Annotated in this window: 220 protein-coding genes, 2 tRNA genes and 2 pseudogenes (2 of these 224 running past the window's edge); 126 read left to right on the top strand and 98 right to left on the bottom strand. The window is 74.4% G+C overall.

The genetic code is table 11. The features are described from left to right. On the bottom strand, window positions 1-831 hold the 5' portion of the coding sequence (locus ACQEU6_RS05405) for a hydroxyacid-oxoacid transhydrogenase (protein WP_499329484.1). 441 nt of this gene lie to the left of the window's left edge; only the first 831 of its 1,272 coding nucleotides appear in the window; the start codon lies at window positions 829-831; its stop codon lies off the left edge, out of view. Between the two features lie 85 nt (window positions 832-916). After that, complete coding sequence (locus ACQEU6_RS05410) at window positions 917-1,402, bottom strand: MarR family transcriptional regulator (RefSeq protein WP_499340094.1); 486 nt, start codon at window positions 1,400-1,402, stop codon at window positions 917-919. A 98-nt stretch (window positions 1,403-1,500) separates the two neighbouring features. Between ACQEU6_RS05410 and icmF the strand changes: the two genes are divergently transcribed. Then, window positions 1,501-4,719 carry a fused isobutyryl-CoA mutase/GTPase IcmF gene (gene icmF / locus ACQEU6_RS05415; RefSeq protein WP_499329485.1) on the top strand — a complete coding sequence of 1,073 codons (3,219 nt, stop codon included), beginning with the start codon at window positions 1,501-1,503 and terminating at the stop codon, window positions 4,717-4,719. 12 nt (window positions 4,720-4,731) lie between these two features. Then, window positions 4,732-5,502, top strand: a complete 771-nt coding sequence (locus ACQEU6_RS05420) for a helical backbone metal receptor (protein WP_499329486.1) — start codon at window positions 4,732-4,734, stop codon at window positions 5,500-5,502. Here ACQEU6_RS05420 and ACQEU6_RS05425 read toward each other — a convergent pair. The 5 genes from ACQEU6_RS05425 to ACQEU6_RS05445 form a co-directional block, all read right to left on the bottom strand. Then, on the bottom strand, window positions 5,499-6,059 hold the full coding sequence (locus ACQEU6_RS05425; RefSeq protein ID WP_499329487.1) for a TetR/AcrR family transcriptional regulator: 561 nt from the start codon (window positions 6,057-6,059) through the stop codon (window positions 5,499-5,501). The genes ACQEU6_RS05420 and ACQEU6_RS05425 overlap by 4 nt on opposite strands. Before the next feature lie 13 nt (window positions 6,060-6,072). Next, window positions 6,073-6,828 (bottom strand): 3-oxoacyl-ACP reductase FabG, encoded by a 756-nt coding sequence (fabG, locus tag ACQEU6_RS05430; RefSeq protein ID WP_499329488.1) that lies wholly within the window; start codon window positions 6,826-6,828, stop codon window positions 6,073-6,075. 15 nt (window positions 6,829-6,843) lie between these two features. After that, entirely contained in the window at window positions 6,844-7,995 is a 1,152-nt protein-coding gene (locus tag ACQEU6_RS05435) for an acyl-CoA dehydrogenase family protein (protein ID WP_499329489.1), read from the bottom strand. Window positions 7,996-8,106: 111 nt separating this feature from the next. Then, window positions 8,107-10,107 carry a substrate-binding domain-containing protein gene (locus ACQEU6_RS05440; protein ID WP_499329490.1) on the bottom strand — a complete coding sequence of 667 codons (2,001 nt, stop codon included), beginning with the start codon at window positions 10,105-10,107 and terminating at the stop codon, window positions 8,107-8,109. Between the two features lie 592 nt (window positions 10,108-10,699). Then, on the bottom strand, window positions 10,700-11,035 hold the full coding sequence (locus ACQEU6_RS05445) for a DUF3099 domain-containing protein (RefSeq protein ID WP_499329491.1): 336 nt from the start codon (window positions 11,033-11,035) through the stop codon (window positions 10,700-10,702). A 68-nt stretch (window positions 11,036-11,103) separates the two neighbouring features. Here ACQEU6_RS05445 and ACQEU6_RS05450 point away from each other — a divergent pair, with 68 nt between their 5' ends. After that, entirely contained in the window at window positions 11,104-11,316 is a 213-nt protein-coding gene (locus ACQEU6_RS05450; RefSeq protein ID WP_499329492.1) for a dodecin, read from the top strand. 120 nt (window positions 11,317-11,436) lie between these two features. On the opposite strand, the gene ACQEU6_RS05455 is transcribed toward ACQEU6_RS05450, so the two are convergent. Together ACQEU6_RS05455 and ACQEU6_RS05460 are read right to left on the bottom strand one after the other, a co-directional pair. Next, window positions 11,437-12,819 carry a metallopeptidase TldD-related protein gene (locus ACQEU6_RS05455; protein ID WP_499340095.1) on the bottom strand — a complete coding sequence of 461 codons (1,383 nt, stop codon included), beginning with the start codon at window positions 12,817-12,819 and terminating at the stop codon, window positions 11,437-11,439. A gap of 5 nt (window positions 12,820-12,824) precedes the next feature. Further along, window positions 12,825-14,324, bottom strand: coding sequence for a TldD/PmbA family protein (locus ACQEU6_RS05460; RefSeq protein WP_499329493.1), 1,500 nt, complete (start codon window positions 14,322-14,324; stop codon window positions 12,825-12,827). A 159-nt stretch (window positions 14,325-14,483) separates the two neighbouring features. Here ACQEU6_RS05460 and ACQEU6_RS05465 point away from each other — a divergent pair, with 159 nt between their 5' ends. Together ACQEU6_RS05465 and fabI are read left to right on the top strand one after the other, a co-directional pair. After that, window positions 14,484-15,188 carry a beta-ketoacyl-ACP reductase gene (locus tag ACQEU6_RS05465; protein WP_499329494.1) on the top strand — a complete coding sequence of 235 codons (705 nt, stop codon included), beginning with the start codon at window positions 14,484-14,486 and terminating at the stop codon, window positions 15,186-15,188. 5 nt (window positions 15,189-15,193) lie between these two features. Beyond that, window positions 15,194-15,982 (top strand): enoyl-ACP reductase FabI, encoded by a 789-nt coding sequence (fabI, locus tag ACQEU6_RS05470; protein WP_499329495.1) that lies wholly within the window; start codon window positions 15,194-15,196, stop codon window positions 15,980-15,982. Window positions 15,983-16,027: 45 nt separating this feature from the next. Here the strand turns inward: fabI and ACQEU6_RS05475 are convergent, their stop codons facing one another. The 3 genes from ACQEU6_RS05475 to ACQEU6_RS05485 form a co-directional block, all read right to left on the bottom strand. Continuing rightward, window positions 16,028-16,657, bottom strand: a complete 630-nt coding sequence (locus ACQEU6_RS05475; protein ID WP_499329496.1) for a hypothetical protein — start codon at window positions 16,655-16,657, stop codon at window positions 16,028-16,030. A gap of 103 nt (window positions 16,658-16,760) precedes the next feature. Continuing rightward, on the bottom strand, window positions 16,761-18,659 hold the full coding sequence (locus tag ACQEU6_RS05480) for a helix-hairpin-helix domain-containing protein (RefSeq protein ID WP_499329497.1): 1,899 nt from the start codon (window positions 18,657-18,659) through the stop codon (window positions 16,761-16,763). Window positions 18,660-18,740: 81 nt separating this feature from the next. Then, entirely contained in the window at window positions 18,741-19,700 is a 960-nt protein-coding gene (locus tag ACQEU6_RS05485; RefSeq protein WP_499329498.1) for an aldo/keto reductase, read from the bottom strand. A 132-nt stretch (window positions 19,701-19,832) separates the two neighbouring features. On the opposite strand from ACQEU6_RS05485, the gene ACQEU6_RS05490 reads away from it, so the two are divergent. Continuing rightward, window positions 19,833-20,453: a hypothetical protein gene (locus ACQEU6_RS05490; RefSeq protein WP_499329499.1), complete on the top strand. Its 621-nt coding sequence runs from the start codon at window positions 19,833-19,835 to the stop codon at window positions 20,451-20,453. On the opposite strand, the gene corA is transcribed toward ACQEU6_RS05490, so the two are convergent. Further along, window positions 20,450-21,421 carry a magnesium/cobalt transporter CorA gene (corA, locus tag ACQEU6_RS05495; RefSeq protein WP_499329500.1) on the bottom strand — a complete coding sequence of 324 codons (972 nt, stop codon included), beginning with the start codon at window positions 21,419-21,421 and terminating at the stop codon, window positions 20,450-20,452. The two genes, ACQEU6_RS05490 and corA, sit on opposite strands and share 4 nt — an antisense overlap. A gap of 62 nt (window positions 21,422-21,483) precedes the next feature. Here corA and ACQEU6_RS05500 point away from each other — a divergent pair, with 62 nt between their 5' ends. From ACQEU6_RS05500 to mshC, 7 genes are all read left to right on the top strand, one after another. Then, window positions 21,484-22,197 (top strand): histidine phosphatase family protein, encoded by a 714-nt coding sequence (locus tag ACQEU6_RS05500; protein ID WP_499329501.1) that lies wholly within the window; start codon window positions 21,484-21,486, stop codon window positions 22,195-22,197. Between the two features lie 10 nt (window positions 22,198-22,207). Continuing rightward, window positions 22,208-22,756: a DUF3090 domain-containing protein gene (locus ACQEU6_RS05505; RefSeq protein WP_499329502.1), complete on the top strand. Its 549-nt coding sequence runs from the start codon at window positions 22,208-22,210 to the stop codon at window positions 22,754-22,756. Window positions 22,757-22,809: 53 nt separating this feature from the next. Then, window positions 22,810-23,592: an SCO1664 family protein gene (locus tag ACQEU6_RS05510; protein WP_499329503.1), complete on the top strand. Its 783-nt coding sequence runs from the start codon at window positions 22,810-22,812 to the stop codon at window positions 23,590-23,592. Window positions 23,593-23,640: 48 nt separating this feature from the next. Then, window positions 23,641-24,405 (top strand): NRDE family protein, encoded by a 765-nt coding sequence (locus ACQEU6_RS05515; protein ID WP_499329504.1) that lies wholly within the window; start codon window positions 23,641-23,643, stop codon window positions 24,403-24,405. 191 nt (window positions 24,406-24,596) lie between these two features. After that, on the top strand, window positions 24,597-25,565 hold the full coding sequence (locus ACQEU6_RS05520; RefSeq protein WP_499329505.1) for an ABC transporter permease: 969 nt from the start codon (window positions 24,597-24,599) through the stop codon (window positions 25,563-25,565). Window positions 25,566-25,570: 5 nt separating this feature from the next. Further along, complete coding sequence (locus ACQEU6_RS05525; protein ID WP_499329506.1) at window positions 25,571-26,515, top strand: ABC transporter permease; 945 nt, start codon at window positions 25,571-25,573, stop codon at window positions 26,513-26,515. A gap of 77 nt (window positions 26,516-26,592) precedes the next feature. Continuing rightward, window positions 26,593-27,822, top strand: a complete 1,230-nt coding sequence (mshC, locus tag ACQEU6_RS05530; RefSeq protein WP_499329507.1) for a cysteine--1-D-myo-inosityl 2-amino-2-deoxy-alpha-D-glucopyranoside ligase — start codon at window positions 26,593-26,595, stop codon at window positions 27,820-27,822. A gap of 117 nt (window positions 27,823-27,939) precedes the next feature. On the opposite strand, the gene ACQEU6_RS05535 is transcribed toward mshC, so the two are convergent. Continuing rightward, window positions 27,940-28,782, bottom strand: coding sequence for a PAC2 family protein (locus tag ACQEU6_RS05535; protein WP_499329508.1), 843 nt, complete (start codon window positions 28,780-28,782; stop codon window positions 27,940-27,942). A 202-nt stretch (window positions 28,783-28,984) separates the two neighbouring features. Then, complete coding sequence (locus ACQEU6_RS05540) at window positions 28,985-29,446, bottom strand: universal stress protein (RefSeq protein ID WP_499329509.1); 462 nt, start codon at window positions 29,444-29,446, stop codon at window positions 28,985-28,987. Between the two features lie 181 nt (window positions 29,447-29,627). On the opposite strand from ACQEU6_RS05540, the gene ACQEU6_RS05545 reads away from it, so the two are divergent. The 7 genes from ACQEU6_RS05545 (at window position 29,628) to ACQEU6_RS05575 (ending at window position 37,506) form a co-directional block, all read left to right on the top strand. Then, on the top strand, window positions 29,628-30,284 hold the full coding sequence (locus ACQEU6_RS05545; protein ID WP_499329510.1) for an HAD family hydrolase: 657 nt from the start codon (window positions 29,628-29,630) through the stop codon (window positions 30,282-30,284). Between the two features lie 206 nt (window positions 30,285-30,490). Beyond that, window positions 30,491-30,925: a hypothetical protein gene (locus tag ACQEU6_RS05550; RefSeq protein WP_499329511.1), complete on the top strand. Its 435-nt coding sequence runs from the start codon at window positions 30,491-30,493 to the stop codon at window positions 30,923-30,925. Between the two features lie 431 nt (window positions 30,926-31,356). Further along, window positions 31,357-32,349, top strand: coding sequence for an ABC transporter permease (locus ACQEU6_RS05555; protein WP_499329512.1), 993 nt, complete (start codon window positions 31,357-31,359; stop codon window positions 32,347-32,349). A 53-nt stretch (window positions 32,350-32,402) separates the two neighbouring features. Then, a complete protein-coding gene (locus tag ACQEU6_RS05560; RefSeq protein ID WP_499329513.1) occupies window positions 32,403-34,157 on the top strand; it encodes an ABC transporter substrate-binding protein in 1,755 nt (584 codons plus the stop codon). Between the two features lie 105 nt (window positions 34,158-34,262). Beyond that, on the top strand, window positions 34,263-35,276 hold the full coding sequence (locus ACQEU6_RS05565) for an ABC transporter permease (protein ID WP_363983591.1): 1,014 nt from the start codon (window positions 34,263-34,265) through the stop codon (window positions 35,274-35,276). Beyond that, window positions 35,276-36,343, top strand: a complete 1,068-nt coding sequence (locus ACQEU6_RS05570) for an ABC transporter ATP-binding protein (protein WP_499329514.1) — start codon at window positions 35,276-35,278, stop codon at window positions 36,341-36,343. The genes ACQEU6_RS05565 and ACQEU6_RS05570 overlap by 1 nt, the downstream gene beginning before the upstream one ends. A gap of 23 nt (window positions 36,344-36,366) precedes the next feature. Continuing rightward, window positions 36,367-37,506, top strand: coding sequence for an ABC transporter ATP-binding protein (locus ACQEU6_RS05575; RefSeq protein WP_499329515.1), 1,140 nt, complete (start codon window positions 36,367-36,369; stop codon window positions 37,504-37,506). A 93-nt stretch (window positions 37,507-37,599) separates the two neighbouring features. Here the strand turns inward: ACQEU6_RS05575 and ACQEU6_RS05580 are convergent, their stop codons facing one another. The 5 genes from ACQEU6_RS05580 to ACQEU6_RS05600 form a co-directional block, all read right to left on the bottom strand. Continuing rightward, the gene (locus ACQEU6_RS05580; protein WP_499329516.1) at window positions 37,600-40,101 is read right to left on the bottom strand and encodes an ABC transporter permease; all 2,502 of its coding nucleotides are present in this window, start codon (window positions 40,099-40,101) and stop codon (window positions 37,600-37,602) included. Beyond that, window positions 40,098-40,928 (bottom strand): ABC transporter ATP-binding protein, encoded by an 831-nt coding sequence (locus tag ACQEU6_RS05585; RefSeq protein WP_499329517.1) that lies wholly within the window; start codon window positions 40,926-40,928, stop codon window positions 40,098-40,100. Before ACQEU6_RS05585 ends, ACQEU6_RS05580 begins: the two co-directional genes overlap by 4 nt. A 238-nt stretch (window positions 40,929-41,166) precedes the next feature. Then, complete coding sequence (locus ACQEU6_RS05590; RefSeq protein ID WP_363983598.1) at window positions 41,167-41,847, bottom strand: response regulator; 681 nt, start codon at window positions 41,845-41,847, stop codon at window positions 41,167-41,169. 110 nt (window positions 41,848-41,957) lie between these two features. After that, window positions 41,958-43,181 carry a sensor histidine kinase gene (locus ACQEU6_RS05595; RefSeq protein ID WP_499329518.1) on the bottom strand — a complete coding sequence of 408 codons (1,224 nt, stop codon included), beginning with the start codon at window positions 43,179-43,181 and terminating at the stop codon, window positions 41,958-41,960. Between the two features lie 96 nt (window positions 43,182-43,277). Further along, window positions 43,278-44,126 carry a RecB family exonuclease gene (locus ACQEU6_RS05600; RefSeq protein WP_499340096.1) on the bottom strand — a complete coding sequence of 283 codons (849 nt, stop codon included), beginning with the start codon at window positions 44,124-44,126 and terminating at the stop codon, window positions 43,278-43,280. Window positions 44,127-44,462: 336 nt separating this feature from the next. On the opposite strand from ACQEU6_RS05600, the gene ACQEU6_RS05605 reads away from it, so the two are divergent. From ACQEU6_RS05605 to ACQEU6_RS05655, 11 genes are all read left to right on the top strand, one after another. Continuing rightward, window positions 44,463-45,644: a site-2 protease family protein gene (locus ACQEU6_RS05605; RefSeq protein ID WP_499329519.1), complete on the top strand. Its 1,182-nt coding sequence runs from the start codon at window positions 44,463-44,465 to the stop codon at window positions 45,642-45,644. Window positions 45,645-45,706: 62 nt separating this feature from the next. Further along, window positions 45,707-46,663 (top strand): tRNA (adenine-N1)-methyltransferase, encoded by a 957-nt coding sequence (locus ACQEU6_RS05610; protein ID WP_499329520.1) that lies wholly within the window; start codon window positions 45,707-45,709, stop codon window positions 46,661-46,663. Between the two features lie 313 nt (window positions 46,664-46,976). Then, window positions 46,977-48,740: a proteasome ATPase gene (gene arc, locus ACQEU6_RS05615; RefSeq protein ID WP_499329521.1), complete on the top strand. Its 1,764-nt coding sequence runs from the start codon at window positions 46,977-46,979 to the stop codon at window positions 48,738-48,740. 125 nt (window positions 48,741-48,865) lie between these two features. Beyond that, window positions 48,866-50,383: a depupylase/deamidase Dop gene (gene dop, locus ACQEU6_RS05620; protein WP_499329522.1), complete on the top strand. Its 1,518-nt coding sequence runs from the start codon at window positions 48,866-48,868 to the stop codon at window positions 50,381-50,383. 223 nt (window positions 50,384-50,606) lie between these two features. Then, the gene (locus ACQEU6_RS05625; RefSeq protein ID WP_021593619.1) at window positions 50,607-50,816 is read left to right on the top strand and encodes a ubiquitin-like protein Pup; all 210 of its coding nucleotides are present in this window, start codon (window positions 50,607-50,609) and stop codon (window positions 50,814-50,816) included. Between the two features lie 283 nt (window positions 50,817-51,099). Further along, a complete protein-coding gene (prcB, locus tag ACQEU6_RS05630; protein ID WP_499329523.1) occupies window positions 51,100-51,945 on the top strand; it encodes a proteasome subunit beta in 846 nt (281 codons plus the stop codon). Window positions 51,946-51,966: 21 nt separating this feature from the next. Beyond that, window positions 51,967-52,725 (top strand): proteasome subunit alpha, encoded by a 759-nt coding sequence (gene prcA, locus ACQEU6_RS05635; RefSeq protein WP_499340097.1) that lies wholly within the window; start codon window positions 51,967-51,969, stop codon window positions 52,723-52,725. A 194-nt stretch (window positions 52,726-52,919) separates the two neighbouring features. Beyond that, window positions 52,920-54,278 carry a Pup--protein ligase gene (pafA, locus tag ACQEU6_RS05640; RefSeq protein ID WP_173393998.1) on the top strand — a complete coding sequence of 453 codons (1,359 nt, stop codon included), beginning with the start codon at window positions 52,920-52,922 and terminating at the stop codon, window positions 54,276-54,278. Window positions 54,279-54,411: 133 nt separating this feature from the next. Continuing rightward, complete coding sequence (locus ACQEU6_RS05645; protein ID WP_499329524.1) at window positions 54,412-55,344, top strand: FKBP-type peptidyl-prolyl cis-trans isomerase; 933 nt, start codon at window positions 54,412-54,414, stop codon at window positions 55,342-55,344. 45 nt (window positions 55,345-55,389) lie between these two features. Next, window positions 55,390-56,046, top strand: coding sequence for a helix-turn-helix transcriptional regulator (locus ACQEU6_RS05650; RefSeq protein WP_499329525.1), 657 nt, complete (start codon window positions 55,390-55,392; stop codon window positions 56,044-56,046). A 32-nt stretch (window positions 56,047-56,078) separates the two neighbouring features. Next, entirely contained in the window at window positions 56,079-56,585 is a 507-nt protein-coding gene (locus ACQEU6_RS05655) for a DUF3291 domain-containing protein (RefSeq protein WP_499329526.1), read from the top strand. 3 nt (window positions 56,586-56,588) lie between these two features. Here ACQEU6_RS05655 and ACQEU6_RS05660 read toward each other — a convergent pair whose 3' ends face one another. Beyond that, complete coding sequence (locus tag ACQEU6_RS05660; RefSeq protein WP_499329527.1) at window positions 56,589-57,671, bottom strand: DUF3866 family protein; 1,083 nt, start codon at window positions 57,669-57,671, stop codon at window positions 56,589-56,591. A gap of 96 nt (window positions 57,672-57,767) precedes the next feature. On the opposite strand from ACQEU6_RS05660, the gene ACQEU6_RS05665 reads away from it, so the two are divergent. Genes ACQEU6_RS05665 through ACQEU6_RS05690 form a run of 6 tightly spaced genes read left to right on the top strand, consistent with a single transcriptional unit; the run spans window position 57,768 to window position 64,171 of the window. Continuing rightward, on the top strand, window positions 57,768-58,799 hold the full coding sequence (locus ACQEU6_RS05665; protein ID WP_499329528.1) for a helix-turn-helix transcriptional regulator: 1,032 nt from the start codon (window positions 57,768-57,770) through the stop codon (window positions 58,797-58,799). After that, window positions 58,796-59,797: a helix-turn-helix transcriptional regulator gene (locus ACQEU6_RS05670; RefSeq protein WP_499329529.1), complete on the top strand. Its 1,002-nt coding sequence runs from the start codon at window positions 58,796-58,798 to the stop codon at window positions 59,795-59,797. The genes ACQEU6_RS05665 and ACQEU6_RS05670 overlap by 4 nt, the downstream gene beginning before the upstream one ends. After that, window positions 59,794-60,042 (top strand): hypothetical protein, encoded by a 249-nt coding sequence (locus ACQEU6_RS05675; RefSeq protein ID WP_499329530.1) that lies wholly within the window; start codon window positions 59,794-59,796, stop codon window positions 60,040-60,042. The genes ACQEU6_RS05670 and ACQEU6_RS05675 overlap by 4 nt, the downstream gene beginning before the upstream one ends. 26 nt (window positions 60,043-60,068) lie before the next feature. Next, a complete protein-coding gene (tatA, locus tag ACQEU6_RS05680) occupies window positions 60,069-60,446 on the top strand; it encodes a Sec-independent protein translocase subunit TatA (RefSeq protein WP_499329531.1) in 378 nt (125 codons plus the stop codon). Window positions 60,447-60,500: 54 nt separating this feature from the next. After that, entirely contained in the window at window positions 60,501-61,364 is an 864-nt protein-coding gene (tatC, locus tag ACQEU6_RS05685; protein ID WP_499329532.1) for a twin-arginine translocase subunit TatC, read from the top strand. A gap of 38 nt (window positions 61,365-61,402) precedes the next feature. Next, complete coding sequence (locus tag ACQEU6_RS05690) at window positions 61,403-64,171, top strand: DEAD/DEAH box helicase (RefSeq protein ID WP_499329533.1); 2,769 nt, start codon at window positions 61,403-61,405, stop codon at window positions 64,169-64,171. On the opposite strand, the gene ACQEU6_RS05695 is transcribed toward ACQEU6_RS05690, so the two are convergent. Continuing rightward, complete coding sequence (locus tag ACQEU6_RS05695; protein WP_499329534.1) at window positions 64,168-65,004, bottom strand: oxygenase MpaB family protein; 837 nt, start codon at window positions 65,002-65,004, stop codon at window positions 64,168-64,170. The two genes, ACQEU6_RS05690 and ACQEU6_RS05695, sit on opposite strands and share 4 nt — an antisense overlap. A gap of 205 nt (window positions 65,005-65,209) precedes the next feature. On the opposite strand from ACQEU6_RS05695, the gene ACQEU6_RS05700 reads away from it, so the two are divergent. The 5 genes from ACQEU6_RS05700 to ACQEU6_RS05720 all read left to right on the top strand — a co-directional run bounded on the left by ACQEU6_RS05700 (window position 65,210) and on the right by ACQEU6_RS05720 (window position 69,171). Continuing rightward, a complete protein-coding gene (locus ACQEU6_RS05700; protein WP_499329535.1) occupies window positions 65,210-65,569 on the top strand; it encodes a hypothetical protein in 360 nt (119 codons plus the stop codon). Between the two features lie 183 nt (window positions 65,570-65,752). Then, window positions 65,753-66,736, top strand: coding sequence for an ABC transporter ATP-binding protein (locus ACQEU6_RS05705; RefSeq protein ID WP_499329536.1), 984 nt, complete (start codon window positions 65,753-65,755; stop codon window positions 66,734-66,736). After that, window positions 66,733-67,566 (top strand): ABC transporter permease, encoded by an 834-nt coding sequence (locus ACQEU6_RS05710; RefSeq protein WP_499329537.1) that lies wholly within the window; start codon window positions 66,733-66,735, stop codon window positions 67,564-67,566. The genes ACQEU6_RS05705 and ACQEU6_RS05710 overlap by 4 nt, the downstream gene beginning before the upstream one ends. Before the next feature lie 327 nt (window positions 67,567-67,893). After that, window positions 67,894-68,373 (top strand): MarR family winged helix-turn-helix transcriptional regulator, encoded by a 480-nt coding sequence (locus ACQEU6_RS05715; RefSeq protein WP_499329538.1) that lies wholly within the window; start codon window positions 67,894-67,896, stop codon window positions 68,371-68,373. A 90-nt stretch (window positions 68,374-68,463) separates the two neighbouring features. Then, a complete protein-coding gene (locus ACQEU6_RS05720) occupies window positions 68,464-69,171 on the top strand; it encodes a DUF4142 domain-containing protein (RefSeq protein ID WP_499329539.1) in 708 nt (235 codons plus the stop codon). 15 nt (window positions 69,172-69,186) lie between these two features. Here the strand turns inward: ACQEU6_RS05720 and ACQEU6_RS05725 are convergent, their stop codons facing one another. Continuing rightward, window positions 69,187-69,993, bottom strand: a complete 807-nt coding sequence (locus ACQEU6_RS05725; protein ID WP_499340098.1) for an NAD-dependent protein deacetylase — start codon at window positions 69,991-69,993, stop codon at window positions 69,187-69,189. A 182-nt stretch (window positions 69,994-70,175) separates the two neighbouring features. Between ACQEU6_RS05725 and nirB the strand changes: the two genes are divergently transcribed. From nirB to ACQEU6_RS05750, 5 genes are all read left to right on the top strand, one after another. Next, the gene (nirB, locus tag ACQEU6_RS05730) at window positions 70,176-72,677 is read left to right on the top strand and encodes a nitrite reductase large subunit NirB (protein WP_499329540.1); all 2,502 of its coding nucleotides are present in this window, start codon (window positions 70,176-70,178) and stop codon (window positions 72,675-72,677) included. Next, window positions 72,674-74,146 carry an FAD-dependent oxidoreductase gene (locus ACQEU6_RS05735; protein ID WP_499329541.1) on the top strand — a complete coding sequence of 491 codons (1,473 nt, stop codon included), beginning with the start codon at window positions 72,674-72,676 and terminating at the stop codon, window positions 74,144-74,146. Before nirB ends, ACQEU6_RS05735 begins: the two co-directional genes overlap by 4 nt. A gap of 25 nt (window positions 74,147-74,171) precedes the next feature. After that, on the top strand, window positions 74,172-75,368 hold the full coding sequence (locus ACQEU6_RS05740; protein WP_499329542.1) for an amidohydrolase family protein: 1,197 nt from the start codon (window positions 74,172-74,174) through the stop codon (window positions 75,366-75,368). Between the two features lie 14 nt (window positions 75,369-75,382). After that, on the top strand, window positions 75,383-76,039 hold the full coding sequence (locus ACQEU6_RS05745) for a biliverdin-producing heme oxygenase (RefSeq protein WP_499329543.1): 657 nt from the start codon (window positions 75,383-75,385) through the stop codon (window positions 76,037-76,039). 150 nt (window positions 76,040-76,189) lie between these two features. Continuing rightward, window positions 76,190-76,378, top strand: a complete 189-nt coding sequence (locus ACQEU6_RS05750) for a hypothetical protein (protein WP_499329544.1) — start codon at window positions 76,190-76,192, stop codon at window positions 76,376-76,378. Between the two features lie 27 nt (window positions 76,379-76,405). Here ACQEU6_RS05750 and ACQEU6_RS05755 read toward each other — a convergent pair whose 3' ends face one another. The 3 genes from ACQEU6_RS05755 to ACQEU6_RS05765 all read right to left on the bottom strand — a co-directional run bounded on the left by ACQEU6_RS05755 (window position 76,406) and on the right by ACQEU6_RS05765 (window position 79,769). Further along, window positions 76,406-77,824 carry an RNB domain-containing ribonuclease gene (locus ACQEU6_RS05755; RefSeq protein WP_499329545.1) on the bottom strand — a complete coding sequence of 473 codons (1,419 nt, stop codon included), beginning with the start codon at window positions 77,822-77,824 and terminating at the stop codon, window positions 76,406-76,408. A gap of 93 nt (window positions 77,825-77,917) precedes the next feature. Further along, a complete protein-coding gene (locus ACQEU6_RS05760) occupies window positions 77,918-78,643 on the bottom strand; it encodes a Crp/Fnr family transcriptional regulator (protein ID WP_499329546.1) in 726 nt (241 codons plus the stop codon). 205 nt (window positions 78,644-78,848) lie between these two features. Further along, complete coding sequence (locus ACQEU6_RS05765; RefSeq protein ID WP_499329547.1) at window positions 78,849-79,769, bottom strand: 5'-3' exonuclease; 921 nt, start codon at window positions 79,767-79,769, stop codon at window positions 78,849-78,851. 86 nt (window positions 79,770-79,855) lie between these two features. On the opposite strand from ACQEU6_RS05765, the gene ACQEU6_RS05770 reads away from it, so the two are divergent. The 5 genes from ACQEU6_RS05770 to ACQEU6_RS05790 all read left to right on the top strand — a co-directional run bounded on the left by ACQEU6_RS05770 (window position 79,856) and on the right by ACQEU6_RS05790 (window position 86,172). Then, window positions 79,856-80,977: a M24 family metallopeptidase gene (locus ACQEU6_RS05770; protein ID WP_499329548.1), complete on the top strand. Its 1,122-nt coding sequence runs from the start codon at window positions 79,856-79,858 to the stop codon at window positions 80,975-80,977. A 253-nt stretch (window positions 80,978-81,230) separates the two neighbouring features. After that, complete coding sequence (locus ACQEU6_RS05775) at window positions 81,231-82,460, top strand: ABC transporter ATP-binding protein (protein ID WP_499329549.1); 1,230 nt, start codon at window positions 81,231-81,233, stop codon at window positions 82,458-82,460. Window positions 82,461-82,552: 92 nt separating this feature from the next. Continuing rightward, window positions 82,553-83,830: an ABC transporter substrate-binding protein gene (locus ACQEU6_RS05780; protein WP_499340099.1), complete on the top strand. Its 1,278-nt coding sequence runs from the start codon at window positions 82,553-82,555 to the stop codon at window positions 83,828-83,830. A 24-nt stretch (window positions 83,831-83,854) separates the two neighbouring features. Further along, the gene (locus ACQEU6_RS05785) at window positions 83,855-85,240 is read left to right on the top strand and encodes an ABC transporter permease subunit (RefSeq protein WP_499329550.1); all 1,386 of its coding nucleotides are present in this window, start codon (window positions 83,855-83,857) and stop codon (window positions 85,238-85,240) included. After that, window positions 85,237-86,172 carry a carbohydrate ABC transporter permease gene (locus ACQEU6_RS05790; RefSeq protein WP_499329551.1) on the top strand — a complete coding sequence of 312 codons (936 nt, stop codon included), beginning with the start codon at window positions 85,237-85,239 and terminating at the stop codon, window positions 86,170-86,172. Before ACQEU6_RS05785 ends, ACQEU6_RS05790 begins: the two co-directional genes overlap by 4 nt. 69 nt (window positions 86,173-86,241) lie before the next feature. On the opposite strand, the gene ACQEU6_RS05795 is transcribed toward ACQEU6_RS05790, so the two are convergent. Then, entirely contained in the window at window positions 86,242-87,486 is a 1,245-nt protein-coding gene (locus tag ACQEU6_RS05795; RefSeq protein WP_499329552.1) for an ABC transporter ATP-binding protein, read from the bottom strand. Between the two features lie 146 nt (window positions 87,487-87,632). On the opposite strand from ACQEU6_RS05795, the gene ACQEU6_RS05800 reads away from it, so the two are divergent. Together ACQEU6_RS05800 and ACQEU6_RS05805 are read left to right on the top strand one after the other, a co-directional pair. Beyond that, on the top strand, window positions 87,633-88,655 hold the full coding sequence (locus ACQEU6_RS05800; RefSeq protein WP_499329553.1) for a LacI family DNA-binding transcriptional regulator: 1,023 nt from the start codon (window positions 87,633-87,635) through the stop codon (window positions 88,653-88,655). Between the two features lie 118 nt (window positions 88,656-88,773). Further along, window positions 88,774-89,214: an Lrp/AsnC family transcriptional regulator gene (locus tag ACQEU6_RS05805; RefSeq protein ID WP_499329554.1), complete on the top strand. Its 441-nt coding sequence runs from the start codon at window positions 88,774-88,776 to the stop codon at window positions 89,212-89,214. 1 nt (window position 89,215) lies between these two features. Here the strand turns inward: ACQEU6_RS05805 and ACQEU6_RS05810 are convergent, their stop codons facing one another. The 12 genes from ACQEU6_RS05810 to ACQEU6_RS05865 all read right to left on the bottom strand — a co-directional run bounded on the left by ACQEU6_RS05810 (window position 89,216) and on the right by ACQEU6_RS05865 (window position 102,733). Next, window positions 89,216-90,133: a TIGR03619 family F420-dependent LLM class oxidoreductase gene (locus tag ACQEU6_RS05810; protein WP_499329555.1), complete on the bottom strand. Its 918-nt coding sequence runs from the start codon at window positions 90,131-90,133 to the stop codon at window positions 89,216-89,218. Window positions 90,134-90,169: 36 nt separating this feature from the next. Next, window positions 90,170-91,222, bottom strand: a complete 1,053-nt coding sequence (locus ACQEU6_RS05815; protein WP_499329556.1) for an N-acetylglucosamine kinase — start codon at window positions 91,220-91,222, stop codon at window positions 90,170-90,172. Beyond that, entirely contained in the window at window positions 91,222-92,478 is a 1,257-nt protein-coding gene (locus tag ACQEU6_RS05820; protein WP_499329557.1) for a 6-phospho-beta-glucosidase, read from the bottom strand. The genes ACQEU6_RS05815 and ACQEU6_RS05820 overlap by 1 nt, the downstream gene beginning before the upstream one ends. Further along, on the bottom strand, window positions 92,475-93,305 hold the full coding sequence (locus ACQEU6_RS05825; protein WP_499329558.1) for a carbohydrate ABC transporter permease: 831 nt from the start codon (window positions 93,303-93,305) through the stop codon (window positions 92,475-92,477). The genes ACQEU6_RS05820 and ACQEU6_RS05825 overlap by 4 nt, the downstream gene beginning before the upstream one ends. After that, window positions 93,302-94,279, bottom strand: coding sequence for a carbohydrate ABC transporter permease (locus ACQEU6_RS05830; RefSeq protein ID WP_499329559.1), 978 nt, complete (start codon window positions 94,277-94,279; stop codon window positions 93,302-93,304). The genes ACQEU6_RS05825 and ACQEU6_RS05830 overlap by 4 nt, the downstream gene beginning before the upstream one ends. A 2-nt stretch (window positions 94,280-94,281) precedes the next feature. Then, the gene (locus ACQEU6_RS05835; protein WP_499329560.1) at window positions 94,282-95,607 is read right to left on the bottom strand and encodes an ABC transporter substrate-binding protein; all 1,326 of its coding nucleotides are present in this window, start codon (window positions 95,605-95,607) and stop codon (window positions 94,282-94,284) included. A 67-nt stretch (window positions 95,608-95,674) separates the two neighbouring features. Beyond that, window positions 95,675-96,892, bottom strand: a complete 1,218-nt coding sequence (locus tag ACQEU6_RS05840) for an ROK family transcriptional regulator (protein WP_499329561.1) — start codon at window positions 96,890-96,892, stop codon at window positions 95,675-95,677. 82 nt (window positions 96,893-96,974) lie between these two features. Continuing rightward, the gene (locus ACQEU6_RS05845; protein WP_499329562.1) at window positions 96,975-97,514 is read right to left on the bottom strand and encodes an FHA domain-containing protein; all 540 of its coding nucleotides are present in this window, start codon (window positions 97,512-97,514) and stop codon (window positions 96,975-96,977) included. 166 nt (window positions 97,515-97,680) lie between these two features. Continuing rightward, on the bottom strand, window positions 97,681-98,901 hold the full coding sequence (locus tag ACQEU6_RS05850; protein ID WP_499329563.1) for an acyl-CoA dehydrogenase family protein: 1,221 nt from the start codon (window positions 98,899-98,901) through the stop codon (window positions 97,681-97,683). A gap of 83 nt (window positions 98,902-98,984) precedes the next feature. Then, window positions 98,985-100,052, bottom strand: a complete 1,068-nt coding sequence (locus ACQEU6_RS05855) for a DUF3616 domain-containing protein (RefSeq protein ID WP_499329564.1) — start codon at window positions 100,050-100,052, stop codon at window positions 98,985-98,987. 61 nt (window positions 100,053-100,113) lie between these two features. After that, complete coding sequence (locus tag ACQEU6_RS05860; RefSeq protein WP_499329565.1) at window positions 100,114-101,292, bottom strand: cytochrome P450; 1,179 nt, start codon at window positions 101,290-101,292, stop codon at window positions 100,114-100,116. Between the two features lie 61 nt (window positions 101,293-101,353). Then, window positions 101,354-102,733: a KamA family radical SAM protein gene (locus ACQEU6_RS05865; RefSeq protein ID WP_499329566.1), complete on the bottom strand. Its 1,380-nt coding sequence runs from the start codon at window positions 102,731-102,733 to the stop codon at window positions 101,354-101,356. 136 nt (window positions 102,734-102,869) lie between these two features. On the opposite strand from ACQEU6_RS05865, the gene kdd reads away from it, so the two are divergent. Both kdd and ACQEU6_RS05875 read left to right on the top strand, forming a co-directional pair. Next, window positions 102,870-103,922, top strand: a complete 1,053-nt coding sequence (kdd, locus tag ACQEU6_RS05870) for an L-erythro-3,5-diaminohexanoate dehydrogenase (RefSeq protein ID WP_499329567.1) — start codon at window positions 102,870-102,872, stop codon at window positions 103,920-103,922. A 52-nt stretch (window positions 103,923-103,974) separates the two neighbouring features. After that, window positions 103,975-105,306: a DUF2252 domain-containing protein gene (locus ACQEU6_RS05875; RefSeq protein WP_499329568.1), complete on the top strand. Its 1,332-nt coding sequence runs from the start codon at window positions 103,975-103,977 to the stop codon at window positions 105,304-105,306. Window positions 105,307-105,418: 112 nt separating this feature from the next. On the opposite strand, the pseudogene ACQEU6_RS05880 reads toward ACQEU6_RS05875, so the two are convergent. From ACQEU6_RS05880 to ACQEU6_RS05890, 3 genes and pseudogenes are all read right to left on the bottom strand, one after another. Continuing rightward, a pseudogene (locus tag ACQEU6_RS05880) lies at window positions 105,419-105,676 on the bottom strand (SpoIIE family protein phosphatase); the annotation flags it as partial. An 81-nt stretch (window positions 105,677-105,757) separates the two neighbouring features. Then, entirely contained in the window at window positions 105,758-106,405 is a 648-nt protein-coding gene (locus ACQEU6_RS05885; protein ID WP_499329569.1) for a hypothetical protein, read from the bottom strand. Then, entirely contained in the window at window positions 106,405-107,172 is a 768-nt protein-coding gene (locus tag ACQEU6_RS05890; protein WP_499329570.1) for a bestrophin-like domain, read from the bottom strand. The genes ACQEU6_RS05885 and ACQEU6_RS05890 overlap by 1 nt, the downstream gene beginning before the upstream one ends. Window positions 107,173-107,446: 274 nt before the next feature. Between ACQEU6_RS05890 and kamD the strand changes: the two genes are divergently transcribed. The 6 genes from kamD (at window position 107,447) to ACQEU6_RS05920 (ending at window position 113,914) form a co-directional block, all read left to right on the top strand. Further along, a complete protein-coding gene (gene kamD, locus ACQEU6_RS05895) occupies window positions 107,447-109,069 on the top strand; it encodes a lysine 5,6-aminomutase subunit alpha (RefSeq protein WP_499329571.1) in 1,623 nt (540 codons plus the stop codon). Continuing rightward, complete coding sequence (gene kamE, locus ACQEU6_RS05900) at window positions 109,066-109,905, top strand: lysine 5,6-aminomutase subunit beta (RefSeq protein ID WP_499329572.1); 840 nt, start codon at window positions 109,066-109,068, stop codon at window positions 109,903-109,905. The genes kamD and kamE overlap by 4 nt, the downstream gene beginning before the upstream one ends. Further along, the gene (gene kal / locus ACQEU6_RS05905; protein WP_499329573.1) at window positions 109,902-110,297 is read left to right on the top strand and encodes a 3-aminobutyryl-CoA ammonia lyase; all 396 of its coding nucleotides are present in this window, start codon (window positions 109,902-109,904) and stop codon (window positions 110,295-110,297) included. The genes kamE and kal overlap by 4 nt, the downstream gene beginning before the upstream one ends. Window positions 110,298-110,854: 557 nt before the next feature. Then, the gene (lnt, locus tag ACQEU6_RS05910) at window positions 110,855-112,519 is read left to right on the top strand and encodes an apolipoprotein N-acyltransferase (RefSeq protein WP_499329574.1); all 1,665 of its coding nucleotides are present in this window, start codon (window positions 110,855-110,857) and stop codon (window positions 112,517-112,519) included. A 5-nt stretch (window positions 112,520-112,524) separates the two neighbouring features. Further along, on the top strand, window positions 112,525-113,271 hold the full coding sequence (locus tag ACQEU6_RS05915; protein WP_499329575.1) for a polyprenol monophosphomannose synthase: 747 nt from the start codon (window positions 112,525-112,527) through the stop codon (window positions 113,269-113,271). Window positions 113,272-113,359: 88 nt separating this feature from the next. After that, complete coding sequence (locus ACQEU6_RS05920; protein WP_499329576.1) at window positions 113,360-113,914, top strand: FxsA family protein; 555 nt, start codon at window positions 113,360-113,362, stop codon at window positions 113,912-113,914. A gap of 3 nt (window positions 113,915-113,917) precedes the next feature. Here ACQEU6_RS05920 and ACQEU6_RS05925 read toward each other — a convergent pair whose 3' ends face one another. Genes ACQEU6_RS05925 through ACQEU6_RS05935 form a run of 3 tightly spaced genes read right to left on the bottom strand, consistent with a single transcriptional unit; the run spans window position 113,918 to window position 117,101 of the window. Continuing rightward, window positions 113,918-114,727, bottom strand: coding sequence for an ABC transporter permease (locus tag ACQEU6_RS05925; RefSeq protein WP_499329577.1), 810 nt, complete (start codon window positions 114,725-114,727; stop codon window positions 113,918-113,920). Further along, window positions 114,724-116,175 carry a DUF1349 domain-containing protein gene (locus ACQEU6_RS05930; protein ID WP_499329578.1) on the bottom strand — a complete coding sequence of 484 codons (1,452 nt, stop codon included), beginning with the start codon at window positions 116,173-116,175 and terminating at the stop codon, window positions 114,724-114,726. Before ACQEU6_RS05930 ends, ACQEU6_RS05925 begins: the two co-directional genes overlap by 4 nt. Continuing rightward, on the bottom strand, window positions 116,172-117,101 hold the full coding sequence (locus ACQEU6_RS05935) for an ABC transporter ATP-binding protein (RefSeq protein WP_499329579.1): 930 nt from the start codon (window positions 117,099-117,101) through the stop codon (window positions 116,172-116,174). Before ACQEU6_RS05935 ends, ACQEU6_RS05930 begins: the two co-directional genes overlap by 4 nt. Before the next feature lie 136 nt (window positions 117,102-117,237). On the opposite strand from ACQEU6_RS05935, the gene ACQEU6_RS05940 reads away from it, so the two are divergent. After that, window positions 117,238-118,236: a sensor histidine kinase gene (locus ACQEU6_RS05940; RefSeq protein ID WP_499329580.1), complete on the top strand. Its 999-nt coding sequence runs from the start codon at window positions 117,238-117,240 to the stop codon at window positions 118,234-118,236. Next, window positions 118,233-118,898: a response regulator gene (locus ACQEU6_RS05945; RefSeq protein ID WP_499329581.1), complete on the top strand. Its 666-nt coding sequence runs from the start codon at window positions 118,233-118,235 to the stop codon at window positions 118,896-118,898. Before ACQEU6_RS05940 ends, ACQEU6_RS05945 begins: the two co-directional genes overlap by 4 nt. A 97-nt stretch (window positions 118,899-118,995) precedes the next feature. Here the strand turns inward: ACQEU6_RS05945 and ACQEU6_RS05950 are convergent, their stop codons facing one another. The 3 genes from ACQEU6_RS05950 to ACQEU6_RS05960 all read right to left on the bottom strand — a co-directional run bounded on the left by ACQEU6_RS05950 (window position 118,996) and on the right by ACQEU6_RS05960 (window position 120,646). Continuing rightward, window positions 118,996-119,340 (bottom strand): RNA polymerase-binding protein RbpA, encoded by a 345-nt coding sequence (locus ACQEU6_RS05950; protein WP_499340100.1) that lies wholly within the window; start codon window positions 119,338-119,340, stop codon window positions 118,996-118,998. Between the two features lie 140 nt (window positions 119,341-119,480). Beyond that, window positions 119,481-120,086, bottom strand: a complete 606-nt coding sequence (locus ACQEU6_RS05955) for a ClpP family protease (protein ID WP_499329582.1) — start codon at window positions 120,084-120,086, stop codon at window positions 119,481-119,483. After that, the gene (locus ACQEU6_RS05960; protein WP_499340101.1) at window positions 120,083-120,646 is read right to left on the bottom strand and encodes a ClpP family protease; all 564 of its coding nucleotides are present in this window, start codon (window positions 120,644-120,646) and stop codon (window positions 120,083-120,085) included. Before ACQEU6_RS05960 ends, ACQEU6_RS05955 begins: the two co-directional genes overlap by 4 nt. A gap of 198 nt (window positions 120,647-120,844) precedes the next feature. On the opposite strand from ACQEU6_RS05960, the gene ACQEU6_RS05965 reads away from it, so the two are divergent. Continuing rightward, entirely contained in the window at window positions 120,845-121,117 is a 273-nt protein-coding gene (locus tag ACQEU6_RS05965) for a type II toxin-antitoxin system Phd/YefM family antitoxin (RefSeq protein ID WP_499329583.1), read from the top strand. On the opposite strand, the gene ACQEU6_RS05970 is transcribed toward ACQEU6_RS05965, so the two are convergent. From ACQEU6_RS05970 to ACQEU6_RS05980, 3 genes are all read right to left on the bottom strand, one after another. Next, on the bottom strand, window positions 121,107-122,309 hold the full coding sequence (locus ACQEU6_RS05970) for an MFS transporter (protein WP_499329584.1): 1,203 nt from the start codon (window positions 122,307-122,309) through the stop codon (window positions 121,107-121,109). The two genes, ACQEU6_RS05965 and ACQEU6_RS05970, sit on opposite strands and share 11 nt — an antisense overlap. Then, on the bottom strand, window positions 122,306-123,040 hold the full coding sequence (locus ACQEU6_RS05975) for a DeoR/GlpR family DNA-binding transcription regulator (RefSeq protein WP_499340102.1): 735 nt from the start codon (window positions 123,038-123,040) through the stop codon (window positions 122,306-122,308). Before ACQEU6_RS05975 ends, ACQEU6_RS05970 begins: the two co-directional genes overlap by 4 nt. Before the next feature lie 250 nt (window positions 123,041-123,290). Further along, entirely contained in the window at window positions 123,291-124,106 is an 816-nt protein-coding gene (locus ACQEU6_RS05980) for a glycerophosphodiester phosphodiesterase family protein (RefSeq protein WP_499329585.1), read from the bottom strand. A gap of 113 nt (window positions 124,107-124,219) precedes the next feature. On the opposite strand from ACQEU6_RS05980, the gene ACQEU6_RS05985 reads away from it, so the two are divergent. Next, complete coding sequence (locus ACQEU6_RS05985; protein ID WP_499329586.1) at window positions 124,220-124,438, top strand: EF-hand domain-containing protein; 219 nt, start codon at window positions 124,220-124,222, stop codon at window positions 124,436-124,438. An 18-nt stretch (window positions 124,439-124,456) separates the two neighbouring features. Here ACQEU6_RS05985 and ACQEU6_RS05990 read toward each other — a convergent pair whose 3' ends face one another. The 6 genes from ACQEU6_RS05990 to ACQEU6_RS06015 all read right to left on the bottom strand — a co-directional run bounded on the left by ACQEU6_RS05990 (window position 124,457) and on the right by ACQEU6_RS06015 (window position 130,706). Beyond that, window positions 124,457-126,289: an MFS transporter gene (locus ACQEU6_RS05990; protein ID WP_499329587.1), complete on the bottom strand. Its 1,833-nt coding sequence runs from the start codon at window positions 126,287-126,289 to the stop codon at window positions 124,457-124,459. Window positions 126,290-126,523: 234 nt separating this feature from the next. Beyond that, window positions 126,524-127,075, bottom strand: coding sequence for a TrmH family RNA methyltransferase (locus ACQEU6_RS05995; RefSeq protein ID WP_499329588.1), 552 nt, complete (start codon window positions 127,073-127,075; stop codon window positions 126,524-126,526). Then, window positions 127,072-127,686 (bottom strand): class I SAM-dependent methyltransferase, encoded by a 615-nt coding sequence (locus tag ACQEU6_RS06000; RefSeq protein ID WP_499329589.1) that lies wholly within the window; start codon window positions 127,684-127,686, stop codon window positions 127,072-127,074. Before ACQEU6_RS06000 ends, ACQEU6_RS05995 begins: the two co-directional genes overlap by 4 nt. Window positions 127,687-127,735: 49 nt before the next feature. After that, a complete protein-coding gene (locus tag ACQEU6_RS06005; RefSeq protein ID WP_499329590.1) occupies window positions 127,736-128,683 on the bottom strand; it encodes a VWA domain-containing protein in 948 nt (315 codons plus the stop codon). Further along, on the bottom strand, window positions 128,680-129,693 hold the full coding sequence (locus tag ACQEU6_RS06010) for a DUF58 domain-containing protein (protein WP_499329591.1): 1,014 nt from the start codon (window positions 129,691-129,693) through the stop codon (window positions 128,680-128,682). Before ACQEU6_RS06010 ends, ACQEU6_RS06005 begins: the two co-directional genes overlap by 4 nt. Further along, window positions 129,690-130,706, bottom strand: a complete 1,017-nt coding sequence (locus ACQEU6_RS06015; RefSeq protein ID WP_499329592.1) for an AAA family ATPase — start codon at window positions 130,704-130,706, stop codon at window positions 129,690-129,692. The genes ACQEU6_RS06010 and ACQEU6_RS06015 overlap by 4 nt, the downstream gene beginning before the upstream one ends. 176 nt (window positions 130,707-130,882) lie before the next feature. Between ACQEU6_RS06015 and ACQEU6_RS06020 the strand changes: the two genes are divergently transcribed. From ACQEU6_RS06020 to ACQEU6_RS06035, 4 genes and pseudogenes are all read left to right on the top strand, one after another. After that, the gene (locus ACQEU6_RS06020) at window positions 130,883-131,641 is read left to right on the top strand and encodes a hypothetical protein (RefSeq protein WP_499329593.1); all 759 of its coding nucleotides are present in this window, start codon (window positions 130,883-130,885) and stop codon (window positions 131,639-131,641) included. Window positions 131,642-131,827: 186 nt separating this feature from the next. Continuing rightward, window positions 131,828-131,956, top strand: a pseudogene (locus tag ACQEU6_RS06025) (LysE family translocator); the annotation flags it as partial. 55 nt (window positions 131,957-132,011) lie between these two features. Then, complete coding sequence (locus ACQEU6_RS06030; RefSeq protein ID WP_499340581.1) at window positions 132,012-132,254, top strand: hypothetical protein; 243 nt, start codon at window positions 132,012-132,014, stop codon at window positions 132,252-132,254. 84 nt (window positions 132,255-132,338) lie between these two features. Further along, window positions 132,339-133,985 carry a DUF885 domain-containing protein gene (locus tag ACQEU6_RS06035; protein WP_499329594.1) on the top strand — a complete coding sequence of 549 codons (1,647 nt, stop codon included), beginning with the start codon at window positions 132,339-132,341 and terminating at the stop codon, window positions 133,983-133,985. Between the two features lie 87 nt (window positions 133,986-134,072). Here the strand turns inward: ACQEU6_RS06035 and ACQEU6_RS06040 are convergent, their stop codons facing one another. From ACQEU6_RS06040 to ACQEU6_RS06050, 3 genes are all read right to left on the bottom strand, one after another. Then, window positions 134,073-134,420 carry a hypothetical protein gene (locus ACQEU6_RS06040; protein WP_499329595.1) on the bottom strand — a complete coding sequence of 116 codons (348 nt, stop codon included), beginning with the start codon at window positions 134,418-134,420 and terminating at the stop codon, window positions 134,073-134,075. 149 nt (window positions 134,421-134,569) lie between these two features. Continuing rightward, on the bottom strand, window positions 134,570-134,818 hold the full coding sequence (locus ACQEU6_RS06045; RefSeq protein WP_499329596.1) for a hypothetical protein: 249 nt from the start codon (window positions 134,816-134,818) through the stop codon (window positions 134,570-134,572). Between the two features lie 61 nt (window positions 134,819-134,879). After that, entirely contained in the window at window positions 134,880-136,340 is a 1,461-nt protein-coding gene (locus ACQEU6_RS06050; protein ID WP_499329597.1) for a benzaldehyde dehydrogenase, read from the bottom strand. A gap of 352 nt (window positions 136,341-136,692) precedes the next feature. Here ACQEU6_RS06050 and ACQEU6_RS06055 point away from each other — a divergent pair. The 3 genes from ACQEU6_RS06055 to ACQEU6_RS06065 all read left to right on the top strand — a co-directional run bounded on the left by ACQEU6_RS06055 (window position 136,693) and on the right by ACQEU6_RS06065 (window position 138,284). After that, window positions 136,693-136,765: transfer RNA gene (locus tag ACQEU6_RS06055), tRNA-Cys, on the top strand. Between the two features lie 40 nt (window positions 136,766-136,805). Further along, a tRNA-Arg gene (locus ACQEU6_RS06060) sits at window positions 136,806-136,881 on the top strand. A gap of 68 nt (window positions 136,882-136,949) precedes the next feature. Next, entirely contained in the window at window positions 136,950-138,284 is a 1,335-nt protein-coding gene (locus ACQEU6_RS06065) for a WD40 repeat domain-containing protein (RefSeq protein ID WP_499329598.1), read from the top strand. A gap of 66 nt (window positions 138,285-138,350) precedes the next feature. Here ACQEU6_RS06065 and ACQEU6_RS06070 read toward each other — a convergent pair whose 3' ends face one another. Further along, window positions 138,351-139,076 (bottom strand): TetR/AcrR family transcriptional regulator, encoded by a 726-nt coding sequence (locus tag ACQEU6_RS06070; RefSeq protein WP_499329599.1) that lies wholly within the window; start codon window positions 139,074-139,076, stop codon window positions 138,351-138,353. A 94-nt stretch (window positions 139,077-139,170) separates the two neighbouring features. Between ACQEU6_RS06070 and ACQEU6_RS06075 the strand changes: the two genes are divergently transcribed. Together ACQEU6_RS06075 and ACQEU6_RS06080 are read left to right on the top strand one after the other, a co-directional pair. After that, entirely contained in the window at window positions 139,171-140,169 is a 999-nt protein-coding gene (locus ACQEU6_RS06075; RefSeq protein WP_499329600.1) for an ATP-binding cassette domain-containing protein, read from the top strand. Continuing rightward, complete coding sequence (locus tag ACQEU6_RS06080) at window positions 140,166-141,002, top strand: ABC transporter permease (RefSeq protein ID WP_499329601.1); 837 nt, start codon at window positions 140,166-140,168, stop codon at window positions 141,000-141,002. The genes ACQEU6_RS06075 and ACQEU6_RS06080 overlap by 4 nt, the downstream gene beginning before the upstream one ends. 113 nt (window positions 141,003-141,115) lie before the next feature. On the opposite strand, the gene ACQEU6_RS06085 is transcribed toward ACQEU6_RS06080, so the two are convergent. Continuing rightward, window positions 141,116-141,631 (bottom strand): GNAT family N-acetyltransferase, encoded by a 516-nt coding sequence (locus ACQEU6_RS06085; protein WP_499329602.1) that lies wholly within the window; start codon window positions 141,629-141,631, stop codon window positions 141,116-141,118. Next, window positions 141,628-142,749, bottom strand: coding sequence for a ribosome small subunit-dependent GTPase A (rsgA, locus tag ACQEU6_RS06090; protein ID WP_499329603.1), 1,122 nt, complete (start codon window positions 142,747-142,749; stop codon window positions 141,628-141,630). The genes ACQEU6_RS06085 and rsgA overlap by 4 nt, the downstream gene beginning before the upstream one ends. 286 nt (window positions 142,750-143,035) lie before the next feature. On the opposite strand from rsgA, the gene ACQEU6_RS06095 reads away from it, so the two are divergent. From ACQEU6_RS06095 to ACQEU6_RS06140, 10 genes are all read left to right on the top strand, one after another. Further along, the gene (locus ACQEU6_RS06095; RefSeq protein WP_499329604.1) at window positions 143,036-143,458 is read left to right on the top strand and encodes a hypothetical protein; all 423 of its coding nucleotides are present in this window, start codon (window positions 143,036-143,038) and stop codon (window positions 143,456-143,458) included. After that, entirely contained in the window at window positions 143,455-144,045 is a 591-nt protein-coding gene (locus ACQEU6_RS06100) for a hypothetical protein (protein WP_499329605.1), read from the top strand. The genes ACQEU6_RS06095 and ACQEU6_RS06100 overlap by 4 nt, the downstream gene beginning before the upstream one ends. 117 nt (window positions 144,046-144,162) lie before the next feature. Further along, window positions 144,163-145,308, top strand: coding sequence for a hypothetical protein (locus ACQEU6_RS06105; protein ID WP_499329606.1), 1,146 nt, complete (start codon window positions 144,163-144,165; stop codon window positions 145,306-145,308). An 85-nt stretch (window positions 145,309-145,393) separates the two neighbouring features. After that, complete coding sequence (locus ACQEU6_RS06110; RefSeq protein WP_499329607.1) at window positions 145,394-146,131, top strand: response regulator transcription factor; 738 nt, start codon at window positions 145,394-145,396, stop codon at window positions 146,129-146,131. Continuing rightward, on the top strand, window positions 146,128-147,621 hold the full coding sequence (locus tag ACQEU6_RS06115; RefSeq protein WP_499329608.1) for a HAMP domain-containing sensor histidine kinase: 1,494 nt from the start codon (window positions 146,128-146,130) through the stop codon (window positions 147,619-147,621). The genes ACQEU6_RS06110 and ACQEU6_RS06115 overlap by 4 nt, the downstream gene beginning before the upstream one ends. Window positions 147,622-147,712: 91 nt before the next feature. Beyond that, window positions 147,713-149,020, top strand: coding sequence for a bifunctional glycosyltransferase family 2/GtrA family protein (locus tag ACQEU6_RS06120; RefSeq protein ID WP_499329609.1), 1,308 nt, complete (start codon window positions 147,713-147,715; stop codon window positions 149,018-149,020). Beyond that, window positions 149,017-151,125 (top strand): ArnT family glycosyltransferase, encoded by a 2,109-nt coding sequence (locus ACQEU6_RS06125; RefSeq protein ID WP_499329610.1) that lies wholly within the window; start codon window positions 149,017-149,019, stop codon window positions 151,123-151,125. The genes ACQEU6_RS06120 and ACQEU6_RS06125 overlap by 4 nt, the downstream gene beginning before the upstream one ends. A 14-nt stretch (window positions 151,126-151,139) precedes the next feature. Further along, on the top strand, window positions 151,140-153,227 hold the full coding sequence (locus ACQEU6_RS06130; protein WP_499329611.1) for an ArnT family glycosyltransferase: 2,088 nt from the start codon (window positions 151,140-151,142) through the stop codon (window positions 153,225-153,227). 62 nt (window positions 153,228-153,289) lie between these two features. Then, window positions 153,290-153,589 carry a 4a-hydroxytetrahydrobiopterin dehydratase gene (locus ACQEU6_RS06135; protein WP_499329612.1) on the top strand — a complete coding sequence of 100 codons (300 nt, stop codon included), beginning with the start codon at window positions 153,290-153,292 and terminating at the stop codon, window positions 153,587-153,589. 7 nt (window positions 153,590-153,596) lie between these two features. Beyond that, a complete protein-coding gene (locus ACQEU6_RS06140; RefSeq protein WP_499329613.1) occupies window positions 153,597-154,070 on the top strand; it encodes a TIGR00725 family protein in 474 nt (157 codons plus the stop codon). Here ACQEU6_RS06140 and ACQEU6_RS06145 read toward each other — a convergent pair. The 5 genes from ACQEU6_RS06145 to ACQEU6_RS06165 all read right to left on the bottom strand — a co-directional run bounded on the left by ACQEU6_RS06145 (window position 154,067) and on the right by ACQEU6_RS06165 (window position 158,763). Further along, window positions 154,067-155,470 (bottom strand): MFS transporter, encoded by a 1,404-nt coding sequence (locus ACQEU6_RS06145; RefSeq protein WP_499329614.1) that lies wholly within the window; start codon window positions 155,468-155,470, stop codon window positions 154,067-154,069. The two genes, ACQEU6_RS06140 and ACQEU6_RS06145, sit on opposite strands and share 4 nt — an antisense overlap. Window positions 155,471-155,851: 381 nt before the next feature. Beyond that, window positions 155,852-156,220 (bottom strand): hypothetical protein, encoded by a 369-nt coding sequence (locus ACQEU6_RS06150; protein WP_499329615.1) that lies wholly within the window; start codon window positions 156,218-156,220, stop codon window positions 155,852-155,854. A gap of 217 nt (window positions 156,221-156,437) precedes the next feature. Next, complete coding sequence (locus tag ACQEU6_RS06155) at window positions 156,438-157,229, bottom strand: SDR family NAD(P)-dependent oxidoreductase (protein WP_499329616.1); 792 nt, start codon at window positions 157,227-157,229, stop codon at window positions 156,438-156,440. An 11-nt stretch (window positions 157,230-157,240) separates the two neighbouring features. Continuing rightward, window positions 157,241-157,399: a hypothetical protein gene (locus ACQEU6_RS06160; protein ID WP_499329617.1), complete on the bottom strand. Its 159-nt coding sequence runs from the start codon at window positions 157,397-157,399 to the stop codon at window positions 157,241-157,243. Then, a complete protein-coding gene (locus tag ACQEU6_RS06165; protein ID WP_499329618.1) occupies window positions 157,396-158,763 on the bottom strand; it encodes a hypothetical protein in 1,368 nt (455 codons plus the stop codon). Before ACQEU6_RS06165 ends, ACQEU6_RS06160 begins: the two co-directional genes overlap by 4 nt. 53 nt (window positions 158,764-158,816) lie before the next feature. On the opposite strand from ACQEU6_RS06165, the gene ACQEU6_RS06170 reads away from it, so the two are divergent. Beyond that, window positions 158,817-159,062: a cupredoxin domain-containing protein gene (locus tag ACQEU6_RS06170; protein ID WP_499329619.1), complete on the top strand. Its 246-nt coding sequence runs from the start codon at window positions 158,817-158,819 to the stop codon at window positions 159,060-159,062. A 3-nt stretch (window positions 159,063-159,065) separates the two neighbouring features. Further along, on the top strand, window positions 159,066-160,382 hold the full coding sequence (locus ACQEU6_RS06175) for a hypothetical protein (protein WP_499329620.1): 1,317 nt from the start codon (window positions 159,066-159,068) through the stop codon (window positions 160,380-160,382). Between the two features lie 588 nt (window positions 160,383-160,970). On the opposite strand, the gene ACQEU6_RS06180 is transcribed toward ACQEU6_RS06175, so the two are convergent. Then, a complete protein-coding gene (locus ACQEU6_RS06180) occupies window positions 160,971-161,495 on the bottom strand; it encodes a pyridoxamine 5'-phosphate oxidase family protein (protein WP_499329621.1) in 525 nt (174 codons plus the stop codon). An 87-nt stretch (window positions 161,496-161,582) separates the two neighbouring features. Between ACQEU6_RS06180 and ACQEU6_RS06185 the strand changes: the two genes are divergently transcribed. Continuing rightward, complete coding sequence (locus ACQEU6_RS06185; protein WP_499329622.1) at window positions 161,583-162,053, top strand: PPOX class F420-dependent oxidoreductase; 471 nt, start codon at window positions 161,583-161,585, stop codon at window positions 162,051-162,053. A 53-nt stretch (window positions 162,054-162,106) separates the two neighbouring features. On the opposite strand, the gene ACQEU6_RS06190 is transcribed toward ACQEU6_RS06185, so the two are convergent. Then, window positions 162,107-164,416 (bottom strand): ATP-binding cassette domain-containing protein, encoded by a 2,310-nt coding sequence (locus ACQEU6_RS06190; protein WP_499329623.1) that lies wholly within the window; start codon window positions 164,414-164,416, stop codon window positions 162,107-162,109. 61 nt (window positions 164,417-164,477) lie between these two features. Between ACQEU6_RS06190 and ACQEU6_RS06195 the strand changes: the two genes are divergently transcribed. Together ACQEU6_RS06195 and ACQEU6_RS06200 are read left to right on the top strand one after the other, a co-directional pair. Beyond that, window positions 164,478-165,443, top strand: coding sequence for a helix-turn-helix transcriptional regulator (locus ACQEU6_RS06195; RefSeq protein WP_499329624.1), 966 nt, complete (start codon window positions 164,478-164,480; stop codon window positions 165,441-165,443). Between the two features lie 90 nt (window positions 165,444-165,533). Next, a complete protein-coding gene (locus ACQEU6_RS06200) occupies window positions 165,534-165,905 on the top strand; it encodes a VOC family protein (RefSeq protein ID WP_499329625.1) in 372 nt (123 codons plus the stop codon). A gap of 15 nt (window positions 165,906-165,920) precedes the next feature. Here the strand turns inward: ACQEU6_RS06200 and ACQEU6_RS06205 are convergent, their stop codons facing one another. Beyond that, a complete protein-coding gene (locus ACQEU6_RS06205) occupies window positions 165,921-167,297 on the bottom strand; it encodes a cytochrome P450 (protein ID WP_499329626.1) in 1,377 nt (458 codons plus the stop codon). 61 nt (window positions 167,298-167,358) lie between these two features. Between ACQEU6_RS06205 and ACQEU6_RS06210 the strand changes: the two genes are divergently transcribed. After that, a complete protein-coding gene (locus ACQEU6_RS06210; RefSeq protein ID WP_499329627.1) occupies window positions 167,359-168,135 on the top strand; it encodes an IclR family transcriptional regulator in 777 nt (258 codons plus the stop codon). A 24-nt stretch (window positions 168,136-168,159) separates the two neighbouring features. On the opposite strand, the gene ACQEU6_RS06215 is transcribed toward ACQEU6_RS06210, so the two are convergent. Further along, window positions 168,160-169,056 carry a LysR family transcriptional regulator gene (locus ACQEU6_RS06215; protein ID WP_499329628.1) on the bottom strand — a complete coding sequence of 299 codons (897 nt, stop codon included), beginning with the start codon at window positions 169,054-169,056 and terminating at the stop codon, window positions 168,160-168,162. An 84-nt stretch (window positions 169,057-169,140) separates the two neighbouring features. Here ACQEU6_RS06215 and ACQEU6_RS06220 point away from each other — a divergent pair, with 84 nt between their 5' ends. From ACQEU6_RS06220 to ACQEU6_RS06270, 11 genes are all read left to right on the top strand, one after another. Beyond that, window positions 169,141-170,199 (top strand): aminotransferase class V-fold PLP-dependent enzyme, encoded by a 1,059-nt coding sequence (locus ACQEU6_RS06220; RefSeq protein WP_499329629.1) that lies wholly within the window; start codon window positions 169,141-169,143, stop codon window positions 170,197-170,199. Between the two features lie 83 nt (window positions 170,200-170,282). Then, window positions 170,283-171,308 carry an NAD-dependent epimerase/dehydratase family protein gene (locus tag ACQEU6_RS06225; RefSeq protein ID WP_499329630.1) on the top strand — a complete coding sequence of 342 codons (1,026 nt, stop codon included), beginning with the start codon at window positions 170,283-170,285 and terminating at the stop codon, window positions 171,306-171,308. 37 nt (window positions 171,309-171,345) lie between these two features. Then, window positions 171,346-172,029, top strand: coding sequence for a glycosyltransferase family 2 protein (locus ACQEU6_RS06230; protein WP_499329631.1), 684 nt, complete (start codon window positions 171,346-171,348; stop codon window positions 172,027-172,029). After that, window positions 172,026-172,697, top strand: a complete 672-nt coding sequence (locus ACQEU6_RS06235; protein ID WP_499329632.1) for a TIGR04282 family arsenosugar biosynthesis glycosyltransferase — start codon at window positions 172,026-172,028, stop codon at window positions 172,695-172,697. The genes ACQEU6_RS06230 and ACQEU6_RS06235 overlap by 4 nt, the downstream gene beginning before the upstream one ends. Then, complete coding sequence (locus ACQEU6_RS06240) at window positions 172,694-173,326, top strand: class I SAM-dependent methyltransferase (RefSeq protein WP_499329633.1); 633 nt, start codon at window positions 172,694-172,696, stop codon at window positions 173,324-173,326. Before ACQEU6_RS06235 ends, ACQEU6_RS06240 begins: the two co-directional genes overlap by 4 nt. Further along, entirely contained in the window at window positions 173,323-174,477 is a 1,155-nt protein-coding gene (locus tag ACQEU6_RS06245; RefSeq protein ID WP_499329634.1) for a molybdopterin-dependent oxidoreductase, read from the top strand. Before ACQEU6_RS06240 ends, ACQEU6_RS06245 begins: the two co-directional genes overlap by 4 nt. Beyond that, window positions 174,474-174,953, top strand: coding sequence for a hypothetical protein (locus tag ACQEU6_RS06250; RefSeq protein WP_499329635.1), 480 nt, complete (start codon window positions 174,474-174,476; stop codon window positions 174,951-174,953). Before ACQEU6_RS06245 ends, ACQEU6_RS06250 begins: the two co-directional genes overlap by 4 nt. Beyond that, window positions 174,950-176,350 carry a hypothetical protein gene (locus tag ACQEU6_RS06255; protein WP_499329636.1) on the top strand — a complete coding sequence of 467 codons (1,401 nt, stop codon included), beginning with the start codon at window positions 174,950-174,952 and terminating at the stop codon, window positions 176,348-176,350. The genes ACQEU6_RS06250 and ACQEU6_RS06255 overlap by 4 nt, the downstream gene beginning before the upstream one ends. 56 nt (window positions 176,351-176,406) lie before the next feature. Further along, window positions 176,407-177,009 (top strand): DUF6058 family natural product biosynthesis protein, encoded by a 603-nt coding sequence (locus ACQEU6_RS06260; protein ID WP_499329637.1) that lies wholly within the window; start codon window positions 176,407-176,409, stop codon window positions 177,007-177,009. Between the two features lie 20 nt (window positions 177,010-177,029). Next, window positions 177,030-177,395 carry a hypothetical protein gene (locus ACQEU6_RS06265; RefSeq protein WP_499329638.1) on the top strand — a complete coding sequence of 122 codons (366 nt, stop codon included), beginning with the start codon at window positions 177,030-177,032 and terminating at the stop codon, window positions 177,393-177,395. A 112-nt stretch (window positions 177,396-177,507) separates the two neighbouring features. After that, a complete protein-coding gene (locus ACQEU6_RS06270) occupies window positions 177,508-177,975 on the top strand; it encodes a DoxX family protein (RefSeq protein ID WP_499329639.1) in 468 nt (155 codons plus the stop codon). A 35-nt stretch (window positions 177,976-178,010) separates the two neighbouring features. Here the strand turns inward: ACQEU6_RS06270 and ACQEU6_RS06275 are convergent, their stop codons facing one another. Continuing rightward, window positions 178,011-179,072 carry a 3-oxoacyl-ACP synthase III family protein gene (locus ACQEU6_RS06275; RefSeq protein ID WP_499329640.1) on the bottom strand — a complete coding sequence of 354 codons (1,062 nt, stop codon included), beginning with the start codon at window positions 179,070-179,072 and terminating at the stop codon, window positions 178,011-178,013. A 151-nt stretch (window positions 179,073-179,223) separates the two neighbouring features. Between ACQEU6_RS06275 and ACQEU6_RS06280 the strand changes: the two genes are divergently transcribed. From ACQEU6_RS06280 to ACQEU6_RS06290, 3 genes are all read left to right on the top strand, one after another. Then, entirely contained in the window at window positions 179,224-180,255 is a 1,032-nt protein-coding gene (locus tag ACQEU6_RS06280; RefSeq protein WP_499329641.1) for an ACP S-malonyltransferase, read from the top strand. Then, window positions 180,252-182,051, top strand: coding sequence for an acyl-CoA dehydrogenase family protein (locus ACQEU6_RS06285; protein ID WP_499329642.1), 1,800 nt, complete (start codon window positions 180,252-180,254; stop codon window positions 182,049-182,051). Before ACQEU6_RS06280 ends, ACQEU6_RS06285 begins: the two co-directional genes overlap by 4 nt. A 144-nt stretch (window positions 182,052-182,195) precedes the next feature. Continuing rightward, complete coding sequence (locus ACQEU6_RS06290) at window positions 182,196-182,771, top strand: TerD family protein (protein ID WP_499329643.1); 576 nt, start codon at window positions 182,196-182,198, stop codon at window positions 182,769-182,771. A gap of 77 nt (window positions 182,772-182,848) precedes the next feature. Here the strand turns inward: ACQEU6_RS06290 and ACQEU6_RS06295 are convergent, their stop codons facing one another. Further along, window positions 182,849-183,271: a RidA family protein gene (locus tag ACQEU6_RS06295; protein ID WP_499329644.1), complete on the bottom strand. Its 423-nt coding sequence runs from the start codon at window positions 183,269-183,271 to the stop codon at window positions 182,849-182,851. Between the two features lie 4 nt (window positions 183,272-183,275). Next, window positions 183,276-185,081 carry a class I adenylate-forming enzyme family protein gene (locus ACQEU6_RS06300; protein ID WP_499329645.1) on the bottom strand — a complete coding sequence of 602 codons (1,806 nt, stop codon included), beginning with the start codon at window positions 185,079-185,081 and terminating at the stop codon, window positions 183,276-183,278. A gap of 188 nt (window positions 185,082-185,269) precedes the next feature. Here ACQEU6_RS06300 and ACQEU6_RS06305 point away from each other — a divergent pair, with 188 nt between their 5' ends. Further along, window positions 185,270-186,049, top strand: coding sequence for an HAD-IIA family hydrolase (locus ACQEU6_RS06305; RefSeq protein WP_499329646.1), 780 nt, complete (start codon window positions 185,270-185,272; stop codon window positions 186,047-186,049). A gap of 54 nt (window positions 186,050-186,103) precedes the next feature. Next, a complete protein-coding gene (locus tag ACQEU6_RS06310; protein ID WP_499329647.1) occupies window positions 186,104-186,727 on the top strand; it encodes an IMPACT family protein in 624 nt (207 codons plus the stop codon). Between the two features lie 43 nt (window positions 186,728-186,770). On the opposite strand, the gene ACQEU6_RS06315 is transcribed toward ACQEU6_RS06310, so the two are convergent. The 3 genes from ACQEU6_RS06315 to ACQEU6_RS06325 all read right to left on the bottom strand — a co-directional run bounded on the left by ACQEU6_RS06315 (window position 186,771) and on the right by ACQEU6_RS06325 (window position 189,290). Then, complete coding sequence (locus ACQEU6_RS06315) at window positions 186,771-187,562, bottom strand: alpha/beta fold hydrolase (protein WP_499329648.1); 792 nt, start codon at window positions 187,560-187,562, stop codon at window positions 186,771-186,773. A 94-nt stretch (window positions 187,563-187,656) separates the two neighbouring features. Then, entirely contained in the window at window positions 187,657-188,943 is a 1,287-nt protein-coding gene (locus ACQEU6_RS06320) for an RNA polymerase sigma factor (protein ID WP_499329649.1), read from the bottom strand. Then, window positions 188,940-189,290 (bottom strand): YciI family protein, encoded by a 351-nt coding sequence (locus ACQEU6_RS06325; protein WP_499329650.1) that lies wholly within the window; start codon window positions 189,288-189,290, stop codon window positions 188,940-188,942. Before ACQEU6_RS06325 ends, ACQEU6_RS06320 begins: the two co-directional genes overlap by 4 nt. A 157-nt stretch (window positions 189,291-189,447) precedes the next feature. Here ACQEU6_RS06325 and ACQEU6_RS06330 point away from each other — a divergent pair, with 157 nt between their 5' ends. Beyond that, window positions 189,448-189,900, top strand: a complete 453-nt coding sequence (locus ACQEU6_RS06330; RefSeq protein WP_499329651.1) for a TSUP family transporter — start codon at window positions 189,448-189,450, stop codon at window positions 189,898-189,900. A gap of 29 nt (window positions 189,901-189,929) precedes the next feature. On the opposite strand, the gene ACQEU6_RS06335 is transcribed toward ACQEU6_RS06330, so the two are convergent. Continuing rightward, window positions 189,930-190,889, bottom strand: a complete 960-nt coding sequence (locus ACQEU6_RS06335) for a GlxA family transcriptional regulator (RefSeq protein WP_499329652.1) — start codon at window positions 190,887-190,889, stop codon at window positions 189,930-189,932. A gap of 7 nt (window positions 190,890-190,896) precedes the next feature. Further along, entirely contained in the window at window positions 190,897-191,490 is a 594-nt protein-coding gene (locus ACQEU6_RS06340; RefSeq protein WP_499329653.1) for a cysteine hydrolase family protein, read from the bottom strand. A 180-nt stretch (window positions 191,491-191,670) separates the two neighbouring features. On the opposite strand from ACQEU6_RS06340, the gene ACQEU6_RS06345 reads away from it, so the two are divergent. The 4 genes from ACQEU6_RS06345 (at window position 191,671) to ACQEU6_RS06360 (ending at window position 195,160) form a co-directional block, all read left to right on the top strand. Beyond that, window positions 191,671-192,939 carry a carboxylate-amine ligase gene (locus tag ACQEU6_RS06345; protein WP_499329654.1) on the top strand — a complete coding sequence of 423 codons (1,269 nt, stop codon included), beginning with the start codon at window positions 191,671-191,673 and terminating at the stop codon, window positions 192,937-192,939. 124 nt (window positions 192,940-193,063) lie between these two features. After that, window positions 193,064-194,197 carry an iron-containing redox enzyme family protein gene (locus tag ACQEU6_RS06350; protein ID WP_499340103.1) on the top strand — a complete coding sequence of 378 codons (1,134 nt, stop codon included), beginning with the start codon at window positions 193,064-193,066 and terminating at the stop codon, window positions 194,195-194,197. Between the two features lie 17 nt (window positions 194,198-194,214). After that, window positions 194,215-194,916 carry a HemK2/MTQ2 family protein methyltransferase gene (locus ACQEU6_RS06355; protein WP_499329655.1) on the top strand — a complete coding sequence of 234 codons (702 nt, stop codon included), beginning with the start codon at window positions 194,215-194,217 and terminating at the stop codon, window positions 194,914-194,916. Window positions 194,917-194,995: 79 nt separating this feature from the next. Further along, window positions 194,996-195,160: a CDGSH iron-sulfur domain-containing protein gene (locus ACQEU6_RS06360; protein ID WP_499340104.1), complete on the top strand. Its 165-nt coding sequence runs from the start codon at window positions 194,996-194,998 to the stop codon at window positions 195,158-195,160. Between the two features lie 69 nt (window positions 195,161-195,229). Here ACQEU6_RS06360 and ACQEU6_RS06365 read toward each other — a convergent pair whose 3' ends face one another. The 6 genes from ACQEU6_RS06365 to ACQEU6_RS06390 are packed head-to-tail and all read right to left on the bottom strand — an operon-like array spanning window position 195,230 to window position 200,375. Then, window positions 195,230-195,481, bottom strand: a complete 252-nt coding sequence (locus ACQEU6_RS06365; RefSeq protein WP_499329656.1) for a hypothetical protein — start codon at window positions 195,479-195,481, stop codon at window positions 195,230-195,232. Between the two features lie 38 nt (window positions 195,482-195,519). Continuing rightward, window positions 195,520-196,794, bottom strand: a complete 1,275-nt coding sequence (locus ACQEU6_RS06370; RefSeq protein ID WP_499329657.1) for an NAD-dependent epimerase/dehydratase family protein — start codon at window positions 196,792-196,794, stop codon at window positions 195,520-195,522. Then, a complete protein-coding gene (locus tag ACQEU6_RS06375) occupies window positions 196,755-197,534 on the bottom strand; it encodes a methylated-DNA--[protein]-cysteine S-methyltransferase (protein ID WP_499329658.1) in 780 nt (259 codons plus the stop codon). Before ACQEU6_RS06375 ends, ACQEU6_RS06370 begins: the two co-directional genes overlap by 40 nt. Next, window positions 197,531-198,199 (bottom strand): RNA polymerase sigma factor, encoded by a 669-nt coding sequence (locus tag ACQEU6_RS06380; RefSeq protein WP_499329659.1) that lies wholly within the window; start codon window positions 198,197-198,199, stop codon window positions 197,531-197,533. Before ACQEU6_RS06380 ends, ACQEU6_RS06375 begins: the two co-directional genes overlap by 4 nt. A 56-nt stretch (window positions 198,200-198,255) precedes the next feature. Beyond that, a complete protein-coding gene (locus tag ACQEU6_RS06385) occupies window positions 198,256-198,921 on the bottom strand; it encodes a response regulator (protein ID WP_499329660.1) in 666 nt (221 codons plus the stop codon). Beyond that, a complete protein-coding gene (locus ACQEU6_RS06390) occupies window positions 198,918-200,375 on the bottom strand; it encodes a sensor histidine kinase (protein ID WP_499329661.1) in 1,458 nt (485 codons plus the stop codon). The genes ACQEU6_RS06385 and ACQEU6_RS06390 overlap by 4 nt, the downstream gene beginning before the upstream one ends. A gap of 127 nt (window positions 200,376-200,502) precedes the next feature. Between ACQEU6_RS06390 and ACQEU6_RS06395 the strand changes: the two genes are divergently transcribed. Together ACQEU6_RS06395 and ACQEU6_RS06400 are read left to right on the top strand one after the other, a co-directional pair. Beyond that, window positions 200,503-202,284 carry a sensor histidine kinase gene (locus ACQEU6_RS06395; RefSeq protein ID WP_499329662.1) on the top strand — a complete coding sequence of 594 codons (1,782 nt, stop codon included), beginning with the start codon at window positions 200,503-200,505 and terminating at the stop codon, window positions 202,282-202,284. After that, window positions 202,281-202,949 carry a response regulator gene (locus ACQEU6_RS06400; protein ID WP_499329663.1) on the top strand — a complete coding sequence of 223 codons (669 nt, stop codon included), beginning with the start codon at window positions 202,281-202,283 and terminating at the stop codon, window positions 202,947-202,949. Before ACQEU6_RS06395 ends, ACQEU6_RS06400 begins: the two co-directional genes overlap by 4 nt. A gap of 120 nt (window positions 202,950-203,069) precedes the next feature. On the opposite strand, the gene ACQEU6_RS06405 is transcribed toward ACQEU6_RS06400, so the two are convergent. Beyond that, the gene (locus ACQEU6_RS06405; protein ID WP_499329664.1) at window positions 203,070-203,828 is read right to left on the bottom strand and encodes a phosphatase PAP2 family protein; all 759 of its coding nucleotides are present in this window, start codon (window positions 203,826-203,828) and stop codon (window positions 203,070-203,072) included. Between the two features lie 111 nt (window positions 203,829-203,939). Continuing rightward, complete coding sequence (locus ACQEU6_RS06410; protein WP_499329665.1) at window positions 203,940-204,659, bottom strand: DedA family protein; 720 nt, start codon at window positions 204,657-204,659, stop codon at window positions 203,940-203,942. Between the two features lie 232 nt (window positions 204,660-204,891). Here ACQEU6_RS06410 and ACQEU6_RS06415 point away from each other — a divergent pair, with 232 nt between their 5' ends. The 3 genes from ACQEU6_RS06415 to ACQEU6_RS06425 all read left to right on the top strand — a co-directional run bounded on the left by ACQEU6_RS06415 (window position 204,892) and on the right by ACQEU6_RS06425 (window position 208,592). Continuing rightward, entirely contained in the window at window positions 204,892-205,530 is a 639-nt protein-coding gene (locus ACQEU6_RS06415) for an HAD family hydrolase (protein WP_499329666.1), read from the top strand. A gap of 101 nt (window positions 205,531-205,631) precedes the next feature. Beyond that, window positions 205,632-206,120, top strand: a complete 489-nt coding sequence (locus ACQEU6_RS06420) for a helix-turn-helix transcriptional regulator (RefSeq protein ID WP_499340105.1) — start codon at window positions 205,632-205,634, stop codon at window positions 206,118-206,120. A gap of 81 nt (window positions 206,121-206,201) precedes the next feature. Further along, complete coding sequence (locus ACQEU6_RS06425; protein ID WP_499329667.1) at window positions 206,202-208,592, top strand: ATP-binding cassette domain-containing protein; 2,391 nt, start codon at window positions 206,202-206,204, stop codon at window positions 208,590-208,592. 83 nt (window positions 208,593-208,675) lie between these two features. Here ACQEU6_RS06425 and ACQEU6_RS06430 read toward each other — a convergent pair whose 3' ends face one another. Continuing rightward, complete coding sequence (locus tag ACQEU6_RS06430; RefSeq protein ID WP_499329668.1) at window positions 208,676-208,879, bottom strand: hypothetical protein; 204 nt, start codon at window positions 208,877-208,879, stop codon at window positions 208,676-208,678. A 63-nt stretch (window positions 208,880-208,942) separates the two neighbouring features. Here ACQEU6_RS06430 and ACQEU6_RS06435 point away from each other — a divergent pair, with 63 nt between their 5' ends. Then, window positions 208,943-209,401, top strand: coding sequence for a hypothetical protein (locus ACQEU6_RS06435; RefSeq protein WP_499329669.1), 459 nt, complete (start codon window positions 208,943-208,945; stop codon window positions 209,399-209,401). A 37-nt stretch (window positions 209,402-209,438) separates the two neighbouring features. After that, window positions 209,439-210,146, top strand: coding sequence for a DUF72 domain-containing protein (locus tag ACQEU6_RS06440; protein ID WP_499329670.1), 708 nt, complete (start codon window positions 209,439-209,441; stop codon window positions 210,144-210,146). Here the strand turns inward: ACQEU6_RS06440 and ACQEU6_RS06445 are convergent. Continuing rightward, window positions 210,136-211,239 carry a serine hydrolase domain-containing protein gene (locus tag ACQEU6_RS06445; RefSeq protein WP_499329671.1) on the bottom strand — a complete coding sequence of 368 codons (1,104 nt, stop codon included), beginning with the start codon at window positions 211,237-211,239 and terminating at the stop codon, window positions 210,136-210,138. The two genes, ACQEU6_RS06440 and ACQEU6_RS06445, sit on opposite strands and share 11 nt — an antisense overlap. Beyond that, window positions 211,224-211,745 (bottom strand): pyridoxamine 5'-phosphate oxidase family protein, encoded by a 522-nt coding sequence (locus ACQEU6_RS06450; protein ID WP_499329672.1) that lies wholly within the window; start codon window positions 211,743-211,745, stop codon window positions 211,224-211,226. Before ACQEU6_RS06450 ends, ACQEU6_RS06445 begins: the two co-directional genes overlap by 16 nt. A gap of 263 nt (window positions 211,746-212,008) precedes the next feature. Here ACQEU6_RS06450 and ACQEU6_RS06455 point away from each other — a divergent pair, with 263 nt between their 5' ends. From ACQEU6_RS06455 to ACQEU6_RS06475, 5 genes are all read left to right on the top strand, one after another. Continuing rightward, window positions 212,009-212,641, top strand: a complete 633-nt coding sequence (locus ACQEU6_RS06455) for a hypothetical protein (protein ID WP_499329673.1) — start codon at window positions 212,009-212,011, stop codon at window positions 212,639-212,641. Window positions 212,642-212,871: 230 nt separating this feature from the next. Further along, window positions 212,872-213,978 carry a pentapeptide repeat-containing protein gene (locus tag ACQEU6_RS06460; RefSeq protein WP_499329674.1) on the top strand — a complete coding sequence of 369 codons (1,107 nt, stop codon included), beginning with the start codon at window positions 212,872-212,874 and terminating at the stop codon, window positions 213,976-213,978. 158 nt (window positions 213,979-214,136) lie between these two features. Continuing rightward, the gene (locus ACQEU6_RS06465) at window positions 214,137-215,042 is read left to right on the top strand and encodes a tyrosine-type recombinase/integrase (protein ID WP_499329675.1); all 906 of its coding nucleotides are present in this window, start codon (window positions 214,137-214,139) and stop codon (window positions 215,040-215,042) included. Window positions 215,043-215,149: 107 nt separating this feature from the next. Then, window positions 215,150-215,587 carry a nuclear transport factor 2 family protein gene (locus ACQEU6_RS06470; protein WP_499329676.1) on the top strand — a complete coding sequence of 146 codons (438 nt, stop codon included), beginning with the start codon at window positions 215,150-215,152 and terminating at the stop codon, window positions 215,585-215,587. 50 nt (window positions 215,588-215,637) lie between these two features. Then, window positions 215,638-216,162 carry a GNAT family N-acetyltransferase gene (locus ACQEU6_RS06475; RefSeq protein ID WP_499329677.1) on the top strand — a complete coding sequence of 175 codons (525 nt, stop codon included), beginning with the start codon at window positions 215,638-215,640 and terminating at the stop codon, window positions 216,160-216,162. Window positions 216,163-216,267: 105 nt separating this feature from the next. Here ACQEU6_RS06475 and ACQEU6_RS06480 read toward each other — a convergent pair whose 3' ends face one another. From ACQEU6_RS06480 to ACQEU6_RS06510, 7 genes are all read right to left on the bottom strand, one after another. Next, complete coding sequence (locus ACQEU6_RS06480; RefSeq protein ID WP_499329678.1) at window positions 216,268-216,627, bottom strand: hypothetical protein; 360 nt, start codon at window positions 216,625-216,627, stop codon at window positions 216,268-216,270. A gap of 78 nt (window positions 216,628-216,705) precedes the next feature. Further along, window positions 216,706-217,308 (bottom strand): N,N-dimethylformamidase beta subunit family domain-containing protein, encoded by a 603-nt coding sequence (locus ACQEU6_RS06485; RefSeq protein ID WP_499329679.1) that lies wholly within the window; start codon window positions 217,306-217,308, stop codon window positions 216,706-216,708. An 84-nt stretch (window positions 217,309-217,392) separates the two neighbouring features. Beyond that, a complete protein-coding gene (locus ACQEU6_RS06490) occupies window positions 217,393-219,384 on the bottom strand; it encodes an APC family permease (RefSeq protein WP_499329680.1) in 1,992 nt (663 codons plus the stop codon). Beyond that, on the bottom strand, window positions 219,381-219,950 hold the full coding sequence (locus ACQEU6_RS06495) for a hypothetical protein (RefSeq protein WP_499329681.1): 570 nt from the start codon (window positions 219,948-219,950) through the stop codon (window positions 219,381-219,383). The genes ACQEU6_RS06490 and ACQEU6_RS06495 overlap by 4 nt, the downstream gene beginning before the upstream one ends. Window positions 219,951-219,990: 40 nt before the next feature. Next, window positions 219,991-220,113 carry a hypothetical protein gene (locus ACQEU6_RS06500; protein WP_499329682.1) on the bottom strand — a complete coding sequence of 41 codons (123 nt, stop codon included), beginning with the start codon at window positions 220,111-220,113 and terminating at the stop codon, window positions 219,991-219,993. A 359-nt stretch (window positions 220,114-220,472) separates the two neighbouring features. Then, the gene (locus tag ACQEU6_RS06505; RefSeq protein ID WP_499329683.1) at window positions 220,473-221,027 is read right to left on the bottom strand and encodes a phosphatidylglycerol lysyltransferase domain-containing protein; all 555 of its coding nucleotides are present in this window, start codon (window positions 221,025-221,027) and stop codon (window positions 220,473-220,475) included. 7 nt (window positions 221,028-221,034) lie between these two features. Next, window positions 221,035-221,571, bottom strand: a complete 537-nt coding sequence (locus tag ACQEU6_RS06510) for an RNA polymerase sigma factor (protein WP_499329684.1) — start codon at window positions 221,569-221,571, stop codon at window positions 221,035-221,037. A 394-nt stretch (window positions 221,572-221,965) separates the two neighbouring features. Between ACQEU6_RS06510 and ACQEU6_RS06515 the strand changes: the two genes are divergently transcribed. Both ACQEU6_RS06515 and ACQEU6_RS06520 read left to right on the top strand, forming a co-directional pair. Then, entirely contained in the window at window positions 221,966-222,367 is a 402-nt protein-coding gene (locus ACQEU6_RS06515; protein WP_499340106.1) for a lanthionine synthetase LanC family protein, read from the top strand. Between the two features lie 9 nt (window positions 222,368-222,376). After that, window positions 222,377-223,048 carry the 5' portion of a GNAT family N-acetyltransferase gene (locus tag ACQEU6_RS06520; RefSeq protein WP_499329685.1) on the top strand. Its footprint extends 165 nt past the window's final position, so the window shows 672 of its 837 coding nt (coding positions 1-672); the start codon lies at window positions 222,377-222,379; its stop codon lies beyond the right edge, outside the window.

Below are 223,048 nucleotides of genomic sequence, written 5' to 3' on the forward strand. Positions count from 1 at the left end.
GAGCCCCGCGAACGTCGCCGCCAGCGCCATGTCGGTGCGCGCCTCCCGGTCCTCCCCGTCCGCGACGGCACGGCGGAACGACCGCGACAGCAGGCTCAGCGACTTCTCCGCCCACATGTCCGACACCGGGTTGGCCCCGCAGTACGGCACCCGCTCCTCGGGCTTCTTGCGCTCGTAGCGGTCGTACGGGCGCGCGGTGTAGCTCTCCAGGGCGTGGCACAGGATGTCCATCCCCGCCGACGCGGTCACGCCGGGCGGCTGCGACACCGTCAGCTCCGGGTCCACCACGGCCAGCGCCGGCCGCAGCCGCGGATGGCTGATGCCGGTCTTGACCCGCAGGTCGAGGACGTCCAGGACGCAGACCGTGGTGCTCTCCGCGCCCGTGCCCGTCGTGGTGGGGACGGCCACCAGCGGCAGCAGCGGCCGCTCCGGCGCCCGCCCCGCGCCCACGGGCGGGTTCAGGTAGTCGGCGAGATCCCCCTCGTTGGTCGTGAGGAGGTTCACCGCCTTCGCGGTGTCGATGCTCGACCCGCCCCCGACCGCCACGTACGCGTCGTAGGGCCCGGTCTCCCGGGCGTGCTCGACGGCCTCGCGCATGCTCGCGTCCGTCGGCTCGACGCGCACGCCGTCGAAGACCGCGGCCTCGATCCCGTACGCCCCCATCGCCGCCGCGATCCGCCGCGGCCCGCCCGTCGCCGCGATCCCCGCGTCGGTGACGACCAGCACCCGCCGCGCCCCGAACTGCGCGAGGTCGAACCCGATCTCGTCCGCCGCCCCGCTCCCGAACTTCAGCTGCGGCGCCCCGTAGGTGAAGACCGTCTCGCTCGTCATCCCCCCAAGGTGCCACACCCGCGCGACGGCCCCCGGGCCCCGGACCGGCCGGCGTCCTGCGCCGGCGCTCCGTTCCGGACGCCGGTCAGTCGAGGTCGCCGGTGGCGAGGCGGACGCGGCGGAGGGCGGTGGTGATGTCGGCGGCATCGGCGGCGGGGAGGGCGGCGATGCCGAAGCCGGACTCGTTGAGGGCGAGCGTGGCCCGCTCGGCGAGGTCGCGGCCCGCGGGGGTGATGGAGGCGAGGACGACGCGGCGGTCGTCGGGGGAGGGGCGGCGGCCGACCAGGCCCCGCGCCTCCAGGCGGCCGATCACGTTGGTCACGGACGCGGGGTGCACCATGAGGCGGTTGCCCATCTTGCCCATGGGAAGGGTCCCGGTGCGGGCGAAGGCGAGCAGGCGCAGGGCCTCGTAGGCGGCGAACGTCAGCCCGTAGGGCTTGAGGACGGCCTCGATCCGGCTCAGCAGGACCTGCTGGGCCCGCATCACCGAGGTGACGGCCGCCATGCGGTCGGCGTGCTCGGGCCAGCGGCCGCTCCACTGGCGGTGGGCCTCGGCGATGGGATCGGGCATGTCGGGCACCGGCTCACCGTATGCGGTCTTGACTGGGTCGCGCACGGAAACTACTTTAACTTCCAAATATTGGATGTCCAAGGTTTGGGGTGGGGACGGTGACGGGGAGGCTGCACTCGCCGGTGCACCCGGTGCGCTTCGTGACGGCGGCGGCGCTGTTCGACGGCCATGACGCGGCCATCAACATCATGCGGCGCATCCTGCAGTCCCAGGGCGCCGAGGTGGTGCACCTCGGGCACGACCGCTCCGTCCGCGAGGTCGTCGACGCCGTCCTGGAGGAGGACGCGCAGGGCGTGGCGATCAGCTCCTACCAGGGCGGCCACGTCGAGTACTTCGAGTACCTGTCGCGCAGCCTGAAGGAGGCCGGCGCCGAGCACGTGAGGGTGTTCGGCGGGGGCGGCGGCGTCATCGTGCACGAGGAGATCGCGCGGTTGTCGGGGGCGGGCGTGCGGATCTTCTCCCCGGAGGACGGCCAGCGGCTCGGCCTGCCCGGCATGATCAACGAGCTGGTCCGCGAGTGCGACGTCGACCTGGCCGCCGAGCCGGTGCCGGCCGACGCCGTGGTGGCGGGGGAGCGGCGCGCCCTCGCCCGCGCCATCACCTGCCTCCAGGCCGGGAGCCTGCCCGAGGACGCCCGCGCGCGTCTCGCCGAGGCGGCGGCCGGGCGGCGGGTCCCCGTGCTGGGGATCACCGGGACGGGCGGGTCGGGGAAGTCGTCCCTCACCGACGAGCTGGTGCGGCGGCTGCGCGTCGACCAGGGCGACCGGCTGCGCGTCGCGGTGCTGGCCGTGGACCCGACGCGGCGGCGCGGCGGCGGCGCGCTGCTCGGCGACCGGATCAGGATGAACTCCCTGGACGGCGACCGCGTGTTCTTCCGCTCGCTGGCCACCCGGGGCGCGCGGGAGCTGCCGGAGAACGCCGGGGACATCGTCACCGCCTGCAAGGCCGCCGGCTACGACCTGGTGATCCTGGAGACGCCCGGCATCGGGCAGGGCGACGCCGCGATCGTGCCGCTGGTGGACGTGTCGCTGTACGTGATGACGCCGGAGTTCGGTGCGGCCTCCCAGCTCGAGAAGATCGACATGCTCGACTTCGCGGACGTGGTCGCGATCAACAAGTTCGAGCGGCGCGGCGCGGCCGACGCGCTGCGGGACGTGGGCCGCCAGCTCGTGCGCAACCGGGAGGCCTTCGGGCAGCGGCCCGAGGACATGCCGGTGTTCGGGACGAGCGCCGCCACGTTCGACGACGACGGCGTCACGGCGCTCTACCGTCACCTGGGCGGGCTGCTGGGCGAGCACGGCCTGCGCCTGGAGGACGGCGCCCTGCCCGAGGTCGCGACCAAGGTGTCGACCGGCGCCGCGACCGTCATCCCGCCGAACCGCGTGCGGTACCTGTCCGGGATCGCCGAGACCGTGCGCGGCTACCACGCCGGCACGGTGAGTCAGATGGAGGCCGTGCGGCGCGTCCAGCGGCTGGACGAGGTGCGCGCCGAACTCACGGACGCCTCCGAGGTGGAGGGCCTGCTGGAGAAGGCGCGCCGGGAGGTGGAGCCGGGGAACGCCGAACTGGTCGAGGGCTGGCCCGCGGTCGTGGAGTCCTACTCCGGCGACGAGCAGGTGGTGAAGATCCGCGACAGGGAACTGCACACCGAGCTCACGCGCGAGTCCCTGTCGGGCACCCGGATCCCCCGCGTCGCGCTGCCGCGCTACACCGACCACGGCGAGCTGCTGCGTTTCCTGCGCAACGAGAACCTGCCGGGCCGGTTCCCGTTCACCGCCGGGGTGTTCCCGTTCAAGCGCGACAACGAGGACCCCGCCCGCATGTTCGCGGGTGAGGGCGACCCCTTCCGCACCAACCGCCGCTTCAAGCTCCTGTCGGAGGGCCAGCCCGCGACGCGCCTGTCCACCGCGTTCGACTCGGTCACCCTCTACGGGCGCGACCCCGACGAGCGCCCCGACGTGTACGGCAAGGTCGGCACCTCCGGGGTCTCGATCGCCACGCTCGACGACATGAAGGCCCTCTACGACGGGTTCGACCTGTCGTCCCCGACGACGTCGGTGTCGATGACCATCAACGGTCCCGCGCCCACGATCCTGGCGTTCTTCCTCAACACGGCCCTCGACCAGGGGCTGGACGCCTTCTCCGAGGAGAACGGCCGCGAGCCGTCCGAGGAGGAGGCCGCGCAGATCCGCGCGCGCGTGCTGTCCACCGTGCGCGGCACGGTGCAGGCCGACATCCTCAAGGAGGACCAGGGCCAGAACACCTGCATCTTCTCCACCGAGTTCTCGCTGCGGATGATGGGCGACATCCAGGAGTGGTTCATCGCCAACAAGGTCCGCAACTTCTACTCGGTGTCGATCTCCGGCTACCACATCGCCGAGGCCGGGGCGAACCCCATCAGCCAGCTCGCGTTCACCCTCGCCAACGGCTTCACCTACGTCGAGTCCTACCTGGCGCGGGGCATGGACATCGACGACTTCGCGCCCAACCTGTCGTTCTTCTTCTCCAACGGGATGGACCCCGAGTACAACGTGCTCGGACGGGTGGCCCGCCGCATCTGGGCCGTGGCCATGCGCGACCGGTACGGCGCGAACGAGCGCAGCCAGAAGCTCAAGTACCACGTGCAGACGTCCGGGCGCTCCCTGCACGCGCAGGAGATGCACTTCAACGACATCCGCACGACGCTGCAGGCGCTCATCGCCGTCTACGACAACTGCAACAGCCTGCACACCAACGCCTACGACGAGGCGGTCACCACGCCGACGGCCGAGTCGGTGCGGCGGGCGCTGGCGATCCAGCTCATCATCAACCGCGAGTGGGGCCTGGCGATGAACGAGAACCCGCTGCAGGGGTCGTTCGTCATCGACGAGCTCACCGACCTGGTCGAGGAGGCGGTGCTGGCCGAGTTCGACCGCATCAGCGAGCGCGGCGGCGTCCTCGGCGCGATGGAGACCGGCTACCAGCGCGGCCGCATCCAGGACGAGTCGATGCTCTACGAGCAGCGCAAGCACGACGGCTCGCTGCCGATCGTCGGCGTCAACACGTTCCGCGGCCCGGAGGCCGGCGACGGGACGCCGGACACGATCGAGCTCGCCCGCGCCACCGAGGACGAGAAGCGCTCCCAGCTCGACCGCGTCCACGGCTACCAGGAGGCGCACCGGGACGGGGCGCGGGCCGCCCTCGCCGCGCTCAGGGACGCGGCCCGGACGGGCGAGAACGTGTTCGCGGTGCTGATGGACGCGGCGCGCGTGTGCACCCTCCAGCAGATCACCGACGCGTTCTTCGAGGTCGGCGGCCAATACCGCCGCAACGTCTGAGGCCCCGCGCCGATGGCCGTCCACGACGACACCGGCGCCCCGGTCCGGGTTCCGGACCGGGTGCGCCGCGTCGTGTCGATCGTCCCGTCCCTGACCGAGTCGGTCGCGGCGACCGCCCCGGAGCTGCTCGCCGGCGCCACCGACTGGTGCACCCGTCCCGAGGGCCTGGACGTGCCGCGCGTGCGGGGCACCAAGAACCCCGACCTGGAGCGGATCATCGGGCTGCGGCCCGACGTGGTCGTCGGCAACACCGAGGAGAACCGGCCCGCCGACGTCGAGGCGCTGCGCGCGGCCGGCGTGCCGGTGTGGATGACGCGGATCCGCACGGTCGAGGAGGCGCTGGCGTCGCTGCGGCGCATGCTCGCCGAGGCGTGCCGGGCGCCGGTGCCCGGCTGGCTGGAGGAGGCGTCCCGCGTCTGGGCGGACGTCGCGCCGGGGGAGCCCCGCGCGGCGGTGGTCCCGATCTGGCGGCGGCCGTGGATGGTCGTCGGGCGCGACACCTTCACCGGCGACGTCCTGTCCCGCCTCGGCGTGTCCAACGTGTACGCCGGGCATCCCGAGCGCTACCCGAAGATCCCGCCGGCAGAACTGAACGCGGCGGGCGCCGACCTGGTGGTCCTGCCGGACGAGCCGTACCGCTTCACCGAGGACGACGGCCCGGAGGCCTTCCCCGGGCTCGACGCCGCGCTCGTCAGCGGCCGGCTCCTCACCTGGTACGGCCCGTCCCTCGTCGAGGCCCCGGCCGTCCTCGCCGAAGGGCTCGCCGCGGCCCGCCCCCGCTAGCCGGGGCGGCGCGCGAACATGGCCTCCACGCAGCGGGCCATGCGCTCGTCGAGCTCCTCGGCGGGCACGCCGATCTCCCGCGCCAGGTGCTCGCGCAGCAGCGTGTACCCGTAGACCGTGGACGCGATGGCCGCCTGCACGGCCGCCACGTCCCCGACCGGCAGCTCGCCGCGCTCCGCCTCCGCCGCGAGGTCCTCGCGGCCCGCGCCCCGGTTCAGCAGGACCCGGGGCCGGTCGTCGCCGTCCAGCACCAGCAGCGTCGCCAGGCGGACCGGCTCGGGGTCGCGCAGGCTCGTCCAGAACAGCCGCGCCAGCCGCTCGCGCAGCGGGAGCCCGGCCGCGTCCACCGCGTCCTCGGCGTTCGGGCGCGACCGGTGGAACAGCGCGGAGCGCAGCAGCGCCCGCCGCGACCCGAAGTACTGGTAGACCAGCCCGCGGTTGACCCCGGCCTCGTCGGCGACCTGGCGCAGGTTCAGCCCGGCGAGGACGCCGCCGCGCCGCAGCAGCGCGACCGCCGCCGCGCGCAGCGACTCCTCCGTGCCCTCCCGGTCGCGCACCCGGGCCGCCCCCTCACGCGCGGGGACCACCGGCCACGTAGATGACCTGCCCGGACACGAACGAGGCGTCGTCGCCGACCAGGAACGCGACGGTCCCGGCGATGTCCTCGGGGACGCCGACCCGCCGGACCGGGATCTCCTTGGCGGCGGCGGCCTTGAAGTCCTCGAAGTCGACGCCGACGCGGGCGGCGGTCGCGGCGGTCATCTCGGTGGCGATGAACCCGGGCGCGATCGCGTTGGCCGTCACCCCGAACCTGCCGAGCTCGATCGCCAGCGTCTTGGTGAACCCCTGCAGGCCCGCCTTGGCGGCCGAGTAGTTGACCTGGCCGCGGTTGCCGAGGGCCGACACCGACGACAGGTTCACGATCCGGCCCCATCCGGCCTTCGTCATGTGCTCCTGCGCGGCGCGGGTCATCACGAACGAGCCGCGCAGGTGCACCGACATGACCGCGTCCCAGTCGTCGTCGGACATCTTGAACAGCAGGTTGTCGCGGGTGATGCCGGCGTTGTTCACCAGGACGACGGGCGGTCCGAGCTCCGCGGCGACGCGCGCGACGGCGGCACGGGCCCGTTCGGTGTCGGCGACGTCCACGCCGACGGCGAGCGCGGTGCCGCCGCCCTCGGCGATCGCCGCGACCGTGCCGGCGCAGGCGGCCTCGTCGAGGTCGCAGACCGCGACGGCGAAGCCCTCCCTGGCGAGGCGGACGGCGGTGGCGGCGCCGATGCCGCGCGCCGCGCCGGTGACGATGGCCACCCGGGTGTCGGTCATGTGCGCAGCCTTCCGTCAGACCTGGATGTCCTTGGCGATGATGGTCTTGAGCACCTCGCTGGTGCCGCCGTAGATCCGGGCGACCCGGGCGTCGGCGTACAGGCGCGCGATCGGGTACTCCAGGATGTAGCCGTAGCCGCCGTGCAGCTGGAGGCACTTGTCGACGACGCGGGCCTGCACCTCGGTGCAGAACAGCTTGCAGACGGCGGCGTCGGCGGGGGTGAGCTCGCCGGCGTCCAGCGCCTCGACGCAGCGGTCGACGAGCGAGCGGGCGGCCTCGACCTCGGTGGCGCACTCGGCCAGCACGAACTTGGTGTTCTGGAACGACGACACCGTCTTGCCGAAGACGGTGCGCTCCTGGACGTACCTGCGGGCGAACTCCACGGCGGCGGCCGCCGAGGCGTAGGAGCTGGTCGCGATGCCGAGGCGCTCCTCGGCGAGGTTGTGGGTGAGGTACTCGAACCCGCGGCCCTCCTCGCCGAGCAGGTCCTCCACGGGCACCCGGACGTCGGCGAACGACAGCTCGGCGGTGTCGGAGCTGCGCAGCCCGATCTTCTCCAGCTTGCGGCCGACCGCGTAGCCCTCGCTGCCGGTGTCCACGGCGAGGATCGACAGGCCCGCCCGGCGGTTCTCCGGCGTGGCCGGGGACGTCCGCGCGACCACGAGCACCCGGTCGGCGAGGACGCCGCCGGTGATGAACGTCTTGGCGCCGTTCAGGACGTAGTGGTCGCCGTCCCGCCTCGCCGTGGTCTGCATGCCCGCGAGGTCGGAGCCGGTGCCGGGCTCGGTCATCGCGATCGCCGTCATCATCTCGCCGGACACGAAGGGCGGCAGCCAGCGCTTCTTCTGCTCCGGCGACCCGTACTTGAGCAGGTAGGGCAGGACGAGGTTGACGTGCACCCCGTAGCCGCCGAAGCTCACCCCGGCGCGGGCGCACTCCTCGGAGATCACGGCCTGGTACTTGAAGCTCGTCTCGCCCGCGCCGCCGTACTCCTCGGGCACCTGGATGCCGAACACGCCCAGCTCGCCGAGCTTGGCGTAGAAGTCGCGCGGCGGGTGGCCGGCGTTCTCCCACTCCTCGTAGACCGGGGCCACCTCGGCCTCGATGAACGCCCGGATCGTGTCCCGGAAGGCCTCGTGGTCCTCGTTGAAAACGGTGCGGCGCACGCCGTGCCCCTCTCGCCAGCGTTATTAACAGAACGCTAACTTAACTCGAATGTAGTTCTAGAATCAAATACGGGAGGGTGGGGCCGGTCCGGGGGCAGGGGTGTCCGCGGGTCAGCAGTCGGGCTCGCAGACGCGCCGCGAGACGGCCTTGAGGAAGATCGCCTGGATCTGCCCCGGGGTCTCGGCCACGTAGGCGTCGCCGTGCGTCACCTGCGCGATCCGCCGCAGCTCGGCGACGTCCACGCCCGTTCCGTAGCCCAGCATGTTCACCTGGACGGGGCGCTCCGGGTCGTACTCGCGCCGCATGTGGTCGAGGGTCTCCTCCAGGGACGGGCCGTGCGGGTCCTCGTTCCGCCCGTCCGTCCACAGCAGGACCGAGTTCACGTACTCCGGCTTGTAGGTCCGCTTCATGTAGTCGAACGCCGCCATGACCGTGTCGTACAGCCCGGTGTCGCCGTGCTCCTTCACCCGGATCCGCGCGAACGCGCTCAGCACGCGCTGCCGCCGGGTCGCCGATCCCAGCCGCTCGTTGAGCGGTCCCACGCCGACCAGCTCCCGCCAGTCCCGGTCGCCCCGCAGGTCGGTGGAGAAGATCCACTGGCCGAGCTCGCTGTCGTCCGGCAGCAGCGCCAGCCCGCCCTGGGCCGTGCGCACCGTGGACTGCAGCCGCGTCACGCCCGGCGCGACCTCCTCGTCCATGGAGCCCGAGACGTCGATGATGCTGAGCATCCGGATGCTCAGCGACAGCTGGGCCCACGACTGCATGACGCGCCGCACGTCCGCGCCGGGCGTCCCGGGGAGGGCCCGCGGCGGGCGCGGGTCCAGGCCGGTCCGCGGGGAGAACGACGCGGGCGCCGATCCGCCGGGCGCCCGGAAGCCCAGCCGCCGGAGGTCGTCGCGGGTCGCCCTGTCAGCGAGCGCCTTCTCCAGTGACCGCGCGGCGCTCTCCTTGGCCCTGTCCTGCGCCAGCACGGTGACCGGATAGTCGAGGTAGACCGTCCCCTCGGCCGGGTACACCGCGACCGCCGGCTCGGCCGGGCGCCGCGCGTTGTGGGCGAACACCGCCTGCTCGGGCGCCATCGCGACCGGGTAGCGGCCGGGGTCGCCCTGCCCGGACGCGGCGAACGCGTCGAACTCGGCGGCCACGGAGACGGCCACGCCCTCCCGGATCGTGCGGACCGCCCCGGTGAACGACGCCTCGCCGCCGGGGGCGTCCCCCAGCAGCGCGCCCGCCAGGATCAGCGAGCCCAAGCCGGTGGCGCTCCGGGCGGGGTCGGGGACCTGGAGCCGGAGCAGCCGCGGCGGGATCACCCCCGTGCCGCCCCCCGCTGCCGTGCCGTCTCCCGCGGCCGGGTCCCGCCCGGAGCCCGAGGCCGTCCCGGCCGCGGCGAGCAGCTCCTTCCAGGACGGCCGCTCCGGGGCGCCGAGGTCGCGCAGCTGCGCCGCCAGGCCGCGCGGCGCCGCCAGGACGATCGGGGTCGAGGCGATTCCCGCGGCCCGGGTCCGGCCGGATCCGCCGGCGAGCTCGGTCCACAGCGAGGAGTCGGGAATCCAGACGTCCGGCCTGCGGGCGACGCCGGCCACGCCCTTGCCGGACAGCAGCGTCGCCACCGCGGCGGGGTCGGCCGCGCGCACCCGCGCGCGGGCGCACCGCCCCTCCACCTCGTGCCCCGCGCGGTTGAGGCGCCCCGCCGCCCGCGCGACCGCGGGCGCGACGTCCGGCGCCGCGGCCACGTCGAGCGTCACCGCGCCGCCGGAGCAGCCGCCGCCCGCCGAGGCGATCGCGTACGCGCCGAATCCGGTGAGGAGCACCAGGCCGACCGCGCCCGCGAGCGGTCCGAGCAGGATGCCGCCGACCCGCCGCGGCGGCCTGCCCTCGCCCAGCGCCCACGGCCCCCGCGGCGTCCTGGCGGCGGCGTGCGCCGGGGACGGGGGACGGGACGCGCGGTCGGGCCGCCTGAAGGCGTCGAAGGCCTCGTCCTCGGGCGCCTTCGAGCGGGGCGGGGGACCGGCCGGGTGCGAGGCGCCGAGGAAGGTGTAGGGAGACCCGGGGCCGCCCGGCTCCGGCTGGTTCCGCGGCGCCCACTCGGGCACGTCGTCGAATGCGCTCATGGCCGATCTCCGTTTCCGGGGCGGGGCTGCGGGCCGCGTCGCGCCGTGGGGGCACGGCCCGCCCCTGAGACACATGGTCGATATGTCTCAGGTGAGGCAGCTGTGATGTTCGTCTCGTGGGCCGTCCCCGTCAAGGGGGCGGGCGGCCCGGGACGCCCCGCTGAGCGCCTCTGTGTGCGGTGGCGGCCGTCCGGCCGGAATCCGGGTCCACTGGACCTCCCCTGGAGCACGGGGGCGGTGGTGCCGCTCAGCAGTACGCGGCGGGCCCCGGCAGGGGACGGCCGCGACGGGGTTTCGGGTCATGGCCGGACCAGGACAGCGCGGAGGGCTTGCGTTCCGGCGGGGATGTGCGCCGGTCCGGGCGGGCGGTCAAGCGAAGGTGCGGGGAAGGTCATCCGAGTTCCCGCGAAGCGTCAGCGGGGACCCTGGAGAGAGAAAAGCGGCGCCGGGTGGATACGGGGGCAATCCACCCGGCGCCGCATCATCGGTGTTCCGACGGGGGCCCGGAACACCGGCACGGGCGCTCCGACGGGGGACCAGAGCGCCGGTACAAATCGTACACCGAAACCCCCCGCTGTTAGTCAAGAGAATGTCACGACCGGATTTCTGGTCGTTGTCCGGAAACCGGCTTCTGTTCCGCGCGGACGCGGTCGTCGAAGGCCCCCGGGGCGGTCGGCTCGCGCCCGCCGTTGGCGAAGATGACGGCGACGTAGGGGAGCACCGCGGCGCCGACCACCATGAGCAGCGCGAGCCACCACGGCGCGCCCGCCACGGCGGCCACGACCGCCCCCACGAAGCAGATCGTGCGGACGCCCATGGACATCAGGTACCGGCGCTGGCGGTGGCCGATGTCCTCCGACATGGGACGGGGAGCGTCGGTGACCGTGTAGACCGGCGGCTCGCGGTGGTGGCGGGGATTGACCTTCACCATTCCACGGTAAGCCCAGGGAGTCCGACCTGCACCGGCAGGCCTGGGCAAAACATCTGGAGGAGTCGATGACCGATCGCACCTACCGCGTGACCGAGATCGTGGGGACCTCGCCGGAATCCGTCGAGGCCGCGATACGCAACGGCGTCCGGCGCGCCTCGCAGACCCTGCGGCACCTGGACTGGTTCGAGGTGAAGGAGGTCCGGGGCCACATCGAGGACGGCGAGGTCGGCCACTTCCAGGTCACCATGAAGGTCGGCTTCCGCCTGGAGGACGCCTGAGCGCGCCGGGCCCGGCGCCGGGGCCGCCCGGCCCCCGGCCCGCCGCAGCCGGGGGCGGCGGGCCCGGCGCCGGAGGACCGGCCCCGGGTGCGCGCTCCCGCCGTCCCCGGCCGCGCCCGCTCAGGTGGCCTGGCTCACCGTCGACATGTGGAAGTCGGGGACCCGGATCGCCGGCATCGCGGTGCGGGTGAAGTAGTCCGACCACTCGCGCGGCAGCGTCGGCCCGGTCTCGCCGACCTCGGCGATCCGCGACAGCAGGTCGACGGGGCTCTCGTTGAACCGGAAGTTGTTCACGGCCCCGACGACCTCGCCGTTCTCGACGAGGTAGACGCCGTCGCGGGTGAGGCCGGTCAGCAGCAGGCTCTGCGAGTCGACCTCCCGGATGTACCACAGGCACGTCAGCAGCAGCCCGCGCTCGGTGCGGGCGACCATCTCCTCCAGGGAGGCGCCGCCGCCCGGCCCCCGCATCGCCAGGTTGTCGACGGCGGGGGTGAGCGGCAGCCCGGTGCGCTCGGCGGAGTGCCGGGTCTGGGCGAGGGACGCGAGGGTCCCGTCGCCGATCCAGTCGGTGGCGCCGAGCGCGAGCCCGTTGTCGAACACCGAGGACTCGCGGCTGGAGGCGTGCGCGATGACGAACGGGGCGCACTGCATGCCCGGGGCGGCCGGGTCGCTGGACAGGGTGAGCGGCAGGTCCGAGAGCCGCTCACCGACGCGGGTGCCGCCGCCGGGGGCGCTGAAGACCGTCCGGCCGTCCTGCGCGTCCTGGGCTCCCGCCGACCAGTACAGGTAGATCATCAGGTCGGCCACGGCGGACGGCGGCAGGATCGTCTCGTACCGGCCCGCCGGCAGGTCCACGCGCCGCTCGCCCCACTCCAGCCGCCGGGCGAGGCCGCCGGTGAGGTCGGCGACGTCGACGTCGGTGAAGTCGCGGGTGCCGACGCCGGCCCACGCCGAGCCGCCCGCGCCCTTGGCGTTCAGCTCCAGCAGCCCGGTGGGCTGGTCGTGGCGCAGCCGCAGCCCCGCCGAGGAGCCGAGGAACGTCGAGGTGAGGACGTGGTTGGCGAACCCGTACAGCCGCCGGTCGCCGGCCTGCGCGGCGGCGAACGCCTCGCCCAGCGCGGGCGCGAAGCCCTCGAACACCCCGATCCCGGTCTCGGCGGGTTCGTCGTCCCATCCGGCGGCGCCGGAGGGCGGCCCCTCGGCGACCAGCGGGCGGGCGTCCTCGGCGGCCTCGTTGCCGGCGGCGTCGGCCTCGGCGGCGCGGACCAGGTCCTCGATGCCGTCGGCGCCCACGGCCGACCGCGACACCACGCCCGCGGCCACCCCGCCGGCGGTGCGGCGCAGCGCGATGACGGTGAGGCGGCTGGAGCGGGTCACCCCGTTGGTGGTGAGGGTGTTGCCCGCCCACCGCAGGTTCGCGGTGCTCGCCTCGTCGGCGATGACGACGCAGTCGTCGGCGCGCGACAGCGACAGGGCCCGCTCGACGGCCTCCTGCGGCCTGATCGTGCTCACTGGCCGGCCTCCTTCAGCGCGTTGAGGATGTTGACGCCCCGGAACAGCGCCGAGGGGCAGCCGTGGCTGACCGGCGCGACCTGCCCCGGCTGGCCCTTGCCGCAGTTGAACGCGCCGCCGAGCACGTAGGTCTGCGGCCCGCCGACGGCCTCCATCGAGTTCCAGAAGTCGGTGGTGGTGGCCTGGTAGGCGACGTCGCGCAGCTGACCGGCGAGGCGCCCGTTCTCGATGCGGAAGAACCGCTGCCCGGTGAACTGGAAGTTGTAGCGCTGCATGTCGATCGACCAGCTCTTGTCGCCGACGATGTAGACGCCGCGCTCGACCCCGGAGATCAGTTCCTCGGTGGACGGGCCGCCCTCGGCGGGCCTGAGCGAGACGTTCGCCATCCGCTGGATCGGCATGCTGGACGCGGCGTCGGCGAACGCGCAGCCGTTGGAGCGCTCGGCCCCGGTGAGGCGGGCGATGCGCCGGTCGGTCTGGTAGCCGGTGAAGAGCCCCTCGGAGACGATGTCGAACGACTGCGTCCGGACGCCCTCGTCGTCGTAGCCGATGGTCGCCAGGCCGTGCTCGGCCGTCCGGTCCCCGGTGATGTTCATGACCTTGGAGCCGTACTGGAGCGTCCCGAGCTTGTCGGGCGTGGCGAACGAGGTGCCCGCGTAGGCGGCCTCGTATCCGAGCGCCCGGTCCAGCTCGGTGGCGTGCCCGATCGACTCGTGGATCGTCAGCCAGAGGTTGGACGGATCGACGACGACGTCGTACACGCCCGGCTCCACCGACGGGGCGGCGAGCTTCTCGGCGAGCAGTTCGGGGATGCGGGCGAGCTCCCCGTCCCAGTCCCAGTGCTCGCCCGACAGCCACTCCCACCCGTACCCGGTGGGAGGCGCCAGCGTGCGCATCGTGTCGAACAGGCCGCCGGCGAGGCCGACGGCGTTGACGACGGGATGCAGCCGGACGCGCTGCTGGGTGGTGACGGTGCCGGCGAGGTCGGCGAAGAACTTGTTCTCCTTGACCTGCAGCAGGGTCGCGTCGACGTGGTCGACGCGGTCGTCGCCGAGCAGCCGGCGGCTCCAGTCCGCCAGCAGCGCGACCTTGTCGGCGGTCGGCACCGCGAACGGGTCGGTCTCGTACGCCGAGACCCAGGTGCGCTCGCCGTGGACGGGTTCGGGCGCCAGCTCGATGGGCTCGCGGTTGACGGCCTTGGCGACGGCGGCGACCTCGACCGCCCGCGCGGCGACGCGGGCGGCGCCCTCGGGCGTCAGGTCGATGCCGGCGGCGAAGCCCCAGGTGCCGTCCTTGACGACCCGGACCGACAGTCCGACGTCGTCGGCGTCCAGGGCGGTCTCCAGGGCGGCGTCGTGGAGGCGGAGTGTCTGGCTGCGGATGCGCTCCAGGCGGAAGTCGGCGTGCTCTGCGCCCAGCTCCCTGGCGCGGGACAGCGCCGCGTCGGCCAGCGCGCGGAGCGGCAGCGCGGTGAAGGCGGGATCGATGTCATGCACCCTCCGCAACCTACCGTCCGCGCCCGTCCCGCCGGGGGGCCGCGCGCCGCGCGAACAAAGGGAGGTGAGCGGATCTTGTCGGTTCGGCACATCCGCAGCCGACGCGCGGGCCGCTAGTGTCGTGCAGCAGCCAACGAGCAGTACAACGAGAGGGTCGTGATGAGTCGCTCTGTCCTCGTGACCGGCGGTAACCGGGGCATCGGCCTCGCCATCGCCCGCGAGCTGGCCGCGGCGGGCGACGCGGTCGCGGTCACCTACCGGTCCGGAGAGCCGCCCGAGGGGCTGTTCGGAGTCCGGTGCGACGTGACGAGCGCCGAGGACGTCGACGCGGCCTTCGGCAAGGTGGAGGCGGAGCAGGGGCCCGTCGAGGTGGTCGTCGCCAACGCGGGGATCACCAAGGACACGCTCCTCGCGATCATGAGCGAGGAGTCGTTCACCTCGGTCCTGGACACCAACCTGACCGGGTCGTTCCGGGTGGCCAAGCGCGCGGTGAAGGGCATGATGCGCAAGCGCGCGGGGCGGATCGTGCTGGTCTCCTCGGTCGTGGGGCTGATGGGCTCGCCGGGGCAGTCCAACTACGCCGCGTCCAAGGCCGGCATGGTCGGGTTCGCGCGCTCCCTCGCCCGCGAGCTGGGGTCCCGGGGCATCACGGTGAACGTGGTCGCGCCCGGGTTCGTCGACACCGACATGACGGCGGTGCTGACCGAGGACCAGCAGAAGGCCATCACCGCCGCGGTGCCGCTCGGCCGCATCGCGAGGCCGGAGGAGATCGCCAAGGCCGTGAGGTTCGTGGCCGGTGAGGACGCCGCCTACATCACCGGGGCCGTGATCCCGGTCGACGGCGGCCTGGGAATGGGGCACTGACAGACATGGGAATCCTCGAAGGCAAGCGCATCCTGGTCACCGGCGTCCTCACCGACGCCTCCATCGGCTTCCACGTCGCGCGGATCGCGCAGGAGCAGGGCGCCGAGGTGGTGCTGACCGCCTACCCGCGGCCGACGCTCACCCAGCGGACCGCCAAGCGGCTGCCGTCCGGCCCGGACGACCCGCCGCCGGTGCTGGAGCTCGACGTGACCGACCCCGGGCAGCTGGACGCCCTCGCCGGGAACCTGCGCGACAGCGGCTTCGACCGCCTCGACGGCGTGATGCACGCGATCGCCTTCGCGCCGCAGACCGCGCTCGGCGGGAACTTCCTGGAGACGCCGTGGGAGGACGTCGCCACCGCCGTGCACGCCTCCGCGTACTCGCTGAAGTCGCTGACGATGGCGTGCCTGCCGCTGATGAAGGACGGCGGCTCGGTCGTCGGCCTCGACTTCGACGCCACCAAGGCGTGGCCGGTGTACGACTGGATGGGCGTCGCGAAGGCCGGCCTGGAGTCGTGCGCCCGCTACCTGGCCAAGTACCTGGGCCCGCAGGGCATCCGGGTGAACCTCGTCGCCGCGGGCCCGCTCGCGACGATGGCGGCCAAGAGCATCCCCGGCTTCGAGGGCATGACCGACATGTGGCCGAAGGCGGCCCCGCTGGGCTGGGACATCAAGGACAGCGAGCCCACCGCCCGCGCCTGCGCGGCCCTGCTGTCGGACTGGTTCCCCGCGACGACGGGCGAGATCGTCCACGTCGACGGCGGCCTGCACTCGATCGGCGGCGCGTCCGCGTGACCTCCGCCGGCCGCGCCGGGTTCCGGCGCGGCCGCGGTCCCGTGCTCAGCGGGCGCCGCGCCGGCGCCGGAAGGCGCGGCCCGCGACGCTCATGTTGAGCGCGCCCACCGCCCCGGCGGCCCCGGCCGCGGCGGCGACCAGCATCAGCTGGCCGTCGTCCCGGCCGGAGGCGGCGACGGGGGAGATGAGGCGGGTCTGCGACATGGCGGCCGTCCCGCCGGGGGCGTCCGGGCCGGCCGCGATCTCAGGGGTGGGCAGGACGCCCGGCGGCCCCGACGCGGTGCCCGGGGTCTGCCCGGAGTAGGGCCTGAGGCCGCCCGGACCCGTCATCGGGGCCGGGCCGCCCGCCGCCGGCCCGCCGCTCGGCGCCGAGGACGTCCTGCGCGGGGCCTTGGCGGGCGCCTTGGCCGGCGTCCTGGTCTTCTTCGTGGTCTTCTCGGGGACGGGCTTCACGGTCTTGGACGGCGCGGGCGCCGGCGCGGGGGTCTTCGGGGTCAGCGCCTCGCGCAGGTTGCCGAGGTTGCACTTCCAGTTCTCGACCGTGCTCCCGGGGTCGACGCCCTTCTTGCACGTCTCCGCCGCCGCCTCGGCCGCCGGTGCGGCGAGGACCAGGACGAGCGCCCCGGCCGAGACCGCCGCCGACGCCGTTCCGAGCCGCCTGAGCCCCTGGGGCATGTCGCTCCTCCACCCGATGCCGTCCCTGACCCTTGTTGACATCGTGTCCCATACGGGGTCGTCCGTAAACCGCGACACGGGGGTTTCTTTACCCCTCAGTACCTCACGGGGCCACCAGCCGCGCGAGCCGGGTGCGCCGCGCGGGCGCCTCCTCCTCGCGGACGGCCCTGGCCAGCGCGGGGCCGGCCGCCTGCACGACCGACAGGTGGCGGTGCGCGAGCCCGAACGCGGTGGCCACCAGCGGCCGTGACAGGCCGTCCGCGCCCAGGACCGCGACCACGGCGGGACGCCGCGTCCCGCGCGCGAGCGCCACGGGCACCGCCCAGCCGTGCCGCAGCCGGGACGCCTCGGCCGGGGCGACGACCGCGGCGCCGCCCGGGAAGTCGACCTCCAGCCCGTGCGGGCCGCCGCCGGTCACCACGCCCGTCTCGCCGAGCGGGGCCTGCGGGAGCGGCGCGGCGACGACCACACGGTCGCCGGGGTCCAGGCCGCCGAACGCGCCCGGGCCGGGGTTCAGGCGGGCCTTGAACGCGGCGTTCAGAGCTCCCGCGCCCGCGTCCCCGCCCGCGGCCGGGGCGACGGTCTGGACGTCCTCGACGGGGATGCCGAGGGCGCGCGGGATCGAGTCGGCGACGAGCTGGACGGCCCGGTGCACCGCCTCGCCGCCGTTCTCGGCGGGCACGATGACGACCTCGCGGCCGGGGGCGTCCACGGCGGCCAGCGCGCCGCCGCGCACCGCCTCGGCCAGCGCGCCGAGCGGGCCGGAGGGCGGCTCGGCGTCCAGCGCCACGACGGGCACGGTCTCCGACGCCTCCAGGTCGTCCAGCGGACTGCCGGGCCCGGCGGGCGGCGGGGCGCCCGGCTCGCGGCACAGCACGAGGTGGGCGCCGTCGGGGCACGCCTCGGCCAGCACCGCGCACAGTTCGACGTCGAGCGCCGCGCCGTCCGTCACGATGACCAGGTCGAGGTCGAAGGGCCGCTGCTCGCCGCGCCCGTAGACGACGGCCCCGGGCGCGGCCGACGGGTCCTCGCGCGGCTCCAGCAGCCGGTGCAGGCTGGTGACCGCGACGCCCTCGGCCGCCGCGCCGGGGCCGGCGGCCGCGAGATCGGCGGCGGCGCGGTCGGTGGGCGCCGCCACGGCCGTCCGCAGGCCCTGCGACGCAGCGGCCGAAGCGATCTCGGCGACCGTGCGCGCGAGGCCGTCCGGCGCGCCGCACAGGATGCTCACGCCGGTGCGCAGCGCGGCCGTGATGGCCAGGGAGCGGTCTTCGGGGAGCCCGTCCCGCAGGCCCTTCAGGGCCGCGTCGTCCAGCAGCGGCGCGGCGGTGAGCGTCAGCCGCTGGAACCCCTCGGCCGCGGCCTCCTCCGCGAGCGCCCAGCGCGCCGGGCCGAGCGTCTCCTCCGGCTCCGGCGGCTCGGCGCCCTCCTCGAACGCCTCCTCGTCGAACTCGGGCTCCTCGGTGAGCGACAGGACCTCCGCCTCGTCCAGCGCCGCGTCGACGGCGCGCCGCGGGTCGGGGAAGCGCAGGCGCTCCAGCGCGGACAGCACGTCGGCGGCTGGCGTGACCGTGTGGCCCTGGCGGGCCGCCTCCGTCAGCAGGTGCAGGACGAGGGCCCCGCCGCGGCGGGGGTCGCCCGGACGGGCGTCCTCGCCGAGCAGGGCGCGGGCGAAGTGGTCGGCCTGACCGGGCTGGACGCCGGGGACGCTCAGCAGCCGCCAGGGGTCGTCGCGCAGCCGCCCGGCGGCGCCCGGTCCGAGCCGCGCGGCGGCGCGGGAGGCGAGCGCGGCGGGCACGCCCGTCTCGGCGAACAGCCCGCCGAGAGCGCGCAGGCCCTCCTCCGGGCTGCCCGCGGGCTCGGGCGGCGCCGCCGCCGGCGCGGGCTCGGGGGCGGAGTCCCGTCCGTCGAGAGCGCCGGCGGCGGCCTCGGCGGCGCGCATGGCGGCCTCGGCGCGCGCCTTGCGCTCGGCGGGGGTGGGGGTCTGGTCAGGGGCGTCGGTCACGGGCTTCCCGTCACGGCTGATCTCGGTTGGCGGTGGACCGTCCAGAGCGTGCCACGGACGGCCCCGGGGTTCACGGACGAATCACGGGTGGGAGGTCGTGTCGGAGACATCGGAGACGTCGTCCAGCGCGCCGCGGATCTCGTGCGGCAGCGTGACCTCCTCGCTCTCCAGGATCGCGCCGAGCTGCGCCGCGGTCCGGGCGCCGACGATCGGCGCGGCGACGCCCTCCCGGTCGCGGACCCACGCGAGCGCCACGGCGAGCGGGGAGCACCCGAGGCCCTCGGCGGCGGTCACCACCGACTCCACGATGCGGGCGCACTCCTCGTCCAGGTACGGCTGGACGAACTCGGAGAAGTGCGGGGCGGCGGCGCGCGACCCGGCGGGGATGCCGGTGCGGTACTTGCCGGTGAGGACGCCGCGGCCGAGCGGCGACCACGGCAGCAGCCCCGCCCCGGCGTCCAGCGCGGCGGGCACGACCTCCCGCTCGATGTCGCGGCGCAGCAGCGAGTACTCCAGCTGGGCGGACACGACCGGCGCGCGGCCCGGCCAGGCCCGCTGCCAGGCGGCGGCCTTGGCGACCTGCCAGCCCGCGTAGTTGGAGACCCCGACGTACCGGGCCCGGCCCGAGGAGACCGCCTCGTCCAGCGCCGAGAGCGTCTCCTCCAGCGGCGTGCCCGGGTCGTAGACGTGCAGCTGCCACAGGTCGACGTGCTCGAGGTCCATGCGGTCCAGGGAGGCGTCGAGGGCGCGCAGCAGGTGCCGGCGCGACCCGTCGTAGCGTCCGTTCGGCCGGATCGCGGCCTTCGTCGCGACGACGAGGTCGTCGCGGTCGACCATCTCGCGCAGCAGGTGGCCGAGGATGCGCTCGCTGTCGCCGTCGCTGTAGACGTCGGCGGTGTCGACCAGGGTGCCCCCGGCCTCCACGAAGGCGATGAGCTGCGCGGCCGCCTCGTCCGGGGCGGTGTCCTGGCCCCAGGTCATGGTGCCGAGTCCCAGCCGGGACACCAGCAGCCCGCTCCGCCCGAGGTGACGCTCCTTCATAGGCGGCCAATCTAGCGGTCCGCGCGAGCCGCGCGGAAAGTGAGCACCCGCCCCGGCCGGACGCGCCCGCGGCGCATAGATCCTGGTGAGGATCTATTGCGGCCGGGCGCCGCCGGGCTAGAGTGCGCAGCCATGGCGCCACCCCCGTTCTCGATGTACTCGCCGAAGACGCCCGACGGCGACGGCGGGCCGGACATGGCGCCGGTGTTCGGCGCCGGTCCGGGCGACGACCCCGGCTACCTCGCCTCGCTGCGCGGCGGCACCGAGCTCGGCCGGATGCGCCTGATGATGCTGGCGCTGCTGGCGGCGCCCCTCCTGATCCTGGCGATCATGCCGCTGATCGTCGAGGACGACAGCGGGGACGCGCCGCCGTGGATCTACCTGCCGCTCGCGGCCGCCGCGCTGCCGGCCCTGCTCGCCGGGCCCCGCGCGCCGCGCCCGATGGCGCCGGGCGACGACCCGGCGGCGGCGGCGCGGACCGCGCTGATGATGTTCCGGCAGGCGATCCTGCTGCGGTTCGCGCTGGCCGAGGGCGTGATCCTGCTGGGGCTCCCGCTGGCGATGGTCGCCCACAGCGAACTGGTCTTCGTCGCCGGGTTCGCCGTCGGCTACCCGCTGCTGGTCTGGCTGGCGCTGCCCACGCGGTCCGGCGTGGAGCGGATGCGCCGCCGCCTGGAGTCGGGGGATGCCGAGTCCCACCTGTGGGCGGCGCTCCTCGCCGCGCCCGCGCCCTCCCGCGATTCCGGCTCCTAGAGCCAGCCGCTCCTGCGCAGCCGGCGGAACAGGAGCACGCACACGACGGCCATCACCGCGATGACCAGCGGGTAGCCGATGGTCGAGTGCAGTTCGGGCATGTGGTCGAAGTTCATGCCGTAGATCCCGGCGATCGCGGTGGGCACCGCGATGATCGCGGCCCACGCGGAGATCTTGCGCATGTCCTCGTTCTGCCGCTTGCCGAGCAGCGCCAGGTGCGCGGTCAGCACGCTGTTGAGCAGCTCGTTGTGGGAGTCGACCTGCCCGTCGACGCGCAGCAGGTGGTCCAGGACGTCGCGGAAGTACTCGCGGGTGGAGCCGCACTCGGCGACGCGGCCCTTCACGATCTCCTGCAGCACGGGGACGAGCGGGTCCTCGGCGCTGCGGAACTCCAGCACCTCCCGCTTGAGCGAGTAGATGTCGGCGGTGACGTCCCGGGCGTTCGGGTCGAACACCGCCCGCTCCAGCCCGATGATGTCGACCTCGACCTCGTGGGCGACGATGCCGTACCGGTCGACGACCTCGTCGCACACCGCGTACAGGACCGCGGTGGCGCCGTGCCCGAGCAGTTCCGGCGAGTCCTCCAGCCGCTTGCGGACCGGCCCGAGCGGGTTCCCGGCGCCGTGGCGGACGGTCACCACGAAGTCCCGGCCGAGGAAGACCATGATCTCGCCGACCTCGATGTCGGAGGTCTCGTCGATGTAGGCGAGCGTCTTCAGCACCACGAACAGCGTGTCGTCGTAGCGTTCCATCTTGGGCCGCTGGTGCGCGGACACCGCGTCCTCGGCCGCCAGGGGATGCAGGTTCAGCTCGTCCTTGACCAGCTCGAACTCGTCCTCGTCGGGCTCGAAGAGGCCGATCCACAGGAAGCACTCGCCGTCCTCGCGAGCGAGGTCGAAGGCGTCGCTGATGTCGCCCTCGATGTCGCGGCGCTTCCCGCCGGCGTAGATGGCCTTGTCCACGATCACACCAGGCATTGTCGCGCATCCGGGGCGTCGGGATGCCCGAAAGATCTCCTAGAGTGGCCGGTGTGACGACGCTTCTCCTGGTTCGGCATGGCCTGACCGCCATGACCGGCCCCGTGCTGGCCGGATGGACGCCCGGCGTGCGCCTGGACGAGCGCGGCCGGGCGCAGGCCGCGGCGCTCGGCGCCCGCCTGGCGCCCCTGCCGCTCGCCGCCGTCGTGTCCAGTCCCCTCGAACGCTGCGCCGAGACCGCCGAGGCCATCGTCGCCGGGCACGCCGAGCCGGTCGAGGAGATCGAGACCGACGACCGGTTCGGCGAGGTCCACTACGGCGACTGGACGGGCCGCCCCCTCAAGGAGCTGGCGGAGGAGCCGCTCTGGCGCGTCGTCCAGGCCCACCCGAGCGCCGCCCGGTTCCCCGGCGAGGCCGGGGAGGCGCTGGCGGACGCGCAGCACCGCGCCGTCACCGCCGTCCGCGACTGGAACGAGCGGATCGCCGCCGCGCACGGACCCGGCGCCCTCTACGCGGTGTGCAGCCACGGCGACATCATCAAGTCGATCGTCGCCGACGCCCTCGGACTGCACCTGGACCAGTTCCAGCGCATCCAGGCCGACCCGGCGTCGCTCACCGTGATCCGCTACACCGAGACGCGCCCGTTCGTCGTCCGGGTCAACGACACCGGAGGCGACGTCGCCGGACTGATCCCGGAACCGCCGGAGGAACGTTCCGGGAAAGACGGACTCGGGTCGAGTGACGCGGCCGTGGGCGGCGGCGCGTAGGGTCATTGTCATGCCCGTCATCTCCTACGATCTGCCGGAGCGCTTCGTCGCCGGCTCCGTCGGGCGCCCCGGCGACCGCGCCTTCTACCTGCAGGCGCGGTCCGGCCGCCGCGTCACCAGCGTGGGCCTGGAGAAGTTCCAGGTGACGCTGCTGGCCGAGCGGCTGGAGGAACTGCTGGACGAGGTCCTGCGGCGCACCGGCGGCGACGCCGCCGTGCCCGCGGCCGTCCCGTCCGAGCTCAAGGACGACGGCCCCCTCGACCAGCCCGTCGAGGAGGAGTTCAAGGTCGGCACGATGGCGCTGGCCTGGGACCCCGACGACGAGCAGGTGGTCATCGAGGCGCAGGAGGTCACCGAGTCCGACGAGGAGCCCGAGGTCGGCGAGGACGATCCCGCCGTCGCGGTGCTCCGGGTGCGGATCAGCGCGGCGCAGGCCCGCGCGTTCGCCGAGCGCGCCCTGAAGGTGGTCGCGGCGGGACGGCCGCCGTGCCCGCTGTGCGGCCTGCCGCTCGACAGCGAGGGGCACGTGTGCCCCCGCCAGAACGGATACCTCGGCTGAGATGACACCCCGCTGTGCTGGATCATGGACGACGTGGCCGGGAGAATGAGCGCATGACGCAGTCCTCCCGGGGCCGGGCGCCCGCAGGCGGGCCGGGCGAGGCCGGGCCCGCGGTGTCCCCGCGCGACGCGGCCGCCGCCGAGCGGCTGCTGACCGCCGGGCGCATCGCCGTGGAGGGCAGGCTCGTCCAGGCGTCCAACGCCACCCTGTACTGCGCGATCGAGCACGACGGGGTGTCGGCCAACTGCGTCTACAAGCCGGTCGCGGGGGAGCGGCCCCTGTGGGACTTCCCCGACGGGACCCTCGCCGAGCGCGAGGTCGCCGCCTACGAGGTCTCCAGGGCGATGGGCTGGGGCACCGTCCCGCCCACCGTCCACCGCGACGGCCCCTACGGGCCCGGCATGGTGCAGCTGTGGGTGGAGCCCGACCCCGACGTCGACCTGGTCGGCCTGTCGCGCTCCGACGACGAGGCCGTCCGCCGGATGTCGGTCTTCGACGCCGTCGTCAACAACGCCGACCGCAAGATCGGCCACCTGCTGCCCCCCGGCGACGGCCACGTGTACGGCTGCGACCACGGCGTCTGCTTCTCCGTCGAGTACAAGCTGCGCACCGTCCTGTGGCAGTGGCGCGGCAAGCCCCTCACCTCGGAGGCCGTCGAGGCGCTCGCCCGGGTCGACGCGGGTCTGCGCGGCGGCGACCTCGGCGCGCGGCTCGCCGAGCTGCTCACCGCGGAGGAGGTCGACGCCACCCGCCGCCGCGTCGAGCTGATGCTCAAGCACCGCATCCACCCCTACCCGCCCGAGGACTGGCCGGCCATCCCCTGGCCGCCGCTGTAGGGCGGCCCCGCCGCGTTCGGCATATCGGGGGAATGCTCCAATTAGGGCATGTGCACGGCGATCATCAGTGTCGACCCGTCCTCCCCGGTCCCGGTCCTCCTCGCGGGCGTGCGCGACGAGTTCGTCGCCCGCGCATGGGAGCCCCCCGGCCGGCACTGGCCGGACCGCCCCGGCCTCGTCGGCGGCCGCGACCTGCGCGCGGGCGGCACCTGGCTGGCGGTGGACCCGGGCGCGCCGCGGGCGGCCGTCGTCCTGAACGGCCGCGGACGGATGGCGCCGGAGGCGGGCCGCGCCTCGCGCGGGGAGCTGCCGCTGCGGGTGGCCGCCGACGGCAAGCTCGGCCTGCCGGACCTCGCCGCGTTCGACCCGTTCCACCTGGTCGGTGCCGGCCCCGACCGCGTCCGGCTGTGGAGCTGGGACGGCGCGGCCCTCACCGAGCGCGGGCTCGGCCCCGGCCTGCACATGATCGTCAACAGCGGGCTCGAGGGGGAGGGCCAACTGGAGGGCGAGACCGAGGACGCCTACATGGCGGCGCGGCTCGCGCACTTCCGGCCGCTTCTGGCCGCCGCGCCGCGCCCCGAGCCGCGCCCCGGAGACCCGGCGGAGCGGGCCTGGGGCGCGTGGCTGCCGCTGGTGCACGGCGACGGGCTGCCCCGCGCCGACCACCGCGCCCTGCTCCCCCTGCTCGACCTGGGCGACGGCCGCGTCTGGGGCACGACCTCCGTCAGCCTCGTCGCCCTCGGCAGGACCGGCGTCCGGTACGACTTCTCCGCCGTCCCCGGGGATCCGCGCGCCTGGACCCGCGTGTCCTGAGAGACGGCGGCCCGGGACGGGCGACGGCGGGAGGGACGCCGTCCCGCCCTCTTGCGGGCTCCGGCTGCGGAGCATGACGCTCGGTGCTACTTTGACTACCTAATGCGATCTTCGTCGGGGCGGGGCCGCCCGCGAAGGGTCATCGGCAGACGGGGAGTGCGGATGGCGGCGGTGGCACGCGCGGCGGCGCGATGAACGGCTACGCGGAGGTCGAGACCCGCAGGCCGAGGGCGGCGCCGGACGAGGCTCCGCCCGTGGAGGGCCGCACCCCCTGCCAGCTCGCCTGGACCCGGTTCCGCCGCGACCGGCTCGCGGTCGCGGCGCTCGCCGTGCTGGCGCTGATCCTCGCGTTCGCGGCGCTGGCGCCGCTGTGGGCGCACCTGACCGGCCACCCCTACGACGCGACCTTCCCCGACACCGGCCTGGACGCCGGGGGGCAGCCGCGCGGGCCGGGCGCGCGGTTCCCGCTCGGCGCCGACCAGCTCGGCCGCGACGTCCTGGTCCGCGCCGCCTACGGGGCCCGGATCTCCCTGGCCGTCGGGATCCTCGCGGCCCTGCTCGCCTCCGCCGCCGGAACCGCGGTCGGGACCCTCGCAGGGTTCGCGGGCGGCGCGCTGGACGCCCTGCTCGCCCGGCTGATGGACATGATGCTCGCCCTTCCGTACCTGCTGGTGGCCATCGTGCTGGCGACCACGTTCCAGATCACCTCCGTCGCCGCCAGCCTGACCATGACGATCCTGATGATCGCGTTCTTCTCGTTCGCCGCGGTCGCCCGGGTCGTCCGCGGACAGGTGATCATGCTCAGGCGGCGGGAGTTCATCGAGGCCGCCCGCGCCCTCGGCGCCTCGGACGTCCGGATCATGTTCGGCGAGGTCCTGCCGAACCTGTCCGCGCACGTCACCGTGCTGACCTCGCTGCTGGTCCCGGCCTCGATCGTGCTCGAGGCGACGCTGTCGTTCCTCGGCGTCGGGGTGCACCCGCCGATGCCGAGCTGGGGATCGATGCTCGGCGAGGGCGGCGACGTGTTCCAGACCGCCTGGTGGCTGCTGGCGGTCCCGGGCGTCCTGCTGCTGGCGACCACGCTGGCGTTCAACCTGCTCGGCGAGGGCGTCCGCGACGCCTTCGACCCGCGCGGCGACCGCGCGCCCGGGGGGCGGTGAGGCGCGTGGCGCGGTTCGTCCTCCGCCGACTGCTGTACGCGGTCGTGGTGCTGTGGCTGGCGGCCACGCTGGTCTTCGTCTTCCTGCACGTCTCGCCCATCCCGGTCGAGCGGGTCATCGGCGGGCCGCGCGCCACCGCCGACACCCTCGACCAGATCCGCCGCAACCTCGGCCTGGACCGGCCCGTCCTCGTCCAGTACTGGCGGTTCGCCGGGCGGCTGCTGCGCGGCGACCTCGGCGACTCCTACGTCAACGGCATGCCGGTCGCGACACTGATCGGCCAGCGCCTCCCCACGACGCTGTACCTGGTGGCGGGCGCCGCCGTGCTGTGGTTCTGCGGCGGCGTGCTGCTCGGCGTCCTCGGCGCGACGCGGGCACACGGCCTGGGGGACCGGGCCGCGACCGTGTTCGTGCTGGTCGGGCTGTCCACCCCGCCGTTCGTGATGGCCCTGGCGCTACTGCACGTGTTCTCCGCGGGGCTCGGCGGAGGCGCCGTCCACCTCTTCGAGGCGGGGCCCCCGCTGCAGGAGCACTTTCTACGGCGGATGGTCCTGCCGTGGATCGCGCTGGCGTTCCTCATGGTCGCCACCTACACGCGCCTCACCCGCGGGGCGATGCTGGACGTGCTCGGCGAGGACTACGTCCGGACGGCACGGGCCAAGGGCCTGCCGGAACGCCGCGTCGTCGTCCGGCACGGGCTGCGGCCGGCGCTGGCGCCCGTCGTCACCCAGCTCGGCATCGACCTCGGCGCGCTGATCGGCTCCACGATCGTCACCGAGAAGGTGTTCGGGCTGCAGGGCGTGGGGCAGCTCGTCTACCAGTCCATCGCGCTCGGCGACACCCCGGTCGTCATCGGGGTGACGCTGCTGGTGACGTCGTTCGTCGTCGTCGCGAACCTGCTGGTCGACATCGGCTACTCGGTGCTGGACCCGCGCGTCCGGCTCCGCTGAGGTCGCCCGGGCGCTCGTCCGGCGGAAGCCGCGATCTCGGATTCATGCCGCGAAGTGCGCATGGATAAGCTTTCCGTATGCGATCGTGGCCCGCCTCCGAAGTCCCCAGCCTCTCCGACGCGGGACTGCCCGCCGCGACCCGGCCCCTCGGCCTGCACGACACCGGCACCGGGACGAAACGCCCCACGTCACCCGGCGACACCGCTCGGATGTACGTGTGCGGGATCACCCCCTACGACGCGACGCACCTCGGCCACGCCAACACCTACCTGGCCTTCGACCTCGTCAACCGGGTGTGGCGGGACCTCGGCCACCGGGTCCATTACATCCAGAACACCACCGACGTCGACGACCCGCTCCTGGAACGTGCCCGGCAGACCGGGGAGGACTGGCGCGAGCTCGCCGACCGGGAGATCCAGCTCTTCCGCGACGACATGACCGCGCTGCGCGTCCTGCCGCCCGACCGCTACGTCGGCGCGGTCGAGGCCATCCCGCTGATCATCGAGATGATCGAGAAGCTGCGCGGCCGGGACGCCGCCTACGAGGTGGACGGCGACGTCTACTTCCCGATCGCCTCCGACCCGGCGTTCGGCCGCGTCAGCCGGCTCACGCGGGAGGAGATGGCGCCGCTGTTCGCCGAGCGCGGGGGCGACCCGGACCGGCCCGGCAAGCGCGACCCCCTCGACGCGCTGCTGTGGATGGCGCGGCGGCCCGGCGAGCCCGGCTGGGACTCGCCGTTCGGGGAGGGGCGCCCCGGCTGGCACGTGGAGTGCTCGGCGATCTCGATCGAGTACCTCGGCATGGCGTTCGACGTCGAGGGCGGCGGCTCGGACCTGGCGTTCCCGCACCACGAGATGAGCGCCTCGCACGCGCAGGTCGCCACGGGGGAGCGGCCGCACGCGCGCGCCTACGTGCACTCCGGCATGGTCGGCCTGGACGGCGAGAAGATGTCCAAGTCGCGCGGCAACCTCGTGTTCGTGTCGAAGCTGCGGGAGTCCGGCACCGACCCGATGGCGATCAGGACGGCGCTGCTCACCCACCACTACCGCTCCGACTGGGAGTGGACCCCGGGCGCCCTCGACGAGGCGGCCGCCCGGCTCGGCCGCTGGCGCGCCGCCGCGGCCCGCCCGTCCGGCCCGCCCGCCGCTCCGCTGGCCGCCGCGGTCCGCGACGGCCTGGCCGACGACCTGGACACTCCGGCCGCGCTGGCGGCCGTGGACGCCTGGGCCCGCGCCGACGGCGACGACCCGGCCGCGCCGGCTCAGGCCGCCGCCGTCGTCGACGCCCTCCTCGGCATCGCGCTCTGACCGTCGTCCGCCGCCTCATCCCGGGCCGGCGGGCCCGTCACAGCGGGCCCGCCGGCCCGTGCACGCCGGTGAACCGGCCGAAGGGGGCCGGCGGCCGAAAGGGCGGAGGCGCCGCGCTCAGCCCGGGTCGCGGCGGCGCAGGTAGCGCTCGAACTCCCGGGCGATGGCGTCGCCGCTGGCCTCGGGCAGCTCCGTGGCGTCCTTCTGCTCCTCCAGCGTGCGGACGTACTCGGCGACCTCCGAGTCCTCCTCGGCGAGCTCGTTGACGCCGTGCTCCCAGGCGCGGGCCTCCTCGGGCAGCTCGCCGAGCGGGACGGTGACGTCGAGGAGGTCCTCGACGCGGCGCAGGAGGGCGAGGGTGGCCTTGGGGGAGGGGGGCTGGGCGACGTAGTGCGGGACGGCGGCCCACAGGGACACGGTGTCGAGGTCGGCCTTGGCGCAGGCGTCCTGGAGGACGCCGAGGATGCCGGTCGGTCCCTCGTAGCGGGCCGGCTCCAGGTTCAGGGTGTTGACCAGGCCGGCCTCGGACGCGGCGCCGGTGACCGGCACCGGCCGGGTGTGGGGGGCGTCGGCGAGCAGCGCGCCGAGCAGCACGACGTTGCGGATCTCCAGCTCCAGCATCAGCCCGACCAGCTCGCGGCAGAAGGAGCGCCACCGCATGTTGGGCTCGATCCCGTGCAGCAGCACGACGTCCTTGCCGTTCGGCAGCCGCGCCCACGACACGCGGGTCGTCGGCCAGGTGATGCCGCGGGTCTCGCCGTCGGTCATCTCGACGATGGGGCGGGTGACCTGGAAGTCGTAGTAGTCGTCGGGATCGAGCTCGGCGAGGGGGACCGCCTCCCAGGTCGACTCCAGATGCGCGATCACCCCGCTGGCGGCCTCCCCGGCGTCGTTCCACCCCTCAAAGGCGGCCACGAGCACCGGATCGACGAGTTCCGGCACGCTTTCGAGCTCGACCACGCGCTGCCTCCTTTCGACGCCCAGGTACAGCGTCACCGACGGGGGCCGTCATTCCCGGGGGTCGGGGGCCCCGCTCATGATCGGTGGCTGTCAGCCTACGTCCTGACGGTGACGTACCCCACCCCTCCGGAAGCCAGACCCCGCCGTGTACGCCCGCGGCGGAACGCGGGTCACGATCGGGTCACCGGCCGCGCGACGGGCGTCATCTTCCGCGCGGGGTGGTGTGCACGATGAGCACGTCGCAGGGGGCGCGGTGCGACAGGTTCGCCGGGACCGATCCGAGGATGCGGCCCGCGAGGCTGTTGAGGCCCCGGTTGCCGATCACCATGAGGTCCACGGGGCGCTCCTTCGCCAGCTTCGACAGCACGTCCACGGCGTCGCCCTCGACGGCCGCCTGGTCGATGTCGGTGGCGCCGGCGGCGACCGCCCGCTCCCGTGCCGCCCGCAGCGCGTCGTCGGCGGGGGTGGACCCCTGCACCTTGTAGGCCAGGTCGCCGAGCCGGTCGGAGGCGCTGGCGCGCTCGCGCTCGGGCATGGGGCTGTAGGCGGAGGCGAGCAGGAGGGTGGCGCCCGTGGCGGCGGCCAGCTGCGCGGCCTTGTCGACCGCGCGGAACGAGGAGTCGGAGCCGTCGGTGCCGACGAGGATGGTGCGGTAGGCGCTCATGCCGTTCCTTACTCGTTGGTAGGCAACTGCTGGCACGCTACCGGTCCGCCGTCCCATCCGTCACCGTCTCCTTGCACACCCCGTCCAAGAGGCGCGGGCCCGCCGGCGGGGGAGGGACCGGAGTGTCCGTTGATCGCATGGATAGGGTGGTTCTCCGACCCTGCGACCTGTGAGGAGAGCTGTGACTGGTGGCGGCCCGCACGCCGTGCTGTTCGACATGGACGGTCTGCTCATCGACTCCGAGAGCGTCTGGCTGGAGGTGGAGTCGGAGGTCATGGCGTGGCTCGGCGGCGAGTGGACTCCCGCGCACCAGGAGCGGCTGGTCGGCGGCTCCCTGTACGTCGCCGTCGACCTCATGCTGGAGCTGACCGGGGCGGACGTCCCGCGCGAGGAGGTCGGCCGGCGGATGCTGGACGGCATGGCCGAGCGGCTGGGCGCCTGCGTCCCGATGATGCCCGGCGCCAAGGACCTGCTCGCCGAGGTCCGCGCCGCCGGGGTGACGGCGGCGCTGGTGTCCTCCAGCCACCGGCGGCTGATCGAGCCGGTGCTGGACGCCGTCGGCCGCGAGCACTTCGCGCTCAGCGTCGCCGGGGACGAGGTGACCCGGACCAAGCCCCACCCCGAGCCGTACCTGACCGCCGCCGCCCGGCTCGGCGCCGACCCCGCCCGCTGCGTGGTGCTGGAGGACTCCCCGAACGGCGTCGCGGCGGCGGAGGCGGCGGGGTGCGTGACCGTCGCCGTGCCCGGCCTCCTGCCGATCCCGCCGGCCCCGGGCCGGACGGTGGTCGCCTCGCTGCGCGAGGTGGACCTGGAGCGGCTGCGCTCGCTGGTCGCCTGACCGGAGGCGCCCCGTCCCGCCGCCCGGCCGTTGCCCGGCCGTGACCTCATACCCGGGAGCCGGTACCCGCGGGGCGGTCCCCAGGGGGCCCCTCCCGCCGCAGGAGGAGATCGTCCCGGACGCGAACCCTCCGCCAGAAGGAGCAGGTCCGGCGGTTCGCGTGTGACGATGGGGAGAGCACCGCCGTACGGAATAGAGGGGCCGGCATGAGCGACGCAGCCATATTCGCGATCAGTCTCGGGGTGACCCTGGTCGGGCTGGTGATCAGCTGGGGCGCCTACCGCCGCCGGGGCGCGGGCACCGGGCTGCGCGGCGCGGCCCTGTCGCTGGTCCCGCTCGCGGCGGCGATGACGGGCGTGACCGAGTTCGTCGTCGACCTGGCGTTCAGCCCCGTGAAGTGGGCGGGCGTCGCGGTGGCGGGCCTGGCCGTCGTGCTCTACCTGGCGTCGGGGGCGATGCTGAGCCGCCGCGGAGCCGCCGGGGGCGGCGGGGGCGGAGGCAAGGCCGCCGGGGGCGGCGAGGGGCGCCGCTCCGCGGGCGGCGCCGCCAAGCCGAAGCGGGGGGTCGAGGGGCCCGCCGCCGGCGGCGACCCGGAGATGGCGGAGATCGAGAAGATCCTTCGCGACCGCGGCATCTCCTGACGCCGCGCGGCTCCGCACGCGTCGTGACGGCGGGGCGGGACGCCCCTGACGGGGGCGTCCCGGCCCGCCGTTTCTGCGCGCGAGGCCCCTGACCTGCGGACGATCAGTCTCAGATCGGACTCAGTACGGTAAAGCTTGCCGTTCCTGACCTGTCCGGCGGTGCCGACCACATCTCCCCTGAACGTACTATTCGGGCGGTTTGTCCGAAGTGGTACGCGGACGCGTGTTCCCCAGATGACGACGAGATCACAAGTCAGATACGGGTACTTCCGAAGGACGCTTCACGGATGGACAGTCGTGCCCGAAGGACTACGTTTCCCTTCAGCAAACGCGGCGTAACGGGCACGGGGGCAGCGGATGATCTCCGCGACCGCCGGTCACTCGCCGGCGGCATGGCCGAACCAGTGGCCGGACGGTAGGAGGTATCGAGCGTGGCCGCACCCCTAGAGGTGACCGGGTCCGACAGCGAGGCGCAGCCGGAGGCGGTTCTCGCCGGCGTCGACAGGAAGAAGATCCAGGGACGCTCACTCGGGCAGATCGCTTGGATGCGGCTGAAGCGGGACAAGATCGCTCTCACCGGCGCGGTCATCGTCCTCGTGCTCATCCTGATCGCGATCGTCGGGCCGTATTTCGTGCAGGACCCGCTGGCGTACCACCAGAACCTGATCGACCCGACCTACAACCGGCCGAAGTCCGGGATCTGGCACACGGGCATCAGCGGCGAGCACCTGCTGGGCGTGGAGCCCGGCACCGGCCGCGACCTGCTGGCCCGCATCGTGCACGGAGCCCGGATCTCGCTCCTGGTGTCGTTCCTCGCCACCCTGCTGTCGGTGGTCATCGGAACGATCATGGGCATCGTGGCCGGCTACTTCGGCGGCTGGGTCGACTACCTGATCAGCCGGGCCATGGACGCCTTCCTGGCGTTCCCGCTGCTGCTGTTCGCGATCGCGCTGGTCGGCGTCGTCTCCGACGGCGCCTTCGGCATGAACGGCAACGGGCTGCGGATCTCGGTGCTGGTCGTGGTCATCGGCTTCTTCAACTGGCCGTACATCGGCCGCATCATCCGCGGCCAGACGCTGTCGCTGCGCGAGCGCGAGTTCGTCGACGCCGCGCGCAGCCTGGGAGCCCGCAACTCCTACGTGCTCTTCAAGGAGATCCTGCCGAACCTGGTCGCCCCGATCCTGGTCTACTCGACCCTGCTGATCCCGACCAACATCCTGTTCGAGGCGGCGCTGTCGTTCCTCGGCGTCGGAGTGATCCCGCCGACGCCCTCGTGGGGCGCCATGCTGACGCTCGCGGTACCGATCTACTCCTCGGACCCCGCGTACATGATCATCCCTGGTATGGCCATCTTCATCACCGTCCTCGCCTTCAACCTCTTCGGTGACGGGCTGCGGGACGCTCTCGACCCTCGGGCCAAGTGACTCGGGTTCAACCGACCCGTCTAATTGAAGGGGTGCGCCTGCACATGAACAAGATGAGACCAGTTGCGGTCTTCGCGGCCGGTGTGGTCGTGGCCGCAGGGCTCGCCGCCTGCGGCGGCGGTGAATCCGGAGGCTCGGGGAGCGGTCCCGGGTACAACGCCGGCGTGAACGAGGTCGTCAACAAGTCGGACAAGAAGGGCGGCACGCTCAAGCTGGCCGACTCCGACGACTGGGACTCGCCGGACCCCGGCAACACCTACTACGCGTTCTCCCAGAACTTCGCCCGTCTCTACGGTCGCGGTCTGACCACGGCCAAGGCGGCGGCGGGCAAGGAGAGCCTCGAGATCGTCCCTGACCTGGCCACCGACATGGGCCAGTCCACCGACGGCGGCAAGACCTGGACGTACAAGCTGCGGACCGGCGTCAAGTACGACGACGGCACCACGGTCACGTCCAAGGACGTCAAGTACGCGATCGAGCGCAGCAACTACACCAAGGAACTGCAGCTCGGGCCGAAGTACTTCAAGCAGTACCTTGTCGACAACAAGCCCGCCTACAAGGGCCCGTACGACGACAAGAGCGACGAGGGTCTGAAGTCCATCGAGACCCCCGACGACCAGACGATCGTCTTCCACCTGAACGAGCCGTTCCAGGAGTTCGACTACCTGGTCTCGATGTCGCAGTCGATCCCCGTGCCGAAGGCCAAGGACACCGGCACCAAGTACGAGTCCGCGATCGTCTCCAGCGGCCCGTACAAGATCGACAACTACACGCGCGGCAAGTCCATGTCGCTGTCGCGCAACCCGAACTGGAACCAGAGCACCGACCCGCTCCGCAAGGCGCTGCCGGACAAGATCGAGGTCCAGGTCAAGCAGAACGCGGACGACATCGACCAGCGGCAGCTGGCCGGCGCGCTGGACATGGACATCACCGGCGTCGGCGTTCAGGCCGGGACCCAGCCGAAGGTGCTGACTCCCGAGCAGAAGCCGTACGTGGACAACCCGATCCAGGGCTTCCTGCGGTTCATGTCGCTGAACGTGAACGTCAAGCCGCTCGACAACGTCCACTGCCGGATGGCCGTGCAGTACGCGACTGACAAGGTCGCCGCGCAGACCGCCTACGGAGGCCCGCTGGCCGGCGGCGACATCGCCACCACCGTGCTGCCCCCGTCGGTGGACGGCTACACCAAGTTCGACCTGTACCCGCAGAAGCAGGCCGACGGCGGCGGCCTCGACCAGGCCACGCTCGCCAAGGCCAAGTCCGAGCTGCAGGCGTGCGGCAAGCCGAACGGCTTCAGCAGCAAGATCTCGGCGCGGTCGGACCGGCCGAAGGAAGTCGCGATGGCCGAGGCGATCCAGCAGAGCCTCGCCAAGGTCGGCATCAAGGTCAGCATCGTGCAGTTCCCGGCCGGCGACTACTTCAACAAGTACGTCGGCGTGCCGAAGTACGTTCACGACCACGGCATCGGCATGATGATCATGGCGTGGGCGGCCGACTGGCCCACCGGCTACGGCTTCCTGTCGCAGATCGTGCACGGTGCGGCGATCAAGCCGTCCGGCGGCAACAACCTCGCCGAGCTCAACGACCCGAAGGTCAACAAGGGGCTCGACGACGCGATCTCCAACCCGGACAAGGCGGCTCGACTGACCGCCTACGGTGAGGTCGACAAGGCGGTCATGGCGACCGCGACCGAGGTCCCGCTGATCTACGCCAAGGCCCTGATGTACCGGCCGAAGCGCGTGACGAACGCGGGCATCACTTACTACTACGGCGGAATGTACGACTACCTCAACATGGGCGTGGAGTGACACTCCGCCTCGTCCGTGAGTCCAGCTGAAGGCAGGTGAAGGCGACGCCCGCCGGCCGGTCCGGGACCCACAGGTCCCGCCGGCCGGCGGGTTCGGCCGAGCATTGTGTTCGCATACATCATCCGGCGCCTCATCGGTGCCGTCGTCATGTTGCTGCTGGTCAGCATGGTGACCTTCGGCATCTTCTTCTGGTTGCCCAAGATCGCCGGGCAGACGACCGACCAGATCGCGGCGTCCTATGTGGGCAAGGCGCCGACCGCCGAGGCCATCCAGGACACCAAGGAGCGGCTCGGCCTCGACAAGCCGGTCGTGGTGCAGTACGGCAACTACGTCAAGGCCATCGTCGTCGGCAAGGACTACAAGGCCGGTCCCGTGACCGACCACTGCCCCGCGCCGTGCCTCGGCTACTCGTTCCGCAGCAGCCAGCCGGTGCTGGAGACGCTGGTCGACCGGGCCCCGGCGACCCTGTCGCTCGCCCTCGGCGCCGCCCTGGTCTGGCTCGTCGGCGGCATCGCCACCGGGGTGCTGTCGGCGCTGCGCAGAGGCTCGCTCTGGGACCGGGCGGCGATGATCATCGCGCTGAGCGGCGTGTCGCTGCCCATCTACTTCACCGGCCTGGTCTCGCTCGCGCTGTTCTCCTACACACTCAAGATCTTCCCGGGCGGCGGCAGCTACACCCCGTTCACCTCCAATCCGGTGAGCTGGTTCCAGGCGCTGGTCCTGCCCTGGGTGACGCTCGCGTTCCTCTACGCCGCGATGTACGCGCGGCTCACCAGAGCGGGCATGCTGGAGACGATGAACGAGGACTACATCCGCACCGCCCGCGCCAAGGGCCTGTCGGAGGGGACCGTCGTCACCAAGCACGCGCTGCGCGCCTCGCTGACGCCGATCCTCACCATCTTCGGCCTCGACCTCGGCCTGCTGCTCGGCGGCGCGGTCCTGACCGAGAACACCTTCGGCATCCCGGGGCTGGGCCAGCTGGCGATCAGTTCGATCAGGGGCGGCGACCTGCCCATGGTGCTCGGCGTGACGCTGCTCACGGCGACCTCCATCATCGTGATCAACTTGATCGTCGACATGCTGTACGCGATCGTCGACCCGAGAGTGAGGCTTGGCTGATGGCCGGCACCGCGCCCGCCGCGGACACCGCGGACACCGGCGAGGCCCCGAGCGCGTTCCTCGAGGTCCGCGATCTCAAGATCCACTTCCCGACGGACGACGGCCTGGTCAAGTCCGTCGACGGCCTGTCGTTCCAGCTGGAGCGCGGCCGCACGCTCGGGATCGTAGGCGAGTCGGGCTCCGGCAAGAGCGTGACGAGCCTCGGCATCCTCGGCCTGCACAACCGGCGCAACGCCGACGTGTCCGGCGAGATCTGGCTGGACGGCAAGGAGATCGTCGGCGCCTCGCAGACCGAGGTGCGCCGGCTCCGCGGCCGCGACATGGCGATGATCTTCCAGGACCCGCTGTCGTCGATGCACCCCTTCTACACGGTCGGCCACCAGATCATCGAGGCCTACCGGGTGCACAACGACGTGTCCAAGTCGGTGGCCCGCAAGCACGCCATCGACATGCTCGGCAAGGTCGGCATCCCGAAGCCGGACCAGCGGGTGGACGACTACCCGCACCAGTTCTCCGGCGGCATGCGGCAGCGCGCGATGATCGCGATGGCGCTGTCCTGCGACCCCGAGCTGCTGATCGCCGACGAGCCGACCACGGCGCTGGACGTGACCGTCCAGGCGCAGATCCTGGACCTGATCCGGGACCTGCAGCAGGAGTTCAACTCCGCGGTCATCATGATCACCCACGACCTCGGGGTGGTCGCCGAGCTGTCCGACGACATCCTGGTGATGTACGCGGGCCGCGCGGTCGAGTACGCCTCCGTCGACGACGCGTTCCACCGGCCGCTGCACCCCTACACCTGGGGGCTGCTCGGCTCGATGCCGAGGCTGGACCGGGAGCGCTCGGAGCGGCTGATGCCGATCGAGGGATCGCCGCCGAGCCTGATCAACGTGCCGTCGGGGTGCGCGTTCCATCCGCGCTGCCCTTACAGTGACCTCAACGGGGACAAGAGCACGACCGAGCGGCCCGAGCTGGTCGAGGCCGAGCCCGGCCACAAGGCGGCGTGCCATCTCCCGCTGGAGAAGAAGCGGCAGATCTGGAACGACGAGATCCGGGCGAAGCTGTGACGAGCACGGGTGGGAACGAGACTGTGAACACTACGAAGACCCCGGCCGACGAGACCCGTCCGGCCGCGGAGACCCGCCCCGTGCGGGACGGCGAGCCCCTGCTGGAGGTGGAGAACCTCGGCAAGCACTTCCCCGTCACCGCGGGGCTGCTGCGCCGGCAGGTCGCGGCGGTCAAGGCCGTCGACGGCGTGTCGTTCTCGGTGCGCAAGGGCGAGACGCTCGGGCTGGTGGGCGAGTCGGGCTGCGGCAAGTCCACCACCGGCCGGATGATCATGCGGCTGCTGGACCCGAGCTTCGGCAAGATCACCTTCGAGGGCCAGGACATCACCACGATGTCGCAGGGGCGGCTCCGGCCGCTCCGCCGGGACCTCCAGATGATCTTCCAGGACCCGTACTCGTCGCTGAACCCGCGCAAGACGGTCGGCGCGATCGTCGGGGCGCCCTTCCGGCTCCAGAACCTGGAGGCCAAGCAGGGCGTCAAGAAGGCCGTCCAGGAGATCCTGGAGCTGGTCGGGCTCAACCCCGAGCACTACAACCGCTACCCGCACGAGTTCTCCGGCGGTCAGCGGCAGCGCATCGGCATCGCCCGCACCCTGGCCCTCAAGCCGAAGCTGATCGTCGCGGACGAGCCGGTGTCGGCGCTGGACGTGTCGGTGCAGGCGCAGGTCGTCAACCTGCTGGAGGACCTGCAGAACGAGCTCGACCTCACCTACGTGGTGATCGCGCACGACCTGTCGGTCGTCCGGCACATCTCCGACCGCGTCGCCGTCATGTACCTCGGAAAGATCGTCGAGGTGGCGGACCGGGCGGACCTGTACGAGCGGCCGATGCACCCGTACACCAACGCGCTGCTGTCGGCGGTGCCGATCCCCGACCCGAGCGAGCGCGGGGACCGCAAGCGGATCCGGCTGCAGGGCGACGTGCCGAGCCCGCTCGACCCGCCGCCCGCCTGCCGCTTCCACACCCGCTGCTGGAAGGCGCAGGACATCTGCAAGCAGGTCGAGCCGCCGCTGGTGGAGCTCAGCCCGGGCCACCAGGCCGCCTGCCACTTCCCGGAGAACACCACGGTGAGCGCGACCGACGCGGTCGCCAAGGCCGCGGTGGCGCCCGGTGCGCAGGCCGTTGACCCGGCCCCGGCCGACGGCGCGGAGGCCGTGGAGTAGCGCCGCCAGGCGCACCCCGCGCATGAGGAAAGGCCCGGCCCCCGCGAGGGGGACCGGGCCTTCTTCACGGCCGCTCCACGGCCGCGCCCCGGGCTACTCGGTGGAGATCGCCTTGAGGACGTCCATGCGGCCCGCGCGCCACGCCGGCCACAGCGCCGCCAGCACGCCGATGACCGCGGCGACCACCAGGTAGATCCCGAGGGTCCCGTACGGCACGGCGAGGACCCCGAGGCCCTTGTCCGCGAGGGCGTTCTGCAGCGCCGCGCCGAACGCCACCCCGATGCCCATGCCGAGCACCGCGCCGAAGACCGCGATCATGATCGACTCCAGCCGGACCATGCGGCGCAGCTGCCGCCGGGAGATCCCGATCGCGCGCAGCAGCCCGATCTCTCGGGTCCGCTCGATCACCGACAGCGCCAGGGTGTTGACCACTCCGACGGCCGCGATGATGACCGACATCACCAGCAGGATCGTCAGGAACGTCACCAACCCGTCGACCTGCTTGCGGGCGTCGGCCTTCAGCGACGCCTGGTCGGACACCTTCAGGTTCGGGTAGTCCTTCAGTGCCGACTCCAGCGCGCCCTTCGTCGCCGCCGACGGCGCCGAGGCGTCCACCACGACCGTGGTCACGGTCGGCTTCACCGTGTGCCGCAGGTGCGCCTGCTGGGAGATGAGGCGGGGACCGATCAGATTGCTCTTGGCGTACACGCCGGCCAGCGTCAGCCGCTCGGTCCGCCCGTCGGTGAACTGCACCGGGACCGCCGTCCCGACCTTCCAGCCGCGGGCCTTCGCGGTGTCCTCGTCCACCATGATCCCGGCGTCGCCGATGTCGGTTCCACCGGAGGTGATCTTCAGCCTGGCGGCCTTGGCGATCACCGCCGCGTCACCGGACACGTACCACGCCTTCTTGTTCTCGATCTTGGCGTCGCCCTCGTAGGTGGGGGACGCGGCGGTCACCCCGGGCGTCGCCCGGACCTTCTGCGCGGCCTCGGCGCTGATGCCGCCCGCGCCCTGGACCTCGACGAGGTAGTCGGCGCCGAACTGCGCGTCGACCTGCTCGTCGACCGAGGCCCGCATCGTCGCGCCCAGCACGTTGACCGTGGTGATCAGTGCCAGTCCGATCATCAGCGCGGCGGCCGTCGCGGCCGTGCGGCGCGGGTTGCGCAGCGCGTTCTGGCGCGCGAGGCGCCCGGGCGGGCCCATCAGCCGCGCGAACGGCGCGCCGAGCACCTTCATCACCGGCACGCTGATCACGGGGGCGAGCATGGCCACGCCGATGAAGACCGCGAACGCGCCCACGCCCACGGGGACGACCGGGTTGCCGCCGTTCCCGGCGAGGCCGACGCCGATGAGGGCCGCGCCCACGAGGGTGAGGAGGGAGCCGAGCGCGATCCGGATCCGCAGCGAGCGCTGGGGCAGCGCGACGTCGTCGCGCATCGCCGCCACCGGCGGGATCTTCGCGGCGCGGCGGGCCGGGAAGTAGGCCGACACGACCGTCACCACGATGCCCACCGCGTACGACCAGATCACCGGGGTCGCGGTGAAGGTCAGCCCGCCCTGCCCGGCGTCGCCCATCTGCGACTGGAGCAGCGACGCCAGGCCCGCGCCGGCCGCGAGGCCGAGGGTGGAGCCGACCACGCCGACCGCGACCGCCTCGCCGATCACCGCCCGCGTCACCTGGCCGCGGGCCGCGCCGATCGCGCGCAGCAGCGCCAGCTCGCGGGTCCGCTGCGCGACCAGCATCGAGAACGTGTTGAAGATGATGAACGACCCGACGAAGATCGAGATGAGCGCGAACACGAGCAGGAACGTGCGGAAGAAGCTCATCATCGCGGCGATGTCGCTCTTGGACTCCTCGCGGAGCTTCTCGCCGGTGACGGCCTCCAGGTTCTGCGGCAGCGCCTTGGCGACCCGGTCGCGCAGCTCGGCCTGGGACGGGCCGCTGGAGCCCATCTCGATGTCGCTGAAGTAGCCGGGCTTCAGCATCAGCCGCTGCGCGGTCGGGGTGTCGAACCCGGTGAGCGTCGCGCCCATCAGGTTCCCGGCGTCGACCAGCCCGACGATCCGCATGCGGACGGGCGGCCCGGCGGTGATGACCCGGGTGGTGTCGCCGACCGCGAGCTTGCCCTTCTCCGCGGTCTTGGCGTCGATGACGACCTCGTCCGGCCCCCGCGGGGCGCGGCCCGACGCCAGGTCGGTGGTCCCGCCCGTCGACCAGTTCGACCCGAGCTGGGGCGGCCCCTCCTGGGCCGTTCCGACGATCTTCCCGTCCTTGCCGACGACGGCGGCGTACCCGTTGACGTTGCCCTTGGGGTCCTTGACGCCGTCGATGCCCTGGAGGGTCTTCAGCACGGTCGCCGGGACCGGCTGCGCCGCCATCCCGTCGTCGTCGCCCTCGATGACCTTCTTGGCCCGCACGTCGACGGCCACGTTCGTGCCGATCCGGCTGAACAGGTCGTCGAACTGCTTGTTCATGCTGTCGGTGAAGATCAGCGTGCCGGCCACGAACGCGACGCCGAGGATCACCGCGACGGCCGTCAGCACCAGCCTGATCTTGTGCGCCGCGAGGTTGCGGAGCGTGACCTTGCCCATCATCGCGCCGACACCCCGGATTCGGGCGCGCCCGCGGGACGGGTGTTGTGGCCGCCGGCGTCGAAGCCCTTCATGCGCTCCAGCACGCGGTCGGCGGTCGGCTCGGTCATGGTGTCGACGATCTGCCCGTCCGACAGGAACAGCACCTGGTCGGCGTAGGCGGCCGCGGACGGGTCGTGAGTGACCATCACGATGGTCTGCCGCATCCGCCGCACCGAGTCGCGCAGGAAGCCGAGCACCTCGGAGCCCGAGCGCGAGTCCAGGTTCCCGGTCGGCTCGTCCGCGAAGATGATCTCCGGGCGGGAGGCCAGGGCGCGGGCGCACGCCACCCGCTGCTGCTGCCCGCCCGACAGCTCGGTGGGACGGTGCTTCAGCCGCGGCCGCAGCCCCACCGTGTCGATCACCGCGTCCAGCCACTCCTTGTCGGGCTTGCGGCCAGCGATGTCCATCGGCAGCGTGATGTTCTCCAGGGCGGTCAGGGTCGGCACCAGGTTGAACGCCTGGAAGATGAAGCCGATCTTGTCGCGGCGCAACCGGGTGAGCTGCTTGTCCTTGAGCCGGGTCAGCTCGGTGTCGCCGATGAGGACCTGCCCGGAGTCCACCGAGTCCAGCCCCGCCATGCAGTGCATCAGGGTGGACTTGCCGGACCCGGAGGGGCCCATGATCGCGGTGAACCGGCCGCGGGGGATGCCGACGGTGACCCCGTCGAGCGCGACGACCTGGGCGTCGCCGCGTCCGTACACCTTCGCGATCTGCTGGGTTCGAGCGGCGAAGTCGCCCGCCCCGGGCGCTTGCTCCGCGCCGGCGGTCGATGGGGCGATGTTCGTCACGTGTACTCCCGTGGGTGAGTGAGCTGGAATGCGTCCGGACCGCGCCGTGCCCCCGCGATCCGACACCCAAAACCCTAGAAGCCGAACAAACCGGTTTCCTGGACCCCAGGAACGGACTTGCCCGTCCACCCACGGCAGGAGAAACCCGTCTCCCGTCGTCCTACCGGAGTAGACCTCCGGGACCGAAAGTCAGGGGCGCCTCAGGGCCGACCCCGAAACCGGCGCCCCGGCCCGCGCGTCAGCTCTGGCCGGGCCTGCTCAGCCCCGTCTCGTACGCGTACACCACGGCCTGCACGCGGTCCCGCAGGCCGAGCTTGGCCAGGACGTTCCCGACGTGCGTCTTCACCGTCGTCTCGCTCACCACGAGCTCCGCCGCGATCTCGGCGTTGGACTGGCCGCGGGCCACGTGCGACAGCACCTCGCGCTCGCGCTCGGTCAGGGTGTCCAGCCCGGGCGGGGGCGCCGCGTCCCGGACGGCGGGCAGCCGGCTGGCGAACTTGTCCAGCAGGCGCCGCGTCACCGACGGCGCGACGATCGCGTCGCCCGCGGCCACGATGCGGATCGCCTGCACCAGGTCCTCCGGCGGGGAGTCCTTGAGCAGGAACCCGCTGGCGCCGGCCCGGACCGCCTCGATGACATACTCGTCCAGGTCGAACGTCGTCAGGATCAGCACCCTCGGGTCGTGCGACGCCGCGCCCTCCCGGATGATCCGGCGGGTCGCCTCGATGCCGTCCACCCCCGGCATCCGGATGTCCATCAGCACCACGTCCGGCAGCAGCGAGCGGGTCAGCTCCACCGCGGCCGCGCCGTCCCCGGCCTCCCCGACGACGGCGATGTCGGCCTCCGCCTCGAGGATGAGCCGGAACCCCGTCCGCAGCAGCGGCTGGTCGTCGACGAGCAGCACCCGCACCGTGGTCATCGGGCCGCCACCGCCGGCCGCCGTTCCGGACCGTTCATCGCCCTGCTCCTCGCCCTCACCGGACCGCCGCGTCCGCGGCGCTCCTGCCCCAACCTACGGCCTCGCACGGCTCACGGCTCCAGCGGGAACCGGGCCCGCACGCCGAATCCGCCGCCGACCCGCGGCCCGATCTTCAACTCGCCACCGTACAGCGCGACCCGCTCGTACATGCCGACCAGGCCGTGCCCGGGATTGTCCCCGTCGTCGGCCATGAACGTCGCCGTCCCGCGCCCGTCGTCCTCGATCTCCACCGTCAGGTCGCTGTCGCCGTAGTACAGCCGCACCCAGGCCCGCGCCTGCGGCCCGGCGTGCTTCAGCGTGTTCGTCAGCGCCTCCTGGATCAGCCGGAACGCCGCCACGTCGACGCCCGGGGACGGAGGCCGCGCCTCGCCCTCCATCCAGAGCTGCACCGACAGGCCCGTCTCCCGGACGTGCTCCAGCAGCTCGCCGAGGTCGCCCAGGCCCGGCTGCGGCGCCAGTTCCCGGCCCGCCCGCTCGGGATCGCGGTCCGTGCGCAGCACGCCGACGATCCGCCGCATCTCGCTCAGCGCGGTGCGCCCGACCTCCTCGATCGTGGACATCGCCTCGCGCGCGCTCCCGGGGTCCCGGTCGATGATCCGCCGCGCGGCGCCCGCCTGCACGGTCATCACGCTCACGTGGTGCGCCACGACGTCGTGCAGCTCCCGCGCGATCCGGGACCGCTCCTCGACGCGGGCGGCCCGCGCGTCGGTGCCGCGCGCCCGCTCCAGCCGGGCCGCCCGGTCCTCCAGCTCGGCGAAGTACGCGCGGCGCAGCCGCAGGTTGCGGCCCAGCACCCACACGCCGATCACCAGCGCGCAGTCGGTGATCAGCACCTCCGGCGCCACCGATATCGGCAGCAGCAGCAGGTAGGCGAGGAAGTAGACGAACGCCGTCGCGCCGCCGAGCGCGCTCTGCGCCAGGCCCCGGTGCGCCGCCACGCTGTAGACGGCCACCAGGAACGCCACGACGTCCGGCACCGACGGCGGGTAGTGCGCCACCGCCGTCACCAGTTCGCCGCCGATGATGAACAGCAGCACCGGCATCGGGTGGCGGCGGCGCCATGTCAGCGCCATCGTCACCACGGTGACCAGCAGCCCGTCCCAGACGTCCGGCGTCCGGAAGTCCGCGTAGCCGTCGCCGGCGGGCAGATCCTCCAGGAACAGCTGGGGCAGCCCCACCGCCAGCACGCCCAGCGCGAGCAGCGCGTCGGCCGCCATCGGGCGCGAATGCAGCCAGGCGCGAACGGCGTGGAGACCACGGATGCGGGGTGACACGACACTCACCCTAGGAGGCCGCGGCAGGTCCCGAGCCCTCCTGAACGCGGATCCGCGGTCCTCCCCAAGGATGACCCGCACGCGCCGGGGCCGCTACTAGAGATCGTCGTGCTCCCGGGCCGGCGCCGCGGCGGGGGCGTCCGCCCGCCGCGCCTCCTCCAGGTCGGCGGGGGAGGGGCGGTTCACCGGCGCCGCGGGCAGCGGCGGGGGAGTGCCGCCGAACTCCGGGCAGCGCTCCTTGTGGTCGCACCAGTCGCACAACCGCCCCGTGCGCGCCCGCCACTCGCCGGTCTCCATCGCCCGCCGGATGGCCTGCCACAGCGCCTCCACCTTGCGCTGCGTCGCGCGCAGGTCGGCCTCGTCCGGCTCGTAGCGCAGGATCTCGCCGTTGCCCAGGTACATCAGCTGCAGGAGCCGCGGGACCCGTCCGCGCAGCCGCCACAGCACCAGCGCGTAGAACTTCATCTGGAACAGGGCCCGCGCCTCGAAGTCGGCCCGCGGGGCCGTCCCGGTCTTGTAGTCCACGATCCGCACGTCGCCGCTCGGCGCCACGTCGACCCGGTCGATGTACCCGCGCAGCTTCAGCCCCGAGTCGAGCACCGTCTCCACGAACAGTTCGCGCTCGGCGGGCTCCAGCCGGCGCGGGTCCTCGAGGGTGAAGTACCGCTCCACCATGCGCCGCGCCTGCGCAAGCCACTCGGCGTGCTCGGCCTCGCCGTCGGCGCCGTCCTCGAACAGCTCGGCCAGCCCGGGCTCGGCCTCCAGCAGCCGGTCCCACTCCGGCGCCAGCATCTCCAGCGCCGCCTCCGGCGTGCGCGCCCCGGTCGGCAGGTCGAACAGCCGCTCCAGCACCGCGTGCACCAGCGTCCCCCGCACCGCCGCGGCGCTCGGCCGCTCCGGGATCCGGTCGATCACGCGGAACCGGTACAGCAGCGGGCACGTCATGAAGTCGCCCGCCCGCGACGGCGACAACGACCCGACCACCACCGCCGCGTCCCCCGCCTCCGCCGTCCGCGCGGGCGGCACGGACGCCCTGCCGTCCGCCTCGATGCCACCCGCCTCGGTGCTGCCCGCCTCGGTCGTCGTCATGGCACAGCAGCGTAGGTGACACCCCTGACGGAAAGCCCGCACCCGCCGCCGCGCGCCCCGCGCGGGGACGGCGCGCCCGTGGCGCAGGACCGGCACCGCCCATGGCGCAGGACCGGCACCGCCCGTGGCGCAGGACCGGCACCGCCCGTGGCGCAGGACCGGCACCGCCGCCGGGGCCGTAGCATCAGTGGCGTGACACACAGCGCGCCCCCGACCGAGGACAGGACCCCGGCCGGCGGCCGCGGTCGCGACGACGACCGCCCCGCACGCCCCGGCCTGCTCATGGGCCGCCTCTTCGGCGTGCCCGTCTACGTCTCGCCCAGCTGGTTCCTGGTCGCGGTCCTCGTCACCGTCATGTTCGAGGGCCAGGTCGACGGCGTCGTCAGCCGCCCGCTCAGCTACCTCGTCGCCTTCACCTACGCCGTCCTGCTCTACGGCTCGGTGTTCGTCCACGAGCTGAGCCACGCCGTCACCGCGCGCGTCTTCGGCCTGCCCGTCCGCTCCGTCACCCTCCACATCCTCGGCGGGGAGACCTCCATCGAGCGCGAGGCGCCCACGCCCGGCCGCGAGTTCCTCATCGCCTTCGCCGGGCCGCTGGTCAACCTCGTCCTCGCCGGGCTCGGCCTGCTGGTCCACGCCGTCGTCCCCCTGCCCGACGTCGTGCTGCTGCTCGTCGAGGCCCTCACCTTCGCCAACCTCCTGGTCGGGCTCTTCAACCTGCTGCCCGGCCTCCCGCTGGACGGCGGCCGCCTCGTGCGCGCCGTGGTCTGGAAGGTCACCGGGCGCAGCCGCAGCGGCGGCGTCTTCGCCGGCTGGGTCGGCCGCGGCGTCGCGATCGCCTGCCTCGTCGCCGGCGCCTATCTCGCCACCTACGACACCGGCGAGGGCGGCGGCATCGGCTGGCTCGCCCTGCTCTGGTCGGCCCTCGTCGCCTCGTTCATCTGGGTCGGCGCCACGCAGTCCATCCGCGCCGAGCGCGTCCGCGACCGCATCCCGCTGCTGTCGGCGCGCCGCCTCGCCCGCCGCGCCACCCTCGTCACCGCCGACGTCCCGCTCGCCGAGGCCGTCCGCCGCGCCCGCGAGGACCAGGCCGGCGCCCTCGTCATCGCCGACCACGACGGCAGGCCCCTCGGCCTCGTCAGCGAGAAGGCCGTCACCGCCACCCCCGAGCACCGCCGCCCCTGGGTCAGCGCGGGCGACCTGTCGCGGGGCATCGACGGCGGCCTCACCCTGCCCGCCGACCTGTCCGGGGAGGAGCTCGTCGAGGCGCTGCGCCGCGCGCCCGCCTCGGAGTACCTGCTCGTGGAGCCCGACGGGGGCGTCTACGGCGTGCTCGCGGTCGCCGACGTCGACCGCGCCTTCGCCGGCGTCTGACCGCCCCCGCGCGCCGCCGCGGCGGCCCGACCTGCCCGCGCCCGCCGCTAGCCTTGACCTCCATGAGCGAACCCCGACCCGACGGCCCCGCCCCCTCGCCCGGCCGCATCCCGCACGGCCCGTTCCGCCCCGGCGACCAGGTTCAGCTCACCGACCCCAAGGGCCGGATCAACACGATCACCCTCCAGCCCGGCAAGGTCTACCACTCGCACAAGGGCTCGGTCCCGCACGACGAGATGATCGGCAGCCCGGAGGGCAGCGTCTTCCGCTCCAGCGGCGGCACCGAGTACCTGGCCTTCCGCCCGCTGCTCGCCGACTTCACCCTCCGCATGCCGCGCGGCGCCGCCGTCGTCTACCCCAAGGACGCCGCCCAGATCATCGCGATGGCCGACATCTTCCCCGGCGCCCGCGTCGTCGAGGCCGGCGCCGGGTCCGGGGCCCTCAGCTGCTTCCTGCTGCGCGCCGTCGGCGAGCACGGCCTCGTCTCCTCCTACGAGCGCCGGCCCGACTTCGCCGACATCGCCCGCGCCAACGTCGAGAAGTTCTTCGGCGGGCCCCACCCCGCCTGGCGGCTCACCGTCGGCTCCCTGGAGGACGCCCTCGCCGAGGCCGACGTCGACCGGGTCGTCCTGGACATGCTCGCCCCCTGGGAGACCCTCGACGCGGTCGCCAAGGCCCTCGTCCCCGGCGGCATGGTCTGCGCCTACATCGCCACCACCACCCAGATGTCGCGGGTCGTGGAGGACCTGCGCTCCCACGGGCGGTTCGCCGAGCCCTACGCCTTCGAGACGATGCTGCGCTCCTGGCACGTCGACGGCCTCGCCGTCCGCCCCGACCACCGCATGGTCGGCCACACCGGCTTCCTCGTCACCGCGCGCCGCCTCGCCGACGGGGTGACCCCGCCCGCGCGCCGCCGCCGCCCCGCCAAGGGCGCCCACCCCGTCACCGGCGACGCCGCGCCCTCGCCCGGCGCGGCGCCCGCCTCGGGCACCGCGCCCGGCGGACCCGCCCAGGCCTAGGGGGCCCGTCCCGAGGAGAGGTCCGGGGCCTGTCCCGAGGTGGGCCGGGACTTTGAAACGCAGCGTAGATCACATTCCGCCGGGGTCCCCGCACCGGACTCGGCAAACGCCGTGCCACGACACGCCCGGGATCTCGAACCCGCAGGTCCGGGCGTCGTAAGCCCTCGGCCCGCGTCACTTCCACGGAACCCCTGGCAACCCTCCCGGAAGACCCCCGCACGACACGAACACCGAATGGGCAGGTTACGGAAGCCCTCCAGATAGGTAGGGTCTCAGTAGGTCGTCGGCTCTCTTCGTGAGGAGGTGGCGGGGCGTGGCCGCTCGTGACGATGCTGGGGCGCGCAGGGCGCAGCACGAAAAGGAGGTCAGGGACCTCCAGACGCAGATCTCCTTCCTGGAGGAGGAGATCTCCGTGCTGCGCCGCAAGCTCGCGGAATCCCCTAGGCAAGTACGTGTGCTGGAAGAACGCCTCCATGAGGCACAGGCCAACCTGGCCGCCGTAACCGGTCAGAACGAGCGTCTCGTAGCGACCCTCAAAGAGGCTCGCGAACAGATCGTGGCGCTCAAGGAGGAGGTCGACAGGCTCGCACAACCACCCTCCGGGTACGGGGTCTTCCTGGACGCCCGTGACGACGGAACGGTCGACATCTTCACCGGCGGGCGCAAGCTGCGCGTCAACGTCAGCCCGGCCGTCGACGCGGAGGAACTGCAGCGCGGCCAGGAGGTCATGCTCAACGAGGCCCTCAACGTCGTCGAGGCGCTGAAGTTCGAGGAGCAGGGCGAGGTCGTCATGCTCAAGGAGCTCTTCGACGACGGCGAGCGCGCCCTGGTCATCGCGCACGCCGACGAGGAGCGCGTCGTCAAGCTCGCCGAGCCGCTGCGCGGCGTCCCGCTGCGGGCGGGCGACTCCCTCATGCTCGAATCGAGGTCCGGCTACGCCTACGAGAAGATCCACAAGGCGGAGGTCGAGGAGCTCGTCCTCGAAGAGGTCCCCGACATCTCCTACAACGAGATCGGCGGCCTCGGATCGCAGATCGAGATGATCCGCGACGCGGTCGAGCTGCCGTACCTGCACGCCGACCTGTTCCGCGAGCACCAGCTGCGGCCGCCGAAGGGCGTGCTGCTCTACGGTCCGCCCGGCTGCGGCAAGACGCTCATCGCCAAGGCCGTCGCGAACTCGCTCGCCAAGCAGGTCGCGGAGAAGACGGGCCAGGAGGGCAAGAGCTTCTTCCTCAACATCAAGGGCCCCGAGCTGCTCAACAAGTACGTCGGCGAGACCGAGCGGCACATCCGCCTGGTCTTCCAGCGGGCCCGTGAGAAGGCGTCCGCCGGGACGCCGGTCATCGTGTTCTTCGACGAGATGGACTCGATCTTCCGCACCCGCGGGTCGGGGGTCTCCTCCGACGTCGAGAACACGATCGTCCCTCAGCTGCTCAGCGAGATCGACGGCGTCGAGGGCCTGGAGAACGTCATCGTGATCGGCGCGTCCAACCGCGAGGACATGATCGACCCCGCGATCCTGCGGCCGGGCCGGCTGGACGTCAAGATCAAGATCGAGCGGCCGGACGCCGAGGCCGCCAAGGACATCTTCTCCAAGTACATCCTGGACGGCCTGCCGCTGCACCCCGACGACGTCAAGGAGCACGGCGGTTCCACCGAGGCCACCGTCGAGGCGATGATCCAGCGCACCGTCGAGCGCATGTACACCGAGAGCGAGGAGAACCGCTTCCTGGAGGTCACCTACGCCAACGGGGACAAGGAAGTCCTGTTCTTCAAGGACTTCAACTCCGGGGCGATGATCCAGAACATCGTCGACCGCGCCAAGAAGATGGCCATCAAGCAGTTCCTCGACACCGGCCAGAAGGGCATGCGGGTCAACCACCTGCTGGCCGCCTGCGTCGACGAGTTCAGTGAGAACGAGGACCTGCCCAACACCACCAACCCCGACGACTGGGCCCGGATCTCCGGCAAGAAGGGCGAGCGGATCGTCTACATCCGCACGCTGGTCTCCGGCACCAAGGGCTCCGAGGCCGGACGCTCCATCGACACCGTCGCCAACACCGGCCAGTACCTGTAGGCCCCGACCGTGACGCGCGCGGCGGCCCCTCGCACAGGGGCCGCCGCGTGGGCGCGCCACGCCACGGCCGCCGCGAACAGCGGGCCCCATGGCTCCACCCTTCCCGCCCCGATAGGCTCGACGATATGAGTGTGCGGCGGGTGATGGGCATCGAGACCGAGTACGGCATCTCCGTACCCGGACAGCCAGGTGCGAACGCGATGGTGACCTCCTCCCAGGTCGTCAACGCCTACCTGGCGGCGTCGGCGGCACGGGCCCGCAGGGCCCGCTGGGACTTCGAGGAGGAGAACCCGCTCCGGGACGCCCGCGGCTTCGACCTCGCCCGCGAGGTCGCCGACCCCACGCAGCTCACCGACGAGGACCTCGGCCTCGCCAACGTCATCCTGACCAACGGCGCCCGGCTGTACGTCGACCACGCCCACCCGGAGTACTCGGCGCCCGAGTGCACCAACCCGCTCGACGCCGTCATCTGGGACAAGGCGGGTGAGCGGGTGATGGCCGACGCCGCGCGCCGCGCCGCGCTCGTCCCGGGCACCCACCCCATCCAGCTCTACAAGAACAACACCGACAACAAGGGCGCCTCCTACGGCTGCCATGAGAACTACCTCATGCGCCGCGAGACGCCCTTCGCCGACATCGTGCGGCACCTCACCCCGTTCTTCGTCTCCCGCCAGGTCGTCTGCGGCGCCGGCCGGGTCGGCGTCGGCGTGGACGGCCGCGGCGACGGCTTCCAGATCAGCCAGCGCGCCGACTTCTTCGAGGTCGAGGTGGGGCTGGAGACCACCCTCAAGCGGCCGATCATCAACACCCGCGACGAGCCGCACGCCGACCCCGAGAAGTACCGGCGGCTGCACGTGATCATCGGCGACGCCAACATGGCGGAGCTGTCCACCTACCTCAAGCTCGGCACCACCTCGCTCGTCCTCGCCATGATCGAGGACGGCTTCCTCACCGCCGACCTGTCGGTCGACATGCCCGTCGCGGCGCTCCGGGCGGTCTCCCACGACCCGTCCTGCAAGCACCTGCTCACGCTGCGCGACGGGCGGAAGATGACCGCGGTCCAGCTCCAGATGGAGTACCTGGAGCAGTCGCGCAAGTACGTCGAGGACCGGTTCGGCGCGGACGTGGACGAGATGACCAGGGACGTCCTCGACCGCTGGGAGTCCGTCCTGCACCGCCTGGGCGACGACCCGATGCAGCTGTCCCGCGAGCTCGACTGGGTGGCCAAGCTGTCCCTCCTGGAGGGCTACCGCAGCCGCGACGGCCTTGACTGGTCCCACTCGCGCCTCCAGCTCGTCGACCTGCAGTACACCGACATCCGGCCCGACAAGGGCCTCTACAACCGCCTGGTGGACCGCGGCCGCGTCGACCGGGTCGTCACCGAGGCGCAGGTCCAGGCGGCCGTCGAGGACCCGCCGGAGGACACCCGGGCCTACTTCCGGGGCCGCTGCCTGCGCCAGTACGCCGAGTCCGTCGCCGCGGCCTCGTGGGACTCGGTCATCTTCGACGTCCCAGGCCGGGAGTCGCTGCAGCGCGTGCCCACCCTGGAGCCCCTGCGCGGCACCAAGCAGCACGTGGGCGCCCTCCTGGACCGCTGCCGCACCGCGGCGGACCTCGTGGCCACCCTGACCGGCCAGAGCTGAACGGGCGGCGGGCACGGTCGGCGTGCCCGAGGGCCCTGCCGCGCCCTGCCGGGTAACGGGCCGGTTTCGTGGCCGCTTTGCCCGTTTCGCTGGGCGGCGGACCGGCGATAACCCGAGCATGCCCCCGGTCCCCGGGCGGAGACGGCGAAACGGACCCGAGAGTTCCGCGCACCGTCGAAGATCGGAGATAGGGTCGGAGGCACCGGCAGAGCGGAGGTACGGAATGGCCACGAAGGACACCGGCGGTCAGAAGCAGACCACCCGGCGCACGGAAGAGGTCGAGGAGACCGAGGCCACGACGACCGAGGACGTGCAGGAGCGCCAGGAGAAGCTCACCGACGACGTGGACTCGATCCTGGACGAAATAGACGAGGTGCTGGAAGAGAACGCCGAGGACTTCGTCCGCGCGTATATCCAAAAGGGCGGACAGTGACCCCCGAATCGGGCGGATCGGCCGCATAGCGAATCGCCGTTTCTCCGGGGCGGAACTCCAACTTGACACGGCAGTGAGGACATGGGTGGGCCGCGGCGGCCCGCCCATGTTCGCGTGTCCGGGCCCGTGCGCGCGGGCCCGGAGGCGCGAGGGGGTTCGCCGTGGGCTGATCGGACCGGTGATCGGGCGGCATGCGCGCGGGCGACCTTGAACAGTAGGGTCGTAGAGTCCGCGCCGGTGAGATTGCCGAAGCCGGCGCCATGGTGGAGGGGAAGGGAGTCGCGTGGCGTCCCACGATTCGCACACCGGACGTCTGCCCGGGTTGTTCGCGAGCCCGGATACGTCGTCTTTCACGGAGTTCCTCGGGGCGTACTCCCCGGAGCTGCTGCCCGGCGGGCGGACGCCGCCGTCCTCGCGGGCGGGCGAGGACATCCCGCACGGGACGACGATCGTCGCGGTCGGGTTCCCCGGCGGGGTGGTGATGGCGGGCGACCGGCGGGCGACGGCGGGCAACGTCATCGCGCAGCGCGACATCGAGAAGGTCTTCCGGGCCGACGAGTTCTCCGCGATCGCGATCGCCGGCACCGCCGGGATCGGGATCGAGATGGTCCGGCTGTTCCAGGTCGAGCTGGAGCACTACGAGAAGCGCGAGGGCCGGACGCTGTCGGTCGAGGGCAAGGCCAACCGCCTGGCGACGATGGTGCGGCAGAACCTCGGGATGGCGATGCAGGGCCTGGCGGTGGTGCCGCTGTTCACGGGCTACGACGAGGAGCGCGACGCGGGGCGGATCTTCTCCTACGACCCGGCCGGCGGCCGCTACGAGGAGCGCGACTTCCACTCGATCGGCTCGGGGTCGGTCTTCGCGCGCGGGGCCCTGAAGAAGCTCTACCGGTCCGACCTGTCGGCGCGGGACGCGGCGCTGGTGTGCGTCCAGTCGCTGTACGACGCGGCCGACGACGACTCGGCGACGGGCGGCCCCGACCTGACGCGCCGGATCTTCCCCGTGGTGGCGTCGGTGACGGCGGACGGGTACCGCCGGCTCGGCGAGGACGAGGTGGGCGCGCTGGCGCAGGCCGTCGTCGACGCACGTTACGACTCGCCGGGCGGCCCGACCGCCCCGCTGCGATAGAAGGGATCCAGACCGGTGTCCATGCCGTTCTACGTGTCGCCCGAACAGCAGATGAAGGACAAGGCGGACTACGCGCGCAAGGGCATCGCGCGCGGCCGCAGTGTCGTGGTGCTGCAGTACGACGACGGCATCCTGTTCGTGGCGGACAACCCGTCGCGGGCGCTGCACAAGATCAGCGAGATCTACGACCGGATCGCGTTCGCGGCGGTGGGGAAGTACAACGAGTTCGAGAACCTGCGGCTCGGGGGCGTCCGCTACGCCGACATCAACGGCTACCAGTACGACCGCCGCGACGTGACGGCGCGGGGGCTGGCGAACGTGTACGCGCAGTCGCTCGGGACGATCTTCACCGAGACCAACAAGCCCTACGAGGTCGAGCTGGTCGTCGCGGAGGTGGGCGACGACGCCGACACCGACCAGATCTACCGGCTGACGTTCGACGGCTCGGTCGCCGACGAGCACGGCTACGTCGCCATGGGCGGGCAGGCCGAGGCGGTGGCGCAGTCGCTGAAGGACGGCTACCGGGAGGGCTCCTCGCTCGAGGGCGCGCTGCGCACGGCGGTCCGGGCGCTGGAGGCCCAGGACTCCGACCGGCACCTGGAGGCCACCTCGCTGGAGGTCGCGGTCCTGGACCGCAACCGCGAGCACCGGCTGTTCAAGCGGCTTTCGGCGGCGCGCATCGGGGACCTGCTGGCGGCGCAGGACTCCGGCCCCGGCATCACCTCCGGCGGCGAGGACGCCGGCGGGACGGCGTCCCCGTCCGGGGCGGACGAGGACTGACGCGCGGGCGGGCGGGCCGCCGGACGGCGCCCCGCCTGCCGGGACGGGCCCGCGGCATGCCGGGACGGCGACCACCGTCCCGGCCTGCCGCGGGCCCGCGGCGCGCCGGGGCCCTGGGGCGCGGCGGCCGCGTTCGCCGGAAACGGTGGGTCGAGAGACTGCCAAGTGACGGCCGCGCCGCATAGGGTCTTGGTGTGGACAGGCGCATCTTCGGGCTTGAGAACGAGTACGGCGTCACCTGCACCTTCCGCGGGCAGCGGCGGTTGTCACCGGACGAGGTGGCGCGCTATCTGTTCCGCAGGGTCGTGTCGTGGGGCCGCAGCAGCAACGTGTTCCTTCGCAACGGGGCCAGGCTCTACCTGGACGTGGGGAGCCATCCGGAGTACGCGACGCCGGAGTGCGACTCCGTCGTCGACCTGGTGACGCATGACAAGGCGGGCGAGCGGATCCTGGAGGGGCTCCTGGTCGACGCCGAGCGGCGGCTCCGCGAGGAGGGCATCGCCGGCGACATCTACCTGTTCAAGAACAACACCGACTCGGCCGGCAACTCCTACGGCTGCCACGAGAACTACCTGGTGGGGCGGCACGGCGAGTTCGGACGGCTCGCCGACGTGCTGATCCCGTACCTGGTGACGCGGCAGATCATCTGCGGCGCCGGCAAGGTCCTGCAGACCCCCCGCGGCGCCGTGTACTGCGTGTCGCAGCGGGCCGAGCACATCTGGGAGGGCGTGTCGTCGGCGACGACGCGGTCCCGTCCGATCATCAACACCCGCGACGAGCCGCACGCGGACGCCGAGCGGTTCCGCCGCCTGCACGTGATCGTCGGCGACTCGAACATGAGCGAGACGACGATGCTGCTCAAGGTCGGGGCGACCGACCTGGTGCTGCGGATGATCGAGGCCGGGGTGGTGATGCGCGACCTCACCCTGGAGAACCCGATCCGGGCGATCCGCGAGGTCAGCCACGACATGACGGGCCGCCGCAAGGTGCGGCTGGCCAACGGCCGCGAGGCCAGCTCGCTGGAGATCCAGAAGGAGTACTACGGCAAGGCGCGCGACTTCGTGGACGCGCGGGGCGGCGACGCCACGGCCAAGCGGGTGCTGGAGCTGTGGGAGCGGACGCTGCGCGCGGTGGAGACCGGCGACCTCGACCTGGTCTCGCGAGAGATCGACTGGGTGGTCAAGTACAAGCTGATCGAGCGGTACCGGCGCAAGTACGACCTGCCGCTGTCGTCGCCGCGCGTGGCCCAGCTCGACCTCACCTACCACGACGTCCACCGCGACCGCGGGCTGTACTACCTGCTGGAGAAGCGGGGCTCGGTCGACCGGGTGTCGCGCGACCTCGACATCTTCGAGGCGAAGTCGGTGCCGCCGCAGACGACGCGGGCGCGGCTGCGGGGCGAGTTCATCCGCAAGGCGCAGGAGAAGCGGCGGGACTTCACGGTGGACTGGGTCCATCTGAAGCTGAACGACCAGGCGCAGCGGACGGTGCTGTGCAAGGACCCGTTCCGCTCCGTGGACGAGCGCGTCGACAAGCTCATCGCCGGCATGTAGACGCGGAGGCCCGGCGGCCCGGACGTGCGTTCCGGGCCGCGCGGGCCGACACGCGCCCGGCAGGTTACCGGCAGGTCACCTGGGCGGTAGGGTGAGCGCGCAGTAGCGCTCGCCACCCCCCGAAGGACCCCGTATGCGCCGTCGTGTTCGGTTCCTCTCCGCGGCCGTCGTGCTCGCCCTGCCGCTCGCGCTGTCCGCCGCCTGCTCGGGGGGCGGCGTGGACGTCGAGGTGACCGGCGCCTTCGGGAAGCTGCCGCAGGTGAAGTTCCCCAAGGGCGCTCCCGGCGACTCCTTCGCGGTGAAGACCGTCAGGAAGGGCGAGGGGACGGCGGCGCGCAAGGGCGACCTCGTCGTGGCCGACTACGTGGGCTACCGGTGGAACAAGGGCGGGCGCAAGCTGCTGGCCAGCAGCTACTCCAAGGGCGAGCCGGGCGCGTTCCCCACCGGCCGGCTGGTGCCCGGCCTGACGAAGGCGTTCGAGGGGGTGCGGCCGGGATCGCGCGTGGTGACCCGGATCCCGCCGAAGGACGGCTTCGGGGACGAGGGGGACCCGAAGCACCAGGTGAGCGGTGACGACACGCTGGTGTACGTCCTGGACGTCCGGGCGGTGTACCCGCGGACGGCGGGCCCGCACGGCGCGCGGCAGGCGCCGCTGGACGAGCCGGGGCTGCCGAAGGCGGCGGACGCGGCGGCGGGCCAGGCGCCGGCGGTGACGATGCCCCGCTCGGCCCCGCCGAAGGCCCTCCAGGTCCGTACCCTCGTCAAGGGCGACGGCCCGGCCGTGCGCAAGGGCCAGCTGCTGGCGCTGCAGTACGGCGGGTACTTCTGGCGCGACGGGAAGGTTTTCAACTCCTCCTGGTCGGAGGGCCACCCGTTCGGGGCGGTGATCGGGACCGGCCAGGTCATGAAGGGCTGGGACCAGGGCCTGGTGGGCCAGCGGGTGGGCAGCCGCGTGCTGCTGGTGGTCCCGCCCGCCCTCGGGTACGGGGCCAAGGGGCTGGCGCAGTTCGGCATCAAGGGGAACGACACGCTGGTGTTCGTCGTGGACCTGCTGGGCGCGCACTGAGCCGGTCCCTCTAAGTCGAGTTCCCGTCGTTCTTAGAATGGCGGGATGGAGGACATCGACGCGATCGCGCTGCTGCAGGATCCGGTACGCCGGCGGTTGTACGAGTTCGTCGCGGCGCAGGGGCGCGAGGTGGGCCGGGGCGAGGCCGCGGAGGCGGCCGGCATCGCGCGGACCCTGGCGGCGTTCCACCTGGACAAGCTGGTGGACGCCGGGCTCCTGGAGGCGGGCAGCAGGCGGCTGACGGGGCGGTCCGGCCCCGGGGCGGGGCGCCCGGCGAAGGTGTACCGGCGCTCGGCGGCGGAGCGGGACGTGTCGCTGCCCGCACGCGACTACCGGACGGCCGCCGGCCTGCTGGCCGAGGCGGCCGAGTCGGCCGGCCTCGACATGGAGCTCCAGGACGCCGCGCGCCGCAGGGGCCGGGCGCTGCGCGGCCGGAGCGGCCCCCTCGACGGCCTGGACGAGCTGGCGGACGTGCTGACCGACCGCGGCTACGAGCCGGTCATGGACGACGAGGGCGCCGTCCTGCGCATGCGCAACTGCCCGTTCCACGCGGTCGCCGAGCAGTTCCCGCCGCTCGTCTGCGGGATGAACCTGGCGCTGCTCGAAGGGCTGGCGGAGGGCTCGCGGGTCCGGGTCCGGATGGATCCCCGGCCCGGCTGGTGCTGTGTCGCGGCCCGTCCTTCTAAAAACAATGAGCATTGACATAGAAGTCGGGAGCGTGGTGGGGTGAGCCCATGAGCACACAGACCCGGTACCACCTCGCGCAGTTCAACCTCGGCACGCTCCGCTTCCCCCTCGGCGACCCGCGCATGGCGGACTTCCTCGCGCTGGTGGAGCCGGTCAACGCCCTCGCCGACGGCACGCCGGGGTTCGTCTGGCGTCTGGTGGAGGAGGGGGAGGACGACGCCACCGGGATGCGCCCCGCCGGCGAGGACGTCATCGTCAACTTCTCGGTGTGGGAGTCGGCGGAGGCGCTGTGGGACTTCGTCTACCGCAGCGCGCACCTGGAGACGATGCGCCGCCGCCGCGAGTGGTTCCAGCGGCACGTGGACGCGCACCTCGTCCTGTGGTGGGTGCCGGCGGGCCATGTCCCGAGCGTCGGCGAGGCCCTGGAGCGCCTCGCGCTGCTCCGCCGAGGAGGCCCCTCGCCGCGGGCGTTCACGTTCGCCTCGTCCTTCACCGCCGAGGAGGCCGCGGGCGCGGGCGCCGAGCCGGCCGGCGCCGAGCCCGCGGCGCTCTGAGGGTCAGCCGAGCAGCGCGGCCGTGTGGCGGCCCGCGGCCGCGGCCGTGAGGAAGTAGGGGAGGTCCTCGTCCAGGCGGCGGCCCATCGTCGACAGCCGGACGCCCCAGTCCTTCTCGGCGGCCCTGAGGGCCTCGTGGAGGCCGTCGACGGGCACGGGGACGAGCCGGTGCCGGTCGCCCAGCGGCGCGGCCCCGGCGGCGACGCGGGCGCCGAAGTGACCGCCGAGCTCGGGGACGGGGATGTCGGCGCGGGCGAGCGCCACGCGCCCGTAGGCGGTCAGGGAATGGTGGGAGACGCCGATGTGGCGCTCGCGCCTGTCGCCCTCGCTGACCCGCAGCGATCCCACGGGCCGCCCGCCCAGCACGGACGCGGCGTTGACGGCCTCACCCGCCGAGACGCCCGAGAAGCCCCACCTGGTGCCCGTCCCGAGGTTGCCGGGGCCCTGCGCGAGGACCACGGCGTCGGCCTCCAGGACGAGCCGCGCGGCCAGCAGGCCGGTGTGGACGGTGACGGCCTCCAGGTCCCCGCCGAACGCCTGCCCCGCGGTGACGGTCGCGGCGAGGGCCCCGGCGTCCTTCAGCCGCGCGATCGACATCGAGAACCACGCCGGCAGCGCCCCGCCGTCCGGCATGACGTAGACGACCCGCGCGTCCGGCCGCCCGGCCAGCAGGGCGGCCAGGATCGGCGGCAGCGCGGAGTGCAGGTCGGCGACGACGACGGGCATCGCGTCGAGCGAGTCGGCGTCGCGCAGCGCCGCGTGGTGGGGCGATTCCTGCTCGTCGGCGCCGAGGACGGTCGCCTGGAGCGGGGTGTAGCGGGCCTTGACCAGGTGGCCGGGCCCCTCCGGGTCGGGCGGGAGCCGGTCGGGCACCGCGACGACCATGGCGTACCCGCCGGTGCCGAGGCCCATCGCCAAGGCCGTAGTGTTGAGCAGGACGGTGTCGCCCGGTTCGGGCCTTCCCACCAGGGCGGGATAGGCCAGGGCCCGGTGCGTCCCTTCGCCCCCGATCGAGACGTCCAGCTCGACCGCCCCCGGCCATTCGCGGCGGATGTCCTCGACTGTGCCTTTGCGCCATCGGATCACACCGGGAAACGGTAGCGTCCTGCACGACGGCACGTGGGGACGATCGGCACGCCGGCCGGGGTTCGGGGCTCACGGAGGGAACGAGGTGGTGGCGGAGTGTCGCGGCGCAAGACCGAGCGGCTGCTGAACCTGGTGGTCTGCCTGCTCGCCACCCGGCGCTATCTGACGGCCGAGCAGATCCGCCGGGCGGTGCCCGGCTACCCCGACTCCGACGAGGCGTTCAAGCGCATGTTCGAGCGGGACAAGGAGGAGCTGCGCGAGCTCGGCGTCCCGCTGGAGGTCGGCAGCGACCAGCAGGGCGGCGGCGGCGAGGAGATCGGCTACCGGATCCCCCCGCAGGCCTACGAGCTGCCCGACATCCACCTGAGCCCGGACGAGGCGGCGGTGCTGGGCCTGGCGGCGCGCGTGTGGCAGCGCGCCAGCATGGCCGAGGCGGCCTCGGGGGCGCTGCTGAAGCTGCGCGCGGCCGGGGTCGAGACCGACGTGGCCACCGCGACGGGCATCGAGCCCCGGGTGAACACCCAGGACCCGTCCTTCCCCGCCCTGTGGGAGGCGGTGCGCGACGGCCGCCCCGTCGCGTTCGACTACCAGGGCATCGGGCGCACGTCGGTGGCGCGCCGGCACCTGGACCCGTGGGGCGTGGTGAGCCGGCGGGGCCGCTGGTACGTGGTGGGGTTCGACCGCGACCGCGACGAGCAGCGGGTCTTCCGGCTGAGCCGCATCGTCGGGGAGGTCGCGCCGGACGGGCCGCCCGGGTCGGTGACGGTCCCGGACGGGGTGGACGTGCGGCGCATCGCCTTCGACTGGAGCGAGCCGCTGGGCGAGCCCCGCCCGGCGACGGTCCGACTGCGGCGCGGCGCGGCGCAGGGCCCGCGGCGTTGGGCCCGCGACGTCCGCCCGGTCGAGGAGCCGGCCTGGGACGGCGAGTGGGACGAGGCGGTCCTGACCTTCGGGGACGTCGACCGGTTCGCGCCCTACCTCGCGCGGTTCGCCGACGACGTGGTGGTCCTCGACCCGCCGGACCTGCGCGAGGCGGTGATCCAGCACCTGAAGTCGGTGCTGGCCGCGGCCGGCGCGCACCCGGCGCACGGGGAGCACGGGGAGCACGGGGAGGGGAACGGCCGATGACGGCGAAGACGGCGGCGAAGGCGGCGACGACGTCCACGGACCGGCTCGCGCGCCTGCTGGCGCTCGTCCCGTACGTGGTGAACCGCGACTCGGTCGCGCTCGGCGAGGCCGCCGCCGCGTTCGGGGTGACCGAGAAGCAGCTGATCGACGATCTGAACCTGCTGTGGTGCGTGGAGCTGCGCGCTCCCGACCCCTACTGCCCGATCGACCTGTCCTACGAGGGCGGGGAGATCACGGTGGCGGAGGCGGAGTCGATCGCCCGGCCGCTGCGGCTCAAGGTGGACGAGGCGAGCGCGCTGCTGGTGGCGCTGCGGATGCTGGCCGGGATCCCGGACCTGCACGACCGCGACGCGCTCAGCCGCGTGATCGCCAAGCTGGAGACCGCGGCGGGCGCGGCGGCGGCGGTGTCCAGCAAGGTCGCCGTGGAGGTGGACGCGCGGGGCGGGTCGGCCGACCCGGCCCGCACCTCGGTCGGCGTGCTGCGCGAGGCGATCGCGTCCGGCCGCCGCGTCCACCTGACCTACTACGTCCCGGCGCGGGACGAGAACACCGAGCGCGACGTCGACCCGATGCGGCTGCTGGTCGTGGAGGGCAACACCTACCTGGAGGGCTGGTGCCGCCGGGCCGAGGGCGTGCGGCTGTTCAAGCTGGACCGGATCGCCGACCTGTCGGTGCTGGACGTGCCCGCCGAGGTGCCGGACGACGCGGAGCCGATCGACGTGGACGCCGGCCTGTTCCGCCCCTCGCCGCAGGACGAGGCGGTCACCCTGGAGCTGTCCCCGCGCGGCCGGTGGGTCGCCGACTACTACCCGTGCGAGAGCGTGGAGGAACTGGGGGAGGGGCGGCTCCGGGTCGTCCTGCGCACCCCGGACGCCCGCTGGGTGCGGGGCCTGGCCCTGCGGCTCGGCGACCAGGGCCGCGTCGTGGCCCCGGAGACGATCGCCGCCGGGGTGCGTGAGGACGCGGCGCGCGCGCTGGCCCGATACGGTCTGGCGTGAGCCGATCCGATAGCGTGGCCGGTGTGGCGTGGGTCTCGGTGTCGGTGTCGCTCGGTCTCGCGGGGCTGGCCGTGCTCGCCTGGTGCGCGTTCAGGGTGTGGATCGGCGTGCGGCGCTTCGGGCGTGAACTGGAACGCACCAGGCGCCGGCTGGAACCGGAACGGTCGGCGCTGCACGATGAACTCTCCCGGCTCGACGACGATCGCTCGCCACAACCGCCCGGGGACGGCGTACGATCGTCCTGAGTGTCACCTGTTGAAGAGGACTGCACATGCCGAACATCGGGACCCCCGAACTGCTCATCCTCCTGCTGGTCGTCGTCCTGATCTTCGGGTCGGCGAAGCTGCCCCAGCTCGCCCGTTCGCTGGGCAAGTCGGCGCGCATCCTGAAGGCCGAGACCAAGGGCCTGCGCGAGGACGATGACGACGCGCCCGCCGACCGGCCCGCCAAGACCATGCCGTCCTCGCAGCCGACCTCGCAGGGCGAGGACGCCCGCGACAGGGCGGCGCGGCTGCGCGAGGAGGCGGCCCGGCTGGAGCGCGAGGCGGCGGCCTCCGAGGCCGGGCAGCGCTCCCGCGGCGCGCTGGGCTCGGGCGAGCCGATCCAGGGCGTGCCGGTGTCGGACCCCGGTCAGGCGCGCAAGGGCTGACCCGGCCAGCGCGGCGACCACCCCGTCCTCCGACCCCCGAGCCGAATGCCGACGATGAAGCTGAACAGGCGCGACGCCGCCCCCGACGGCCGCATGCCCCTCATGGACCACCTCCGTGAGCTGCGGAACAGGCTGATCAAAGCCGTGCTGGCCTTCGTGGTGGGCGCGATCGCCGGCTGGCTGCTGTTCGATCCCGTCTGGGACTTCCTCAAGCAGCCGTACTGCTCCCTGCCCCAGTCGCACGTGGTCGACAAGGACCAGTGCTCCCTGTTCGTCAACGGGATCTTCTCCTCGTTCTTCCTGAAGCTGAAGATCTCCTGCATCATCGGCGGGGTCGTCTCCGCGCCGTTCTGGCTGTACCAGATGTGGGCGTTCGTGGCGCCCGGCCTGTACCAGCGGGAGCGCCGCTGGACGTACGTGTTCCTCGGCGCCGCGGTCCCGCTGTTCTTCGTCGGCACCGCGCTGGCGTACCTGACGGTCGACAAGGGTCTGGCGATCTTCCTGGGGTTCGTCGCCGACGACGTCAAGCCCCTGATCACGGTCGACAGCTATCTCAGCTACGTGCTGACGATGCTGCTGGTGTTCGGGCTGACGTTCGAGCTCCCCCTCTTCGTGGTCGTGCTGAACATGGCGGGCGTGCTGAGCTCGTCGCGGATCCGCCGGTCCCAGCGGCTGATCCTGTTCGGCATCTTCGTCTTCGCGGCGGTGGCCACGCCGAGCGCCGACCCGTTCACGATGCTCGCGCTCGCGCTGCCGACCGTCCTGCTGTTCGAGATCGCCGCCCTGCTGGCCTTCCTCAACGACCGCCGGCGGGCCCGCCGTCCCGACCCGTACGCGGGCCTGGCCGACGACGAGGTCTCGCCCCTCGACCTCGAGTCGATCGACGCGGAGCTGGAGAAGGGCGACCGGGCCCGCTGATTGGGTATCGGGCCGGTCGAAACCGTAGGCTCGATGGTATGACCACCCCCGACACCACGTCGGCCGGACAGAGCCCGGCCCAGCGCTACGCCGCCTACCGCAGGCGCACCGGCGGCCACGGGCCGGCCCTGCTGGACTTCCGGACGCTGTACGACTTCGAGCTCGACGCGTTCCAGCTGGACGCGTGCCAGGCACTGGAGGACGGGAGCGGCGTGCTGGTCGCCGCCCCCACCGGGTCAGGGAAGACGGTGGTGGGGGAGTTCGCGGTCCACCTCGCCCTGACCGGCGGCACCAAGTGCTTCTACACCACGCCGATCAAGGCGCTGTCGAACCAGAAGTACGCCGACCTCGTCCGGCGGTACGGCCCGGAGAAGGTGGGCCTGCTCACCGGCGACAACAGCGTCAACGGGGAGGCCCCGATCGTCGTGATGACGACCGAGGTCCTGCGGAACATGCTGTACGCGGGCTCCCAGACCCTCGCCGGGCTGGCGTTCGTCGTGATGGACGAGGTGCACTACCTCGCCGACCGGTTCCGCGGCGCCGTCTGGGAAGAAGTGATCATCCACGTTCCGGACTCGGTGCGGATCGTGGCGCTGTCGGCGACCGTCAGCAACGCCGAGGAGTTCGGCGAGTGGCTGCACGAGGTCCGGGGCGACACCGCCGTGATCGTGGACGAGCACCGCCCCGTCCCGCTGTTCCAGCACATGCTGGTGGGGACGCGGCTGTACGACCTGTTCGTCGACACCGGCAGGGGCGGGGACCGGCAGGCCCGCCTGAACCCGCAGCTGACCCGGATGGCGGTGGAGGAGGTCCGGCGCGCCAAGGTCAACCAGGGCCGCCGCACCGGCCGCCGCCGGGCGCCGCGCCCGCAGCGGTTCCGGCCGCCCGCGCGGCCCGACGTGATCGAGCGGCTGGACCGCGCCGGCCTGCTCCCGGCGATCACGTTCATCTTCAGCCGCGCCGGCTGCGACGCGGCCGTCCTGCAGTGCCTGCACGCCGGGATCCGGCTGACCTCCAGGGAGGAGGCCGAGGAGATCCGCGCCCACGCCGAGCTGCGCACCGCCGACATCGCGCCGGAGGACCTGCGGATCCTCGGCTACGGCGACTTCCGGGAGGCCCTGGAGCGCGGCGTCGCCGCCCACCACGCCGGGATGCTGCCCACGTTCAAGGAGATCGTCGAGGAGCTGTTCACCCGCGGGCTGATCAAGGCCGTGTTCGCCACCGAGACGCTCGCGCTCGGCATCAACATGCCCGCCCGGACCGTGGTGATCGAGAAGCTGGACAAGTGGAACGGCGAGGCCCACGTCGACCTCACCCCGGGCGAGTACACCCAGCTCACCGGGCGCGCCGGGCGGCGCGGCATCGACGTCGAGGGCCACGCCGTCGTGGTGTGGGGCCCGAACGTCGAGCCCGCGTCCGTGGCCGGGCTGGCCGGCACCCGCACCTACCCGCTGAACTCCAGCTTCCGGCCGTCCTACAACATGGCCGTCAACCTCGTCGGCGCCGTCGGCGTCGAACGCGCCCGCACGCTCCTGGAGGAGTCGTTCGCGCAGTTCCAGGCCGACCGCGCCGTCGTCGGCCTGGCCCGGCAGGTGCACAAGAACGAGGAGGCCCTCCAGGGCTACGCCAAGGCCGCCGAATGCCATCTCGGCGACTTCATGGAGTACGCCGCGATGCGGCGGCGGCTGTCGGACCGCGAGTCCGAGCTGTCGCGCGAGCGCTCCGGAGCCCGCCGCGCGGAGGCCGCCCGGTCCCTGGAGCGGCTGCGTCCGGGCGACGTCATCCTCGTCCCGTCCGGGCGGCGCTCGGGGCTGGCCGTCGTCCTGGACCCGGGCGTCGGCCGCCGCTCCGACGGGCCCGCGCCGCTCGTGCTGACCGTGAACCGGTCCGTGCAGCGGCTGTCGATCCAGGACTTCCCGCGCGCCGTCGAGCCCGTCGAGCGGATCCGCGTCCCGAAGTCCTTCAGCCCCCGCAACCCGCAGGACCGCCGCGACCTGGCGTCCACGCTGCGCAACAAGGTCCCCGACGACGTGCGCGAGCGCAAGCGCACGCGCGGCGACTCGCCCGCCGCCGACGACGCCGAGATCGCCCGGCTGCGCGCCGACCTGCGCGCGCACCCGGTGCACGGCTGCGACAAGCGCGAGGACCACGCCCGCTGGGCCGAGCGCTACCACCGCCTGGACCGCGAGACCGAGCAGCTCCGCCGCCGCGTCGAGGGCCGCTCCCAGGTCATCGCCCGCACGTTCGACCGCGTCTGCGCCGTCCTGCAGCAGCTCGGCTACCTCGAAGGCGACTCCGTCACCGCGGAGGGCCGTCGCCTGGGCCGCATCTACAACGAGCTGGACCTGCTCACCGCAGAGAGCCTGCGCGAGGGCCTGTGGGAGAAGCTCGGCCCGGCCGAGCTGGCCGCGTGCGTGTCCGCCCTCGTCTACGAGTCGCGGCAGCCCGACGACGCCACGCCGCCCCGCACGCCGCCCGGCCCCGCGCAGGACGCGCTGGCCGCCATGGTGCGGCTCTGGGGGGTGCTGGAGGGGGTCGAGCGCGACAACCGCGTCTCGTTCCTGCGCGAGCCCGACCTCGGCTTCGCCTGGACCGCCTACCGGTGGGCCAAGGGCGACGACCTCGACGAGGTGCTGATGGAGAGCGACCTCACCGCGGGCGACTTCGTGCGGTCCGTCAAGCAGCTCCTCGACCTTCTCGGGCAGGTCACCGACGCCGCGCCCGCCAACAGCCACATCCGCAAGACCGCCCGCCGCGCGATGGACGCCATGCGCCGCGGGGTGGTCGCCTACTCGTCCGTCGCCTAGGCGGCCCTGCGCCGTGCCCGCCGGGCCGAGAGCGTCCGGTCCACGCGGTAGGCGGCCAGCCGGACGAGCAGGGGCTCCGGCGGGCGCCTCAGCCAGGCGGGGGCCAGGCGGTAGGTGAGGCCGGCCGTCCGCAGGAGCGCTCCGGCGGTCCGGCGGCGGGCCGGGGTCCACGGGAGGCCGAACTGGCCCCGCAGCTCGTCCGGCAGGAGCGCGGCCGTGAGCAGGCGGAAGACGGCGAGCCCGGGGGCCAGGGCGCGCAGGCGGCGGGGCCGCAGGACGGCGTCGGCGACCTCGCGGGCGGTGCCCGTGACCTCCAGGGCGGCGAGCGTGTCGGCCATGTAGGCGCGGAACGCGGCGAGGTCGGGCGGCTGCGCCTCCAGGGGGCAGCCGAGGACCTCGGCGACGACCCGCGCCTGCCGGTAGTAGGCCTCGGCCAGGCCGGGGTCGGCGCCTCGCATGACGTGCTCGTGGACGTGCAGGGCCGAGTCGATGAGAGTCGCGTTGACCCACAGCTGGAGGCCCGGGTCGTCGCCGGAGTAGTCCTCGCCGCGCACGGTCGTGTGGATGCCGCGCACCTTCGCCGCGATGCGCGCCACCTGCTCCGGCGTGCCGAACGTGACGACCAGCAGGAAGTCCAGGGTGCCGAACAGCCGGGCCAGGGGGCGCTCGGCGAAGTCGCTGTGCTCGGCGACGCCGCGCGCCACGGCCGGGTGCGCGAGCTGCATGAGCAGGGCCCGTCCGGCGGCGAGGCCGACGAGCGGCTCGGCGGCCAGGGTCCGCAGGACGTCGCGTTCGGCGAGGCGGTCGGGCGTGATCTGGGACGGGGCGGTCACGGCGCCTCCCGGCGGTCGGATCGAGCCCGGCCATCCTCGCGCACCTATTGGCAGACGGTCAATAACGGGCCCGGGTTCCGGACCGGCGGACCGGCGGCAGGCGGCGCGGCGGGCATCGGTTACCAAACCTGAAAGACATGTCGTATATGACGGTCATCGGTGTCACAATCAGGCGTTTCATTGGAACACGAGAAAGGCCCCGATCGTGGCCATCCGCGACAAGATGGGCGCCAACGCGGCCCACGTCCTGCAGCCGGGAGAGAACATCCAGGCGGTGTTCGGCGCTCAGACCACGAGCCAGTACTTCGCCCTGCTCTCGTACTGGATCATCATCTTCAGCAACGCCTACCGGGTCGTCGTGGTGACGGACCGGCGCATTCTCGTGTGCCGGTCCGGGCGGCTGCGCATGACGCCGGTCAACGAGGTCCTGCGGGAGCTGCCCCGGGCCACCCGGATCGGCCCGCCGAGCGGGCTGTGGTGGCGCTGCGAGACGCTCGGTGAGCGCCTCTACGTGCACAAGCGGTTCCACAAGGACGTCAACGCCGCCGACGGCGTCGCCGCCTGACGGTCCCCCCCCCCGGCGAGGCGCTCTCCCCGGCTCGGGGAGGGCGCCTCGCCGTCTGCGCGCCCGGTGCGGCGCGTCCGGCCGGTGGGCGCCGGATCGGCTTCGAGGAGGATCCGTCCGGCGCGCCGGAGCGCTAGTGTGATTCCGGTCACGGATCAATCACCGAGAGACGCCGGGAGAGGCATGATCGAGGCGGAGAACCTCACCAAGCGCTACGGCGACAGGACGGCCGTGGACGACCTGTCGTTCACGGTGGTCCCCGGGCGGGTCACCGGGTTCCTCGGCCCGAACGGCGCCGGGAAGTCGACCACGATGCGGCTGCTGCTCGGCCTGGACCGGCCGGACCGCGGGGACGCCCGGATCCACGGCCGCCACTACCGCGACCTGAACGCGCCGATGCGCGTCGTCGGGGCGCTGCTGGAGGCGCGGGCCGTGCACACCGGCCGCAGCGCCTACAACCACCTGCTGTGCCTCGCCCAGACGCAGGGCATCGGCCGCAGGCGCGTCGACGAGGTGGTCGAGCTCGTCGGGCTCACCGGCGTCGCCCGCAAGCGCGCCGGCGGCTTCTCACTGGGCATGGGGCAGCGGCTCGGCATCGCCGCCGCGCTGCTCGGCGACCCGGCCGTGCTCGTGCTGGACGAGCCCGTCAACGGCCTCGACCCCGAGGGCATCGTCTGGATCCGCACGCTCATGCAGCGGCTCGCCTCCGAGGGGCGCACGGTGTTCGTGTCCAGCCACCTGATGAACGAGATGGCCGTCACCGCCGAGCACCTCATCGTCATCGGCCGCGGCCGGCTGATCGCGGACTGCTCCACCGAGGAGTTCATCGAGCGCAGCACGGAGAAGGCGGTCATCGTCCGCAGCCCGGACGCGACCCGCCTCGCCGACCTCGTCACCGCCGAGGGGGGCAAGGCCTTCCCGGACGGGGAGGGGCTGCTCAACGTGACCCACATGGAGGCGCCCCGCGTCGGGGAGCTCGCGGCGGCCGAGGGCATCGTCCTGCACGAGCTCACCCCGACACGCGGCTCGCTGGAGTCGGCGTTCATGGAGCTGACCCGCGACAGCGTGGAGTACGGCGGGGCCGGGGCGCCCGTCCCCGGGGCGCCCGTCCCGGGGGCGGTCCCCGCCCCGAGCGCAGTCCCCGTCCAGGAGGGGGAGACCCGATGACCACGGCCACCGCCACGCCCGCCGCGGACCCCGCGGCCCACCCGCGGCCCGGCTTCGGACGGCTGCTGCTCTCGGAGTGGACGAAGATCCGCACCGTGCGGTCCACGCTGTGGACGCTGATCCTGCTCGTCGTCGTCGACCTCGGCTTCACCGCGCTGCTGGTCGGCCTCACCGCCGCGCAGTGGGACAAGACCGATCCCGCCGACCGCGCCTCGGTCGTCGCCGACCCGACCGGCTTCATCCTCGGCAGCGGGTTCTTCCTCGGCCAGCTGACCATCTGCGTGCTCGGCGTGCTGGTGATCGCCTCGGAGTACTCCACCGGCATGATCCGCGCGAGCCTGCTCGCGGTGCCGCGGCGGCTGCCCGTGCTGTGGGCCAAGGCCCTGGTGTTCTTCGCGGTGGTGCTCGTCCTCGGCCTCGCGGTGTCGTTCGTCTCGTTCTTCGTCGGCTCGGCGCTCATCGGGGACAAGGCGCAGGTGTCGCTGGGCGACGAGGGCGTGCTGCGCGCCGTCATCGGCGGCGGCCTGTACCTGGCGATGCTCGGGCTGTTCGCCCTCGCGATCGGCGGCATCGTGCGCCACACCGCCGGGGGCATCACCGGGGTCATCGGGTTCGTGCTGGTGCTGGCGCCGCTCGCCACGCTGCTGCCCGGCAGCATCGGCGACCACATCCACGCCTACCTGCCGTCGGAGGCCGGCCAGCTGATCGCCAAGTCGCACCAGGGCGCCGACGACCTGCTGACCCCCTGGCAGGGGTACGGGGTCTTCGCGCTCTGGACGGGCGTGCTGCTCGCCATCGCCGCCGTCCTGCTCAAGCGCCGCGACGCCTAGCGTCCGGGCCGTCCGGGCCGTCCGGGCCGTCCGGGCCGTCCGGGCCGTCCGGGCCGTCCGGGCCGTCCGGGCCGTCCGGGCCGCCCGGGCCGTCCGGGCCGCCCACGAGCGGCCCAGACGGCCCGGACGCGCGGCGGGGCGAGAAGCGGCCCTCCGTCCGGCTCTGAGTAACGGCGTGCCCCCGGGTAATGGGAGGACATGCTGGACGTCCCCGGAGCGAAGGACTCCCGCCCGGAGGCCCTCCGCTCCTCCTGCCGGACGAGGGGGCCGGTGACCGGTCCCTGGCCGCGTTGGCGGGTGCGGGACCGGGCCCTGTAGAAAGTCGTCATGAACGAGCTGCACGACGACGGCGTCGACGCGGTGACCTCGGCGCTGCTGACCGCGTCCCGGCTGCTGGTGGCGGTGTCGGTGCGCTCCCTGGCCGCGGTGGAGGACGCCGTCACCCTGCCGCAGTTCCGGCTTCTGGTCGTGCTGTCCTCGCAGGGGCAGGCCAAGCTCGTGACGCTCGCCGGGCTCCTGGAGGTCAACCCCTCGACCGCGATGCGGATGGTGGACCGGCTGGCCGCCGCCGGGCTGGTGGACCGGCAGGCGAGCCCGGACAGCGGCCGCGAGGTCCGCATCCAGCTCACCCCGGCCGGGCGCGGCATCGTCGACGACGTGACCGCCCGCCGCCGCGCCGACATCGCCGCGGTGGTGGCCCGGATGCCGGCCGGGCAGCGGCGCGCCCTCGTCGACTCCCTGCGCGCCTTCACCGAGGCCGGAGGCGAACCGCCGGTCACCTCCCTGGCCCAGCTCGGCTGGACCTGAGGACCGGTCCGCACCCCGTCGAACCTCCCGGCCCGGACGCGCGTACAGCGCATCGACGCCCCTTCCCCCTCGACCGAAAGGCGGCGGCGGATGCGAGAACCCCGACCGGTCGCCGCGGCGGCGTGCGGCCTCGCCGCCGCGCTGCTGCTCGGCGCCTGCACGCCGATCGGCCGCCAGGCCTCCGACGGCGGCGCCGTGGCGCCGCAGGCGAACGCCCGGAACGCGGCCCAGTCCACCGTCGACACCCCCTGGGGGCCGCTCGGCCCCGCCGACCGCGACCTCGTCGTCAAGGTCCGGCAGGCGGGGCTGTGGGAGATCCCCGTCGGCCGGGAGGCCGAGCGCCGCGCCGCGCGGGCCGCGACCCGCCGCCACCTCGGCGAGATCGCCCGCCAGCACGCCCGGCTCGACGAGCTGGACCGCGCCGTCGCCGCGAAGCTGAACGTCCCGCTGCCGGACCAGCCCACCCCGGACCAGCAGAGCTGGATGTCGGAGATCACCGGCAAGTCGGGGAACGACTACGACCGGACGGCCGTCGCCCGGCTGCGGATGGCGCACGGGCAGATCTACCCGGCGATCGCCGCCGTCCGCGGCAGCACCCGCAACACCCTCGTACGGAGCTTCTCCGAGCGGTGCGAGACGTTCGTCCGCACCCACATGAGGCTGCTGGAGGGCACCGGCTTCGTCACCGGCGACATGCTGCCCGACCCGCCCCAGGCCACCGGCGCGCCCGCGCCTGGGAACCCCGGGCACCCGCACGGCCCGGCGCCGGCCGCGACGTCGCTGCTGGGCGGGCGTTAGGCGGGGCGGCCCCGGTCAGGCGGGCAGGCCGGCGACCAGCGCGTCCAGCATCGCGCCGAGCGGGGCGTCCAGCGTGATCAGGGCGTGCGGGTCGCCCCGGGTCGCGCCCCGGTTCACGATCCCCACCGGGACGCCGTGCCGCGCCGCGTGCCGGACGAACCGGTAGCCCGACAGCACGGTCAGCGACGACCCCAGCACCAGCAGCGCCCCCGCCCGCTCCGTGAGCGCGTAGCAGTCCCCGACGCGGGCCGGCGGCACGTTCTCCCCGAAGAAGATCACGTCGGGCTTGAGCACGCCGCCGCACCGCTCGCAGTCCACGATCCGGAACGCCTCGACGGCCTCGTCGCCCAGGACGGCGTCGCCGTCGGGGTTGATCGTGTCGGCGCGGGCCGTCCAGCCGGGGTTGGCCCCGCGCAGCCGCTCCTCCAGCCGCTCGCGCGCGGACCGCTCGCCGCAGGACAGGCAGACGACGCGGTCCAGCGCGCCGTGCAGCTCGATCACGTCGCGCGACCCCGCGGCCTGCTGGAGCCCGTCGACGTTCTGGGTGATGATCCCCGCCAGCAGGCCGCGCCGCTGCAGCTCGGCGACCGCCCGGTGCCCGGCGTTGGGGCGGGCCCGGGCGATGTGCCGCCAGCCGAGGTGGCTGCGCGCCCAGTAGCGGCGCCGCGCCGCCTCGCTCCCGGTGAACGCCTGGTAGGTCATCGGCGCCGCGCGCCGCCGGCGTCCCGTCTCCCCGCGGTAGTCGGGGATGCCCGACTCGGTCGACAGCCCCGCGCCGCTCAGCACCACCACGTCACCGTCCGAGACGAGGTCGGCCAGCATCGGCAGGCCGGTCCGCGTCCCGTTCCCCGCAACCTCCGTCACCCCTCCATGGTGCACGACCGGGGCGGGCGGCACGCGGGCGCCCGTCCCGCCTCGCGCAGGGGTCGGCTGTGAGGCCCACTTAACGCGTCGGTGACGGCGAAGATCCTCGCGGGTAATACGGGCCGCCGAGGATCGGGCCCATGGGAGCCGACAGCAGACCGGACCAGCGCCTGGTCGTCGCCGGCCACGGGCCGGCCGCGCACCGCCTGGTGGAGGCGGTGCGCGAGCGCGACCCCGCCGGCACGTGGACGATCACCGTGATCGGCGAGGAGCCCCGCACCGCCTACGACCGGGTGGCGCTGACGACGCACCTGGAGGGCGCCGACCTCGCCTACCCGGCGCACGACGGCGCGGTGACCGTGCGGACGGGGGAGCGGGTCACCGGGATCGACCGCGCCGCCCGGACGGTCGCGACCTCGGCGGGGCGCGCCGTCCCCTACGACGCCCTCGTCCTGGCCACGGGATCCTCGCCGTTCGTCCCGCCGGTCCCGGGCGGGGACCTGCCGGGCGTCTTCGTCTACCGCACGATCGACGACCTGGACGCGATCCGCGCCTACGCGCGGGGCCGGCCCACCGGCGCCGTCGTCGGCGGCGGCCTCCTCGGCCTGGAGGCGGCCCGCGCGATCCAGGGCCTCGGCCTGCGCAGCGGCGTCGTGGAGGTGGCGCAGTGGCTGATGCCGCGCCAGCTCGACGAGGGCGGCGGCGCGATGCTGCGCCGCCACATCGAGGCGCTCGGCATGGCCGTGCACGCGGGCACCCCCATGCGCGCCCTGGAGGCGGGCGGGGACGGCTCCGTCCGGCGCGTCCTCCTGGAGGACGGCACGGTGCTCGACGCCGAGGTCGTGGTGTTCTCCGCCGGGATCCGCCCGCGCGACGAGCTGGCCCGCGGGTGCGGTCTGCCGGTGGGGGAGCGCGGCGGGATCGTGGTGGACGCCTCCTGCCGCACCGAGGACCCCGCCGTGTTCGCGATCGGCGAGTGCGCCCTGGTGGGCGGCACGGTGTACGGGCTGGCCGGGCCCTGCTTCTCGATGGCCGAGGTGGTCGCCGACCGGCTGCTGTCCCCCGCGAGCACGGCGGTGTTCGAGGGCGCGGACATGTCGACCAAGCTCAAGCTGATGGGCGTCGACGTCGCCAGTTTCGGCGACCCGTTCGCCGGCCCCGAGCGGGGCGCGCTCGGCGTCACCTACACCGACCCCGTAGCCGGGGTGTACAAGCGGCTCGTCGTCAGCGACGACGCGCGGACCCTGCTCGGCGGCGTCCTCGTCGGCGACGCCGAGTCCTACGGCACCCTCCGCGCCCATGTCGGCGGGAGCCTGCCGGGGGCGCCCGAGCAGATGCTGTTCGGCGGCACCGAGGCGGCGGGCGGCGACCTCCCCGGGACCACGGTCATCTGCTCCTGCAACAACGTCACCGCCGAGGGGATCCGCTGCGCGGTCGCCGAGTGCTCCCTGACCGACGTGGCGGGCGTGAAGGACCGGACGCGTGCCGGGACGAGCTGCGGCAGCTGCGTCCCGCTGGTGAAGCGGATCCTGGACGCCGAGCTGACCGCCGCCGGGATCGAGGTCGGCAAGGCGATCTGCGAGCACTTCGACTTCAGCCGCGCCGAGCTGTTCGACATCGTCCGGGCGGGGCGGGTCGCGAGCTTCACCCAGCTCGTCCAGGAGCACGGGACGGGCCGCGGCTGCGACATCTGCAAGCCCGCCGTCGCCTCCATCCTCGCCAGCCTCGGCAACGGCCACATCCTGGAGGGCGAGCAGGCGGCGCTGCAGGACACCAACGACCACTTCCTGGCCAACCTGCAGAAGAACGGCACGTACTCGGTGGTCCCGCGGGTCCCCGGCGGGGAGATCACCCCCGAGCGGCTCATCGTGATCGGGGAGGTGGCGCGCGACTTCGGCCTCTACACCAAGATCACCGGCGGCCAGCGGATCGACCTGTTCGGCGCGCGCGTCGAGCAGCTGCCGGAGATCTGGCGGCGGCTCGTCGAGGCCGGGTTCGAGTCCGGCCACGCCTACGGCAAGGCGCTGCGCACGGTGAAGTCGTGCGTCGGCTCCACCTGGTGCCGCTACGGCGTCCAGGACTCGGCCGCGATGGCGATCCGGCTGGAGCTGCGCTACCGGGGGCTGCGCGCCCCGCACAAGCTGAAGTCGGCCGTGTCCGGCTGCGCCCGCGAGTGCGCCGAGGCGCAGAGCAAGGACTTCGGCGTCATCGCCACCGAGAACGGCTGGAACCTCTACCTCGGCGGGAACGGCGGCATGCGGCCCAGGCACGCCGACCTGTTCGCCACCGACCTCTCCGACGACGAGCTGATCACCTGCGTCGACCGGTTCCTGATGTTCTACATCCGCACCGCCGACCGGCTGCAGCGCACCGCGGGCTGGATGGAGTCCCTGGACGGCGGCCTGGACTACCTGCGCGAGGTCATCGTGGACGACCGGCTCGGCATCTGCGCCGACCTCGACGCGGCCATGGCGCGCCACGTCGCGTCCTACTCCGACGAGTGGCGCGACACCCTGGACGACCCCGAGCGGCTCCGCCGGTTCGTCTCGTTCGTCAACGCGCCGCAGACCCCCGACCCGAGCATCGCCTTCGAGGTCGAGCGCGACCAGATCAAGCCCCTTCCCCTGGAGGTGAGGCGATGAGCCCCGCGGACGCGGCGGGCGTGGTCGTCGTCGGCAACGGGATGGCGGGCTCCCGGTTCGTGGACGAGCTGCGGTCCCGGGACGCCGCGACGCCGGTGACGGTGTTCGGCGCGGAGGCGCAGCGCCCCTACAACCGGATCCTGCTGTCGAACGTCCTCGCCGGGAAGACGCGGCCCGACCACATCAGCCTGGTCGACGCCGCCTGGTACGCCTCCCACGGCGTGGACGCCCGGCTCGGCGTCGAGGTCACCCGCGTCGACCGCGCGGCGAGGACCGTGCACGCCTCGGACGGGACGGTCACCCCCTACGGCACGCTCGTCCTCGCGACCGGCAGCACGGCGTTCGTCCCGCCGATGCCGGGTCTGGAGGACGGCCTGCCGCGCGGCGCGGAGGTGTTCCGCACGCTGGAGGACTGCCGCCGCATCTCCGGCCTGGCCGAGTCGGCGCGCCGCGCGGTGGTCGTCGGCGGCGGCCTGCTCGGCATCGAGGCCGCGCGCGGGCTCACGGGCCGCGGCCTGGAGGTGACCGTCCTGCACCTGGCCGGGCACCTGATGGAGCGCCAGCTCGACCCCGCCGCGGGGAAGGTGCTGGCCCGCACGCTGGCGGCCCTCGGCATCGGCACGCGGCTGCAGGCCGCCGTCACCGGGCTGCGCACCGCCGGCGGCGCGGTCACCGGCGTCGAGCTGGCCCTGCCCGGCGGCGGGACCGAGGTCGTCGACGCCGACCTGGTCGTCCTGTCCTGCGGCGTCCGGCCCGAGGTGGGCCTGGCCCGGGACGCGGGCCTGGCCGTCGGCCGGGCCGTGATCGTCGACGACGAGCTGCGGTCGGTCACCGACCCGGCCGTGCGCGCCATCGGCGAGTGCTCCGAGCACCGCGACGAGGTGTACGGGCTGGTGGCGCCCGCGTGGGAGCAGGCGGCCGTGCTCGCGGGGCTGCTCGCGGGCACCGACCCCGCGGCCCGGTTCACCGGCGCCCGCCAGATCACCCGGCTGAAAGCCGCGGGGATCGAGCTGGCGTCGATGGGCGAGACGCACTTCGGCGACGACGACGAGGACGTGGAGGTCGTCCGGTTCACCGACGCCGCGCGCGGCACCTACAAGAAGGCCGTGATCCGGGACGGCCGGCTGATCGGCGCGATCCTGCTCGGCGAGACCTCCACCGCCGGGACGCTCACCCAGCTCTACGACCGGGCCTCGCCGCTGCCCGCCGAGCGCCTCGGCCTGCTGTTCCCCGGCGTCGGCGGCGCGCCCGAGGCCGAGTCGCCGGTGCGGATGCCGGACGCGGCGACCGTCTGCCAGTGCAACGACGTCAGCAAGGGGCAGATCCGCGCCTGCTGGCAGCGCGGCGCCCGCACGGCCGACGCGGTCGCGCGCGACACCCGGGCGGGCACCGGCTGCGGCGGCTGCCGGTCCGCCGTCGAGGGCATCCTCGCCTGGCTGGAGGAGCAGGACACCGTGGACGTCGCCTGAGCGGGCGGCGGGTAGGCTCCGCCGCATGCTCGACGGACGCCCGCTGATCGACGCGCACGTGCACGCCGCCCGGCTGCCCACGCTCCGCCCGGCCTGGCGGCGCTGGGCCGAGGAGTTCGGCTCGGCCCACCCCTGGCAGGACCTCTACGACGAGGGCGGCGCGCTCGTGCCGGAGCGGGTGGACGCCTACTTCGAGGGCGAGGGCGTCGACGTCGCGCTGCTGCTGTGCGAGTACAGCCCGCGGACCACCGGCACGCAGCCCATCGAGGACCTGCGTCCCCTCCTGGAGCACGACCCGCGCCGCTTCAGGCCGATCGCCAACGTCAACCCCCACCTGCACTACCCGATCGGCGCCGAGGTCGAGCGGCAGCTCGGGTTCGGCGCCGCCGCGCTCAAGCTGCACCCGGTGCACGGCGGGTTCAGCGTCGCCGACCCCGAGCTGCATCCCGCCTACGAGGTGTGCCGGGACGCCGGCGTCCCGGTCGTCGTGCACTGCGGGACGAGCTCGTTCCCCGGCTCGGTCAACCGGTACGCCGACCCCGTCGCGGTCGACGACGTGCTGCGGCTGTTCCCCGGCCTGACGTTCGTCCTCGCCCACGGCGGCCGCGGCTGGTGGTACGACGCCGCCGCGTTCCTCGCGCTGTCGCGCGAGGAGGTGTGGATCGAGCTGTCCGGCCTGCCGCCCCGCCGGCTCCCCGAGTACTACGCCCGGCACGACCTGCGGCGCCTGGCCCGCAAGTTCGTCTTCGGCACCGACTGGCCAGGCGTGCCCGGCATCGCCCGCAACGCCCGCGCCGTCGCCGCCCTCGGCCTGGACGAGGAGACCCTCGCGCTCGTCCTGGCCGGGAACGCCCTGCGGATCTACAAGGGCCTGACCGTCCCGTCCACCCGAGAGGACCACCGCATGCCCGACGAGGGCCCCTTCACCGACGACGTCGTGCGGCAGATCGCGCGGCACATGAACGAGGACCACGCCGCCGACTGCCTGACGATCTGCCGCGCGCTCGGCGGGCGCCCCGGCGCGACCGCGGCCCGGATGACCGGTCTGGACGCGGAGGGCATCGAGTTCGCCGTCGCCGACGGCGGCGTCGAGCACCCGGTCCGGATCCCGTTCGGCGAGCGGCTCACCGAGCGCCCGCAGGTGCGCCGCGAGGTCGTCCGGATGACCGAGCGCGCCCGCGCCGCGCTCGGCGGCGGGCTGGACCTTCCCGACGCGCCGTAGGTAAGGTAGCCGACATGGCGTCGGAAAAAGAGCCGTTCTCCGCGCGGCTGCGCGCCGCGACCTGGAGCGACCACGGCGACAACGAGACCTCGGCCTACATGGGCGCGCTCGCGGAGGGCCGCCTCGAGCGGCACGAGTACGCCGTGCTGGTGGCGCAGCTCCACCCCGTCTACGACCTGCTGGAGCGGGCCGCCGACCGGATGGCCGGCGATCCCGTCGCCGGCGGCTTCGACCTTCCCGGGCTGCGCCGCCGCGAGGCGCTGGAGGCCGACCTCGCCTTCTTCTACGGGCCCCGCTGGCGCTCGCGCGCGGAGCCGAACGACGCGACGGCCCGCTACTGCGACCGGCTGCGCGAAGTGTGCTTCGACTGGCCGGGCGGGTTCGTGGCCCATCACTACACCCGCTATCTGGGCGATCTGTCCGGCGGGCAGTACATCGGGCTCCAGGTCCGCAAGACCCTGGACCTGCCCGCGGGGGCCGACGGCGTCCGCTTCTACCGCTTCGCGGGCAAGCCCAAGGCCTACAAGGACCGCTACCGCCGGCTGCTGGACGCCGCGCCGTGGGACGCCGCGGAGCAGGCCCGGGTCATCGGCGAGGTCAGGGCCGCCTACCGGCTCAACGCCGCCCTCACCGCGGAACTCGACGAGCACCTGCGCCGCGACGCCGCGTGACCGGCCGCTGACCGGCGCGAACGTCTATTCTGTCGGAAATACGAATATCGGACGGCCGGAAAAAGGGTGCGGTTTCGGGGGCGGGCTGGGGGAGATCCGTTAGGCAGCCGAGGGGCCCGCCGGGGCCCCCGACCCCCCACGGAGGCCGACATGCTCGCGATCGTCGCCGCGATCGTCTTCGCACTCGCCCTGCTGTTCGACCTGGCCGACATCTCCTCGGACGCCATCAACAACGGCACCCTGACCGTGCTCGGCCTGCTGCTGATCGCCCTGCACCTCGGCGGCGTCGGCACCGGCGCCTCCGCGAACTGGCGGCCGCGCCGCCGCGGCCGCCGGTGACCGCCCGCCGGCCGCGGCGGTCGGGGCTCACGACGCACGCGAGAAGCGGACCCGGCGGCGCGCCGGGTCCGCCTCCTCCAGTCGCACCCTGACCTGCTCCCCGAGCGGCAGCCCCTCCCCGTCGCAGCGGCCGAACACCGGCGGCGCCACCAGTTGGACGCGTCCGCCGGTGCGGTCGCCGTTCACGTCCACCACCACCCCGTCGAACACGTCCCCGACATGGTCGCGCAGGAGCAGCGCCTCGACCAGGTCGACGCACGCGTGGTCGATGTCCGCGCCGCGGCGCAGCGCCCGCTGCATCGCCTCGGGCAGGAGCGGCAGCGCCTCCCGCGCCCAGCCCGGGACGGGCCGGTCCGCCGCGAGCGCCAGGCACACCTCCGTGGCGTACCGGTCGGCCAGCCGCCGGATCGGGGCGGTGACGTGCGCGTACGGGGCGGCGACGGCGGCGTGCGCGGGCTGCTCGGGCGGCGCGCCGTCGAAGGCGGTGTACCCGGCGCCGCGCATCAGCCCCGCCGCGTCGTGCAGGAACGCCGCGTGCCGGGGGAGCACCGGGTCCAGGGCGCGGACGATGTCGCCGTAGGAGGCGTCCCCCGGCCAGGAGACCTCCAGCGCCCGGGCGGCGAGCCGCAGCCGCTCGACCGCCTCGGCGGGCGCGGGCGGCATGGTGCGCAGCAGCCCGACGCCGCCGTCCAGCATCAGCCGCGCCGCGGCCCGCCCGGTCAGCAGCGAGATCTGCGCGTTCCACGCATCGGTCGCCAGGTCGCCGCGCAGCTTCAGCGCCCAGCCGCCGCCCGCGTGCACGACCTCCTGCTCGGGCAGCGGCAGGCTCACGCCGCCGCGCGCGGCCTCCGCCGCGATGAGCCGCTCGCCGATCTCGCCGAGCAGCGCGATCCGCGGGTCGCCGTCGCCGCGGCGGGCGGTGGCGTAGTCGAGCCGGTCGCGGCTGCGCACGAGGGCGCGGCGCACGTCCACGCCGGTGATCCGCCCGGCGTCGTCGACGTCGATCGTCCACGCGACGGCGGGACGCTCCCGGCCGGGCAGCAGGCTCGCGCTTCCCTCCGACAGGGGGCGCGGGTGCAGCGGCGCGTTCGCGTCCGGCAGGTAGAGCGTCACGCCGCGGGCGCGCGCCTCGGTGTCGAGCGCGCCGCCCGGGCGGACGAACCCGGCCATGTCGGCGATCGCGTACCGCACCCGGTGCCCGGATCCGCGCCGCTCCAGGTGCATCGCCTGGTCGAGGTCGAGCGAGCCGGGCGGGTCCAGGGTGAAGAAGGGGACGTCGCGCAGGTCCACGCGTCCGTTGGGGGGCGGCGCGGAGGCGGCGGCCTCGGCGAGGGCGGCGGGCGGGAACGCGCCGGGCACCGAGAACTCGGCGCGGATCCGGTCGAGGCCGGCGCGGACCTCGGCGTCGGCCTCGACGGTACGCAGTCGCAGCGGTCGGCGCGGCACACGACCGAGCGTACGGGACGAACCCGGCGATCCCGCTGTGAATCTACAATGTAAAGGCGCCGGGTCCGCCGGCCGGAACGGGGTTGACCTGCCTCACTCGTCGGGGGAGTCCGCGAACGCGCGCAGCCCCGGCGGGTCCTCCACAGTGATCTTTCGCCAGCCGGTGCTGACCAGTCCCTCGCGCCGCAGCGTGGACAGCGCCCGCGCGACGGTCTCCCGGGAGGCGTCCATCCAGCTGCCGAGCTCCTCCTGGGACAGCGGCGGCCCGATCGCGATCGCCCCGCCGGCGGCGGGTGGGACGTGCCGGGCCGACAGGTCGGCGAGGCCCGACAGCAGGATCGCCAGCCGCCGGGCGCCCTGCGCCGACACGTGCGCCCGCAGCCTGCGGTCGGCGTCGTCGAGCCGCCGCACGAACGTGCCGCTGACCAGCCGCCACACCCGCGGGTGGGCGTCCAGGAAGGCGGTGAACCGGGCCGCCGGGACGATCAGCGCCCGGACGTGGTCGAGCGCCTGCACGGTCGCCGACCGCTCGCGGCCGCCGAGCACCGCGCTCTCGCACACCAGGTCGCCGGGGCCGCGCACGGCGAGCACGACCGCCCGGCCGTCCTCGCCGGCGCAGGTGACCTTCGCCCAGCCGGACTCGATGACGATGATGTGGTCGGAATCGTCGCCCTGGTAGCACAGGGGCGTCCGCGGCTGGTAGCTCCGGGCCCGCCCGGCGGCCCGCAGCGCCGCGCGCTCCCGGCCGTCCAGCGCGGCCCAGAAGCCGCCGCCGGGGCTCGCGGCGAGACCGCCGCGTGGTCTGGTCCGCTCGCTCACGGCACGTCCGTCTCCGGTCGGGGGTTCGGATGAACCGGTACCCACGGCAATCGGGGGGAGTGGGGCGTTGAGGCCCGAGTGCCGCGGGTACCGGTCGCCTGCATGTGCCAATGAGAACCCATCACCGATCCGCATGCTGCACGCCGGAGACCGCGCTGTCTGTGTCATCTGACACTCTCGGCGCAAATTGCAGCGAAATCGGCGATCAGCGTGAGAGGGCGTTCAGGAGCCGGTTGACCGGGCCGGACAGGTTCCAGGTGTCGGCGAGCCGGACGAGGGCCTCGGCGTCGCGCGGCTCGGCGGGCAGCCCGTCCTCCAGGCCCGCCAGCTCGGGGGCGTCGATGTCGGTGACGACCCGCACCACCGTCTCGGCGGCGGCCAGGTACTCGCGGGCCGCCTCCATCCGGCGGCGCGCGCCCGCCGGGAACCCCTCGTCGGTGCCGGCGTCCAGCGCCGCGAGGATCCCCTCGACCGTGCCGAACCGGGTGACGAGCGCGGCGGCGGTCTTGTCGCCGACCCCCGGCACACCGGGTAGCCCGTCGCTCGGGTCGCCGCGCAGTGTGGCGTAGTCGCCGTAGCCGCGGCCCGGGATGCCGTACTTGGCCGCCACCTCCTTCTCGCCCATCACCTGCAGGTTCCGGATCCCCCGGGCGGTGTACAGGACGCAGACGGGGGCGCGGTCGTCGACGAGCTGGAACAGGTCGCGGTCGCCGGTCACGATGTCGACCGGCCCGTCGGCCGCCCCCCGCACCGCGAGCGTCCCGATGACGTCGTCGGCCTCGTAGCCCGGGACGCCCGCGCGCGCCAGCCCGAAGGCGTCCAGCACCTGCTCGATGACCGGCAGCTGGGCCTCCAGCGCGTCGGGCGTCTGGTCGCCGCCGTCCTCGGCCACCCGGTGCGCCTTGTAGGAGGGCAGCGCCTCCACCCGGAACGCCGGGCGCCAGTCGGCGTCCATGCAGCACACGAGCCGCTCGGGCCGCCGGTCTTGGACGAGACGGGCGATCATGTCGACGAGTCCGCGCACCGCGTTCACCGGCGTCCCGTCGGGGGCCGTCACCGACTCGGGGACCCCGAAGAAGGCGCGGAAGTACAACGACGGCGTGTCCAGCAGCATCAGCCCGCTCATGGGCCACATGCTGCCACGCGGGCCGGGTCGGCGGCGCCCGGACGCTCCTGGGATCCTGGTACCGGCCACTGGAGAGGATCGGAGATATGGAGACGGATGTGACAACGGAGTTGTATCCGCGCGAGCGCGTCGGCCTGGTGCGCGCGGCGACGGCGAAGGCGGGCCTCGGGGCGGTGCTGCTGACGCCCGGCCCCGATCTGCGGTACGTCACCGGGTACGACGCCAAGCAGCTCGAGCGGCTCACCTGCCTGGTGGTCCCGGCGGACGGCGAGCCGTTCCTGGTCGTCCCCCGGCTGGAGCTGCCCGCCGCGCAGGAGTCGCCGGCGGGGTCCCTCGGCGTCGAGCTGGTGCCGTGGGACGAGACCGACGACCCCTACGCGCTGGTGGCCCGCCGGCTCCCGGGGGACCCCGGGACCGTCGGCGTGGCCGACCGGATGTGGGCGGTGATGGCGCTGCGGTTCCGCGCCGCGATGCCCGGCGCCGAGCAGGTCGCGGCCGGGAGCGTGCTGCGGGAGCTGCGGATCCGCAAGAGCGCGGCGGAGGTGGCGGCGCTGCGCGAGGCGGGGGAGGCGATCGACCGGGTGCACCGCCGGGTCCCGGAGCTGCTGAGGGCGGGCCGCACCGAGCGCGAGGTCGGCCGCGACATCGCCGACGCGATCATCGCCGAGGGGCACGCGCAGGTCGACTTCGTCATCGTCGGCTCGGGCCCGAACGGCGCCAACCCGCACGCCGAGCTGTCGGACCGGGTCATCCGTCCCGGCGAGCCCGTGGTGGTCGACATCGGCGGGACGATGCCGAGCGGCTACTGCTCGGACTCGACCCGCAACTACTGCGTGGGCGAGCCGCCCGCCGACTACCGCGCGTACTTCGCGGTGCTGGAGGAGGCGCAGCGGGCGTCGTGCGCGGCCGTGCGGCCGGGAGCGACGCCGGAGGCGGTGGACGCGGCGGGCCGCGGCGTCATCGCCGCCGCCGGGCACGGCGAGCACTTCTTCCACCGCACCGGCCACGGCATCGGGCTGGAGTCGCACGAGGACCCCTACATCGTCGCCGGCAACCTCGAGCCGCTGGAGCCCGGGATGGCGTTCTCGATCGAACCGGGCATCTACCCCGGCCCGCACGGCGCCCGCATCGAGGACATCGTCGTGTGCACCGAGGACGGCTTCGCGCCGATGAACGTGACCGAGCGCGGGCTGGTGATCGTGGACTGACACCGGTCGGGGCGCTGCGGCGCTCCGGACGACCGTGGGCATGAACGGGTTTGCGTTCATGCCCACGTGCTGTTTTCGGGCAGCGCAAATTGAGACGGAAACAGCTCGGTAACGATCTCTGTATCAAATGCGCCGGAGCGTGCCCCCGCCGGTTGCGATCGGGGTGTCCGGCCCTGTACCTCCTTGTTGCACTGTTACGCGGGAGTAAGTCAAATTCTTCCGCGTCGACGTGCCGTGACGAAGAGGAGACGCCGTGGCAGAGGTCGACCTGACCAGCGTCGGGAAGGTCTATCCCGACGGCACGCGGGCCGTGACCGACCTGGACCTCCACATCGCCGACGGGGAGTTCCTCGTCCTGGTGGGCCCGTCGGGCTGCGGCAAGACCACCGCGCTGCGCATGGTCGCCGGACTGGAGGACATCTCCGAGGGCGAGGTCACGATCGGCGGGCGGGTCGTCAACCGGGTGCCGTCCCGGGACCGCGACGTCGCGATGGTGTTCCAGAGCTACGCCCTCTACCCGCACCTGTCGGTGCGCGACAACATCGGCTTCGGGCTCTCGCTGCGCAAGCTGCCGAAGGCCGAGATCCGCGAGAAGGTCGACCGCGCCGCGCGGACCCTGGGCCTGGCCGACTACCTGGACAAGAAGCCCCGCAACCTGTCGGGCGGGCAGCGCCAGCGCGTCGCGATGGGCCGCGCGATCGTCCGGGAGCCGCAGGCGTTCCTGATGGACGAGCCGCTGTCCAACCTCGACGCCAAGCTGCGCGTCCAGATGCGCGCCGAGATCGCCCGGCTCCAGCGCGACCTCGGCGTCACCACCGTCTACGTCACCCACGACCAGACCGAGGCGATGACGCTCGGCGACCGGGTCGCGGTGATGAAGAAGGGGCGCCTGCAGCAGGTCGCGGCGCCGCAGGAGCTCTACGACCGGCCGGCGAACCTGTTCGTCGCCGGATTCATCGGCTCACCGGCCATGAACCTGGTCCAGGGCACGCTGTCCGGCGACGCGGAGAACCCGCGCCTGGAGATCGGCGGCCAGACCCTGACGCTCCCGGCCGAGGTGCTGACCGAGCGCCCGGCCCTGGCGTCCCGCCTCGGGGGCGACGTCGTCGTCGGCATCCGCCCCGAGGACATGGAGGACTCCGAGCTCGTGGAGGCGCCCGAGGGGTCCGGGCTCGCCTCCACCGCCGACCTCGTGGAGGCGATGGGCTCGGACGTGCTGGTGCACTTCGCGATCGAGGCGTCCCAGGTCGTCACCGAGGACACCAAGGAGCTCGCGCGCGACGCGGGGACCGACGTGCTGGGGAACCTGGAGAGCCCCCGCACGGACCTGGTCGCGCGGTTCAGCCCGCGCACCCGCGTGAAGGTGGGCGACCCGGTGACGGTCCGCGTCGACACCGGCCGCCTGCACTTCTTCGATATCGAGTCCGGCGCGTCGATCTGGGGAACAGGCGACGCCGCTCCGGCCAGGGAGGATGAGGAATGAGCGTCAGCTTCGCCGGCGGGGGGACCGCCCCCCGCAGACAGCGTTCCGCCGGCTTCGGCAGGCGCGTGACGGGAGCCGCCGTCGCGGCGGGAATGCTCCTGTCCGCGGCCGCCGCGTGCGGCGGCGACGACAAGGACGGGGACGGGTCGTCGCCCTCCGGCGGGGGTGAGCTGAAGGGCACCACCATCGAGGTCGCGGCCAAGTGGACCGGTCCTGAGGAGGCGAACTTCCGCAAGGTCCTGCAGGCGTTCGAGAAGAAGACGGGTGCGAAGGTCAACTACGCCTCCACCGGTGAGAACACCGACGCCTACCTCGGCCCGCGCATCGAGGCCAAGAACCCGCCGGACGTGGCGATCCTTCCGCAGCCGGGCCTGATGCAGCAGTACGCGGGCAAGGGGGCGCTCAAGCCCCTGGGCGACGACGTGGTCTCGCAGGTCGGCCAGAACTTCGCGCCGTACTGGAAGGAGCTCGGCTCCTCCGACGGCAAGACCTACGGCGTGATCGTCAAGGCGGCCTACAAGTCGATCCTGTGGTACCGGCCGGAGGCGCTCGACGAGGCCGGCGTCCAGCCGCCCGCGGCATGGGCCGACCTGACCAAGGCGGCGGGCACGCTGCAGGACGCGGGCACCACCCCGTTCACGCTCGCCGCGGGGCCGCAGGACTCCTGGACGCTCACCGACTGGTTCGAGAACGTCTACCTGTCGCAGGCCGGGCCGGAGAACTACGACAAGCTCGCCAAGCACGAGATCAAGTGGACCGACCCGAGCGTGGGCAAGGCGCTGCGGACGCTCGCCGAGGTCTGGGGCAAGCCCGACTACCTCAACGGCGGGGTCGCGACCGCGACCAAGACCAAGTTCGACGAGTCGGTCACCCAGGTGTTCGGCCAGCAGAAGGCCGCCATGGTCTACGGCGGCGACTTCGCCGCCGCCAACATCGGCACCACCAAGGCCAAGGTCGGCACGGACGCCAAGGTGTTCGCGTTCCCGAAGGCCGGCGACACCGCCCCGGCGATCCTCGGCGGCGACGTCGCGGTCGCGCTGAAGGACGGCAAGGGCGCGCAGGAGCTGATGAAGTACCTCGCCTCGCCCGAGGCGGGCACGGTGTGGGCCGGGCTCGGCGGCTACCTGACGCCGAACAAGAACGTCAAGCCGGACGCCTACTCCGACCCGATCGCCAAGCAGCTGATCACCCAGCTCCAGCAGGCAGGCGACGCAGCACGCTACGACATGTCCGACCTGGCGCCCGCCGCGTTCGGCGCGACGCCCGGCAAGGGCGAGTGGGAGGCGCTGCGCCAGTTCGTGCAGAACCCGACCGACGTCAAGGGCACGCAGGCCAAGCTGGAGGCCGAGGCGGCCAAGGCGTACAAGTAGGGCCCACAAGTAGGGAAACCCTTGATGAAGGCTCCGAATGAGGAGGTGCCGCCGGCCGCGACGGCCGGCGGCGCCGCCGCCATCGACGCGCCGCCCGCCCGCCGCGGCGCGCGCGGCGCGCGCGAGCGGCTGACCCCGCCGTCGTGGCTGGCCCTGATGTTCCTGCTGCCGGCGCTGCTGCTGCTCGGCTTCCTCGTCGTGTACCCGATCGTCTACTCGGTGATCCGCAGCTTCTTCGACGCCTCGGGCGGCTCGTTCGTCGGCGTCGACAACTACACCGGTGTCTTCCAGGGGCACGACAACCTCGTGGCGGTGCGCAACACCGCCATCTGGGTCGTCGTGGCGCCGAGCGTGGTGACCATCGTCGGCCTCGTGTTCGCCGTGCTCACCGAGCGGATCCGCTGGGCGACGGTGTTCAAGCTCGTGGTGTTCATGCCGATGGCGATCTCGTTCCTCGCCTCCGGCGTGATCTTCCGGCTGGTGTACCAGCAGGACCCGGACAAGGGCGTGGCGAACGCGGCGATGGTCGCGGTCCACGACATGTTCCGGCAGGACACCACCTACCCGGGGGCCGGGCCCCGCAACGGCGGGAACGCGCCGGTCCGCGAGGACGGCGGCGCCGTGGTCTCGGTGCGGCCCTACTCGGCGGGGCAGAGCGCGCTCATCCCGCTGCTGAAGATCAAGCCCGAGTACCTTCCGAAGGACGCCGAGCCCGCCGCGCCGCCCCCGGCGGCCGCGCCTGGCCGGCTGACCGGCACGGTCTGGTTCGACTTCACCCGGGGCGGCGGCGGGCAGCAGAACGCCCCGAACTCCGGCGAGTCCGGGCTGCCCGGCATCCGGGTGGAGGCGGTCCAGGGCGGCAAGGTCGTCGCCAAGGCCACCACGGAGGCCGACGGCACCTTCACCCTGCGGAAGGTGCCCGCCGGGACGTACACGATCCGGCTGCCCAAGGACAACTTCACCACGGCCTACCAGGGCGCCGAGTGGCTCGGCGACACCCTCATCACCCCGGCGATCATCGGGTCGTACGTGTGGGTGTGGTCGGGCTTCGCGATGGTGCTGATCGCGGCCGGGCTCGCCGCCATCCCGCGCGACGCCCTGGAGGCGGCGCGGGTCGACGGCGCCACCGAGTGGCAGGTGTTCCGGCGGGTGACGATCCCGCTGCTCGCGCCCGTCCTGATGGTGGTGCTGGTGACGCTGGTCATCAACGTCCTGAAGGTCTTCGACCTCGTCTACATCATCGGCGGCGGCGATCCGAACGCCAGCGTGCTGGCGCTGCAGATGTGGACCGAGTCGTTCGGCGGCGGCAACGACCAGGGCTCCGGCAGCGCCATCGCCGTGCTGCTGTTCGTGCTCGTGCTGCCCGCCATGCTGTTCAACATCCGGCGAATGCGGCAGGAGCGCAAATGAGCACCGCGGAGAAGGGCGCGCAGGCGCCCTCCGGGGCGGAGGCCGGCGGCGCGGCGGGCGCGCCGCGGCGCGGCCTGGCCGCCCGGGTCGTCGGCAGGGCCGGCGGCGGCGCCGCGCAGGCGCTGCTGGTCCTGGTCGCGCTGTTCTGGCTGGTGCCGACCCTCGGCCTGCTGGTCGCCTCGCTGCGCTCCAACGAGGACAACAACGCCGACGGCTGGTGGAGCGTGTTCGCCAAGCCGGCGCAGCTGACCGCGGAGTCCTACAGCGCGCTCCTGGACAAGGGCGACTTCGTCGACTCGTTCTGGAACACGGTGCTGATCACCGTCCCGGCGACGTTGCTGGTGGTCGCGATCGCCTCGCTGGCCGCCTACGCGTTCGCGTGGATGGAGTTCCCCGGCCGGGACTGGCTGTTCCTCGGAGTCGTGGCGCTGCTGGTGGTGCCGGTCCAGGTCGCGCTGATCCCGGTCGCCAAGCTCTACGGCTACATCGAGTTCGGAAGCTTCCACATGTTCGGCTCGGTCACCGGCGTGGTGCTCTTCCACGTCGCCTTCGGGCTGCCGTTCGCCATCTTCCTGCTCCGCAACTTCTTCGCGGCGATCCCCCGGGACCTGCTGGAGGCGGCGCGGATGGACGGCGGCTCGGAGTGGACGATCTTCCGCCGGGTGATCCTCCCGCTGGGCGGCCCGGCGATCGCCTCGCTCGGTATCTTCCAGTTCCTGTGGGTGTGGAACGACCTGCTGGTCGCGCTGGTGTTCGCCGACACCGGGTCGCAGCCGATGACCAAGTGGCTGCAGTCGCAGATGCGGCAGTTCACCGGCAACATCGACATCCTCGCGCCCGGCGCGTTCCTGTCCCTGATCGTCCCGCTGGTGGTCTTCTTCGCGTTCCAGCGCTACTTCGTCCAGGGGGTCCTCGCCGGCTCGGTGAAGTGACGGCCCGCGAGGACGACGGTGCCCACGGCCCTGCCAGGGCCGTGGGCACCGCCCGGTTCCGGCGGGTGCTCAGCCGGACTTGCGCAGGTCCGCGGCGGCGTGCCGTTCGGCGACGTCGGAGTGCCCGATGGCCAGGCCGCTGGACGGGTCGAAGAAGTGCAGGCGGCGCGTGTCGACGGCGAGGTCCACGTCCTGCCCCGGGCGCACGTGCGAGCGGGAGTTGACGCGGGCCGTCCACAGCGCCTTGTTGTCGATCAGCGGGATCGCCTCGGTCTCGCCCTCCGCGGCGTCCTCGGCCAGGTCGGCGGTGTCCTTGTGCTCGACCGGCGGGGCGTCGATCGTGAAGATCACGTTGATCTCGCTGCCGAGCTCCTCGGTGACGCTGCTGCGCACCGCCATCGGCGCCCAGTCGGGCTGCGCGTGCGCGGAGTCCTCGAAGTCCGACGGGCGGATGCCGAGGATGACCTTCTTGCCGAGGTAGCCGTCCAGGCCCGGCTTGCCGTCCACGACCGCGGCCGGGACCGGCAGCGTGTAGCCGGCGAAGGAGACCCGCGCCCCGCCGTCGCCGGTCTCGAGGTCGGCGAGCACGAAGTTCATCGCGGGCGAGCCGATGAACCCGGCCACGAACAGGTTGACGGGGTTGTCGAAGAGCCGCTGCGGGGTGTCGACCTGCTGCAGCCTGCCCTCGCGCAGCACGCACACCCGCGAGCCGAGCGTCATCGCCTCGACCTGGTCGTGGGTGACGTACACGGTGGTGACGCCGAGGCGCTCGTGCAGTTGGCTGAGGGACGCGCGCATGGACACGCGGAGCTTGGCGTCGAGGTTGGACAGCGGTTCGTCCATGAGGAACGCCTGCGGCTGGCGGACGATCGCGCGTCCCATCGCGACGCGCTGCCGCTGGCCGCCCGACAGCGCGGCCGGCTTGCGGGACAGGTACTGCTCCAGCCCGAGCATCTTGGCGGCGTCGCGGACCTTCTGCTTGATCTCCGCCTTCGGGGTGCCGCGCAGCTTGAGGCCGAACGCGAGGTTCTGCTCGACCGTCATGTGCGGGTAGAGGGCGTAGTTCTGGAAGACCATCGCGATGTCGCGGTCCTTCGGCGCGAGGTCGTTGACGACCTGCTCGCCGATGGAGATCTTCCCGCCGGAGATCTCCTCCAGCCCGGCGATCATCCGCAGCGCGGTGGACTTGCCGCAGCCGGACGGCCCCACCAGCACCATGAACTCGCCGTCGCGGATCTCCAGGTCGAGCCCGTCGACGGCCTTGACTCCGCCGCCGTACACCTTGTCGACCCCGTCCAGCACGATCTTGGCCATCGCAACCCCTTGTGGAAACGTTTCCGTCGCCCCCCGCCGAGCAGGGGATATGTCGTATTGGCTGGAGTAAACATCATGGAATCGTTTCCAGGGGAGACGTCATCGTGAGAAGATGATCGAAACAGGCGGAAAGGGGCGGCGCGCGGATGGCGGAGCGGCGGTCGGCGACGATCAAGGACGTGGCCGCGGCGGCGGGCGTCGGCATCGCCACGGTGTCGCGCGTGTTCTCCGGGACGGGGTCGGCGAGCGCCGCGACCCGCGAGCGGGTGCTGGCCGCGGCCCGCGAGCTGGACTACCGGCCGAGCGCCCTCGGACGCGGCCTCAAGCTGCGCCGCAGCGGCGGCATCGGCCTGGTCGTCCCCGACGTCACCGACCCGTTCTGCGCCGAGGTGGTCGCGGGCGTGCTGGCCTGCGCCCGCACCCTCGGCGAGCACGTGATCGTGGACGCCGCGCACGGCGACCCCGCCCGCGAGGCCGAGATCGTCGACCGGCTCGTCGAGCAGCGGGTCGACGGGATCATCGCGCTGCCCGCCGGGGACGAGGCCGACTGGCGCGCCGCGGCGAGGGTGTGCTCCAGCGTCGTGTTCGCCGACCGCGTCCTGCCGGGGCTGCCGGACATCCCGTCCGTGCTGGCCGACGACGCGGGCGGCGTGCGGTCCCTCGCCGAGTACCTCGCCGGGCTGGGGCACCGCCGCATCGGGTTCCTCGGCGGCGTTCCGGGCCGTCCCGCGGGGGTGCGCGAGCGCGCCTTCCGCGAGACCCTGGCCCAGCTGGGCGTGCCCGTGGAGGAGGACCTGGTCGTGGCCGCCCGCCCCGCCCGCGACGCGGCCTACGCGGCGGCCGCCGGGCTGCTGCAGCGCCGCGCGGACGTCACCGCCGTCCTGGCCGCCGGCCACCTGCTCGGGGAGGCCGCCGTCCTGGTCGCCCGCGAGCTGGACCTGCGGGTGCCGGCCGACGTGTCCATCGCGATGGTGGACGACGTCGCGTGGGCGGAGCTGTGCGATCCCCCGCTCACCGCCGTGGCCAGGCCCGGCCACGACATCGGCTACCGCACCTGCGAGCTGCTGCTGCGCGAGCCCGCCCGGCGCGGCAGGGGAGGACCCGTCCTGCTGCCGACGGAGCTGGTGGTGCGCGGCAGTTGCGGGCCGCTGCGCGCCGCGCGCCGGTAGCCCCGCGCCTCGCGCGCCGGTGGTCCCGCGCCTCGCGCGCCGGCGGTCCCGCGCGGGGAAGCCGATCCGTGATCGGGCGGGGGCCCACGCACGGGCTCCGGCGCGCTAGATTTCCCGAGTGGAGGAGATCGATCGTCAGATCATGGCCCTGCTGGCCGACGACGGGCGGATGAGTTTCACCGATCTGGCCAAGGAGACGGGGCTGTCGGTGTCGGCGGTGCACCAGCGCGTCCGGCGGCTGCAGAAGCGCGGCGTCATCAAGGGCTTCGCCGCCCAGCTCGACACCGGGCAGATCGGCCTGCCGCTCACCGCCTTCGTGTCGATCAAACCGATCGACCCGGCCGCCCCCGACGACGCCCCCGACCGTCTCGCGCACCTGCAGGCGATCGAGGCGTGCCACTCGGTGGCGGGGGACGAGAGCTACATCCTCAAGGTCCGGGTCGCCTCGCCGAACGAGCTGGAGGACCTGCTGCAGAAGATCCGCGCCGCCGCGAACGTCGCGACGCGCACCACGGTCGTGCTCAGCACCCCGTGGGAGGCTCGCCGGCCGCCCCTGTAGGTCACGTCCCGGGCGCGAACGCCTCCAGCGCCTCCAGGGCGCGGTCCAGCGACGCGTCCGGGTCGGCGTCCGGCCCGGTGATCTCGGGGTCGAAGTTCAGGTCGGCGAACAGTTCGGTGACGCCCTGCCGCGCCAGCGCCCCGAAGTCGCCGCGGATCTCCTCGAAGGAGCCGGTGAGCGGGCGCCGGCCCTCCCTCCCGGCGGGGCGGACCCGGACCGCGCCCCGGCACACGAACCGCAGGGCGGACGCGTCGCGCCCGGCCTCCTCGGCCGCCTGCCGCACGACGTCGACGGAGCGGCCGATCGCGGCGAGGTCGGCGCGGCTGGAGCTGACCCAGCCCTCCGCCAGCCGGCCGGCGCGCCGCAGCGCGGGGTCGGCCCCGCCGCCCAGCAGGATCGGCGGCCCCGACGGCTGGAGCGGGCGCGGGTCCATGATCACCGGCGGGATGTCGTAGAACTCGCCGCGGAACCGCGCCGCGTCCCCCGGGCCGCCGGCCCACAGGGCGCGCAGGGCGGCGATGAACTCCTCGGCGCGGGCCCCGCGCCGCTCCATCGGGGCGCCGACCGCGGCGAACTCCTCGCGCATCCAGCCGATCCCGAGCCCGAGGTCCAGGCGGCCGCCGCTGACGTGGTCGAGGGTGGCGGCCTGCTTGGCGAGGATCGGCGGCGCGTAGAACGGCAGGTTCACGACCGCGACGCCGAGCCGCGCCCGGGTGGTGTGGGCGGCGAGGTAGGCCAGGGTGATGAGCGGGTCGGGGACGTCGCGGTAGGTGAGGTCCGTCGACCCGGCCGGGTTGAGGACGCGCTGCAGCGTCCACAGCGAGCGGTAGCCGAGCTCCTCGGCCCGCCGCGCCACCGTCACCTGGTTGCGCGGGGTCGCCCACGCGCCCGATCCCGGCACCGCGAACCCGATCTCCATGGCGTCCCCCTCCCGCGCCGGCGGAACCTTACAACGTCAAGGGCGGCGCCGGCGGCGGCCGCCCCGTCCGTCGTCATGGTAGGTACCCGGGCGCCGGCGGCCCGACCCCGGGTCAGCGGCGGCGGAACGCGGCGCGCAGCGCCGCGTGGGCGGACGGCGGGGCGGCGACGTGGTCGAGGGCGAGGAGCGCGGCGCCGAGGAGCGGGGGTCGTCGGGGACGAGCAGCTGGGCGCGGGGGGCGAGGGCGGCGTAGCGGTCCGCGACCGCGTCCATCAGCAGCGGCCGGCGGGCCGCCAGGACGCCGCCGCCGAGGACGACGTCGGCGGGGGCGTCCAGCAGGTCCAGGCGGCGCAGCGCCACCGAGCCGAGGATCGCCACCTCCTCGGCGAGCCGGAGCACCACGCCGCGGGCCGCCTCGTCGCCGGACTCGGCGATGCCGAGCAGGACGGGCGCGAGGGCGGTGAGGCGCCCCTGGTCGATCTCGCCGAGGTGGAGGGCGAGGCCCACGTCGATGGCGCGGGCCGTGCCGAAGTGGGCGGCGACCGCGGCGGTCAGCGCCGTCTCCGGCCCCCGGCCGTCCTCGCCGCGGATGGCGTGCCACAGCGCCGCGCGGCCCAGCTCCCCGCCTCCGCCCCAGTCGCCGGTGTGGGGGCCGAGCGAGGGGAACCGCGCGGTGCGCCCGTCGGGGGCGACGCCCGCGCAGTTGATGCCGGCGCCGCAGACCACCGCGACGCCCCAGCCCTCGGTGACGGCGCTGCGCAGCAGCGCGAACGTGTCGTTGCCGACCGCCACGCTCGGCGCGGCGCCCCGGGCGAGCAGGAGTTTCTCCAGCCTTTCCTCCTCGCCCGGCAGGTCGACGTTGGCCAGGTAGGCGGCCACGTGGACGACGTCATCGGCCCGGGCGCCGGCGTCCCGCAGCGCCCTGCCGATGTCGGCCGTGAGCGCGTCGAGCGCGGCGTCGAGGCCCGCGGCCTGCGGGCGGAACCCGTCGCCGCGCACGGTGGCGAGCAGCTCGCCCGCGGTGGTGGCGACGGCCGCGTCGGTCTTGCTGTTGCCGCCGTCGACGGCGACCAGCACGCCCGCGGCCATCAGGCGGCCCACGGGAGGTGGGCGCGGTTGGCGGCGACCAGGTCGCGGGCGAGGCGCTCGGCGAGGTCCGACCGGCCCACGAGCGGATGCGCGAGCAGCGCGGCGGCGACCCGGTCCACGCCGCCGCGCAGCGCCGCGTCCAGGGCCAGCTCCTCGTACGCCGACACGTGCGCGACCAGCCCGGCGAGCAGCGGCTCCAGGGGCGGGACGGGCAGCGGCACCGCCCCGGACCCGGTGATCCGCGCCGGCACCTCGATGACCGCGCGGTCGTCGAGGAACGGCAGCGTGCGGTGGTTGCGCACGTTGACGACCTGGACGTCGCCGCGGCCGCCGAGCAGGGACGCGGCCAGCTGCACGGCCGCCTCGGAGTAGAAGGCGCCGCCGCGCTCGCCGAGCCGGGCGGGCTTGGTGTCCAGGGCGGGGTCGGCGTAGGCGTCCAGCAGGTCGCGTTCGAGCGCGGCGACCTCCTCGGCCCGCGACGGCGCGCCGCGCTGCTCCTCCACGACGCGGTCGTGCTCGTAGAAGTAGCGCAGGTAGTAGGACGGGACGGCGCCGAGGGTCCGCAGGAACGGGGCGGGAAGGCCGGAGACGGCGGCGAGGTCGCCGGGGTGCCGGTCGAGCAGGTCCGGCAGGACGTCGTGCCCGTCCAGCAGCACCGACCGGACCCAGGTGAGGTGGTTGAGCCCGGCGTGGCCGAGGCGGACCCGGTCGGGCGGGACGTCCAGCAGCGCCGCCGCGCGCCGCTGGAACCCGATCGCGACGTTGCACAGGCCGACCGCGCGGTGCCCGGCGTCCAGCAGGGCGCGGGTGACGATGCCGACCGGGTTGGTGAAGTCGATGATCCAGGCGTGCGGGGCCCGGGCGGCGACGCGGGCGGCGATGTCCAGCACGACCGGGACGGTGCGCAGCGCCTTGGCGAGGCCGCCGGCGCCGGTGGTCTCCTGCCCGACGCAGCCGCGGGCCAGCGGCAGCGTCTCGTCGACGTGCCGGGCCGCCTGCCCGCCGACGCGCAGCTGGATCAGGACGATCGTCGCGTCCGTGACCGCCGCGTCCAGGTCGCCGGTGGTGACGACGCGGGCGGGGTGCCCCGCGCGGGCGAGCATCCGCGCGGCGAGCCCGCCGACGAGCCCCAGCCGGCGGGCGTCGGGGTCGGCGAGCACCAGTTCCGAGACCGGCAGCGCCGCGTGCGCGCGCGCGAGCCCGTCGACCAGTTCCGGGGTGTAGGTGGACCCGCCCCCGATGACCGTCAGCTTCAACCTTTCACTCCCGTCAAGGTCACGCCCTGGATGAACACGCGCTGGGCGAGGAAGAACACCACCAGCACCGGCAGGATCGTCAGCAGCGTCGCGGCCATGGTGAGGTTCCACTCGACGTGGTGGGCGGCGCGGAACATGGCGACGCCGATGGCCAGCGTCCAGTGGTCGGGGTCGGCGTACACCAGCGGCCGGAAGTAGTCGTTCCAGCAGTAGAAGAACTGGAACAGCGCGACCGCCGCCAGGGCGGGCTTGGCCATCGGCAGGACGACCCGCAGCATCGTGCGCAGCTCGCCGCAGCCGTCCACACGCGCGGCGTCGGCGTACTCGCGGGGGATCGTCATCAGGAACTGGCGCAGCAGGAAGATGGAGAACGCGTCCCCGAACAGCTGCGGGATGATCAGCGGCCACAGGGTGCCGGTCAGCCCGAACCGGGCCCACACGATGTACAGCGGCACCATGGTCACCTGCGGCGGCAGCATCATCGCCGAGATCACCACGACGAGCGCCAGGTTGCGGCCGCGGAACCGGAACCGGGCCAGCGCGTACGCCACCGGGACGCTGGAGACCAGCATGAACAGCGTCGACAGGCCCGCGTACACGGTGCTGTTGACGGTCCAGCGGACCATGTCGCCGCTGAGCACCTCGGCGAAGTTGGCGAAGTGCCAACCGTGCGGCCACAGGTCGCCGCCGAGCGCCTGCCGGTCGGTCATCACGGCGGTCAGCAGCATGAACGCCGGCGGCGCCAGGAACATCACGCCGATCGCGACGGCGGTCGCGTGCACGGCGAGCCACAGCAGCGCCCGGCGGGCGCGCCCTCCCCGGATCACTGCGCCTCCTCTCCGGCGAACGCGTGGAACCGGCGGAGCAGGAGCACGGTGAACGCCATCGCCGTGGCGAACATGACGAGCGCCAGCACGCAGGCGTAGCCCATGTTGAACTGGCGGAACCCCTGGTCGTACAGCCACTGCGGGAACGTCAGCGTGGAGCCGTCGGGGTAGCCGGGGGAGTACTGGACGCCGGGCAGGTCGGCGCGCCCGGAGGCGACCTTGCCGGCCACCATCGGCTGCGTGAAGTACTGGAGCGTCTCGATGACGCCGGTGACGGCGGAGAACGCCAGGACGGGGGACACGGTCGGCAGCGTGATGTGCCGGAACCGGGCCCAGGCGCCGGCGCCGTCGATCGCGGCGGCCTCGTACAGCGAGGCGGGCACGTCGAGCAGCGCCGCCAGCATGATGATCATGACGTCGCCGACCGCCCACAGGCCGAGCAGGGTGAGGCCGGGCTTGGCCCAGGCGGCGTCGTTGAAGAAGTCGGGCAGGGTGATCCCGAGCCGCGCGGCGAGCGCGGGGAAGGGGCCGGTGCCGGGGTTCAGCAGGAACACGAACGCGACCGTGGCCGAGACGGGCGGGACCAGGTACGGCAGGTAGAGGATCGAGCGCAGCACGCCCGCGCCCCGCCTGATCCGGGTGAGGAGCTGGGCGGCGCCGAGGCCGAACAGCACCCGCAGCGGGACGAGGACGGCCACCAGCCACAGGGTGTTGCGCATCGCCGTCCAGGCGTCGCGGTCGCGCAGCAGGTAGGTGTAGTTGTCGAGGCCGACGTACTCCAGCGTGAACAGGTTGTAGCGGGTGAAGGAGAAGTAGACGGTGGCGGCGAGGGGGTAGGCGAAGAACAGGCCGAACCCGGCGAGCCAGGGGGACAGGAACGCCAGGACCCGGAGCCGGCGGCGGCGTCGCGCCCGCGCGGCCGCCGTCACGCCCCGCGTCCAGGGGAGCGGGAGGCGCGGTGAGCCGGATGCCACGGTCAGCCTCCGGCGAGCTTGAGGGAGTCGTCGACCTCGCCGTCCAGCTTCTCCAGCGCCCGGCCGAGGTCGCTCACCTTGCCGGGCTCCCACTCATCCTGGGTGAACTTCTCGAACCGGACGACGTAGTCGTTGCCGTTCGGCGTCGGCGGCGTGGTGGAGCTGTTGGGGTTCCGGAAGACGTCGAGGAACGTCCGGAACTGCGGCGGGAGCGTCAGCTTCGGCGAGGCCAGGGCCGGGATCGTGGAGGGCACGTTTCCGAGCGCGTTGGCGAAGGTGACCAGCGCGCCGGTGTCGGTGGTGAGGTACCGGACGAACTCCCAGGCCGCGGGGGCGTGCCTGGCGCCGCGCGGGATCCCGATGACCGTGCCGGTGACGAAGCCGCCGCCGTAGGCGCCGGCCCGGTCGTCGGAGACGGGGATCGGCGCGGTGCCGTAGTCGAGGCCGGGCGCCTCCTTCTGGATGAACTTGGTGCGCCACTCGCCGTCCACGGCCATCGCCGTCCTGCCCTTCTCGAAGGGGTTGGACGACTCGAACTCCTGGCCGATCGAGCGCAGGAACTTCTTGACGTTGTCGTAGCCATACCAGTCGATGAGGCTCTTGTTCCACTTCAGGTAGGCATGGAAGGCGGGGTCGCCGGAGAAGTTGGCCTTGCCGCCGGCGGTCAGCCATGTGACGCCGAACTGCGGGGCCAGGTGCTGGACCTGGTGCTCGTAGTACTGGACGGACGGCATGAACCCGGCGACCTCGATGGTCCCGCCGGGGGCGCGGACGGTCAGCTTCTTGGCCAGCGCGGTCAGCTCGCCCATGGTCTTCGGCGGCTGCTCGCCCTTCATCAGCTTCTTGTTGTAGTAGAGGCCGTAGGCGTCGGCCAGCAGCGGCATCGCGCAGCGGGTGCCCCTGTACTCGGTGTAGCTCCGCACCGCCCGCGGGAACTGGTTCAGGTCCAGCCCGGACTCGGCGATGTAGGGCGAGAGGTTCTGCCAGGCGCCGCTCTGGCACCACTGCCCGACGCTGTCGGTGGTGAAGGACGACACCACGTCCGGCGGGTTCCCGCCGCGGATGGCGTTGGTGATGCGGTCGTCGGTCTGGCCGTTGACGAGCTTGACGGTGATGTTGGGGTGGGCCTTGTTGAAGCCGGCGACGGCGTCCTGGAAGGCCTTCACCTCGTGCGGGGCGCTCCAGCCGTGCCAGACCTCGATGGTCTGCTTGTCGCCGGACGCGGGGCCCTCGCCGGACTGGTCGCCGCCGGCCGTGCACCCGGCCGCGAGTGCGAGCCCGGCGGCGGCCGTGGCGGCCGCGAGCTGGCGCGTTGTGGTGGTGGACACTCCGGTTCTCCTTCGGGGGGTGGGGAACGGCGTGGTGAAGGGGCGGCGGGGTCAGGGGGCGGCGGGATCAGGGGGCGGTCGTGGTGAAGACCTCGTCGCGGGTCTCCCGGAGCGCCTGCTGGAGGGCCCCGGCCAGGACGGGGTTGCCCTGAACGGTGCTGAGCCGCACCCCGGGGCGCGGGATCGTCAGGCTGTGCAGGTGCTGTTCGACGCGTGCGCGGAGCGGTTCGCCGCCGGCGCGCAGGACCTCGCCGGTGAGGACGACGAGCCCGGGGTCGAGGACGGCCACGACGGTGGCGAGCGTGGCGCCGAGCCTGGTGGCGAGCTCGGTGAGGGCGCGCTCCGCGCGGGCGCCCGCGTCCGTGGCCGTGCGCCTGCCCGCGGTCTCCACGTCGGCGGCGGCGCGGCTGAGCGCGGTGGCGGCGTCCCGCCCGCGGAAGCCGTGCTCGCGCATCAGCTTCAGCACGGCCGCGCCGCCGGTGAGGCTGTGCACGCCGCCGGTGTGGGTGCGGCGCACGTCCCGCATGAGCGGGGCCCCCACGGCGGGCATGTAGCCGATCTCGCCGGCGCCGCCGGTCGCGCCCCGGTGCAGGGTCCCGTTCAGCACGACGGCCATGCCGACGCCGTCGGCGACCCACAGCAGGACGAAGTCCGACGCGCCCTCGGCGCGCACCCCGGCCCGCTCGGCCAGCGCGGCGAGGTTGACGTCGTTCTCGATCGCGACGCGCACGCCGAGCCCGCCGGCCAGGGTGTCCACCAGGTGGGGGATGTGCCAGCCGGGGATGTGCGAGGCGTAGCCGAGGCGGCCGGTGGCGGGGTCGACGGCGCCCTGGATGCCGACGACGGCCCGGTCGAGGCGGTCCCGGGTGAGGCCGGCCGCGGCGGCGGCCCCGTCGAGCGCGGCCGCCATCCGGGCCACGACGTCCACGCCGGTGCGGCCGGGGGTCGGCAGCGTGTGCTCGCCGACGACCGTTCCGGCGAGGTCGGCGACGCTGACGCGGATCCGTGCCGGGGTGACGTCGGCGCCCGCGACGTGGGCGGCGGCGCCGTTGATGCGGTACAGCCCGGCGGTGCGGCCGGGCAGGCCCTCGCGGACGCCGTGGCGGACGACGAGCCCGGCCTGCTCCAGCCGCGCGAGCAGCTGGGAGGCGGTCGGCTTGGACAGGCCGGTGAGGTCGGAGATCTGCGGCCGGGTCAGCGGCCCCCGGGCCAGCAGCGCCTCCAGCGCGGCGCGGTCGTTGATCGCCCGCAGCAGGCTGGGCGTTCCGGGGACGGGCACGGACACGGCGGCTCCCTCAGTTAAGAAAGTTTCCTAACTGAGAGGGAACGTAAGGACTCGCCGCCGTTCCGTCAAGACCCGGGGAGGGTCAGGGCGCGGTGGCGATGAAGGCGGAGTTGCCGAAGCCGACCTCGTCGCCGGGCCGGACGCGGGCCGGGCCGGTCAGCCGGTACCCGTTGACGCGGGTGCCGTTCATCGAGCCGAGATCGGAGATCATCCAACCCTCGTCCGCGCGGAGCAGCTCGGCGTGGAACCGGGAGACGGTGAGGTCGGTGAGGATGAACTGGCAGGCGGGTGCGCGGCCGACGACGATGCGGCCGAGCTCGGGCGGCGGGAGCACGAACCGGGGCAGCCGCGGCGCCCGCCACGCCGCCTCGATCCGCGCGGTCGCCTGCGAGACCGAGGAGATGATTCCGGTCAGCCGGTTCACGACGCGGTTGGAGGCCGGCAGGTCGTGCACGATGTCGGCCAGCTCGGCCTTGCTGCGCGCCTGCAGCACCTGGTCGACACGGCGCTCGAACGTCTCGTTCGACATCCGGCCCTCGGCCACGCGGTCGCTCAGGACGCGCAGCACCCGGTCCCGTTCCGTGTCGGACGCTCTCACCGGGAATGAGGGCTGACCGTCCATATCCGTGAGTATCCAGTCCCCGTCGTCGGCTGTCCAGAAAGGCCCCAGGGGCCGAGGGCGGGCGATCGCCCTCACCCGCCCTCCACCTTTTCGACGCCGCCCCGTCCCCGGAAGTTCGCGGACGGGGCGGCGGCCTCGCGGGTGCGGGAGCCGGACGCCGGGGCGCTCAGCCCGACAGCAGGTCGCGGGCGATGTGGGTGATCTGGATCTCGTCGGTCCCGGCGTAGATCTGGAAGGACTTGGCGTCGCGGGCGAGCTGCTCCACGCGGTACTCGCTCATGTAGCCGTTGCCGCCGAACAGCTGCACCGCCTCCTGCGCGACCTCGCTGGCCGCCTGCGCGGCGTACAGCTTCATCGCCGACGCCTCCGCCAGGGTGGGGGTGCGCCCGGCGCGCTGCATCTCGATGTGCCGGAACACCAGGTTCTGCACGTTGAGGCGCGCGACCTCCATCTTGGCCAGCTTGAGCTGGATGAGCTGGAAGTCGCCGATGCGCTGCCCCCACAGCTCGCGGGTCTTGGCGTACTCGACCGACAGCTTCAGGCACTCCTCGATGACGCCGAGGGCCATCGCGGCGACGCCGGCGCGCTCGGTGACGAAGTTCTGGCGGGCCGACTCCTTGCCGCCCTGCGAGCCGGAGGCCAGGAGCCGGTCGGCGCCCGCGCGCACATCGTCGAGGAACAACTCGCCGGTGGGGGAGGAGTGCAGCCCCATCTTGCGCAGCGGCTTGCTCTGCTCCAGGCCCGGCATGCCCCGGTCGAGGACGAGGGTGAGGATGTCCCGGTCTCGCGGGGCGCGCCCGTCGTCGAGTTTGCAGTAGAAGACGATGGTGTCGGCGAAGGGGCCGTTGGTGATGAAGGTCTTGGCGCCGTTGATGACGTACTCGTCGCCGTCCCTGCGGGCGGTGGCCTGCATCCCGCCGAACGCGTCCGACCCGGAGTTCGGCTCGGTGATGGCCCAGGCGCCGACCTTCTCCATGGTGAGCAGCGGGAGCGCCCAGCGCTCCTTCTGCTCGGGCGTGCCGCGCTTCATGATCGTTCCAGCGGCGAGGCCGAGCCCGACGCCCATCGCCGAGACCAGGCCGGGCGCGACCTTGCACAGCTCGATGACCGGCAGCATCGACATCGCCGCGTTGCCGCCGCCCGGCCGGTCGTCGCCGGAGTCCCGGTCCGGGGCGTCCCCGCCCCCCTCGCGTTCCCGGGCCAGCCGGGCCTGGAAGGACGAGCGGGCCATCTCGTCCATCCCGAACGTCTTGTAGAGGTTGCGGAGCAGGTCGTAGGGCGGCAGTTCGCCCGACTCCAGCGCGTCCAGGTTCGGGCGGACCTCCGCGTCGATCCAGCCGCGCACCGCGTCCCGGATCATCAGGTCTTCCTCGGACCACTCGATCATGCTCTGTTCCCGCCCTCTCGACTCCCGCCGGGTACCGGGGCCCATCCAAGCAGAGTCTGAAAGCGAGCGCTTATTCGGGGCCGCTAGCCGAGACGGACGACGTCGGCGAGGACGCCGCCGTCCGCCGTGATCCGGTCGGGGGAGGGGCTGTCGTAGACGACCAGGAGGCGGGTGCCCGGCCCGTCCAGCACGGCGACGCCCTCGGCGTGGTCGTCGCCGTCGCCGTGGGGCAGCTCGCCCAGCACCTCCAGCTCGTCGGCGGTGACGATCCCGCCGGCGTCGGCGAGGGCCGCGCCCGGCCACCGCACGAGCCGCACCGGGCCGTCCAGGTCCATGCTCGGCCCGGTGAGGACGAGCAGGTCGTCGCCGTGCGGGCACAGGTCGCGGACGCCGAGGCCGCCGAGGTCCAGGAAGTGGGTGCGGTAGGGCTCGCCGTCGTCGCCGACGGGCAGCGCCCGCAGGCGCCGCGGGTCCCTCGGGTGCGGGCCGGGGCGGATCTCCACCAGCACCGCCCAGCCGCGCAGCACCGGCCCGCGCAGCCCGATGTAGAGGCGGTCGCCGTGCACCGCGACGCCCTCGATGTCCAGGCCGTTGTCCTTGCTCGGGATGGACAGGAAGGGCGCGAGGTGCGGGTCGTCGGCCAGCAGGTCGGCGACGGAGTCCTTGTCCAGGCCGAGGACGGCCGCGGTGCGGTCGCCGTCCTCGGCGACCGCGGCGGGCAGCCCGTCGTCGCCGGTGACCAGGGGGATGCGGGCGAGGACGTAGCGGTTGTCCTCGCGCAGGACGGTGGCGAGGCGCTTGCGCGCCTTGGCCTCGCCGTTCCCCGGCTTGATCTTCTTGCGCTTGAGGCTGTGCGAGCCGATCGCCCACAGCCACCCGTCGGCGCGGGCGAGGCCCTCGATGTCGGCCTCCTCCTCCGCCCCGGCCGGCAGCGGGACGAGGTCGGCGAGGGCGACCGTGACCTGCCCGCCGTAGCCGGTGACGCGCCCGTCCGCGCCGGTGACGGCGGTGAGCCGCTCGACGGTGGCGGTCTCGTCGCCCGCCACCCACAGGCAGCGGCCGTCCTGCCGCACGGCGGACAGGTTGACGTGCGTCTCGGCCTCACGGCTCTCCTGGTGGAAGCGCAGCTCCACCCGGCGTTCCACGATCATTGGGGAATGCTCCCACAGCCGCGCGACCCGGGTGACGCGCGGACCGGCGCGCGACGGGCCCTCAGACGTCCCAGACGACGTCGAGCCGCTCGGGCTTGCGGAACACCAGCCCGTGCGGCCGGGCGGGCCGGGCGGGATCGAGCCGTAGCCCGGGCAGGCGGTCCAGGAGCGCGGTGAGCGCGGTGCGGGTCTCCAGCCGGGCCAGGTGCGCGCCGAAGCAGAAGTGGGGCCCGTGCGCGAACGCCAGGTGCTCGGCGGCGTTGCGGCGCCGCACGTCGAAGCGGTCGGGATCGGGGAACACCGAGGGGTCGCGGTTGGCGCCGGCGATCGAGACCCGCACGAGGTCGCCCGCCCGCACGTCCGCCCCGCCGAGCGCGGCGTCGCGGGCCGCGTACCGGTCCACGACCGAGGCCGCGGGCTCCAGGCGCAGCGACTCCTCGATCGCGGCGGGCAGCAGCTCCGGGTCGTCCAGGACGAGCCGGAGCTGGTCCGGGTGCCCGAGCAGGTGCAGCGCGGCGTTGGCGATCATCCCCTCGGTGGTGTCGATGCCGCCGAACATCAGGATCGCGGCGCCCGCGACGACCTCGCCGGTGCGCAGGTCGGCGCGGGCGGCCTCGGCCAGCAGCGAGCCGGCGCGGGCCGCGGAGATCGCCTCCTCGACCGCCGCGCGCAGCAGCCGGTACGCCTCGTCCGAGCGCGCGGGCGCCGCGCCGCCCGCGGTGATCGCGGACACGGCCTCCACGAAGGCGCCGTACCAGGAGCGGACCGTCGCGGCGTCCACCCCGTGCAGCCCGAGGGCCTCGGTGACGACCGCGACGGCGAGCGGCCCGGCCAGCTCCCCGCGCAGCTCGGCGCGGCCCGCCGGCGCCAGGGCGCCGACGAGCCGGTCGGTCTCGGCCCCGACGAACGCGGTGAACCGCTCCCGGGTCCGCGCCGGCCGGAACGGCCGGGCGAACGCGTCGCGGTGCCGCGTGTGGACGGGGCCGTCCAGCGACAGCATGCTCGGCCCGACGACCTGCGCGGTGGAGAAGCGCGGGTCGTCCACGGTGTAGGCGGCGGCGTCGCGCATGACCTCCAGCGCCGGGGCGCGGGCGGTCACCAGCCAGCCGCCCAGCGCGGGCAGCCAGGAGACGGGCTCGCGCTCGTGGAGCCGGGCCAGGTGCGGGTGCGGGTCGTCCTCCAGGGCGGCGGCCGTCACCGAGGCGCCGAGCGGGAAACGGGAGGTCAGGTCGAGGGTCACCCGTCCCAGCCTATTCCGTCATGTTTCGGATCTACAACGTAAAGGCGTCGGCCGCGGCGGCTCAGGCCGTCTCGGACCGCTGCCGCCACCACTCCCGGCCCCGCTCCGGCAGCGTGTAGATCGGGTCGTGGTACTCGTAGCGCCGGGTCAGCGCGTCCGGGTCGGACAGCTCCAGGCCGGTGCGGTAGTTCTTCGTCCAGTAGGAGATGCCGCGCTCGCGGTCGTAGTCGGCGAGCTGGTGCACCCACCGCTTGCCGACGTAGGGGACGTCGCAGACGATCCGCGGGGTGGCGAAGCCGGGCAGGTAGCCCATGATCGCGTGCTGGAGCTCCTGCGCCTCCCAGACCGCGAGCCGCCAGTGCTCGCTGCTCGGGATCATGTCGCACATGTACAGGTAGTACGGCAGGATCCCGGCCTCGTCGAGCAGCGCGAACGACAGGTCCAGCAGCGCCTCGGGCGTGTCGTTGACGCCGCGCAGCAGCACGCCCTGGTTGCGGACGTCGCGGATGCCGGTGTCGAGCATCGCGCGGGCCGCCTTGGCGACCAGCGGCGTCACCGACTGGGCGGCGTTGACGTGGGTGTGGATCGCGATCTGCACGCCGCGCGCGTTCGCCTTGGCGGCCAGGCGCTCCATCCCGGCGCGGACGTCGTCCTGCAGCCAGTGCTGCGGCAGCCCCATGAGCGCCTTGCTGGCCAGCCGGATGTCGCGGATGTTGTCGATGTCCAGCAGCGAGTCGACGAACGACTCCAGCCGCGCCCACGGCATGTTGGCGACGTCGCCGCCGGAGACGACCACGTCGCGGACGCCGGGGGAGCGGCGCAGGTAGTCCAGCATGGCGCCGAGACGGTCCGGCGGCTTGATCGTGAACTTGTGCTTGTCGACGTTCGGCGTGGAGTTGCCGACCAGGTCCATGCGGGTGCAGTGCCCGCAGTACTGCGGGCAGGTCGGCAGGAGCTCGGCCAGGACCTTGGTGGGGTAGCGGTGGGTGAGGCCCTCGACGGCCCACATCTCGGCCTCGTGCAGCGAGTCGCGGGAGGCGTGCGGGTGGGACGGCCAGTCGGTGCGCCGGTCGCTGAACACCGGGAGCATGTAGCGGCGCACGGGATCGGCGTAGAAGGCCTCGGTGGAGGAGGAGTCCATCGTGTTCAGCATCTGCGGCGGCAGCAGCATCGACATGGTGGCGCGCTCGGCCTGGTCGCGTTCCAGGTCGGCGTAGAAGCGCTCGTCGAGCAGGTCGCCCATGAGCCGGCGCAGCTGGCGCACGTTCTTCACGCAGTGGGCGCGCTGCCACTGCGCCGACTCCCACTCGGCCTCGGTGACGTCCCGCCACCCCGGCAGGCGCCGCCAGTCGGGCTCCACCAGGGGCCGGCGCCGGTAGGCGTACGGCTGGCGCGCGGCCTCCTCGGACCGGAGGGAGTCCGGGTGCAGGGCAGTGGTCATCGTCGACCGCCTCCTAGCCTCACATTGATCGCATAAAAGTCTTGTGTACCGCCGACGTTACGGGAAGACTTTCGATGAAACCAGGGGTGCCCTGGATATCTTGCGTAACACCACGCGATGTTAGGAGAAAGGCGGCATGGCGATGACCGGAGGCGGGACGGGGACGGCGGTCGGGCTGCACCGGGTGCTGGAGCCCGCGGGTGTCCTGCCGCAGGCCGCGCTCCGGCTGGACCCGGACCCGCGGATCCGGCCGGACGAGGTGCGGATCGGCGTCGAGCGCCTCAACCTGGACGCCGCCTCCTACCGCCAGCTGCACACCGCGCACGGCGGCGACCCGCACGCGATCCGCGCCGAGGTGCTGCGGATCATCGGGGAGCGCGGCAAGATGCACAACCCGGTGACCGGGTCGGGCGGCATGCTCGTCGGCGTGGTCGAGGAGGCCGGGCCCGACTCGCCGCTCGGCCTGAAGCCCGGCGACCGCGTCGCGACCCTGGTGTCCCTCACCCTCACCCCGCTGGCGGTGACCGACGGGCTGGCCGAGTGGGACGGGCGGTCCGAGCAGGTGCCGGCGCGGGGCCACGCGATCCTGTTCGCGCGCTCCATCGCCGCCGTCCTGCCCGGCGACCTGCCGGTGCCCCTGGCCCTCGCCGTCATGGACGTGTGCGGCGCGCCCGCCCTCACCCACCGCGTCGTGTCGGCGCGCGGGAACGGCCCCGTGGTGGCGGTGCTGGGCGCCGCGGGCAAGAGCGGGTGCCTGTCGCTGGCCGCGGCCCGCCGCGCCGGCGCCTCCCGGGTGATCGGGCTCGTCCCCACCGCCGAGGAGGAGGAGCGGCTGGCGGCCTCGGGCCTGGCCGACGCCGTCGTGCGCGCCGACGCCCGCGACCCGGTGGCGGTCGCGGCGGCCGTCGGCGAGCCGGCCGACGTCACCGTGGTGTGCGTGGACGTTCCGGGCTGCGAGCACGGCGCGATCCTCGCGACCGCGCCCGGCGGCACCGTCGTGTTCTTCTCGATGGCGACCTCGTTCCCGGCCGCCGCCCTCGGGGCCGAGGGGCTGGCCGCCGACGTCACGATGCTCATCGGGAACGGCTACGTCCCCGGCCACGCCGAGACCGCGCTGGAACTGGTGCGGTCGGAACCCGCCGTGCGTGCGCTGTTCACCTCCCGGACCGGCGCGGATTCGGCAGAATGAGCGGAAAGATCCCGGCCGTGGCGGGGACCGTCCGATCATCGAGGGAGAGAGCATGGCGAGCATCACCGAGGAACTGCGCGGACGGGACTCGAAAGAGCGCCAGGCGCAGATCGTCGACGTCCTGGTCGACGCGTTCTCGGACCTGATGGAGCGCAGCCCCGCCGAGTTCCGCCGCCGCTTCCGCAAGATGGCCTCCGACCCGTTCGCGTTCTACCGGGGGAGCGCCTGCCTGTTCTACGCCGACATCGCGCACGACGACGACCCGTGGGCCGACGAGCGCACGTCCCGCGTGTGGATCCAGGGCGACCTGCACGCGCAGAACTTCGGCACCTACATGAACGACGACGGCGTCTTCGTCTTCGACGTCAACGACTACGACGAGGCCTACGTCGGCCACTTCACCTGGGACGTCAAGCGGCTGGTGGCCAGCCTGGCGCTGCTGGCGTGGCAGAAGGCGATCTCCGACGCCGACATCCGCCGGCTCATCGAGGCCTACGTGCGCGCCTACGTCGACCAGGTCCGCAAGTTCGCCGCGCACGAGGGCGACGAGAAGTTCGCGCTGACGCTCGACACCACCGACGGCTACGTCCGCGACGTGCTGGTCGCCGCGATGGGCGGCACCCGGACCGGGCTGCTGAAGGGCATGACCGACGTGTCCGGGCCCGAGCGCCGGTTCCGCGACCGCCCCGGCGTCCGCCGCCTCGACGACGCCGAGCGCGCCGAGGTCGAGGCCGCCTACGAGGAGTACCTGAAGACCATCCCGACCGAGAAGCGGTTCGGCAGCCTCACCTACGAGATCAAGGACATCGTCGGCGCGTCCGGGTTCGGCATCGGGTCGGCCGGGCTGTCGGCCTACAACATCCTCGTCGAGGGCAACACCCAGGCGCTGGAGAACGACGTCATCCTGTCGATGAAGCAGGGCAACGTCGCCGCGGCCAGCCGGGTCGTCGACGACCCCCGCATCCGCGAGTACTTCCAGCACCACGGGCACCGCACCGCCGTGTCGCGGCGCGCGCTGCAGGCCAACAGCGACCCGTGGCTCGGCCACACCCGCATCGACGGCGTCGGCTACGTCGTGCAGGAGCTGTCGCCCTACGAGGAGGACCTGGACTGGAGCGGCCTCACCGAGCCCGAGGACATGCTGTCGGTCCTGGACGACCTGGGCCGCGCCACCGCCAAGGTGCACTGCGTGTCCGACACCGACTCCGACCACACCCTGGTCGGGTTCCAGGTCGAGGACGCCATCGACGCGGTGATCGGCCCGGACGAGTCGGCGTTCGTGGAGGCCATGGTGGCGTTCGGCACCGAGTACGCCGAGATCGTCCGGGAGGACCACACCTACTTCGTCGACGCGTTCCGCAACCACGAGATCCCCGGCCTGTAGGTCGGTCTGGGCCCGCCGGGCGGGTCGGGAGCAGCACGATGCCGTCGTGGCGCCGCTGGTCGGCCGGCGGGGCCACGACGCCGTCGTCGAGGGTGCGCGACGGGCTCTCCGCCAGGCCGTGGGCGGAGAACGCAGGGGCGGCGCCCGGCGGGAGCATCGCCGACGCCTGGGGGTACCCGGCCGGGTGCTCGTGGTCGGACGTCCCGAGCGGAGGCCCGCGGGGGTCGGCGAAATGCCGCGCGGCGCCTTCCGGTAGGGCGGGCCGCGGCGGGGAGTGGCCCGGCACTCGCCGTCTCACGCCGCGGCGTCGCCGGTCGCAGACCAGGCACGGGCACGTGGCGAACCGCGCGGCGTCCGACCTCCGGGCGATGGCGTCGGGCCGGGCCGGCGCCTGACCGCGGCGACCGCGCCTGCCGGGGGGCGGGCGCGGTCGCCGCGGTGGGCGCCGGGCTCAGTGCGCGAAGGCGATGGCGGTGCCGGCGCTGATGACGACGGCGATGACGACCAGCACGAGCGAGGAGCGCAGCGGGTCGCGGCGTGGCGGCAGCGCCTTCTTCGGGCGGGGCGCCGTGTGCGCCCGGACCGGTGCGGGCTTCACGGGCTTCTCGGCCTTCTCGGGCCGCGCGGGCGGCGCCGGTTCGGGCCGGGACCGCGGGGGCGGTGCCGGCGCGAGGGCCGCCGGCCGCGGCTTCGGCGCGGCCGCCGGCGGGGGCGGCTCGGGCGCCGGGGGAGGGGGAGGCGGCGGCTCGGGCGGCGGCTCCGGCGGGGTCTCCGGAGGCGGCGGGGGTTCGGGGGTCTCGGGCGGCGGCTCCGGCGGCGGCGGGGGGGGGGAGGTGTCCGGCGGGTCGCAGCCGTCGGCGGGGCCGCCGCCGATCTCGATGTCGATGCACACGCTGATCTCGGGCGTCGGCACCGGGTCGGCGTGCGCCGCGGCGGGCAGCCCGAACATGACGGCGGGCAGCGTCAGAGCGGGCAGCGTCAGCGCCGGCAGAGCACGCACCGGCAGGGCGCGCACCCGCGGAGCGCGGGCGGGTAGGGGGCGGGCCGGCCGCGCCTCGGCCGGGACGGCGGTGGGCGGGGCGGCGGGGCGCGGGCGCATCAGCCGCCCCCCGCGATGCGCTGCAGGTCGGCGTGCAGGCCGGTGAACGCCTCGGGCCCGACGGCGAGGGCGCCGCTGAACACGTGGGAGATGTCGACGGTGAGGTAGGCCCCGGCGGCGAGCAGGGCCGCCATCAGCGACAGCGGCACCAGCGTCATGCCGCGGGGGCGGGCGCCCGCGAGGAACGGCAGCAGCAGGACCACGACGCCGGTGACGAGGGTGACGGCGAGCAGGCCGGCGGGCGGCGTCGTCCGGGCGTCCATGGCGCGCTGGCGCCGCGCCGCGGAGATCTCGCCGAGGTGGTCCAGGACGGCGCTGCGGGCGTCCTTGGCCTCGTCGGTGCCGGCCTGGACGGCGATGACCTCGCGGCGCAGCCGGTCGAGGTCGGTCCAGCCGCGGGAGCTGAGCCGGCCGTTCTTCATCAGCCGCCACTCGGGTCCGCGGACGAGTTCGACGTAGGCGATGAGCCCGTCCTGGACGCGCCGGGCGTCGGCGGAGGGGAGGCGCTGGGCGGCCCAGTACGCCTCGGCGACCGCCTGGCTCTCGGTGTAGGTGTTGGAGCGCGCGGAGTCCGCCGTCGTCCACGGCACGATGATGGCGATGGCGAACGCCAGCAGGAACAGGGCGGAGAGCATGGCGCCGGTGTGGGAGGAGGTGGGACCGTCGGGGGCGGCGTCGTCCACGGTCCCCTGCGTTCGTCGTACCAGCCGGCTCGCCACGATGACCACGCCGACGGCGCAGGCCGCGGCGGCGAAATAAACGATCATGCCCCTCCCGGAATCGGTCCGTCAATAACCAGGGGTGAGCATAGCTTTACCCTGAGTCGTCAGGGGATGTGTTGTCGTGGACCGTCACCTGGGGGTGAGATGACCGCTCGGAGGGGGAAGATGGGGCTGGCCGCCGACGGAAGGTGGCGGAGATGTGGTGGTAGTTCTTGTGGAATGCGGTGTTCGTGCCGGAAGATCTCCCGTAGAGAACTCGGTATGAAGGATGATTGTCGGTACCGGCCTGAGAGGGGCGGCTGCGTGAGGGGAGACGGCAATGGCGCCGCAGGGAAAGCTGGACCTCGATCCGGAGGCGGTGCGCACCGCCCGGCGCCTGGCCGCCCGGGCCGCCGAACCCATCATCGAGATGGCCCGCTCCCACACCACCGTCTCGGTCGAGCGGGCGCTGCTGCGGCTGGCGGGCCTCACCGGCGCCGACGATGAGGGCCGCCCCTGGGCCAACCATCTCGCCGACGCCGTCCGCGACCAGGTCGGCCTGGAGCACGGCCTCGCCCTGCCGGTCTGGGACGCGCTGCTGACCGGCCCGCACGGCTCCCTCGACGACCTGGCCCGGGCCGCCGCCTGCGGGCGGGTGTCGTTCCGGCTGCCGCGCGGCGCCGACGCCGGGCACGCGCGCAAGTCGGCCGGCGAGGCGGCCCGCGGCGGCATGGCGCGCATCGACCGGCGCCGCGCCGAGCGCGACCGGCTGCTGGCCGAACTGCCCACCCCCGACCGGGCCGAACCGGCCCGGCCGCTGGTCTACCTGATCGTGGCGACCGGCGACATCTACGAGGACATCCCGCAGGCGCAGGCCGCCGCCCGCGAGGGCGCCGACGTCGTCGCGGTGATCCGCTCCACCGGGCAGTCGCTGCTGGACTTCGTGCCCGAGGGCGCCACCCGGGAGGGCTACGCCGGCACCTACGCCACCCGGGAGAACTTCCGGCTGATGCGCTCGGCGCTGGACGACGTCTCCCGCGAGCTCGGCCGGTACGTGCGGCTGACCAACTACGCCTCCGGGCTGTGCATGCCGGAGATCGCGACGCTCGCCGGGCTGGAGCGCCTGGACATGATGCTGAACGACTGCATGTACGGCATCATCTTCCGCGACATCAACCCGCGCCGCACGTTCATCGACCAGCGGTTCTCCCGGCAGATCCACGCGCGCGCCGGCATCGTCATCAACACCGGCGAGGACAACTACCTCACCACCGCCGACGCCGTCGACGCCGCGCACACCGTGATCGTCAGCCAGCTGCTGAACGAGCGGTTCGGGCACGAGGCCGGCCTCGCCGACGACCAGCTCGGCCTCGGCCACGCCTTCGAGATCAACCCGGCGATCCCCGAGTCGTTCCGGATGGAGCTGGCGCACGCCCAGCTCGTCCGGGAGCTGTTCCCCGGCGCGCCGCTGAAGTACATGCCGCCGACCAAGCACATGACCGGCAACATCTTCGCCGGCTACCTGCTGGACGCGTTCTTCAACCTCGCCGGCGTGATGACCGGGCAGTCGATCATCCTGATCGGGATGATGACCGAGGGCATCCACACCCCCTGGCTGTCGGACCGCGACCTGGCGCTGGAGAACGTCCGCTACGTCCGCGACGCCTGCGGGAACCTCGCCGAGGACTTCATGCCCCGTCCGGACGGGATGCTCGTCCAGCGCGCCAAGCAGGTGCTGTCGGAGTCGGTGGAGCTGCTGGAGCGCATCGCCGACGAGGGGCTGCTCGACGCCATCGCCGAGGGCACGTTCGGCATCACCCGCCGCCCGCCCGACGGGGGCAAGGGCCTGGACGGCGTCGTCGAGCGCGCCGACGGCTACTTCAACCCCGCCATCGAGATCCTCGACACCGAGGACCCGCACGCCGCCCGCTCCACCGCCGCCGACCAGGAGGTGTCCGCATGACGGTCGAGAGCCCCGGAACCGGTACCGGGACCCAGGCCCCCGCCGAGCCCGCCGACACCCGGCAGGTGATCCGCCCCTACGGCGACACCACCGGCGACGGCATGGTGCAGATGTCGTTCACCCTGCCCATCCCCGCCGGCAAGCGCGCCGAGGCCGCCGCGCTGCAGCTCGCCGGGAAGATGGGCCTGGACCCGGCCAGCGTCGTCCACGCCAAGCCGATGGGGCCCGACTTCACCTTCTTCATCGTGTACGGCAAGGTCCGGCACCTCATCGACTACGCCTCCATCCCGGTCCCGGAGGAGCGCGCGTACCCGCTGCTGTCCTCCCAGGAGGTGAACCTGGCGATCCGCGAGGCGCTGAACCGGCGGCTGGTGGTCGTCGGGGCCTGCATCGGCACCGACGCGCACACCGTCGGGATCGACGCGATCCTCAACGTCAAGGGGTACGCGGGGGAGAAGGGCCTGGAGTACTACCGGGAGATCCAGGTCGTCAACATGGGCGCCCAGGTCACGGTCGAGGAGCTGGTCGAGCGCGCCAAGGCCGAGAACGCCGACGCGGTCCTGGTGTCCCAGGTCGTCACCCAGCGCAACGCCCACCTGCACAACACCAAGCAGATGGCGGGGGCGTTCCACGCCGAGTACCCGACCGCGGTCGCCGGGGGCATGGGGCGGCCCCTGCTGGTCGTCGGCGGCCCCCGCTTCGACACCGTCACCGAGGCCGACCTCGGCGTCGACCGCATCTTCGGCAAGGGCACCACGCCCGCCGAGGTCGCCAGCTACCTCGTGCACGCCCTGCTGCCGGGCGAGCACCGGCCCACGACGATGGAGGAAGAGTGAGCGACCCCCGCGAGGGACTGGCCGTCACCCACCGCCGCTACATCCCCTACTCGCACGCCCACTACGCCGGCGACCTGGTCGACGGCGCCTACGTGCTGGGCCTGTTCGGGGACGTGGCCACGGAGCTGTGCATCCGCACCGACGGCGACGAGGGCCTGTTCGCCTCCTACTCCGACGTGCAGTTCCGCGCGCCGGTCCGGGCCGGGGACGTCCTGGAGACCACCGCCGTGCTGGCCCGCGCCGGCACCCGCAGCCGCGTGATGGACTTCGAGGCCCGCGTGGTGTGCCGGGGCCGCCCCGACAAGGGCGAGTCGGCCGCCGAGGCGCTGCCCGAGCCGATCGTGGCGGTCACCGCGACCGGGACCGTCGTGGTCTCGCCTCCGGGAGGCTGAGCGGCGCCCGCGATCGAGGTCCGCGGCCGAGCGGTGGCGGCACAGGGCGTCCGGCGAAATCGCCGAACGCTCTGATCATGGTGCTGAGCTGGGATAACGTGGAGTAGCCGCAGAACATGCGGCGGTTGACAAGGTGGCGGAAGCCGGTAGTTTTGCTGCAGTCCAGCACGGGACTCACCGATCGGCCGCCCGAGGGGCCGCCGGGCGCCGCGCCGCGACGGGGACGGGGATCACGCGAGTGGTCGCCATCGTGCCCGCCCGAGCCAGCGCGGTGATCCGGGGCCGTGTCCGGGCGGAGCCGTCCGATCGCGCGGGGGGTTGGACCCGGGAAGGGCCCGGACATCCAGTAGAAAACGGAGCCTCGTTCTCACCGCCTGTGGGACGACTCCGGCCCGACGGATGTCGCGGGCCCTCTTCCGTGCCCGGACCCCGGGCCCGGACCGGCGTGCCCCGCACCTGGTGAACCGCCCGCCTCCGCCGCGGCCCGGCCCATGGTCGCCGCGGGCGCCCGGTGCCGGTAGCGTTCCGGCTAGGGACCCTAGTGAACGAGGTGGGACGTGGCCCAGGAGACCCTCCCGGACCGGTCGCCGGCGGCGGGGCCGGGCGGCGAGCCCGACGCCGGAGCGCCGCGCGGGCGGTTCGGCCGCCTGCGCCGCGGGCTGCGCTCGGGCGGCCGCGCGGGCTGGCCCCGCACGCTGCTGGCCGCGGCGTCCGGGCTGCTGATGTGGCAGGCCTTCCCGCCGTTCGACCTCACGCCCCTCGCGCCCGTCGGCGTCGCGCTGCTCACCCTCGTGCTGCGCGGCCGGGCCGCCCGCACCGGCGCCTGGCTCGCCTTCGTCGCCGGCGCCGCGTTCTTCGTCCCCGCGCTGGAGGGCATCTCCCGGATCGGCCCGGACGGCTGGATCATCCTCAGCCTCGTCGAGGCCGCCTACTTCCTGCCGCTCGGCGCCGGGATCGCGGTGGTCACCCGGCTTCCCGGCTGGCCGGTCTGGACGGCCGCGCTGTGGGTCGCGGAGGAGCTGATCCGCGGCCGCGTCCCCTTCGGGGGGTTCCCCTGGGCGCGGCTGGCGTTCAGCCAGACCGCCACCCCCCTCACCCCGTACGCCTCCTTCGGCGGCGCGCCCCTGGTCACGTTCCTGACCGCCCTGGTCGGCGGGCTCCTCGCCTGCGCCGCCGTGGCCGTCCACCGCGCCCGGTCCCACCGCGCCCGTCCTCCGGCCGAGGACGCCGAGGCGCGGCCCGGGACGCGCCGGGCCCTGGTCCCCGCCGCGGTCAGCCTGGCCGCGGTCGGCGCCGTCGTCGGCGGCGGGCTGCTGATCCCCACCCCCGCGAGCGGCCGCCCGGTCACCGTCGCGGTCGTCCAGGGCAACGTGCCGCGCCTCGGACTGGACTTCCAGGGCCAGCGCAAGGCCGTGCTGGACAACCATGTCAAGGCCACCCACGAGCTGGCCGAGCGGGTCCGCGCGGGGCGTCTGGCCAGGCCCCAGCTGGTGGTGTGGCCCGAGAACGCCAGCGACCTGGACCCCTACGCCGAGCCCGACGCCTACAACGCCATCGACGGCGCGGTGAAGGACATCGGCGTCCCGGTCCTCGTCGGCGCCCTGACCGACACGCCCGACGGGGAGAAGGTCGAAAATCGCGGCATCGTCTGGGACCCCCGGACCGGCCCCGGCGACTACTACGTCAAGCGGCACCCCGTCCCCTTCGGGGAGTACCTGCCCTTCCGCGACGTCCTGACCAAGCTGATCACCCGGTTCGAGCGGATCCCCCGCGACTTCGCCAAGGGCGACCGCTCCGGCGTGATGCGGCTCGGCCCGGTGGACATCGGCGACGTGATCTGCTTCGAGGTCGCCTACGACAAGGAGGTTCGCGACGTCGCGCGCGGGAATCTGCTGGTCGTGCAGACCAACAACGCCACCTACGGCAAGACCAGCCTGCCGCCTCAGCAGATCGCCATGTCGCGGCTGCGCGCGGTCGAACATGGTCGTACGATCTTGGTAGCCGCGACGAGCGGGATCAGCGCCATCGTCGCTCCCGACGGCCGTATGGTCGACCGGTCCCGGGAGTTCGTCCCCGCCGTCCAGGTCGCGGCCGTCCCGGCGCGGACGGCCCGGACGGCGTCGGACCGGCTGGGGGAGGCGCCGGAGTGGGCGCTGGCGCTGCTCGGGCTCGGCGCGGTCTGCGCGGCGGCATGGACAGCCAGGAAGAACGAGGGGAATTGACGCCGATGGAGATCCCAGCCGGGCTCGGCCGGGTGCTCGTGATCATCCCGACGTACAACGAGCGGGACAACATCGAGCGCATCGCCGGGCGGGTGCGCGAAGCCGTCCCGTCGGTGGACGTGCTGGTCGTCGACGACGCCAGCCCTGACGGCACCGGTGAGGCCGCCGACGCGATGGCGGCCGAGGACGAGCAGATCAAGGTGCTGCACCGGCAGGGCAAGGAGGGCCTCGGCCCCGCCTACATCGCCGGTTTCCGGTGGGCCGCCGAGCACGGGTACGACGTCATGGTCGAGATGGACGCCGACGGCTCCCACCAGCCCGAGGAGCTGCCGCGGCTGCTGTCGGCGCTGGAGGACGCCGACCTGGTCATCGGCGCCCGCTGGGTGCCCGGCGGCCGGGTCCGCAACTGGCCCAAGCGGCGCGAGGCGCTGTCGCGCGGCGCCAACACCTACGCCCGCGTGATGCTCGGCATCCCGCTGCACGACTCCACCGGCGGCTACCGCGCCTTCCGCGCGGCGACCCTGGAGAAGATCGGGCTGGAGGGGGTCGACTCGCGCGGCTACTGCTTCCAGATCGACCTGGCGCTGCGGGCCGTGCGGCAGGGGCTGCGCGTGGTCGAGGTGCCGATCACGTTCGTCGAGCGCGTCCACGGCACCAGCAAGATGAGCCGGGACGTGATGGCCGAGGCGGCGCTGCGCATCACCCAGTGGGGGATGAACGACCGCATCGGCAAGCTCCGCGATCCGAACTGAGACGCGTCCGGGGCGCGCGCGGGGGAAACGAACGGGGCCGGCCCGGCGTTACGCAGGGAGAGGCTTTCGACGACCCGAAGATGGAGCCATGCTGCCGCTGCTGATCGTCCTGGCGTTCCTGCTGGTGCCGGTCCTGGAGATCTTCGTGCTGATCCAGGTCGGCGAGGTGATCGGCGCCTGGCCCACGATCGGCCTGCTGATCGCCGAGACCGCCCTCGGCGCGTGGATCGTCCGCCGGGAGGGCCGCCGCGCGTGGCGGGCCCTGCAGGAGACGGCGCGGCGCGGGGTCCTGCCCGACCGGGAGGTCGCGGACGCGGCGCTGGTCATGGCCGGCGGCGTGCTGCTGCTGGTGCCCGGCTTCGTCACCGACGTGGTCGGGCTCGTGTTCGTGCTGCCGTTCACCCGCCCCCTCGTCCGCCGCGTTCTGTCGGCGTTCGCGGCGCGGCGGATGCGGGCCGCGGAGGAGCGCGCCGCGACCATGTTCCCGCCCGGCGCCGCCGGGTTCGACCCGTTCGGGCGCGGGTCCGGCCCCGAACGGGTCGGGACCCCGCCGGGACCGGTGGTCCGCGGCGAGGTCGTCCACGACGACGACGCCGCGGACACGGCCCGCCGCGACGACGGCGACCGGACCTCGCGCGCCTGACCGTCAGGCGTCGCGGGCCACGAGCACGGCGCCGCCCGCCAGCAGCGCCGCGGCCGCGTAGGCGGCCAGCACGCCGAGGCCCGCCCACGGCCCGATCGGCAGCCGGTCCACGTCCCGCGTCGCCTGGACCGCCAGCCCCGCCGTCATCGGCGCGGCCCTCTCCAGCCGCTCCCGCCAGGCCTCGTCCCCGACGAGGCGGACGGCGACCGGCACGATCCACAGCAGCGCCAGCACCGCGCCGATCGCCGCCGCGGGCTCGCGCAGGACCGTCCCCGCGCCCAGCGCCAGCAGCGCCACCAGCACCAGGTAGAGGACGGTCCCGGCGGCCGCGCGGGCGGTGGGGCCGTCGGCGGGCGACAGCGGCGGGTAGCCGTTCGCGGCCGTGAAGCCGTTGCCGGGCAGGACGGCCCGCCCCGCCGCGAGCGAGGCCAGCACCCCCGCCGTCCCGCCCGCGGCGACGATCCCCGCCACCACGGCGGCCTTGGCGGCCAGCACGGTGGTCCGCCCCGGCACCGCCGCGAAGGTCGCGGCGATCGTCCCCGCCGCGTACTCGCCCCCGACCGCCAGCACGCCGAGGACCACCGCGGCGACCTGCCCCACCTGCACGCCCGACAGCGCGAGCTTCGGCGTGTCCTCCAGGCACCCGGCGGGCGCCGTGCAGTGCGAGGTGTCGACCGTCCCGGTCACCGCCGCGCCGACCGCGGCGACCAGCACCGCCAGCGCCGGCGCGAGCAGCGCCGTGCTCGGCACCGTGCGCAGCTTCGTCCACTCGGCGCGCAGCGCGTGCAGGCCCGTCCATGTCCGTCCGGTCATGCGTCGCGCCTCCGCACCAGCCACGCGGCGGCGGCCAGCGCGGCCGCCGCGTACGCGCACAGCACCCCGAGGCCCGCCCACGGGGCGATCGACTGGTCGAAGCGGTCGACGGTCCGCTGGATCGCGAACCCGGCCGCCGGGGTGAGGCGCTCCAGCCACCGCGCCGCCGACAGCGGCAGCCCGGTCGCCACGATCTGCGGGACGAGCAGGAGCAGCAGCACGACCGTGATCGCGGGCGCCCCGCGCCGCATGATCACCGCGACCGCCAGCGAGAACACGGCGATCACGGCGAACAGCGCGCCCGTGCCGGCGACCGCGCGCAGTACCGCGCCGTCGGCCAGGGACGGCGCCGCCAGGCCGTGCGCGCGCTCCACCGGCCCGGCGAGCAGCACCGAGCCGAACGCCGCGGCCAGCCCCGCCGCCAGCGACGCCAGGCCCGCCACGACCGCCTTGGCCGCCAGCACCCGGCCGCGGCGGGGGGCGGCGGCGAACGTCGTGCGCAGCATCCCGCGCCGGTACTCGGCCGTCACGAACAGCACCGCCAGGGTCACGATCGCCACCTGTCCGATCAGGGCGCCGGAGAGGGTGGTCCTGGTGACGTCGTCGGCGAACGCGTTGGGCCCGATGTCGCCCACGCCCTTCAGCGCGATCGTCCCTCCGGACCCGGTGCGGCCGTCCAGGGACGGGTCGGCCGCCGGCCCGCCGGGGGCGCCGCGGTCCCGCCACGCGGCGCCCGGCTGCGCCGGGGCCACCGCCACCTGGTCGAAGGTCGCCCGCGTGGCGGAGGGCTGCCCTGAGACGCTCTCCCCGCCGAACATCCTGCGCACCTCGATCTCGTCGGGCGCGGCCACGAACACGCCCGCCAGGGCCGTCCGCGGCAGTCCCGCCAGCCGGACGGATCCGACGCGGCGCCAGTCGCGGCCGTCGGCCGAGGCGTAGCCCGTGACGGCCGTCCCGGCGCGGGTCAGCTTGAGCCAGCGCGGCACGGCGCCCGTTCCCCCGCCGGCGCCGCCGTTCTCGTAGCCGCTCTGGAGGCGGACGCCGTGGCCCGGCGTCACCGCCAGCGCCGCGTACGGGGCGCCTTCCCGCGTGCTTCCCCTGACCATGAGGCCTGCCTTGGCCCACGCGCCGCCGCCTTCCTGGGAGGTGACGCGCGCGACGACCGAGCCGTCCCCCGCCAGCGGCCGGTAGGTGTAGTGGCCCAAGTCGACGATCCGCAGCCGCGCCGGGTCGGGCGGCCGTCCGCCCGACCCGGTGGACTGGCTGCCGGCCGCCGCCAGCAGCGCGACGAGCACGGTCAGCAGCACCGACGCCGGCAGGGCCAGCATCCAGCGGCGGACGGTGCGCAGCTTGGTCCATTCGGCGACCAGGAGCCGGCCGAACCCGTCGCGGGCCTGGTCCTGCACCGTGCTGCGGTAGGCCGCCACAGCGGTCTCGGGGGCGCTCACCGGGGCCCCTGACCGGGCGTGGCCTGGAACTCCACCGCGTCCCGGGTCAGCTCCATGTAGGCCTCCTCCAGCGACGCGCGGTGCTCGCCGATGCCCGTGAACGCCGCGCCGGCCTCGGTGAGCACCGCGACCACCCGCTCGGCCGGCAGCCCCGTGACGGTGACGGCGTCCGGGCCGGACGCCGTCACCGTGGCGCCCGCGCGGGCCAGGGCGGTCATCGCCTCCCGGCGCTCGGCGGTGCGCACCTCGACCCGGCCGCCCGACGCGGCCTCCAGCAGGTCCGCGACCCGGGTGTCGGCGATCAGCCGGCCCCGACCGATCACCACCAGGTGGTCGGCGCCGCCCTCCAGTTCGCCCATCAGGTGGCTGGAGACCAGCACCGCCCGCCCCTCGGCGGCCAGCGACCGCAGCAGCCCGCGGATCCAGGCGACGCCCTCGGGGTCCAGGCCGTTGACCGGCTCGTCGAACATCAGCACCGGCGGGTCCCCGAGCAGGGCCGCGGCGATCCCGAGCCGCTGCCGCATGCCGAGGGAGAACCCGCCCGCCCGGCGGCGGGACGCGCTCTGCAGCCCGGTCAGCCCGATCACCTCGTCGACCCGCCGGGCGGGCAGCCCGTTGGCGTGCGCGAGCCACAGCAGATGGTCGCGGGCGCGGCGGGCCGGGTGGAGCGCGGACGCGTCCAGCATCGCCCCGAGCCGGCACAGCGGGGCCCGCAGCGACCGGTAGGGCCGGCCGCCGACCAGCGCCGTCCCGCCGTCCGGCCGGTCCAACCCCATGATCATCCGCATGGTGGTGGACTTGCCGGCGCCGTTCGGGCCGACGAACCCGGTGACCTGCCCCGGTCCGACGGTGAACGACAGGTCGTCCACGGCGAGAGTGGGCCCGTAGCGCTTGCGCAGGCCCCGTACTTCGATGGTTGCCTCCATGGACCAGGAGGCTACGGAGCGCCGAGGCCCGGGGTCGTCACGCCGGGGAGGAGTCTTGGCGGGCGCGTGCCGGGGGACCGGGCGTCCCCCGGGGGAGGGACGCCGCCGCGGTGCCGTCCGCGCCACAATGGCGTCCGTGGGCGACAACGACGGAACCGCCGGGCGGGCGCGGTGGCCGGTGGCCGGCGGCTGCCTCGCCGCGGCCGCCGCCGCCGAGGCCGTCTACCGCACCCACGGCTCGGGGGTGGTCCTGGCCCTGGCGCTGGTGGTGGACGTGTGCGCGACGCTCCCGCTGGCGGCCCTGCGCGATCGGGGCGCGGCGGCCGCCGCCATGATCACCGCCGCGGCCGCCGCGGCGTGCGTCCTGCACCGCGGACCCGCCGTCGCGGCCCTCGTCGCGCTCGCCGCCGTCTGGACGGTCCTGGCGCGCCGCCGGGTCCTGCGGCGCCGCGCCGAGGCCGCCGCGCGCGCCGCCTCCCGGCTTGCGTTCGCGTCCACGCTGCTGGAGCACAACGCGCGCGGGGAGCGGGCCCGCATCGCCCGCGAGCTGCACGACGTCGTCGCCCACCACATCTCGATGATCTCCGTGCAGGCCGAGACGGCCCGGCTGGCGGTCCCCGGCATGCCGGAGGAGGGCGCCCGGCGGCTGCTGGCCATCGGCGACACCGCCCGCACCGCGCTCACCGAGATGCGGCGGCTGCTCGGGGTGCTGCGCGAGGACGCCGGCGCCGAGCCGACCCGCCGCCCCCAGCCGGGCCTCCAGCAGCTCCTGGACCTGGTGGACGAGACCCGCGAGTCGGGCGCCGCGGGCGTCCGGCTGATCGTCGGCGGGCACGTCGCGGCCCTGGACCCCGGGCTGGAGCTCGCCGCCTACCGGATCGTCCAGGAGGCCCTGACCAACGCCCGCAGGCACGCGCCCGGCGCCGCCGTCGACGTGGAGCTCGACTACGCCCTGGACGCGCTGCGCGTCAGTGTCCGCGACAACGGCCCCGGCCCCGGCGGCGGCCCGGCGGGGCACGGGCTGCTCGGCATGCGCGAGCGCGCCGCGGCCGCCGGCGGCGACCTGCGCGCCGGCCCGGGGCCCGCCGGCGGGTTCCTGGTGGAGGCGACCCTGCCGGTGGGGGAGGAGCCGTGAGCGTCCGCGTGGTGGTGGCCGACGACCAGGAGGTCGTCCGGGCGGGGTTCGGGGCCCTGCTGGGCACCCAGCCGGATCTGGAGGTCGTGGCGACGGCGGCCGACGGCGCCGCCGCGGTCCGGGTGTGCCGCGACCACCGCCCCGACGTCGTGCTGATGGACGTGCGGATGCCGGTCATGGACGGCATCGAGGCCACGCGCCGCGTCGCCGCAGGGGCCCAGCCGCCGCGGGTGCTGATGCTGACCACGTTCGACCTGGACGAGCACGTCTACGACGCCCTGGTCGCGGGCGCCAGCGGGTTCCTGCTCAAGGACGTCACGGCCGAGCGGCTGTTCGACGCCGTCCGGGTCGTCGCCGCCGGGGAGGCGCTGCTGGCCCCGGCCGTCACCCGCCGCCTCATCGGGGAGTTCGCGCGGCTGCGGCCGCGCCCGCCGGCGTCGGATCCGGCCCTGGACGCGCTGACCCCGCGGGAGACCGACGTGCTGCGCCTGGTCGCCGCGGGCCTGTCCAACGCCGAGATCGCCGGCCGGCTGGTCGTCGGGGAGGAGACGGTCAAGACCCACGTCAGCCGGGTCCTGCGCAAGCTCGGGCTGCGCGACCGCGTCCAGGCGGTCGTCGCCGCCTACGAGAGCGGCCTGGTGCTGCCCCGCTCGGGCCGGTGACACCGGGCGCGGGAAAGGGGCCAAGGCGGGGGCGCGGGCATGGCGAGGGCCCGCACCCCCGCCGGTACGGGCCCTCGCGTCGAGAACTGTCAGCCGCTCACGCGGACTTCCTGCGCCCCGCGCGCAGGATCTCCAGGCGCTCGGCCAGGACCTCCTCCAGGTCCTCCAGGGTTCGGCGCTCCATCAGCATGTCCCAGTGGGTACGCGGCGGCTTCCCCTTCTTGGCTTGGGGCAGCTCGCCGTCGACCCGCAGCGCCATGGCGCCGCAGTTGCGGCATTCCCAGGTGATCGGCACCTCGGCCTCGGCTGCGAGCGTCACGGTGAACCGGTGGCCCTTGGTGCAGGTGTAGTCCACCTCTTGGCGAGGGGCCAGATCGGTGTTGCGATCGTTCTCGTAGCTCGTCGCTCCGAGTCGGGTGCCGCGAAGTGCGCGCTCGGCCATCGTCACGTGCCTCCCAGACGGCTTGCGGTCTTGCCCTGACCAACGCTGAACACCGTGACAAGATTCCCCCACCCGGGGTGATCCAACCCTGCTGTTTGCGGTCGTCCCCAGCCGCCGGCGGGGAACACGCGGCTTGCGCGCTAGTGACGGGACGCGAGCACCTCGTCGATCAGCCCGTACTCCTTGGCCTCGGCGGCGGTGAAGTAGCGCTCGCGGTCCAGGTCGCGGCGGACGGTCGCGGGGTCGTGCCCGGTGGCCTCGGCCAGGATCGCCTCGGTCTGCTCGCGCAGCCGCAGCAGCTCCTGCGCCTGGATCTGCAGGTCGGTGGCGGCGCCGCCGGCGCCCTCGATCGCCGGCTCGTGCAGCAGGATCCGGGCGCTCGGAAGCGCCTGCCTGCGCCCGGGCGAGCCCGCCGCCAGCAGGATCGCCGCGGCCGACCCGGCCTGCCCGACGCAGGTGGTCTCGATCTCGGGCCGCACGTAGCGCATGGTGTCGCAGATCGCCAGCATCGCGGTGATCGAGCCGCCCGGGGAGTTGATGTAGAGGGCGATGGGCCGGTCGGCGTCCATGTCCTCCAGCGCCAGTATCTGCGCCGTGACGTCGCTCGCGCTGGTGTCGTCCACCGGCGCGCCGAGGAACACGATGCGCTCCTCGAACAGCTTGCTGTAGGGGTCGGTCTCCTTGCGGCCCTGTCCGGTGCGCTCCTCGAACTGGGGGACGAGGGAGCGCCGTTCCGCGTGTGTCATGTGCCCACCCGCTCGGTGCTGTCGATGACGTGGTCGACGAAACCGTAGTCGCGGGCCTCGTCCGCGGTGAACCACGCGTCGCGGTCGCCGTCGGCCTCGATCCGCTCCAGCGGCTGCCCGGTGTGGAACGCCGTCCGCTCCGCCAGCGTCCGCTTGAGGTACAGCGACTGCTCCGCCTGGATCCTGATGTCGGACGCGGTGCCGCCGATGCCGCCGTGCGGCTGGTGCATCATGACGCGCGAGTGCCGCAGGGCGTACCGCTTGCCCCGGGTGCCCGCGCACAGCAGCGTCTGTCCCATGGAGGCGGCCATGCCCATCGCGACCGTGGATATGTCGTTGGGGACGAACTGCATCATGTCGTAGATCGCCATCCCGGCGTCCACGACGCCGCCGGGGGAGTTGATGTAGATCGTGATGTCGCGCCGGGTGTCCTGCGCCGCGAGCAGCAGCAGCTGCGCGCCGATCCGGTTGGCGACCCCGTCGTCGATCTCGCTGCCGAGGAACACGATCCGCTGCGCCAGCAGCCGCTCGAACAGGTGCGCGTCCGCAGGTCGCGGCATCTCGGCCGCGCGGGCCCGCGATCTGCCGATGAACGTCTCCGCCCGCCGGCGGTCCTCTCGCCACGGTTCGCCGTTCACATGGCCTCCTTGATCATCTGTACAGTTCGTACACTACGTACGGACACTATTCCAGTGCACGGGGGAGGGCCAGAGGGGGGCGGAGTGTTTCGCTATACGATGAATCACGTGGATGTTCCGGTGACCGAAGCACGCGCCCAGTTCGCGGATCTGGTGAACCGGGTCGCCTACACCGGCGAGCCCGTCAAGCTCACGCGGCGGGGCAGGGTGATGGCCGCCCTGGTCTCTCCGGAGGATCTGGAGCTCCTGGAGGCGGTCCGCTCCCAGCGCGCCGACCTCCAGGTCGGCGGCACCCTCCCGCCGGGGCAGCCGTCGCGTCCCGCCGAACGGCCCCAGCAGCAGCCGCCGATGCGCATCGCGGCCGAGTACCGCCCACCGGGCTTCAGACCCTGATCTCGCTCTCGCGTCCGGGCCGCGTCCGGGCGCCGGGCCGGGGGCGCACGAGGCCCGCCGCCGCGGCCGCGACGCCGCACAGCGCCACCGGCAGGAGCAGCGTGAGGCCGAGCGGCATGACGAGGGTGAGCGGGCCGATGACGGCGGGGCCCGCGAGCATCCCGAGGTAGCCGAGCCCGGCCACGCGGGAGACGTTGGCGCCCGAGGACTCCCGGTCGTGGTGGCCCGCGGCGCTGAACAACTGGGGGACGGCACCCGACAGGCCCGCTCCGAGCACGGCCCAGCCGGCCAGCGCCGGCGCGGCCCAGGGCGACAGCGCCGCCACCGCCAGGCCGGCCGCGGCCAGAGCGGTGCCGTTGCGGAGGACGGCCACCGGGCCGTAGCGGGCGGTGAGCCGGTCGGCCAGCAGCCGCCCGCCGGTCATGGCGGCGGAGAAGGCCCCGAAGGCGAGCGCAGCGGTGCCGGGGGACGCGCCCAGATCGCGCAGGTGGAGCACGCTCCAGTCGTTGGCCACCCCCTCGCACAGCATGATCATGAAGGCGAGCGCGGCCAGCCCCCGGATGCGCCGCGGCGTCCGGCGCCGCACCGGCGGCCCGGCGCTGCCCGGCGTTCCGCCGGACCGCAGCAGCGCCGGAGCGGCCGCCGCGCCCGCGGCCGTGCTGAGGACCGCCACCGCGCCGAGGGTCGCCGCCGGGCTCCAGCCCCAGGTGAGCGTCCGGGCGCCGGCCAGAGCGGCCAGGAGGCCGCCCAAGGAGAAGGCGGCGTGGAAGGCGGCCATGACGGGCCGTCCGTAGCCGCGCTCGACCTGGACGGCGTGGGCGTTCATGGAGACGTCCAGCGTTCCGTGGGCGGCGCCGAGGACCAGCAGCGCCGCGCCGAGGGTCCAGGCGCCGTCCGCCAGGCCCGGCAGGACCACCGCGGCGCCGGTCGCCGCGGCGCTGAGCGGCACCACCCTGCGCGCGCCGGCGCGGTCGGTGAGGGGGCCCGCGACCCGCATCCCGACGACCGCGCCCGCGCCGAGCAGCAGCAGGAGCCGTCCGAGCACCGCGTGGTCGATCCCCGTCCGGTGCTCGACCGGCGGGATGTGCACGATCCACATGCCCAGCAGGAAACCGGCCAGGGTGAAGTAGGCGAAGGTGGCCAGCCGGGCCGCCCGCGGCGCCGCGCCCGTTCCGGGAGGGGCGGCGGTCATACGAGGCGCACGTCCACGCCGGCGTCCCGCAGCCGTGCGACGGCGGGGCCGGGGGCGGACCGGTCGGTGATCACCATGTCGAGGGCGGTGGCCGGGCAGACGAGGCCGAGGCCGCTGCGGCCGAACTTGGCGCCGTCGCACACCGCGACCGTGCGGCGGGCCGCCGCGATCGCCGCGCGCTTGACCGGGACCTCGTCCAGGTCGTGCGCCGTCAGCCCGTGCTCGGCCGACAGCCCGCACACGCCGAGGACGGCGGTGTCGACGCGCAGCGCGGCGAGGGACGCCTCGGCGAGCGGCCCGGTGAAGGCCAGCGCCCCGGGCGTGGTCCGCCCGCCCGGGACCAGCAGCCGGATCTGCGCGGCCCCGCTGAGGGCGTTGGCGGCGTGCAGGTCCAGGGGGACGACGGTCAGCCGCCGGACGGCGAGCGTGCGGGCGACGGTCAGCGCGGTGGTCCCGGCGTCCAGGACGACGGCCTCGCCGTCGGCGAGCAGCGCGTCGACCTCGGCGGCGATCCGCCGCTTGGTCTCGGCCGCCTCGTGCTCGCGCACGGCGAAGGGCATCGCCTCGCCGCGCAGCAGCAGGCTCACCGCGCCGCCCCGCACCCGGCGCAGCACGCCCCGCTCGGCGAGCGCGTCGAGGTCGCGGCGGATGGTCATCTCCGACGCGCCGGTCTCGTCGGCCAGGTCCGTCACGCTCACGCGCTCGGTGGTCCGCAACCGCTCGATGAGCATGTCCACCCTTTTTGAACTTTCCACATGTTCAATCAAACAGTTCTGGTGTTAGTTAGTCAATCGAGACCTGAGGAGCCGCCATGCCATGGATGGTCTTCGACTACACCGGTGTGCTCAGCGCGTCCCCGCACGCGGGCACGCGTCAACGAGAACACCGTCGCCCTGCTGAGGGAGCCGGCCGGGCGCGGCACGCCGCTCGCCCTCCTGTCGAGCGCGCGCCGACCTGGCCGTGTCGCCGGGTGAGCGCGGGTCAGGACGCCGCGGGTGGCGGGTTCTCCTGCGGCCACAGGCCGCGCGAGGCCATCACGTCGCGGAGGGTCACCAGTTCGTCGGTCATGATGCCGTCGATGCCGAGGTCCAGGAGGCGCTTCATGACGGCGGCGTCGTTGACCGTCCAGGCGTGGACCTGCAGCCCGAGCCGGTGGGCGTGGTCGATGAACGCCTCGGTGACGAAGGGGACGGGGCCGAGGCCGTAGGGCACCTGGGCGCAGGCGACTCCGGTGGCGGCGAGGCGGACGAGCTTGGCGGTGGGGCCCCCGATGGACTTGGCGCGCAGCGCCATCAGGCCGCGCGGGCCGAGCGCCATGCACACCTCGCGGTCGGTGAACGCGGGGAGCCGGGAGCGCATCTGCGCCAGCCGGCGGGTGGAGAACGACGTGATGCACACGCGGTTCCAGGCGCCGGTGCGGCGCAGCGCCTCGGCCAGCGGGCCGATGACGGGGGCGTCCTTCAGGTCGATGTTGACGCGCGCCTCGGGGAAGGAGCCGAGGACGTCCTCCAGCCGGGGGATGGGCTCGGTGCCGCCGATGCGGGCCCGGGCCACCTCGGCGTAGGGAAGCCGGGCGATCGCGCCGGCGCGGTCGGTGACCCGGTCGAGGGTGCGGTCGTGGAAGGCGACGACGACGCCGTCGGCGGTGGCGTGGGCGTCGGTCTCCAGGTACCGGTAGCCGAGGTCGGTGGCGCGCTGGAACGCGGCCATCGAGTTCTCCGGGCGTCCGGCCGCGCCGCCGCGGTGGGCGAAGGGGATCGGGCCGGGATGGTCGAGGAATTCGTACGCGTGCCGCACCGTCCGATTATGGCCGACCCCGTCGCCCGATTTTACCTTACTGCGTAAAGGGCGGGTGCGGGGACGGCGCTGCTAACGTCGACGCCTCAATCGATCAGCGAGGGAGCACGAGCATGGCGGACGTGAACGACTACAGGGCGACCTTCGAACTGGTGGACGTGGACGGCGACGGCTACATCTCGACGGCCGAGTTGAAGAACCTGATGACCCGGCTCGGGCAGGACATCACCGAGACCCGCGCCGTGGAGGTGGTCGTGGCCGCCGACGCCAACGGGGACGGCAAGATCTCCCTGGAGGAGTTCACCGCGCTCATGGAGCGCACCTCCCGGTGACGGCGGCGGCCGCGCGGGTCACAGCGCCCGGCGCCGCAGCCTGAGGGCGTTGTCGGTGCGGGTCATGGTGCGCCCGTCGGGCGCGGTCTGGACGCGCTCGTGCTCGTCGCTGCGCTGGACCTCCCATGCGCCGTCCGGCAGGTCGAGGGACGCGAAGACCTCCTCGGGCGTGGGCAGGTGCACGCCCGGGTGGGCGCCGGGGTCCCACGGCGGGGGCCCGGCGTGCCCGACGACGAGCAGGATCCCGCCGGGCGCGACGGCGTCGGCGGCGGCCCGCAGGACCTCCTCGCGCGGCATGTCGGCGGGGGAGTGCAGGAACTGCGCCGAGACCAGGTCGTAGGACCCCTCGGGGAACGAGGCGGCCAGGTCGCGGCGCTGCCAGTCGACGCGGTCGGCGACGCCGGCCTGCTCGGCGTGGCCGGCGGCGCGCCGGAGCGCCACGCCGGAGATGTCGACGGCGGTGACGCGCCAGCCGCGGCGCGCGAGCCAGACGGCGTCGGCGCCCTCGCCGCATCCGAGGTCCAGGGCGGTGCCGGGCTCCAGGTCGGAGACCTCCTGCACGAGGACGGCGTTGGGTTCGCCGCTCCACATGTGGTGGTGCTCGGAGTAGCGGGAGTCCCAGTACTCCTGGTGGGTGGTGGTGTCGTCCATGCCTCGATCGTGCGCGGTGATCCCGTCCGGCGGGTAACCGCGTTGCCGTTTCCGCAAGGCGAGCAGGACGAGCGGGACCAGGACGGCCGGGGCCGCGGCGACGGCGTAGCAGGCCGGGAGCGGCAGCGCGTCCAGGGCGGCGCCGGTGGCGGCGGTCCCGCCGGACGCGCCGAGGTTGAGCGCGGTGTTGACCCAGGCGACCGCGCGGGTCCGGGCGCCGGGCGGCGCGTCGGCGTCGGCGAGGAGGTAGGCGGTGGTCAGGGTGGGGCCGACGAACAGCCCGGCGGCGCACGCCGCCGCGGCCAGGACGGCGACGGACGGGGCGAGTCCCGCGGCGGCGAGGCCGAGCCCGAGGGGGCAGGTGAGCACGGCGAGCCGGGCCCGGCCGGGCGCCGAGCGGCTCAGCGCGCCGTAGGCGAGGCCGCCGAGGGTGCTGCCGACGGCGAGCGCGGCCTCCACCCAGGCGACCGCGGCGGGCTGGTGGTGCCGCTGGGTGAACGCGACGGCCAGCAGGCCGGTCGATCCGAGGACGACGCCGGTGGCCGCGGCCGCGGCGGCCGGGGCGAGGGGGAACGATTGCACGCGGGCCGTGCGGGCGTGCTCGCGCGGCCGGGGAACCGCCGGGGAGGCGACCATCCCGACGGTTCCGGCGGCGATGAGCACGGCCCCGAGGGCGACGCCGAGGGACGGTGCGGCGACCGCGGCGAGCAGGCCCGCGAGCAGTGGGCCGGTGACGAAGACCAGTTCCTCCGACACGGTGTCCAGGCTGTAGGCGCGCCGCAGGAGGGGGCCGTCCGGCAGGAGGGCGCTCCACAGCGTCCGCATGACCACGCCGACGGGGGGCGCGGTGACGCCGGCGGCGACGGCCAGGGCGGTGAGCAGCGGGACGGGTGCGCCGGGCCGCGAGGTCAGCACGGCGAGGGCGGCGAGGACCAGGGCGTAGGCGGCGGCCATGGGGACCAGGGTGCGGCGCGGCCCGTGCCGGTCGATGAGGGCGGCGCGGACCGGTGAGGCGACGGAGATGGTGAGGCCGAGCAGGGCCAGCAGCCCGCCGGCCCGGGCGTAGGAGCCCGTGGACGCCGTGAGCGCCAGCGTGAGGGACAGGAAGACGGTTCCGTAGGACAGACGTCCCAGGAACGCGAAGGCGAAGGTACGGGAGGCGTGGGGAGCGCGCAGCACGGCCGCGTAGGACGTCGTCACGGGAGTGGTTCCTCAGGAAAAGGGGGTTACGGGGACGCCGAAGGCCGCCACCGCGTCAGCGGCGGCGGGGGCGTCTACCCGTATATGAGGAACTGCATGGCCTGATCGTAACGCGCACTCGGCCGAGGCGAAATCCCCGTCCGCCGCCGGCGGGCGCGAAATCATCGTGATTTTGAGATGAAGAGACGATTCAGCGATGCGTCGTGCGGTGCGCCGCGTCCGAGCGCGCCCGGGTCATGCGCTCCATTCGCGTCGGCGGGCCTCGGCGAGGGCGATGGCGGTGGCGACGGCGACGTTGAGGGAGCCGACGCGGCCGATCTGGGGGATGTAGGTGACGGCGTCCGCGGCGGTGAGGAGGGCGGGGGAGCAGCCGTGGTCCTCGCTGCCGATCGCGAGGCAGACGTCGCCGTCGAGGGGCGCCTCGTGCAGGGGCACGGCGTCGGCGGTCAGTTCCACCGCGACGAGTCGCAGGCCCTCCTTGCGGACGGCGGCCGCGGCCTCGGCCGCGGTGCCGGCGTGCTCCCAGGAGACGAGGCGGTCGGTGCCGAGGGCGGTCTTGGCGACGTTGCGGTGGGTGGGGGGCGTGGCGTTGCCGGCGAGCCAGAGGTGCTCGACGCCGAACACGGCGGCGCTGCGGATGATCGAGCCCATGTTGAACGGCTGGGTGACCGATTCGACGAGCAGGTCGAGGCGGGCGCCGGTGCGGCGGCGCCAGTCGCGGTTGAGCCGCTTGACGTCGGTGGGGCGCAGCTGGCGGCGTCCCTGCGCGGGGTCGGGGGTGCTCATCGGGTGTGGCCTTCCGTGCGGGGCGCGACGCGCAGGACGCGGTAGGCGGACCGGGAGGCGATCCGCTCGGTGGGGAAGCCCTGGGCGGCGAGCCACCTCTGGAGGGAGTCGGAGCCGAGGTGCTTCTGGACGACGAGGTGGGCGAGGCCGCCGGGGGCCAGGCGGGGGAGCCAGGTGAGCAGGAGGTCGTGCAGGGCGGCCTTGCCGATGCGGATCGGGGGGTTGGACCAGATCGCGGCGAACCGCAGCTCGGGGTCGGCGTCGTCCACCAGACTGAACCTTACATTGTCAAGGCCGGCGGCTTTGGCATTCCCCTCGGCAAAGGTTATTGCCCGCTGGTTCACGTCAACTCCCCAAACCCTCGCCTGGGGCGAGCGTTTGGCCATGGTGATGGCGATGGGGCCGTATCCGCAGCCGAGGTCGAGCAGGTCGCCGGTCGGCGGAGGCGCCGGGACGGTCTCCAGCAGCACGCGGGTGCCGGGGTCGACGCGGTCGGGGGAGAACATGCCGCTGTCGGTGTCGAGCCGCAGGTGCAGGTCCGGCAGGACGAGGTCGACGGTGCGGCGGCGGCTGGCGGCGCCCGGCCGCTCCGCGAAGTAGTGTTCCCCCACGTCCGCCGACCGTATCAGCGTTCGGGGCCCGCCCGTGCCGTCCGCGCGCTCAGGGGAGGCGGGAGAACCAGGCGAGCGACACGCCGCCGGCGGCGAAGGCGAACAGCAGCGCGATGCCGACGTAGCGGGCGGCGACGTCGCGGTGCTCGGTCCTGAAGCCGAGGGAGCTGCCGATGTTGGCGTAGACGTCGCGGAGCTGACCGGCGTCGGCGGCCTCGTAGGCCTTGCCCTCGGTGCTCTCCGCGAGGGTCTTCAGGGTCTCCTTGTTGACCGAGACGCTGGTGGTCTCGCCTTCGATGTCGACGGTGCCGTAAGGGGTGCCGAAGGCGATGGTGGAGACCGGGACATGGGCGAGGCGGCTGGCGTCGACGGCCTCCTGCACCGAGCGTCCGGTGGTGTTGTCTCCGTCGGACAGCAGGACGACGTGGGCCGGGGGCGGGTCCTGGCGGGCCTGCGCGTCGAAGGACCGGACGGCCTGCAGGGAGGTGAACACGGCTTCACCGATGGCGGTGCGCTTGGCCAGGACGAGTTGGTCGAGGGAGGCGATGGCGGCGTCGCGGTCGGCGGTCGGGGCGGCGATGAGGTTGGCGTTGCCGGCGAAGGCGACGACGCCGACGTTGAAGCGGCGGGGCAGGTCGCCGATGAACTGCTTGGCGGCGGCCTTGGCGGCGTCGAGGCGGCTGGGGGAGACGTCCCTGGCCATCATGGACAGCGACACGTCGACGGCGACGACGATGGTGGCGCGGTCGCGGGGGACCTTGACGGCGGAGGCGGGCCGCGCGAACCCGAACATCATGAAGGCGATCATGATGAGGAACAGGACGGCCGCGACGTGCCGGCGCCAGCCGGGGCGGCGGGGGGCGACCTGGGACAGCAGCGCGAGGTTGGTGAAGCGGACGGCGTACTGGCGGCGGCGCAGTTGCAGGAGCAGGTAGGCGGCGGCCAGGAGCGGCAGGAGGCCGAGGAGCCAGAGGCGTTCGGGTGACAGGAAGGTCATGGGCGCACTCCCGCGTTGGTGACGGGCCGGCCTGCGGCGCGGCGCTGGCGGAGGGCGAAGCGGGCGACGTCGGCGATCCAGTCGCGGTCGGTGCGCAGGACGAGGTGGTGGGCGCCGCAGCGGCGCAGTGCGGCGCGGGTGCGGTCGCGCTGTTCGGCCGCCGCGGCGGCGTAGCGTTCGCGGACGCGGCGGCTGAGGACGATCTCGTGGACGGTGCCGGTCTCGGGGTCGGTCATCTCGACGAGGCCGACGTCGGGCAGGTCGAGTTCGCGGGGGTCGATGATCTCGATGGCGAGGACCTGGTGGCGGGCGGTGAGGCGGCGCAGGGGGCGTTCCCAGGCGGGCTGGCCGTGGGGGCCGTCGGGGGTGGTGTCGGCGCCGTCGGGGGCGAGGAAGTCGGAGATGACGACGCGCAGGCCGCGGCGGGTCTGGCCGCGGTCGAGCGAGGCGACGGCGGCGGCGAGGTCGCGGGGCGGGGCGGTGGTGCCGGCGCGGGGTCCGGTGCGGTCGTCGACGGACTGGGCGTCGAGGACGGCTTGGAGGAGGGCGTACAGGGCGGCCTTGCCGGTGCGGGCGGGCCAGCGGCGCATGCCGTCGTCGTGGAGGAGGTAGGCGCCGACGCGGTCGCCGAGGCGGACGGTGAGGAAGCCGACGGCGGCGAGGGCGGCGACGGCGAGGTCGCGTTTGATCATGGTGCCGGTGCCGAAGTCCATGCTGGGGGTGAGGTCGACCAGGGCCCAGGCTTCGAGTTCGTGGTCGGCGATGAGGTCGCGGACGTGGGGGGTGGTGGTGCGGGCGGTGACGGCCCAGTCCATGTGGCGGACGTCGTCCTCGCCGGGCTGGTAGAGGCGGGCTTCGGCGAGTTCGGTGCCGGGGCCGGGGAGCAGGCCGAGGTGTTCGCCGTTGAGGAGGCCGTCGAGGCGGCGGGTGACCTGGAGTTCGAGGCGGCGCAGGGTGCGTTCGGGGGCGAGGTGGGCGAGTTTGCCGCTGCGCCGGCGCCGGGGGGTCATGCGGTGGTCACCGCCGCCGCGCCGTGGTTCCAGACGACGCGGGGTGGGGGGACGGCGGCGAGGATCTGGTCGACGACGTCGCCGGTGTCGATGCCGTCGGCGAGGGCGTCGAAGGTGAGGACGATGCGGTGGGCCATGACGTCGCGGGCGACGGCGCGGACGTCGTCGGGCAGGACGTAGTCGCGTCCGGCGAGGAGGGCGAGGGCGCGGGCGGCGGCGGCGAGGCCGAGGGTGGCGCGGGGGCTGGCGCCGATGTCGATGACGCCGCGCAGGTCGGGGAGGCGGTACTGGTCGGGTTCGCGGGTGGCCATGACGAGCCGGACGATGTAGTCGGCGATGAGTTCGTGGACGGAGACCTCTTCGGCGGCGCGCTGGAGGCCGGCGAGGCGGTCGGTGTCGAGGATCCGGGTGGCCTCGGGCGGGTCGACGCTCATGCGCTGGAGGATCTGGAGTTCCTCGTGGGCGGCGGGGTGGTGGACGTCGACCTTCATGAGGAAGCGGTCGCGCTGGGCTTCGGGGAGGGGGTAGACGCCTTCGGACTCGATGGGGTTCTGGGTGGCCAGGACGAGGAAGGGGCGGGGGAGGGGGTAGGTGTTGCCGCCGAGGGAGACCTGGCGTTCGGCCATGACCTCCAGGAGGGCGGACTGGACCTTGGCGGGGGCGCGGTTGATCTCGTCGGCGAGGACGAAGTTGACGAAGACGGGGCCGAGTTCGACGTCGAACTGCTCGGTGGAGGGGTGGTAGATGCGGGTGCCGACGATGTCGGAGGGGACGAGGTCGGGGGTGAACTGGAGGCGGGCGAAGGTGCCGCCGACGACGCGGGCGAGGGTGCCGACGGCGAGGGTCTTGGCGACGCCGGGGACGCCTTCGAGGAGGCAGTGGCCGCGGGCGAGGAGCGCGACGATCATGCGTTCGACCATGTGCTCCTGGCCGACGATGACCTTCTTGACCTCGGCGAGGGTGTACTGCAGGAGGACTGCGGCCTCGTCGACGTCGGTGGCGGCGATGGTCATGTGGGTGTCCCTCACTTGTCCGTCGTGTGCCCTGTCCTCGTGCGTCGGATGGGGTGCCTTCTGACCCTACGCGATCACTTGTACCCGTTCGCCGGGGATACGTGCGTGCGGGGGGTGATCGGTTCGGGGGGTGTTCTCGGGGCCGATCGTAGGGCGTGGTTGTTAGTGTTGCGGCCATGTCGAGGCCGTTGCCGCCAGGTGATCCCGCTCAGTTGGGGCCGTTTCGTCTGTCGGCGCGTTTGTCGGAGTCCGCTGCCGGGATCGTTTTCCTGGGGGTGGACGGTGAGGGGCGGCGCGCGAGTGTGGCGGTGCTGAACCGGGGTGCGGCGGGTGATGCGGCGGCGCGGGACCGGTTCCGTGCGGCGATCAATGCGGCGGTGCCGGGGCCGGGGCGTGCGGCGGGGGGCGCGGGTTCGGGTGGTGGGGCGCCGGTGGTGGCGGCGCAGCCGGACGGGCCGGCGCCGTGGGTGGCGACGTTGTACGAGGCGGATCGTGCGGGGGCGGAGCGGTTCTTGGAGCCGGTGGCGTTCCAGGGTGCGGAACGCGGGTGGTGGGGTCGGCGCGGTCCGCAGTTCCAGCCGTATTGGCTGGGGTCGGGTGAGCCGGCGTTGGAGGGGCCGCGGCCGGTGCCGGGTGGGGGGCCGGTTCCGGTGGGGGAGCGTGTGCCGGAGCGGAATCTGGTGGCCGTCGTGGTGGGGTTGGCGGCGGTGTTGCTGGTGTTGGCGTTGTTGATGGGTGTGTTGTTCGCGTGTCAGCCGGTGGCGAAGGAGCCGGCGCCTGCGCCGCCGGAGCCGACGCCGTCGTTCCAGGTGCCGGAGCGGTCTCCGGTTCCGACGTCGCCGTCGCCTTCGGTGACGCCGCGGTCGCCGGGGCCGTCGTCGCCTGCGCCTTCGCCGTCGTCGGGTTCGGGTGGGGGCGACGGCGCGCCTTTGTAGGGGTTTGCCGTGGTGTGTTGGGCTGGCTGCGGGAAGTCGCCTGTGTAGGGGAAATGGGCGTTGCGGGGTGGTATGTCGGGCGTCCAGCATGGGCGGATGCTGGAGAGTCTGCTCGCGTTCGCGGGCGCGGCGGTGCTGATCGCGATGGTGCCGGGTCCGAGCACGGTGGTGATCATGCGGGAGTCGATGCGGTCGGGTCGGCGCGCGGGGCTGGTCACGGTGCTGGGCAACGAGACGGGTGTGCTGCTGTGGGGTGTGGCGGCTGCGGTGGGGTTGTCGGCGCTGCTGGCGGCGTCGCGGTTGGCGTTCGAGGGTTTGCGGGTCGCCGGTGCGGTGGTGCTGGTGTGGTTCGGGGTGCGGGCGCTGTGGGGTGCGCGCCGCGGCGGCCCTGCCGGGGCCGGTGCGGGCGAGGATCTGGGTGCGGGGCCGGCCGGTGCGGTGGTTCTCGGTGCTGTGGGCGTTGATCGACCTGGTCTGGTACACGGCGGTGGTGTGGCTGGTGGGGGCGGCGCAGCGGGTGCTGGGGCGTCCGGGGGTGCGGCGGCGGCTGGACCAGGTGTCGGGTGTGGTGCTGGTGGGGTTGGGCGTGCGGTTGGCGGCCGAGGCCCGGTAAGGCGCGGTAAGACCCGCTGAGGCCCGCCGGTTTGGCACATTTTCATGATCGCTTTTTGGGGGGCGGGGGTCGTAGCCTGGGGCGGTGACCGCTCTGGATGACCTTGCCGACCGGTACGTGGACGAGTTCGCCGCGCTGGATCCGTGCCGGGCGGCGCTGATGGGGATCGCCGGGCAGGACGCGCGGCTGACCGACTACGGCCCGGACGGGCTGGAGGCGCGCGCGGAGCTGACGCGGCGGACGCTGGCGGAGCTGGGCCGCGTTCCGGTGCGGGGTGAGGCGGGGCGGGTCGCGGCGGCGGTGCTGCGGGAGCGTCTGGAGGTCGAGGCGGCGCTGGACGAGGCGGGGGTGCGGGAGGAGTTCCTGGACACCACCGACGGGCCGGTCCAGCGGCTGCGGATGGCCGTGGAGCTGCTGGACCAGGGGCCGGACACCGACTGGGAGGCCGTCCGCGCGCGGATGGGGGCGCTGCCGGGGGCGTTGGCGGGGTTGCGGGCGTCGCTCCGGCGGGCGTGCGGACGGGGCCGGGTGGCGGCGCGGCGGCAGGTGCTGCGCAGTGCCCGTGAGTGCGCGGAGACTCCGGCGTATCTGGCGGGCCTTGCGGGGCGGTACGGGGACGGGCCGCTGGAGGGCGCGCTGCGGGAGGCGGCGTCGTCGGCGTCGGCGGCGCTGGAGGAGTTCGCGTCGTTCCTGTCGGGGGAGCTGGCGGGGCGGGCGCCGGAGCGGGACGCGCTGGGCGCCGACCGGTACCGGCTGGGGGTTCGGGACTTTCTCGGGACGGATCTGGATCTGGCGGAGACGTACGCGTGGGGCTGGGAGGAGCTGGCGCGGATCGAGTCGGAGATGGCGGGCGCGGCGGGGGAGATCCTGCCGGGGGAGCCGCTGCCGGCGGTGATGGCGGCGCTGGACGCCGATCCGGCGCACCGGGTGGGGGGCGCGGAGGCGTTCCGGGGGTGGATCCAGGAGCTGGCGGACCGGGCGATCGCCGATCTGGACGGGGTGCACTTCGACATTCCGGGGCCGCTGCGGAGGATCGAGTGCCGGATCCCGCCGGTGGAGACGGGGGTGTACTACCTGGCGCCGGCGGAGGACCTGTCGCGTCCGGGGACGGTGTGGTGGACGGTGGAGGATCCGTCCGCCGAGATCGTGACGTGGACGGTGCCGACGACGATGTTCCATGAGGGGGTGCCGGGTCATCACCTGCAGTTGGGGGTGACGACGCTGAACCGGGGCCTGAACCGGTTCCAGCGGGTGTCGAGCGAGCTGCATCCGGGGCACTGCGAGGGGTGGGGGCTGTACGCGGAGCGGCTGATGGACGAGTTGGGCCACTACCGTGATCCGGCGCATCGGCTGGGGATGCTGGCGGGAGGTCAGCGGTTCCGGGCGGCGCGGGTGGTGCTGGACATCGGGTTGCATCTGGAGTTGCCGATCCCGGCGGGGACGGGTTTCCACGAGGGGGAGCGGTGGACGCCGGAGCTGGGGTTCGAGTTCTTGCGGGCCCGTAAGGGGCCTGATCCCGATTCGGTGGTGGCGTTCGAGGTCGACCGGTATCTGGGGCGTCCGGGGCAGGCGATCGCCTACAAGCTGGGGGAGAGGGTCTGGCTGGAGGCGCGTGAGGCGGCGCGGCGCCGGGAGGGCGCGGGTTTCGACCTGAAGGAGTTCCACCGGCGGGCGCTGGATCTGGGGCCGATGGGTCTGGACCTGCTGCGTGCGGAGCTGGCCCGGTCGTGACCGCCGGTTCCCGGGGTGCGCGGCGGGGCCTGACGGCGGACCTGGCCTGACGGCCGGGCGGGGCGGGTCAGGGTCGGGGCGCTGGGGTCAGACGGGTTCGGGCGGGTTGAGGCGGGTGCGGCCGCGGCTCTCCAGGGATTCGACGGCGGTTTCGCGGAGCCATCGCCGGGGGTTGGGCCGCCAGCCGGTCAGGGGTGTGTCGGCGGCGCCGGGGGCGGTGGCGCCCGCGAGGTCGCGGGCGTCGTCGGCCACGGATTCGGTGATGTCGTCGGAGCTGCCGATGTGGCAGGCGCGCTCGTCGCCCGGTTCGACGATGGTCTTGTGGTAGCGGGGCGGCCAGCGCAGCAGCAGGCGGCGGCCGCACGTGGGACAGGCCCATTCTTCCATCCCGGTCTCGCCGGTCCGGACGCGGCGCAGCTCGTGGGTCTGGTACAACTTGCCTCTCCTCGAGCGTCGGCTGAGTTCCGGCAAAGGTTCGTGCGTTAGTGATTTCCCGCGCCCCGCAGGCTAAACGGCGCGATAGGCGTATTCAGGGCCGATGATTCGAGGTGCTCGGTACGTCCGTAATCCGGGTCGGTGGCGGGTCAGGTGAGGGCGCGGCGCACGGCGGCGCCGATCCGCGCGACGCCCTCGGCGGGCGCGCGGGCCGGTACAGCCGGGCGGGGAGCGGGCCCCCGCACCGTCAGGTCGGCCACGGTGTCGACGGGCGGGCGCGGGGAGCGGGCGAGGTCGGCGGCGTGCTCGCGGCGGGCGTCGGCGACCGTGCGTCCCGTCCCGCCGGGCGCGGCGAGGCGGGCCCGCAGGAACGCCAGGTACTCCGGGTCGCGGCCCATCACTCCTCCCTCGGCGCCGACCCTACGCGGGCGGGTGCGGGAGTTCAGAGGGGCAGAGGGATCAGAAGGGGTAGGTGGCGATCTCGCCGCGGACCGTGACCCACTGCGTCTCGGTGAACGCCTCGATGTTGGCGTCCGGGCCGCCGAACCGCGACCCGTTGCCCGACGCCGCGACCCCGCCGAACGGCGCCACCGGCTCGTCGTTGACCGTCTGGTCGTTGATGTGGACCAGGCCCGCCGGGACCGCGTCGGCGATCCTCATCGCCTGCCCCACGTCGCCGAGGATGCCCAGCGACAGCCCGTACTCGGTCGCCGACGCCAGCTCCACCGCCTCCTGCGGCGTGGAGAACGGCACCACCGGCGCGACCGGCCCGAACACCTCCTGCGCGTAGGCGGGCATGTCGGGCGTCACCTCGTCCAGCACGGTCGGGCGGTAGAACAGGCCCTCGTGGGTGCCGCCCGCCGCCAGCCGCGCCCCGGCCGCGACGGTCGCCCGGACCAGCTCGTCGACGTGCGCGAGCTGCCCGGCGTCGATGATCGGTCCGAGCGCGACGGGGCCGGCCGCCGGGTCGCCGACCGGGAGCCGGTCGGCCTTGTCGGCCAGCGCCGCCACGTACTCGGCGTGCAGGCTCTCGTGCACCAGGTGCCGCCCGGAGGTCATGCAGATCTGCCCCTGGTGCAGGAACGCGCCCCACGCGCCCGCCGACACCGCGTCGGCGATCCGCGCGCCCGGCAGCACGATCAGCGCGTTGTTGCCGCCGAGCTCCAGGTGGGCGCGCTTGAGGAGCCGCCCGCACACCTCGCCGATCCGGCGCCCGGCGGCGGTGGAGCCGGTGAACGACACCACCCGCACCTCCGGCGCCTCCACGACCGCCCGCCCGGCCTCGCGGCCGCCCGGCAGCAGGTGCAGCACCCCCTCCGGCAGCCCCGCCTCCTGGAAGATCCGCGCGACGGCCACCCCGCCGCACACCGCCGTGCGCGGGTCCGGCTTGAGCAGCACGGCGTTGCCGAGCGCCAGCGCCGGCGCCACCGACCGCATCGCCAGGATCAGCGGGAAGTTGAACGGCGAGATCACGCTCACCACCCCGGCGGGGCGGCGCCGCGCCAGGCTCCACCGCGGCTGCGCCGACGGCAGCACCAGCCCCTGCGGGTGCGAGGCCAGCGCCGCGGACTCGTGGCACAGGCTCGCCGCGAAACGCGTCTCCAGCTCCGCCTTGGGCGGGATCGACCCGGCCTCCCGCACGAGCCAGTCGCCGATCTCGGCGGCGTGCTCCTCCAGCAGCCGGCCCGCCGCGCGCAGCACCGCGGCGCGCTCCTCGTAGGTGCGGGCCGCCCAGTCGCGCTGCGCCGCCGCCGCGGCCCGCGCCGCGCGCGCCGCGTCCGCGGCGCCCGCCTCGCCCAGCGTGCCGAGCGTCGCGCCGGTCGCGGGCTCGGTCACCTCGAACACGCCGCCGTCCCCGGCCGCCGCCCAGCCGCCGTCGAAGATCTTCCCGGTCCACGCGCTCGGGTCGAGCAACGTCATCGTTCCTCCTCGCGAAAAGGGGTGCCGCGCCGGAACCCCCACCCTCACCACGGGAGCCATGCGCCGGAACATCATCGTTCCGCTCAGTGAAAACCCTCCGGCGCGGAGAAGCGGAAAACCCGTTGCGGCACCCGGCCCGGCCGGGGCACTCTGATCGCACGGCACTCGCAACGGGCCACGCGGAGGCGGGCCCACGGCACGGGAGGGGAGGGACCGCAGATGACCCGCTGTCGCGGCGCGCGACCCGCGGCCCGGCCCCGAACCGGCGGCCGGACGAACCGCTGACCCCTGCGCCCCCGCGTCCGAGGGGCGCCCCTCATGACCTCACCGGCCCGGGCAGGGCCGGTCCCGCGACGCCGTGGCCGAGCGGTTCAGGCGGCGGTCCGCAGAACCGTCACACGTGGGTTCGAATCCCACCGGCGTCTCCCGTCCCGTCCCCGCTGTCACCCTGGGGACGGGACCCCACTCCCCGTAGCTCAGCGGACAGAGCGCCGGCCTCCGAAGCCGGAAGCCGCAGGTTCGATCCCTGCCGGGGAGGCCACCGGGAAGACCGGCGCGGGCCGGGAGCCCGTCATATGATCATCGGTGTTCGTGTCGGACAATTCGATCGTGACGGGGGTCGTGATCAGTACAGACCTGTACGGGATCCGCGTCATGGAGCTGGAACCGGAAAAGCGCCTGGTCCGGTTGCGCGTCTTCGTGACGTACTACGACGCCGATGAGTACGACCAGGCCCTGCTGGACGGCGATGCGAGCTTCTTCCTGCGCGTGCTGTGGGACGAGGCCGACACCCGGTTCGGGGAAGGCGGACCGCTGGGTGAGCACGTCGGCTTGGAGGAGATCCTCGACGAGGACTGGGTCGACGGCAACACCTGGCGGTTCATCGAGGGGTTCGAAGCGGTGGGGTCGAGGAACGTGCCGTTCACCAAGACCGACATCGCCGACCTGCCGACCAGGTTCTACGATCTGGACTGGTTCAGCGACGAAGACCTGCTGGTCCAAACCGACTACGACGTGCGGGTGACCGATCCCCGCTGGCTGGCGCACCTGAGCCCGGGCCAGAAGTGGACCACCACCTCGTATCCGACCCAGGCCGACCGGCTGCGCCCGGAGGACGCACCACACGTGCCGGACCCTCGCCCACCCGCCGCCACCTTCGAGGTGTTCACGGTGGACCACGACGACGATGACGAGGCCGGGGCGCAGACCGCCGGCGGATCGGCTCTCTCACCCGACGGTCGATGGCTCGCCGTCACCAGCGGCGCAGGTGAGCTGGTCGTCTACGACGTCCCCGGGTGGGCCGAACGGCTGCGCGTCCCCTCCGGGGTGTCCGCCCCGTCGGTGCACTGGTCGCCCGGGCGGCCGGTGCTCGTGCTGCAGCCGCAGGCTCCGGATTCCCCGTCCTGGGCGTACGACATGGACAGGGGCGCGGTGGTGGCGCCGCCGCCGCACCGGTGGATGGCCCGCTCCGCCGACGGGCGCCGCCGGTTGAGCCGATCGGCGGACGACATGATCGTCATCGACGACGACGCGGCACGCCGATCGCCGGCGATCCCCGCGGTTCCCACTGCCGCCGCGTTCAACTGGGACGGATCCCAGCTCTACATCGCGGCCGCCGGTGACATCCTGGCCGTGGATCCGAAGACGGCCGCCATCACCGAGACGATCAAGAACGGGTACCGGTCGGACGCGTCCTGCGGCCCCGAACCGGTGCGCTCCCTCGCCGTGGATCGGACCGGACGCTACCTCGCCGTCGGCGGCGAGACGGCGCTGACCGTGATCCGGCTCGCGGACGGCGACGTCCTCGTGGAGATACCGCTGCCCGGCACGTTCGCCCACTGGTCTCCCGACGGGCGGTGGCTGGTGGCGACGCAGAGCATCATCCGCGGCGGGAGAACGACGTGCTTCGGAGTCGGCCGGCCGGCGGCAACGCCTGGTACTTGACCCGCTGACCGCACCGTCAGGTCCCCCACGGGCCGTCGGGGAGAGGCGCGGCGGCGGCCGAGCCGGTCACGGCGGGCCGGGCAGCGCGCCGGCGATGCAGTCCAGGACGCGCTCCAGCCCGTACCGGAACTGCTCCTCCCCGGACATGTGGGGCAGGCGCGCGTCCTTCACGATCCGCTCGAACATCGGGTACCTGCCGCTGTCGAGGAGCTCGCGGACGTAGGGGGCGCTGTGCAGCATCCAGCGCTCGGGCGTCATCCCGCTCTGGCGCAGCTCGCGCATCCACTCGATCTCGCTGCGGACCGTGCGCTCGACGTAGCCGTTCAGCATCTCCAGCAGGGCGACCATGTCGTCGATCGGGATGCCGACGTCCAGCGCGCCGAAGGCGAACTCCGTCAGCCGCAGCCGGTTGGGGCCGAACGCGGCGCGCGGCCGGTGCAGGCCCACCAGCCAGGTGTGCCCGCGCCACACCGCGCGGGTGTTCTCGGCGATCAGCGTCAGGTCGGCGCGCCAGTCGCCGCTCGGCCGCTCGGGGATGTCGGTCTCCAGCAGGACGTGGTCGACCATCAGCTCGATCAGGTCGTCGCGGGAGGGCACGTAGCGGTACAGCGACATCGCGCCGGTGCCGAGCTCGGCGGCGATGCGGCGCATCGAGGCCGCCTCCAGGCCCTCGGCGTCGGCGATGCGGATCGCCGCCTCGGTGATCTGGGCGCGGCTGTAGGCGGGGCGCGGCCCCCGGCCCTGCCGCTCGGGAACCGACCAGATGCTGACGTGCCGCTCGCCGTCTGTCAACGGACCTCCTCGTGACGCTCCCGAGCATCCTAGTTGCGTACGACGTACCCAGTTGTCTACCGTAGTTGCGTACATCGTACCCAGAGGAGGGGTCGTGACCGACGAACCGATCGTGGTGGCCGAGGGGCTGCGCAAGCGCTTCGGGGACACCCAGGCCCTGGACGGCCTCGACCTGGCCGTCCCCGCCGGCACGGTCTGCGGGGTCCTCGGCCCCAACGGCGCGGGCAAGACCACCGCCGTGCGGATCCTGGCCACGCTCGCCGACGCCGACGCCGGGCACGCCCGCATCGCCGGCCACGACGTCGCCCGCGAGCCCGACCGGGTCCGCGCCCGCATCGGCCTGGCCGGCCAGTACGCCGCCGTCGACGAGAAGCTCACCGGACGCGGCAACCTGCGCATGTTCGGCCGCCTCTACCACCTGCCCCGCCGCGAGGCCCACCGCCGCGCCGACGAGCTGCTGGAGCGGTTCGGGCTCGCCGAGGCCGCCGACCGGCAGGTCGCCGGGTACTCCGGCGGTATGCGCCGCCGCCTCGACCTGATCACCAGCCTCATCCTGCGCCCCCAGGTGCTGTTCCTGGACGAGCCCACCACCGGCCTGGACCCCCGCAGCCGCGGCGAGATCTGGGACGCCGTCCGCGGCCTGGTCGAGGGCGGCACCACCGTCCTGCTCACCACCCAGTACCTGGAAGAGGCCGACCGGCTCGCCGACGACATCGCCGTCATCGACCACGGCCGCGTCATCGCCACCGGCACCCCCGACCGGCTCAAGGCCTCCGTCGGCGACCGCCTCGACGTCGCCCTGGACGACCCCGCCATGGCCGGCCGCGCCGCCGCGCTCCTGCACACCCTCACCGGCAGCCACCCCGCCCTGGAGGACGGGCGCCTCACCGTGCCGCTCACCGCCGGATCCCCGCGCCTGGCCGACGTCGTCCGCGAACTCGACCGCGCCGGCGTCGCCGTCGGCGACGTCGCCCTGCGCCGCCCCACCCTCGACGAGGTGTTCCTGCGCCTCACCGGAGACGACCCCGCCGGACGGGCGCCCGGAACCGAGCCCGCCGACCCCGCCGAGCGCAGCAAGGAGACCGTCCGATGACCGCCCTCACCGCCCCCGCGGACCCCGGCGCCCGCGCCGGACGCCTGCGCTGGGCCCTCGCCGACGGCCTCACCCTCATCGGCCGCGAACTCGGCCGCATCCGCCAGGAACCCGGCGAGCTCATCGCCGCCCTGATCTTCCCCGCGGTCATGGTCGTGCTGTTCGGCTACGTGTTCGGCAGCGCCATCTCCGTCCCCGGCGGCGGCAACTACCGCGAGTACCTGATGCCCGGCCTGTTCGCCATGGTCACCTTCACCTCCACCATGGCCGTCACCATGCGCGTCGCCACCGACGCCTCCCGCGGCGTCATGGACCGGTTCCGCTCCATGCCCATGGCCCGCGCCGCCGTCCCGTTCGGCCAGACCGGCGCCGAGATCCTCAACGGCGTCCTCGGCATGCTCATCATGGCCGTCGCCGGCCTGGTCGTCGGCTGGCGCGCCCACAACGGCGCCTGGCAGACCGCCGAGGCGTTCCTGCTCCTGGCGCTGATGCGGTACGCGCTCAGCTGGGCCGGCTGCTACCTCGGCCTGGTCGTCAAGAACGAGCAGACCGCCGACCAGCTCATCCCCCTGGTCTTCCCGGTCACCATGCTGTCCAACTCCTTCGTCCCCACCGGCGGCATGCCCAAGGTCCTCCAGGTCATCGCCGAATGGAACCCCGTCAGCGCCCTCACCGCCGCCTGCCGCGAACTGTTCGGCAACCCCGGCGCCCCCGCCGGCGACCTCGCCTGGCCCCTCGCCCACCCCGTCCCCGCCACGATCGGCTGGGCGCTTCTCCTGCTCGCGGTGTTCGCGCCCCTGTCGGTGCGGACCTACCGCACCCGCGGCCGCTGACCCCACCCCGCCGACCCCGCGGCCCGGAAGCCCGCGCCGCGGGCGGAAAGCCGCACCACGACCCTGGCCGGCCGCGCCCCGCACGGGGCCCGGCCGGCCAGGGGCTCAGCAGGTCACACGCCGAACGGCGCCGGGTACCGCACCGTCCCCGACGGCACCGGGCCCGGCCCGTCCAGCACCAGCGCCATCAGCGCCTCGTCGGGCACCTCGAACGCCACGCCGACGCCCAGCAGCGACGCCCGCGCGAACCCGAACCGCGGGTAGTACCCCGGATGCCCGAGCACCACCACCAGCCGCTCGCCGCCGGCCGCCGCGCGGACCGCCGCCGCCTCCAGCACCGCCCGGACGGCCGCGCCGCCGCCGCCGCGCCCCTGCGCGTCCGGCAGGACCGCCACCGGAGCCAGCGCCAGCGCGCCCGCACCGCCGACCGCGCACCGCGTCGCCAGCGCGTACCCGGCCACCCGGCCGCCCCCGTCCACGGCCACCACCGACAGCCCCGGCACCCACGCCGCGTCCCGGCGCAGCGCGTCCACCAGATCCGCCTCGGCGCCGGTCGGGAACGCCGCCCGCACCACCGCGCGGACCGCGCCCCGCTCGCCCGCCGCCTCCGGCCTGGTCGTCCAGCTCAACGGTCCCGCCCCCGCTCCCGGTACATCTGCCGCTGCCACCTGCTGATCGCCTTGGTGCGGTCCTCCCGCTCGGCGCGCAGCCGCCGGTCGGTGCGCGAGGCCGCCCACGCGTTCTCGCGCAGCAGCTTGCGGTAGCTGTCCAGGCGGCGGCGCGGCAGCTCCCCGTCCTCGACCGCGGCCAGGACCGCGCAGCCCGGCTCGGACCGGTGCGCGCAGTCCCCGAACCGGCACCGCGCGGCCAGCTCCTCGACGTCGGCGAAGGCGCGCTCCAGCCCCCGCGACGCCTCGAACAGGCCCACGCCGCGCAACCCCGGCGTGTCGATCAGGACGCCGCCGCCCGGCAGCGGCAGCAGCTCGCGCCGCACCGTGGTGTGCCGGCCCTTGCCGTCGGCCTCCCGGACCGCGCCCGTGGCCAGCTCCTCGGCGCCCAGCAGCGCGTTGCCCAGCGTGGACTTGCCCGCGCCCGACGGACCGACCAGCACCACCGTCCCCGGCAGGACCGCGCGGACGGCGTCCACGCCCTCACCGGTCGCGGCGCTGCACGCCACCACGTCCACGCCCGGCGCGGCCGCGGCGACCTCCGCGCACCGCCCGGCCGCGTCCGCGACCCGGTCGGCCTTGGTGAGCACGACCACCGGCCGCGCCCCGCTCTCCCAGGCCAGCGCCAGCAGCCGCTCGACCCGCCCCAGATCCAGCGGGGCGGCCAGCGACACCGCGACCGCGACGGCGTCGACGTTGGCGGCCAGCACCTGGCCGCGCGAATCCCGCGCCGCCGACGCCCGCACGATCGCGGTCCGGCGCGGCAGCAGCGCCGCCACCGCGGGCCGCCCGTCCGGGCCGCCGGCGCGCAGGGCCGCCCAGTCGCCCGTGCACGGCGCCGCCACCGGATCACCGCCCGGCCCGGCGGGCGGAGACGACGCCGGCAGGAAGGACAGGGCGGCCCCGGCGGAGGCCCGCGACGGGCCGTGCTCGGTGACCACGTCGCACAGGCCGCGGTCGACCGCGGCCACCCGCGCGGGGATCAGCCCCGCCGCGCGGTGAGAGGTGAACTCGTGCTCCAGGGCGTCGTCCCAGCCGTAGGCGGCCAGAGGAGACGACCCCGTGAAAGAGGAAGACAACGGATCGGAACCCTTGCGTGAAGGGGCCCCGGCGTGACGGCGCCGCAGGCGGCGCGAAAGAGGACGATCAGCCGGTGGCCCGGGAGAAGAGGACGGGCTGAGTGCTGCTGCGGACAGCAGCGACCACGGCGACGGCCATACGTCCTCATCCCCCTTTCCGGTTCCGCCCCGGACTCTACCGGCCCGCCCCCGCCCGGCCAAGCGCATTTCCCTCCCCCGCGCGGGGGAGGATCCTCGGCCGCGGTGGGGAGGCCCCGCCCGCCCCGCCGCGGCCACGATCGTGGCCATGGCCACCACGCTCTCCGCACGCCTCTCACCGAGCGCCCTGGGGCGCCGCCTGCCCGCGGCCGCGCTCGCCTGGGCCACCGCCTACGGCGCCCTGCGCGCGTACTGGGCGGCGGGCCACCAGCCGCACGACATGTCGCCCATCGGCACCGACCTCGTCGTCTTCACCGGATGGGGGAGCGTCGCGCTGTGCGGGGCCGCCGCGCTCGCCCTGGCCGCGCTCGCCCTCCCGCGCGCCGACCGCCTCGCCCGCGTGCCGCGCCTGGCGCTGGCGGGCGCCGCCTGGACCGCCGCGGCGTGCCTGATCGCCTCCGGCGCGATGCTCCTGCTGGACGTGGTCGGCGCGATCCTGCCCGGCCTCGGCCTGGGGTTCCACCCCTCGGCGCGCTGTCGCGGGCCGCGGCCGTCGCCGCCGGGGCCATGACGGCGCTGTCCGCCCGCGCCTACCCCGCCCGCACCCGCACCGGACCGGCCTGCGCCGCCTGCGCGCGCCCCGCGTCCGCCGCCGGCGCCCTGACCCGCACCCCCGCGTGGGCGTACGGGGCCGCCTACCTCGCCGTCGCCGGATGCCTCACCCGCATCGCCGCCCAGGCCGTCGTCGGGTTCGCCGAGTCGCCGCTGGCGGGCGGCGCCTCGGCGACGCTGTTCGAGGCCGGGTTCGTGCTCGGCGGCTGCCTGCTGCCCCTGGCCCTGGTCCACCCCTTCGGGCGGACCTGGCCGCGCTGGGCGCCCGGCCTGGCCGGGCGCGGCGTCCCGCGCCGGCTGGTGCTGTGGCCCGGCGCCGCGATCTCCGCCGGTCTGGTCGTCTACTTCGGGCTGATGCTGCTGCAGATGGCCTGGGAGCGGCTGAACGGCCGCGCCCCGTTCCCGCCCGAAGGCGGCCTCGACCTGCCCGAGGCGTTCTTCTGGGTCGCCGTCCCCGCCTACTTCGTCTGGGGCGCCGGCATGGCCGCCGCCGCCCGCGCCTACGCCCGCCGCACCCGCACCCCCTGCCCGTCCTGCGGCCGCTGACCGCCCCGCCGGAACGCGGCGTCGGCGCGCCGACGGCCGACCGCGCCACGGCGACCGGAACTGACGACACTGTTCGGCAGTTATGGTGATTTGGGGGCGGGATCGCGAGGAGGGGGCGTGACCGACGACGTGGACGACAACGACGACCGGCCGACCGGGCTCGACCGCGCCGACCGGGCCGCCGCCCGGCGGGTGCAGGAGATCTGGGACGGCCTGGCACCGGCCGCCGCGCGGATCGCCACCGCGAGCGAACCGGTCCGCGACGCCGCCCGCGGCGCGGCGGCGCTCGCCGCCGACCGCATCCTGGCGCAGGTGTCGGGCACCCCGGTGATGAGGGCCGCCGAGCAGGCCGCGCGCGACGCCGCCGTCAAGGCCGCCCGCGCCGCCGCCGAACGCGCCGTCACCGAGGCCCGCGCCGCCGCCGCGGCCAACCCCGCCACCGCCGGCGCGTTCGAGGCCGCCACCGCCGCGATGACCCTCGCCGAACAGGCCGCCCGCCACCCCATGGCCGCCGCCGCGCGCCGCCTGGCCGCCCAGAGCCCCCTCGCCCGCGCCGCCACCGCCACCGCCCTGGACGTCGCCGGCCGCACCGCCGCCGCCCCCGTCGTGCAGGCCGCCACCCGGACGGTCGTGGACGCCGCCGTCGACACCGTCGCCGACGCCGCCGTGGACGCCCTCATGGCCGCCGGCCGCGAGGTCGTCGCCCGCGTCGTCCGCCAGACCGCCGAGCAGGCCGCCCGCGACCTGGCCGCCGCCGTGCGCGACACCGCCCAGTCCGCCGCCGAGAGCACCGGCGCCGCCGCCGACCTGGCGCCGCTGGCCGACCTGGCCTCCCGCGCCGGCCGCGACCCCGCCGTGCGCGGCGCCGCCCGCACCGCCGCCGGGCTTCTCACCGCCGCCGCCGGCAGCGCCCTGGCCCGCACCGCCCGCGACCTGGCCGCCCGCGCCGCCACCGCCGCCGTCGAGGCCGTCCTGCGCGAACTGCTCCGCGACGCCCTCAAGCTCGCCCTGCGCGACACCCTGCGCGGCATCATCGTCGAGGTGTCCCGCGACGTCGTCGTCGACGTCGCCAAGACCACCTGGACCACCGCCACCCGCCCCGCCCCGGCCGGACCCGCCGCGGCGACCGCCGTCGTCATCAAGGCCACCGCCGAAACCACCGCCGAAACCACCGGCACCGCCGCGGGCGGCGGCGACGCGTGGGCCGACGCCACCGCCGACCCCACCTCCGAAACGGGCGCCGACACCGGCCCCGGACGCTGAACCGCCCCTCAGAAGATTCTGAAAGAACCATGAGAAACGGCCGCCGGTGGCCGGGCCGCCCACCGGCGCTGTCTACCGTGAGTACATGGAACCCGGCGCGCAGGACACACCGCCCCCGCGGATCCTCGTGGTCGACGACGAACCCGCCGTCCGCGAGTCGCTGACCAGCAGCCTGGAGTTCGAGGGCTACCGGGTCACCGGCGCCGCCGACGGCGTCGCCGCCCTGGACCAGGTCGAGCGCGAGACCCCCGACCTGGTCGTGCTCGACGTGCTCATGCCCCGTATGGACGGCCTCACCGCCTGCCGGCGGCTGCGCGCCCTCGGCGCCACCATGCCGGTGCTCATGCTCACCGCCCGCGACATGGTCGGCGACCGCGTCACCGGACTGGACGCCGGCGCCGACGACTACCTCGCCAAACCCTTCGACCTCGACGAACTCCTCGCCCGCGTCCGCGCCCTGCTGCGCCGCGCCGCCATGGCCGCCCCCGCGGCCCCCGCCGGCGCCGCCCCCGGCGACGACCTGGCCTTCGACGACCTGCGCATGAACACCCTCACCCGCGAGGTCACCCGCTCCGGCCGCACCCTGGAACTGACCCGCACCGAGTACATGCTGCTGGAGATGTTCCTCACCCACCCCCGCCAGGTCCTCACCCGCGAGCAGATCCTGGAGACCGTCTGGGGATTCGACTTCGAACCCGCCTCCAACTCCCTGGACGTGTACGTGATGTACCTGCGCCGCAAGACCGAGGCGGGCGGGCTGCCGCGCCTGGTCCACACCGTCCGCGGCGTCGGTTACGTGCTGCGCCCGGCGGCGTCCCCGTGAGCACCCGCGCCCCCGTCACCCGGCGGATCACCCGCCGGCTCACGCTGCGCGCCCGGATGGCGCTGCTCACCGCCGCGGCCGTCGCGCTCGCCGTCGCCGCCTGCGCCAGCGCCGGCTGGCTGCTCACCCGCAACCAGCTGTACCGCGAACTGGACCGCCGCCTCGGCGCGGTGTCGGGCGGCCCGCCCGGCGCCCGCGACGGCGGCCCTCGCGACGGGCAGCCCCTCTTCCACGACCCCCGCCTGCCCCGCCGGCCCGAGGCGATCCTGGCCGCCTGCCGGTCCGAGCCCACCGGCACCGGCGCCCAGAACCCGCCGCCCGGCCCCTACGAGATCATGCAGCTGGTCCGCGCCGACGGGCGGCGCTGCACCGTCCCCGGCGCCGGCGCGCTGGAGGTCACCGCGCAGGACGCGCAGGTCGCCCGCGGCGAACGCGACCACGCCTACCACGACGGAACCGGCGTCACCGCCTCCGGAACCGAGGACGGCGTCCGCGTCCTCACCCGCTCGTTCCGGCTGCCCGACGGCACCCCCGCCGCCGTCTCCTACGCCATCTCCCTCGACGAGGTGCAGGGACCCCTGGACAACCTCGCGCTGCTGCTCACCGCCGTCACCGCCCTCGGCGTCCTGGTGTCCGCCGCCGCCGGCCTCATGATCGCCCGCGCGTCGCTGCGGCCCGTGGACGAGCTCACCGGCGCCGTCGAGCACATCGCCCGCACCGAGGACCTCGCCACCCGCATCCCCGAGGAGGGCACCGACGAGATCGCCCGGCTCAGCCGCTCCTTCAACACCATGACCGCCGCCCTGGCCGCCTCCCGCGAACGCCAGCAGCAGCTCATCGCCGACGCCGGCCACGAGCTGCGCACCCCCCTCACCAGCCTGCGCACCAACATCGACCTGCTGCTGCGCGCCGAGGCCGCCGGACGCGACCTGCCCGAGGACACCCGCCGCAACCTGCTGGCCAGCGTCCGCGCGCAGATGCGGGAACTGTCCAGCCTCGTCGGCGACCTGCTGGAACTCGCCCGCCCCGCCGACACCGCGCCCGTCCGCGAGACCGTCGCCCTGCACGAGGTCCTCGACCGCGCCGTCGAACGCGCCCGGCTGCGCGGCCCCGGCCTCACCATCACCTGCGACACCCGGCCCTGGCACGTCCACGGCGACCCCGCCTCCCTGGAACGCGCCATCGTCAACCTCCTGGACAACGCCGTGAAGTTCAGCCCGCCCGGCGGCACCGTCGCCGTCGACCTGGACGCCGGCGAACTGACCGTCCGCGACGACGGGCCCGGCATCCCCGCCGCCGACCTGCCGCACGTGTTCGAGCGGTTCTGGCGCTCCCCGTCGGCCCGCAGCCTGCCCGGCTCCGGGCTCGGACTGTCCATCGTCGCGCGCGTCGTCGCCGAATGCGGCGGAACCGTCGCCCTGGAACCCGCACCCGGCGGCGGCACCCTCGCCCGCGTCCACCTGCCCGGAACCACCGCCCCCGGCGACTGACCGCCCCGCCCGGCGCGGCCCGGCGCGTTTCTCATGCGGCGTTAAGACACGGCTCACCGCCCTCCCACACCGGCCCCCGAACCTCGGTCCCATGAGTCACCTCATCACCGAACCGGGCACGCCCGCCGCGCCGCCCCCGCCGCCGCACGACCACGGCGGCCGGGGCCGGCTCGTCGAGGTGGTCGTCCCCGTCCACAACGAGGAACGCGTCCTGGCCGCCAGCGTCCAGCGCCTGCACGCCTACCTCGCCGACAACCTCCCCTACCCGTTCCGCATCACCGTCGCCGACAACGCCAGCACCGACGCCACCTGGCCCATCGCCCGCGACCTGGCCGCCCGCCACCCCCGCGTCCGCGCCGTCCACCTGCGCGACAAGGGCCGCGGCCGGGCGCTGCGCCACGTGTGGGGGACCAGCGACGCCGACGTCGTCGCCTACATGGACGTCGACCTGTCCACCGACCTGGACGCGTTCCTGCCGCTGGTCGCGCCCCTCATCTCCGGCCACAGCGACCTGGCCATCGGCTCCCGCCTGACCCGCGGCTCCGCCGTCGTCCGCGGCCCCCGCCGCGAGATCATCTCCCGCTGCTACAACCTGCTGCTGCGCACCGCGCTGGCCGCCCGCTTCACCGACGCCCAGTGCGGCTTCAAGGCCGCCCGCACCGAGATCGTCCAGGCGCTGCTGCCCTCCGTCGAGGACGAGGAGTGGTTCTTCGACACCGAACTGCTGCTGCTCGCCGAACGCAACGGGCTGCGCATCCACGAGGTCCCCGTCGACTGGGTCGACGACCCCGACAGCCGCGTCGACGTCCTGCGCACCGCCCGCGACGACCTGCGCGGCATGGCCCGCGTCGCCCGCCGCATGCTCACCGGCGCGTTCCGCGCCCCCGTCGGCGGCCGCCCCGGCCCCGCCGCCGCCGACCGGGCCGCCGACGCGCTCCCCGCCGGCATGGCCCGCCAGCTGCCCGCCTTCGCCGTCATCGGCGTCCTCAGCACCCTCGCCCAGCTCATCCTGTTCGTCGTGCTGCGCCTCTTCCTCGGGCCGCTGTGGGCCAACGCCCTGTCCCTGGTGGTCACCACCGTCGGCAACACCGCCGCCAACCGCCGCTTCACCTTCGGCGTCACCGGCAACCGCCGCGCACTGCGCCAGCAGCTCGAAGGCGGCGCCGCGTTCCTGCTCGGCCTGGCCCTCAGCACCGGCGGCCTGGCCCTGCTGCACGCCGCCGCGCCCGGCGCCGGACGCGCCGTCGAGGTCGCCGCCCTGGTCACCGCCAACGCCCTGGCCACCCTCGTGCGGTTCCTGCTCATGCGCGCCTGGATCTTCCACCCCCGCCGCCTCGGCCACCAGCCCGCCCCGGGGACCGCGCCCGCCCACGAGAACACCGGAGGGACCACGGCATGACCTCCACCCTCACACCGCCGCCCGCCGCCGGGCACGCCGCGCCCCGCGGCCGCGCCCGCCGCCTGCTCCTCGGCCCGAGCGGCGACCCGCGCTGGGCGCGGCCCGCCCTGTGGGCGGTCCTGATCGCCGCCACCGCCCTGTACGCGTGGGGGCTGTCGGCCGCAGGCGACGCCAACTCCTACTACTCCGCCGCCGTCAAGAGCGGCACCCAGAGCTGGAAGGCGTTCTTCTTCGGCGCCCTGGACGCCGGCTCCTACATCACCGTCGACAAACCCCCCATGGCGCTGTGGGCCATGGGACTGACCGCCCGCGTCCTCGGATTCGGGACCTGGAGCCTGCTGCTCCCGCAGGTCGCCGCGGGCGTCGCCGCCGTCGCCGTCCTGTACGCCACGGTCCGCCGCGCGTTCGGGCACGCCGCCGCGCTCACCGCCGCCGCCGTCCTGGCCCTCACCCCGATCACCGTCGCGATCAACCGCGACAACAACCCCGACACCCTCCTGGTGCTGTTCCTGGTCGCCGCCGCCTGGGCCTGCCAGCGCGCCGTCGACACCGGCCGGCTGCGGCCCCTGCTGCTCGCGGCGTTCCTCGTCGGATGCGGCTTCAACACCAAGATGCTCCAGGCGTTCCTGGTCGTCCCCACGCTGGCCCTGGCCTACCTGGTCGCCGCGCGGCCCCGCCCGGTCCGCCGCGTCGGGCACCTGCTCGCCGCCGGAGCCGTCCTGGCCGCGTCCTCCCTCTGGTGGACGCTGCTGGTCGACGCCGTCCCCGCCCGGTCCCGCCCCTACATCGGCGGCAGCACCGACGGCACCGCCTGGGACCTGGTCATCGGCTACAACGGCCTCGGCCGCATCCTCGGCCAGGGCAACGGCCCGGGCGGCCGCGGCGGCCCCGGAGGCGGCGGCGGATTCGGCGGCCAGTCCGGCGCCGGGCGCCTGTTCAACGACATCCTCGGCGGCCAGATCTCCTGGCTCATCCCCTTCGCCGTCCTCGCCCTGGCCGCCGGCCTGGTCCTGCTGCGCCGCCGCCCCCGCACCGACACCGCCCGCGCCGCGCTGCTGCTGTGGGGCGGATGGCTCGCTGTCCACTACGTGGTGTTCAGCTTCGCCCAGGGCACCTTCCACCCCTACTACTCCACCGCCATGGCCCCCGCGATCGCCGCGCTCACCGGCGCCGGCGCCGTCCTGCTGACCCGCGCCCACCGCGAGTCGCGGGCCTGGGCATGGGCGCTGCCCGCGGGCGTCGCCGCCACCGGAGCGTGGGCGTTCGTCCTGCTGGACCGCACACCGTCCTGGAACCCGTGGCTGCGGTGGGCCGTCGCCGCCGCCACCGCCCTGGCCGTCGCCGCCCTGATCGCCGGACGGGCCGTCCCCCGCGCCGGGACGCGCGCCACCGTCGCCGGCCTCGCCCTCGCCGTGACCGCGGGCCTGGCGGGCCCGGGCGCCTACGCCGTCTCGGCCGCCTCCACCACCTCCAACGGCACCAACCCCCTGGCGGGACCCGCCTCCGGCGGCGGTTTCGGCGGAGCGGGCGGCCGGCCCGGAGGCTTCCCCGGCGGCGGCGCGCCCCCCGCCATGAACGGCGGACGGCCACCCGGCGGGCAGTTCCCCGGCGGGCAGGCGCCCCCGGGGCAGGCCGGCGGCCAGAACGGGCAGGCACCGGACGGACGCGCCGCGGACGGACGCGGCCAGCGACCCGGCGGGGGCGGCGCCCGCGGCGGCCCCGGCGGTGGCCCCGGGAGCGGAGTCGACACCCAGATGATCTCCTACCTGGAGAAGAACCAGGGCGGCGCCACCTGGCTCGTCGCCGTCTCCAGCGCCCAGGAGGCCTCCTCGATCATCCTGCGGACCGGGCGCCCCGTCATCGCCATGGGCGGCTTCACCGGCAGCGACCCCGCCATGACCGTCGCCAAGCTTCAGCAGTACGTCAAGGACGGCAAGCTCCGCTACATCCTGCTCGGCGGCCGCATGGGCCCCGGCGGCGGCGACACCGCCGTCACCGCCTGGGTCCAGAAGAACGCGACGCCCGTCGACGCCGGCGACTACGGAGGCAGCGCCACCGGCTCCGCCACCGGCTCCACCGGCGCCCAGCTGTACAAGCTCGGCTGAACAGGGAAACCACGATGACCACCACGATCCCGGCCGCCCCGCCCGCGCCCCGCACCCCGCGCGGGTGGGGCGGCCTCCCCAAGAGGCTGCTGCGCGGCCCCGCCGCCGACCCCGCCTGGGCCCGGCCCGCGCTGCTGGCCCTGCTCACCGCGACCGGCGTCCTGTACGTGTGGGGGCTCGGCGCGTCCGGATGGGCCAACGCTTTCTACTCCGCCGCCGTCCAGGCCGGCGCCACCAGCTGGAAGGCGTTCTTCTTCGGCTCCTCCGACGCCGCCAGCGCCATCACCGTCGACAAGCCGCCCGCCGCGCTGTGGCCCATGGCCCTGGCCGCCCGCGTGTTCGGCGTCAACGCCTGGAGCATCCTCGTCCCGCAGGCGCTGATGGGCGTGGGCACCGTCGCCGCCCTGCACGCGGCCGTCCGGCGCCGCTTCCCCGCCTGGGCGGCCCTGCTCGCCGGCGCCGCGCTCGCCCTGACGCCGGTGGCGGCGCTGATGTTCCGGTTCAACAACCCCGACGCCCTGCTGGTGCTGCTGCTGACCCTCGGCGCCTACGCGGCGCTGCGCGCCCAGGAGACCGCGAGCACCCGCTGGCTGCTGCTCGCCGCCGCCTGCGTCGGCACCGGGTTCCTGGCCAAGATGCTCCAGGCGTTCCTGGTCGTGCCGGTGTTCGCACTGGTCTACCTGCTCGCCGCGCCCGCGCCCTGGCGGCGGCGGCTGTGGCAGCTGGCCGCCGCCGGGGGAGTGCTGCTGGCCTCGGCCGGATGGTGGGTCGCGGCCGTCGGGCTGGTGCCCGCCTCCGCCCGCCCCTACATCGGCGGGTCCCAGCACGACTCCGTCCTGGAACTGGCCCTCGGCTACAACGGCCTCGGACGCCTCAACGGCGAGGAGACCGGCGGCCTCGGCAACCTCGACCAGGACGCCGGATGGGGCCGCATGTTCGGGTCCGTCATCGGCGGCCAGGTCTCCTGGCTGCTGCCCGCCGCGCTCGTCCTGCTCGCCGCCGGGCTGTGGGCGACGCGCCGCGCGCCCCGCACCGACCCCGCCCGCGCCGCCCTGGCGCTGTGGGGCGGGTGGCTCCTGCTCACCGCCGCGGTCTTCAGCTGGATGCAGGGCATCTTCCACGAGTACTACACCGTCGCGCTCGCCCCTGCGATCGCCGCGCTCACCGGCATGGGCGCCGCGCTGCTGTGGGAACGCCGCCGCGCCCCCGAGGCCGCCGCGGTCCTGTCGGCGACCGTCGCCATCACCGCCCTGTGGGCCTACGTGCTGCTCGGCCGGTCCCCGGATTGGCACCCCTGGCTCGCGCCCGCTGTCGCGGCCACCGGGCTCCTGGCCGCGGCGGCCCTGGCGGCCGTGCGGCTGCTGCGCGGACCCGTCCTCGCCGCGGCCGCCGCCCTGGCCGTCCTGGCCTGCCTCGCCGGGCCCGCCGCCTACGCCGCCGAAACCGTCCGCACCCCCCACACCGGCGCCATCGTCACCGCCGGCCCCGCCACCTCCACCGGCCCCGGCCCCGGACGCGGCGGCCCGGGCCGGCGTCCCGGAGGCGCCGGACCCGGCGGCTGGGCGCGCGGCCCCGCCGCGGCGCCGCCCCAGGGCCCCGGAACCGCCGGGCGCATGCCCGCGGGCCCCCGGCCCGGCGGCGGCCCCGGCTCGGCAGGACCAGGAGCAGGGCCAGGAGCGGGACCGGGCGGGGGCCCGGGCGGACTGCTGAACGCCGGGACCCCCGACGCCGCCGTCACCGCCGCCCTCAAGACCGGCGCCGACTCCTTCACCTGGGCCGCGGCCGCGGTCGGATCCAACACCGCCGCCGGATACCAGCTCGCCGCCGGCAGGCCCGTGATGGCCGTCGGCGGGTTCAACGGCACCGACCCGGCCCCCACCCTCGCCGAGTTCCAGCGCCTCGCCCGCCAAGGAAGAATCCACTACTTCGTCGGCGGAGACCGCGGCCAGGGAGGCGGCCGGGCGCGCGGCGCCGGCCCGGGGACGCGCGCCGCGACCGGCAGCGACGCCGCCCAGCAGATCAGCGCGTGGGTCGCCGCGAACTACACCCCCGCCACCGTCGGCGGCACCGTCCTGTACGACCTGACCCCCGGCGCGGGGTGACCCGGGCGCCGCAGCGGGAAGGGACAGAGGAGAACGGCATCAGCGACCAGGGAGTGACCCCAATGGCCGACACGCTCGACGCCGCCGACGTCGCCGACCGCCTGCGCGGCCTGCCCGCCTGGAGCCGGGACGGCGACCGTATCCGCAGGCAGGTCACCGCGCCCTCCTTCCCGGCCGGGATCGAGGTGGTCGCCGACGTCGCCCGCGCCGCCGAGGACGCCGACCACCACCCCGACATCGACATCCGCTGGCGGACCCTGACCTTCGCCCTGTCCACCCACAGCGCCGGCGGCCTCACCGGCAAGGACTTCGACCTCGCCGCGACGATCGACCGGATCGCCGCCCGGCACGGCGCCGGGTAGCGCCGCGATGGCCGTGCAGGTGGCGGTGTGCGGGCCGGGCGAGTGCACCGAGCGCCAGTGGGACGACGCCTACGAGACCGGACGGATCCTCGCCGGGCGCGGTGCCGTGGTCGTGTGCGGCGGGCACGGCGGGGTGATGGCCGCCGCGGCCGCCGGCGCCCGCGCCGGCGGCGGCGTCGTGGTCGGAATCCTGCCCGCCGCCGACCGCGCCGCCGCCGGACCCGACCTCACCATCGCCGTCCCCACCGGCCTCGGCCAGGCCCGCAACAACGTCATCGTCAACTCGGCCGACGCCGTCATCGCCGTCGGCGGCTCCTGGGGGACGCTGTCGGAGGTCGCCCTGGCCATGCGCGCCGGGCGCCTCCCCGTCGTCCAGCTCGGCGGCTGGCGCGTCCACGACGAGGACGGGCGGCCCGTCGGCGGCATCGTGCACGCCGCCGACCCCGCGGCCGCCGTCCGCGCCACCGGCCTGTGGCCCTAGCCCCGCGCCTCGGTGCGCGGCGCACGCGGTCGTGCCCGCCGTGTCGTGAACAGTGCGAGGGTGAGGCACGCGGCGGCCAGCAGGATGACGCACCCGACCGTCGACGCGGTGGTGTAGCCGTGCACCGCGGCCGCGGCCGGGCGCGGGTGCGGGCGGGAGGCCAGGTAGGCCGCGGTCGCGCTGGCGGCCACGGTGTTCAGCAGCGCGGTGCCCAGAGCCGCTCCGAGCTGCTGTGCGGCGTTGTAGGCGGCCGACGCGGCCCCGATGTCGTGCCCGCGCATGCCCTCGGTGGCCAGGCCGGCGGTCGGGGGCATCACGCAGCCCAGGCCGAGCCCGGTGAGCACCATCGCGGGAAGCAGGGCGAGGGCGAACACGTCCGTGCCCGCCGCGGACAGGCGGGTCAGGACCAGCATCCCGGCGGCCGCGGTGAGCAGGCCCGGCACGATCACCGCCGCGGGCCGGACGCGGCCGTGGAGCCTCCCGGCGATGAGCATGGACCCCACGAGCGTGGCCAGCGCGTTGATGATCAAGGTCAGGCCGGCCCGGACCGGCGAGTAGCCCAGCACCGTCTGGGTGTAGTAGCTCATGAACAGGTAGAAGCCGAACATCGCCACGAACATCAGGACGATGGCGCAGAACGCGGCGGCGCGGCCGCGGTGCAGCAGGACCCGCATCGGCAGCAGCGGCTCGGCCGCGCGGATCTCGACCGCGGCGAACGCGGCCAGCAGCGCCGTCCCGCCGGCCAGGAGCACCCGCACCTCGGCCGAGCCCCACCCCAGCGGTTCTGCCCGGGTGAACCCGTACACGACCGCGGCGAATCCGGCGAGGCTCAGCAGCGCACCGGCGACGTCCAGCCGCCCCCGGCCGGCGATCGGCCGGTCCGCGGGTACCAGCGTGATGCCGAGCGCGGCGAGCAGCGCGATCGGCACGTTGATGTACAGGCACCAGCGCCAGCCGGCGTACTCGGTCAGCAGACCTCCGGCGATCAGGCCGATCGCCGAGCCCCCCGCGCCGACCGCGGCGAAGACCCCGAACGCCCGGCCGCGTTCGCGGGCCTCGGTGAAGGTGGTCGCCAGCAGCGACAGCCCGGCGGGCGCGAGCACGGCGGCGAAGCCGCCCTGCAGTGCCCGCGCCCCGAACAGCATCAGGGGGTCCACCGCCGCGCCGCCCAGTGCGGACGACGCGGCGAAACCGGCCACCCCGATGAGGAAGGCGCGGCGATGGCCGAGCACGCCGCTGACCCTGCCGCCGATGAGCAGCAGCCCCCCGAAGGCCAGCGCGTAGGCGGTGACCGCCCAGTGCCGGTCCCCGTCCGACATCCCGAGCGCGTGCTGCGCCGACGGCAGCGCGATGTTCACGATCGTCCCGTCCAGGACCACCAGCAGCTGCGCGGCACTCACCACCGCCAGCGTCCGCCACCGCCGCCTCGGCGCGCCTCCTCGCCTGTCACCGGGCGCGTCGCCGGCGCTCGCCGTCACTTGCGTCGTGTTGTCTCCGACATCCATGACTTCCAGCGTTCCGTTGAAGTCGTCCCGGAGACTTCCCGCCGCTCGCGGCCCGTTCGTCAGGGCTGAGCGCCGGCAACCCTCAACCCGCCGTTGAACCCCCGGCCATCAGCCCAGAGAGCGCTTCACGGATCCGGGCGCGAGACGGGCGGCCGGGCGGCGATGCCGCCCAGGGGGCCATCGGCAAAGGCCGAGGAACACGGCCGGGCCGCCGGCGCGCCTCACATGAAGGAGCGGCCCCGGGGGGCCGCTCCTTACTGTTGGGCTACGCCCCGGTCACACTGGAGGCTCAGTGGCCCGCTTCTGGAGCTCACGCTTCCAGTTCTGGCGGTCCCGCCGTTCCTGTTTCCGGCGCTTGGACGCGGCCTTGCGGTGCCGCGCGCCCACGCGGCGCTTGTTCCACCTGCTGGTCTTCACGTCGCCTAAGACTTGCCAGGCGGCCACGACGCAGGTGAGGAGAAGGAAGAAGACGGCGCCGACGATGACGCCGTTCAGCGCACCGTCTCCGATGGGATCGTCGATGCCGCCGTTCAGGCTGTCGATCAGAGCGCCCCAGGCGCCTCCCGCGGCAAGAGCCGCGATAAGGCACGAGAGGAAGCCCCCTAACCCCGCCGGGTGGTCCACGGCGTGCTTGGACTTGCACATATGATCACGACCTTTCGGTCGTTGGTTCCGAGCTCCGGATGCCTCCGGAGCAGCCCTTGATGACCAGGGCTGGACTAGGCCGTGCACGGCCGAAGGCCCGCGGCCACACCTCGATCCCGCTGCCGGAGCCCTTCCGCACCGACGACCAGGCCGCGGGAGCGCCGAAACGACCCCGTGCGAGGGCCGCGTCTCCCGCGTCTCCCGCAGGCGGGGCGCTCTAGTGGGCGGAGAAGCCGCCGTCGACGAAGATCGACTGGCCGGTGACGTAGGCCGCCGACGGCGAGGCCAGGAACACCGCCGCGCCCGCGAAGTCCTCCGCCAGGCCGTTGCGGCCGACCATCGTCCGCTCGGCGAGCGCCCGCACCTTCACCGGGTCCGACGACAGGCGCGCGTTCAGCGGCGTCATCACGAAGCCCGGGACCAGGGCGTTGGCGGTCACGCCGCGGCTCGACCACGCCTCGGCCTGCGACCGGGCCAGCGCCACCAGTCCCGCCTTGGACACCCCGTAGGCGCCGCTGGTCACCGAGGCGCGGAACGCCTGCTGCGAGGCGACGTGGATCAGCCGCCCGAAGCCGCGCTCGGCCATCCCCGGCCCGAACCGCTGCCCGAGCAGGAACGGCGCGTCCAGGTTCACCGCCATCGTGGTGTCCCACACGTCGGCGCCGAGCTCGTCCATCGGCGGCCGCAGGTTCACCCCCGCCGCGTTGACCAGGATGTCGGGCTCGCCGAACGCCGACGCCGCGGCGTCGGCGGCCGCGGCGACCGCGTCCCGCGACCCCAGGTCGGCGCTCACCGGCGCGGCCCGGCAGCCGTGCCCCTCCAGCTCGCGGACGGTCGCCGCCAGCTCCGCCTCCCGCCGCGCCACGACCACCACCGACGCCCCGGCCCGCGCGAGCGCCCCCGCGATCGCCCGGCCGATCCCCGAGCTGCCGCCCGTCACCACCGCGACCCTGCCCTCCAGCGAGAACAGTTCGGACAGATACGGGACGGGAGACGGACGGTCGCTCATGATCACAGAGTCTACGGGGCGTCCGGCGGCTCGTCCGGCGGGTCCTCGCCGCGGCGGCGGTCCCGCCACACCACGAAGACGATCACCGCGACCACCACGAACGTCGGCACGAAGAACGGCACCGCCGTGATGATCGGATGGGACGCCAGCACCCCCTCGGCGGCCGTCACGCGCCCGCCCTCGCGCGCGGACCGCCCCGGGCCGCCCCGGCGGGCCCGGGGCGGTCCGGGAGCCGCCGCGCGATCCGCGCCACGCCCCAGCCCAGCGACAGCACCAGCGTGCACAGGAGCACCACCGCCGAGCACGCCGCCCACAGCCAGCCCGGCACGTCCGTCTTCAGCTCCCGCTGCAGGATCGTCCGCTCGCCCCGCAGGTCCCGGGTGAAGCGCGGCGGAGCGGGCAGCTCCTTCGCGCCGATCGCCGGGTCGTCGGGCAGGTACACCGGGACGCCCGCCAGCGTCCGCCCGTCGTGGACGCGCACCAGCGTCTTCCACTCGCCGTGCAGCGGCATCGGCTCGGTCGTCCGGTAGACGCCCTCGCGCACCCTCACCAGCCGGTCGACGTGCAGGCCCTGCCCCTGCCAGCCCGTCACCGTCACCCAGGCCGGGCCGTCGATGGCGCCGGCAGGGGAGAACTCGACGCGGGCCTCGGCGGTGCGGTGCGAGGCGTCGCCGCGGACGCCGGTGAGGGTGACCGTGGCGGTGCGGCCCTGCGGGACCGAGAAGACCAGCCCGTTGGCGACCGCCGCCGCCACCGCCAGGATCGCCGCCGCGAACAGCCCGCGCGCCGCCGCCGGCCGCGGCGCCCGCCCGTGCAGCCCCTCGGCCAGCAGCGCTCCGCACACGCCGCCCGCGACACCGCCCGCCACGGCCATCGCCATGCCCTCGACCGCGATGTCCGGCGTCCACGGCAGCCGGAACGCCACCTGCCCGTAGGCGTACTCGGCGCGGAACCCCGCCGTGCCGATCAGCACGCCCGACACCGCGCCCAGCGCCAGCGGCCGCCGCGCCAGCACCAGCGCCGCCGCCTCGACGCACACCGCCTCGGCGAAGTACAGCGGCACCGCCGCCCACAGCTCCCCGATCACCCCGCCGACCAGGACCGACACCCCGCCGCGCACCAGCATGTAGAACACCACGGCGAACACCGCGCCGCCGCGCCCCGCCCACAACCGCGCCGCGACGAGCGCGCAGCCCGCCGCCAGCGCGATCAGCAGCGGCTGGTGGACGAGCCGGAACTGCGGCACCCCGAAGTCGTACTCGGCCTGGAACACCGACAACCCGATCAGAAGCCCGCCCGCGTGCATGCAGCGCCGCACGTACCGCAGCCACCCCGGCGGCTGCTCCGCGTCCCCGGCGGCGCGGCGGCCCTCCCGCTCCAGCACCATCATCGCCACCAGCGACAGGCCCGCCCCGCCGATCAGCATCAGGTGCGTCGGACCCCACAGCGTCACGTCCTGCCCGAAGATGCGGTGCCACACGTCGTCGAGGGGGAACCCCAGCAGCGCGTAGAACCCGGCGCCGGCCAGCAGCACGCCGCCCGCCGGACGCGCGGTCCAGCGCCCCGCCCGCCGCCGTCCGGATCGCCGTGACCGTGACCGGCGGGAAGCCGCGCACCGCGCAGCGCCGCGTGAAGGTCCCGCGCGGCGTCGCCGTCGAGATCACCGTCACCGGCGACACCGCGGACGAGTTCCACCTGCACGGCTACGACCGCGAACTGGAGCTCCGCCCCGGGCAGGCGGCCACCCTGCGGTTCACCGCCGGCACCCCGGGCGTGTTCGAGGCCGAACTGCACCACTCCGGCGCCCGCGTCCTCGAACTCCAGGTCGGGTGACCCGTGCACGTCCTCGCCCACGGCCTCGGCGGCCGCACCGACCTGCCGCTGGACGCCGTCGCCGCCATCGCCGGCGGCGGCCTGGCCGTCGCCGCCTCCTTCCTCGCCCTCACCGCCGCATGGAAACGGCCCCGGCTCCACCCGGACGCCGGGCGCCCGCTGCCACCCGCCCTCGCCCGCGCGCTCGACGCCCCCGCCCTCACCGCGGCCGGACGCGCCCTCGCGCTGGCCGCGGCCGCCCTGGTCGTCGCCGTCGCGTTCGCCGGACCCGCCTCCGACGCCCGCAACCTCGCGCCGTGGGCGCTGTTCGTGACGTTCTGGGTGGGCCTGGTCCCCGCCAGCGTCCTGCTCGGACCCGTGTGGCGGCGCGTCAACCCGCTGAGAACCCTGCACGCCGCGCTCTACCGCGCCACCCGCACCCCGCCGACGGGACGCCGCGCCCTGCCCGCCCGGCTCGGCCTCTGGCCTGCCGCCGCCTGGCTCACCGGATTCGTCTGGCTGGAACTGGTCGCCCCGCACCGCTCCGACCCGCGCCTGGTCGGCGCCCTCATCCTCGCCTACGCCGCCGCCAACCTGGCCCCCGCCTGGTGGTACGGCCGCGACTGGTTCACGCGCGGCGACGGGTGCGAGGCCTACTCCAGCCTGCTGGCCCGCCTGTGCCCGATCGGGCGGCGCGGCGACGGCGCCCTCGTCCTGCGCACCCCCCTCACCGGCCTGATGAAGGACGACCCCGAACCGGGCCTCACCGCGACCGCCTGCGTGCTGATCGGCTCGACCGGGTTCGACGGCATCACCCGCACCACCTACTGGCGCGACAACGTCGACCCCTCCAGCGTCACCGCCGGAACCCTAGGCCTCGCAGCCGCCGTCGGCGCCGTCGCGCTGCTCTACGTCGCGGCGCTGCGGCTCAGCGCGCGGCCGACCCGCCAGAACCCGGCCGCCCTCCCGCACTCCCGGTCCGCGCCCGCCCGGTTCGCCGCGACCCTCCTGCCGATCGCCCTCGGCTACACCCTCGCCCACTACTTCTCGTTCTTCGTCCTGGAAGGCCAGACCACGGTCATCCTCGCCAGCGACCCCTTCGGGACGGGCCTGAACCTGCTCGGCTCCACCGGCAACCGCGTCGACTACGACCTCGCCGGCCCCACCCTCATCGCGCAGGTCCAGGTCAACGCCATCGTCCTCGGCCACATCGCCGGCACCATCGCCGCGCACGACCTCGCCCTGCGCGGCCCCGGCCCGGCCGCGCGGCGGCAGGCGCCCATCGCGGCCGTCATGGTCGCGCTCACCTGCGCCGGCCTGTTCGCCCTGCTGAGCGGCTGACCGCCTGCGCCGCCGGACCTCCCCGACCGCCACCCCCACCGCGATCAGGACCGGCACCGCGACCTTCGCCGCCGCGACATGGCGGGAGGCGTACAGCTCCGGATGCGCCCGCGCGAACGCCTCCCGCCGCGCCGCCCGCGACCCCGCCGGAGGCTCGAACGCCACCGGCTCCCGGGCCGCCTCCGCGTCCTCGGCCGACCCGCCGTCTTCGCCCTGCCCGGGCACGCGCAGCGCGCAGCGCGCGGCCTGCCCGCTCACCAGGCCCATGACGTCGAACGCGGCCACGACCTCCAGCTCCCCGCAGCGCAGCGTGACCTTCGGGAACCCCGTCGCCTCCGCCAGCCTCTCACCGTCGGCGTACAGGCGCGCCGCGTGGTCCCAGCCGGCGCGCTCGGTCTCGACCTCCAGCCTGCGGCCGCCGTGGACGAGCCTCCAGCGGCCCGCGGACGCGCGCTCAGCGAGATGCCCCCTGCCATGCCGCCAGTCTCCCCGGCCCCCGCGCCGGGCCTCGACGCCCGAACGGCCACCGGCCGTAGACCAAAGTCGACACGCCCCGGCAGCCCGCACGCCACCGGGTCAGCGCGGTGGTCAGCGCGCGAAACTCCACCGCATCGCGCCGTACGGCTCGACCGTGCCCACCGTGAACACCGTGTGGAACACGATCCGGTAGAGGTGCCACGGCGGCGGCCCCGCGCTCTGGGCGCTGTAGGGGGCGGTGAACGCCTCGCCGGCCACCCGCGCCGGCCACCCGCCGTCCCGGTACCCGGCCGCGACCGCCTCCAGGACCGCCGGGTCGCTCACGCGCTCCGCCTCGCCCTCCAGCACCACGTCCCCGACCGGGGTGCGCACCGAGACCGTGCACGCCGGGTTCGCCGCCAGGTTCCGGGACTTGCGCGTGCCCGGCCCGCTGACCACGTACAGGTCCCCGTCGTGCCACAGCGCGCCGACGCCCGCCGAGTGCGGGCGCCCGTCCGGGCGGACCGTGCCGAGGAACACCGGCGTCTCGGCCTTGGGCAGCGCCGCCTCCAGCGCGTCGCGCACACCGTCCCACGCCAGCGCGCCGGCGCCGTAGATGTCGAGGTCGCGCGCCTCGACGGGATCGCGGTCGCTCATCGTCGCCTCCTTGGTGAACCGCTCTTTGAGAGGTAGACGGCGGGGCGGCCGCGAACTCATCGGCGCCCGCTTCCTAGAGTTGCGTCCATGGCTCCTTCGATCGCCACCGCGAACCGCGTCGACCGCTCCGAACTGCTGGAGTTCCTGCGTCCCCGCCACCACGCGCTGCTGTCCACCGCCCGCTCCGACGGGCGGCCCCAGATGTCGCCGGTGACGTGCGGCCTCGACGACCAGGGCCGCATCGTCGTCTCCACCTACCCCGAGCGGGCCAAGGCCCGCAACGCCCGCCGCGACCCGCGCGTGTCGGTGTGCGTCCTGTCCGACGACTTCAACGGCCCCTACGTGCAGGTCGACGGCACCGCCGAGGTCATCGACATGCCCGAGGCCGCCGACGCGCTCGTCGACTACTACCGCTGCATCGCCGGGGAGCACCCCGACTGGGACGAGTACCGCGAGGCGATGCGCCGCCAGGACAAGTCGCTGATCCGCGTCACCGTCGAGCGGTGGGGGCCGATCGCGACCGGCGGGTTCCCCGCCCGCCTCGCCCCCGGCAACTAGCGGCGCGCCCGGCAACTAGCGGCGCGCCCGGCAACTAGCGGCGCGCCCGGCAACTAGCGGCGCGCCGCGGCCCGCCCGGGCAGGCCGCGGCGCAGGAACTCGGCCGTGACCGACGACGGCGCCTCCAGCAGCGCGGCGGGGGTGCCGGCGAACACGACCTCGCCGCCGTGCCGGCCTCCGCCGGGCCCGAGGTCGACCACCCAGTCGGCGTGCTTGACCACCTGCGGGTCGTGCTCCACGACGATGACGGTCCCGCCCTCGTCCACCATCCGGTCCAGCAGCGCCAGCAGCGCACCGACGTCGGACATGTGCAGGCCCGTCGTGGGCTCGTCCAGCACGTAGACGGCGCCCCCGCGGTGCAGCCGGGTCGCCAGCTTGATGCGCTGGCGCTCGCCGCCCGACAGCGAGCCCAGCGGCCGCCCCAGCGTCATGTAGCCGAGCCCCACGCCGGTGAGGCCGCGCAGCCGCGCGGCGATCGCGCGTTCGGCCGGGTCGGCGTCCCCGGCGGGCTCGGAGAAGAAGGCCAGAGCCTCCTCGGCGGTCATCGCCAGGACGTCGACGATCGTGCGGCCGCGCAGCGTGTGCGCGAGGACCTCGCGGCGGTACCGGCCGCCCCGGCACGCCTCGCACGTGGTGGTGACCGGGTCCATGAACGCCAGGTCGGTGACGATGACGCCGTTGCCGTCGCATCCGGGGCACGCGCCCTTGGAGTTGTGGCTGAACAGCGCCGCGGGCGCGCCGCTCACCCGCGCGAACAGCCGGCGCAGCGGGTCCATCGCGCCGACGAAGGTGGCGGGACTGGAGCGGCGCGACGCCGCGATCGCCGACTGGTCCACCACGACCGCGCCGGGGTGCCGTGCGGCGAACTCGTCCATGACCAGGGTGCTCTTGCCCGACCCGGCCACGCCGGTGACCGCCGTGAGCACGCCCGTGGGGAACCGCACCGTCACGTCCTTGAGATTGCGGGCGCGGGCGCCGGTCACCGCCAGCCATCCGCCCGGCTCCCGGAACGCGGCCTTGACCGGCGCCGCGCGGTCCAGCGCCCGCCCGGTCGGCGTCGCGGCGCCGCGCAGCCCCGCGACCGTGCCGGCGAACACGACCTCGCCGCCGCGCGCGCCCGCGCCGGGCCCCATGTCGACGACGTGGTCGGCGATGGCGATCACGGCCGGGTCGTGCTCGACCACCAGCACGGTGTTGCCCTTGTCGCGCAGCCGCAGCAGCAGCGCGTTCAGCCGGTCGACGTCGCGGGGGTGCAGGCCCGCGCTGGGCTCGTCGAAGATGTAGGTCATCCCGGTCAGGCTGGACCCCAGGTGCCGGACGACCTTGAGCCGCTGCGCCTCCCCGCCCGACAGCGTCAGGGTCGGCCGGTCCAGCGACAGGTAGGACAGGCCGATGTCCTGGAGTCGCCGCAGCCGCGCGGCGGCCTCCCCGGCGACCCGCGCGGCGACCGGGTCGGTGATCTCGCCGAGCGCGGCGACCAGGTCGCCGACCTCCATCCGGGACAGCTCGGCGATGGACCTGCCGCCGATGCGCGAGGCCAGCGCCGCCGCGTTGAGCCGCGCCCCGCCGCACGCCGGGCAGGTCCGCTCGCGCACCACGCGGCGGGCCGCGTCGCGCACCTTGGGCGGCAGGGACGCCAGGTCCCGCCGAAGGTAAAGGCGCTCGAACCGCTCGATCACGCCCTCGTAGGCGTTGTGGCCCATCGACCCGGTCCGGTTGCGGCGCGGCACCCGGAACCCCTTGCCGTGCAGGAGCAGGTCCCACTCCTCGGAGGTGAAGTCCCGCAGCGGCTTGTCGGGGTCGAACAGGCCCGACTCGGCGTAAAGCTGCCACACGAACGTCCCCACGCCGAACGGCGGGAAGTCGACCGCGCCCTCGTTCAGCGAACGCCCGGTGTCCAGGAACCGGTCCAGGTCCACCCGCGCGACGTGCCCGAGGCCGTCGCACTCGGGGCACATGCCGCGCGGGTCGTTGAAGGAGTAGGCGGCGGCCTCCCCGGCGCTGGGCGTGCCGTGCCGGGAGAACAGGACCCGCAGGACGGGGGAGATGTCGGTGATGGTGCCGACCGTGGAGCGGGCGTTGCCGCCGATCGGCCGCTGGTCGACCACGACCGCGGGCGCGAGGCGGTCGATGACGTCGGCGTCGGGCCGCTCGCGGCGCGGCATCCGGTCGCGGGCGAACCAGCTGAGCGTCTCGTTCAGCTGCCGCTGCGACTCCGCCGCGACCGTCCCGAACACGATCGACGACTTGCCCGACCCCGACACCCCGGTGAACACCACGAGCCGGTCCTTGGGGATGCGCAGCGAGACGTCCTTGAGATTGTTGTTCCTGGCGCCGGTGATGACGATGTGGTCCCCGTTCATGCCCCGCACGCTAGGCGGCAAAGAGGCCAGAACCTGGCCGCATTCGCCGCATACTGGGGACATGTCGTCCGAACGCCTGCTGCGCCTGCTGTCGCTGCTGCAGACCCGCCGGGAGTGGAGCGGGCCGGAACTGTGCGAGCGCCTGTCGGTCAGCCCCCGGACCGTCCGCCGCGACATCGAGCGGCTGCGCGGCCTCGGCTACCCGGTGCACGCCACGCTCGGCGCGGCCGGCGGCTACGTCCTGGAGGCCGGCGCCGCGATGCCGCCGCTGCTGCTGGACGACGAGGAGGCCGTCGCGATCGCCGTCGGGCTGCGCGCCGCCACCGGGGGAGCGGTCGAGGGCATCGGCGAGGCGTCCGTGCGCGCCCTGGCCAAGCTCGAACAGGTCCTGCCCGCGCGGCTGCGGCGCCGCGTCACCGCCCTGCACGCCGCCACCACCACCCTGGGCTCCCCGCCCGCCGGGCCGGTCGCCGCGCCCGAGACCCTGACGGTGCTGGCCGCGGCGTGCCGCGACCACGAGCGCGTCCGCTTCGCCTACCGCGCGGTTCGGCCAGGCGCCGGCGACCGGGAGACCCGGCGCCTGGTCGAGCCGCACGGCCTGGTGTCGGCGGGGCGGCGCTGGTACCTGGTCGCGTTCGACGCCGACCGCGACGACTGGCGGATCTTCCGCGTCGACCGCGTGTCCGCCCCGCTGCCGACCGGCGTGCGCGTCGCACCGCGCGAACTGCCCGCCCCCGGCACGGCCGAGTTCGTCACCCGCTCCATGGCGGGGTCGCAGCCGGCGACGCGGGCGGAGCTGCTCGTGCACGCGTCCGCGCGGGAACTCGCCGACCGGTTCCGCGTCACCGAGGGCGAGGTCGAGCCGGTCGACGACCGCACCTGCGTGCTGCGCACCTCCCCCGACTCCCTGGAGTGGACGGCGCTGCGCATCGCCTACCTCGACATCGACTTCGAGATCCGCGAGCCGGCCGAACTGCGCGAGCGCGTGGCGGCCATGGCCGAGCGCCTGGCCCGCGCCGCCCGCTGACGCACCGCCCGCGAGTTCCGCCGTACCTGACAGGAGATGTCAGCTTCCTCTGGAAGCCTGGAGGCACACCGACCACGAAGGAGCCCATAGATGCCCGGTATCGCGGAGTTCATCGCCGTCAACCTCGACTGCCCGGAGCCGCCCGTGCTCGCCGCTTTCTACGCGGCGGTGACCGGAGGCGAGGTCACCTACGACACACCCGAGGCCTCCGCAGTCAAGCTGCCGGGCGGTGTGGACGTCTACTTCCAGGGCGTCCCCGGCCACCAGCCGCCCACGTGGCCCGAGGGGGAGCGGCCCCAGCAGTTCCACCTCGACTTCTATGTGGACGACCTGGACAAGGCCGAGGAGACCGTCACCGGCCTCGGCGGCGCCAAGCCCGACTTCCAGCCGGGCGGCGACCGCTGGCGCGTCCTGACCGACCCGGCCGGGCACCCCTTCTGCGTCTGCCTCCGCCAGCAGTAGCCGCGGCGCCCGGACCTAGCCGAGCACCCGCACGGGAACGCCGCCGCGGGGGCGCATCGCGGTCACGCTCGTCGGCGTGGCGGCGGGGGAGACCAGCGACAGCCGCGTGCGGCGCAGCAGGCACGCCAGCATCGTCTTGATCTCCACCGTCGCCAGCGTCGATCCGATGCAGCGGTGCGGCCCGCCGCCGAACGGCAGGTACGTCGCGGGCGTGGTTGGACGGTACAGCGCCGAGGACCGGTCCCACCGCTCGGGCCGGAACCGCCCCGCCTGCGGCCACACCTCCGGCATCCGGTGGGTGACGAACGGGGAGTAGAACACCATCGCCCCCGCCGGGACCCGGTGCCCGCCGTAGGAGAAGTCCTCGACCGGGACGCGGGCGCTGAGCACGGCGGGCGGGAACAGCCGCAGCGTCTCGTTCACCACCCCGTCCAGGTACTCCAGCGCGGGCAGGTCGGCGGCCTCGACGGGCCGGTCGCCGACCACCTCGGCCACCTCCCGCCGCGCCCGCTCCTCGGCCTCCGGATGGGCCAGCAGCGCGTGCACCGCCCACGCCGTCGCGGCGCTGGTGGTGTCGTAGCCGGCCGAGATGAGGCTGATGACCTGGTCCTGGAGCTCCTGGCGGGTCAGGGCCGCGCCGTCCTCGTCGCGCGAGGCCAGCAGCATGCCCAGCACGTCGTCGTGCTCGCCGCCCTCGCGCAGCCGCCGCTCGATCTCCTCGTCCACCCGCCGCGCGACCAGCGCGCGCGACGCCGCGACGCGCCGCATGTAGGGGTTGGGCACCGACCGCAGCACCATCTGCAGCACGAAGTTGCGGTCGACGGCCGCGAGCGCGACCTGCAGGCGCCGCCCGATCACCTCGCTGTCGGCGGCGAGCCGGTCGCCGAACAGCACCTCCACCGTGCTGCGGCGGATCACCGCGCGCAGCTCGGCGTAGGCGTCCAGCGTCCGGCCGGGGCGCCAGGACTCCAGCGCCGCGTCGGTGTTGGCCGCCATCCGCGCCACGTACCCGGCGACGCGCCGGTGGTGGAAGGCCGGCTGGACGAGGCGCCGCCGCCGCCGGTGGTCGGCGCCGTCGCTGACGATCAGCGCGGTCTCCCCGTTCACCGGCACCAGCAGGTCGAACGCCTCCCGCCAGCGGAACAGGCCCGAGTTGGCGAACACGAACGCGTTGGCGTCGGGGCCGAACAGGTGCACGAACGGCATCCGGCGCGTCCCGACGACCGCGACCGGGCCCGCCTCGGCGTGCAGGCGCAGCAGGCTCGCGCACGGGTTGCGCGTGAACCCGATCCCGTGCCGGACCGTCAGCGAGGGCGAGGGGCCCCGCTCCTTCCCGCCCGCCGTGCGGGCCTTGCGGGGACGGGGCGCGCGTACCGGAGTGTCGGGTGCCACGCGCCCCACTATCGCACGCCCCCGCCGCCCCGCCGTCGGACGCGGTGGGAGGATGGGACCCGTGACGGACGACCACGCGGAAGGGACGCACCAGCCCAAGCCCGGCACGCAGACGGTGGACCGCTCCGTGGCGGTGCTCCGCTCCTTCGAGGCCGCGGTCCGGCAGACCCCCACCGAGATCGCGCACCGTCTCGGCCTGTCGGTCAGCACCGCGCACCGCATCGTGCGCGCCCTGCACACCACCGGGATGCTCGCCCAGGACCCCGCGACCGAGCGGTACTTCCTCGGCCCCACCACCGCCATCCTCGGCCGCCTGGCGCTGGAGCGGATGGGCGCGACCCTGCTCCAGCCCGAACTGACCGCGCTGCGCGACGGGACCGGCGAGTCGGTCAGCCTCGGCGTGCGCGCCGGCGACGAGGTCGCGGTGCTGCTGCACCTGCCGTCGGTCCACCCGCTGCGCTACGACCAGCCGCCCGGCGACCGCAACCCGATCCACACGTGCGCGATGGGCAAGGCCCTGCTGGCCTTCGACGACGACCCCGTCGCGATGGACGAGCCGTACGCCCGCCACACCGCCGCGACCCTCACCACGCGCGCCGAGCTGGAGGCCGACCTGCGGGGCGTCCGCGAGCGCGGCTACTCCCTCAACGACGAGGAGCGGCTGGACGGCGTCCGCGCCGTGGCCGCGCCGGTCCGCGACGGCGGCGGGCGCGTGTTCGCGGCCGTCGCGCTGCAGGGCCCCTCGGTGCGGTTCGGCGACGACCGCATGCCCGCCCTGGCCGCGGCCGTGCTCGCCGCGGCGGGCCGCCTCACCGACCTGCACCGTCTCCTGTCCTGACGCTCGCCCGCGCCGCCGCTCATGTCAGCCCGGCGCGCCGGAGGCGGCGGCCAGCTCGTCCAGCAGCGCCGCCACCGCGGGCGGCCGCGGACCCGCCGCGACGACCGCGCTGATGAGGCGGCTGCCGACGTCGCGCACGTCGGGGAGCGCCACGCCCGGCTCGGTGTGCAGGCCGAGCGCCAGCCCCGGCAGCGTCGTCACGGCCAGGCCCCGCGCGACCAGCCGCTGGATCGCGACATGGTCCTCGGTCGCGAACGCGATGTCGGGGGTGAACCCGGCTCTCGCGCACGCCCACCGCAGATGGTCGCGGCACCGCGCGCAGCCCGACGCCCACGTCTCCCCGGCCAGGTCCTCCAGCCGCGGCCGCTCCGCCGACGCCAGCGGATGCGCGGCCGGGACCAGCAGCCGCAGGGGGTCGTCGCACAGCACGACCTCCCGGAAACGCGCGTCGGTCTCGGGCGGCATCGACGCGTGCCGGAACACCACCGCGACGTCGGCCTCCCCGGCGCGCAGCAGCGCCAGCGCCTCGGGCGGCTCGGCGTCCACCAGTGTGACCGACACCCCCGGCGCGCGGGTCCGCAGCCGGGCCAGGGCGCCCGGCATCAGCCCGCCCGCCGCCGTGGGGAACACCGCCGTCCGCACCCGCCCGGCGCGCAGCCCGGCGATCGCGGCGATCCGCTCCTCGGCGTCGCCCATCCGGGCCAGCACGTCCTCGACGTGCTCGACCAGGACCCGGCCCGCCTCGGTCAGCCGCACGCCCCGGCCGTGCCGGACGACCAGCGGCGTGCCGACCTCGGCCTCCAGGCGGGCGATGTGGTGCGACACCGCGGGCTGGGTGTAGGCCAGGGACCGGGCGGCGGCGGTCATGGACCCGAGCCGCGCCACCTCGCGCAGGATCCGGCCCCGGTGCAGGTCCAGCATCGCCGCAAGGTATCAACACCGCTGATGGGACGCCAAGAAAACCGTACTTTGCGCTATGGCGCGCCGGTGCCCCACGATCGGGACATGGCCCTTTCCCTGCCGGAGGCGCAGCGCGAGTTCGGCGCCGGCGTCACCTTCCTCAACACCGCCACCTACGGGCTGCCGCCGCGCGCGGCGCACCAGGCGATGCTCGCCGCCGAGCGCGACCGGGCCGCCGGGGTGCTGGAGCCCGGCGCGCTGGACGCGGCGGTCACCCGCTCCCGGGAGGCGTTCGCGCGGCTGCTCGGCGTCCCGGCGGACCGGGTCGCGTGCGGCCCGCAGGTGTCCTACTTCACCGGGCTGGTCGCCGCGTCACTGCCCGCCGGCGCCGAGGTCCTCGTCGCCGACGGCGACTTCACCTCGCTGCTGTTCCCGTTCGCCGCCCGCCCGGACCTGAGCGTCCGGTCGGCGCCGCTGGAGCGGATCGCCGAGCACGTCGGCGCGGGCACCGGCCTGGTCGCGGTGTCGGCGGTCCAGTCCGCCGACGGCCGCATCGCCCCCATGGACGAGATCGTCGAGGCCGCCCGCGCGCACGGCGCCCGCGTACTGCTGGACGCCACCCAGGCCGCCGGATGGCTGCCGCTGCCCGCCGACCGCGTCGACTGGCTCGTCGCCGGCGGCTACAAGTGGCTGCTCGGCCCGCGCGGCACCTGCTTCCTGACCGGCACCCGCGAGGCCCTGGACGCCCTGCCCGCCGTCGGCGCCGGCTGGTACGCCGGCGCCGACGTCTGGGACTCCATCTACGGGCTGCCGCTGCGCCTGGCCGACGGCGCCCGCCGCCTGGACCTGTCCCCGGCGTGGCAGTGCTGGGCCGGGCACGCCCCCGCGCTGGAACTGCTGGAACAGGTCGGGGTCCCCGCGATCCACGCCCACGACGTCGCGCTGGCGCGCCGCTTCGCCGCCGGGCTCGGGCTCCCGCCGGGCGACTCGGCGATCGTGTCGGTGCCCGTCCCGGACGGCGCCGCCGACCTGCTGCGCCGGGGCGGCGTCATCGCCTCCGTGCGCGCCGGGCGGCTGCGCTGCGCGTTCCACATCAGCACCACCGAGGCCGACGTCGACAAGGCCGTCGGGCTGCTCGCCCCGCTCGTCCCCGCCGCCGGGTGAAGTTCTTACAAGGTTCGAACAAGGTGCCTTGACCGGCCCTGCACGGCGGCCCCGGCCGCGCCGCGCGCCCTACGTTCGTGCGCATGAACGTACTGCTCACCGGGTCGGCCGGCTTCGTCGGCTCGCACATCGCCGAGGCCCTGACCGCCGCCGGCCACCGCGTCCGCGGGCTCGACGCGCGCCCCGACGGGCTCGGCGACCCGCCCGCCGACGTCCGCGACGCCGCCGAGGTCGCGCGGCGGCTGGAGGGCGTCGACGCCGTCTGCCACCAGGCCGCCAAGGTCGGCCTCGGCGTGGACGTGTCCGACCTGCCCGACTACACCTCCGTCAACGTGCAGGGCACCGCCGTGCTGCTGGCCGAGATGGCGCGCGCCGGCGTCGGCGCGCTGGTGCTGGCCTCCTCGATGGTGGTCTACGGGGAGGGCGCCTACACCTGCGCCGTCCACGGCCTCGTCCGCCCCGGGCCCCGCCCCGAGGCCGCGCTGCGCGCCGGGCGGTACGAGCCGCCGTGCCCGGCGTGCGGGGAGCCGCTCACCCCCGGCGCCGTCGGCGAGGAGACCCCGCCCGGGCCCCGCAACGTCTACGCCGACACCAAGCTCGCCCAGGAGCACCTGTCCGCGTCCTGGGCGCGCGCGACCGGCGGGTCCGTCGCCGCGCTGCGCTACCACAACGTCTACGGCCCGCGGATGCCGCGCGACACCCCCTACGCGGGCGTCGCGGCGCTGTTCCGGTCGCGGCTGATGGACGGGCGGGCGCCGCTGGTGTTCGAGGACGGCGCGCAGCGCCGCGACTTCGTCCACGTCCGCGACGTCGCCCGCGCCGACGTGCTGGCGCTGGAGCGGGCCGCGTCCGCGCCGCCCGAACCCGGCGGCCTGCGCGCCTACAACATCGCCAGCGGCGACCCCCGCACCATCGGCGAGATGGCCGGCGCGCTCGCCGACGCGTTCGGCGGCCCCCGGCCCAGCGTCACCGGGGACTACCGGCTCGGGGACGTCCGCCACATCGTCGCCCGGCCCGACCGCGCCCGCCGCGAGCTCGGCTTCCGCCCGGCGGTGCCGTTCGCCGAGGGCATGGCCGAGTTCGCCCGGCCGCACGTCACCAGTTCGTAAGGGTCGCCGCGCCGTGACCGAAAGTAGCGTCCGACCCGTGATCGATGTGGTTCTCCCGTGCCTCGACGAGGCCGAGGCGTTGCCCTGGGTGCTGGACCGGATGCCCGAGGGGTTCCGGGCCCTGGTGGTCGACAACGCCTCCACCGACGACTCCGCGCGCGTCGCCGCGGACCGCGGCGCCCGCGTCGTCGCCGCGCCGCAGCGCGGCTTCGGCGCCGCCTGCCACACCGGGCTGCGGGCCGCCCGGACCGAGATCGTGTGCGTGATGGACGCCGACGCCTCGCTGGACCCCGCCGACCTGCCCCGCCTGGTCGCCGCGCTCGGCGACCTGGAATCCGGCGGCGACGGGGCGCAGCCGGCGCCGGGCCTGGTGCTCGGGCGGCGGCGCCCGACCGGGCCGGGCGCGTGGCCGCCGCACGCCCGCCTGGGCAACGCGGTGCTGGCCCGGTCGCTGAACCGGCGCGCCGGGACCCGGCTGCGCGACCTCGGGCCGATGCGCGCCGCCCGCCGCGACGCCCTGCTCGGCCTCGGCCTGCGGGACCGCCGGTTCGGCTACCCGCTGGAGATGGTGCTGCACGCCGCCCGCGCCGGGTGGCGGATCGCGGAGATCGACGTGCCCTACCGGCCCCGCACCGGCACCTCGAAGGTCACCGGGACGCTCGGCGGGACGGTCCGCGCCGTCCGCGACATGCGCCGCGTCCTGGCGGAGGTGGCCCGGTGACCGGCACATCCGGGTCCACCGCACCCGGGCCCGGCGCCGACCTCGTCGTCATCGCCAAGCGGCCCGTCCCCGGCCGGGTCAAGACCCGCCTGACGCCCGCCTACACCCCCGCCGAGGCGGCCGCGCTCGCCGAGGCGTCCCTGCGCGACACCCTCGCCGCCGTCGCCGCCGCGCCGGCGGGCCGCAGGATCCTCGCGCTGGCCGGCGACCCGGGGCCCTGGCTTCCGGGCGGCTTCACCGTCATCGCCCAGCGCGGCGGCGGCCTGGACGAACGCCTCGCCCACGCCTTCGCCGACGCCTACGACGGCCGCCCGCTGGTGCTGATCGGCATGGACACCCCGCAGGTGACCTCAGCGCTGCTCGACCGCGCCCGGCGCGCGCTCGGCCGCGCCGACGCGGTGTTCGGGCCCGCCCGCGACGGCGGGTTCTGGCTGCTCGGGCTGCGCCGCCCCGACGCGGCGCTGCTGCGCGGCGTCCCGATGTCGCGCCCCGACACCGGCGCCGTCCAGCTCGCGCGGCTGCGCGCCGCCGGCCTGCGGACCGCGACGCTGCCCGAGCTCACCGACGTCGACACCGCCGCCGACGCCGCCGCGGTCGCCGCGGCCGCGCCGGACGGACGGTTCGCCGCCGCCGTGCGGGCCCTCGGCCGCCGGACCGTCCCGGCATGATCGGTGAACTGTACGAGGAGGCGCTGCGGAGCCGCGCCCCGGTGGAGATCGAGCACGCCGACGGGCGCCGCAGGCCGCTGCCGCTGCACGACTGGCTGGCCGTGCGGCCCGGCGACGGCGGGCTGCTGGGCCGCTGCGAGGGCGCCACCCTGGACGTCGGCTCGGGACCGGGCCGGCTGACGGTGGCGCTGGCCCGCCGCAGCCTGCCGGTGCTGGGCATCGACGTGGCCCCCTCCGCGGTCGCGCTGACCGTCGCCGCGGGCGGCCCGGCCCTGTGCCGCGACGTGTTCGGCCGCGTCCCCGGCGCCGGGCGGTGGCGCACCGTGCTGCTCGCCGACGGCAACATCGGCATCGGCGGCGACCCCGCCGTCCTGCTGCGCCGCGTCGTGGCGCTGCTGGCGCCCGGCGGGCAGGTGCTCGCGGAGGTCGGGCGGCCCGGCTCGGCCTCCCGGGTCGAGCCGCTGCGGCTGCGCACGAACCGGTCAGTCGGCGAATGGTTCACCTGGGCGCACGTGTCCGCCGACGCCGTCGCCGCGCTGGCCGCCGCCTGCGCCGCGACCGTGACCGAGTCCTGGGAGGACGCGGACCGGTGGTTCGTCGCCCTGCGCTCCGCGGAGGCGCGCCCATGAGACCCGCACCCGACCGGTACAGGCCGCCCGCGCCCGCCGCCGTGCTGCGCGGGATCCCGGGACGGTTCACCAGCCGCCTGCACGACGAGCGGGTCGCCTCCTGGCTCGGCATCGCCCTCGGAGCGAGCGTCCTGGTCTCCTTCGGGACGGGGCTGGTCAGCCACTTCATGCAGCAGCCCGCCGGGTGGATGCAGTGGCCGTCGCGGCCGGTGAACCTGTACCGGGTCACCCAGGGCGTGCACGTCATCGGAGGGCTGGCGACCGTCCCGCTGCTGCTGGCCAAGCTGTGGACGGTCTACCCGCGGCTGTGGCAGTGGCCGCCGGTCCGCTCGCTCGTCCACGCGGTGCAGCGGCTGCTGGTGTTCGTCCTGGTCGCCGCGGCGCTGTTCCAGTTCGTCACCGGCGTCATGAACATCGCCTACTGGTACGCGTTCCGGTTCTACTTCACCACCGCGCACTACTGGACGGCCTACATCCTGGTCGGCGCGCTGGTCATCCACGTCGCCGACCAGTGGGCCAAGGCGCGCCGCACCGTGATGACCCGCCCCGAGGACGGCGTCGGGCGCCGCGGCTTCCTGCTCACCGTCGCGGGCGCGAGCGGCGTCGTCGCGCTGACCACGGTGGGGGAGGCGGCCACGCCGCTCGCGCCGCTGGCGGTGCTGGCGCCGCGCCGGCCCGGCACCGGCCCGCAGGACGTCCCGGTCAACAAGTCGGCCGCCGCGACCGGCGTCACCGCGCAGGCTCGAGACCCCCAGTGGCGCCTCACCGTCACCGGCCGGGTCTCGCGGGAGGTCACCCTTTCCCTGGCCGACCTGCGCGCGCTGCCGCAGTACACCGCGCGGCTGCCCATCTCCTGCGTGGAGGGCTGGAGCGTGGAGGCGGCCTGGCGGGGCGTGCGGCTGCGGGACGTCCTGCGCCTGGCAGGCGTCGCCGACGGCGCGCAGGTGCTGGTCGAGTCGCTGCAACGCCAGGGCCTCTACCGCACGTCCACGGTCGCCCCGCCGCACTGGCGGGACCCGCTGACGCTGCTGGCCCTCGGCTTGAACGGCGCGCCCCTGGCCCTGGACCACGGCTACCCCTGCCGCCTCATCGCCCCGAACCGGCCCGGGGTGATGCAGACCAAATGGGTCCACCGGCTGGTGGTGTCGTGAACGCGGGGACCGCCGCGAAGGCGGCGGCGTACGCGGCGGGCCTGGCGCTCATCGGCCTCGGGCTGCGCGGGATCGTGGACCAGGTCCCCCTCGCCGAGTGGGCGAAGTGGTTCGCCGGGGCGGCCGTGCTGCACGACGCCGTCGTGGCGCCGGCGGTGCTCGCCGCGGGGGCGCTCACCGTCCTCGTGCCCGCCGGCCGGCGGCGGATCGTGCGCGCCGCGCTGGTCATCGGCGCCTGCGTCACCGTGGTCGCGATTCCCGTCGTGCTGGCCTACGGGCGCCGCGACGACGAGCCGTCGCGCCTTCCGCTGCCCTACGGCCGCAACCTGGCGATCGTGCTGGGCGCCGTCGCCGCGGTGGCGGCCTGCGCCCTCGCGGCCCGCGCGGTCGCCGCGCGCCGCGGGGCCGGGCGCACGTCCGGGCGCGGCGGAGCGACGCGCGCCCCGCGCCCCTCCCGGAAGGAGACACGGCGATGACCATCACCGAGGCGCCCGGCCGGGCGGAGGCCGCCGAGAAGCCGGCGGGCCGCGGATGGCCGGGGTGGGTCGCCGTCGCGGTGTGGGCAGTGGGGATCGCGGCGGCGTTCGCCGTGGGCTGGCACCTGCGGCGCGCGGGCCTGGCCACCGAGGACCCGTTGCCCCCGCTGCACGCGCGGGCGCGGGGGTGGCCGCCGACCTGGCGGCTCCTGCCCGCGGCCGCCGCCGCGGCCCTGGCCGTGGCGGCGCTGCCCGCGCTCGCCGCCCGGCTGCCGTGGCGGGCGCTGCCGCCGGTCGCGTGGGCGGCCGCCGCCGTGTGGGCGGTGGCGCTGGCCGCCTCCGACGGGTGGGACGCGCTCGCGCGGCCGCTGAACGCCCCGACCGAGTACCCGGCGGGCCTGGCGCAGCTGCGTCCCGACCCCCTGGAGTGGCTGCGGACCTTCACCGAGCGGCTCGGCGGCTACACCACGCACGTGCGGGGGCATCCGCCGCTGCCGATGCTGGTGCTGTGGGCGCTGGAGAAGGCCGGTCTCGGCGGCACCGGGTGGGCGGCGGCGCTCGTCATCGCGGCCGGGACGTCGGCGGCGGCGGCGATCGCGGTGACGGTGCGCTGCCTGGCGGGGGAGCGGGCGGCGCGGGCCGCGGTGCCGTTCCTGGCGCTGGCGCCGCTGGCGGTGTGGACCGCGACGGCGATGGACGCGTTCTTCCTGGCCGTCGCGGCCTGGGGCACGGCCCTGCTCGCGCTCGCCGCGCGCGGCGCGCGGAACCGGGCGCTCGTCCCGGCCGCGGCGGGCGGGCTGCTGCTGGGGTGCCTGCCGTATCTGAGCTACGGGCTGCTGCCCCTGTTCGCGGTGCCGTTCGCGGTGGTGGTGCTGAGCCCTCCCCGGGCGCGAGTGCTCGCCGCGGCGGGCGCCGGGCTGGCGGTGGTCCCGGCCGCGTTCACGCTGCTGGGGTTCTGGTGGCCCGACGGCGTCCGCGCCACCTTGGACACCTACCTGGCCAGCCGCGGGTCGGCGCGGCGCTCCTACGCCTACTTCGTGTTCGCGAACCTGGCGGTGCTGGGCCTGCTGACCGGTCCGGCGGTGGCGCGCGCGCTGCCGCGCGCGGTGGCCGAACTGTGCCGGGGCGCGCTGTGGCGGGGCGTGCTGGGACGGGGGCCGCGGTCCCCGGTGGCCGCGCCCGCGGCGGTTGCGGCGCTGGCGGGCGCGGCGCTGCTCGGCGTGCTGGTCCTGGACGCCTCCGGCGTCACGCGCGGCGAGGTCGAGCGGATCTGGGTGCCGTTCGCCGCCTGGCTGACGGTCGCCGCCGCCCTCGGCCGCTCCCGGGTGCGGGCGTGGCTGGCGGCGCAGGCGGTGACCGCGCTGGCCGTCCAGGCGCTCGTGCTGTCCCCCTGGTGAGCGCGGGCGGGCATGTTTCGGCGGATGCCGAAACGATCCCGGGCTAGCGTCCGCGCATGAGCGACCCCGAATTGAAGGCGCGGCTGGCGGCGCGGTTCCGGGAGGTCAACGGCGACCACCCGATGACCGCCGCCGACGACGCCTATGTCACCGCCTGGTTCACCGATCTGGAGGACCTGTGCCGCGCCGCCGGCCGCGCCGCCGACCAGGTGCGGCGGCTGATGCTGGCGCGGCGGCTGCCCCTGCCCGGCTACCTGCGCTCCGACGGCGCGCAGATGGTGCCGGCGGACCTGTTCGTCCTCGCCGAGCAGGCGGGGGGCCTCGACGCGCTGGAGAGCTGGTTCGTCGCGCACTGGGACGACCGCGCCGCCGCCGAGGGGGAGTGGGCCGCCTACCTGGACGGGCAGTACGTGTGCCTGCGCTCGGTCACGCCCCGGAACATCCGGTACAAGGACGCCCTGGTCACCGCGATCGAGGCGGCGCCGTCCGAGCCGGACGCCGGGACGGCGGCGTGGACGCGCAGGCTGCACGCCCTGGTCGACGAGCTCGACGCGCTGGAGCCGCCGTTCACCGCCTACGACCGGCTGCGGTTCGGGGGCCCGGTGTCGCGGGACCGGTGCATCGACGCCGTGCGCGCCCGCCACCCCCGCGGCGCCTGACCCCGTGCCGCCTGCCTCCCGTGCCGCCTCGTCACCAGGGGACAGGGCCGTCGTCGTCAGCGGCGCTTGGGCGTGCTGCTGCTGGAGCGCACGAGCCGCCGGGTGACGCTCACCCCCGTGGGGAGACGCTGCCGGCCGAGGGCGGTGCCGCGCTGGAGGCCGTCGCCGCGGCGGTCCGCCGGACGCGGCGCGCCGGCGCCGCCGGGTCCCGGCTGGTCCTGGCGATGAAGCCCGGCGGGGACGGCGGCGGCCTGCTGCCGGAGATCCTGGCCGCCTACGAGCGCGAGCCCGAGGCGTTCCGGTCCCGGGCCTTGGCGGCGTTCGTGCGCTCCACGACCGCCGTCGCCGCGAGCGCCGCGACCCGCACCGCCTCCCACCTGCGCTGACATCGCCGCTGAAAAAATCTTGGAGAAATCCGGGGCGGGATGTCGATCCGGCGGCCGGCCGAGCGACGCGTCAGTGAAAGCCGATGAGACAGCCCACGGAAGGACCGCCGCCATGAGCGCCCAGACCCGCACCGCCGCCCGCGTCACCGCCCCCGGCACGACCACCGCCCGCGACTCCGCCGGGGGCCGCCGCACGCTGCGCAGGGTGCTGTGGGGCGCGCAGATCCTGCTCGCCGCGTTCCTGCTCATCGCCTCGGCGCTGCCGAAGTTCGCCGGGCAGGCCGACGCCGTCAGGACGTTCGAGGAGATCGGCTGGGGCCAGTGGCTGCGGTACCTGACCGGGACCGTCGAGGCCGCCGGCGCGATCGGGCTGGTCGTCCCGCGGCTGGCGGGCCTCGCGGCGGCCGGGCTGATCGGCCTGATGGCCGGCGCCGCCCTCACCCAGCTGCTGGTGCTGGAGCCGGCGTGGGCGCTGCTGCCCGTCGGGTTCGCGGTCGTGCTCGCCGCCGTCGCCTGGGACCGCCGCGCCGAGTCCCGCCGGGTGCTGCGCCTGCTGAAGCTGCGCCTGCTGAAGCGCTGAACGGCGTCCCGACCGGCGGACGGGGGCGGGCGAGGTCAGGGCGGAGGAGCCCAGGTGAGGAGGGTGCGGCCCCAGGTCAGGCCCGCGCCGAAACCGGCGAGCAGCACCAGGTCGCCGGGTCCGATCCGGTGCGTCCGCGCGGCGCGGTCGAGCGCGTAGGGGATGCTGGCGGCGCCGATGTTGCCGACCTCGTCCCCGACGATCGCCAGCTGCCCCGGTTCCAGCCCGGCCTGCCCGGCCAGCGCGGCGACCAGCCGGGGGTTGGGCTGGTGCGGGATGACGAGGGCCAGGTCGGCGGGCTTGACCCCGGCGGCCTCGGTGCCCTCCGCCACCAGCCGCGGGAAGATCTCGGTGATGAAGTCGCGGACGGCGCGGCCGTCCATGTGGATGGTGTGGCCGAGCCCGGCGAGGGTCTCGGCGCTGGCGGGCAGCCGGCTGCCGCCCGCGGGGATCAGCACGTCGTCCGCGCCCGAGCCGTCCGATCCGAGGGTGATGGGGCCGAAGCCGTACCCGGGCGGGGCGGGCCCGACGACCGCGGCGGCGGCGCCGTCGCCGAACAGGGCGGCGGTGGCCCGGTCGGCGGGGTTGAGGAACCGCGAGTACACCTCGACGCCGATGACCAGCGCGTAGGGGGGCGCGCCGCGCTGGGTGGCCAGCCAGCCGATCGCGGTCTGCAGCCCGAACACGAACCCGGAGCAGGCGGCGGAGATGTCGAACGCGGCGGCCGACCGCGCGCCCAGCATGGTCTGCACGCGGCAGGCGGTGGAGGGCGCGATGACGTCGGGCGTGGAGGTGCCGAGCACGATCAGGCCGAGGTCGGCGGCGTCCAGCCCGGCGGCGTCCAGGGCCCGGCCCGCGGCGGCCGCGGCCAGGTCGGACGCGGCCTCGCCGGGCGCGGCGACGTGCCGCCGCCTGATCCCGGTGCGGCGCTCGATCCAGTCGGGTTCCAGGCCGAGCGAGCGGGACAGGTCGGCGCTGTGCGCGACGTCGCGGGGCAGGTGGGCGCCGGTCCCGCGGACGGCCCACCCCCGCCCGCCGTCCGGCGCCGCTCCGCTGTCGTCCGCCCGGGCCGGCCGGTGCGTGTCGGGCACGGTCATGCGGGTCCTCTCCCCATCACCGGACTGGCGGTTGTCAGTCCCATCCCATAAGTGAATAATCCCATTTCAGGGTTTTGGTCCATAACTGAGAGCTAAGCGGCCGTTGTCTTCTAGGAAAAGGCAGCCTTCCTTCCAGGTAAGGAGACCCCGCGTGCCCGACCCCCGATTCCGCCCGGCCGAAGAGCTCCGACCCGACGACATCTACGCCTTCCTGTTCCCCGGCACCGGCTCCGCCGGGGTCCCCGACCTGCCCGCCCTCGCCCGCACCGGGCCCGGCGCCGCCCGCGCCGTCGCCGACGTCCTGGACGCCGTCCAGGAGGGCCTGCCCCCCAAGGGATGGCCGCGCCTGCGCTCGATCCTCATGGACGATCCGAGCGGCTACCGGGAGGCCTCCCGCACCCCCGGCGTCGCCCAGCTCGCCGGCTACGCCGCGTCCGTCGCCGCCGACCGCGCCCTGCGTGCGCACGGCGTCCATCCCCGCTTCGCGGTCGGTCAGAGCTTCGGGGAGATCGCCGCGCTGGTGTGCGCGGGCGCGTTCTCCATCGCCGACGGAGCCCGCATGGGCGTGGCCGCCGTCGGCGTCCTGGCCCGGCACGGCGGGGGCGGCGGCATGGGGCTGCTGGAGGCCGGGGAGGACCGCACCCGCGACTGCATCGACGCCGCCGGCGCCCCGGAGGTGGTCGTCGCGTGCCTGAACGCCCCGCAGGTCACGGTCGTGTCGGGACCCGACGGGCCCCTGGACGCCGTCCTCGCCGCCGCGCGCGGACGGGGCGTGAACGCCGTGCGGCTCGCGGTGCCCTACCTGTCCCACCATCCCTCGATGGCCGGCGCCGACGAGGAGTGGTACGCCATGATCCGCGGCTTCCCGCAGCGGCCCCTGGAGCTGACGGTCCACTCGCCGGTCCGCGGCCGCGCCTACCGCGACGACGACGACCTGCACCGCGCCATGGCCGACTGCATCGTCAGGCCCGTCCGGCTGCCGGAGGCGCTGCGCGCCGTGCGAGCGGCGGGCGCGACGGTGTTCGCCGAGGCCGGCGCGGGCGACGCGCTGTGCCAGTGCGCGCGGCTGACGCTGCCGGACGCGCGGACGACGGCGCCGCTGCGCGACCGTCCCCGCCACGGGCTGACCGGCAAGGCCGCCCCCGGCGTCACCCCCTCCGGCGAGCGAAAGGACCCGTCGTGACCAGCGACGCCGACGACCTGCGGCAGTTCGTGCTCGGCTCCTCCCTCGACGCCAAGGCGCGGGCGCGGCTGGAGGAGGCCGTCCCCGAGGAGTTCTTCACCGTCCCCGGCGGGCTCACCGCGCCCGGCCGGCACGCGCTCACCTACGAGCGGCTGCGCCGCGCCGGGCGGGCCGCGCCGCCCGCCGGTGAACTGCTGGCCGACCCGCCGGCGCTGTGCGCGCTGCTGGAGCGCGCCGCCATCGCCGACCCGCCGCTGTTCCACATGATGCTGCTGCACTACACGCTCGCGCTCGGCCCGATCCTGCGGTTCGGCGCCGGGCAGGAGGAGACGCGGCCGCTGCGCGAGTCCCTGGAGTCGATGGACGCGTTCGGCACGCTGCTGATGACCGAGGTGGGACGCAGCAACAGCCACCTGTCGCCCCGCACCGTCGCCCGCCACGACCCCGCCACGGGCGGGTTCGTGCTCAGCACCCCCGACGCCCAGGCCGCCAAGTTCCCCACCAACACCGCCCACCCTGACCTGCCCAAGACGGCCGCCGTCTACGCCACCCTGGTCCACGGCGGCCAGGAGCGCGGCGTGTTCGTGTTCGCGGTGCCGCTGCGCGGGCCCGGCGGCGCCGTCCCGCCCGGCGTGCGGATCGTCCCGGCCCCCGAGACGACCGGACTGCAGATCGACTACGCCGCCGTCCTGCTGGAGGACGTCCGCGTCCCCTACGGGGCGTGGCTGCGCGACGGCGCGGGCATCGGCGCCGACGGGGCCTTCCACGACCCGCACGGGCCCGCGGCGGCGCGGCTGACCCGCTCGATGGGCATCGCCCCGTCGGTGTGGCGCGCCGTCGTGTCGGCCTCCGCCGCGATCACCCGGGCGTCCGCCGGGATGCTGCTGGCCCACTCGGCGGGCCGCTCCACCCTCGGCCGGCTCGCGCCGCGCCGCCCGCTGACCGACTACCGCAACCAGCAGGAGGCGGTGCTGGGCGCGCTGGCGTCCGCCTACGCCCTCACCGCCGTAGCCGCGCACGTCACCACGCCGGGCCCGGACCGGGCGGCGGACGCGGCCGGGGACGCGGCGGGCGGGCCGGAGACCGCGTGGGCGCCGTGGTCGGCGGTCGACCGGGACCTGGCGCTGCTGAAGGCCGCCGCGACCGTCCAGGCGCAGGAGACCGTGTCGGCGTGCCGGGTGCACAGCGGCGCCCCCGGGTTCGCCGCCGTCGAGCGCCTCAACGCCTACCGCGGCCTGACGCACGCCTACCAGAACGCCGGCGGCGACAACGCGCTCATCCTCTACGACACCGCCCGCGCGATGGCCGACCGCGACCGCTACGTCCCGCCCGAGCCGGAGCTCGGTCCGCCCGACGACGGCGACCTGGACTCCCCGCGCGTGTGGCTGTTCCTGGCGCGCGACGCCGAGCGGCGGACGCGCGACCGGCTCGCCGGGCGGGTCGAGGCCGCCCTGCGCGACGGGCAGGACGCCTTCACCGCCTGGAACGGGAACCTGGCGCTGGCCGAGCGGACCGCCACCGCCTGCGCCGACCGGATCATCCTGGAGATCCTCGCCGCGGCCGCCGCCGAGGGGCCGCGCGCGCTCGGGCCGGTGCTGCGCCTGCACGCGCTGGACCGGCTGGAGCGCCGCGCCGCCGTCCTGCTCAACGAGGGGGTCGTCCCGCCGGGGATCCTGGACGAGCTGTGGGCCGCGCGGCGCCGCACGTGCGACGAGCTGGCCCCCCGCGCGGCGGAGCTGGCCGCCGCGTTCGACCTGCCCGCCCCCGTCACCGCGCCCACCGCGTTCCTGGCCTGAGGGCCCCGCGCGCCGGGAAGAACCGGCACGCCACGCCGCGAATTCGCCAAGGAGGCGGGGGAACCCGCGGAAGGTGACTACCGTTCTCGTTAGACAGACCGCACGCGGGTGATGGCGCCCGCAGCCGATACGGAGGTAGACACAGTGGGAGTCAGTCTGAGCAAGGGCGGCAACGTCTCGCTGACCAAGGAGGCGCCCGGACTGACCGCCGTCGTGGTTGGTCTGGGGTGGGACGTGCGGACCACGACCGGCACCGACTTCGACCTGGACGCCAGCGCCCTGCTGTGCTCGGCGGAGAACAAGGTCCTGTCGGACCAGCACTTCGTGTTCTTCAACAACCTCAAGAGCCCCGACGGTTCGGTCGAGCACACCGGCGACAACCTCACCGGTGAGGGCGAGGGCGACGACGAGGCGATCAAGGTGAACCTGGGCGGCGTCCCCGCCGAGATCGCCAAGATCGTGTTCCCGGTGTCGATCTACGACGCCGACAACCGGCAGCAGAGCTTCGGGCAGGTCCGCAACGCCTTCATCCGCGTGGTGAACCAGGCCGACAACAGCGAGATCGCGCGCTACGACCTGTCGGAGGACGCCTCCACCGAGACCGCGATGGTGTTCGGCGAGCTGTACCGCAACGGCGCCGAGTGGAAGTTCCGCGCCGTGGGCCAGGGCTACGCCTCGGGCCTGTCGGGCATCGCCTCCGACTTCGGGGTGAACGTCTGACCCTCTCCGTACGTGGACGGGGCGCCCCCGCTCGGGGGCGCCCCGTCGCGCGTCCGGGCCTGGGGCCCGGGCGGTCGTCAGCCTGCGGGGACGACGGCGAGGGCCTCGATCTCCACGAGCAGGTCGTCGCGGACCAGGCGCGACACCTCGACCAGCGACGCGGCGGGCGCGATTCCTTCGGGGACGAACTCGGCGCGCACGGAGCGCACGACCGGGGCGCCGCCGGCGTCGCGCAGGAAGTAGCCGAGCCGCACGACGTGCTCCCAGCGGGCGCCGGCGGCGGCGAGCGCGGTCTCCAGGTTGGCGAACACCTGCCGGGTCTGGGCCTCCAGGTCGCCGGGGCCGACCAGGTTCCCGGCCGAGTCGAGCGCGATCTGGCCGCTGATCACCACCAGCCGGCCGGGCACGTCGACCGAGACGGCGTGGCTGTACCCGGGGCCGGGCGGCAGGCCCGGCACGTCGATCTGGCGGTGGGCGGGGCGCGGTTCGTCGCTCGTCACCAGATCACGATACCGGCGGGGCGCCGAGCAGCTCCTCGCGCAGCCGGGTCTTGAGGATCTTGCCGCCGGGGTTGCGGGGCAGGCCCCGCTCGCGGAACCAGACGTGCGCGGGCGCCTTGAACGCGGCGATCCTTCCGCCGAGGAACTCCCGGAGCTCGCGCTCGGACACCGCGGCGCCGGGGCGCGGCACGATGACCGCGCCGACCTCCTCGCCGAGCACCGGGTGGGGGACGCCGATCACGGCGCAGTCGGCGACGGCGGGATGCTCGTAGAGGGCGGCCTCGACCTCGGCGCAGTAGATGTTCTCGCCGCCGCGGATCAGCATGTCCTTGGCGCGGTCGACGATGTAGACGAACCCGTCGGCGTCCAGGCGGGCCAGGTCGCCGCTGTGGAACCAGCCGTCGACGAAGGCCGCGGCGGTCGCCTCCGGCTTGTTCCAGTAGCCCTTGATCACGTTGGGCCCCTTGATGAGGAGCTCGCCGACCTCGCCGGCCGGCAGCTCCTCCCCGGCCGGCCCGACGACCTTGACGTCGCAGACCGCGACGGGCGGGCCGACGCTCTCGGGCCGCTCCAGGTAGTTCACGCCGCCGTTGTAGGTGGTGACCGAGGAGGTCTCGGTGAGGCCGTAGCCGTTGCCGGGCATCCGCTCGGGCAGCCGCTCCTTGATCTTGTCGACGAGGGCGGGCGCGGCCGGCGCGCCGCCGTAGCTGACGCCGGTGAGGCTGGAGGTGTCGAACTCGCCGAAGTCGGGCGAGGTCAGGACCTGCCAGGCCATCGTCGGCACGCCGCCGAACCCGGTGACCCTCTCCCGCTCGATCAGCTCCAGCGCCCTGCGGACGTCCCACTTGTACATCAGCACCACGGTGCCGCCCTGCAGGGCGCTGGACACCAGGACCGAGTGGCAGCCGGTGGCGTGGAAGAACGGGACGCTCAGCAGCGTCACGCGCGGCTGGGGCGCCGCGAGCTCCTCGACCGTGCGGCCGGCGCGCACGCCCGCCGACATGATCCCGTAGGCGAGGCCGACGGGGTTGCCGGCGATGTTGCGGTGCGTGCCGAGGGCGCCCTTGGGCCGTCCGGTGGTGCCGGAGGTGTAGAAGATCGTGGCCTCGTCCTCGGGGCCGAGCGGCACGTCGGGGAGCGGCACGTCGGGGAGCGGCACGTCCGCCGGCGGCGTCCCGGGCGGGGACGCGGCGGCCGGGCCGCCGGCGACGTCCTCGAACGCCTCCGTGCCGGCGGGCGCGGCGCCGCCCGCGCGCGCGACCAGGCACGCCACGCCCAGGCCCGGCAGCACGCCGGCGAGCCGGGCGGCGCGCTCGGCGTCGGCGACCAGGACCCGGGCGCCGCTGTCGGCCAGCCCGTACTCCAGCTCCGCGGCGCTCCACCAGGCGTTCAGGGGGACCACGACGGCGCCGGCGACGGCGGCGCCGAAGAACGCCACCGACCATTCGGGGTAGTTGCGCATGGCGATCGCGACCCGGTCGCCCTTGGCGATCCCGTACCGCTCGACGAGCGCCCGCGCGAACGCGGCCGCCCGCGCGCGGTGCTCGGCGAAGGTGAGCCGGTCGTCGCCGTAGACCAGGAAGTCCTTGTCGCCGTGGAGGCGGGAGAGCTCCAGGACGTCGCGCAGGGTGGGCGGGGCGTTCTTCCACACGCGGGTCGGCACGCCGCGGATCAGCGCCTCGGCCATCTCGAACGGCCGGCCCGGCGCCGTCATCGCCGCCCTGACCTCGGCGATGCTCGCCAGCGGCCGCCCGGCGCCCTGCACGTCGCGGTCCTGCACGTCGCGGTCCTGCACATCCCGGTCCTGCACGTCGCGCCTCCCGCGGGGTGGTGGCGCACCGCCGGCCGGCCCGTCCGTCGAACACGATTCGGTGCGCCGTGCCGGAAAATGTATGGTCCGCGTCACACCCGGGTCAACGCCCCGGCGCCGCGGGCCCCCGGGGAGAACGGTCCGGGCGGACGGTCCCGAGGAAGATCCCTGCCTGCGACAATGGGGGCATGACCGAGCGCAAGCCGATCGAGTACTGGCTGTCGGACATGGACGGCGTCCTCGTCCACGAGGGCCGTCCCGTCCCCGGCGCCGAGGAGTTCGTCCGCCGCCTGGCGGCGTCCGGAAAACCGTTCCTCATCCTGACCAACAACTCGATCTACACCCGGCGGGACCTGTCGGCCCGCCTGGCGGCGGCCGGGCTGGCCGTCCCGGCCGAGTCGATCTGGACCTCGGCGCTGGCCACCGCCCGTTTCCTGGCCGACCAGCGGCCCGAGGGGTCCGCCTACGTGATCGGGGAGGCGGGCCTGACCACGGCGCTGCACGAGGCGGACTTCGTCCTCACCGACATCGACCCCGACTACGTGGTGCTCGGCGAGACCCGCACCTACAGCTTCTCGCAGATCACCCGCGCGATCCGGCTGATCGAGGGCGGCGCCCGCTTCGTGGCGACCAACCCCGACCCGATCGGGCCGTCCCCGGAGGGCTCGCTGCCGGCGTGCGGCGCCGTCGCCGCGATGATCACCCGGGCGACGGGCGTGGAGCCCTACTTCGTCGGCAAGCCCAACCCGCTGATGATGCGCACGGCGCTGAACGTGGTCGGCGGGCACAGCGAGAGCACCGCGATGATCGGCGACCGCATGGACACCGACATCGTCGCCGGCGTCGAGGCGGGGCTGGAGACGATCCTGGTGCTGACCGGCGTCACCCGCAAGGACGAGATCGCCCGGTTCCCGTTCCGCCCGCACCGGGTCGTGGCGTCCATCGCCGACCTCATCGACCTGGTCTGACCCCGCCCCGCCCCGGCCCCGCCCGGCCGGGGCGGCCGTAGACTCGCAGGCGCCATGCGCACGATCAGACAGGGCGGCTCGGTCGAGCTGGAGGTCCGCAGGTCCCGGTTCGTCTGCACGCTCGCCCGCGCCGCCGACGAGGCCGAGGCGACGGCGTTCATCGCCGGTCACCGGCGGGCGCACCGCGACGCCACCCACAACTGCACCGCCTACGTCGTCGGCGGGCACGGCGAGATCACCAAGAGCGGCGACGACGGCGAGCCGGCCGGGACGGCGGGGATCCCGATGCTGGAGGTGCTGCTGCGTCGCGGGCTGACCGGCACCGCCGCGGTCGTCACCCGCTACTTCGGCGGCGTGAAGCTCGGCGCGGGCGGGCTGGTGCGCGCCTACGGGCAGGCGGTCGCCGACGCCGTCGACGCAGTCGGGGTGGTGGAGCTGCGCCCGGTGGTGACGGTCACCGTCGGCGTGGACCACGCGCTGGCGGGGCGGTTCCTGGGCGACCTGCACGCCCGCGGGCACCAGCCCGGCGACGTCCGCTACGGGGCGGGCGTGGAGGCCGACGTGGCGGTGCCCGTCCCGGAGCTGGAGGCGTTCGAGGCGTGGGCCGCGCAGGTCACCGCCGGGCGCGCCCGAACGCGGCGCGGCGCGCCCGGCCACATCGAGGTGCCCGTCCCCTGACCGCGCTCAGCAGGGCCTCGACCGGGCCTGCGCCCGGGGCGGCTCAGCCGCTGAGGAACTCGGCCAGGGCGGGCGCGAGCACGGCGGGGTCGACGTCGTGGGTCTGGCCGTCCAGGGTGCGGTGCGTCCCGGCGGGCAGGAGCCCGGCGGTGCGGCGCGCGATGTCGCGCATCCAGGCGGGGCTGGCGCCACCGTCCAGCACCAGGGCCGGGACGGTGACGGCGGCGACCAGGTCCTCCGGCAGTTCGGCGCCCGTGGCGGCGTCGTCCATGACGGCCGAGTCGTAGGCGAGGGTGGGCGCGAGCGCCTCCAGAGCGGGCCACATCGGTGCGCCCCGCATCCGGCCGACCATCTCCGGGGGCATGCCGACGGCGGTCATGAACAGGGCGAGGGCGTCGCCGCGGCGCCCGTCGGCGAGCATGCCGGTCAGCTCGGTGCCGTAGGCGCGGGCGCGGGTGAGGCGGTCGTCGTGGGCGGGTTTGAAGGGCGGCTCGAACAGCGCGATCCGGGTGATCGGCAGCCCCTGCGCGGCGGCGCGCAGCGCCAGGACGGCGCCGGACGACATCCCGTACACCGCGGCGGATCCGCCGGCGGTCTCGATCACGGCGGCCAGGTCCTCGATCTCGCGCTCGACGGCGTAGGGCGGGGTGTCGCCGCTGTCGCCGCGCCCCCGGCGGTCGTAGGTGAGGACGGTGTGGTGCGGGGCGAGCAGCCCGGCGAGCGCGGCGCCGGAGCCGCGGTCGTTGAGGGCGCCGCCGACATGGATCAGGGCGGGGCCCGCGCCGGTCCGGTCGATCGCGATGCGGGTGCCGTCCTTGGAGTGCGTGGTGTCCATGAGGGGTTCCTTCCCAGGTGGCCGGCTTTGCGCGGCCGTTCACCCCACCGACGAACGCGCCGCGCCGCGACGGACACCTCGCGGGACGTTCTTCTCAGGCGCGTCCGGGCGGGGCGGTCTCGGCGAGGCGGCGGGCGAGGTAGCGGCGCTCGGCGTCGTCGTCGGCCAGGGCCAGCGCGGCGCGGTAGGCGGCGGCGGCCTCGGCGCCCCGGCCCATGCGGCGCAGCAGGTCGGCGCGGGTGGCGGGCAGCAGGTGGTAGCCGTCCAGGGCGCCGGAGCGCTCCAGGCCCTCGACCAGTTCCAGTCCGGCGGCGGGGCCGTCGGCCATGCCGACGGCGACCGCCCGGTTCAGCCGCACGACCGGCGAGGGGACCAGTTCCGCGAGCAGCCGGTACAGCTCGGCGATCTGGGGCCAGTCGGTGGCGGCGGCGTCGGGCGCGGTGGCGTGGCAGGCGGCGATGGCGGCCTGCACCAGGTAGGGGCCGGGCGGGGGCCTGCCGGGGGCAGGGTGCAGGGCGTCCTCCAGCAGGGCGACGCCCTCGGCGATCGCGTCGGCGTCCCAGCGGGAGCGGTCCTGGTGCTCCAGGGTGACCAGCGCGCCGGCGGCGTCGGTGCGGGTGGCGGCGCGGGCGTGGTGCAGCAGCATCAGGGCCAGCAGGCCGCGCGCCTCGGGCTCGCCGGGCAGCAGCGAGGCCAGCAGCCGGGCGAGGGCGATCGCCTCCCCGCACAGCGCGCGGCGCCGCGGGTCGCCGTCGCCGGCGGCGCCGTAGCCCTGGTTGAACAGCAGGTACAGCACGCCGAGGACGGCGGCGGTGCGTTCGGGCAGCGCCTCGGGCGGCGGGACCCGGTAGGGGATGCCCGCGTCGCGGATCCTGCGTTTGGCGCGGGTGATCCGTTTGGACATCGCCGCCTCCTCGACCAGGAACGCGCGGGCGATCTCGCCGGTGGTGAGGCCGGCGAGGGTGCGCAGGGTGAGCGCCACGCGGGCGTCGAGGCGGAGCGCGGGGTGGCAGCAGGTGAACATCAGCCGGAGCCGGTCGTCGCCGAAGGCGCCGGGTCCGGGCTTCGGGGAGGGGCCGGCGGCGCGGGCGGCCTCGGCGAGCTTGCGGGCGCCGGCGGCGTCGCGTCGCAGCCGGTCCACGGCGCGGTTGCGGGCGGCGGTGGTGAGCCAGGCGCCGGGACGGGCGGGGACGCCGTCGCGCGGCCAGCGTTCCAGCGCCGCGGCGAAGGCGTCCTGGGCGCACTCCTCGGCCAGGTCCCAGTCGCCGGTCATCCGGATCAGGGTGGCCACGACCTGGCCCCATTCGGAGCGGAAGGCCCGCGCGACGGCGTCGGGGGCGCCCGCCCGGGCCGGCCCGGGGGAGGCGGCGGCGCCGGTCACGCCGTCGCGGGGCCCGGTTCCTCGACCGGGCGGATCTCGATCTGTCCGAGAGCGGCCCACGGGTGGCGGGCGGCGATCTCGACGGCCTCCCGCAGCCCGTCGCACTCGATGAGGGAGAACCCGCCGATCTGGTCCTTGGTCTCGGCGAACGGCCCGTCGGTCAGCAGCACCTCGCCGCCGCGGACCTTGACGGTGGTGGCCTGGTCGCTGGGCGCGAGCCCGGCGCCGCCGCGGACGACGCCGCGCCGCGCCATCTCCTGCGACCAGCCGCCGCAGCCGGTGGCGGCGGCCTGCTCGGGATCGGTGCCGGCGGTCTCGTCGCTGCAGATCATCAGCACGTAGCGCACGGTTCCTCCGCTGACCGGGTGTCCTCGCGGACGGGGGCCCGTCCGCACAGCGGCATCCCAGAATCGCGCCGGCGCGCGGGCCGCGTGATCCACGGCTCGCCCCGGGGGCCGTTGACCCGGGCGCGGAAGCGCGCACACTGTCGGGAATGGGTACTCCATGCCGGTTCAGGGCATGGCGCCGGACGCGGCGTCGGGACGAGGCACTTCGCACCGGGCGGCCGGGCCGGTGACGGGCCTGGAGCCGGGCGTGGTGGCGGGGCTGGTGCTGCTGGCGGTGGCGGCGGGCGCGGGTGTCGCGGCGGCGGGCGCGATGTTCGGGGTCGGGGGGCCGATGCTGTGCGTGCCGCTGCTGGTGGCGCTGGGAGTGCCGGTGCTGTCGGCGCTGGCGGCGGCGCAGGCCCAGTCGGTGGTGATCGCCGGCGCCGGGACGGCCGGGTACGTCGCGGCGGGCGCGGTGGACTGGCCGCTGGCGGCGCTGGTGGGCGTCCCGGAGCTGGCGGGGGTGCTGGCGGGGTGGGTGATCGCCCGGGCGGTGCCGGCGGGGGCGCTGAAGGGGGCGCTGGTGGTGAGCCTGCTGGCGCTGGCCCCGTACGTGGTGCTGCGCGGCTGACCCGCGTGGGGGGCGGCCGGAGGCGCCGCTCAGGTGCGGGCGCGCAGGCGGCGCAGCATGCGGGCGTCGGTGAATCCGACGGCGCGGGCGGCGGCGTCGGCGGTGGCGCCCTGCCCGATGAGGTGCTCGGCGCGCTCCACCCGCAGTTCCTGCTGGTAGCGCAGCGGGGTCAGGCCGGTGGCGGCGGTGAAGCGGCGGGTGAGGGTGCGTTCGCTGACGCCGGCCTCGGCGGCCAGGGCGTGCAGGGGCAGGGGGAGGGTGTAGCGGGCGTCGATGAGGTCCTGGGCGCGGTGGACGGCGTCGCTGACGTGGGCGCGGTGCCGCAGGAGGGCGCTGGCCTGGGGCTCGTCGCCGTTGCGGCGCGCGTACACGACCATGGCGCGGGCCGTGCGGGCGGCGGCGCCGGGCCCGTGCCGGGAGGCGACCAGGTGCAGGGCGAGGTCGATGCCCGAGGCGATGCCGGCGGAGGTGATGACGCGGCCGTCGGTGACGTACAGCACGTCGCGTACGACGGCGGCGCGGGGGTGGCGGCGGGCGAGGGCGTCCTGGAGTTCGTGGTGGGTGGTGCAGCGCCGCCCGTCCAGGAGCCCGGCGTGGGCGAGGGCGAACGCTCCTGCGCAGACGCTGGCGACGGCGCCGCCCGCGGCGTGGTGGGCGGCCAGGCGGCGGGCGGCGCCGTCGGAGACGGGCGGGGCGTGGGGTTCGTCCGCGCCCCACCGCCATCCGGGGACCAGGACGATGTCGCCCGCGGTGAGGCCCGGCCAGGCGGTGGGCGCCTGGAGGGGGACGCCCTGCGCGGTGGGCACTGTCGCGGGCGCGCCGGGGGACGGGGGCGGGGTCTCCTGCGGGTCCGGGGGCGCGGGCTGGTCGGCGACGTAGGCGAGCCGGTAGGGCAGGCCGGCGTCGGCGGCCATCCCGAACACCTGGGCGGGCCCGGCCAGGTCGAGCAGGTGCAGGCCGGGGACGAGCAGGAAGACGACGCGGGTCACGATCCGGTCAGCCTACCGGGGCGGGCGCGAGGTCGTCGAGCGAGGCGATGGCGGCGAACCGTCCGGCCAGGGCGTACTCGGTGCGGGCGATGATCTGGTCGGTGGGCAGGGTGGCGGGGTCGGCGAGGATCTCGGCCAGGGCGCGGCCGGGCGGGGCGTCGCGGTGCTCGATGGGGAAGGTGGCGGTGGCGTCGGTGACGAAGGTGACGCGGTAGCCGAGGTCGGCGGCCAGGCGGGCGGTGGTCTCGCAGCACTGCTCGGTCTGGATGCCGCAGACGGCGACCTCGGTCACGCCGCGCTCGGTGAGCAGCCGCTGCAGGCCGGTGGTGGTGAAGGCGTTGCGGGAGGTCTTGGTCAGGACGGGCTCGCCGGGCGCGGGGGCCAGGCCGTCCATGAGGCGCACGTGGCCGAGCGCGGGGTCGAAGGGGCCCCCGCTGCCCGGTTCGGCGTGCAGGATCCACACGACCAGGTCGCCGGCGGCGCGGGCGGCGTCGGTCAGGCGCGCGGCGCGCGCGGCGATGTCGGGCGCCGAGACGGCCTCCCAGACGGGCCGGCGGCGGAAGGACTCTTGGACGTCGATGACGAGGAGTGCTCGGTTCATGGTGTCGATCCTGGCCGGGCGCGGGAGCGCCGGCCAGGCATCATCGCGGCGGGAAGCGGAACGATCCGGTCACCGTTTCGGGCGGGCCGGGGTAAAGGATCTCGGGTGGGGGAGGGAGGGGGCGGTCTGGGCGGGAATCCCCCGAGGTGAGGGGGTCTGTACGAGTGAGGGGGACTCGGTATGGGCGGAGGCGTCGAGGGGCACGCGCCGGGCGTCAGCATCGGGGTGGAGGAGGAGTTCCTGCTGGTGGACGCGGTGTCGGGGGAGTGCGTCGCACGCGCCGAGGACGTCCTGGAACGGGCCGGGCCGCACCGGTGGCGGGCCTCCGGCGGATCGTTCCACACCGAGTTGCTGGGGTCCCAGGTGGAGGCGGTGACCGGGGTGTGCCACGACCTGGCGGGCCTGCGCGCGCAGCTGCGGTACGGGCGGGCGCGGCTGGCGGAGGCGGCGCGGGAGGCTGGCGCGCTGGTGGTGGCGTCGGGGACCCCGGTGCTGGGCGGCAGCCCGCCGCCGGCCGCGCGGGGCGAGCGGTTCGCCGCGATCGTGTCCGCCTACGGCGACCTGGTCGAGGACTACCAGGCGTGCGGCTGCCATGTGCACGTCGGCGTCCCGGACCGGGAGTCGGCGGTGGCGGTGGTGAACCATCTGCGGCCGTGGCTGCCGGTCCTGGTGGCGCTGGCGGCCAACTCGCCCTTCGACCGCGGGCGCGCGACCGGTTACGCGGCGCGCCGGCTGATGGAGATGGCGCGGTTCCCGGGGGCGGGCGTGCCGCCGTGGTCGGCGTCGGCGGCCGACTACGACGCGCGGGTCGCGGCGCTGGTGGAGTCGGGCGCGCTGGTGGACGGGGCGATGACGTTCTGGCTGGCGCGGCCGTCGCCGCGGTGGCCGACGGTGGAGGTGCGGGCCGGGGACGCCGCGGCGACCGCGGACGAGGCGGTGCTGCAGGCCGCGCTGGTGCGGGGCCTGGTGGGCGCCGCGCTGGCGGAGCTGGCGGCGGGCCGGGAGGCGCCGCGTGCGGACGGGCAGGTGTGCGCGGCGGCGCTGTGGAACGCGGCCCGGCACGGCCTGGACGGCTCCGTGGTCGACCCGGTGTCGCGGCGGGCGGTCCCGGCGTGGCGGCTGGTGGAGGACCTGGTCGCCCGCGCGGCCCCGGCCCTGGAGGACGCCGGCGACCTGGACGCCGTGTTCAGGCTGGTGGAGGGCGTGCGCCGGACGGGGACGGGCGCGGACCGGCAGCGCCGGGCGGCGCGGGAGGGCGGCCCGCGCGCGGTGGTGGACATGCTGGTCCGGCAGACCGAGTCCGGCGGCCTGGCCGCGGGCGCGTGGCCGGACGCCGGGGCGGACGCCGGGGCGGCTGCGGGGCCGGGTGAGCCGTCGGACGGGACCCCAGGGGAGAAACCGGGCGTATGGGACGCGGGTGAGCGGGTACCGGAGCCGGACGCCCCCTGACGACGGAGGAGACATGGCCGTTCACCAGGACCGACCGCCCTCCCGCGGTCCGACGCCGGGCGCCGGCACGGGCCCGGCGTCGAGCCTCGCGCACGCCCCTTCGCTCGGGTCGGGGCCGGGTTCCGTGCGGGCGCGCGCGGACCGGGCCCCGGTGCTGCCGCAGCCGCGGGGCCCGCTGTCGCGGGCGGTGGCGGCCGTCCTGGTCTCGGGCCCGCCTCCGAGCCCTCTTCGCGACGACCCGCCGAAGGCGTCCGAGATGGCCGGTCTGGTCGCCGAGGCGCGGTCCTGCGCCCCCTATGGCGAGGATGTGCATCTGGCGCTGCACACCTGCTACGAGCTGCACTACCAGGGGTTCGCGGGCGTGGACCCGGACTGGGAGTGGGATCCGGGGCTCCTGCGGCTGCGCGGGGCGATGGAGGCGGTGTTCCTGGGGGCGCTGCGCCGCGACGTGCGGGATGCGGGCGCTCCGGATCACGTGCGCGGCGCGGCCTGGGACGTGGACGGGGCGCTTGAGGAGTTGCTGGTCGAGCCGGCGGGCGCGCGCGGCGTCTCCCACCATCTGCGCGACGAGGGCACGTGGGAGCAGATGCGCGAGTACGCGGCGCTGCGGTCGGTGTACCACCTGAAGGAGGCCGACCCGCACGCGTGGGTGATCCCGCGGCTGCGGGGGCGGGCCAAGGCGGCGCTGGTGGCGGTGGAGAACGACGAGTTCGGCGGCGGCCGTCCGGAGACGACGCACCAGGGCCTGTACGCCGATCTGCTGGACGACCTGGGGCTGGACCCGTCCTACGGGGCCTACGCGGACGCGGCGCCCGCGGTGATGCTGGCGACGGTGAACATGATGTCGCTGTTCGGGCTGCACCGGGCGCTGCGGGCCGCGCTGGTGGGGCATTTCGCGGCGGCGGAGATCACCACGGCGCCGTCGGCGCGGCGGATGGCGCGGGCGCTGGAGCGGCTGGGCGCCGGGCCGCGGGCCCGGCTGTTCCACACCGAGCACATCGAGGCCGACGCCGTCCATGAGCAGGTGCTGCGCCACGAGGTGATCGGGGGGCTGCTGGAGGCCGAGCCGGGCCTGGCGGGGGACGTGGTGCTGGGCGTGCGCGCGACGGGCCTGCTGGAGGACCGGCTGGGCGGCCACCTGCTGGGGTGCTGGCGGGCGGGGCGGTCGGCGCTGCGGCGTCCGCTCCCGGAGGAGACGGGCGGCGCGGCGGCCGGGGCGATGAGCGACCCGCCGCCGGCCGCACCGTCGGCGGGGTGAAGAGAGAGGGCGGGGCGATGCTGCTTTTCAGGCCGCCGGGGGTGTACCGGCCGCAGGCCGACACCTCGCTGCTGTTGAGGGCGATGCTGAGGTCGCTGGCGCCGCCGGGAGCGCCGCCGGGGGCGCGGGTCCTGGAACTCGGCACGGGGACGGGCGCGGTGGCGCTGGCCGCGGCGCGGGCGGGCTGCGAGGTCGTGGCGGTGGACGCCTCGGCGCAGGCGGTGCTGGCGGCGCGGGTGAACGCGCGGATGCGGGGGCTGGCGGTGCGGGTGCTGCGCGGGGACATGTTCGCGCCGGTCGCCGGGCAGCGGTTCGACGTGATCGTCGCCAACCCCCCGTACGTGGCGGGGGAGGTCGACCCGGTGTCGGTGCGGGGGCGGGCGCGGGCGTGGGAGGCGGGCCCGGGCGGCAGGGTGCTGCTGGACCGGATCTGCGCGCAGGCGCCCGGGCACCTGGCGCCGTCGGGGACGCTGCTGGTGGTGCATTCGGCGCTGAACGGGGTGGCGGCCACGCTGGTGGGGCTGCGCCGCGCGGGGATGCGGGCGTCGGTGGTGGCGCTTCACCGCGAGCCGTTCGGGCCGGTGATGCGGCGCCGCGCGGACGGGCTGCGGGCACGGGGCCTGCTGGTGGCCGGACAGCGGCACGAGGATCTGGTGGTGGTGCGCGCCGACCGGATCGGGGAGGGGGCGTGCGATGAGCGCGACCGGTGGGCCGCATGAGCCCCCGTCCGCGGCCGTGGACCCCCCGGCGGGCCCGGCCGGGGGCAGGCTGGGCGGCCGGGAGCGGCGGCGGGTGCGGATGGTGCCGGGCGGGCCGGTGCTGGTGGAGGGCCCGGTGGAGGTCGTGATGGAGGACGGGTCGACGGCGGTGTCGGACCGGTGGCTGGTCGCGCTGTGCGCGTGCCGCCGCAGCCGCGCGTACCCGTTCTGCGACACCAGCCACCGCCGGCGCCGCCGCGGCTGACCCGGCGGGTCCGCGGCCCGGCTCCGGGCGCGGCCGTTCGGGGCCGGTCGCCGTTCGGGGCCGGTCGGGTCAGCCGCCGAGGCTGTCCAGGGCGGTGTCCAGCCGCTGGGCGAGGGCCTGGATCTGCTCCTCGTTGGCGCCGGTGTCGAGTTCGGCGATGACGGCGTCCCGCGTGGTGATCACCATGGCGTCCTCGGGGCCGTCGCCGCGGCTCGGGTCGGCCGGGACGACGGCGGCGCGGCCCTCGACGACGACGAGCGCGGCGCCGCGCTCGGTGGAGGCCAGCAGGGTGTGCAGGTGCTCGGGTGTGATGGTCGGCATCGGGTGACCTCCGGTGAAGTCGTGGCGTGGTGGTCCGGTCAGGCTCTGCGGCCGACGCCGGTGGCGAACTCGCGGCCGCGCAGCCGCCCGCCGGTGTCCGGGGACAGCGGCGGGGTGTCGCGGCCGGCGCCGGTGCGCAGCCCTTCGAGGAACTCGGTGATCGTTTCGCGGGCGGTGTGCCGGGGCGTCCAGCCGAGTTCGGCGCGGGCGCGGGCGGTGTCCATGAGCGGGACCCGCAGGGCCAGGTCGAGCAGGGCGGGGGAGGCGGGCACCAGGTGCAGGTTCCAGGCGGCGGCGAGCGCGGCCCGCACGCCCCGCGCGGGCAGCCGCACGGTCCGGGCGCCGAGCAGGTCGGCGAGCTCGGCGGCGTCCAGGGCGGGGTCGGCGGCGAGGTTGAAGGCGCCGCGGGCCCGGCCGGTGGCGGCGAGCCGGAACGCCTGCCCGGCGTCGGCGGAGTGCAGGACCTGCAGCCGCAGGCCGGGCAGGTCCGGGACGACGGGGATGAGGCCGGGGCGGGCGAGGCGTCCGGGCAGCAGCGGTCCGGCGAACAGGCGGCGCTGCTCGCCGGCGCTCTGCCGTTCGAAGATGAACCCGGGCCGCAGCCGCACGACGCGGCGGTCGGGGTCGGCGGCCTCGAAGACGTCCAGGAGCCGTTCGACGTAGGCCTTCTCGCGGCTGTAGGCGGCCTCGGGCCACCCGTGGGTGGGCCAGGACTCGTCGACCGCGCGGTCCTTGGGGCCGGGGGAGTAGGCCCCGACGGAGGAGGAGTACACCAGGGCGGGCACGCCGGCGCGGGCGGCGGCGTCGAACACCCGGGCGCTGCCGACGGCGTTGGAGTCCCAGGTCACCGCGGGCCGGTGGGTGGGCTGGAACAGCCATGCCAGATGGACGACGACGTCGGCGCCGCGCATCAGCGGGACCAGGTCGGTGTCGGTGACGTCCGCCTCGGCCCAGCGCGGCTTGCCGGTCCCGCCGGGGTCGGCCTCGCGGGCGGCTCCGGGGCCGGGTTCGCGGCGGGCCAGCCCGGTGATCTCGGTGACGGCCGGGTCCTCGGCGAGCGCGCGGACGGTGCTGATCCCGATGTTGCCCGTGGCGCCGGTGACGACGACGCGCATGGCGATCCCCCTCCTCGGCGGTTCGCCCGCGGGCTCGTCCCCGCAGGTGGACGGCCCCATTCCCGTCCCGCGCCGATGTATGCCCGGCGGGCGCGCCCCGGCCGCGGCGCCCGCCGCCGGGGCGGCGACGGGCGGGCCCGCGCCGCCGGGGGCGGGGGTCAGGCGGGGACGGCGTCGCCGGGGCGGCAGTGCAGGCACGGCCGGTATCCGGCGGCGCGCGCGGCGGCCAGGTCGCGGAACCCGTGCCGGTGCCCGGGGGTGATCCGGCGCGCGTCCGCGCAGGTCGGGTAGCACACGATCCCGGTGGTGTCGGAGCCGACCAGCCGCACTCCGCGCCGGGCGAGTTCGGTGACCTCCTCGACGTCGACGTCCTCGGCGCGCAGCAGCCGCTCCTTGGCGTCGGCGCCGAAGACGTAGTCGCCGAGGGAGCCGTCCGAGCGGGTCACGCGGTGGCAGGGGATCAGCAGCGGGACGGGGTTGCGGCCCAGCGCCGACCCGACGGCGCGGACGGCCTTGGGCCGCCCGGCGTGCCGGGCCACCCACGCGTAGGGGCGGGTCTGCCCGCGCGGGATCCGCGCGGCGGCGCGCAGCACGGCGGCCTCGAAGTCGCTGAGGCCGCGCAGGTCCAGGCGCAGCGGGCCGAGCCGGCCGGTGCGCAGCGCGGGCAGCAGCCCGGCCGGGGCGCGGTCGGCGGGCAGCAGGGGCCGCGCGAACCGGGCGCGGAACGCGGCAGCGAACTCCCGCTCGTCCATGCCGGCGCGCAGGTAGGCGACGCCGTGGTCGGTGAAGGCGACCTGCAGGCCCTCCAGGGGGCCGGGGACGTGGAGGCGGCGGGCGGCGATGCGGTCCAGCAGGGCCGGGGGCGCGTCGGCGGCCAGTTCCGCCAGTTCGCCGGCCAGCGGGTCGGGCGTGCCTCCGTCGGGGTCGGTGCGGTTCATCGGTCGCCCCCTTTCTGCTCGGGGTCGGAGACGGCGGGGCCGGGTGCGGCGCGCAGGGCGCGCAGGCGGGCCAGGCCGCGGGAGATGTGGGACTTCACGGTGCCCTCGGGCAGGTCCAGGACGGCGGCGATCTCGGCGACGGGCAGGTCGGTGACGTGGCGGAGCACGACCGCGGCGCGCTGCCGGTGGGGGAGCCGGGCCAGCAGGCCTGCCAGTTCGCGGCCGGTCTCGTGGCGGGCGGCGGCGTCCTCGACGCCCTCGCCCGGGTCGGGCGGGTCGGGGGCGTCCTCGATGGGGCCCGGCGACGGCCGCCGCGCGGCCGTGCGCAGGCTGTTGCGCCACACGTTGGTCAGGATCGTCAGGAGCCAGGCCCGCGGCCGCAACTCGGCGACGCGGGACGCGTCGTAGCCGGTCAGCGCGCGGTAGGCGCGCAGGAACGCCTCGGCGGACAGGTCCTCGGCCTCGGCCCAGCGCCCGCACAGCCGCAGCGCGGTGGAGAACACCGCGCCCCGGTACGCCTCGTACAGGGCGGCGAAGCCCTCGTCGAGGTCGCGGGCGAGGGCGGCGACGACCCGCGCCCCGGCGGCGTCGCCCCCGGTGTCGTCCCCCGGGCCGCCGCCCGCGGCGCCGGGGGCGCGGCTGAGAGCTTCGTCCGTAACCGTCACATCCGTTCAACACCGCCGTGCCCGGCCCGGTTGCAGCCGGGCGGCCGGGTGGCCGGTCAGCCGAGCCAGCCGGGGCGGATCATTCCCGTCTCGTAGGCCAGCACCACCAGCTGCGCCCGGTCGCGGGCGCCGAGTTTGGACAGGATACGGCTGACGTGGGTCTTGGCGGTGGCGGGCGACAGGACCAGGCGCCCTGCGATCTCCTCGTTGGACAGGCCCGCCGCCACCAGGTGCAGCACCTCGCGTTCCCGGTCGGTCAGCGCGTCGAGCTCGGCGGCGGGCGGCGGCGCGGTGATCCGGGAGGCGAACTCGGCGATGAGCCGCCGCGTCACGGTGGGCGCCAGCAGCGCGTCGCCGCGCGCCACCACCCGCACCCCGTGGATCAGCTCGGTCGGCTCGGTGTCCTTGACCAGGAACCCGCTGGCCCCGGCCTTGATCGCGCCGTAGACGTAGTCGTCCAGGTCGAACGTCGTCAGGATCACCACGCGGACGTCGGCGAGCCGGGGGTCGGCGATGATCCGCCGGGTGGCCTCCAGCCCGTCCAGGACGGGCATGCGGATGTCCATCAGCACCACGTCGGGCCGCAGTTCGCGGGCCCGCGCGACGGCCTGCTCCCCGTTCCCGGCCTCGCCGGCGATCTCGATGTCGTCCTCGCCCTCCAGGATCGACCGGAACCCCGCCCGGACCAGCGTCTGGTCGTCGGCCAGCATCACCCGGATCACGCTTTCTCCTCCGTCTCGCCCATTCCGCTCATCCTTTCGCGCCCGGTGCGGGGTCCGGCGGCACCGGCCTCGTCCAGCGGCAGCCGCGCCCACACCCGGAACCCGCCCGCCGGGCCCGGCCCGGCGGTCAGCTCCCCGCCGACCGACGCCGCCCGCTCGCGCATGCCCCGCACGCCGCTGCCGCCCGCCGCGCCGGGCGCGGGGTGCCCGGTGCGCGCGGCGGGGCCGGCGCCGTCGTCGTCCACCCGCACGGTCACCTCGCCGGGGAACAGCCGCACTTCGACCGTGACCGCGGCGGCCCCCGAGTGCCGGACGGCGTTGGTCAGCGCCTCCTGCACGATCCGGTACCCGGCCAGCCCGACCGGGGCCGGCAGGTCCTCCAGCGCCGCCGTCCCCGCCGAGCCGGGCTCGGGCAGGTCCCCGGCGCGGCGGACCGCCAGCCCGGCCGCGGCGGTCTGGTCCAGCAGCTCACCGACGCGCGCCAGCGACGGCGGCGGCGCCACCGGCCCGGCCTCGCCGGGCCCGTCCTGCCCCACGGCGTCGACCTGGCGCAGGACGCCCAGGATCCCGCGCAGCTCCCGCAGGGTCTCCCTGCTCGCCGCCTTGATCGCCTCCAGCGCCGTGTAGGCGCGGGCCGGGTCGTCGCGGCGGTGCAGCGCCGCGCCCGCCTGCACGTTGATCAGCGAGATCTGGTGGGCGAGCACGTCGTGCAGCTCGCGGGCGATGCGCAGCCGCTCGGCGACCGCGCGGCGCCGCGCCTCGGCCTCACGGTCGCGCTCGGCGGCGGCGGCGCGCCGCTCGGCCGCCTCGGCGAGGGCGCGGCGCCCGCGCACGTACTGCCCGACCGCCACCGTGATCAGCAGCCCCATCGACAGCGACGCCACGCCGCGGGCGTCGGTGATCGCATCGGGGTCGTCGCCCGAGCCGCGCGCCGACGCCGACGCCAGGAACCCGGCGTTGACGACGATGACCGCGCCGAGCGACACCGCCAGCCGGCACTCCACGGCCGCGTTGAACAGCGCCAGCCACAGCACGACCGCGATGGGCCCGTCGGGGTAGCCCAGCGGGTAGTACAGCGGCGGCACCAGCACGGCGACCACCAGGGCCGCCACGGGGTGGCGGCGCCGCCACGCCAACGCCGCCGACGCCGCGACGATCAACGCGAGCCCGCCCGGCCACAGGGGCCGGTCCCCGGGCTTGACCGCCGCCACGCTCATCGCGACGGACGCCACCAGGACCGCCGCCGCCAGCAGCACGTCGGCCGCCTGCCCGCGCGGCCACCACTCCCGGCCCGTGATCCTGCCCGTGATCTCTCTGGCGAACGCGCCGGCCGCGGCGGCCCGGCGCGCGGGCCAAGGCGCGAGCCGCCCGGGGGCCCCGGCGGCGCCCGCGCCGGGCTCGTCCGGCCCGGGGGCGCCGGGCCGGCGCGGCGGGCGGGGCGGGGGCGCTGTCACGCGCCAACCGTAGTTCAGCCCCGCGCGCGTCCGCGCCCCACCGAAGATCATCCCGGTGCGGGTCGCCGCACGCGCCCCTGACTTTCGTCAGTAACGGCCCAGTTCACCGGCCAGTAGCGTGGGGTCCGTGAACGACTCCGCGGCCCCCGGCTCCCCGGCGCCCGCGCCGCCCCCGCTCTCCCGGCCGTGGGCGCCGGTGCGCCGGCCGTCCCGCGCGGCACTGGTCAAGGACGTCCTGCTGTACGGGGTCCTGGCGTTCCCCGTCATGGTCGGCGCGGCCTCCCCGCCGCAGCCCGCGCGGGCCTCGTGGTGGCTGCAGGCGGCCGGGCTCTGCGTGCTGGCCGCCGCGATCGCGCTGGGACGCGCCTGGCCCGCCCCGGCGCTGCTCACCGTGATCACGCTGACCCTCGTCCACGGCAACTTCGTGTTCGCCATGCCCGTCCTGTCCTACCTGGCGGGCCTGCGCAGCACCCGCGCGCAGCCGCTGCTGTGGGGCTTCACCGGGGTGTTCGTCGGCGGGGCGCTGCTGTCGGCGGTCCGCGGGACGGCGGTCACCGCCTGGTTCCCCTCCACCGTCTGGCTGGTCCTGCTCGGCGTCCTGCCCTGGCTGGTCGGCCGCTACTGGCGCCAGTACCAGGAGCTGCTGAGCGCGGGCTGGGAGCGCGCCGAGCGCCTGGAGCACCAGCAGCGCATCGTCGCCGAACGCGAACGGCTCCGCGAACGCGCCCGCATCGCCCAGGACATGCACGACTCCCTCGGCCACGAGCTGGCGCTGATCGCCGTGCGCGCCGGCGCGCTGGAGGTCGCGGCGGGCCTTCAGGACCGGCACCGCGCCGCGGCCGCCGAGCTGCGCGCCGGAGCCGCCGACGCCACCGACCACCTCCGCGAGATCATCGGCCTGCTCCGCGACGACGAGGCCGAGGCCCCCGGCGCGGCGCCCGCAGAGCCGGCCCCGTCCCCGGCGCCGCCGGTGCGGCCGGCGCGCGAGAGCATCCCCGACCTGGTCGACCGCGCCCGCGCCTCCGGCGTTCCGGTCCACCTCACCGCGGACAGCGGGGCCCCCGGACTCGGGCCGATGGCCGCGCTCACCGCGCACCGCGTCGTGCAGGAGGCCATCACCAACGCCGCCAAGCACGCCCCGGGCGCCGCCGTCACCGTCACCCTCACCCCGGCCGGCGCCGGCGGGGTCACCGTCACCGTCGCCAACGACCCGCCGCCGGAGGGGCCGCCGCTGCTGCCCTCCGGCGGCCCGTCCGGCGGCCGCTCCGGCGGCCGAGGCCTGACCGGCCTCACCGACCGCGTCCGCCTGCTGGGCGGCACCCTGGACGCCGCGCCCACCCCGGACGGCGGCTTCCGCGTCACCGCCGGCATCCCCGCGGCCCCGGAACCGTCCGCCGCCCGGGCCGGGGGCAGGCCGACCGCGCGGGACGCGCTGCGCGCCGCCCTCGGCCTCACCCCCGCCGCGCCCGCCGCGGGGGAGTGGCCCTCCGAATCGGCCCGGCACCTGGCCCGCGAGCGCCGCCAGGTCCGCCGCGGACTGATCATCGCGATCGCCGCCCCCACCGCCCTGATGGCGGTCCTCGGCGCGATCATGGCGGGCTACTACGTCTTCGTCACCTTCAACTCCGTCCTGCTGCCCGCCGACTATGGCGCGATGACCACCGGCGACCCGCAGCACCGTGTCGAGCAGGCCCTGCCGCCGATGCAGACCCTCGACACCGGCACCGTCCGCACCGCCGTCCCCGAACCCGCCGGCGCCGACTGCCGCTACTACCGGCCCGACGCCAACGTGCTCGGCACGGGCCGCATCTACCGGCTGTGCTTCGCCGGCGGCCGCCTCATCGCCAAGAACGCCTACGACACCCACCAGTTGAGCGCCCAGCGCGCCCGCGACCAGGAGGACCAGTGATCCGGGCACTGCTCGCCGACGACGAGGCGATGATCCGCGCGGGCGTGCGCGCCATCCTCACCGCCGACCCCGGCATCGAGGTCGTCGCCGAGGCCGGCGACGGGCGCGAGGCCGTCGACCTGACCCTGCGGCACCGCCCCGCCGTCGCGCTCCTGGACATCCGCATGCCGCGCCTGGACGGCCTCGCCGCCGCCGCCGAACTGCGCCGCCTCGCCCCCGCCACCGGCGTCGTCATGCTCACCACGTTCGGCGAGGACGAGTACATCGCCCGCGCCCTGGCCGGCGGCGCCAGCGGCTTCCTGCTCAAGTCCGGCGACCCCCGCGAGCTGATCGCCGGGGTCCGCGCCGTCGCCGGCGGCGCCGCGTACCTGTCCCCGAAGGTCGCCCACCGCGTCATCACCCAGATCGGCGGCGGGCGCCTGGACGGCCGCGCCCGCGCCCGCCGCCGCGTCACCGCGCTCACCCCCCGCGAGAGCGAGGTGCTGGCGCTGGTCGGCGCCGGCCTGTCCAACGCCGAGATCGCCGGGCGCCTGCACGTCGTCGAGGGCACCGTGAAGGCCTATGTCAGCGCGATCCTGACCCGCCTGGACGTCCGCAACCGCGTCCAGGCCGCCGTGCTGGCCTACCAGGCCGGCCTCGTCGACGGCATCGAGGACCCCGCCTGACCCCGCCCGTGCCCGGCCGAACCGGCGGGTGCGGGCGGCGCATGCGAACGGGCCGCCCCGGGCGGCGCCGAAGCACCACCCGAGACGGCCCGTGAAACCCTGCCGCGTCCCGGCGGCCCGCTACCGGGGGCCCCGGCGCGGCGGTACGCCGCCCATCACGTCCGGCATCGTCACCGACGCGTCGTCCACCGGGCCGACCGCGCCCGCCATCGGCGCCACCGCGGCCGCGGGCGGCGGCGTCCCCAGCGGCACCTCCAGGCCCGGGCCCCGCGCCGCCACCGGGCCCGCGCCCAGCAGCACGGCGCCCGCCGCCACGCCCCGCAGCGCCTCCACCAGCGGCCGCGCCGCCAGCACCAGCACCAGCGCCGCCGCCGGCGCCACCAGCACGCCGACCAGGAACCCCGCCGCCACGTCGTGCGGGTAGTGCACGCCCACGAACACCCGCGAGAACGCCATCAGCGCCGCCAGCGGAAGCACCAGCGGCGCCATCGCCCGCCACGCCACCACGATCGCCGCCGCCGACGCCGCCGCGATCGTCGCGTGGTTGCTCGGGAACGACCAGTCGCCCTGCGCCGGGCACGCCGCGATGTGCACCGCACCCGCCACCGCGCGGCACGGACGCTCCTCCTGGATGAAGCTCTTGGACACCTCGCTCACCAGATACGCCGACACCACCGCGAACGGCGCAGCCAGCGCCAGCCCCATCGCCCGCGCGTCCAGGCCCCGGGCCCGCCACCAGCCGACCGCGAACAGCAGCGCGAACAGCAGCAGCCCCGCGTCGGTGCCCACGTCCGCGGCCTCGTGCACCCACGAGGGCGTGCCCTGCGCGAACTCGGTGATCTCCCGGTACAGATCGGCGCTGAAATCCGGCGCTCCCATGCTCTCCCTCACGCTCGCAGCGGCCCCGTGCCCGTCATCTGTCAGACAGCGAAAGGCCCGCTGATGTTCACCTTCCGGCCATAGGAGGACAACTCTTTCACCTTAGGGGGATCACTCGCCGGGCATTGGCCCCACTCGTGCGGCCGGCCTCCGCTCACCTCGCCCCGGCTCCGGCATCGGCACCGCCACCCGGCCCCCTTCCCGCCCCGGCCGCTCCCCGCCGGCGTCCACGACCCCGCGCCGGCGCCGCCGCACGAACCGCGCCGCCTCCACCGCTCCCGTCACCCCCAGAGCCAACCCGAGCCCGACCGCCACGCCCTTCAGCGGCTCGTCCTCGAACGCCACCCCGCCCACATACCCCAGCAATGCCCCGTACAGGGCCCACGACACCGCCGCCACCGCCGCGAACAGCGAGAACGACCGCAACCGGTACCCGACCGCCCCCATCGTCAACGTCACCGCCGTCCGCCCGCCCGGCACGTACCGCGCCACCACCAGGATCAGCCCGCCCCGCTCGGCCATCGTCCGCCGCGCCCACCCGAACGCCGCGTGCCGCCGCGTCCCCGGCCGCGCCCCCCGCACCAGCCGCCCGCCCGCCCGGCGACCCACCAGGTACGACACATGATCGCCCACGAACGCGCCCGCCGCCGCCAGCGCCACCACCGGCGCCAGCTCCGGCCGCCCCGACGCCGCGTACACCCCCGCCGTGATCACCATGCTCTCGCTCGGCACCACCGGGAAGAACCCGTCGAGCACCGCCACCGCGAACAGCACCAGATAGAACCACGGCGACGTCACCGCCGTGTCCAGCACACCCATGAGTCCGTCCATGAGCACGACGCTAAGGAAGCGCCACCACCCAGCGGATCCCGCGAAAGACCCCGTTCACCCCCGACTTTCGGTAGGGGGAGGAGCCCGCCCCTCAAGAGCCGGACACCACCCCGCCCTCACCCCCGAGGACGACACCCGCACCACGCGGCCTCCCGCCTCGCCCCGCGGCCCCCGGCGCGGTCCCGGAAACGATTCGCGTCCCCGGCCCCGCCTCCACCACACTTCACCTCTTGTGACCCACCTGCACATCTTCGACATGGACGGCACCCTGCTCACCGGCACCACCGCCAACCTCGAGATCGCCCGCCACCTCGGCACCCTCCCCGAACTCCACGATCTCGAAGCCCGCTTCGCCGCCGGCACCCTCGACACCCGCGGCTTCTCCACCGAGATCCACCGCCTCTGGCGCCACCTCACCCCCGACCTCGTCGCCACCGCCTACCGCGCCGCCACCTGGCTCACCGGCATCACCGACGTCTGCGCCGACATCCGCGCCCGCGGCGAGCACTCCGCCGTCATCACCATGTCGCCCGACTTCTTCGCCCGCCGCCTCCTCGACCACGGCTTCGACGACGTCGTCGCCTCCCGCTTCCCCCCGATGCCCTTCACCGGCACCCTCGACCCCGCCGGAATCCTCACCCCCGCCGACAAGGTCCGCATCACCGACGACCTCCTCGCCCGCCACCGCCTCACCACCGACCAGTGCACCGCCTACGGCGACTCCATGTCCGACGCGCCCCTGTTCCGCCACCTCACCCGCACCGTCGCCGTCAACGCCGACCACCACCTCGCCGGCATCGCCTCCCTCGACTACCGCGGCACCGACCTCCAGGCCGCCTACACCCTCGCCCGCACCCTCCACCCCGCCTGACCACCCGCCCCGGCGCAGCCCCGCGCGCACGGCCGCTGACCTGGGGGAGCGCGACGACAAGACCCGCCCCGGCACACCCCGCACCCCGCCCCCATGGCACCATCACGCAGGTGACCTGCAGACCCGCCGCCGACCCGCACCACCTGCGCGACCTCGCCCTGCTGCGCCGCGTCCGCGACCGCATCGACCGCGAATACGCCCAACCCCTCGACGTCGAAGCCCTCGCACGCGGCGTGAACATCTCCGCCGGCCACCTCAGCCGCCGGTTCCGCCAGGCCTACGGAGAATCGCCCTACTCCTACCTGATGACCCGCCGCATCGAACGCGCGATGGCCCTCCTGCGCCGCGGCGACCTCAGCGTCACCGACGCCTGCTTCGCCGTCGGCTGCTCCTCCCTGGGCACCTTCACCACCCGCTTCACCGAACTCGTCGGCATGCCCCCCGGCGCCTACCGCCGCCAGGCGGCCGACACCGCACCCGGACCCACCTCCTCCGGAACCGCCGCCGGCGTACCGTCCTGCCTGGAAAAACAGGTCACCCGACCGATCAGGAATCGAGAAGCCCCCACCCCGCCCCCGCCCCTAACCTGACACCCCATCAGCACCACGCCCACACCACCGATCGGGTAGACAGGTGCCACCGCCACGCCCCACACAGGGAGACACGACACGATGAGCAAGGCCACGAGCACGGACGCGAACCCGCCCGCGCCCCACGCCGCCGACAGCCACGACCTGATCCGCGTGCACGGCGCACGCGTGAACAACCTCAAGGACGTCGACGTCACGCTCCCCAAGCGCCGCCTCACCGTGTTCACCGGCGTCTCCGGCTCCGGCAAGAGCAGCCTGGTCTTCGGCACCATCGCCGCCGAGTCCCAACGCATGATCAACGAGACCTACAGCGCCTTCATCCAGGGCTTCATGCCCACCCTCGCCCGCCCCGACGTCGACGTCCTCGATGGCCTCACCACCGCCATCATCGTCGACCAGCAGCGCATGGGCGGCGACACCCGCTCCACCGTCGGCACCGCCACCGACGCCAACGCCATGCTCCGCATCCTGTTCAGCCGCCTCGGCGACCCCCACATCGGCTCACCCCAGGCCTTCTCCTTCAACGTCGCCTCCATCAGCGGATCCGGCGCCGTCAACTTCGAACGCGCCGGCAAGACCGTCAAAGAACGCCGCAGCTTCAGCGTCACCGGCGGCATGTGCCCCCACTGCGAAGGCACCGGCTCCACCAACGACTTCGACCTGACCGCCCTCTACGACGACACCCTCTCCCTCAACGAAGGCGCCCTCACCGTCCCCGGCCACAGCATGGACGGCTGGTACGGACGCATCTTCCGCGGCTGCGGCTACTTCGACCCCGACAAGCCCATCCGCGACTACACCCCCACCGAACTCCACGACCTCCTCCACAAGGAACCCACCAAGGTCAAGGTCGAAGGCGTCAACGTCACCTACGAGGGCCTCATCCCCAAAATCCAGAAATCCGTCCTCACCAAAGACCGCGCCTCGATGCAGCCCCACATCCGCGCCTTCGTCGACCGCGCCGTCACCTCCACCCCCTGCCCCGACTGCGACGGCACCCGCCTCAGCGACACCGCCCGCTCATCCAAGATCAACGGCATCAGCATCGCCGACGCCTGCGCCATGCAGATCAGCGACCTCGCCACCTGGGTCCGCGCCCTCGACGAACCCTCCGTCGCCCCCCTCCTCAAAGCCCTCGGCGCCACCCTCGACTCCTTCGTCGAGATCGGCCTCGGCTACCTCTCCCTCGACCGCCCCTCCGGCACCCTGTCCGGCGGCGAGGCGCAGCGCACCAAGATGATCCGCCACCTCGGCTCCTCCCTCACCGACGTCACCTACGTCTTCGACGAACCCACCATGGGCCTGCACCCCCACGACGTCCAGCGCATGAACGACCTCCTCCTGCGCCTGCGCGACAAGGGCAACACCGTCCTGGTCGTCGAACACGAACCCGAGACCATCGCCATCGCCGACCACATCGTCGACATCGGCCCCGCCGCCGGCACCGCGGGCGGCACCATCTGCTTCCAGGGCACCGTCGACGACCTGCGCACCAGCGGCACGATCACCGGCCGCCACTACGACGACCGCACCCCCCTCAAGACCGACCCGCGCACCTCCACCGGCACCCTCCAGATCCGCGGCGCCAACGCCCACAACCTCCACGACGTCGACGTCGACATCCCCCTCGGAGTCCTCGTCACCGTCACCGGCGTCGCCGGCTCGGGCAAGAGCTCCCTCATCCACAGCTCCATCCCCAAAACCGCCGGCGTCGTCTCCATCGACCAGAGCCCCATCCGCGGCTCACGCCGCAGCAACCCCGCCACCTACACCGGACTCCTCGACCCCATCCGCAAGGCCTTCGCCAAGGCCAACGGCGTCAAACCCGCACTTTTCAGCGCCAACTCCGAAGGCGCCTGCCCCAACTGCAACGGCGCCGGCGTCATCTACACCGACCTCGCCATGATGGCCGGCGTCGCCACCACCTGCGAGGAATGCGAAGGCAAACGCTTCCAGGCCGACGTCCTGCACTACACCCTCGGCGGCAAGAACATCAGCGACGTCCTCGCCATGCCCGTCGAGCAGGCCGAACAGTTCTTCGCCGCCGGCGACGCCCGCACCCCCGCCGCCCACCGCGTCCTGCGCCGCCTCGCCGACGTCGGCCTCGGCTACCTCACCCTCGGCCAACCCCTCACCACCCTGTCCGGCGGCGAGCGCCAGCGCCTCAAACTCGCCACCCACATGGCCGAGGACGGCGGCGTCTACGTCCTCGACGAACCCACCGCCGGCCTCCACCTCGCCGACGTCGAACACCTCCTCGGCCTCCTCGACCGCCTCGTCGACTCCGGCAAGTCCGTCATCGTCATCGAGCACCACCAGGCCGTCATGGCCCACGCCGACTGGATCATCGACCTCGGCCCCGGCGCCGGCCACGACGGCGGACGCATCGTCTTCGAAGGCACCCCCGCGGACCTCGCCGCCGCCCGCTCCACCCTCACCGGCGAACACCTCGCCGCCTACATCCAGACCTGACCCGCACACACCCGCACACACAGCGGCCGCACAGGAACACCTCCCTGCGCGGCCGCTTCACACACCCACCCCGCCGACCCGCCTCACCCGCCGCGCCGGCCCTCCGCCAGATACGCGTCCAGCACCTCCGCCACCGGACGAGGAAGCGGCACATCCCGCAACTCCGTCCGCTGATCCGCACGCCGCTCCGTCCGCAACCCGCCCCGCTGCTTCGACCGCACCGTCACCGCCTGCATCGGATTCAACTGCACCCACCCCGCCACCACCGCATGCCGGAAGCTGAACATCGGCAGGACGTACCCGCCGGACGCCACCCTCCGCCACCGACAGAACCCCGTAAGATCGACAACATGGGGGAGAGGGCACTGTTCGACCAGATCAGCGAGATCGTCCGCGGATCCACACCGCCCCGCCTCGGCCACCCCCGCCTGCTCGTCCGCCACAACGGCGTCAAAGCCTGGTTCGGCGACCCCGCACCCCAACGCGAGCACTACGAAGCCCAGATCATCCCCGCCGCACTCGCCCCCGGCGCCCGCCACCACGCCATCGAGATCGGCTTCCACGCCGAACACCCCGCCGAACCCGACAACGACGCCGCCCTCGCCCGCCTGCTCGCCACCGAACCCGCATGGCGCGCCGACCTCGGCGACGAACCCCGCACCGGCGCCTTCCTCGGCCGCGCCACCTGGCGCCGCATCTCCGAGACCTGGCCCGACACCGACCTCACCAGCCCCGACATCCCCTTCGACATCGGCGTCCGCCTCGTCGACTACATCCGCGCCCTGGAACCCCACCGCCAACGGGTATGACCACCCGCACGCGTCCACCGGACCGGGGGAGGGGCCCGTGCTCATCGGCACATCAGGATGGCAGTACTCCGACTGGCGCGACGTCCTCTACCCGCCCGGCCTCGCCCAGCCACGCTGGCTACGCCACTACGCCGACACCTTCGCCACCGTCGAGAACAACAACGCCTTCTACCGCCTGCCCTCCCGCGAAACATTCGAGCGATGGCGCGCCGACACCCCGCCCGGATTCGTCATGGCCGTCAAAGCCAGCCGCTACCTCACCCACATGAAACGCCTGAAAGACCCGGCAGAACCGGTCGCGCGCCTCATGGACGCCGCCGCCGGCCTGGGGGAGCGCCTCGGCCCCGTCCTGCTCCAACTCCCACCCACCCTGCGCGCCGACACCGACCGCCTCGCCGCCTGCCTGCGCCGCTTCCCAGACGGCACCCGCATCGCCGTCGAACCCCGCCACCCGTCCTGGTGGACGCACGAAACCCGCCGCGCCCTGGAACACCACCGCGCGGCCCTCTGCTGGGCCGACCGCCTCGGCGAGGCGCAGACACCCCTGTGGCGCACGACCGACTGGCTCTACCTCCGCTTCCACGAAGGCCCCGCCGAACCCTGGCCCGAATACGACGACGACACCCTCCAACGCTGGGCCGCCGAACTCGGCGGGGGAGAGGACGACGCCTACGTCTACTTCAACAACGACCCCGGCGGCGCCGCCGTCCGCAACGCCCTGCGCTTCACCGACCTCATCGGGTGATCGCCGCCGCGACCAGGTCCGCGAGCCGCTGCGCTGTGTCGAAATGGGGAGTGAGACGCGTCTTGGTCAACGCGAAGGAAGTACCGGTGGCGGCCTCGGCGTAAACGTAGCTGCCGCCCCCACCGACCCAGCCGAACGCGGTAGGCGTCTCCTCCGGCCGAGTACCGAGGCGGCCGAGCGGATAGCCCAACCCCAGCCGCACACGATTACCGAAGACCTGGTCGGTGCCCTCGAAGGCCACCGCCGTCAACTCCTCCAACTGGCGCGAATCGACGAGCCGGCCGTCCAGGACCGCGGCGTTCACGGCGGCGATTCCCCGCGCGGTGAAGGTGCCGACCGACGGGACGTCCGCCTGGAGGATCTCGTCGCTGTTCCCCATGGCCGCAGTCGGCCGCATCTCCCAGGGCGCAAGAACGGCATCGCCGTCAGGCGCAGCGACCGGGGGAGGCGCGGCATCCTCCAGCCGCGCCAGCCGGGCCAAGTCGGTTCGGGGGACACCGAAATACAGGTCGCCCTCGACGCCCAGGGGCACGATGACCCATTCACGCAGGAGCTCCCGCATCGTCTTGCCCGTGGCCCGACGAGCGACCTCGCCGACGAGGAAGCCATAGGTGAACGAGTGGTACCCCGTCTCAGTCCCGGGCCGCCACCGCGGTTCGGCGTCGGCGATCGCCGCGCAGACCCGCGACCAGTCGGTCAGGTCGCCGGGCCCGATGCCCCGAGGCATCGCCGGCACACCGGTCGAGTGTGTGAGCACGTGGCGGAACGTCACGTCCGCCTTGCCGTGGGCACCGAACTCCGGCCACACCTCGACCACCGGCGTGTCGTACCCGACGGCGCCGGACCCGACGAGCAGGTGCGCGATCAGCGAAGCCATGACCTTGCCGGTGGAGAAGCTGAAGAACGGCGTCTGCGGGGTCACTCTGCGCCCTGACCGGCGGTCCGCCACCCCGGCGACGGCATCGACGGCAAGGGTGCCGCGATCGTAGACGGCCACCTGCAACCCGGTTTCGGCCCCGGTGCCCACCAGTTCGTCGAGGACGCCCTGGACCTGCTGCTGCAACGAGGGCGTCATCGTCACCGGCTCGGCCACATGTAGCGGGTCTGGCTCGACACCGGCAGCTTGCCGAAAGCGAAACCGGCGCTCGGCGCGACCCGGTAGAGCCTCACCTCGCCGGCGATGACGGCCTCGCCCAGCCGATACCAGGTGCCCTCAGGGCTGGTCAGATGCGCGCCGTACTTGCGCTCGAGGTCCGCGACGGCCTGTTCACGGTCCGAGCGCTCGTCCACCACGGACGCGCGGCCCTCGATGACGACGTCCACACCGGTCAAAGCATGGGTGCCAGTCGTCAGCACGCACTGGGAGTTGTGCTCGAGATTGCGCGCCTTGCGCTCCTGGCCGCCCGTGGTGAAGCACATGCCGCCCAGGCTCCACACCGCCAGCAACGGCGTCACGTGCGGTCGCCCGCCCGGCCGCACGGTGGAAAGCCAGAACACCTCCGCCTCGCCGATCAAGGCCAGAGCCGACGCCCACGGCGTCGCCTGCGCGCCCGGAGACGAGAACGGCCCGAGCTCGGCATCCGGTTCACGGTAGGCCATGTCACATCCTTTGATCATGAGGCGCCCCTGGCCGACGTGAAGCGGCCGGCCCGGCACATCCTCCGGTCAGGTGTCGCGCGCCGTCCTGGTGATGACCCGAACTCGCCGAGAAACTCATCGGTCCGCGCCCGGCGAGGGGTGCTGATAGTACGCGCCGAAGATTCAACGGATTTCCCTGACCTGCACTGATATGCGTTTTGAGGGCGGCTGACGGTCCAGGCCGCTACGGTTCGTACCGTTTGCGCGACGGTAGGGATCGTGGGGTGGACGGGTGGCGACACGGCTGTTCTCCGATCCTGTTCACCCGCGAACAGTGGCTGCCGCGGCGGCGTGAGTTCTGCGCCCTGGTCGGCAAGCCCGCCGGGGCCGAGGACGCGATCGCCCAGGGCAAGCAGGAGCTGCACGCGGCGCTGGCGGAACTGGAGACGGTGCTGGCCGAGGCGCAGCCGGGCGACACCGGCGCGGTCCGGCTCGACGACGGCCGCCTGGTGATCCCGCCGCTGAGCGCCGAGGACGTCCCGGCCGAGGCCAGGGCGCTGCGGGAGGAGCTGGCGGCGATGCTGCCGCTCGCGCCGATCGCCAATGCCACCAACCTGGGGCTGACACGGATGGCCGAGGCCCGCGGGGCGCGGACCTGGGAAAGATCACCTTGGTCCGCGACGACACCCCCACCGCGACCAGCGGTACCGGCACGCGTGCCCGCTGCTGACCGCCCGGGTGGAACGAGGACCTGGTCCGCCCCAGGCCCGCGGCGTCCCCGGCGAACTGCTGGCCCACATCTCCCTTCGGCGTCATCACCGTCGACGTCGAAGAGGAACTCGCCAAACTCGACGCGGCTGGCGGCTGGCGGCTTGCGCCCGCTGCGCCCGCAGGACCCCGGCCTGCTCTGGACCTGACCGCGCCGCGAGCATGATGTGACAGGGAATGGCCCATTCCCTGTCACGACCGCATCCGGACGAGCACGTTCACCTGCGCTGCTGACAATGGCCCGTAGGGTCGGAAGCGACACATTTCCTGTCACATCCGACGGCCCGGCCGGGAACCGGGACGTACCCTTCTCCGCGTCTCGCAGTGACCGCCCGCCCCCGACCGTCCTCTTTCCCCAACGCGAACCGGTGACCAGGACATGAGCGGATCCGACAGCCACAACGCCGAGCGGGACCGCACCCCGCCCCAGCCCAGGCCACAGGAGTCGGCGCCCGAGGAGCCCTCGCGGCCGGAGCCGCAGACCGACCCGCCTCACACCGCCCCGCTACACCGCCGATTCGTGCCCCGGCGTTCGGGCCCGATGATCACACCGCCGTCCCAGGCCGAGGTGGACCGGCTTCCCGCCGAGGTGCGGATGGAGCTGAGGAGCCGGCAACGGGCCGAACGGCACCAGTGGCTCAACTCGCTGGGCATCCTGTTCGGTGTGCTGTTCACCGCGGGCAGCCTGCTGGCCACCGGGCTGGCGCTGCGCACCGCCCGCGAGGACCTGCGCACCTCCCAGGACAACCTGCGCGTCGCCCAGGAAAGCCAACTCACCGACCGGTACGCCAAAACCCTCGAAGCCCTCGCCAGCGACGACACCACCATCCGCCTGGGCGCCATCCACGCGTTCACCCGGCTACTGGAGGACTCCCCCCGCGACCGCGCCGCCATCACCGCCCTGCTGGCCGGCTTCATCCGCGACCACGACCCCACCGACAAGGTCAAAGACCTGCCCGCCGAGCCTGCCGTCGACATCGCCGCCGCCCTCACCGCCCTGGCCGACAACCCCTACCCCACACCACGCCTCGACCTCCACGGCGTCCGCACCCCCAACGCCCAAGTGCACAATGCCCACTTTTCCAAAGTGGACTTCACCGGCGCGGACCTGTCCGGCGCGGGCCTGTCGGGCGCGGACTTGACCGACGCGTATCTGAACCTCGCGAACCTGCGCGGCGCGAACCTGCGCGGCGCGGATCTGACCCGCGCGTATCTGAACGGCGCGAACCTGTCCGGCGGGAGGCTGCGCAGCGCGAACCTGCGCGGTGCGTACCTGGGCGGCGCGCGACTGATGGATGCGGAGCTGATCGAGGCGGACCTGCGCGGCGCGAATCTGTACGGCGCGGACCTGCGCGGCGCGAACCTGACCCTCACGGACCTGCGCGGCGCGGACCTGCGCGGCGCGGACCTGTCCAGTGCATATGGTGTGCCGGGCCCCCCCGAACTCCGCCGGATCGCGGTGACCGATGAGAAGACCCGGTGGTGACACCGACCGTCGGGGCCGTGCTCAGGGCCGGTGGCCGTGGCCTTGGAATGGCAGTCAGGCGATCCCGAGGGGGAAGGGCGCACGCGCTGGGTGAAGTTCCTGCCGTTCAGACAGCGGGAGGCTGAACAGTGTCCACTCACAAGGTTTCGGGAGTCGGCGTGACCTTGGCCGAGGCGGCCGAAGCGTTCCTTGCCCGCCGCGACCTGGACGCCGACACTCTGCGCTCCTACGGACAGGCCCTGCGGCGGCTGCGCCGCGAACTCGGCGACACCGTCCCGCTCGGCCAGGTGTCCGCCGAGCAGGCCGCCGCGGTGTTCACCGCCGCCTGGGACGGCGCGGCGGCACGGACCTGGAACCGGCACCGCTCGGCGCTGCGCTCCTTCACCACCTGGGCCGCCGGCCGCGGCTGGATCACCACTGACCCGGCCGCCTTCATCGAACGGCGCCCCGAAACCCGCGACCGTACCCGCGCCATCGACCGCCACATCGTTACCGCGATCCTGGACCGCCGCGACGTCGCACTGCGAGACAAGACGCTGCGGCGGCTGCTCTACGAGTCGGCGGCCCGCGCCGACGAGGTCCTGGCCTTCAACATCGATGAGCTGGACCTGGGCGGCAAACGCGGCCGAATCACCGGCAAGGGCGGCACCGTCCGGTGGATCCACTGGCAGTCCGGCACCGCCCGCCTGCTGCCGCGCCTCATCGACGGCCGCACCAGCGGTCCGCTGTTCCTGGCCGACCGGCGGCCTGCCCCGGCCCGTACGCCCGCGGCCGCTGACCTGTGCCCGCACACCGGCCGGGGCCGGCTGTCGTACGAGCGTGCCGAATATCTGTTCAAACAGGACACCCGACAGCACGACCCCCGCCGACGCGGATTCACCCTCCACCAGCTACGGCACTCCCGGCTCACCCACCTGGCCGAAGACGGTTGGTCAGCCCCCATGCTGATGGCGCTGTCCGGACACGAGAACATCCGCAGCCTGGCCATCTACACCAACATCAGCACCGAAGCCGTCGGCGCCGCCCTCGCCGAGCAGGACCCGGGCCGACACCGCAACCGCTGACGAGTCCACCCGGCCCTCGATCCATTACGTCGGAGGTCATCGCCGCGGCCCGGTTCGAGCTGGCAGGGTTGCTCGCCGATCCCACCGCACATCCACGGAGGCCGACCATGTCCCGACCTGCCACGCCGACGAGCACGCGCGCCGCGGTGGAGGAACTGCTGCGCCGCATCGGCGAAGGCGACCCCGACCGGATCGCCGCCATGTACGCCGAGCACAGCGACTGGAAGCTCGACTGGCCCGAGACCGAGCACGGCCGCGCCGCCACGCCCTGGATCCGCCACCGGTACAGCCGCGCCGACGCCGCCGCGCACTACCGGCAGATCGCCGAGCACCACCTTCCCGACAAGGTCGACACCCAGGTCGAGCGCATCCTCGTTGACGGCGACGACGCGGTGGTCCTGGGCGAGATCCGGCAGACCGCCCGGTCCACCGGGCGCGACTACCGCGCCCGGTTCGCCCTGCACCTCACGGTCGAGAACGGCCTGGTCGTCCGGCACCACGTCTACGAGGACAGCCTCGCCGTCGCCCAAGCCTTCGCACCCTGACCACCCCCGGGCCGGTTCCGTCGACGCCGCCGGTCGGCCAGACTGGTCCGGTGAATGATCTCGCCCGGCCGCCGCGTCTGATACCGCCCACGACAGCGGTGCGCGAGTCGTTCCTGGCCGGGGAGCGGGCCGACCATCTGGCGACCGGCGACCCGACGGACTGGCTCGACGAGGCCCACCAGGACTTCGAGGCCTTCGTGGCGCGCCGGCGCGGCGTCCAGGAGCGGTGGGGCGTCCCGTCCACGACGTTCTGGTACGTCTCGGGCGAGCACTACATCGGGACGCTCATCGTGCGGCACCGCCTGACGCCGGAGCTCGCCGAGGTCGGAGGGCACATCGGGTACCACGTCGTCTTCCCGTGGCGGCGGCGAGGGCACGCCACGCGGATGCTCACGGCTGGACTGGCCGAATGCCGCCGGCTCGGGCTTGCGCGCGTGCTGCTGACGTGCGCCGCCGGCAACGAGCCGTCGCGGCGGGTCATCCTCGCCAATGGCGGCGTCCACGACGGCCGCGCCCGCGGCGAGGACCGCTTCTGGATCGACCTGGCCGCCGAGCAACCACCGCAAGCCACCTGACCTGCCCCACGGCAGCGCGGCACCACAGCGCCCGACGATCCGCTCGGGCTGCCTACGCCCGCATGCGGCCCCGGGAACGCGGGCACCTCGCCGAACGCGCCGCGATCAGACCAGGCCACCATCGGCGAAGCTCTCACAGGAGCGGGAATGCTCATCCGCCTCCTTCAGCACATCAAGGAGCTGGCCGGGGCTGCAGTCCCAACCTCTGCAGATCCCGCTCGACCCGTTGACCATGCCGACCACCAGACCGCCGCCGTCCAGCGGAATCACGTCGACAACGTCGTTGCGGCCATCGACAAGGTCGACACGCAGGTAGGGCCGGACATCGTCGACGCCCCAGAGCGGAATCGCTCCATGGGACCATCGCACCCGATATCCGAAGGGCCTCGCCCAAACACGTACCACCGTCTCCACCTGCGCCAGCTGAGGATCAGTGGTTCCCTGCGGAAGCTCCGCCTCATTCATACAGGACTCCGGCAAGCCCGATCGTCCTCGACGCACACCCCAGCCCACCGCCAGCCGGCAACAGGCTGCCGTGACGCCTCAACCGTTCCTCGCCCATGGGATGGATCTATCAGACTGGGCCGTGCCGCTCAGCATGGTGTCGGGGGTGGGTGAAGGCGGACACGTCACAGGTACCCAGGAACTTGCCCGCGCCGTAACCGTCGCAGGGCCGGTCGAAGCTGACCGCGCTCGCCCGATCGTCCTCCCACTCCCGCCGGGCCCCTGTACAGGCCGTAACCGCCCCACATGTTGTAGGCCATGCCACATGGTCGTCGCGTTCAGCGCGACGAGGCGTCCCGCGGCGCTGGGCGAACGGACGGTCACCGGCATATACCGCCGCGCTCCCGAGGCGGCTTTCAGCATGATCAAGTAGCTTCCCCCGGGCCACCCGGAGGTGGGCACGATCAGCGACGGCGACCGCCGCCACGGAGCCGACACCGTCCGGGTCGCCTCGTCGACAGAGGTGCCCGCCTGCCGGACCCCGGGGGAGCCCGGACCGTCACACCCGGCGCGGCCTGGGCGCCGCCGTACCAGCCCATCCTGAAGGCCTGGGCAGTGAACCCGGAGGTCGTGGTGGAAACGCTCGCCGGGGCGCATGCTGACGTGACCGGCGTAGCCCTCGATCTCGTGCGCGGATCCCATGCTGGGGGAGTCCTCCCCGTCCTGACGGGCTGGAAGCTGCAGCGCCGAGCAACGGACCCCAAACCGGTGGTCATCAACCGCGGATCAGGACCTGTGGTTGCGGCGGCTGGTGATTTCGGTGTGCTCGGGACGCCGGGTGAGCGCTTCGGCGGAGCCGAGCTGCCAGGGGACGCTGGTGACCATGACGCCCGGCCGGAAGAGCAGCCGTGCCGTGAGCCGCAGCGCGCTCTGGTTGTGCAGGAGTTGCTCCCACCAGTGGCCGACGACGTATTCGGGGACGAACACGCAGACCACGTCGCGGGGGCTTCTCCGGCGGATCCGGCCAACGTAGTCCAGGACGGGCCCGGTGATGTCCCGGTATGGGGAGTCCAGGACGGTCAGCGGCACGGGAACGCCGTAGCGGTCCCACTGCTCTTGGAGTTCCTCGGTCTCCCCGGCGGACGTGCGGACTGTCACTGCGGTGAGGGTGGACGGGTGGGTCGCACGGGCGAAGGCGATGGCGCGCAGGGTGGGGGTGTGCAGCTTGGAGACCAGCACGACGCCGTGCACGCGGCTCGGCAGCGAGACGGCATCCTCGGACGGCGCCAGCTCAGCGGCGATCTGCTCGTAGTGGCCGTGGATGCCCTTCATCGTCATGAAGACCAGGGGCATCGCGATGACGACGATCCACGCGCCGTGGGTGAACTTGGTGACCAGGACGACGATCAGCACCGCCGTGGTGAGGACCGCGCCGACTGCGTTGATCAGGCGGGCGCGATGCAGCCGGGCGCGGTGCCGGCGGACGGTCCGCGGCCCGGTTTCGCCGCCCGGCGCGGGCCCTTGCCTCAGGAGCGCCGTCCAGTGCCGGACCATGCCGGTCTGGCTGAGTGTGAAGGAGACGAAGACGCCGATGATGTAGAGCTGGATCAGGCGGGTCGTGCTGGCGTTGAACGCCCAGATCAGCGCGCTGGCGAGCACGGCGAGGATCACGATCCCGTTGCTGAACACCAGCCGGTCGCCGCGCCGGGAGAACTGCCTGGGCAGGAAGCCGTCCTCGCCGAGGATGCTGGCGAGGATCGGGAAACCGTTGTAAGCGGTGTTGGCCGCCAGCACCAGGATGGCGGCTGTGAACCCGGCGACGAGGTAGAACAGCAAAGACCCGGAACCGGAGACCGCGGCGGCGATCTGGGTGATCACGGTCTTCTGTTCGTAGCCGGCGGGCGCGCCGGTCAGTAGCCGGGGGTTGTCCGCGATCCGTACGTGCGAGGCCAGGGCGAGCCCCGTGATTCCGGCGAAGATCGTGATGGTCAGCGCACCCATGATCGTCAGGGTGGCGGCGGCGTTCGCGCTCTTGGGGGGCTTGAAGTTGGGGACGCCGTTGCTGACGGCCTCGACCCCGGTGAGCGCCGTGCAGCCCTGGGAGAACGCGCGCAGGAGCAGCGCGACGGCCAGCAGCCCGGTCGTGCCGTGTGAGGGCTGGATGCCGAAGTGCGCGGACTCGGCCTCCGGTGTGTGACCGGCCACCAACCGCCCGACGCCCAAAAGGATCATGATGCCTGCTGCGGCGACGAACCCGTAGGTCGGGATCGCGAAGATCGTCCCGGATTCTCTGATCCCGCGAAGGTTGATGATCGCCAGCAGCGCGATCAGGCCGACGCAGATCTGCACCGAGTGGGGCGCCAGCGCGGGCATTGCCGACGCGAGGTTGGCGACTCCGGCGGCCACCGACACCGCCACGGTCAGCACGTAGTCGACCAGCAGGGCGCTGGCGGCGACCAGCGAGGCGTTGACGCCGAGGTTCTCCCGGCTGACGACGTAGGCGCCGCCGCCGTTGGGGTAGCCGTAGCAGGTCTGCCGGTAGGACAGCACGACCACGGTCAGCAGGATGATGACCGCGGCGGCGATCCACGGCGTGAGATGGATCAGCGCCAGCCCGCCCGCGCTGAGCGCCAGCAGGATCTCCTCGGTGGCGTAGGCGTTGGACGACAGAGGGTCGCTGCAGAACACCGGCAGCGCGAGCTTCTTGGGCAACAGCGTCCGGCCGAGTTGCCCGCTGCGCAGTGGCCGGCCGAGCAGGAACCGTTTCGGAAGGCTCATCCCGCGTCAGCGGACGGACGCGTCTGCGCTCGGCGCAGGTCGAGGGCCGCGAAGCCGAGCAGCACCGCGACGGCGGCGCCTTCCAGGGCGAGCCCGATGCCGGACCGGTAGCCGTACTCGTGGAACCCGAACAGACTGGCCTGCTCGCTGGTCAGCAGACCGGTGACCGTGCCCAGCGCGAACAACGCCGCGCCGAGCGCCACGAGCGTGTGCGGCGCGCGGCCGGACACGGGCACCGACCGGACGCCGGGCAGCGACCGCAGCGGGCTCGCCAGGACGAGTCCCAGCACCACCGCCCCGGCGAAGTCGAGTGCGAAGCGCGCGCCGATGGTGGGGATGCCCCGGTAACGGTTGGCCGGGTACTCGTGCAGATGGACGGAGCCGATGCCGAACAGCGGCAGGACGCCCAGGTAGCGCAGCAGATGAGGCAATGGGGTGCGGCCCCTCCCGTCCACCAGGATCTGCCCGAGCGACGGCACCCGCTCCGTGCGGATCTCCGCCCGGCCGGGGTGCAGCGGGTTCGTCGCCATCGCGCAGCCGGCGGCCACCAACACCGCGATGGCCACAGGTGCACTCCGGAGCCGGGCCGTGGACCGACGGCCCATGTCAGTGGCCGCCCGTCGACTCGACCTTGTTGCCGGACGCCGACAGCACGTACCACCCGGCGCCGAACTGGTTGAGAGCCTGCCCCTTCGCGCTGCCGGGGGTGCTGCCGTCGGGTGCGTTCACCGGAGGCCACACTGCCGCGCACGCCCCAGCACAGGACGACGTGCCGCCCTTGTCTCTTCGAACAGGTAGACCCGTCCGGCCTTGACCGCCGCCGCATCCGGCGGCGACCGCCGGTACCGCCGCCGCGATGACGGCCGGCCCTCCTGTGATCATTCGCGGTGGGCACCGCCGTGTCCGCGCGACCGGAACAGTCGCGCCGACCGGGTCGGCCAGCAGCGCCTTGGCCATTCGCAAACCTTTCCCGAAACGCGACCCGGTGGGCCGATATCTCTGGCTCCTGCCGCCACATACCCCCCTGGCCAGCCCGCGAACTGTCAATTCCCGGCCGTTACCTGCTCTTTTCCTTACGGTCACGGTGGTCAACCAGCGATTCTGCGGGAATGGTGATCGACGGAACTTTCGCGCACATACAGTGACAGAAAGGGAGGCGCGGAATGGTTCGCCCTCGGGCGACGGCGCCGCTCGGCCTGACGCTGGTCTTCCTCGCTCACGGCTGTACTGGCGATCGCGCTGGCGCTGCGGGGCGCTCGCGGCGCGGGGCGCACCGCTGGACCGTCCTCACGGCGACACCTGGCCCCTTTCATCCTGCGCTGCCACAAGCGCCTGCTCTTCTCGCCGACCGCCGGGACGCTCTCGGATTCCGCCACGTCGGCGGCGTCGGGCTGGCGTCCGGCGATCCGGTGGGCGCCCCCGCGGCGTCCCTGCCGGGCGTGGCGGGCGTTCCTGGAACTGTTTCGGGAACGGTCGACCGCCTGGCGGACGTTGCGCATCCGCCGGCTCGTCAGCGAGAACGCGGCGACGTCGATGATCGCCTCGTCGCCGCTGTAGAGCACGTGCATCCCGAACCGCCGGTAGAGGGTCAGGCGGTCGGCGCGGGCGGCAGGCACCGCCGGACGCCAGCCGTGCCGGTCCACGCGGGCCTCACCAGCCAGATCCTCCGCGGCCTGGACTCGCGGCAACGCCGCGCACTGCTGCGCGTCGCCGATGCACAGCTCGGCGCGGCCCGGGAGCCCAGGTTCTCGATGGCGCTGGGAGAACTACCCAGCGGCGCGAACCGCGACCTCGCGACGTTCCGCACCCTGCTCGACAGCGGCGACATCCCTCCGGAGCAGACGGCCACGGCCTGGTTACTACGGCACATCGACGAGGGCGACATCGTGCGGGTAGCGGACTCCTCGCGGCCCGCCCTCTGGTACCGCGTCTGGCCCGTCGCGCGGCGCTCTCAGGCACGCGGCGCCGTTCGGCCGCGACCACGTTGCGGGCCACGCCGTCCAGCCAGCCGACCTCCGACCCCGCCGCAGGCCGGTAGGTGTGCGCCGACTCGATGACCGCCGGCAACACCTCGGCGGTCAGGTCGGCGCCGGTGTGCGGGTCGTCGACCCTGCGGGCCACGAACCGGTCCACCGCCTCGACGTGCCGCCGGTAGAACTTCTCGAACTGCGCTGGGTCACGTCCCACGCGGGCGAGGCCGTCGTCGGATCCGACCAGGCACTCACCTCATCAAGGAGTCCGTCGCGGTGCAACAGAAGCGCGATCTCCAGGGCTGCCATGGCGGCGGCACTATGGCTGCTCGCCCCTATTAGCTGCTCGTACTCCGCCCGGACGACATCGATGCTTGGCGACCCGCCATCACATGCCCAGTCACGATCAAGGATCGTAGGGCATTCCTGCGGCAGCCAGCGTCACGACAGGGTCGCCTCCCCTCGGCCAAGGCCCGCGTAGCAGGCGATCATCGAGTCGAAGGGAGTCGATAGCCCATTGCGCCCCGCTGCTCGGCTCAGTGCAGGCCGGAGACAATCACCTCATGTGGTCGCCGTGCGCCGTAACAGCGCCGCAAGGCATCGACGACCATATGCCAACCGTGCAAGCGCGGAACGCTCCGCGGGCACACACACCCGCCCCGACCCTCGGGCGTCGCGACGCCCGGCGCTACGGCACCCCCGGCATCAGCCGCGCCCTCACCGCCGCCGGCCAAGCACTCGACGACCCCCGACCGGCCCAGACCGCCACCACCGCCCAGGCCGATCGCATCGCCGACCAGTGGGACACCCAAGGACCGCTTCATTGCCATGGCACCGCCGGAGTCCTGCAAGCGGCACGCAGCCACCCCGCTACCGCCGACCTGGCAACTACCGCCCTGACCAAGGCGTTCGACCCCCGACACCTCTTCAGTACTTCGCCGAGCGGCTCCCGGCCACTCTGGACACCCGCGCCCGAAACGGCGTGGTTGGTGCTCGGCCACAACCGGTCCTAGGATCGCCGGGTGAAGGTCCGATCTCTCGCTTTTCGCACTGATCTGTTGCTTCGCCGTCTGGCCGGCTCGGTCATCCTGGACCGCCCGTCTCACCAGGTGGTCAGGACGCCCGCTAACCCGTTCTTCTGGTGGGGCAACTTCGTGCTCGTCGCGCCCAATGCGCTTCCGGAGGCTCCTGCCCTGTTCGCGGCGGAATTCCCGGAGGCGTCTCACCTAGCAATCGGGGTGGACGGGACCGAGGGCGAGGCGGGCCGGCACGCAGAATGGGAACGCTTCGGAATCAGCGTCGAGACCGACACAGTCCTCACGGCCTCCTCTCTCAAAGTCCCCGCACGGCCAGCACAAGCCGACCTGCGCACGCTGACCGAAGGCGACTGGGAACAGGCGGCACGCCTGCGGTACGCGTGCGATGAGTCGGAACCGTCGGAGGAGAACACCGCGTTCCGGACGGCGAAACTCGCTGAGGAACGACGGCTGTGTGAGGCGGGCGACATCACCTGGTTCGGCGCGTTCGTGGATGGTGAGATGCGCGCGGGCCTGGGTGTCGTCCTCGACGGCCAAGGACTCGCTCGCTACCAGCGCGTCGAGACCCATCCCGCCTTCCGCCGACGCGGCCTGGCCTCCTCACTCGTCCACTTCGCCGGAGTGGAGGCCCTGGCCAAGGGAGTCCGAACACTCGTG

The organism is Spirillospora sp. CA-108201 (genome assembly GCF_050936235.1).
GTDB lineage: Bacteria > Actinomycetota > Actinomycetes > Streptosporangiales > Streptosporangiaceae > Spirillospora.

What these genes read in the sequence shown, in the direction of transcription:
- ACQEU6_RS06240 (WP_499329633.1), top strand. Translation starts at nt 172,694, where the DNA reads ATGATCGGTGAACTGTACGAGGAGGCGCTGCGGAGCCGCGCCCCGGTG.
- ACQEU6_RS06080 (WP_499329601.1), top strand. Translation starts at nt 140,166, where the DNA reads ATGACCGCCCTCACCGCCCCCGCGGACCCCGGCGCCCGCGCCGGACGC.
- ACQEU6_RS06005 (WP_499329590.1), bottom strand. Translation starts at nt 128,683, where the DNA reads ATGACCTTCCTGTCACCCGAACGCCTCTGGCTCCTCGGCCTCCTGCCG.
- ACQEU6_RS06195 (WP_499329624.1), top strand. Translation starts at nt 164,478, where the DNA reads ATGTCGTCCGAACGCCTGCTGCGCCTGCTGTCGCTGCTGCAGACCCGC.
- ACQEU6_RS06130 (WP_499329611.1), top strand. Translation starts at nt 151,140, where the DNA reads ATGACCACCACGATCCCGGCCGCCCCGCCCGCGCCCCGCACCCCGCGC.
- ACQEU6_RS06125 (WP_499329610.1), top strand. Translation starts at nt 149,017, where the DNA reads ATGACCTCCACCCTCACACCGCCGCCCGCCGCCGGGCACGCCGCGCCC.
- fabG (WP_499329488.1), bottom strand. Translation starts at nt 6,828, where the DNA reads ATGACCGACACCCGGGTGGCCATCGTCACCGGCGCGGCGCGCGGCATC.
- ACQEU6_RS05610 (WP_499329520.1), top strand. Translation starts at nt 45,707, where the DNA reads ATGAGCGAACCCCGACCCGACGGCCCCGCCCCCTCGCCCGGCCGCATC.
- ACQEU6_RS05560 (WP_499329513.1), top strand. Translation starts at nt 32,403, where the DNA reads ATGAGACCAGTTGCGGTCTTCGCGGCCGGTGTGGTCGTGGCCGCAGGG.
- ACQEU6_RS05960 (WP_499340101.1), bottom strand. Translation starts at nt 120,646, where the DNA reads ATGCCGCGACCTGCGGACGCGCACCTGTTCGAGCGGCTGCTGGCGCAG.
- ACQEU6_RS05465 (WP_499329494.1), top strand. Translation starts at nt 14,484, where the DNA reads ATGAGTCGCTCTGTCCTCGTGACCGGCGGTAACCGGGGCATCGGCCTC.
- ACQEU6_RS05740 (WP_499329542.1), top strand. Translation starts at nt 74,172, where the DNA reads ATGCTCGACGGACGCCCGCTGATCGACGCGCACGTGCACGCCGCCCGG.
- ACQEU6_RS06315 (WP_499329648.1), bottom strand. Translation starts at nt 187,562, where the DNA reads ATGGACACCACGCACTCCAAGGACGGCACCCGCATCGCGATCGACCGG.
- ACQEU6_RS06190 (WP_499329623.1), bottom strand. Translation starts at nt 164,416, where the DNA reads ATGAACGGGGACCACATCGTCATCACCGGCGCCAGGAACAACAATCTC.
- ACQEU6_RS05770 (WP_499329548.1), top strand. Translation starts at nt 79,856, where the DNA reads ATGGAGACGGATGTGACAACGGAGTTGTATCCGCGCGAGCGCGTCGGC.
- ACQEU6_RS05515 (WP_499329504.1), top strand. Translation starts at nt 23,641, where the DNA reads ATGTGCACGGCGATCATCAGTGTCGACCCGTCCTCCCCGGTCCCGGTC.
- ACQEU6_RS05735 (WP_499329541.1), top strand. Translation starts at nt 72,674, where the DNA reads ATGAGCCCCGCGGACGCGGCGGGCGTGGTCGTCGTCGGCAACGGGATG.
- ACQEU6_RS06185 (WP_499329622.1), top strand. Translation starts at nt 161,583, where the DNA reads ATGGCTCCTTCGATCGCCACCGCGAACCGCGTCGACCGCTCCGAACTG.
- ACQEU6_RS05950 (WP_499340100.1), bottom strand. Translation starts at nt 119,340, where the DNA reads ATGGCCGAGCGCGCACTTCGCGGCACCCGACTCGGAGCGACGAGCTAC.
- ACQEU6_RS05440 (WP_499329490.1), bottom strand. Translation starts at nt 10,107, where the DNA reads ATGAGCGCATTCGACGACGTGCCCGAGTGGGCGCCGCGGAACCAGCCG.
- ACQEU6_RS05850 (WP_499329563.1), bottom strand. Translation starts at nt 98,901, where the DNA reads ATGATCGAGTGGTCCGAGGAAGACCTGATGATCCGGGACGCGGTGCGC.
- ACQEU6_RS05570 (WP_499329514.1), top strand. Translation starts at nt 35,276, where the DNA reads ATGGCCGGCACCGCGCCCGCCGCGGACACCGCGGACACCGGCGAGGCC.
- ACQEU6_RS05625 (WP_021593619.1), top strand. Translation starts at nt 50,607, where the DNA reads ATGGCCACGAAGGACACCGGCGGTCAGAAGCAGACCACCCGGCGCACG.
- ACQEU6_RS06095 (WP_499329604.1), top strand. Translation starts at nt 143,036, where the DNA reads ATGGCCACCACGCTCTCCGCACGCCTCTCACCGAGCGCCCTGGGGCGC.
- ACQEU6_RS06215 (WP_499329628.1), bottom strand. Translation starts at nt 169,056, where the DNA reads ATGCTGGACCTGCACCGGGGCCGGATCCTGCGCGAGGTGGCGCGGCTC.
- ACQEU6_RS06200 (WP_499329625.1), top strand. Translation starts at nt 165,534, where the DNA reads ATGCCCGGTATCGCGGAGTTCATCGCCGTCAACCTCGACTGCCCGGAG.
- ACQEU6_RS06330 (WP_499329651.1), top strand. Translation starts at nt 189,448, where the DNA reads ATGCCGGTTCAGGGCATGGCGCCGGACGCGGCGTCGGGACGAGGCACT.
- ACQEU6_RS06305 (WP_499329646.1), top strand. Translation starts at nt 185,270, where the DNA reads ATGACCGAGCGCAAGCCGATCGAGTACTGGCTGTCGGACATGGACGGC.
- ACQEU6_RS05855 (WP_499329564.1), bottom strand. Translation starts at nt 100,052, where the DNA reads ATGATCGTGGAACGCCGGGTGGAGCTGCGCTTCCACCAGGAGAGCCGT.
- ACQEU6_RS05890 (WP_499329570.1), bottom strand. Translation starts at nt 107,172, where the DNA reads ATGATCGTTTATTTCGCCGCCGCGGCCTGCGCCGTCGGCGTGGTCATC.
- prcA (WP_499340097.1), top strand. Translation starts at nt 51,967, where the DNA reads ATGCCGTTCTACGTGTCGCCCGAACAGCAGATGAAGGACAAGGCGGAC.
- ACQEU6_RS05875 (WP_499329568.1), top strand. Translation starts at nt 103,975, where the DNA reads ATGGCGAGCATCACCGAGGAACTGCGCGGACGGGACTCGAAAGAGCGC.
- tatC (WP_499329532.1), top strand. Translation starts at nt 60,501, where the DNA reads ATGAAGCTGAACAGGCGCGACGCCGCCCCCGACGGCCGCATGCCCCTC.
- nirB (WP_499329540.1), top strand. Translation starts at nt 70,176, where the DNA reads ATGGGAGCCGACAGCAGACCGGACCAGCGCCTGGTCGTCGCCGGCCAC.
- ACQEU6_RS06480 (WP_499329678.1), bottom strand. Translation starts at nt 216,627, where the DNA reads ATGAATGAGGCGGAGCTTCCGCAGGGAACCACTGATCCTCAGCTGGCG.
- ACQEU6_RS05815 (WP_499329556.1), bottom strand. Translation starts at nt 91,222, where the DNA reads ATGGCCGCGGGCGTGCTGGTCGCCGTCGACGGCGGCAACAGCAAGACC.
- ACQEU6_RS06255 (WP_499329636.1), top strand. Translation starts at nt 174,950, where the DNA reads ATGACCATCACCGAGGCGCCCGGCCGGGCGGAGGCCGCCGAGAAGCCG.
- mshC (WP_499329507.1), top strand. Translation starts at nt 26,593, where the DNA reads ATGCGATCGTGGCCCGCCTCCGAAGTCCCCAGCCTCTCCGACGCGGGA.
- ACQEU6_RS06425 (WP_499329667.1), top strand. Translation starts at nt 206,202, where the DNA reads ATGAGCAAGGCCACGAGCACGGACGCGAACCCGCCCGCGCCCCACGCC.
- ACQEU6_RS06245 (WP_499329634.1), top strand. Translation starts at nt 173,323, where the DNA reads ATGAGACCCGCACCCGACCGGTACAGGCCGCCCGCGCCCGCCGCCGTG.
- ACQEU6_RS05510 (WP_499329503.1), top strand. Translation starts at nt 22,810, where the DNA reads ATGACGCAGTCCTCCCGGGGCCGGGCGCCCGCAGGCGGGCCGGGCGAG.
- ACQEU6_RS05920 (WP_499329576.1), top strand. Translation starts at nt 113,360, where the DNA reads ATGCTGCCGCTGCTGATCGTCCTGGCGTTCCTGCTGGTGCCGGTCCTG.
- ACQEU6_RS06180 (WP_499329621.1), bottom strand. Translation starts at nt 161,495, where the DNA reads ATGAGCGACCGCGATCCCGTCGAGGCGCGCGACCTCGACATCTACGGC.
- tatA (WP_499329531.1), top strand. Translation starts at nt 60,069, where the DNA reads ATGCCGAACATCGGGACCCCCGAACTGCTCATCCTCCTGCTGGTCGTC.
- ACQEU6_RS06360 (WP_499340104.1), top strand. Translation starts at nt 194,996, where the DNA reads ATGGTGCCGGGCGGGCCGGTGCTGGTGGAGGGCCCGGTGGAGGTCGTG.
- ACQEU6_RS06435 (WP_499329669.1), top strand. Translation starts at nt 208,943, where the DNA reads ATGGGGGAGAGGGCACTGTTCGACCAGATCAGCGAGATCGTCCGCGGA.
- ACQEU6_RS06405 (WP_499329664.1), bottom strand. Translation starts at nt 203,828, where the DNA reads ATGGGAGCGCCGGATTTCAGCGCCGATCTGTACCGGGAGATCACCGAG.
- ACQEU6_RS05750 (WP_499329544.1), top strand. Translation starts at nt 76,190, where the DNA reads ATGCTCGCGATCGTCGCCGCGATCGTCTTCGCACTCGCCCTGCTGTTC.
- ACQEU6_RS06460 (WP_499329674.1), top strand. Translation starts at nt 212,872, where the DNA reads ATGAGCGGATCCGACAGCCACAACGCCGAGCGGGACCGCACCCCGCCC.
- ACQEU6_RS05995 (WP_499329588.1), bottom strand. Translation starts at nt 127,075, where the DNA reads ATGAGCACCCCCGACCCCGCGCAGGGACGCCGCCAGCTGCGCCCCACC.
- ACQEU6_RS06015 (WP_499329592.1), bottom strand. Translation starts at nt 130,706, where the DNA reads ATGACCATCGCCGCCACCGACGTCGACGAGGCCGCAGTCCTCCTGCAG.
- ACQEU6_RS05975 (WP_499340102.1), bottom strand. Translation starts at nt 123,040, where the DNA reads ATGCTCATCGAGCGGTTGCGGACCACCGAGCGCGTGAGCGTGACGGAC.
- ACQEU6_RS05550 (WP_499329511.1), top strand. Translation starts at nt 30,491, where the DNA reads ATGAGCGACGCAGCCATATTCGCGATCAGTCTCGGGGTGACCCTGGTC.
- ACQEU6_RS05650 (WP_499329525.1), top strand. Translation starts at nt 55,390, where the DNA reads ATGGAGGACATCGACGCGATCGCGCTGCTGCAGGATCCGGTACGCCGG.
- ACQEU6_RS06275 (WP_499329640.1), bottom strand. Translation starts at nt 179,072, where the DNA reads ATGACCGTGCCCGACACGCACCGGCCGGCCCGGGCGGACGACAGCGGA.
- ACQEU6_RS05885 (WP_499329569.1), bottom strand. Translation starts at nt 106,405, where the DNA reads ATGCGCCCGCGCCCCGCCGCCCCGCCCACCGCCGTCCCGGCCGAGGCG.
- ACQEU6_RS06490 (WP_499329680.1), bottom strand. Translation starts at nt 219,384, where the DNA reads ATGAGCCTTCCGAAACGGTTCCTGCTCGGCCGGCCACTGCGCAGCGGG.
- ACQEU6_RS05800 (WP_499329553.1), top strand. Translation starts at nt 87,633, where the DNA reads ATGGCGGAGCGGCGGTCGGCGACGATCAAGGACGTGGCCGCGGCGGCG.
- ACQEU6_RS05655 (WP_499329526.1), top strand. Translation starts at nt 56,079, where the DNA reads ATGAGCACACAGACCCGGTACCACCTCGCGCAGTTCAACCTCGGCACG.
- ACQEU6_RS05645 (WP_499329524.1), top strand. Translation starts at nt 54,412, where the DNA reads ATGCGCCGTCGTGTTCGGTTCCTCTCCGCGGCCGTCGTGCTCGCCCTG.
- ACQEU6_RS05600 (WP_499340096.1), bottom strand. Translation starts at nt 44,126, where the DNA reads ATGACGTGCCCGCTGCTGTACCGGTTCCGCGTGATCGACCGGATCCCG.
- ACQEU6_RS05490 (WP_499329499.1), top strand. Translation starts at nt 19,833, where the DNA reads ATGGCGCCACCCCCGTTCTCGATGTACTCGCCGAAGACGCCCGACGGC.
- ACQEU6_RS05935 (WP_499329579.1), bottom strand. Translation starts at nt 117,101, where the DNA reads ATGGAGGCAACCATCGAAGTACGGGGCCTGCGCAAGCGCTACGGGCCC.
- ACQEU6_RS06310 (WP_499329647.1), top strand. Translation starts at nt 186,104, where the DNA reads ATGCGCACGATCAGACAGGGCGGCTCGGTCGAGCTGGAGGTCCGCAGG.
- ACQEU6_RS05710 (WP_499329537.1), top strand. Translation starts at nt 66,733, where the DNA reads ATGACCACGGCCACCGCCACGCCCGCCGCGGACCCCGCGGCCCACCCG.
- ACQEU6_RS06220 (WP_499329629.1), top strand. Translation starts at nt 169,141, where the DNA reads ATGGCCCTTTCCCTGCCGGAGGCGCAGCGCGAGTTCGGCGCCGGCGTC.
- ACQEU6_RS05715 (WP_499329538.1), top strand. Translation starts at nt 67,894, where the DNA reads ATGAACGAGCTGCACGACGACGGCGTCGACGCGGTGACCTCGGCGCTG.
- kamE (WP_499329572.1), top strand. Translation starts at nt 109,066, where the DNA reads ATGACGGTCGAGAGCCCCGGAACCGGTACCGGGACCCAGGCCCCCGCC.
- ACQEU6_RS06120 (WP_499329609.1), top strand. Translation starts at nt 147,713, where the DNA reads ATGAGTCACCTCATCACCGAACCGGGCACGCCCGCCGCGCCGCCCCCG.
- ACQEU6_RS05845 (WP_499329562.1), bottom strand. Translation starts at nt 97,514, where the DNA reads ATGGACGGTCAGCCCTCATTCCCGGTGAGAGCGTCCGACACGGAACGG.
- ACQEU6_RS05925 (WP_499329577.1), bottom strand. Translation starts at nt 114,727, where the DNA reads ATGACCGGACGGACATGGACGGGCCTGCACGCGCTGCGCGCCGAGTGG.
- ACQEU6_RS05690 (WP_499329533.1), top strand. Translation starts at nt 61,403, where the DNA reads ATGACCACCCCCGACACCACGTCGGCCGGACAGAGCCCGGCCCAGCGC.
- ACQEU6_RS06155 (WP_499329616.1), bottom strand. Translation starts at nt 157,229, where the DNA reads ATGAGCGACCGTCCGTCTCCCGTCCCGTATCTGTCCGAACTGTTCTCG.
- ACQEU6_RS05970 (WP_499329584.1), bottom strand. Translation starts at nt 122,309, where the DNA reads ATGACCGCCGCCCCTCCCGGAACGGGCGCGGCGCCGCGGGCGGCCCGG.
- ACQEU6_RS05410 (WP_499340094.1), bottom strand. Translation starts at nt 1,402, where the DNA reads ATGCCCGATCCCATCGCCGAGGCCCACCGCCAGTGGAGCGGCCGCTGG.
- ACQEU6_RS06345 (WP_499329654.1), top strand. Translation starts at nt 191,671, where the DNA reads ATGGGCGGAGGCGTCGAGGGGCACGCGCCGGGCGTCAGCATCGGGGTG.
- ACQEU6_RS06410 (WP_499329665.1), bottom strand. Translation starts at nt 204,659, where the DNA reads ATGGACGGACTCATGGGTGTGCTGGACACGGCGGTGACGTCGCCGTGG.
- ACQEU6_RS05915 (WP_499329575.1), top strand. Translation starts at nt 112,525, where the DNA reads ATGGAGATCCCAGCCGGGCTCGGCCGGGTGCTCGTGATCATCCCGACG.
- ACQEU6_RS05865 (WP_499329566.1), bottom strand. Translation starts at nt 102,733, where the DNA reads ATGACCACTGCCCTGCACCCGGACTCCCTCCGGTCCGAGGAGGCCGCG.
- ACQEU6_RS05705 (WP_499329536.1), top strand. Translation starts at nt 65,753, where the DNA reads ATGATCGAGGCGGAGAACCTCACCAAGCGCTACGGCGACAGGACGGCC.
- kdd (WP_499329567.1), top strand. Translation starts at nt 102,870, where the DNA reads ATGGCGATGACCGGAGGCGGGACGGGGACGGCGGTCGGGCTGCACCGG.
- ACQEU6_RS05450 (WP_499329492.1), top strand. Translation starts at nt 11,104, where the DNA reads ATGACCGATCGCACCTACCGCGTGACCGAGATCGTGGGGACCTCGCCG.
- ACQEU6_RS05475 (WP_499329496.1), bottom strand. Translation starts at nt 16,657, where the DNA reads ATGCCCCAGGGGCTCAGGCGGCTCGGAACGGCGTCGGCGGCGGTCTCG.
- ACQEU6_RS05590 (WP_363983598.1), bottom strand. Translation starts at nt 41,847, where the DNA reads ATGACCACGGTGCGGGTGCTGCTCGTCGACGACCAGCCGCTGCTGCGG.
- ACQEU6_RS05720 (WP_499329539.1), top strand. Translation starts at nt 68,464, where the DNA reads ATGCGAGAACCCCGACCGGTCGCCGCGGCGGCGTGCGGCCTCGCCGCC.
- kamD (WP_499329571.1), top strand. Translation starts at nt 107,447, where the DNA reads ATGGCGCCGCAGGGAAAGCTGGACCTCGATCCGGAGGCGGTGCGCACC.
- ACQEU6_RS05485 (WP_499329498.1), bottom strand. Translation starts at nt 19,700, where the DNA reads ATGAAGGAGCGTCACCTCGGGCGGAGCGGGCTGCTGGTGTCCCGGCTG.
- ACQEU6_RS06450 (WP_499329672.1), bottom strand. Translation starts at nt 211,745, where the DNA reads ATGGCCTACCGTGAACCGGATGCCGAGCTCGGGCCGTTCTCGTCTCCG.
- ACQEU6_RS05790 (WP_499329551.1), top strand. Translation starts at nt 85,237, where the DNA reads ATGAGCACCGCGGAGAAGGGCGCGCAGGCGCCCTCCGGGGCGGAGGCC.
- ACQEU6_RS05540 (WP_499329509.1), bottom strand. Translation starts at nt 29,446, where the DNA reads ATGAGCGCCTACCGCACCATCCTCGTCGGCACCGACGGCTCCGACTCC.
- ACQEU6_RS06045 (WP_499329596.1), bottom strand. Translation starts at nt 134,818, where the DNA reads ATGGGCCGCGACCCGGAGTACCTGGCGTTCCTGCGGGCCCGCCTCGCC.
- ACQEU6_RS05785 (WP_499329550.1), top strand. Translation starts at nt 83,855, where the DNA reads ATGAAGGCTCCGAATGAGGAGGTGCCGCCGGCCGCGACGGCCGGCGGC.
- ACQEU6_RS05810 (WP_499329555.1), bottom strand. Translation starts at nt 90,133, where the DNA reads ATGGAGATCGGGTTCGCGGTGCCGGGATCGGGCGCGTGGGCGACCCCG.
- ACQEU6_RS05580 (WP_499329516.1), bottom strand. Translation starts at nt 40,101, where the DNA reads ATGATGGGCAAGGTCACGCTCCGCAACCTCGCGGCGCACAAGATCAGG.
- ACQEU6_RS05765 (WP_499329547.1), bottom strand. Translation starts at nt 79,769, where the DNA reads ATGAGCGGGCTGATGCTGCTGGACACGCCGTCGTTGTACTTCCGCGCC.
- ACQEU6_RS06260 (WP_499329637.1), top strand. Translation starts at nt 176,407, where the DNA reads ATGAGCGACCCCGAATTGAAGGCGCGGCTGGCGGCGCGGTTCCGGGAG.
- ACQEU6_RS06140 (WP_499329613.1), top strand. Translation starts at nt 153,597, where the DNA reads ATGGCCGTGCAGGTGGCGGTGTGCGGGCCGGGCGAGTGCACCGAGCGC.
- ACQEU6_RS05745 (WP_499329543.1), top strand. Translation starts at nt 75,383, where the DNA reads ATGGCGTCGGAAAAAGAGCCGTTCTCCGCGCGGCTGCGCGCCGCGACC.
- ACQEU6_RS06515 (WP_499340106.1), top strand. Translation starts at nt 221,966, where the DNA reads ATGCCAACCGTGCAAGCGCGGAACGCTCCGCGGGCACACACACCCGCC.
- ACQEU6_RS05505 (WP_499329502.1), top strand. Translation starts at nt 22,208, where the DNA reads ATGCCCGTCATCTCCTACGATCTGCCGGAGCGCTTCGTCGCCGGCTCC.
- ACQEU6_RS06135 (WP_499329612.1), top strand. Translation starts at nt 153,290, where the DNA reads ATGGCCGACACGCTCGACGCCGCCGACGTCGCCGACCGCCTGCGCGGC.
- ACQEU6_RS06340 (WP_499329653.1), bottom strand. Translation starts at nt 191,490, where the DNA reads ATGAACCGAGCACTCCTCGTCATCGACGTCCAAGAGTCCTTCCGCCGC.
- ACQEU6_RS05725 (WP_499340098.1), bottom strand. Translation starts at nt 69,993, where the DNA reads ATGCTGGCCGACCTCGTCTCGGACGGTGACGTGGTGGTGCTGAGCGGC.
- ACQEU6_RS05955 (WP_499329582.1), bottom strand. Translation starts at nt 120,086, where the DNA reads ATGACACACGCGGAACGGCGCTCCCTCGTCCCCCAGTTCGAGGAGCGC.
- ACQEU6_RS06150 (WP_499329615.1), bottom strand. Translation starts at nt 156,220, where the DNA reads ATGTGCAAGTCCAAGCACGCCGTGGACCACCCGGCGGGGTTAGGGGGC.
- ACQEU6_RS06485 (WP_499329679.1), bottom strand. Translation starts at nt 217,308, where the DNA reads ATGGGATCCGCGCACGAGATCGAGGGCTACGCCGGTCACGTCAGCATG.
- ACQEU6_RS06225 (WP_499329630.1), top strand. Translation starts at nt 170,283, where the DNA reads ATGAACGTACTGCTCACCGGGTCGGCCGGCTTCGTCGGCTCGCACATC.
- ACQEU6_RS06470 (WP_499329676.1), top strand. Translation starts at nt 215,150, where the DNA reads ATGTCCCGACCTGCCACGCCGACGAGCACGCGCGCCGCGGTGGAGGAA.
- ACQEU6_RS05985 (WP_499329586.1), top strand. Translation starts at nt 124,220, where the DNA reads ATGGCGGACGTGAACGACTACAGGGCGACCTTCGAACTGGTGGACGTG.
- ACQEU6_RS06430 (WP_499329668.1), bottom strand. Translation starts at nt 208,879, where the DNA reads ATGTTCAGCTTCCGGCATGCGGTGGTGGCGGGGTGGGTGCAGTTGAAT.
- ACQEU6_RS06020 (WP_499329593.1), top strand. Translation starts at nt 130,883, where the DNA reads ATGTCGAGGCCGTTGCCGCCAGGTGATCCCGCTCAGTTGGGGCCGTTT.
- ACQEU6_RS06100 (WP_499329605.1), top strand. Translation starts at nt 143,455, where the DNA reads ATGACGGCGCTGTCCGCCCGCGCCTACCCCGCCCGCACCCGCACCGGA.
- ACQEU6_RS06365 (WP_499329656.1), bottom strand. Translation starts at nt 195,481, where the DNA reads ATGCCGACCATCACACCCGAGCACCTGCACACCCTGCTGGCCTCCACC.
- fabI (WP_499329495.1), top strand. Translation starts at nt 15,194, where the DNA reads ATGGGAATCCTCGAAGGCAAGCGCATCCTGGTCACCGGCGTCCTCACC.
- ACQEU6_RS05520 (WP_499329505.1), top strand. Translation starts at nt 24,597, where the DNA reads ATGAACGGCTACGCGGAGGTCGAGACCCGCAGGCCGAGGGCGGCGCCG.
- ACQEU6_RS05795 (WP_499329552.1), bottom strand. Translation starts at nt 87,486, where the DNA reads ATGGCCAAGATCGTGCTGGACGGGGTCGACAAGGTGTACGGCGGCGGA.
- ACQEU6_RS06270 (WP_499329639.1), top strand. Translation starts at nt 177,508, where the DNA reads ATGAGCGCCCAGACCCGCACCGCCGCCCGCGTCACCGCCCCCGGCACG.
- dop (WP_499329522.1), top strand. Translation starts at nt 48,866, where the DNA reads ATGAGTGTGCGGCGGGTGATGGGCATCGAGACCGAGTACGGCATCTCC.
- ACQEU6_RS05780 (WP_499340099.1), top strand. Translation starts at nt 82,553, where the DNA reads ATGCTCCTGTCCGCGGCCGCCGCGTGCGGCGGCGACGACAAGGACGGG.
- ACQEU6_RS05420 (WP_499329486.1), top strand. Translation starts at nt 4,732, where the DNA reads ATGGCCGTCCACGACGACACCGGCGCCCCGGTCCGGGTTCCGGACCGG.
- ACQEU6_RS05670 (WP_499329529.1), top strand. Translation starts at nt 58,796, where the DNA reads ATGACGGCGAAGACGGCGGCGAAGGCGGCGACGACGTCCACGGACCGG.
- ACQEU6_RS06010 (WP_499329591.1), bottom strand. Translation starts at nt 129,693, where the DNA reads ATGACCCCCCGGCGCCGGCGCAGCGGCAAACTCGCCCACCTCGCCCCC.
- ACQEU6_RS06375 (WP_499329658.1), bottom strand. Translation starts at nt 197,534, where the DNA reads ATGAACCGCACCGACCCCGACGGAGGCACGCCCGACCCGCTGGCCGGC.
- ACQEU6_RS06355 (WP_499329655.1), top strand. Translation starts at nt 194,215, where the DNA reads ATGCTGCTTTTCAGGCCGCCGGGGGTGTACCGGCCGCAGGCCGACACC.
- ACQEU6_RS06050 (WP_499329597.1), bottom strand. Translation starts at nt 136,340, where the DNA reads ATGACGTTGCTCGACCCGAGCGCGTGGACCGGGAAGATCTTCGACGGC.
- ACQEU6_RS06110 (WP_499329607.1), top strand. Translation starts at nt 145,394, where the DNA reads ATGGAACCCGGCGCGCAGGACACACCGCCCCCGCGGATCCTCGTGGTC.